Source organism: Bacillus cereus group sp. MYBK139-1 (genome assembly GCF_051916915.1).
Taxonomy (GTDB): Bacteria; Bacillota; Bacilli; order Bacillales; family Bacillaceae_G; genus Bacillus_A; species Bacillus_A pacificus.
This window is the reverse complement of sequence record NZ_JBQAHO010000004.1, coordinates 171,604-402,289: the sequence shown is the minus strand read 5'-3', so window position 1 is coordinate 402,289 and position 230,686 is coordinate 171,604. Positions and strand designations below refer to the sequence as shown.

Below are 230,686 nucleotides of genomic sequence, written 5' to 3'. Positions count from 1 at the left end.
AGGGGGAGACGGGCATGCATTTTAAACTATCAGAAGAACATGAAATGATAAGAAAAATGGTTCGGGACTTTGCTAAGAACGAAGTAGCACCGACAGCAGCTGAACGTGATGAAGAAGAGAGGTTTGATCGTGCGCTATTTGATCAAATGGCAGAGCTTGGTTTAACCGGAATTCCGTGGCCTGAAGAATACGGCGGAATTGGAAGCGATTACTTGGCGTATGTAATTGCTATTGAAGAATTATCACGCGTATGTGCTTCTACAGGTGTAACATTGTCTGCACATACTTCACTTGCTGGTTGGCCAATTTTTAAATTTGGAACAGAAGAGCAAAAGCAAACGTTTTTACGACCGATGGCTGAAGGAAAGAAAATTGGTGCATACGGCTTAACGGAGCCAGGGTCTGGATCGGATGCTGGTGGAATGAAGACAATCGCCAAAAGAGACGGAGACCATTACGTTTTAAATGGATCAAAAATATTTATCACTAATGGCGGTATTGCCGACATTTATGTTGTTTTCGCGTTAACCGATCCTGAATCGAAGCAGCGTGGTACGAGCGCGTTTATTGTGGAAAGTGATACGCCTGGCTTCTCAGTTGGGAAGAAGGAGAGTAAGTTAGGGATTCGCTCTTCACCAACAACTGAAATTATGTTCGAAGATTGCCGCATTCCTGTAGAGAATTTGCTAGGGGAAGAAGGACAAGGGTTTAAGATAGCGATGCAAACATTAGATGGTGGCCGTAACGGTATTGCAGCACAAGCGGTTGGTATTGCACAAGGGGCTTTAGATGCTTCCGTAGAATATGCAAGAGAGCGTCAGCAGTTTGGGAAGCCAATTGCGGCGCAGCAAGGGATTGGCTTTAAACTTGCAGATATGGCAACAGATGTGGAGGCGGCGCGTCTTCTAACATATCAAGCAGCTTGGCTGGAATCGGAAGGACTTCCTTATGGGAAAGAGTCGGCGATGTCAAAAGTATTTGCAGGTGATGCAGCGATGAAGGTGACGACTGAAGCGGTACAAGTCTTTGGTGGTTACGGTTATACGAAAGATTATCCGGTAGAGCGATACATGCGAGATGCAAAGATTACACAGATATATGAAGGAACACAAGAGATTCAAAGGCTCGTAATTTCTCGTATGTTAACGAAGTAGGATCAAAGGCGTAGGTATTTTCCTACGCTTTTTCCTTCCAAAAAATAATAGAGAGGTGAAGGGGATGGTTAAACATAATGTGCACGCATCAGTGAAAGATGAGAAATTAGTTGCGTTAAGGCGTGAACAAATGATTAAAGGTGCAGTGCAATTGTTTAAGCAAAAAGGATTTCCGCGTACAACAACGAGAGAGATTGCAAAGGCGGCCGGATTTAGTATCGGTACACTTTATGAATACATCCGTACAAAAGATGATGTTTTGTATTTAGTTTGTGATAGTATTTATGAACATGTAAAAGAAAGATTAGAGGAAGTAGTTTGTACAGAAAAAGGGAGTGTAGAAAGTTTAAAGATAGCAATAACGAATTACTTTAAAGTGATGGACGAATTGCAAGAAGAAGTATTAATAATGTATCAAGAGGTACGCTTTTTACCGAAAGAATCACTCCCGTATGTATTAGAAAAGGAGTTTCAAATGGTAGGAATGTTTGAGAATATTTTAGAACAGTGTACGGAAAATGGAACATTTACATTAAATAAAAAAGAAATACAGCTTCTTGCGCATAATATTTTTATACAAGGACAGATGTGGGGATTTAGACGTTGGGCGCTGCAAAAACTATATACGCTTGAAGAATATACAGAAATGCAAATTAGGTATGTATTGCAAGGGGCCCATATGCTTCCGAAATAAGGAATACATACTACCCTATAAAAGTTTCCCGTTTTTTTTGTAGCATATTTGTGCGACTTTTGTTTATAATGAATAGTATGGATTTTTTTAAGCAGGCCGTTATATATAAGGTTATATTTGATGAAAGGAAGTGCCGCATAAGTGGATTTTAAGCAATATTCACCAGAAGAGCTAAAAGAATGTTCAATGATTGAAGTTGTACATAGCGTTTTAGGGGATAAAAGACAAGCAACGACATTCAACGAGTTGGTTCAAGAAATCGCTCAAGTGCTGGGACTATCTCAAGAGCAAGTTAATGCGAAAATCGCACAATTTTATACAGACTTAAACATCGATGGACGTTTCATTAATTTAGGAGAAAATCGTTGGGGGCTACGCAGCTGGTACCCATATGAGCAAATTGATGAAGAAATCTTGCCTCAACCAAAACCGAAGAAGAAACGTAAAGTTGAAGAAGACGGTTTTGACGACTACATTGAAGAAGATGAAGATGACTTTGATGATGTAGACGGAAATGAAGACGAAGATGAAGATGTAGAAGATTTGGACAAGGTTCTTGAAGACGAAGACGGAGACGACGATGATCTTGATGATTTAGACGAAGATGAAGATGACTTCGCTGAAGAAGAACTTGAGTATGATGAAACTGAAGAAGAAGAAGAGGAAGAACTGTAGTTCTTGACTTTTCATTATCGTCCATGTAGAATCATTTTTGGGCTCTTTAAAAAAGGACGATAATACTTTTAAAGTGTAAATATAAAAGAAAATTGCTCCCTACTTATTACTTTATGTGATGAGGGGAGCAATTTTCTTTTTTGTTTTTTGTTTAGAAAATAAAAAGAGTCTAACAATAAGATGGATACAGTGTTATCTACATACGTTGCGCTTTGCAACGGTGATTATATAACAGCAAAATAGAAGGGAGCTTTTTCATGACTAAGTATATTTTTGTAACAGGCGGTGTAGTATCGTCTCTAGGAAAAGGTATTACAGCAGCATCTCTTGGAAGACTTTTAAAAAATCGTGGTTTAAACGTAACGATTCAAAAGTTTGATCCATACATTAACGTAGACCCAGGGACTATGAGCCCATATCAACACGGTGAGGTATTCGTAACAGATGATGGTGCAGAAACTGACTTAGACCTTGGTCACTATGAGCGTTTCATCGACATCAATTTAAATAAATACAGCAACGTAACAACAGGTAAAATTTACTCTTCAGTTCTTCAAAAAGAGCGTCGTGGTGAATACCTAGGAGGAACAGTTCAAGTTATTCCTCACATTACTAACGAAATTAAAGAGCGCGTATACCGTTCTGGTCGCGAAACAAACGCGGACGTTGTTATTACAGAAATCGGTGGAACTGTTGGTGACATCGAGTCTCTACCATTCTTAGAAGCAATCCGTCAAATTAAGAGCGACATCGGTCGTGACAATGTAATGTACATTCACTGTACGTTAATCCCGTACTTAAAAGCAGCGGGTGAAATGAAAACAAAACCAACGCAACATAGCGTTAAAGAGCTTCGCAGCTTAGGTATTCAACCAAATATTATCGTTGTTCGTACAGAAATGCCTGTTTCTCAAGATATGAAAGACAAGCTTGCATTATTCTGTGACATTGATACAAAAGCAGTTATTGAAGCACGCGATGCAGATACTTTATATGCGGTTCCATTATCTCTTCAAGAGCAAAATATGGACCAAATCGTTTGCGATCACTTAAAATTAGACAATCCAGCTGCAGATATGACAGAGTGGACTGCGCTAGTTGAAAAAGTGCGTAACCTTTCTAAGAAAACAAAAATCGCTCTTGTTGGTAAATACGTAGAGCTTCAAGATGCATACATTTCTGTTGTAGAAGCACTTCGTCATGCAGGTTACTCTTTCGATACAGATGTAGAAGTGAAATGGGTAAACGCTGAGCATGTAACAGCAGAGAACGTACAAGAATTAGTTGGTGATACAGACGGTATCCTTGTACCAGGTGGCTTCGGTGATCGTGGTGTAGAAGGTAAAATCGTTGCAATTCAATATGCTCGTGAAAACAAAGTACCATTCTTAGGAATTTGCTTAGGTATGCAACTTGCATCAATCGAATTTGCACGTAACGTATTAGGATTAGAAGGAGCTAACTCTTCTGAAATTAACCCTGATACACCTTATGCAATCATTGATTTATTACCAGAACAAAAAGATGTAGAAGACTTAGGTGGTACACTTCGTCTTGGTCTATACCCATGTAAGCTTTCTGAAGAAACAAATGCTTACAATGCTTACAATGAGCCGGTTGTATATGAGCGACATCGTCATCGTTATGAGTTCAACAATCAATTCCGTCCGGATATGGAAAAAGCAGGATTTGTATTCTCTGGTACAAGCCCAGACGGTCGTCTAGTTGAAATCATTGAATTAAAAGATCACCCTTGGTTCGTGGCAGCACAGTTCCACCCAGAACTAGTTTCTCGTCCAAACCGTCCACAACCATTGTTCCATGACTTCGTAAGAGCGTCTATTACGAATAAAGAGAGCAAGTAATAAAAAAAGCGCCTGAAATAGGGCGCTTTTTTTAATATTCATTTAACATTTCATCGATTGTAAATTTGATCCCGTGATATGCAAATAAAGCTATCATTAAGCTCGGGAATCCGTAGCGATTACCTTCATCGTCTGGAATAAGCCCTTTTAACAATTTCGTATCAATATGTACATCTGTATATTGTTCTAGTGATTCAGTACCTTCTTGAATAGCAGAAATGCCGACAATAGAGTGTCCATCTGCTTGAAGTTTTTTTGCTATTGCTACAACTTCTTCATCTGTTGAAAAACGGCTAATAAGAAGTACACGATCTGCAGAAGTTACTTCTACTTCTTTATTATTTTCAAATAATCGTTTTGCTTGCTTCATTGGTTCAGCACCGAATAGCGCTTCAGCAACAACGCCCTCCATTTCATTTGTACCATGTAAATAAATGAAACCTTCGCCAACTAATGCCTGAGCAAGTAGACGGGCACTATCTTCTATATTCATTTCCTCTTTTTGAGAAACTCTGGAGAAATAACCGCTTAATTGGGTTGAAAAAATTTTTAACATAATGTTACTCCCTTCCTACGTGTTTACCGGCTTTCATTATAGTTTATTTTTTTAGAAAGGTGAAATCGAAGGTGGCATAACAAAATTGGAAACGGTAAAATAAGAAAGAAATAGGAAGGAATTTGGTAAAGAATAGCGAAAATTAATCGTTAAGATATAAGAAGCTTTAAATCTTGTACTTACACAGAAAGGTTGGGAGTTATGGAAGGGAAAATTTTAATCGTTGATGATCAATATGGCATTCGTGTGTTATTACATGAAGTGTTCCAAAAAGAAGGTTATCAGACATTCCAAGCAGCGAATGGATTTCAAGCTTTAGATATCGTGAAAAAAGATAATCCAGATTTAGTTGTGTTAGATATGAAAATTCCAGGTATGGATGGTATAGAGATTTTAAAGCATGTAAAAGAAATTGATGAGAGTATTAAAGTGATTTTAATGACTGCTTATGGAGAGCTTGATATGATCCAAGAAGCAAAAGATTTAGGTGCTTTAATGCATTTTGCTAAACCATTTGATATTGATGAAATTCGTCAAGCGGTGAGAAATGAGCTCGCTGTAGAGGCTTAAAAATGAATTTTTTATAAAAAATATGGAAAAAAGCGTTTACATGGACTATTGTGCAGGTGAATACGGTTGAGTTTTTGAGTACAAGTTGTTATCCTATTGAGTGTAGAAAAAAGTCCGGTATGTAGATATACATATTTTACCTTATTCTGGTCATACTACCAGCGATAAGAACTTATCGGATACAAAAAACGTTTTTTAGGAGGATTCACCATGCCTTTAGTTTCTATGAAAGAAATGCTAAACAAAGCACTAGAAGGAAAATACGCAGTTGGTCAATTCAACATGAACAACTTAGAGTGGACTCAAGCTATCTTAGCTGCTGCGGAAGAAGAAAAATCTCCTGTAATCCTAGGTGTATCTGAGGGTGCAGCTCGTCATATGACTGGTTTCAAAACAGTTGTAGCTATGGTTAAAGCTTTAATCGAAGAAATGAACATTACTGTTCCTGTAGCGATTCACCTTGACCATGGTTCAAGCTTCGAAAAATGTAAAGAAGCAATCGATGCAGGTTTCACATCTGTAATGATCGACGCTTCTCACCACCCATTCGAAGAAAACGTAGAAACTACTAAAAAAGTAGTAGAATACGCACACGCTCGTAACGTATCTGTTGAAGCTGAGCTTGGAACAGTTGGCGGACAAGAAGACGACGTAATCGCTGAAGGCGTAATTTACGCTGACCCAGCTGAGTGTAAGCACCTTGTTGAAGCAACAGGTATCGATTGCCTAGCTCCAGCTTTAGGTTCTGTACACGGTCCTTACAAAGGTGAGCCTAACTTAGGATTCGCTGAAATGGAACAAGTTCGTGACTTCACTGGCGTACCTTTAGTATTACACGGTGGTACTGGTATCCCAACTGCTGATATCGAAAAAGCTATCTCTTTAGGTACTTCAAAAATCAACGTAAACACTGAGAACCAAATCGAGTTTACAAAAGCTGTTCGTGAAGTATTAAACAAAGACCAAGAAGTTTACGATCCTCGTAAATTTATCGGACCTGGCCGCGACGCTATCAAAGCAACTGTTATTGGTAAAATGCGCGAATTCGGTTCTAACGGTAAAGCGTAAGAATAAAATTCCGTTTTGGAAACCGTCTACTCTTTTAGACGGTTTCCTTTCGTTGTATAATGAAAGCGTGAACAAGTCTAAAGATTTTATCATTTTGTTTTTGAAATAGAAAATAATGTGCATAGTCCTATTAATAAATGTGATAACGTATCTAAATTGATAAAGTAAATTCGATAAATAGTTAATCTTTATCTTTTTGTATTACAGGAGAAATGAAGATAATGGTTTCCTATTTATTGAGTTTTGGGATGGAAAAGTAATTGAGATTCTTAAGGGGGAGCTTTCTATAAAAATATAGAAAGTAAATACATTCACAAGAAGGGAGCTCAATATGGAAAAATTGCTAATTGAAGGCGGAAGAGCTTTAAATGGAACAATTCGCGTGAGTGGTGCAAAGAACAGCGCCGTTGCACTAATTCCAGCGACAATTTTAGCAGATACTCCAGTAACTATTGGTGGTGTCCCTAATATTTCGGACGTGAAAATGTTAGGAGACTTACTAGAGGAAATTGGAGGGAGAGTGACTTATGGACAGGAGGAAGAGATGGTAGTCGATCCTTCTAACATGGTTGCAATGCCTTTACCAAATGGAAAAGTGAAAAAATTGCGTGCTTCTTATTATTTAATGGGTGCGATGCTTGGCCGTTTTAAAAAAGCTGTTATTGGGCTTCCAGGTGGATGTCACTTAGGACCGAGGCCGATTGATCAGCATATTAAAGGGTTTGAAGCGTTAGGTGCACATGTTACGAATGAGCAAGGTGCTATCTATTTAAGAGCAGATGAACTACGAGGGGCACGTATTTATTTAGATGTTGTTAGTGTAGGAGCTACGATTAATATTATGCTAGCAGCTGTACGAGCGAAAGGTAGAACTGTTATTGAAAACGCAGCGAAAGAACCAGAGATTATTGATGTAGCTACACTGTTAACTAGCATGGGAGCACGTATTAAAGGTGCTGGTACAGATGTAATCCGAATTGATGGTGTGGATTCACTGCACGGTTGTCATCATACGATCATTCCAGATCGTATTGAAGCGGGTACGTATATGATTTTAGGTGCTGCGTCAGGAGGAGAAGTAACAGTTGATAATGTTATTCCTCAGCATTTGGAGTCAGTTACCGCAAAATTAAGAGAAGCTGGTGTCCAAGTTGAAACGAATGATGACCAAATTACAGTGAACGGTGATAGAAGATTAAAAGTAGTTGATATAAAAACGCTTGTATATCCAGGTTTCCCAACAGATTTACAACAGCCGTTTACAACACTTTTAACAAAGGCGCATGGAACGGGTGTTGTAACGGATACGATTTATGGCGCACGTTTTAAACATATTGATGAATTACGTCGTATGAATGCGCAAATTAAAGTAGAAGGTCGGTCAGCTATCGTAACTGGTCCTGTTTTATTACAAGGTGCAAAAGTGAAAGCGAGTGATTTGCGAGCTGGAGCAGCCCTTGTTATTGCAGGATTGATGGCGGATGGAATTACAGAAGTAACCGGACTTGAGCATATTGATCGTGGCTATGAAAATATAGTAGACAAGCTTAAAGGGCTTGGTGCAAACATTTGGCGAGAACAAATGACAAAGCAAGAAATTGAAGAAATGAAGAACGCATAAGTGATACTTCCGCGAGGGGGAAGCGAAGCATCACTACTTGCGGAAGTACACTTTATAGAAAAACACGGTTCACAAAATACGGCAGAAATATAAAGACTTAAAGGAGAGGGATTATCGTGGAAAGAAGTTTATCTATGGAGTTAGTACGTGTAACAGAGGCTGCAGCTTTATCATCAGCGCGTTGGATGGGACGCGGGAAAAAGGATGAGGCAGACGGTGCAGCAACATCAGCTATGCGTGATGTATTTGATACAATTCCGATGAAAGGTACAGTTGTAATTGGTGAAGGTGAAATGGATGAAGCACCAATGCTATATATCGGAGAAAAATTAGGTACAGGATATGGTCCGCGTGTAGACGTTGCAGTTGATCCTTTAGAAGGGACAAACATTGTAGCAGCTGGTGGATGGAATGCTCTTGCTGTTATTGCAATTGCAGATCACGGTAATTTGTTACATGCTCCTGACATGTACATGGATAAAATTGCGGTTGGCCCAGAAGCAGTTGGGGCGGTCGATATTGATGCGCCTATTATCGATAACTTACGTGCAGTTGCGAAAGCGAAAAACAAAGATATTGAAGATGTTGTAGCGACAGTTTTAAACCGTCCACGTCATCAAGCAATTATTGAAGAAATTCGTAAAGCTGGTGCTCGCATTAAATTGATTAATGATGGAGACGTAGCTGGCGCAATCAACACCGCATTTGATCGTACAGGTGTAGATATTTTATTCGGCTCTGGTGGTGCGCCTGAGGGTGTGTTAGCAGCAGTTGCATTAAAATGTTTAGGTGGAGAAATTCACGGGAAATTATTACCACAAAACGAAGCTGAATTGGCGCGTTGCAAAAAGATGGGCATAGACGACATCAACCGCATCCTTCGCATGGAGGACTTAGTAAAAGGTGACGATGCAATCTTCGCAGCAACAGGTGTAACAGACGGAGAACTATTACGCGGCGTTCAATTTAAAGGTAGCGTAGGAACAACACAATCCCTTGTTATGCGCGCAAAATCAGGCACAGTACGCTTCGTAGACGGACGTCACAGCTTAAATAAAAAACCGAACTTGGTTATTAAGTAAAAAGCGGAGGTGGCTTGCTCAGAAGGAGAAGGCATTGGAACTCCTGACGAAGAGGCGTTTTGTGCCTCGCAGGAAGGGGTGAAATGACTGATCCTTCTAGCCACCGGAGCTGGATTAAATAAAAAGTGTAAGCGGCTCGCTAAGAATCGCAGGCTGTTTGGAGCTCTCGACCTTGAAGCGCTCTTTGCTTCGAGTGAGAGAGTGGAATGACCGGAGATTCTAGCTGATGAAACTAGATTAAATAAAAAGCGAAGACAAATTTTCTTGTCTTCGCTTCTTGTATTTGTGTTTCAACGTATTGATTAAAACTAGATAAAAGGGTTACAATAGTGAATATTACCCTACTTGAACTTATTGCCTTTCATTATTAATTATTTGCCTTCCGTATTTTTTCCCTTTACCCATGTGAAAAGAGAATAACGTTAAAGTGTGGTGTCTGAATGAATTTGTCAATTGCAGCATTAGAAAACATGAAATTAAAAGAGTTATACGAGCTTGCGAAAGAATTTAAAATTTCGTATTATAGCAAATTAACGAAAAAAGAGTTAATCTTCGCCATTTTAAAAGCTCGAGCAGAAAAAGAAGGTTTCTTCTTCATGGAAGGCGTATTAGAAATTATTCAATCAGAAGGATTTGGATTCCTACGTCCTATCAACTACTCTCCAAGCTCAGAAGATATTTATATCTCAGCTTCGCAAATTCGTCGTTTCGATTTACGTAATGGAGACAAGGTTTCTGGTAAAGTACGACCTCCGAAAGAAAATGAACGCTACTTTGGATTATTACAAGTTGAAGCTGTAAACGGAGATGATCCAGAGTCAGCAAAAGAGCGTGTGCATTTCCCTGCATTAACACCATTATACCCAGATCGCCAAATGAAATTGGAAACGGAACCGAAAAAGTTACCGACACGCATCATGGATTTAATTGCACCAGTTGGATTTGGACAACGTGGTTTAATTGTCGCGCCTCCAAAGGCTGGTAAAACTAGTCTGTTAAAAGAAATCGCACACAGTGTTACAACAAATCATCCGGAAGCTGAATTAATTGTCCTTTTAATTGATGAGCGTCCAGAGGAAGTAACAGATATTGAACGTTCTGTTAAAGGAGATGTTGTAAGCTCTACTTTTGATGAAGTACCAGAAAATCATATTAAAGTAGCGGAACTTGTGTTAGAACGTGCAATGCGTCTTGTAGAGCACAAAAAAGATGTTATCATTTTAATGGATAGTATTACCCGTTTAGCGCGAGCTTACAACCTTGTTATTCCGCCAAGTGGTAGAACATTATCGGGTGGTATCGACCCAGCTGCCTTCCATAGACCGAAGCGTTTCTTTGGAGCTGCACGTAATATTGAAGAAGGCGGTAGCTTAACAATTTTAGCAACAGCTCTTGTTGATACAGGATCTCGTATGGACGATGTAATTTACGAAGAATTTAAAGGAACTGGAAATATGGAACTTCACTTAGATCGTTCATTAGCTGAGCGTCGTATCTTCCCGGCAATTGATATTCGCCGTTCTGGTACACGTAAAGAGGATCTATTAATTCCGAAAGAACATTTAGACAAGCTATGGGGTATTCGTAAAACAATGCGTGATACACCAGACTTTGTTGAAGGTTTCTTACGTAAACTTCGTCAAACAAAGACAAATGAAGAATTTTTACAAAACATTGTTGCAGATTCGAAAAGATATGTAACAACGAAGTAAAGGGAAAAGATTGGGACTCGCTTATTTTATGGTAAGCGAGTTTTTTATGTTTTTTAGGTGATCTTAAAGAGAGATGAGTGGAAGGGCATTAGTTGGTTCTAGTTGGATGAGCGGCCTCCATTTTAAGATAATATCCAGCTCCAGTGGCTAGCTCTTCGCAGCTAAGAACCTTCCGAGCACCTTTTGTGCGAGAGAGCCTTAGCTGGTTAGAGCTGAGCGAGCCGTCTCCACTTTAAGGTGTTATCCAGCTTCAGCGGCTAGAATCTCCGGTCATTTCACTCTCTCGCTCGAAGCAAAAAGCGCTTCAAGGTCGAGAGTTCTAAATAGCCTGCGATTCTGAGCGAGCCGCTTCTGCTTTTAAAATTAAAAAGACAAAAACAGGTAGTTGCAAAATGAAGTTAGCCTTGTTATAATTTCATCATATGTGTTTCATCAATATAGTTGTGTATGCAGCTGAAGATGAAAAACTCTGTTTCGAAAATGATTCAGGGCGGAAGGAGATGAAAAGAATGAAAGCAGGAATTCACCCAGATTACAAGAAAGTTGTATTCATGGACACAAACACAGGCTTCAAATTCTTAAGCGGATCTACTAAAGGATCTAACGAAACTGTTGAGTGGGAAGATGGTAACACTTATCCATTACTAAAAGTTGAGATCAGTTCTGATTCTCACCCATTCTACACTGGACGTCAGAAGTTTGCTACTGCAGACGGACGCGTTGACCGCTTCAATAAAAAATACGGTCTTAAGTAATAAAAACATAAAACAGGCAAGTGTATCTATTCGCTTGTCTGTTTTTTTTGCGAAAATATTATACCTTTACCCTACTTTTAATTAAAAAGTAGATGAAAGGAGAGCTTCATGTACTTAATAAATCAGAACGGTTGGATTGAAGTGATTTGCGGTAGTATGTTTTCTGGTAAATCAGAAGAGCTTATCCGCCGTGTGCGTCGTACACAATTTGCGAAACAACATGCAATTGTATTTAAACCATGTATTGATAATCGCTATAGTGAAGAAGATGTTGTATCACATAACGGATTAAAGGTAAAAGCAGTTCCTGTTTCAGCTTCAAAAGATATATTTGAACATATCACTGAAGAAATGGATGTAATTGCAATCGATGAGGTGCAATTCTTTGATGGGGACATTGTGGAAGTGGTGCAAGTATTGGCAAATCGTGGCTATCGTGTCATTGTAGCTGGTTTAGACCAAGATTTCCGTGGTCTACCATTTGGACAAGTTCCTCAGCTGATGGCGATTGCTGAACATGTAACAAAATTACAAGCAGTATGTTCTGCATGTGGATCTCCGGCAAGTCGTACACAACGATTAATTGATGGAGAACCAGCGGCATTTGATGATCCAATTATTTTAGTTGGTGCTTCAGAATCGTATGAACCACGCTGTCGTCATTGTCATGCAGTTCCTACAAGCAAAGATAAGTAAAACTCGCTGCGCAAGGCGGGTTTTTTTCAGAATAGAGAGTGTGAGCCACTTGCGCTTTAAGTTGTGATATCTAGCTTCAGCGGCTAGAATCTCCAGCCATTTCACTCTCTCGCTTGAAGCAAAAAGCGCTTCAAGGTCGAGAGTTCCAATGGCCTGCAATTCTGAGCAAGCCGCTTACGCTTTTAAATATATCTAGTTCTGGTGGCTAGCTCTTCGCATCTAAGAACCTTCCGCCCGAAAGGTAAAAAGCACCTTTAGGTCGAAAGAACCTTAGCTGGTCAGAGCTGAACGAGCCACCACCACTTTTAAATATAATTTGCGTTTTTTTGAGTAAGTACCATATACTATTTGTATTAGATACTAGGATGTAGAGGTGAATGATGTGTTAGATCGTTTGCAAGCTGTAGAAAATCGTTATGAGAAGTTAAATGAATTGCTAAGCGACCCAGCAATTATTAGTGATTCAAATAAGCTTCGTGAATATTCAAAGGAACAGTCTGATATACAGGAAACGGTAGAGGTGTATCGTGAGTATAAGGATGTTCGTGAGCAATTAAAAGATGCGAAAGCAATGTTAGAAGATAAGTTAGACGCAGAAATGCGTGAAATGGTAAAAGAAGAGGTTTCTGAGTTAGAATCACAAGAAAAAACATTATCAGAGCGTCTGAAAATTTTACTTGTACCAAAAGACCCTAACGATGATAAGAACGTTATCGTTGAGGTTCGTGGAGCTGCTGGTGGCGACGAGGCCGCTTTATTTGCTGGTGACTTATACCGTATGTATAGCCGTTACGCTGAGGTGCAAGGTTGGAAAACGGAGATTATCGAGGCTAGCTATACAGAGTTAGGTGGATATAAAGAGATTATCTTTATGATTAACGGTAAAGGTGCTTTCGCGAAGCTGAAATTCGAGAATGGCGCTCACCGTGTACAACGTGTTCCTGAAACGGAATCTGGTGGACGTATCCATACATCTACAGCAACTGTAGCTGTATTACCAGAGGCAGAAGAAGTAGAAATTGATATTCATGAGAAAGATGTTCGTGTTGATACATTCGCTTCTAGTGGACCTGGTGGACAGAGTGTTAATACAACGATGTCAGCGGTACGTTTAACACATTTACCGACTGGTGTAGTTGTATCATGTCAGGATGAGAAATCACAAATTAAGAATAAAGAAAAAGCGATGAAAGTATTACGCGCACGTGTTTATGATAAGTTTAGACAAGAAGCACAAGCTGAGTATGATCAAAACCGTAAACAAGCTGTTGGTACGGGTGATCGTTCAGAGCGTATTCGTACGTATAACTTCCCGCAAAACCGTGTTACAGACCATCGAATCGGTTTAACGATTCAAAAGTTAGATCAAATCTTACAAGGTAAGTTAGATGATTTCATCAATGCCTTAGTAATGGAAGATCAGGCTCAAAGGATGGAGGCAGCTGAGTAATGCGTGTCTATGAAGCCCTGAAATGGGCTTCTTCTTTTTTACAGGAGAATGGACGAGATGAAAATGCGGGAGAAATTGTCCTTTGTCATGTATTAAAGACGAATAGAACAGGATTATTGATGAACATGCGTGAAGAAATAAATGCGGAACAAGAAAAAAGTTTTACAGAGTTTATCCACAAGCATGTAGAAGGTATTCCTATTCAATATATGATTGGTCATGAAATGTTTTATGGAAGATCGTTCTTTGTGAATGAAGAAGTATTAATACCAAGACCGGAAACAGAAGAGCTTATAGTAGGAGTGTTAGAAAGAATCGAGCGTCATTTTGGTGATGAGAAACTACATGTAGCAGATATCGGTACAGGTAGCGGAGCGATTTCGATTACCCTTGCTTTGGAAAATAAAAATCTTCATGTGTATACGGTAGATATTGCACAGGAGTCGATTGAAGTTGCAAAAGAAAATGCGAAAACTTTGGGCGCAGAAGTAACGTTCTATCATGGTGATTTATTATCACCATTTTATGAAACGGGTCAAAAGTTAGATGTTGTTGTTTCAAATCCTCCATATATACCGGAAGAAGATTGGCGTGGCCTTTCTCCTGTGGTGAAAGAGCATGAGCCAAAGAGAGCGCTTGTTGGTGGTGAAGACGGATTAGATTTCTATCGCCGCTTTATGGAAGAGTTGCCGAATGTGTTGCAGAAGAAAGCGATTGTCGCATTTGAAATTGGAGTAGGGCAAGGTGAGGACGTGAAAGGGCTGTTACAACAAGCATTTCCACATGCTCATGTTGAGGTTGTTTTTGATATTAATGGAAAAGATCGTATGGTATTTGCGGAGATGGAGTAAGGTTTACACCTTACTCTATTTTTTTGGGAAAAATTCATATAGATTTTGAATTTAATAGTTTAGAAAGATGAAAGTCTGTCCACACTGTTTGTAGAAGGGACGGTGGAGGAAATGAAAAAACAAGTTATTGCTTATCTTCTTCTATTATTAATTGGTGCACAGTTACTTGTGCAGTTTGGATATATGAAAGCTGATGCGAAAGGGCCTTCAGTTATTCCGAAAGAGGCCGTTCGATTACGGATTTTAGCAAATAGTGATTCAGATAAAGACCAGGCGTTAAAGCGCAAAGTGCGTGATGAGGTAAAAGCACAAATTGATGGATGGGTAGCTGATTTAACTTCATTTGAAGAGGCACGCAAGGTCATTCAAAGTCATATTCCAGAAATCGAAAAAACAGTAGCAAATACGTTGAAAAAAGAAGGAAGTAAAGATTCATTTCAAGTGAAATTCAGTAAAAATGTAAAGTTTCCTACAAAGGTATATGGGAATTTTATTTATCCGGCAGGGGAATATGAAGCAGTCTTAATTACAATTGGGGAAGGTGAAGGGGCAAACTGGTGGTGTGTACTATTTCCACCGATGTGTTTCTTAGATTTTTCAAGTGGTACAGCTGTAAGGAAAGAAGAACATGTTGTGAAGGCTGAATCTCCTGAAGAGGAGCAAGTGAAACAAATAGATGATGAAGAAGTAGTAAATGCAGAAGAGAAAAAAGGGGATGAGGTGAAGGAAAAGAAAGTTGTTAAGCAGGAAGTTGCAAAAAAAGTAACAGCTTCTGAAAAGAAAGTAGTAAAAAATGAAACGAAAGTAGAAGAACAACCTGTAAGTAAAGAGGAAACAAAAACTGTGGAAAAAGTGGAGAAAACTGTGGAACAAAAACAAGAAAAGCGAAATGAGTATGTAAAAGTAGAGGAGGAAGAAGAAAAGCCAGAAGTTAAGTTATTTATTGTAGAAGCTTTTACATCTTTATTCTCTAAATAGTACTATTCGTAAATCCCTTCTCATATATAAAAAAGAGGAGGGATTTATTATGAAGAAGGTATATTTTGCGACGAAGGCAGATGTGGAAAGATTGCATTCTTTTTTCGGACAAGCTAATAAAAAAGATGATAAAATAAATGAGTTGTACGCACAGTTTATGATTTTGGAAGAGGCGGAAGAAATACGGGCAGTCATTGGATATGAACAAAGTGAAGAAAACGCACTGATTCGTTCTTGTTTATTCACACCTAATGTGGATAAACAGACTTTCTTATATTTTTTTGAAATGTTTTTGCAGTATATGAAAGAAAAAAATATTCGACAATTGTACTTACTAACAAATCATCCACAATCTATAACAATCTTTCAGTTTTTTGACTTTGTTACTATAGAGAAAGAGAACGTACCAGAGGGAATTCGACAGTTAGAACATTTTTGTAAAAATATAAAAGAGCCAAATGCAATAATACTAAATTGTCAGCTATTCACAAAGTTATCCACGGATTAATTAGGTTTATCCACATTTTGTGGATAAACCTTGTTTGTCTTTTGGATAAATCTCATAGTAAACTAAAAATAGACAAGTATTTCAGGGTAGAAAAGGACGTGGGAAAAAATGCATACAAATATGTGGGTTGTGGATAATGTTGTGGAAAGAAAAAAATATTATCCACAGTTACAAGAAGCAGCAAAATTATTAAGGGAAAATGAGGCGATTGCCTTCCCTACAGAAACGGTATATGGACTAGGTGCAAACGCGATGAATGATGAAGCGATTGCGAAAATTTTTGAGGCGAAAGGAAGACCGAGTGATAATCCACTTATTGTCCACATCGGTACAAAATCGCAGTTAGATGGGATTGTGAAGGAAATTCCGCCAGTTGCAGAAAAGTTAATGGAGCATTTTTGGCCGGGCCCTTTAACAATTATTTTACCTAGAAAAGAAGGGATTTCAGAGAAGGTAACGGCAGGACTTAATACGGTTGGAGTAAGAATGCCTGATCATCCAGTAGCTCTTGCTCTTATTGAGGAGGCAAATGTACCTGTTGCAGCACCGAGTGCAAATCGTTCAGGCCGTCCAAGTCCGACGTTAGCATCTCACGTATATGAAGATTTAAATGAGAAAATCGCAGGTATTGTAGATGGTGGTGCAACAGGAGTAGGTGTTGAATCGACTGTAATTGATTGTACGAGCGCTGTTCCAACGATATTACGCCCAGGTGGGATTACGAAAGAACAATTGGAAGCGGTGATTGGCACGGTTTCTTTAGATCCGGCTCTAAAGGATGAGAAGGAAAAACCGAAATCACCTGGAATGAAATATACACATTATGCACCGAAAGCGCCACTTAGTATTGTTGAAGGTTCACGCGAGTTTATTCAGCGTATTGTGGATAAGAAAAAGGAAGAAGGATTCAAAGTCGGTGTATTAACGACAGAAGAGTATCAGCATGTATATAGAGCGGATGTTGTATTATCTTGTGGTGTTCGAAGCGATTTAGCTAGCGTTGCGACTAAATTATATGATGTACTTAGAACATTTGATGCAAGTGAAGTGGATATTATTTTTAGTGAATCATTCCCGAATGAAGGAATAGGGAATGCCATTATGAATCGCTTAACAAAAGCGGCAGGACATCAAATTATTACTGAATCATAAGGTGCGATTAGCAAACAGAATATTTCTCCTCGGATAAGCATATTTTGAAGTAGCACGTCCGAGGAGGGACATGAATGACGTTTGAACAGATAGTACCTTTAATAATTATGGCATTCGCCTTAGGGATGGATGCGTTCTCGGTGAGTCTTGGGATGGGAATGATGACCTTAAAGATCAGACAAATCCTGTATATCGGTGTGACGATAGGGATATTTCATATTATCATGCCATTTATAGGTATGGTATTAGGTCGTTTTTTATCAGAGCAGTATGGAGACATTGCACATTTTGCTGGTGCTATTTTATTAATAGGATTAGGATTTTATATTGTGTACTCCTCTATTCTAGAGAATGAAGAAACTAGAACAGCCCCTATTGGAATTAGTTTATTCGTATTTGCATTTGGTGTTAGTATAGATAGTTTTTCAGTAGGGCTTAGTCTTGGTATTTACGGGGCACAGACAATTATTACGATATTACTCTTTGGGTTTGTTAGTATGTTATTAGCGTGGATTGGTTTATTCATTGGTAGGCATGCGAAAGGTATGCTCGGTACATATGGTGAGATAGTAGGTGGTATCATTTTGGTTGGATTTGGATTATATCTCCTTTTTCCTATATAATTTTAAGGGGGAGGGCGTTATGAACACGTTATTGGAATGGTATATTCGATTTGTGACTTTTTTTCCGAGATGGTTACGACTGCTTATTATTTGGGCTGTTATTTTACAAATTTCAATTTTAGGTTGGATTAAATTAATTCGCGAATGATAAGATAGTTCCTTTCTGTGCATAGTTTTGTTTGTACTATACTGATTGCGCTAAAAAATTACAATATAGAAAGGATGAGATGGATGACGAGATTGAAGCAAGTTTTTGGTGTTATTATTAGTTTTTTTGTTTTTTGGTTTAGTATGCTCGGTGTACAAATGTTTGCTGAGTTTTTAGATATTGAGTCATTGAAGTTTGTTGCGGGGAAAACGGAGGCAGCGCGTGCTTTTTATTCTCCATACCCGTTTTTAATTGTTTTTCTTATTACATTGCTTTCCCTTTACTTCTTCGTAATTAAGCTTGGGAAACCGAAAAAAGAGAAAGTACCTACTTTAGAGGAGCAGAAAGAAGAGATATAAGGGGGATACTATGTCTAACATTTCTTTGGCAGAAGCTGTAAAATTAAAAAGTGTATTATCGAAAAGAATACATGAATTAGAAGAAGAGATGAATCAAATTGGATTTGTTGAAATTGAAAAAGGTGATACACTTCCAAAACAGACGCGTACATTGGTGCAGGTTGAACAGGAACTAGATGAAGTTCGCGCTGATTTTCGTCTTTTAGATAAATTAATGTATGAAGCAAATATCCGAAATGAAGTGAATTTCAACGGAGAGAATATAACAATTGTTGAAGCAATAGAACTTGCAACGCAGTTACGTGCAAAAGCTCGAAAGTGTAAAGAGTTTGGCGTGAGTAAGAAAGAAGAACATGTATATTCTTACGGTGAAACATCATCGCTCGTAAAAGTAGCCATGTTTGATCCTGAAGTATATCGTGTAAAAGGTTTAGAGTTAGAGAGACAAGCTAATAGGTTATCTAACTTAATTAATGCGAAAAACTACGCCATTGAACTAGACTTTGATGGTGAAAAATACTTTTAAACCTTGAAGTGGTGAGACTCCGCTTCAAGGCATAGAAGAAGACCACTTTTGTAAAAATGAGATTTGTGATGGCCAAAGGACAACCAATCATCCAATAACCGATCACACTGTTACTTTTTACCGATGACCAATAATGGTAAAAGAGGTCGATGACCAATACTGAAAAATTATTTTTCTTCTTCTATGAAAAAGGTGTACCAAATTAATTTGGTACACCTTTTTATATTATTGTTACTTCTATTCTGAGGGGACGCTTCCGCTTTTAAATGTTATCCAGCTCCAGCGGCTAGAATGGTCGGTGGTTTCGCGTCTTCCTACGAGGCAAAAAGCGCCTCTACGTCAGAAGCTCCATCCTCCTCCCATTCTGAGCGAGCCGCTTCCGCTTTTAAACTGGCCTCACTAATTCAAATTGTTCTCCTAGTTTTGCGTAGTTGTGTCCTGCTAGGCGGCTTACTGGTTTTAGTCCTTCTGCATGAATGCGTCCATTTTCGTATAGGTGGTCTGCGACGTGGAAACGAACGACGCGTCCGATTAGTAGATCGCAAGCCGGTGAGTCTTCTGTTCCGCCGAGAGGGATTGCGCGTTCTAGTACGCATTCCATTCGAATATTTGCTTCTTTTACACCTGGAACGGAGATGACATCACTTTCAATTGGTGTTAATTTTGCTAGTTCAATTTCACTTTCATTTGGAGGGAGATTAGCTGCTGTTTCGTTAATTGCCGCTACGTATGATTCATCAGAGATATGTACGACAAATTCCCCTTTTTCAATTGCGTTTCGGGAAGTGTCCTTTCTTTCTCCAGCTTTTCGTTGTACAGAAACTGAAATAAGTGGTGGATTTGCAGCAACGATGTTGAAGTAACTATATGGTGCGCCGTTTAATACGCCGTCTTTTGTTACAGAAGTAACGAATGCGACAGGGCGTGGGATGATACTTCCCGTTAATAATTTGTAATTCTCTTTTTCCGATTGTTCATTTGGATTAATGGATAACATGATTGAAATCCCCTTTCTAAATATGACGACTTATTGTTTGTTTACAAGATGTTAGTGGAAAACTCCTGCTGAAAATAATATTTTTATTACATAAAAAGAACTTACTTCAACCACAATGAAGTAAGTTCCACCTAAATAATCTCGAATTCAAGATAAAAATTATAGTAAAACGTATGCGCCAGGACCGATTAAAGCTACACCGATAGCAACAGCGATTAACATTAAGTTATATTCATATCCATTTTGAGTTACCCAGTAACCGTTTTTTCCATGAACAGTGAATATCGCCATTAACATTGTTCCAACGATAAATAATGAACCGATTGCAGTGAAAATACCTGATGCGAATAAGAAACCACCTAATAATTCAGTTGCGCCAGCCATAAATGCCATAAATACACCAGGGCGTAAACCGATTGATTCCATCCAGCCACCTGTTCCTTTTAAACCGTAACCGCCGAACCAACCAAATAATTTTTGAGCACCATGACCCATGAATGTAATACCTATAATAAGACGAATAATAAGAAGACCGAAATCCATCATTTTTGAAAACCTCCTAAAAGTTATTAACTTACCTTACGTAAGTAATAATAAAATAGTTACTTACTTTAGTCAAGTGGATTTCGAAAAAAGTTTGAAAAAAATTTTACAAATTAACAACAAAAAATAAAATGTAGTAAAGACCTCTAGACAAGTTGGGTAAAAAAAGAGAAAATATAAGTAGAAGTTAACTTCTTATTGTTATTCAGACAATCAGAATTGACTGGAATTTTGTGAGACGCTACAATAAGAGTCTAGTAGTAATGACGTAATTTATTTCGAAAGCGTTTTTACAGTATAATATTCGAAGTATGAGGTCTTACGTTTATTCTGATCTTTAATAGAGATTGCCCTATAAACTTTTAGGTAAATTATAAGGAGGACTATCCTATGTTTAAAAAATTATTCGGTCTTGGTTCAAAAACAAATGAAGAAACAATCGTAGCTCCATTAACTGGAGCAGTGAAAAATATTGAAGAAGTACCAGATCCAGTATTCGCTGGTCGTATGATGGGTGACGGTGTTGCAATCGATCCTACTGAAGGTGTAGTTGTATCTCCAGTTGATGGCGAAATCGTACAATTATTCCACACGAAACATGCAATTGGAATTAAAGCGAAAAACGGTACAGAAATTTTAATCCACGTTGGATTAGAAACTGTAAAAATGGAAGGCGAAGGTTTTGAAGCTCACGTTTCTGAAGGACAAGCTGTAAAAGCTGGAGATAAATTAATCTCATTCGACTTAGAATTAATTCGTGAAAAAGCGAAAAGCACAATTACTCCAATCGTTATTACAAACACAGATGCAGCTGAGTCTATTAAGACAACTGTAGGTGTAACTGCTACAAAAGGTTCAACAGAAGTAATGAAAGTTACAATGAAATAATTATCACATGAAAGGAATCCGTTTCGTATGAAATGGATTCCTTATTTTGTTTTGTAGTCTGTTCCTTATATATGGTAAAATACTTTGGGCACTTGGAAATAGGGTTTCACATATATGTGGATAAGGCGCATTTTTCTTAGAAAAAATATAAGAGAAATGCGCCTTTCGTATATTCACATTTCTTTTGTTCTATTGTAATGTACGCTATGATAAAAGGAAGGAAATAGAGAAAAGGGGTGGGTTTAGATGAAACGAGTATTATTTGTTTGCACTGGAAATACATGCCGTAGTCCGATGGCTGAGGCGTTACTGCGCCATTATGGAGAAGGTAAGTTTGAAGTGCAATCTGCTGGTGTTTTCGCCTATCCTGGAAGTGATGCGTCGGTACATGCAAAGGAAGCTTTAGCTGAAAAGGGAATTGCAATCGATCATGCTTCGCAGCAGGTAAACGAAGCCTTAATTGATTGGGCAGATATTGTAGTAACAATGACGGAAAACCATAAGCAAATTATCCTTGGGCATTATCCGAGTGTTGAAGGGAAAGTAGATACATTATATGGAGTAACTGAGGGGATGAGTAAGGATATTTCAGATCCATTCGGCGGCTCTCTCTCTATTTATAAAGAAACGTTAGAAGAGATGGAAAAACTTGTACAAACTTTACTGAAAAAACATTCAGAAGGTTGATGTTTCGTGTATAATACGATATTGGAGATCACTTCGTCCCATTAAAGGATCAAGTGAGAAATGAAGATAATGGATTGAAACTTTGGAGGGGTAAAAATGAAAGTAGTAGTAGCATCTGATCACGGCGGTATGAATATCCGTAAAGAACTTGTAAGTTTATTAGAAGAGTTGAATATTGAATATATTGATTTAGGTTGTGAATGTGAAGCTGGTTCTGTTGATTACCCTGATTTTGCGTTTCCAGCGGCTGAAATGGTAGCGAATGGCGAAGTAGACCGTGGTATTTTAGTTTGTGGGACAGGCATCGGTATGTCAATTGCTGCAAACAAAGTAAATGGTATTCGTTGTGCGTTAGTTCATGATACTTTCAGTGCGAGAGCAACGAGAGAGCATAACGATACAAACATGTTAGCAATGGGCGAGCGTGTAATTGGTGCTGGTCTAGCACGTGACATCGCAAAAATTTGGTTAACAACTGAATTTGAAGGCGGCCGTCACGAAAACCGCGTAGGAAAAATTAAAACATACGAAGCAAAGTAATAGATTCTAACTAGAAGCAGTAGGAAATATAATTTGGTGAACCAACCTGTGAAAGGAAGAGGCGTAATGACAGAAATCGTAAAGGTAAGAGAACAGCTACAAATTTCGCTTTCTGATTTCCAAGAACAAACTTCATTACAAAGTGGTCAAATTTTTGTAGTGGGGTGTAGTACGAGCGAAGTGCTAGGAGAAAGAATTGGGACATCAGGAACGATGGAAGTAGCAGAGGCGATTTTTTCTGAGTTAAAACAATTTCAAGAACAAACAGGTATTGAGTTGGCGTTTCAATGTTGTGAGCATTTAAACCGTGCTTTAGTAGTTGAGAAAGAGTTGGCGATGAAATATCAATTTGAAATTGTAACAGTTACGCCTGTTAGATCAGCAGGTGGTGCATTAGCAACATATGCTTATCACAATTTGAAAGATCCGGTAGTAATTGAGTTTATTAAAGCAGATGCGGGAATGGATATTGGTGATACATTTATCGGTATGCATTTAAAGCACGTAGCTGTTCCGGTTCGTACTAGTGTGAAGGAAATTGGAAGTGCACATGTAACGATGGCAACAACACGTGGAAAACTAATTGGTGGAGCACGTGCTGTTTATGCGGCGAAGGAAGAGAGTATCACTTGCCGTTAAAGTTACGAATAAGGTATGTTGTCTGACTTTATCATAGAAGAAAGAAAAGACCGATTTTCGGTCTTTTTTTTCTTTTATGATATAGAAAGTCATGTTAGAATGTAGTTGAAAACATGAAGGTTCGAAAGAATTACAACCTGAATTTTCGTTTTTTCTGAATAAATGAGAAAAAACTATTGGGAATCGATGTAATTCGTTCAGAAAAGGGGGATTTTGGTGGATCATTTAAAACGTCAAGATGAAAAGGTATTTGCTGCAATTGAGGCAGAACTAGGAAGACAGCGTTCGAAGATTGAGTTAATTGCTTCGGAAAACTTCGTAAGTGAAGCAGTAATGGAGGCGCAAGGTTCTGTTTTAACGAATAAGTATGCTGAAGGATATCCTGGGAAACGTTACTATGGTGGTTGTGAACACGTAGACGTAGTAGAAGATATCGCACGTGATCGCGTGAAAGAAATTTTCGGCGCAGAGCACGTAAATGTTCAACCGCATTCTGGTGCACAAGCGAACATGGCAGTATACTTCACGATTTTAGAGCAAGGCGATACAGTACTTGGTATGAATTTATCTCATGGTGGTCACTTAACACACGGAAGCCCTGTTAACTTCAGTGGAGTACAATATAATTTCGTAGAATATGGCGTGGATGCTGAATCTCACCGTATTAATTACGATGATGTATTAGCAAAAGCGAAAGAACATAAACCAAAATTAATCGTTGCAGGTGCAAGTGCATACCCTCGTGTTATCGATTTCAAACGATTCCGTGAGATTGCAGATGAAGTGGGCGCATACTTAATGGTTGATATGGCACATATCGCAGGTTTAGTAGCGGCTGGTTTACATCCAAATCCAGTGCCACATGCACATTTCGTTACAACAACAACACATAAAACATTACGTGGTCCACGTGGTGGTATGATTTTATGTGAAGAGCAATTTGCAAAACAAATTGATAAATCAATCTTCCCTGGTATTCAAGGTGGTCCACTTATGCACGTAATCGCTGCAAAAGCTGTTGCGTTTGGTGAGGCACTTCAAGATGATTTCAAAACATATGCACAAAATATCATTAACAATGCGAACCGCTTAGCTGAAGGTCTTCAAAAAGAAGGACTTACACTTGTTTCTGGTGGAACAGACAATCACTTAATCCTAATTGATGTTCGTAACCTAGAAATCACAGGTAAAGTAGCAGAGCACGTATTAGACGAAGTTGGTATTACAGTGAACAAAAATACAATTCCATTTGAAACAGCAAGCCCATTTGTAACAAGTGGTGTACGTATCGGTACAGCAGCTGTAACATCTCGTGGTTTCGGCTTAGAAGAAATGGATGAAATTGCGTCACTTATTGCTTACACATTAAAAAATCATGAAAATGAAGCTGCATTAGAAGAAGCACGTAAGCGTGTAGAAGCGTTAACGAGCAAATTCCCAATGTACACAGATCTATAATAGATTGAAGAAGGCTGCTGAGACGTAATTGTTTTAGCAGTCTTTTTTGTGGACATATATTGTTCTTTAAGTATGTATACAAATGATGAATAAATTTTGGCGATATAATGAAGGATACAGCTCCCATAATTGGTAAAGATACTAGATAGATTCATCGGAAATCATGACTTTTCCAAATTTGCCCTTGAATATTAGTAGCGTTTTCTTTACAATCGTAAATAGTGTAAAAAAGCGTGCAAACGCATGAATATCATCTAAAGGAGAGATTCACATGGGAAAACTGTATGTATTTGATCACCCGTTAATTCAACATAAGATTACATATATTCGCGACAAGAATACAGGTACGAAAGATTTTCGTGAATTAGTGGACGAAGTAGCAAGCTTAATGGCTTTTGAAATTACTCGCGACCTTCCACTTAAAGACATTGAAATTGAGACGCCTGTAAGCAAAGCGACAACAAAAGTGATCGCTGGTAAAAAACTTGGTTTAATTCCGATTTTACGTGCAGGTTTAGGAATGGTTGATGGAATTCTGAAATTAATTCCAGCAGCAAAAGTAGGACACGTTGGCTTATACCGCGACCCTAAAACATTGCAACCGGTAGAATACTATGTGAAACTTCCAACGGATGTAGAAGAGCGTGACTTTATCGTACTAGATCCGATGCTAGCAACAGGTGGTTCTGCAGCTGAAGCAATTAACTCTTTGAAAAAGCGCGGCGCAAAACAAATTAAATTAATGTGTATCGTTGCAGCTCCAGAAGGAGTAAAAGTAGTACAAGAAGAACATCCTGATGTTGATATTTATGTAGCAGCATTAGATGAGAAATTAAATGACCACGGATATGTAGTACCAGGTCTTGGTGATGCTGGTGACCGTTTATTCGGAACGAAGTAAGACAACTGACGAGCAGGGGGATTCCTCAGCTCGTCTTTTTTTTGATGTAAGCAAGTAGGGGAGGGGAGAGGATAAATATACATAGTATATACAACATAAGTTGCATACACATCACATATAATATAGAAGTCTTACGTCTAAAGAGCACTATATTATGGAAGGAAAGCGTTATATCGTAAAAATATAATAGTGACAAACTTGTGAACATTTCCTTCTATTATAAAGAGAAAACTGTTAGAAATTGCATATCTCTAACCAGTATTTAGAAGGGGAACGTTTTCATTTTTGGGAGGAAATGACTAATACTCAAATTTTTTGATTTTTTACGATTTCTCGTTGACACTGTTAATACCCTATTGTATGCTAACAACGGGGATAGATGGTAGGGCTTTCAGTGACAAAAATACATCTATTCCGTGACGAAAATGTAAACTTTTTATTTTGTATAGGATTTATGCAGAAAAATGAGTTATTATTAACACATCGTGAATGAGGGTTACATATTGGAGGGATGAATCCTTGCAAAAAAACGATCGCAGCCATATAAAAGCTTATGCTTTAATGTCAGGTATTCTTGCTCAGTTAGTCGGTTCTATTCTTGTTGGGATCTTTGGTGGGCAGTGGATTGATAATAAGGTTGGAACGTTTCCATTGTTTCTTATTATAGGGTTATTACTCGGATTAGGAACAGGGGTATACGCAATGATTCGACTCATTCGACATTACTATTCGGGAGAGCAATGATGATAGACGTACATGGACTTGTCCAAAGACAAAAGAAATATATGTACTACTTGCTTGCGCTTCTTGTGCTAGGATGGGGATTCACCTCTTACAAGGATGTATTTCTTGGACTGATTATCGGGACGATTTTCAGTTTTCTTAGTTTGCGCATCATTGCACGTAGAACAGACAAGCTGTTGGATCGCGTGACAAATGGAGAAAACGTGAAGTTTAAGGCGACAGCGGTAAGTACATATTCAAGATTCGCCACGATTGGGTTATTAATTTTATTTGCAGCCAAATATCAAGAGTTAATTGCGATGTGGGGCTTAGGTGTAGGATTGCTGACAGGATATCTTGTCATGATCATAGATTTTCTTTATTTAGAGTATAAGAGCAGGGAAGAGAGGTGAATTACTAGTGGAACACGGTAAATTAGTTGAATTTCTAGGTTTAACGTTCGATTTGTCATCAGTTATGATGGTTACTGTAGCAGCAGTTATTGTTTTCTTAATCGCTGTTATCGGAACTCGCAGCTTAGCCCTTCGCCCAACAGGAATGCAAAATTTCATGGAATGGGTGTTTGACTTCGTGAAAGGGATTATCAATAGTACGATGGACTGGAAAACAGGTGGACGTTTCTTAACGCTTGGCGTTACGCTTATCATGTTTATCATCGTATCGAACTTCCTTGGTTTACCATTCATGTATTCAGCAACTGAAGCTGGCGAACATATTGCATGGTGGAGATCACCAACGTCTGATCCAGCAGTTACATTAACATTAGCCGTGATGGTAGTTACCCTCACCCATTATTATGGAATTAAGATGAAGGGTACGAAAGAATACGTAAAAGGTTATTTCCAACCTATGAAATTCTTATTCCCATTAAAGGTTATTGAGGAGTTTGCTAACACATTAACGTTAGGTCTTCGTTTATTTGGTAACATTTATGCAGGTGAGATCTTATTAGGATTACTTGCTAAGCTGGGCGGAGCATCATTCCTTGGAGCATTAGGTGCACTTGTGCCGATGTTAGCATGGATGGGATTCAGTGTATTCGTTGGATCAATCCAAGCATTTATTTTCGTTATGTTAACGATGGTTTATATGGCTCATAAAGTAAGCCATGACCATTAATATAATTTAAGTAAGAAAAAATTTATTTTTTTATAATACAAAGGAGGACAAATTAAATGAGTTTAGGTGTAATCGCAGCTGCAATTGCAATTGGTTTATCAGCATTAGGTGCAGGTATTGGTAACGGTCTTATCGTATCACGTACAATCGAAGGTGTTGCTCGTCAACCAGAATTAAAAGGCGCACTTCAAACAATTATGTTCATCGGGGTTGCTTTAGTTGAGGCACTTCCAATCATCGGTGTAGTTATTGCATTCATCGTAATGAACAAATAAGGGAGACTCCCCTTACATAGATGGCGAAGAGTGTTTTTCCGAACTTTCTTCGCCATTGCTTTATGAACGAAACGTATGTCTTTTTTTTTCATATGATCAATTTAGATATTTTGAAGGGAGTGAATCCTTGTGCCAACTTTATTATTAGGGGCTGCCATTCCATTTGGAACGATTGCTTATACATTGTTCATTTTCTTACTTCTATTAGTAATGCTACGCAAATTCGCGTGGGGTCCTTTAATGGGGATTATGAAAGAACGTGAAGAGCATGTTACTAATGAAATCGACGCTGCAGAAAGAAGTAATGCTGAAGCGAAGAAGTTAGTAGAAGAACAACGTGAAATGTTAAAACAATCACGTGTTGAAGCACAAGAGTTAATCGAAAGAGCGAAAAAACAAGCTGTAGATCAAAAAGATGCTATTGTTGCTGCTGCGAAAGAAGAAGCAGAATCAATTAAAGCATCTGCTGTACAAGAAATTCAACGCGAAAAAGAGCAAGCGATTGCTGCTTTACAAGAACAAGTTGCTTCTTTATCTGTTCAAATTGCTTCTAAAGTAATTGAAAAAGAATTAAAAGAAGAAGATCAAGTGAAGTTAATTCGCGATTATATTAAAGAAGTAGGAGAAGCGCGATGAGCAATGGGATTGTAGCAAAACGTTATGCTGTCGCTCTTTTTAAAATTGCTAAAGAAAAACACGTATTAGAAATGTTTGAAGAGGAATTACGCCTTGTACAAAACGTTTATGTAAAGAACGGAGAACTACATAGCTTTTTAACGCAACCGAACATTTCAAAGGAACAAAAGAAAACGTTTCTTGCAAACGTATTCGGGTCTGTTTCTGAATCTATTTTAAATACGTTATATATTTTAATTGATAACAAGCGCATTGATATCTTACCTGAAATTGCAGATGAATATGTTGTTCTTGCTAATGAAGAACGTAACGTAGCGGACGCAACTGTATATTCTACTCGTCTTCTATCAGAAGAAGAGAAGCTTAACATTGCAGAAGCATTTGCAAAGAGAACAGGAAAAGATGCAATTCGCGTAAAAAATGTTGTAGATGAAGATTTACTAGGCGGCATTAAAGTACGTATTGGAAATCGCATTTATGACGGAAGTTTACAAGGAAAATTAGCACGTATTCAGCGTGAATTAATGAAGAATAGATAGGGGTGAAGCACATGAGCATCAGAGCTGAAGAAATTAGCGCACTGATAAAGCAACAAATCGAGAACTATCAGTCTGAAATCGAAGTTAGTGATGTTGGTACAGTTATCCAAGTTGGTGACGGTATCGCGCGTGCTCATGGTCTTGATAACGTTATGGCTGGTGAACTTGTAGAGTTCTCTAACGGCGTTATGGGACTAGCACAAAATTTAGAGGAAAACAACGTAGGTATTATCATTTTAGGACCTTACACAGAAATCCGTGAAGGTGACGAAGTTCGTCGTACTGGTCGCATCATGCAAGTACCAGTAGGAAAAGAACTAATTGGTCGTGTTGTAAACCCATTAGGTCAACCAGTTGATGGTTTAGGCCCAATCAATACAACAAACACTCGTCCAATTGAAAGTCCAGCACCAGGTGTAATGGATCGTAAATCTGTTCATGAGCCACTTCAAACAGGTATTAAAGCGATCGACGCTCTTGTACCAATTGGCCGTGGTCAACGTGAGTTAATCATCGGTGACCGTCAAACAGGTAAAACAGCAGTTGCACTAGATACAATCATTAACCAAAAAGATGAAGATATGATTTGTATTTACGTAGCTATCGGACAAAAAGAATCAACTGTACGTAACGTAGTAGAAACACTACGTAAGCATGGTGCATTAGAGTACACAATCGTTGTAACTGCATCTGCTTCTCAACCAGCTCCATTATTATACCTAGCTCCTTACGCTGGTGTAACAATGGGTGAAGAGTTCATGTACAATGGTAAACACGTATTAGTAGTATATGATGACTTATCAAAACAAGCAGCAGCTTACCGTGAGCTGTCATTACTATTACGTCGTCCTCCAGGTCGTGAAGCTTACCCAGGGGATGTATTCTACTTACATTCTCGCTTATTAGAGCGTGCAGCAAAATTAAGTGATGCAAAAGGCGGCGGTTCTTTAACTGCACTACCTTTCATCGAAACACAAGCAGGGGACGTATCAGCTTACATCCCAACAAACGTAATCTCGATTACGGATGGACAAATCTTCTTACAATCTGACCTATTCTTCTCTGGCGTACGTCCAGCGATCGATGCGGGTACTTCTGTATCTCGTGTAGGTGGATCTGCTCAGATTAAAGCAATGAGTAAAGTATCAGGTACACTTCGTCTTGACCTTGCATCTTACCGTGAGTTAGAAGCGTTCGCTCAGTTCGGTTCTGACTTAGATAAAGCAACTCAAGCGAAACTAAACCGTGGTGCTCGTACTGTTGAGGTATTAAAACAAGGATTACACAAACCGTTACGTGTAGAGAAACAAGTTATCATTCTTTACGCTTTAACACGTGGATTCCTAGATGATATCCCAGTAGTAGATATCACTCGTTTCGAAGAAGAATTCCATGCTTGGTTAGATTCTAATGCGACTGACTTATTAGAAGAGATCCGCACAACTAAGAAACTTGCGGATGACGATAAATTTGCAGCAGCAATTAATGGATTTAAAAAAGTATTCGTAGCTTCTGAATAATAAAAAGTGAAGCCGACTGTTCAGCCCCATCGGCTAAGAGGCGGAGCTAGATAATATATATAAAGGCATCTCGGGCTTTGGGATTGCCGACGGTTGTGAAAGGAAAAGAGTAGGTGCACCTATTCTTTTCCTTCAATCATGAGCAAGAATATCTTGCAACGTAGATTAGGAAGAGGATTCTTACTAATCGTGCCAACTTCCGGAAAAAAGGTGGTGAAAACCTGTGGCATCTTTACGCGATATAAAAGCGAAGATTAACTCGACAAAGAAAACGAGTCAAATTACGAAAGCGATGGAGATGGTATCTGCATCTAAGTTAAACCGTGCAGAGCAAAATGCTAAATCTTTCGTTCCGTATATGGAAAAGATTCAAGAAGTAGTAGCGAGCATTGCGCAAGGAAGTAAAGGAATTAATCATCCAATGCTAAATGCGCGTCCTGTAAAGCGTACAGGATACATCGTTATTACATCTGATCGCGGACTAGCAGGTGGTTATAACAGTAACGTATTACGTACAGTAAGTAACGTAATTCGTGAACGTCATAATATGGATTCAAACCAATATTCAATTATTGTGCTTGGACGACTAGGACGTGATTATTTAAAACGTCGCGGCTTTAACATCATTGATGAAGTAGTTGGATTATCTGATCACCCATCATTCACTGATATTAAAGACCTTGCTTCTCGAGCAATTGCGATGTTCGCAGATGGTGCTTATGATGAGCTGTATATTTACTACAACCATTACGTAAGTAAAATTTCACAAGAAGTAACGGAAAATAAAATTTTACCGCTTACTGATGTGGCGTCTGATAAACCGACGACAGCATATGAATTCGAACCTTCTGAAGAAGAAATTTTAAAAGTACTATTGCCACAATACGCAGAAAGCTTAGTGTACGGTGCATTACTAGACGGTAAAGCAAGTGAGCACGCAGCGCGTATGACAGCAATGAAGAGTGCTACAGACAACGCAATGGAAGTTATCGATTCACTTACACTTTCATTCAACCGTGCGCGTCAGGCAGCAATTACGCAAGAAATTACGGAAATCGTTGGTGGAGCAGCAGCGTTAGAGTAGTAATAAAAAGTGGAAGCGGCTCATTCAAAAGAGCCGCGTAAGCTTATAAACCAATAAAAAATTAAAAGCTAACTGCTCGTAGAAAGTTGGCTAATTAAAAGAAAGCTAGGAGGGAACCCGATGAATAAAGGGCGCGTTACGCAAATCATGGGTCCGGTTGTAGACGTTAAGTTTGATGGCGGAAAGCTACCAGAAATCTACAACGCCCTTACGGTAAAACAGAGCAACGAAAACGGAACAAGCATTAACTTAACATTTGAAGTTGCACTTCATTTAGGTGATGACACAGTTCGTACAGTTGCAATGTCTTCCACAGATGGACTTGTTCGTGGCACAGAAGTAGAAGATACTGGTAAAGCAATCTCTGTACCAGTTGGTGATGCAACACTTGGTCGTGTATTTAACGTATTAGGTGATGCAATTGACTTAGATGGTGAGGTTCCTGCGGATGTACGCCGTGATCCAATTCACCGTCAAGCACCTGCATTCGAAGAATTATCTACTAAAGTAGAAATTCTTGAAACTGGTATTAAAGTAGTAGACTTACTTGCTCCTTACATTAAGGGTGGTAAGATCGGTCTATTCGGTGGTGCCGGTGTAGGTAAAACAGTATTAATTCAGGAATTAATCAACAACATCGCACAAGAACACGGTGGTATCTCTGTATTCGCTGGTGTAGGTGAGCGTACTCGTGAGGGTAATGACTTATACCACGAAATGAGCGATTCTGGCGTAATTAAGAAAACTGCGATGGTATTCGGACAAATGAACGAGCCACCTGGAGCACGTCAACGTGTTGCGTTAACAGGTTTAACAATGGCTGAGCATTTCCGTGATGAGCAAGGACAAGACGTTCTTCTGTTCATCGATAATATCTTCCGTTTCACGCAAGCAGGTTCTGAAGTATCTGCCCTTCTTGGTCGTATGCCATCTGCGGTAGGTTACCAACCAACACTTGCAACAGAAATGGGTCAATTACAAGAGCGTATTACATCTACAAATAAAGGGTCTATCACGTCTATCCAAGCGGTATATGTACCAGCCGATGACTATACTGACCCAGCACCAGCTACAACGTTCGCTCACTTAGATGCAACAACAAACTTAGAGCGTCGTTTAACACAAATGGGTATTTACCCAGCCGTAGATCCATTAGCATCTACATCTCGTGCACTTTCTCCAGAAATCGTAGGAGAAGAGCATTATGAAGTGGCTCGTCAAGTACAGCAAACTTTACAACGTTACAAAGAGCTTCAAGATATCATCGCTATCTTAGGTATGGATGAGTTATCTGAGGAAGATAAGTTAGTTGTACATCGTGCTCGTCGTATTCAATTCTTCTTATCTCAAAACTTCCACGTAGCGGAGCAGTTTACAGGTCAAAAAGGTTCTTATGTACCTGTAAAAGACACAGTTCGTGGTTTCAAAGAAATTCTAGAAGGAAAATATGATGACCTTCCAGAAGATGCATTCCGCTTAGTTGGTGGCATTGAAGAAGTTATTGAAAACGCGAAGAAAATGATGGCGTAAGGCCTTAGGAGGGACGAAGTATGAAGACATTTCCAGTCAGTATTGTAACTCCTGATGGACCGGTTTACGAAAAAGAAGTAGAAATGGTAAGTGTAAAAGCAGAGAGTGGGGAAATGGGGATTTTACCAGGTCACATTCCAACTGTTGCACCATTAAAAATTAGTGCAGTTCGTCTGAAAAATGGTGGACACACTGATTATGTAGCAGTAAGTGGTGGCTTTATCGAAGTTCGTCCAGATAAAGTAACTGTATTATCATCATCTGCTGAAGAAGCAAACCATATCGATATCCATCGTGCAAATGAAGCGAAGCGTCGTGCGGAGCAACGTCTGCAAGATAAACAAGCACATGTTGACTTTAAACGTGCAGAAATGGCATTACAACGTGCTGTGAACCGTTTAAACGTTTCCGATATGAAATAAAAAATTCGTAAAGGCTTTGCCTTTACGAATTTTTTTATGGATTTTATGGATAATTTTACAAAAATGGTATAATTATATCAGTGCTCGTATAAGTAGAAAATGTACAACAATTTATAAAGGAGATGAATAAATGATTGGTGAAATGAAACGAGAAGCATTGCAATCTTTAAAAGGAAAATGGGGACTAGGTGTTGGATCAACGATTTTATATCATATTATAAGTTATGTCGTTTCAATGGCTGTAATGCTTATACTATTAATTCCAGTAGTTATAATAGTTCTTTTATTGTCTATTTCAACTGGTTCCATTGAAGAAGACACGATGGCAATTGGAGCTGCTATTACGTTTGGGTTTTTTTACTGCCTTATGATAATTTTAAGTTATGCGGCTTATGGCATTACCTCATACGGTTATACAAATTTGTTTCTACAAATAAGTAAACGAGAAGATGCTAGAGTTGATTATTTATTTGAAGGATTTCGTGGTTTTAAAAGAATGATGAAAACAATGTGGGCTATGCTTGCAATTTTGTTATATACAGGTACATGGGTTCCAATGCTAGGAACGATTGTATGTGGGATATTAGGATTCTTTGATGAGAGTGCAAACCCATCATTCATAATCGTTTTCTTTGTTTTATTAGCTATTTCGTTTGTTGTAATGGCTATTTTGTATTTCTCATATTCGATGACATATTATGTGATGGTTGAAAAACCAGAATATAGTGTTTCGCAGGCAATGAAAGAAAGTAAGAATCTGATGAAGGGGCACAAATTAGATCTATTTCTTTTATGGCTAAGCTTTATCGGTTGGGCAATTTTAGCGATTTTTACACTTGGAATAGGTTTTCTATGGCTTAGTCCGTATGTGAGTACAACGACAGCGCATTTTTATCGCTACATTTCAAAGGGTGAATTGCAGTAGGAATATGCTATACTAATAGAATTATTGTGTATAGGAGGCGAGGCTAAACATGATTAGTGATTTAAAAGGAGAAGCGCTGGATTCATTAGAAGGGAAATGGGGATTAGCTGTCGGGGCAACATTACTGATTTCGATTCTTATTTCAGCTTTTAGTTTTAGTATTGATTTTATTTTCTCTCAGGTTTGGGATTGGAAAGAAGTAAATAGCTCATTTTCAGTAGACGTTATTTCAATATTGATGGTAGGTCCATTGACGTTAGGTGGCTATTATTTAGCGCTGCATATCATTCGTGAGAAAGACGCACGTATTGGGCATATATTCAGATGGTTTACAGAAGGAAGTAAGTTTATAAAGTCATTTTTATTATATATAGTAGTAAATATTTATATTTTCTTATGGTTTTTACTATTTATCATTCCAGGCATTATTAAATCATTTTCTTATGCGATGACGTACTTTATAATAAATGATCACCCTGAGTATTCTATAAATCAAGCGATTACAGAAAGCCGTCGTATGATGGATGGGCATAAGATGGAGTATTTCATTTTATGTTTGAGCTTTATTGGTTGGTTTATATTAAGTTGTATTACACTAGGGATTGGATTCTTATGGCTAATTCCATATTTTTATACGACGTCAGCAGCCTTTTATGAAGAGATTGCAGAGGAATATTACGAGAAAAAAATTCCGACATTGTAAAGTGAGCGGGACACTCTGCGTCGATGAATCGTTTTACTGTCCGCAAATAGCATGATAAAAACACCCAGTATGAGCTATTGGTTCATACTGGGTGTTTTTTGTAGAAATTTTATAAATTGATGACTAGTAAGTGGTTTACTGAAATAGTAACCTTGCATATATTTACAGTTGTTCTTTTGTAGAAACTTAAGTTGTTTTTCTGTTTCAATTCCTTCAGCAACGACAGATAGGTTCAAAGTATTTGCAAGAGAAAGGATAGTGGAAACGATGGCCCTTTCTTCAGGGCGATGATCGGCGAGTTGTGTAAATTCTCTCGGTACTTTTAATGTATCAATAGGGAAAATGGATAAATAAGCAAGAGAAGAATAGCCGGTTCCGAAGTCATCAATGGACGTTTGGATACCATATTCCTTTAATTGTTTTAGCTTGGATAACGTTTCCTTTTCATCGATCATTGCAATTCGTTCTGTTAACTCAAGTGTTACATCTTTTGGATCGACTTTAACGTCTGTTATTATTTGTAAAATATTTTCGATTAAATTATTTTGCTGGAACTCTTTAGCTGATAAGTTAACACTTATTTTTAAATCTTTGTAGCCAAAAGTATGCCATATTTTTAGCTGACGACAAGATTCATTTAATACCCAATGACCAAGTGGAATGACTTGGGGAGTTTCCTCTACAATTGGAATGAACTCACATGGCGGAATATCACCTAGGAGTGGGTGTTTCCAGCGTAGCAATGCTTCGGCACCAATGATCTTTTTCTTCGTAATATCAATTTGTGGTTGATAGACGAGATAAAATTCTTCGTTTACTAAAGCGAGTGGTAAATCTTTTTCAATTCGAGCTTTTCGTTCCATTTTTTTATACAATTCTTTCGTGTACAGAGAGCTACCATTTTTCCCTTTATTTTTTGCTTCGTACATGGCCATATCAGCATGTTGTAAAATCGATAACGGATCTTCACCTGCTTCAGGATATATTGCTATCCCGATGCTCGGTGAGATTTGTAAATGTTGATTTTCAATTTCAAATGGTTCGTTCATGGCTGCTACAATTGTATCAGCTATTTTTTTTACATCTGGCCTCTTTTTATAATTTTCGATAAGGAGTGTGAACTCATCTCCAGCTAATCGGGCAAGCTTCATATTGGATGTCGCTATACTTTCGAGTCTTTTTGCTACTGCAATTAATAGAAGGTCTCCTACCCTGTGACCGAGGGTATCGTTAATAACTTTAAAGCGATCTAGGTCAAGAAACATAACAGCAAAAGGCATTTTTGATATTTTGGATCGCGCAATTGCTTGTTCTACATATTGATGAAATGCACGTCGATTTGCAAGCTCTGTTAGCGTATCATGATATGCTAGAAAATTAATTTGTTCCTGTTGTTGTTTGCTTTCCGTAATATCTTTAATCATTAAATAAACTCCAGAAATATGATCCTTTAAAAAGATAGGAACAGCTGTCACATGCAAGTAGTAAATATCTCTATTTTTATGATATGCCCGTATTTCTAAAGAAATAGATTTCCCCTTTTTTACGCGATGAAAGGCATTAATGATTTCTTCCAAATCTTCTTCATACGTAAGTGAATAGTAAGGTTGATTTAATAATTCATTCGTTTGATAACCGAGTAAAGTCGTACCAGCGTTATTCACTTTAAGAAAATTACCGTATAAATCTAATGTGAAAATGGGATCTGGATGATGCTCGTATAAAGATTTAAACATTTGTTGGTTATGATATAGTTCATTTTTTTGTTCTACTAAATCTTCTGTACGCAGTTCAATTTGTTTTTCGAGTTCTGAGTTGAATTGCATTTGGGCTAATAATAATATTTTATTTTGCTTGCGAACTAAACTATGGCGAATGAGAACGAAGGAGAAAGTTATCATAAGCCCGATTACTACAATAGGCGCAAAAACGTATTCGACTAATATGAAAACAATAAGCATTATGACAGAAATATAAGGTAACGATAATCTGATTGATTCCCCAAGTTTAGGTGTTAATAGCACTTGTTCTTGTTTTTCAGGTTCTTTTGTATGAAGAATACAGGCGATTGCTACTAGCACTAAAGTTACTTGATAGAGTGGAGTAATTGTAAACATAGAATATTCGGGCGTGAAGTATTTAATATAAGCATAAATCGCATCTGTAGTCGCATACAAAATTAAAGCACTACCAAGGAGCGCACCGACTTTTTTCGGTAATAAGGAAAGTGGTTTGAATAAAAGGTTAATTCCTATGAGAAAAAAGAGTAAATCGGTCATTGGATAGGTAAGTTGAACAAATATGTCGATATAGGATGTTGAAGAAATGTAAATGGTTCGTTCAATAAGTAAGTAGTAACTTAAAGTGAACTGTGCTGTAACAATAATACAAATATCACATATCATAAAAAGCTTTTCTAATAAATCTCGGTTATAAATGATTTCATATAGAAAGGCAAATGCAAAGCTAATTAAAAAAAGTAGATAAAAAAAATCAGACGGATCAACGAATGTATAGTAGTCCTTTAAAATTAAACGTTGATAGGCAACGATGATATCACCAATGAAATAAGAGAGGGTTCCAACACATAAAATGGTCCAAAATAAACGAGGTAACCCTTCTTTCATGTTTGAAAAATAAAGTATATAACTACAAGCGATAATATCAATGAATAATGTACTCATACCAATTAATATTTGAAAAGGAAATGAGTATTCATATAGAAAAGGCATTGTCACGTAATGAATCATTATAGACAACAATATAATGCTTATAAGAATGCTTACATGTGTTTGTTTTTTCATTTATCTCACCCACGGTATATACATATAAATTCCTCTTTTTATTTTTTATAGTTTCTATACTTATTTTGCACAGGTATAGCCAGTTATAAAAATAGATTTTAATAATTCTCGTTTCTGTCCCCAACATATCGACATAGGAATTTGAAGTTTGCTATAATGATTAAAATAGTTGCATTATTTAGAAAAATTTAAAAATAATAATTACTGCAACTAGGACATATTGTTTACTAAGTGAACTTGTTCTTAATTTAGGGGGGAGGGTTTCACAATGGCAAGTGTATATGAAAATAGTTATATGATTGTTTTGATCTTCTTGCTATTAGGCATATTGCTTCCGGTAGTGGCTCTTACATTAGGAAGGATGCTGCGCCCAAATAAACCAAGTGCAGCGAAAGCGACGACGTATGAGAGTGGGATTGAGCCTTTTCATGATGCAAATATTCGGTTTCATGCTCGTTATTATATTTTTGCTTTATTGTTTGTCATCTTTGATGTAGAAACTTTATTTTTATATCCATGGGCTGTTGCATATGACAAGCTCGGTTTATTTGCACTGATTGAAATGTTCATTTTTGTTGTAATGTTGCTAGTTGGGTTAGCGTATGCTTGGAAAAAGAAGGTGTTACAATGGTTATAAATTTTGAGGAATTACATCCAAATGAGCGAGCGGAATTAGAACGAAATATCTTTTTTTCTACATTGGAACAGTTGAAGGGATGGGCGCGAAGTAATTCTTTATGGCCAATGACATTTGGACTGGCATGTTGCGCAATTGAAATGATGGGAGTAGGTTCATCACATTATGATTTAGATCGATTTGGGTCATTTTTTCGGACTTCACCAAGGCAATCGGACGTTATGATTGTGTCGGGAACGGTAACGAAGAAGATGGCTCCTATTGTTCGGCGCTTATATGATCAAATGCCTGAACCAAAATGGGTTATTGCAATGGGATCTTGTGCGACAGCAGGTGGTCCATATGTAAATTCGTACGCTGTTGTAAAAGGTGTAGATCAAATTGTACCAGTTGACGTGTATATCCCTGGTTGCCCACCAAATCCCGCTGCTTTAATTTATGGAATTAATAAATTAAAAGAAAAAATTCGTTACGAGGCAAAGACGGGGAAGCAGGTGACGAATAAATGAGTGATCCAAACAAAGATTTAGAGGATTTGAAAAGAGAAGCGGCTAGGCGGGCGAAAGAAGAGGCGAGAAAGCGTCTCGTTGCGAAACATGATTCGGAAATAAGTAAACTTGAGGAAGAAAATCAAGAAAAAGAGAAAGCGTTACCAAAAAATGATGGTATGACTGTGGAAGAAGCGAAACGTCGTGCTGCAGCAGCCGCAAAAGCGAAAGCGGCGGCGTTAGCGAAGCAAAAAAGGGAAGAAACAGAAGAGGTAACGGAAGAAGAAAAGGCCAAAGCGAAGGCGAAGGCAGCAGTAGCCGCAAAAGCGAAAGCGGCGGCACTAGCGAAACAAAAAAGAGAAGGAATGGAAGAAGTAACAGAAGAAGAAAAGGCCAAAGCGAAGGCGAAGGCAGCAGCGGCCGCAAAAGCGAAAGCGGCGGCGCTAGCGAAACAAAAAAGAGAAGGAATGGAAGAAGTAACAGAAGAAGAAAAGGCCAAGGCGAAAGCGAAGGCAGCAGCGGCCGCAAAAGCAAAAGCGGCGGCGCTAGCAAAACAAAAAAGAGAAGGAATGGAAGAAGTAACAGAAGAAGAAAAGGCCAAGGCGAAAGCGAAGGCTGTGGCGGCCGCAAAGGCAAAAGCAGCGGCGCTAGCAAAGCAGAAAGCTTCGCAAGGTGATGGGGATTCGGGAGATGAAAAGGCGAAGGCAATTGCAGCAGCGAAGGCGAAAGCGGCAGCGGCTGCAAGGGCGAAGACGAAGGGTGCTGAAGGTAAGAAGGAAGAGGAAGCGAAGCAGGAAGAGCCATCTGTGAATCAACCGTATTTAAATCAGTATGTTGAAGTTATTAAAGGAAAAATAGGAGAGGATACATTAGTAGATTGCTACATTAATAAACTTTCCAAAGATGTGCCAACTCTTGTAGTGGAGCCCTCAAAATATTATGAAGTAATGGAGTTACTGCGATCCCATGAGGAACTTGCATTTGATTATATGTCAGAGTTACATGCGACGGATTTTGTGACACATATGGAAGTGTATGTTCATTTATTTTCATATGGAAAGAAACAGTCAGTAGCGGTGAAGGTGAAGCTGGATAGGGAAGCGCCGCAAGTAGAATCAGTGACAGCGCTTTGGAGAGGGGCGGACTGGCCAGAGCGAGAAGCGTATGATTTGCTCGGCATTGTATTTAAGGGACATCCGAATTTATCGCGTATTTTAATGCCCGATGATTGGATAGGTCATCCGCTTAGAAAAGATTATGAACCGTATGATGTGGAGGTGTAGCTAAATGATCCGTACGGAAGAAATGCTTTTGAATGTAGGTCCTCAGCATCCGAGTACACACGGTGTGTTCAGGCTTGTTATTAAAATTGACGGGGAAATTATTAAAGAAGCTACACCGGTTATTGGATATTTGCATCGCGGGACCGAAAAGATTGCAGAGAGCTTACAGTATACGCAAATTATCCCTTATACAGATCGGATGGACTATTTATCGGCTATGACGAATAATTACGTCATTTGCCACGCTGTAGAGACGATGATGGGGCTTGAAATCCCAGAGCGAGCTGAATACTTGCGAGTACTTGCAATGGAACTTGGAAGGATTGCGAGTCATCTCGTTTGGTGGGGGACAAATCTTCTCGATATAGGAGCGGTCAGCCCGTTTTTATACGCATTCCGTGAGCGGGAGATGATTATTAATTTATTAAACGAATTATGCGGTGCCCGGCTTACTTTTAACTATATGAGAGTCGGCGGTGTAAAGTGGGATGCGCCGGACGGTTGGATTGAAAAAGTGGAAGAATTTGTTCCGTATATGAGAGAGCAATTGGCGGGTTACCATGATCTCGTTAGTGGCAATGAGATTTTCTTAAATCGTGTAAAAGGCGTTGGTATATATAGCGAAGAAGATGCAATTTCATATTCTTTAAGCGGAGCAAATTTGCGGTGCACCGGAGTAAACTGGGATCTTCGCAAGGATGAACCGTACTCCATTTACGACCGTTTTGATTTCGATATTCCTGTTGGGAGCGTGGGGGATGCTTGGGATCGCTACGTTTGCCGCATGAAGGAAATTGAGGAGGCGTTAAAAATTGTCGAGCAAGCTGTCCAGCAATTCCCGAAAGAAGGAGCAGTACTTGCGAAAGTACCGAAGATTATTAAGGCTCCTAAAGGGGAAGCTTTCGTCCGTATAGAGTCGCCGCGAGGAGAAATTGGTTGCTATATTGCTAGTGACGGAAAGAAAGAGCCATACCGTTTGAAGTTTCGCAGGCCGTCTTTTTACAATTTGCAAATTTTACCGAAGTTATTGAAAGGTGAAAACATCGCCAATTTAATTACGATTTTAGGTGGAGTGGATATTGTACTTGGGGAGGTTGATGGCTAATGATTGAAACGCTCTTACAATCACCTTCTAGCTGGACGAATTTCTTCATTTTTTTCGGATTAGCGGTGCTCCTATTATTTGCAGTCCTTGGCTTCGTTACATATGGTATTTTGGCAGAACGGAAAGTGATGGGTTTTATGCAAGGGCGGATTGGACCAAATCAAGTAGGAGGCCGGTTTGGTCTGCTGCAAACGGTAGCCGATGTTTTAAAACTATTACTGAAAGAGGATAGTATTCCGAAGGCGGCAGATAAACCGTTGTTTATATTAGCACCTGTTATTGCATTCGCGCCAGCATTTATGGTTCTTGCAGTTATCCCATTTACTGATAAATTTCAGTTCGCGGATATTGGCGTAGGCTTACTGTATTACATTGCTGTTTCTGGCATTACGACGATTGGCGTCGTAACCGGAGGATGGGCATCGAATAATAAATATTCCCTTTTAGGGGGGATGCGTGCAGCGGCGCAAATGATTTCTTATGAAATTCCGCTCGTAATGAGTGTAATCGGAATCGTTTTGTTAGCTGGTAGCCTAAATTTAAATGAAATCGTAGCAGCGCAGGAGAATGTTTGGTACATTTTCGTGCAACCAATCGGTTTCGTCGTATTTTTAATCGCGGCGGTAGCAGAGTTAAATAGGACGCCGTTTGATTTACCAGAAGCTGAGTCGGAGCTTGTTTCTGGATATCATACGGAATACTCAGGGTTTCGCTGGGCGTTTTTCATGCTTTCAGAGTACGTATATTTCTTCGGGATGGCATCTTTAATTACTGTGCTCTTTTTAGGCGGATGGAATCCAGTTATGTTCCTTGGATTCATCCCAGGTGCCGTATGGTTTGCTTTAAAGTTTAGCAGTGTAGTTTTTCTATTAATTTGGTTCCGCGTTACGTTTCCGCGTATAAGAGGTGATCAGTTAATGGAGTTTGGCTGGAAAGTATTATTGCCAATTGCACTTGCAAATATTTTCTTAACGGCATTGATTAAGGAGTTATTCTTCTAATCTATGAGGGGGGTGCCAGTAAGAGATGAAAGGGCTATTTAAAGGACTAAAATATACATTAAGCAATTTGAGTAAAAAGAAGGTGACGTATGATTATCCGAATCAACCATTGCCATTGCCAGATCGTTTTCGAGGGATTCAAAAGTTTTATCCAGAAAAGTGTATTGTTTGTAACCAGTGCTCCAATATTTGTCCGACAGACTGTATTCAGTTAACGGGGAAAAAACATCCGGATCCTACGAAAAAAGGAAAAATTATCGACACGTACGATATTAATTTTGAAATTTGTATTCTTTGTGATTTATGTACAGAAGTTTGTCCGACAGAGGCGATTGTTATGACAAATAACTTTGAACTCGCGGAATATTCACGGGATGACTTATTCAAAAATTTGCAGTGGCTTGATGAAAACGACGAAAATGTCAGGAAGGAGAATAAAGCATGAATGGCGAGTTTATAGCATTCTTTATACTATCCTTGTCTGCAATTATCGGCGGCGTTCTTATGTTGAATTTAACGAAGGTCATGCATATGATGCTAGCTCTCGTTCTAACATTTCTTAGCATTGCAGGTTTGTACTTTCTTTTATCAGCTGAATTTATCGGGGTTGCACAAATTTTACTTTACTCGGGTGCGATCACAATTATTATGATTTTTGGCATTATGTTAACGAAACATAACGCAGAAAATGAATCACGTCTTACTCTTCGAAAATGGATTATCTTCTTTGCGGTTGTAGCATTTGGGGCAGTTATGTATTTCGCTGTAAACAGTATTGATTTTGCAAATGAAAGCACACAAGGAAGTTTACCTCTCCATGAAAAAAACACACTTCAAATCGGTACACTTCTCTATTCAAAATATATTATTCCATTTGAGCTAACTTCAGTTATTTTACTTGTAGCACTTGTTGGCGCAATTATTCTTGCGAAGAAGGATGAGAAAGAGGAGGATTCCAATGAGTAGCGTTCCTGCTTCTGCGTATTTAACGCTTGCGATTATTTTATTTTGCATCGGTTTATTTGGAGCTTTAACGAAGCGCAATACAGTGATTGTATTAGTTTGTATTGAATTAATGCTGAACGCAGCCAATTTAAATTTAGTAGCGTTTAGTAAATTAGGTTTGTTCCCAAATTTAACAGGGCAAATTTTCTCTCTGTTTACGATGGCCGTAGCAGCAGCGGAGGCGGCGGTAGGACTCGCCATTTTAATTGCTTTATATCGTAATCGTACGACAGTTCATGTAGATGAAATGGATACGCTTAAAGGATAACATTGTGACCGAAAAGGGGGAAGGAAACAATGATCGATTATGCATGGCTCATACCGCTTTTCCCGCTTGTTTCGTTTTTGTTATTAATTATATTCGGGAAGAAAATTAGAGAAGGAAGCAGTGTACTTAGTATTTTCTTCGTCTTTCTCTCCTTTATATTTGCGGTACTTGTATTAATAGAACGGTTTTCGACAGTACCAGTGAAGCATAAGTGGGTATGGCTTAGAGCTGGAGATATTGATATATCATTTGGCTTTGAAGTGACTGCATTAGGAGCTTTAATGCTGTTTATCGTTACGCTTGTGAGTTTACTTGTACACGTGTATTCGAAAGGTTATATGAAAGGTGAGGAAAGATTACCAACCTTTTATGCCTATTTAGGACTCTTTACATTTGCGATGCTCGGGCTTGTTATATCACCGAATTTATTACAGCTTTATATATTTTGGGAGTTAGTCGGCCTTGGTTCGTTCTTACTCATCGGTTTTTATTTCTTTAAAGAAGAAGCGAAGGCTGCCGCAAAAAAGGCTTTTATTATGACACGTATTGGCGATGTCGGTTTATTTATTGGGATGATCTTAATTTTCTGGCATGCAGGTAGTTTTGAATATGACGCAATTTTTAGAGCGATTCATACGGGTGATCTGACTCCGACAATGATTACAATAACGGCGATATTAATTTTTATCGGGGCGATGGGGAAATCAGGTCAGTTCCCGCTTCATACGTGGTTACCAGATGCAATGGAAGGGCCGACGCCTGTTTCGGCACTTATTCATGCGGCGACGATGGTCGCAGCTGGCGTATATTTAGTGGCAACGATGTTTCCGCTATTTTCAGCAAGTGCGGTGGCGATGCAGACGGTAGCAATTGTTGGAGCCTTTACTGCAATCTTTGCAGCTTCCATCGGTCTTGTACAAACGGATATAAAGAGAGTGCTTGCTTATTCTACAGTTAGCCAGCTCGGGTATATGATGCTTGCACTAGGATCTGCCGGTTATGTAGCTGGTGTGTTCCATTTAACGACACACGCTTTTTTTAAAGCATTACTATTTTTGGCAGCAGGAAGTGTCATTCATGCAGTGCATACGCAAAACATTAATAAAATGGGCGGTTTACAGAAGAAGATGAAAGTAACGGGTGCCTTATTTTTAATCGGTACTCTTGCAATTAGTGGTGTGCCACTCCTTTCCGGTTTCTTTAGTAAAGATGAAATTTTAGCGGCAGCTTGGATGAACGGCAATTACGTTTTATTCGTCTTAGCGATAATTGCAGCATTCCTAACAGCGTTCTACATGTTCCGCCTATACTTTCTTGTCTTTACGGGGGAAGCGAAGACGAAGGAAGATGTGCATGAATCGCCCCGCATCATGACGTATCCGATGATTGTCCTTGGTGTTCTTGCAGTCGTGGCAGGTTATATAAATACACCATGGTTTGGAACGTTTCTCGGAGATTGGCTTACGAAAGATGTAGCGTTTAAAGTGCGAGAGGCGCACGGACCAGTTTGGATTATGATTGTTGCGACGCTCGTTTCTTTGACTGGGATTGCTCTTGCATATGTTATATATGGCAAGAAATCTATTTCTAGAGATTGGGCTGGTGGCGAGGAATCGCCTCTTTATAAACTTTTGAAAGAAAAATATTATGTGGATGAACTATACAATATGACGGTGCTTCCTATTACGAAAGGAATCGCTCATGTGCTTCGCCTATTTGAAGTGTATGTAGTCGAAGGAATTGCCGTTTTAATAGGGAGTTTAGTAAAAGGGATAAGTACAATTGGCTCTAGACTCCAAAACGGAAATGTACAAGTGTATGGGACTGTAACAGCTGTTTCACTTGCAGTACTCTTCATTATTTTGCTCTATACGGGAGGGGATTTACGATGAATGATTTGTTATTAACGTTCTTCATTTTTTCCCCGCTTTTAGGAATTCTCTTACTTACATTAACACCGAAAAAAGAATCGCGTACAGTGCGAGCGCTCGGTTTATTTGGAACAGCGCTTCCATTCGGAATCGCTATCGTCCTCGCTTGTACATATGCTTCTGGAAAGAGTTTGTCTCTATTTGATGAAAAAGTGAAATGGATTACATTTGGGGATTTTGCAGCGGTGGATAAAAGGTGGTTTTCCATTTATTACGAGCTTGGTATTGATGGTTTATCGCTCGTTATGATGGTACTGACGGCCCTTCTAGCGATGCTCGCAGCAATTGCAGCATTTACTATTAAAAGAAACTTGAAAGCATTTTATATGCTGTTACTCATGTTAGAAATAGGGATGCTCGGTGTCTTCGCTGCTCAAAATTTAATGTTGTTCTTTATCTTCTTTGAAATTACATTGCCGCCGATGTTTTTATTAATTGGGAAGTGGGGGAAATTGTCGAGTGAAAAGGCTGCTTATAGTTATTTAATATATAACGGTATTGGCTCCGCTATTTTGCTTATCGTTTTCTCGGTTTTATTTGCGAAAACAGGTACAACCAATATTACAGAGCTTAAAGAAATATTAACGAGTGTAGGTACTGGCGGAGGAATGGCTGTCTCAAGTAGCTTACAGTTCGGCTTGTTTCTTAGCATAATGATCGCTTTTGCGATTAAACTACCCGTTTTCCCGTTACATCGCTGGATGGTCAATGTACATATTGAAGCACATCCGGCTGTAGTTATGCTTCATGCAGGTGTTTTACTGAAGATTGGAGCATACGGTATAATCCGCTTCGGACAGGGACTATTCCCGGAATACTTTCGCGAGTTTGCAACGCTCATTGCGATTTTAGGAGTCATCAATTTATTGTACGGAGCCTTCTTAGCGCTCATTCAAACGGACTTCCGGAAGGTGCTTGCTTACTCTAGTATTTCACATATGGGTATTGTATTAATGGGCCTTGGGGCGTTAAATGCACCAGGTACACAAGGCGCTCTATTCCAAGTTGTTTCGCACGGTTTAATTGCAGCCTTACTCTTTTTCTTACTTGGTGTTATAGAACAGCGTTTTGGAACGTCGGATATTACAGCACTTGGCGGACTTGCAAAAAGTGTACCGGTACTTAGCGGATTCTTCTTAGCGGGAGGAATGGCATCGCTTGGATTGCCGGGGATGTCCGGATTTGTTAGCGAATTTCTTGCCTTTCTCGGTTTATTCCAAGGAGAGCCAGTCGTTGCAGCGGCCGGAGTACTTGGCATCATTTTAACCGCTGTATACGTATTAAGAGCAACACTTCAAGTAACATTTGGTAAGAAAGAGTGGGAAGCGAAAGCTGATATACACGGTTGGGAGTATGTTCCTATATTGCTACTTATCTTCTGCATTATTGCAATTGGCGTAATGCCAGAAATACTAGGGGATCCGCTTCAAAATACGTTGAAAACATTGGGGGTGAAGTAGGATGGATATGAATACGTTACTTAGCTTATCGTGGCATCTCATGGTGCCAGAATTCATTATTCTCGGTGCTGCCATCCTTCTTTCCATATGTGATTTGTTTTTTAAGCTGAACCATAGATACGTAGCGCTTGGTGCCATCGCGGCGGTCGTATTAGCAATCGTGTCACTAATTATGCTATATAGCGAACCAGCAGGAGATATTTTAAATGGATCGTTTGTGTTAGATGGATTTTCAAAAGGATTTAAAACGTTGTTGTTAGGCGGGGCGGCCCTCATTTTATGCATCGCAATGAGTGATGATAAGAAAAATCCAATTGAAGATAAGGGAGAATATTATTACTTATTTTTAATGGCGCTTCTTGGGGCGATGTTTATGGCTTCTAGCGTTGATTTCATTACACTTTTCGTCGGTTTAGAATTGCTTTCACTTTCTTCCTACATTTTAGTAGGAATACGAAAAAAGAACCGTGCATCAAATGAGGCGGCAATGAAATATGTCATTAATGGAGGAATTGGAACGGCAATTACGCTCTTTGGAATGAGTTATTTATACGGCATTACAGGATCAACTAATATTGTGGATATGCAAAAGGTATTTGCTGGGGAACTGGCTGGTGGCATTCAGTTATTGCTAGCTCTTGCATTTCTATTATTACTCGTTGGGCTCTCATTCAAAATTGCGACAGTGCCGTTTCATATGTGGGCGCCTGATGTATATGAGGGAGCGGCTACACCTGTTACTGCTTTTCTTGGAACGATTTCTAAAATTGCGGGGTTCTTACTCATTATTCGTTTGTTCCTCATGGTTTTTGCAAGTGTATCGGTGCAAGGAGACACGCAATCTCTATACGGACGTATGAGCATATACATCGCTGTGCTAGCTAGTATTACGATGATTATTGGAAATGTAGTCGCATTAAAGCAATATAACGTAAAACGCCTATTTGCTTATTCAGGAATCGCGCATGCAGGATATTTACTCGTACCGCTTGTAGCATTATCACCATTTACGATGGATAGCATGTGGTTTTACATGCTTGCGTATATGCTTATGAATATAGGCGCATTTGCAATTATCCACGGCTTAATCTTACAAAGCGATAAAGAAAACATCACCATTTTCACCGGATTATATAAAAGGTCGCCATTTACAGCAATCGTGATGACGATTTTTATTTTATCGTTAGCGGGGATACCAGGAACAGCTGGTTTCATTGGGAAAATTAACATCTTTTTAGGGGCACTTCATGTAGAGCCAGCTCATTACGTATTAGCTTCTATTATGATGGGGACGACAGTCATTTCATTCGTATATTATTTCCGTATTTTACAGCAAATGTTTTTCCGTACGGGAGAAGTAGAAGAGAAAATTCGTTTGCCACTCAATATAAAGGTTGTGATGAGCCTTTGCGCAATTTCAATTGTAATACTAGGGATTATGCCGATGGTTGGGTACAATTTCTTTTATGAATATTTTCCATTAATGAAAGATTTCTTCTTCTTAGGGAACGTGGTACAATAGTGAAAATAAAAGGTGTGGAGTCGTTACTCTGCGCTTTTTATTTTGTGTGAACTACGATTGAAAATACATATAAGTATACGCTTTTAAAGAGAAAATTACGATGTAAAATGTAAGATGCTTATTTGTATTTGAAAAAGTGTGGCTCCTACTTATTATGGTATCGTTTTTATATGATTTCGTAAGTAGTAGCTAGGTAAAAAGGAGTCGGTTTTTTGGCACATCTTTTAGGGCAACAAGCACTGATTGCTATCGTTTCGCATTTATTGTTTATTACCATTACGTGGTGGGCCTTACAAGGTATTCACATTGAGCGTTTAATGAAGCCTGGAAAGGTGATGCAGACGAGAGTATTACTTATCTTAATTACAATTGCAATTGGGACATCTGTAAGTAACTTTTTCCTTGATTATTTAGGCTATTCAAAGAGTTTAACGTATTTAGTAAAGTAAGTGTATAGAACCTCATATCTCCGTTAACAATGGGGATAGGAGGGGATGAAATTGAAGCTTAAAGCCATTCTTGTTGTTGCATTAAGTGTTGTTTTATTTTTGGTTGGGTATAGAGAGATGAAACCAATGAGCGATGAACAGAAGATGGAGAGTATGATCGCAGCTGTAGAGAAAAATGATGCTAAAGTAGAGAAATGGTCATGGCTAGCGCGAGAAACAAAAACGATTTCTAATATACATACGTTTCAAAAGTTGTTAAACGACGTGAAGGACAAGGCAAATATTCAAAAGTGGGAATTAGAGCAATCTCCAGATGGATATAAAGCTACATCCTATAAAAAGTTTTCTTCTTATGAAGAACGAGTAGTAGTAACTTGGAGTAAGGAAAATACTAAAGAAAACACTTTCATTATTTTTGAAGTGAGCGGGGCAAAATGGGACCCGAAGTACATTCAGAAAACGAATAAAATTTTTAGTGAAAAACCTATAATTTACACTTGTGTTCAAGGTGCACTGAATGATAAGATTGAAGGTGTTTTGCAAAATAAAACCAATCAGGTTTTGAAAGATCTTTCAGCAAGAGCGATCGAACAGATAGAAGAAAGAGCATTTGTGTCAGTCTCCGCATACAATAAAAAGTGGGATGACGCTCTTTCAACAAATAGAGAGAAAATAAATGTGCAAATAGCAATACGTTCTACAGACAACAAAGATACAATTGTGGTTGGCACACCGATCATAACTTCTGAGTATTGAGTGAATAGATACTGAAAAAAGGACACGGAGGGGAATAATTTGGAAAAGATCATCGTCCGTGGCGGAAAGCGGTTAAACGGCACAGTGCGTGTTGAGGGCGCAAAAAATGCTGTATTACCTATAATCGCTGCAGCCCTATTAGCGAGTGATGGAAAGAATGTACTATCTGAAGTACCAGTTTTGTCTGATGTATACACAATTAATGAGGTATTACGTCATTTAAATGCTGAAGTCGTATTTGAAAATAACCAAGTAACAATCGATGCTTCTAAAGAGCTAAACATTGAAGCACCATTTGAATATGTACGTAAAATGCGTGCATCTGTTCAAGTAATGGGACCTTTATTAGCACGTAACGGTCGTGCTCGTATTGCACTTCCTGGTGGATGTGCAATTGGTTCACGTCCAATTGACCAACATTTAAAAGGCTTTGAAGCAATGGGAGCAAAAGTACAGGTTGGTAACGGTTTTGTTGAGGCATACGTTGAGGGAGAACTAAAAGGAGCTAAAATTTATTTAGACTTCCCAAGCGTGGGCGCGACAGAAAACATTATGTCTGCAGCTACATTAGCAAAAGGGACAACAATCCTTGAAAACGCAGCGAAAGAACCAGAAATCGTTGACTTAGCTAACTTCTTAAATGCGATGGGAGCGAAAGTACGCGGAGCTGGAACTGGAACGATTCGTATCGAAGGCGTTGATAAATTATATGGTGCAAACCACTCTATTATTCCTGACCGTATTGAAGCTGGAACATTCATGGTTGCAGCGGCAATTACTGGTGGAGACATCTTAATTGAAAATGCTGTGCCTGAACATTTACGCTCAATTACAGCGAAGATGGAAGAAATGGGTGTTAAAATTATTGAGGAAAATGAAGGTGTACGTGTTATTGGCCCAGATAAGTTAAAAGCGGTTGATATTAAAACTATGCCTCACCCAGGTTTCCCAACAGACATGCAATCACAAATGATGGCATTATTACTACAAGCTGATGGAACAAGTATGATTACAGAAACGGTATTTGAAAACCGCTTTATGCACGTTGAAGAATTCCGTCGTATGAATGCTGATATTAAAATCGAAGGTCGTTCTGTTATTATGAACGGTCCAAACAGCTTACAAGGTGCTGAAGTAGCAGCAACTGATTTACGTGCTGCAGCTGCATTAATCTTAGCTGGTTTAGTATCAGAAGGTTACACTCGTGTAACTGAGTTAAAACATCTTGACCGTGGCTATGTAAACTTCCATAAGAAATTAGCTGCATTAGGTGCAACTATTGAACGTGTAAATGAAAAAGTAGAAGAAGTGAAAGAACAAGAAGTTTCTGATCTTCACGCTTAATTGAAATAGTCTCTATGTCTTTTGACATAGGGGCTATTTTTTTGGGCTTATTACTGTTATAGTCAAGAAATTCTATACTTATGCACGTACCAGTAAAAATATTTAGAAAATTTTTGTTTTAAATTGGCCCCCTTAAGTATGTTCTAAAAGAAAGAGTTGTTCCATAAGAATGAATGGAGTAAAGCTTTTTTTATATTGGGGGAAATAAGATGAAATTTTCAAAGCCACTTTTTATTACAGTAGCGCTTCTCATAGCGCTCGTTATCATTGTACCTGCTGCTCTTGTGATTCCGTTTGCGAAAGCAAAAGTAGAGGAAAAAGCAGCTTCTAAAACTCCTCCAGCGATAGAAAGTATACCAGCTCCAGGGAAAGTGGATACAGCGGTTCAAGTTGCTGTATATCGTGAGAAACAAAAGAAGGTAGAATCATTGCCTATGGAGGAGTATGTGACCGGTGTAGTAGCTTCTGAGATGAATGCCAGTTTTGAAATAGAGGCGCTAAAGGCGCAGGCATTAGCAGCGAGAACATTTGTAGTCCAGCGTATGCTAAGCGGAGGTAAGAAAAACAATGCGGACGTGACAGATACGGTGAAAGATCAAGTGTACAAAAGCAAAGAAGAATTGAAAAAACAATGGGGCAATAACTATGAAAATAATTTGAAGAAAATCGAAGAAGCTGTTTCGAAAACCGCAGGACAAGTTTTAACGTATGACGGAAAGCCAATCTCAGCATCATTCTTCTCAACGAGTAATGGCCGGACAGAAAATGCGGCTGATTATTGGGGAAATGATTATCCGTACTTAAAGAGCGTAGATAGCCCGTGGGATCAAGCCTCTCCGAAATTTACGAGCGAGCAAACCTTTACCGTAGCTGACTTTCAAAAACGTCTCGGTGTGAAAGTGCTAGCAGACGGAAAAGTTGGAAATATTAAAGATCTTACGGAAGGAAAGCGCGTAAAGGATGTAGCATTTCAAGGAAAAACATTAACAGGAAAGGAAGTTCGTGAAAAGTTAGACTTACGTTCTTCCGACTTCACGTGGAAACAACAAGGGGATAAAATCATCGTTACGACGAAAGGCTTCGGCCACGGCGTTGGTATGAGCCAATACGGAGCGAACGGCATGGCAGCAGAAGGCAAGAAATATACAGATATCGTCGCTCATTACTATAAAGGCGTTGAAATAAAGACGATGAACGACTATGAAGGTAAGTTGATGGTGAAGAAGTAGGTGTCAGGGTCTCCTGGCACCTGTTTTTTTGTTTAAAATATCATAATTTTCCATTAATTGTTTGGTATAATAGGATAAAAAGTATTTGGGGGAGACAAAATGGCGTTACTGGAGTTGAAACAGTTAGGGAAGACGAACCAGTTACCGGCAGTTGAACTGAAGGTTGAGAAGGGGCAATGTGTTGTTTTGCAATGTAATAACCATACAGCTAAAGTATTGCACCGCATTATTATTGGTCAGGAAGAAGCTTCAACTGGCAATGTGCTATTTGAAGGTGAAGCGATTGGAAAGAGAAATTATTCTCGCATCGGCTTTTGTTTTTTGAAAGATGAAGCATATGATCGTTTGAAGGTGAAGGAATACTTTAATTTTTTAATAGGGCTGTATGAATCGAATATGAGTATAGAAGAAGTTGTACAATATGTCGGCCTCTTAGATAAATTAAACGTTAAAATAGAAAAACTATCATTTTCAGAGAAACGTCGTCTTCATATTGGGCGAGTGATGATTCATAATCCGGATTTAGTCATTTTGGAAGAGCCGGAGCAAAATGTAGATACAGAGAGTACGATTATGATTCGAAAAGCAATTATGAAAATGAAAGAGCAAGGAAAGGCGATTTTTATTACATCATCTTTCCTATCTGATGCCCTGTCGTTAACAGAAGATGTATACATATTAAACAATGATGGTGTGAAAAAAGTAGAAATCGAACAAGAGGAAGCAGAAGAGATCGATGAAGAAAAAGTCGTTCAAATGATTCCGCAAATGAAGTTAGAAAGAATACCAGCGAAAGTAAACGATAAAATCATTTTATTAGACCCAATGGAAATCCATTTCATTGAAACGCAAAACGGGTTAACACATATTCACGTTCGTGAAGGGGATTTCGTATGCGCATTAACATTAAGTGAACTAGAAGCGAGATTAACAGGTTTTGGTTTCTTTAGATGTCATCGCTCTTACCTTGTGAATTTACAAAGAGTACGAGAAGTAATTACTTGGACTCGTAACAGTTTCAGCTTAATTTTAGACGACGAAAGAAAAAGTTCAATTCCGCTTTCGAAAGGACGAATGGATGAGTTGAAAGGTGTAATTGGGCTATAAAATTCGCTCCAATAAGCTCAAAATACGATCCATTCATCGGTAAAAATACTCCTTTTACCGGTATTTTACTGCGTAAACCCTTTGATTTTCATATGATTGAGTCAAGAAAAGCGAAACAAACAAACGAAAAGCGCTAAAGCGACTTTCATCTATAAAAGAAAAAAACAAAGGGGCTGACGAGATGACATTGGCAATTGAAATGAAAGATGTAATGAAAAGTTTCAATGAAAAAACGGCACTTCGAAATGTAAATATTGAGGTGAAGCAAGGAGAAATTTTTGGATTCCTCGGACCGAGTGGATCTGGAAAAACGACAACAGTAAAAATATTAACTTCTCAATTACTTCATAGCGTTGGAACGGTAAGAGTATTAGGGAAAGATATTACAGGGCCAAGCAGCATCGATTATAAACGAATTGGTATTTTAACAGACAACAGCGGTTTATATGAGAGACTTAGCATTTATGATAACTTATTATTATTTTGTGACTTATATGATTGCAAAAAAGAACGAATCGATGAAGTGCTAGCGCAAGTGAATCTATTAGATGATAAAAAAACATTAGTAAAGAAACTATCAAAAGGAATGAAGCAGCGCGTCACACTAGCAAGAGCAATCCTTCATAAACCAGATATCCTCTTCTTAGACGAACCAACATCTGCACTCGATCCAGTTAACGTACAAAACATTCATAAAATCTTAAAAGACTTAAATAAAGAAGGAACGACAATTTTTTTAACGACGCACAATATGGAAGAAGCAGAGACGCTCTGTAATCGCATCGCCTTTCTATGCGGTGGAGAAATTGTAGCACTTGATACACCAGAAAACCTACGCTTACAATATGCAAAAGACCAAATCCAAGTCGTATTAAAAGATAAGCAAAAAGAAGTGGTGCAAAAAGATGAATTAGGTGCAAAACGCATTTCAGAATGGATGAAAAAGGGCGAATTACTATCCATTCATTCACACGAACCAACGCTAGGCGATATCTTTATTGAAGTTACTGGGAGGGGATTATAATGACATTTTCAATGAGACGATTTTCAGCTATTTTTCGAAAAGAGGTACAGGATATTAAAGCAAATGCATCTGTACTCGTAATGGCGGCACTGCCACTCGTATTTTCTTTTGTTTATCAACAGATGGATGGACCGAAAGAGCAAATCGCTAATATGGTAACTTTAATGGCTTTAACAATGGTAGGAAGCTTTGTTCAAGCAGCTTTAATTGCGGAGGAAAAAGAAAAACAAACGCTACGTGTAATGATGTTATCTCCAGCATCAACATTAGAAGTATTGCTAGGAAAAAGTGCATTAACAGCTCTTATTACATTCGTAATTTGTATTAGTAACTTTGCTATTTTAGGTGTAATAAAGGGGAATATGGTTTTAATTGCTCTATTTTTACTTGTTAGTATATTTTTCTTCCTTATGTTAGGTACGGGGATTGGATTAATAGCTAAAACAACGGCGTCAACATCAGTAGTAGGTATGCCGATTCTATTTGTTTTTCTTCTAGCTCCAATGTTAGGCGGATTTATTAAAAGTGAGTTTGTAAAAAAGGCAATCGATTTCCTTCCAACGAAGCATCTTGCGGACGCAATGCCGAAATTGCTGGCTGGAAAAGGATTTTCAACTGTTAGTGGTGATTTAATCAATATTATAATTTGGTGTGTCCTTTCCATTATTCTTTGTATGGTGGTTTACAAAAAGAAACAAATGGACTAAAAACTGAGCCAAAACGCTCAGTTTTTTCTTTTTTCAATCATTTCCTCGGAAATTTTACAATCACTATACATATTTTTACAGATTTTGTCGAAAAGTAATTAGTTATAGGTTGTATAGGATGCGTGAATATTGTTCAAAATGATTGCTGAGGTGATGATGGAATGCGAGGAAGAAATAATAAAAAGTCGCAAAAGGTAGTACATTTATTTCAAAAAAGATGGGTATTTCCGGCACTATACATTGCTTGTGCAGCGGTAATTTTAATGGTTGCGCTATGGTTCCAAGGAGCTAATACGAAGAAGACTCCGAACCAAGATCAAGCAACGCCGTATACACAAACGGAAGATCCAGCAGTACCAGTAACGAAGTCTTCAGAAGTAGTGAAAATGCCAGCTCCTGCTAATGCGGAAGTAGTGGTACAGAAGAAGTTCTATGAAGATGCAGCAACTGAGGCGGAACAAGAAAAAGCACTTGTCTTTTATAACAACACATATTCCCCAAACAAAGGAATTGACATTGCTGCGAAGAATGGAAAAGAATTCAATGTTACAGCTGCTTTAAGTGGTACAGTAACGAAAGCTGAAAAAGATTCACTTCTTGGTTATGTTGTAACAGTTGATAGCGGAAATGGTGTAGCAGCTTCTTATCAAAGCTTAGGCAGTGTAAAAGTAGAAAAAGGTGCACGAGTTGTACAAGGTGAAGTATTAGGAAAATCCGGTCTAAGTGCAATGAATAAAGAAGCAGGTTCTCACGTTCACTTTGAAGTACGTAAAGACAATGTGGCTGTGAACCCTGAGCGCTACTTAAATAAGTCAGTAGCAGAAATTAAAGCTGATGCAGGTGCTGCAAAGGCAACGAACGCTTCTGGTAAAAAAGCTGATGACAAATCTCAAAAAGAAGAAAAGTCAACGAGCACGAAACCAGAAAGTAAAACAGAAGACAAGTCTCAAAAAGAAGAGAAATCAACTAGCGGTTCAACTAGTGACAAAAAAGAAGAACCGAAGAAAGAAGAAAAATCAACAAATGGTTCTACAGAATCATCTAACGATTCTTCTTCGCAAGAATAAGAAAGTGAAAAAATCAGTTCTCACTAGGAGAGCTGATTTTTTTATTTCCATATAAAAATACTCAATTTCGAGAAAAAAGTTGCAATAACAAGGAAAAATGACGAGATTCTCGAATATATATTACAAAAGGGAGGGGATACTGTGTCATTTTTGTTTGTTCTGTCGACTGCTATTATTTTATTGTTTGTTTTATTTACTTTATATTATTACATTGCCGGTAAGAAAGAGGTTCCCCACCATCAATTGTTAGAAGAAGAGTTAGAGCGAGAAGAATGACGCCTTATATATAAGGTGTCATTTTTTTTCGCCAAAATAGTCACAGTTAACGTATTTCTCACAAAAAAACGTAATTTTTCTTAACTTAGTCCGCAAAAATAGTGAACATGTAGCATATATCAGTAGTGCGGGCAATACAATGGTATAAACCAAAGCAAAGAGAGTGTTTGAGGTGAGAAATCGTGAATCATTTCATTATAAATCCAAGAATGTTTAACGCTTACAAACAGCACTCACACTTACTTCTAAGTCGTATGCAGCGAGGCTCATTTCACCCTTCTCACATCCAATTTAGGGAGGCGAGTGGTGTGCACGATTACATCAAAGAGAGAACTATCAAGATTGGTAAGTATATCGTGGAGACAAGAAAGACAGTGCGTGTCATTGCAAAGGAATTTGGGGTATCAAAGAGTACAGTCCATAAAGATTTAACGGAACGTCTACCAGAAATTAATCCAGAGCTCGCAAATGAAGTGAAAGAAATTCTTGATTATCATAAGTCTATTCGTCATTTAAGAGGCGGAGAAGCAACAAAACAAAAGTATAGAAAAGAAGATGTAGAAAAGCCGGTACGTCAATAAATATGCGATCGCAAACATTCCGTTTCAATTCGGTAATATTTTTCAGAAGAATTCTTTTTGCGAATATTACGTTTCTGTTAAATTTATGATAAAATCAGAAATTAGGTGTAAAAGAATTCGGGTGTAACCTGATTTTGAATATCGAGGAGGAAAAAACGGGAATGTTTGCGCGAGATATCGGAATTGACCTAGGTACGGCTAACGTATTAATCCATGTTAAAGGTAAGGGTATTGTATTAAATGAGCCATCTGTTGTTGCTATTGATCGTAACACAGGTAAAGTATTAGCAGTAGGTGAAGAAGCAAGAAGTATGGTGGGACGTACGCCTGGTAATATTGTAGCCATTCGTCCACTAAAAGATGGTGTAATCGCAGATTTCGAAATTACAGAAGCAATGTTAAAGTATTTCATTAACAAATTGGACGTAAAGAGCTTCTTTTCAAAACCTCGCATTTTAATTTGCTGTCCAACAAATATCACATCAGTAGAACAAAAAGCAATTCGTGAGGCTGCTGAACGTTCAGGTGGTAAAACAGTATTTTTAGAAGAAGAACCAAAAGTAGCCGCAGTTGGTGCTGGTATGGAAATCTTCCAACCAAGCGGTAACATGGTTGTTGATATTGGTGGAGGTACAACAGATATCGCTGTACTATCTATGGGTGATATTGTTACCTCTTCCTCTATCAAAATGGCTGGCGATAAGTTTGATATGGAGATTTTAAACTACATTAAACGTAAGTATAAGCTATTAATTGGAGAACGTACTTCAGAAGATATTAAAATTAAAGTTGGTACAGTATTCCCAGGTGCACGTAGCGAAGAACTTGAAATTCGCGGACGTGACATGGTAACAGGTTTACCACGTACAATTACAGTATGCTCTGAAGAAATTACAGAAGCATTAAAAGAAAATGCGGCTGTTATTGTACAAGCTGCAAAAGGCGTACTAGAGCGCACACCACCAGAATTATCAGCGGACATCATCGACCGCGGTGTGATTCTAACAGGCGGTGGAGCTTTACTACACGGTATCGACATGCTTCTAGCAGAAGAACTAAAAGTACCAGTATTAATTGCTGAAAACCCAATGCACTGCGTTGCGGTTGGTACAGGTATTATGTTAGAGAATATCGATAGATTACCAAAGCGTGCTTTACGATAAAATGAGAGGAACTAAGGTGTAAACCTTAGTTCTTTTTTTGTATTTTTATTTTTTTATTTCGATTTTTTGAGAAAATAGAAGAAAAATAAAGAAAAACGAAGAATATAGGTAAAATATTCATATATATGGTTAAATTTAATATTTCCTTATTTGAAAACGTTTATAATATAATGAGTCGAATACGACATTAAGGCAAATCATGTTTTAATACATATTGCCTTTCCCTAATCTGGGCATACACTCTTTTCTACCTCCGTGTCAGTTGCAAGTATATGCAACTATTTTAAGGGAATAGAGTGTGTGCATTTTTTTGTATATAAAGCTGAAAAGATATTAAAGTTTCACTTTATAATGACAAACAATAAACAAAATGGGATAATAAACAATATGTCCAAGTGGTAAGACCAATATTACAAAAGGGGCGATTGTTATATGCTAAATATAGAACAAATTAAAGAAATCATTCCTCACCGCTATCCATTTTTACTTGTTGATAAAATATTAGAAGTAGATGAAGGAAAAAGAGCAGTTGGAATTAAAAATGTATCCGCAAACGAAGAATTCTTTAACGGGCACTTTCCTGACTATGCAGTTATGCCTGGTGTACTTATTGTAGAAGCATTAGCACAAGTTGGAGCAGTTGCTGTATTAAAGAAAGAAGAAAACCGCGGAAGACTTGCTTTCTTCGCAGGTATCGACAATTGTCGTTTCAAAAAACAAGTACGTCCAGGTGATCAACTTCGTCTAGAAGTAGAAATGACGCGTGTACGTGGTCCAATCGGAAAAGGAAAAGCAATCGCAACAGTAGATGGTGAAGTTGCATGTGAAGCTGAAATTACATTTGCGATTGGTGATAAAAAAGAATAGAGAGTAATAAAAAATCCTTCTGTGAAATGCAGAAGGATTTTTTTAATTCCTCTTTTTTGTTCGAAATATTAAAATGCAGATTAATCAGAATTTTTATTGTAAATGAATGGAAATTTGTATATAATGGCGCTATAAATATCTTGAAATTAAGATAAATGATAGCGCGATAAAAATAGAGATATCGTTGTCACATTATAGAAGATGTGGGATAGGACAAAGATTATTCTGATTCGTTATGATGAAGAGTAGAGGAAAGTAATGGAGAAATTTAACGGTAGAAGTAAATGGAAAATTGGCGTAGCATATCGAGCATAAAAGAGAAAAAGGGGAAAATGTCGTATTCTGAAAAAAGGAGACCATAACATGTTCGGAAGAAAGAAAAGAAAGCCATTAAGACAATTAATTACACATAAAGAGCCTAAATCACGCATTACGGAACAGTACCGTAATATCCGTACAAATATTGAATTTACATCTGTAGATAACCATATTCGTTCTATCATTGTCACTTCAGCAGATCCAGGTGATGGGAAAACAACGACCATTTCTAATCTAGCAGTTGTTTTTGGACAACAAGGTAAAAAAGTATTGTTAATTGGAGCTGACTTACGTAAGCCAACATTGCAAAATTTATTCGCTGCACACAATCCAAATGGATTAACGAATTTATTATCAGGACAAGCATCATTTGTGCAATGTATTCAAAAAACAGACATAGAGAACGTATATGTTATGTCAGCGGGTCCAATCCCACCAAACCCAGCAGAGCTACTTGGGTATCGTAAAATGGACGAATTACTTCTAGAGGCATATAACATGTTTGATATCGTTCTGATTGATACACCACCTATATTGGCCGTTACAGATGCACAAATACTCGCTAATAAATGTGATGGAGTTATATTAGTAGCACGCAGTGAAAAAACAGAAAAAGATAAACTAATAAAAGCAAAACAAATATTAGATAAAGCATCCGGAAAACTACTTGGTGTTATATTAAACGATAAAAGAGAAGAACAGGAACAATATGGATATTATTAGAAAATAATGTATGAAATAGTGTTTTTTAAAGCTAGTAATTTTTTTGCTAGCTTTTTTGAATTATTTTAAAATTAAGTATCGTATTATACAAAAAACATGATATAATGGAATTTTTGGCAAATTGATGGAATGTGTTGTCATATTTAAGATTATTTTGTAAGATTATATATGTTTTTAAATAACAATCGTACATAGATATTACTAAAATAAAAAAATGTAAGATTATATGTTATAATTTTTGTTATGTGTAAAATTTAGAAAGTTGGAGGAACTTATGGAAGAAACAATTAGTTTGAAAGAGTTATTTCATATTTTAAAAAAACGTTTAGCAATGATCCTCGTAATCGCCTTTGGTGCAGCTATTGTAAGTGCTATCATTAGCTTCTTTTTTATGACACCAATCTATCAATCTTCGACGCAAATTCTTGTTAACCAGAAGAAACAAGAGGGATCGATGTTTCAAGCTGGTGAAGTTCAAACGAATATTCAATTAACGAATACATATAAGGTTATTATTAAAAGCCCAGTAATCTTAGAACAAGTAAATGAAAAATTAAATTTAAATATGACAGCCCAAGCGTTAACGAAGAAGATTAATGTTGCGAATGAAAAAGATTCACAAGTCATTTCCGTAACAGCTGAGGATAAAGATCCAAAAGTAGCTCGTGATATAGCTAATGCAACTGCAGATGTATTTAAAGGTGAAGTTGCAAAAATTATGAACGTGGATAACGTAACAGTACTATCTAAAGCAGAAGTTGCAGAAAATCAATCTCCAATTAAACCACGTCCGATGTTAAATGTGGCAATTGCCTTCGTTGTTGGCTTAATGGCCGCAGTTGGTCTTGCATTTTTACTAGAATACTTAGATAACACAGTAAAAAAAGAAGAAGATGTAGAGAACTTACTTGGTTTACCAGTGTTAGGTATTGTAGCTCGTATGGATGAAGAAACAATGAACGTGAAATCACACGCTCCATCATCAAGAAAAGTGAGGGGACAAACAATTGGCTCTTAATTTATTTAAAAAGAAGAAGAATCATCGTCAACGTCGTCAATTAATTGCTCATCAACAACCGAAATCACCAATTTCAGAACAATATCGTAATATTCGAACGAATGTCGAATTTGCAGCTGTTGATACAAATTTACATTCATTAATGGTAACGTCTGCAAACCCAAGTGAAGGAAAAACAACAACAACAGCGAATATGGCAGTTGTGTTTGCTCAGCAAGGAAAGAAAGTATTATTAATTGATGCAGATATGCGTAAACCAGCGATGCATCAAATGTTTCAAGTAGATAATATTTTCGGATTGACGAACGTATTAACGCATAGTGAACGTTTAGAAAAATGCGTACAACCGACAGCTGTAGATAATTTACACTTTTTAGCGTGTGGGCCAATTCCACCAAATCCAGCAGAATTATTAGGCTCAAAATCGATGCAAGAACTACTTGCACAAGCATATAGCCTTTATGATTTAGTTATCTTTGACCTACCACCAATTTTAGCTGTAACTGACGCACAAATTATGGCGAATGTATGTGATGCGTCTATTCTTGTCGTTCGTAGTGAATCGACAGAAAAAGAAACAGCAGTAAAAGCAAAAGGTTTATTAGAATCAGCAAAAGGTAAATTGTTAGGCGTTGTTCTAAATGATCGTGAACGTGAACAAGGCTTATATTATTACTATGGTGCAAACTAATTTCAAAGTGAGATATGTTTTTATCATATCTCCTTTTTCCTCTTGAATATGAGATGTCTCATATTCAAGAGGAAAAAGATTACTATGAGAGAGGGAGGATGACATAAATGATTGATTTACATTGTCACATTTTACCTGGTATCGATGACGGTGCACAGACAGAAACAGATAGTTTAGCAATGGCACAACAAGCTGTGTCAGAAGGAATACATACAATTGTCGCAACACCACACCATCAAAATGGGAAATATATAAATGAACGTACCTCAATTATTCATGGAGTAAAACAACTAAATGATGAACTACAACAACATAATATTCCGCTTACCATTTTACCGGGGCAAGAAATCAGGTTATATGGTGATTTATTAGAAGACTATGAAGCTGGTAAAATCGTTACTTTAAATGAAACAAATAAATATATATTTATTGAGTTTCCATCTAATCATGTACCTCGTTATGCAGAACAACTATTTTATGAACTACGTGTAAAAGGAATGATTCCAATTATCGTTCATCCCGAACGTAATGCCGAGTTAATCGAGCGGCCAGATAAGTTATATAACCTCGTCAATAAAGGGGCATTAACGCAAGTAACGGCAGGTAGTTTATTGGGTAAATTCGGTAAAAAAATTAAAAAGTTTTCGCTTCAACTTGTAGAACATAATTTAACACATATGGTTGCATCAGATGCACATAACACAACATCAAGAGGATTCCATTTAGCAGAAAGCTATGAACTAATAGAGAAAGAATTCGGTGCAAGTGTTATGAATGATTTAAGAGAGAATCCGTACTTAATCATTAGCGGGAAAGCAATTTATAAAGAAGATCCAGAACAAATTCGTCGTAAAAAATTGTTCGGTATTTTTTAAATAAAGAACTGGTGATGTCTCCTAACCGTTATCAACGGAGGCACTCGGTCGTGCTGTGGGTAGAAATTTTTATTTCGAACCTACCTTAGACGCTTGTCGTCGGGAGTATGACGTGAGGATGGGTTGGATGCCCATAATTTATTTATGATAGAAACTCTACCTATGGAGTTGTAAAGACGACCCTATAAGTAGGGTTTTTTTCATTGTTACATATATATATAATAATATAATTTGGGGGTACTAGATTTGAAAAAAGTAAGAAAAGCAATCATTCCAGCTGCGGGACTGGGGACAAGGTTTTTACCGGTAACAAAGGCAATGCCTAAAGAAATGTTACCAATTGTTGATAAACCAACAATTCAATACATAGTAGAAGAAGCGATAGAATCAGGAATTGAAGATATTATTATTGTTACTGGAAAAGGTAAACGTGCTATTGAAGATCATTTTGATCATTCCTTTGAATTAGAGCAAAGCTTACTAGAAAAAGGGAAGCATGAGATGCTAGAAAAAGTACAAGCTTCCTCAAGAATTAATATTCATTACATAAGACAGAAAGAACCAAAAGGTCTAGGGCATGCAGTATGGTGTGCACGTAAGTTTATTGGAAATGAACCATTTGCGGTATTACTTGGTGATGATATTGTACAAGCAGCAACACCATGTTTACGTCAATTAATGAATCAATACGAAGAAACACAATCGTCAGTTATTGGTGTACAAACGGTACCTGAAAATGAAACACATCGTTACGGTATTATCGATCCAATTGAACAAAATGACCGCCGTTATCAAGTGCGCCAATTTGTTGAAAAACCAGCAGAAGGTACAGCACCATCGAATTTAGCAATTATGGGGCGCTACGTATTAACACCAGAAATCTTTATGTTTCTTGAAGACCAACAAACAGGTGCTGGTGGAGAAATTCAGTTAACAGATGCGATTCAACGATTAAATGAAATTCAACGTGTATTTGCTTATGATTTTGAAGGTATTCGTTACGATGTTGGGGAGAAGTTTGGATTTATTAAGACGACAATTGAAATGGCATTACAACATGAAGAATTAAGAGATTCATTAATAAATTATATGGATGGAATTTTGAAGAAGAGAAATAAGTATAAAGGTGAGGTGAAATAATTTTGAGTTTGGTAAAAATATCAGAGGATAAATTAACAAAGGAAGAAAATGAAGTTCTAGTTTGTGAGCAAGTACCTGTCCGTAAAGGGTATATATTGGCAAAGAGATGTTTAGACTTTGTAGGAGCTTTGTGTGGACTAATATTTTTATTTCCCGTTTTTTTTATTGTAGCAGTACTTATTAAATACGAAGATCCGAATGGTCCTATATTTTTCAAACAAATTCGTATGGGTAAAAATGGACGAGATTTTTATATGTATAAATTCCGTTCTATGGTCACGGATGCAGAAAAACGCTTAGAAGATTTATTAGATCAAAATGAAGTGTCGGGTGCAATGTTTAAAATGAAAGATGATCCTCGTGTGACAAAGATAGGGAAATTTATTCGTAGGACAAGTATTGATGAATTACCGCAGCTAATTAATGTTTTAAAGGGAGAAATGAGTTTAGTTGGCCCAAGGCCCCCGTTACCAAGAGAAGTTCAGGAGTATACTAATTATGATCGTCAAAGATTAATGGTGAAACCAGGTTGTACAGGCATTTGGCAAATTAGTGGAAGAAGCAGTCTGAGTTTTACGGAAATGGTGGAGTTAGATATTGAGTACATAATTAATAGAAGCTTGATGCTAGATCTTAAAATTATTATAAAAACTGTAAGAGTAATGTTATTTGATAAAAATGCATATTGATTTTAATGTATTTTTTATATTTTTGACTTAACAATAGGGAAGTGTAAAAATGTCTAAATTAGAGGGAATTAAACTGGTGTACAATACAGTTAAGTTTATGAGAAGAAAACAGATTAAATCTCGCATTATTTATCAATTAAGAAAAAAAACTTCAAGAACAATTCAGGTGCTGGAAGCGGATAATATAAAGAATAATTTTACATATTATGACCCAATGGTTGTCAATACTTTAAAGGGTTCGTCAGAAATAGTAGTAGATTTTCAAAAAGTAAATGATTTATACAATAAAAAATTTACTTTTCTTAATAATTTAAGCTTTGAATTTCAGGGAGAAATAGATTGGAATGCTAATCCATTTAATTATAGATTATGGAACTTTAATTTAAATTATTTTGACTTTCTGAATGATTTCTCTCACGCATATCTGATTGATAGAGATATCAAGTGGTTAGAAAAGGGGACTGAATATATATTGGACTGGTGGCATACTAATAAAAGTCACTATGATTCAAACTTATGGGATCCGTATGTGGTAGCTAAGAGGATTTTTAATATATCTTTGTTTTTCTCTGTTCTAGAAGAATCTAGTAAAGAGAAATATAAAAAAGAATACGGAAATATAATTAAAACACACGTTAATTTCTTGAAGAAAAATATAGAAGAATACTTGGGGGCAAATCATCTGGTAATGGATGGAAAGGGTCTGGTCTTTGGGGGTGTTTTTTTAAACGACGTTGCGATTATTAAAACCGGAGTTAACCTATTAAAAAGAGAATTTCAAGAACAAGTCCTTGAAAGTGGAATGCACTATGAAATGTCTTCTTCATATCATATTGAGGTTTTGATGCATTTTATGGAGGTCGGAATTGTATTAAACAGAAATGGATTCCAAGATGAGGGGAAATATTTTATAGACCATATACATAAAATGTTTGATTGTTTATATGAATTTATGATGCCTAATTCTGAAATACCGCTTATAAATGATTCCACATTAGATTATCCAATACAAGCGTCAAATATTCTTGAATGTGGGAGTTTACTGTACTCGGATTCTAAATACCTAAAATATTGCCCTGAAAAAACAAGTGTTTATACATATATGTTGTTCGGCACAGAGGGAATAAAAAGGATAGAAGAAATGCGTGGAAATCCGATGACTTATGAGGGGCTTAGTGTTCACGAACATGGTGGATATTATATTATTAAAGATTCATTAGAAGGAATAGGTGGATTGTATCTATTATTTGATTGTGGAAGTTGTGGGCCGGAGTATAACTTAGGTCATACACATGCAGATTCGTTGAATGTAATTTTGACCTTGGGTGAGAAAAAAGTTTTTGTTGACACTGGAACTTATACTTATCAAATTTCGAAAGAGCGGGATTACTTAAGATCTACTGCTGCACATAATACCTTGTGTATTGATGGTACGTCAAGCTCTCAGGTATGGAAAGCATTCAGAACTGCTAAAAGAGCATATACTCATATAACAAAATATGATCAGAGTGAAAATTATGTGCATATCAGTGCAGAGCATGATGGCTATACAAAAACTTTAAAAGATTCTAAGTTATTTCATAGACGAACAGTTATATATTTTAAAAATATAGGTATTATCTTTGTTGATAGGGTTTATGGACGTTTTGAAAAAATGCATAATTTAGAGATTAATTATTATTTAGGGCAAGAAATCGATCAAATAAATTCCAGAGGTATTAAATTTAGAAATTCGAATACGATAGTTAAAACAAATTTTGATATAAAGATAAAAGACAGTCAAGGGGCAGAGCAATTTAATATACATAAGACGCTCAAGAATATAAAATCAATCACTACTATAGGAAGTGAAGCAACTTATATTACGGTGGTAGACTTATACGGTGATAAAATAAATATCTCAGATAATGAATCGATAATAAATATTAATACTATAGATACTTCATATGAGTATGATATAAAACTGGAAAAAATTTATGAAATTAATAAGGAGAATGGATGGTAAGTATTATATGAAATTATTATATATTTCCCAATTTTATTACCCTGAGCGTGCAGCTGCAGCATTTAGGGCTTATGAGAATTCTAAATATTGGGCTGGTGAAGGACATAATGTAACTATTTTTACTGGTAATCCTAACTTTCCAACGGGAAATCTTTTTGCGGGATATGCCAATAAATTGATTGATGTTGAAACAAAAGAAGGTGTTAAAATTATTAGGAATAAAGTCTTTGCTAGGAAAAATACAAATATTTTTAACAGATTAATTTGTTATTTGAGTTTTCCTTTTTTTGGGACTTTAAATATGTTATTTAATCGTAAAAAAATTGGTCAAGATTATAATGTTATTTTAGCAACCACGGGTACAATCTTTGCCCCATTTTTAGGTATATTGTATTCGAAAATACTAAAAAAACCATTAATAGTAGAATTCAGGGATATAACATACTCGCAAATGGTGGCCAATGGAAAATCAAAATCCAGTTTGGCTTACAAAATTGTTAGGAGAATTGAATTATTGTTTTGTAAGCATGCAAAGCATATTGTAACAGTAACAAAAGGTTTTCAAAAAGAGTTAGTGCAAGAAGGGATTCCTAAAGAAAAAATCTCAGTAATATATAATGGGGTTAAAATTGAAGAGAATGACTATGAAACGGTGAAGGATCATTCTAAACAAGAAGTTACTATTGGTTATTTTGGGGCGTTGGGAAAGTCTCAAAACTTACAATTTATTATAGATGTATTTAATAAGATAAAGATTAACGGTATGCAAGTAAATATGGTGTTTATTGGCGACGGAGCAGAAAAAGAGACTCTTAATGAATATATTAAAAATAATAACATCAGTAATATTAAAATGATGGATAATATGGAAAAATCAGAATTAGATACGTATTACGAAAAGTGTGATTTCCTTATTGTTTCTTTAAAAAATAATAAGGCCTTTAAAAACACAGTACCATCAAAAATATTTCATATAATGGGTAAGGCGAAGCCAATAATTTACTTTGGGCCTATAGGCGAAGCGAGTAATATAATAGAAGAGGCAAAGAGTGGAATTATTGTCAATACAGTAAAGCTAGAGGAAGCACAAAAAATAGTCCATGATAGTTTGAAAAAAAGTGTAGACGAAATTAAGAATATGGGTAGTGCTGGATACGAGTTTGTGAAAGCTAAATTTGATAGGGAATACTTAGCTGAAAAGTATATAGAGATTATTAAAAAAGTTTCGTCTCAATAAATCTGTATAGAAGATAGGTGTAATTAGTTATATGAAAGTGCAGTTAATTCCTAAAAGTTATTTAATAGTTATAGTGACCTTTATATTTTATTATTGGAACACGTTTTTTGAAGGTGATTTTAAAAATAAATTAGCTGTATGTATATTTTTAATAGGTGTAGTTATTGGTAGGATGTATGTGAAGATTATTCCAATATATAAGTTTAATCAAAATACGTATCCTTTAAATAACAAGCTACTAATAAAACTAGGGATTTCAATGTTTATTATTGGGTTACTAAGTCATCTTATGTATTATGATATGTCAGTTTTTGGAACAACCCAATATGCTGAGGGATATTTAAATAGTAGGGGGAAGGGATACATCACGGTTTTTTTTGATTGGTTGCCGTTAGGGCTTCTTATAGCACTTCAGGGTTCCAAGGAAGAAAGGAGAAAGAGTGCCGTAATATTTTTACTTCTTCTTTTAATAACCTATTGTGGATTTTACTTCTTTATTCTTATGAAGAGAAGACAAATTCTTTTAGTAGCAATATGTTTAGCTGCACTTTTTATTCCAAATAAGATTAAGATAAGGAATGTAATTGGTGTTTATGTAATTGGATGTTTAGGATATTTAATTTTTGGTATTTTCGGCAGGGTTAGGGGGATGTATCAAAATTCAACTTTGGTTGAAACGCTGGACTTTGTTATTAAGAATTTTGATTGGGATTGGATAGCGTTGGATACCGGATTTGAAGGAAAATATATTTCTATGATATTAGCCGATACAATAAACTATGTAGAGAATATGGGGTTGGACTTAAAAGTTATACTGGGTTCTATTATTGTAATGATCCCAAGATCGTTGCTTGGGGGAGAAAAGCTTTTGGCATTTCCTGAATGGTATACATTTAATTTCCATCCTTATGAATATAGCCAAAATATTGGATATGCAGGTTCCATTGTAGCTGAAAGTTACCTATTTCTATCTTGGGCTGGTATAGTGATAGTTTCCTTTGCTATTGGATATATATCTAAGTTTATAGATAGTCTTGGTCAATCTAGCTATAAGATTGCTTATGGTATATGTATTTATACATTTTTAATAATTCCGAGACTAGATTTTGGATCTTTATTAATAATATTTATGTTCTCTGTAATACCAACTTATATGTTAATAAGGGTGACAACTAAGAAGTTTAATATAAAATAACAATAGTTCTTGAGGGTGGAGTAGCTATAAATTATGAAAAAAATTATTAAGTACGTTGGTGTAATTGCGCTAGGTAATATCCTTATTAAGATATTAGGGTTTATAAGAGAAGTAGCTATTTCATATAAATTTGGTGCTTCACCGATAACCGATGCATATTTAGTGGCATTTACTATTCCGTTAATATTATTCCAATTTTTAGGGGTAGGATATGCAACATCTATAATCAAAGTATTGAGCTCATTGGAAGGAAACGTTCAAGAAAAAAGGGCTTTTATTTCTAGAGTGTTTTCATATACATTGATAACATCAGTTTTATTACTTTTTCTAGGATTTGCTTTTAGTAGACCGATTGTTAGAATATTTTCTCCAGGATTAGAACCCCAAACTATAGAATTAGCATCAGAATTATTAAGGCTTTCTATGCCAATGGTTATTAGTAGTATGATTATTGCTATTTCGAGTGGAATACTGCAATATTCTAATAAATTTGCAATTGATGTATGGTCAAATTTGCCGAATAATTTAATAATCATAATTTCAATAGTTTGCTTTTCAGGGGTGGGCGGAATCTATGCAGTAACTTTGAGTACTGTTATCGGTTCTTTAACAATATTACTCATTCAATTACCTTTTAGTTTAAAATATGGGCTAAATCTTAGATTGGATTTTAGAGTAGACGAAAATTTAAATAAGTTTGTGAAAATTTTAATACCGGCAACACTTTTATCTATGGTACAAATGATTGGGACATTAATTAATAGATTCATAGCATCATTTATGGAAACTGGAAGTATTTCTATCTTGTATTTTGCTGATAGGTTATATAATCTACCGTATTTAGTAGTAGTAATGGCAATCACTACTGTGCTTTTTCCTAAATTAGTTAGTCTTTTTAATAGTGGTGAGCTAGATAAATTTAAGGTATATGTGGCCGGTTTATTTAAAGTAATCATAATATTAATGACTTCTATCGCAATAGTAATGTTTGTTCTAAGACAAGAATTAGTAGAAATAGTTTATCAAAGGGGGAATTTTTCTAAGGAGGCAGTTTCCTTGACAGCAACATGTTTTGGAATTTATTCTTTGGGGATAATTTTCTTGAGCCTTAGGGAGTTATTCATAAAAATATATTTTTGCTTAAATGATACAAAAATATTACTAATGAACAGTTTATACATGTTTCTACTTAATATTACTTTAGGTATAATACTCTCTTATTTTTATGGAATTTATGGCTTAGCGGCAAGTACACCGTTATCGGTATTAATTTCGAGTTTATATTTATATAAACATTTGAAGATGAGCGGTCACTTGAATATTAATAAGGCCTTTTTAATGAAATATTTTATGATTAGTTGTATTACATTTATTATAGCCAAGATATCTCTAGAATATCTTTATAACTATACTGATAACGCATTATTAATAGTTAGTATAATTTCGTTTATGGTCATCAGTATATATGGTAGTTTGGCGTGGATCTTTAGATTAATAAATACTTAAATTTAAATAAAAATATTTAGATTTAACCCAAGGAGATAGTTTTTATGAAAGAAGAAATTATTCTGGTTGGACCAGGAACAGATTCTATGGGGGGCGTCGCTACTCATATAAAGACTTTACAAACCTGTTTTGAAGAAAATGGGAAAACTATTCTGATACATGATATTAGTGGAGGAAAAGAGAAAAATTTTTTGTTAAGAAAGATTAAAGAGTTCAGTAAAATATGGGGATTGAGAAAGGTTACGAAAAATAAGAAGGACAGTGTGGTACATTTAAATCCTTCGATTTATTATGGATCTTTAATGAAATTATGGATTATATTGTCGATTATTAACCATGAAAATATTATTGTCCAATATCATGGGGGCCATTTTTCAGACTTGAGTTTATTTAAAAATAAATTTATTAGATTTCTATTTAAAAAGATTAATACTAAGCCAAAACAAATTCTTTTTTTGAGTAAGGATCAAAAAATGGAGTTTGAATATGTTTATCCAAATGTAAAAGCTAAAGTAAGTTTGGTGCCTAATTTTATTGATGTTAGAGGAATTGAGAAAAAAAATGTTTTTACTGATGGAAAAGTGAGATTTCTTTTTTTATCCAGGTTAATTCAAGAAAAAGGTGTATTCGAGGTATTGGAAGCAGCTAAATTACTTCAAGATAAAGAAGTTGAATTTACAATTATAGGTTCAGGACCTATAGAGGGACAAGTCATAGAATATATAGAGGAAAATAATCTCCATGGGATAGTTAAATTTGTAGGCGCAAAATTTGATGGAGAGAAAGAAGAATATTTGGGTTCATCTCATGTTTTTTTACTTCCAAGTAGCTGGAGAGAAGGAATACCTTATTCGGTGTTAGAGGCAATGAAATTCAGCCTAGCAATTCTTTGTACGCCGGTGGGTGGATTAAAAGAGATTATTATTGATGGGGATAATGGCCTATTTATACAAAAGGATTCAAATAATATATACCAAAAAGTGCTGTATTTGTTAGAGGATACAGATAAGATTAATCAATTAGGTGGAAATGCATTTGATTATGCGTCTAATTATTTATCTTATGAAAAAGCGTTTAATACATTTATGAATATATATAGTGAAACACAAAAGATTAGGAGGAAATAATTATGAAGAAAATATGTGTCGTGGGTTTAGGATATATAGGATTACCAACTTGTGCAATGTTTGCCAAGGCTGGATTTAAGGTAACAGGAGTAGATGTTAATCCTTTAATAATTGATACAGTAAATGAAGGGAAAATCCATATCGAAGAAGTTGGATTAGGTGAATTGGTAAAAGAGGAAGTTTCAAAAGGGAATTTGAATGCAAGTTTAAAACCAGTATTAGCCGATGTATATATTATTGCTGTTCCTACCCCTCATAATTACGATCATACTGCTGATTTAAAATATGTACAATCTGCAGTAGAATCTATTAAACCATTTTTACAAAAAGGGAATATATTAATTGTAGAATCTACTATTCCACCACGTACAATTAATGATATTGTTGCACCAGCAATAGAAGAGGCTGGTTGGAAAGTCGGAGAAGAAATTTATTTAGCGCATTGTCCAGAACGAGTATTACCTGGAAGGATTCTTATTGAATTAGTAGAAAATGCAAGAATAGTTGGGGGAATCAATGAAATCTCAGCTAATAAGGCAGCAGAGATATACAAGAGCTTCGTAAAAGGTAATGTTATTACAACAACTGCGGTAACTGCAGAAATGGCTAAATTAATGGAAAATACATTTCGAGATGTAAATATAGCATTGGCTAATGAATTAGCTAAAATCTCAGCTAATTTAGGAATTAATGCTTTAGATGTTATTAGTTTAGCTAACTTACATCCGAGAGTTAATTTACACACTCCAGGTCCAGGTGTTGGCGGTCATTGTCTAGCGGTTGATCCATACTTTATCATTGAGAAAGATCCTCAAAATGCTCAATTAATTAGTGACGCTAGAGAAATTAATAATTCTATGCCGAATTTTGTAGTTGAGAATGTGGGTAAACTAGTAGGAGAAGGACGCGGTAAAATCACTGTTATGGGTCTAACTTATAAAGGAAATATAGATGATGTACGTGAAAGTCCAGCTATGGAAGTAGTAGAATTACTACGAAAAGAAGGTTATGAAGTGGCAGTTTACGATCCGCATGTGGTACAAGAAGCAGTTCCTTATGAATTAAAAACGTTTAAAGAGGCAGTTGATAAAACACAATGTATATTAGTTTTATCAGACCATAATGAATTTAAAAATTTAGATGAGGAAGCTATAATTAAAAGAGCAGAAAGACCAATAATTTTCGATACTAGAAATTGCGTGCAGGTAAATAATAAAGCTATTTTATATTACAATTATAATAACCTACACGAAGCTATCAATAATTTAGTTTGTAAAAATATTTAGTAATGAAAGAATTGTTAGGTGGCAGATATAAATGAATGTTTATAAATGGTATAAAGTATCAAGGGTACTTTACGAATGGAAAATTCCTTTTATCCCTAGTTTTATTACTTATCTTATTCGCTTTATATTTGGTTGTTACATTCCATTTTCAGCTAGAATAGGGAAAAGGACAACATTAGGATATGGGGGACTAGGAATAGTCATTCATAGAAGGGCTATAATAGGGGATAATTGTATAATTAATGCTGGTGTCACCATAGGAGGTACATCGAAAAAAAATAATGTACCTAAATTAGGAGATAAAGTCTATGTAGGTACAGGTGCAAAAATATTAGGTCCAGTCTCAATAGGGAATAATGTGGTGATTGGGGCAAATGCAGTAGTATTAAAGGATATACCGGATAATTGCATGGTTGTGGGTATTCCTGCTAAGATAGTAAAAACTGATATTAATATTGATAATTACCTTTAAATATGGACAGCAAGTATAATTCTTGCTATGAATATTTGATAGAGGAATATTAATTCATACTTTAAGAGATACCAATGAAAAGGAGGAGAGAGCTGTGAGAAAAAAGGTTTTTCTATGGGTTTTAAGTATTCTAGGCTTGCTACTACTCATAGGAGGAATATATGTTTATCGTGTTTATTCTAATGTATCAAGTACGTTAGATTCGGTGCATCAACCATTAAAACGTGATAAGTCTGAAAAGCGTGATCAAAAAATAAACCTTACTGATCAAAAACCCATTTCAATTTTATTAATGGGAGTTGACCAAAGAGGAGAAGAGACTGGTCGATCAGATTCACTTATGCTATTTACTTTAAATCCAAAAACTAAGTCTATGAAAATTACAAGTATTCCTCGTGATTCTTATACTGAAATTATTGGGAAAGGTAAGAAAGATAAAATTAATCATGCTTATGCTTTCGGTGGTATTGACATGGCTGTGAAATCAGTGGAGAATTTTCTTGATATCCCAGTTGATCATTACATTGAAGTAAATATGGAAGGATTCAAGGATATTGTAGATGCTGTAGGTGGTGTCGAGGTCAATAATGATTTAGAATTTACATCAGTAGGTACACATTTTGAAAAAGGAAATTTACACTTAGATGGTGAAAAAGCTTTAAAATACTCTCGTATGCGTTATGAAGATCCACGCGGTGACTTCGGCCGCCAAATGCGCCAACGTCAAGTCATCCAAGCTGTAATTAAAAAGGGTGCAAGTGTATCTTCTCTAGCAAGCTACGGTGATGTACTAAAAGCAATTGAGAAAAATGTTAAAACAAGTTTAACTCAAGAGCAAATGTTTGATATTCAAAAGAACTATAAAGATTGCATGCAGAACAGTGAAGAAATTCAAATCCCAGGCGACGGACACAAAGCCGCTGATGGTATTTGGTACTATTATGTTCCAGATGCAGCAAAACAAGATTTAACGAATAAGTTAAAAGCGCATCTTGAATTGACTAAGTAATATGTAATAACCCAACTCCTTTGGTAGGAGTTGGGTTTATTTTTGCCTGAATTTATATTAGTATTATATGTTGTGAGAATAATAGATGAGGTGAATCGATGAATAAGAAAGCAGTACTTGTCCTAGTTATTTTTGTATTGTTTGTCGCTTCGGTTGTGAGTGGTAAATTATACTGGAATAAGAAAGTTGCGAATGCGACAGGACAGACGAGTGAAGTGACGAAAACGAAGTCTGAAGTGAAAGATAGCGGTGCGAAGAAATCAGAGAAAAAACAAGATGCGAAGTCATCTTTTAATGAAGCATATGCGAAGAATTTACCAGATGAAGTGAAAGAGAAGTTAAAGAAAGCTGCTGAGGATAAAAAGGCAGTAAATCTTGTTATTGTTGGTGATGAAGCTTCTTCATCTGCAAAAGATGCTTGGGCATCTAAGTTAACGGCTAACCTAGATGCTTCTTATGGTAAAGGTTTATGGAATGTGACGGTAAAGGAATATAAGGGTGAAAGCACAGACGAGTTAATTGCGAATAAACGTGATAAAGAGATTGCGAAAGAAAAGCCAGATGTGATTTTATTGGAACCACCATTTATTACTGACAATGGTAAAACTGGTAATGGAAACTCTGTAGCAAGTACGCAGAAATTTGTGCAAGCACTTTCTACTAGTGCAAAGGGTGCTACAATTATGATTCAACCATCAAACCCAGTGTATGGTGCGAAGAATTATCCGAAGGCAATTGAGGCGTTAAAGCAATTTGCGACGCAAAATGGTTATACATATGTTGATCATTGGGGTGCATGGCCTGATGCAACAACAAAGGCTATCCTACCATATTTAAAAGAAGAATTTGGTTTCCCAAGTGATAAGGGGCATGAAGTTTGGGCGCAATACGTAACTGATTATTTTGTAGCTAAGTAATGAAGGAGAGATAAAAGGTGTACGAGTTCCCGTATACCTTTTCTTTTTATAATTAAGAGATCTGAAAATAGTAGGAGGAAAACAATGAACTCAATCTTAATCTGCGGCGGAGCTGGATACATCGGTTCTCACGCTGTGAAAAAATTAATAGACGAAGGTTTATCTGTAGTAGTAGTAGATAACTTACAAACGGGTCATGAGGATGCAATTACGGAAGGTGCAAAGTTTTATAATGGCGACCTTCGTGATAAAGCATTTTTAAGAGATGTGTTTACACAAGAAAATATTGAGGCGGTTATGCATTTCGCAGCTGATTCTTTAGTTGGAGTTAGTATGGAGAAGCCTCTGCAATATTATAATAATAACGTGTATGGTGCACTTTGCTTATTAGAGGTAATGGATGAGTTTAAGGTAGATAAGTTTATTTTCTCTTCTACTGCGGCGACGTATGGTGAGGTAGATGTAGACCTTATTACTGAGGAAACGATGACAAATCCAACGAATACGTATGGAGAGACGAAGTTAGCAATCGAGAAGATGCTTCATTGGTATAGCCAAGCTTCTAATTTACGTTATAAGATTTTCAGATACTTTAATGTGGCTGGTGCAACTCCAAATGGTATTATTGGAGAAGATCACCGTCCAGAGACGCATTTAATTCCTCTTGTGCTGCAAGTGGCGTTAGGGCAACGTGAGAAGATTATGATGTTTGGTGATGACTATAATACACCAGATGGTACTTGTATCCGTGATTATATTCATGTTGAAGATTTAGTAGCGGCTCACTTCTTAGGCCTTAAAGACCTACAGAACGGCGGAGAGAGTGATTTCTATAACTTAGGAAATGGTAATGGTTTCAGTGTAAAAGAAATCGTTGATGCAGTTCGTGAAGTTACAAATCATGAAATTCCAGCTGAAGTAGCACCGCGCCGTGCGGGAGATCCAGCACGTTTAGTTGCTTCTTCTCAGAAAGCGAAAGAGAAGTTAGGTTGGGATCCTCAGTATGTAAATGTGAAGACAATCATTGAGCATGCTTGGAATTGGCATCAGAAGAAACCTAATGGGTATGATAAGTAAGACTAATAAGTGAAGGAGAGGGTATTGTCGTTCAACATATGTTCGACAATACCCTCTCTTTTTTTATAAGATTTTTGCTATACTAAACTGTACTATAATACAGGATGGAAGGAGGAGAATAATGAAAATACTTGTAGTGGATGATGAGTCGAGTATTCGTAATTTGATTCGGATGCAGCTTGAGATGGAAGGGTATGAAGTGCTTACGGCGGCTGACGGGAGAGAAGCTTTAGAGAGATGGAATGAAGGGCCGGATGTTTTGATTTTGGATGTTATGCTTCCAGATACAGATGGGTATGAGTTGCTTCGTTTGTTCCGTGAGAAGGATCGGGATATTCCGGTGCTTATGTTAACTGCGAAGAGTCAGATGAATGATAAATTGCTTGGCTTGCAGCTTGGTGCAGATGATTATGTGACGAAGCCATTTAATTATGCGGAGCTTATTCTTCGGGTCAAGAATATGACGCGGCGCGTGAAGAAGAAAGAGGTAACGGTAAGCCATGAAGTAATCGGGGCGGGAGAGATAACGATTTGTCCTAAGGAAAGAAAAGTGCATGTGAGTGGACAAGAGATTCAGTTAACGTACCGAGAGTTTAATTTATGTCAGTTGTTTGTTTCAAATCCGCAGCGTGTATTTATGAGAGATGAGCTACTAGAGAAAGTATGGGGATTTGAGTATATCGGGAATACGAGAGCGGTTGATATTATGGTGCAAAGACTACGGAAGAAGTTAGGGAATAGCGGAGAATATATTAAGACCATTTATGGCGTTGGCTATAAATTGGATTGTTAAGTGGTGATGGTATGTCTTTAAAAAGAAATATGGTGTTTGGAATCGTTGGGCTGTTAATCCCGATATTTGTTCTTTTGTACGCAGTTGTTTATATTACGTTAGAAAAGAATATGTATCATAACGCGGCAAATTCTTTAGAAAAGTTAAGTGTAGAAGCACAAATTTATACGATGAATTATTTAGAGAAGGAAGCAGAGGTAGAGACGCTCGGTCCGAATTCACTTTTAATTGCTTCGTATTTAGCGAAGCGCATGGATGTCCGTGTACAGATGATTGGGAAGAATGGGGATGTTGTGGCGGATACGCAAAAGGGAGCACTTCTTCATCGGAATATTGATATTGAGAGTTCCTTGAAGGGGAAGAAATCTTATGTGTTTGAAGAGGGAGACCTAGCTCCAATTCTTTTGTTTTCAAGCCCAGTGTATTATGGAAACGATGTCATTGGTAGTGTTCGTTTTATAAATGAGTTAACGGGTGAGAAGGAAGTTTTAACAAATGTCGGTTGGACGTTTTTAATGACGTCTCTTTGTCTCGTAGCTGCAGGTATTTTCTTTGCGATTCGTTTGGCGAAGTCTCTTCATAAGCCGATTGATCAGTTAAGGCAAATGGCGCACCGGCTTGCGAATGGTGATTATAAAAGTAAGATTGAGCTAAATGAATATGTGGAAATTGCTCAGCTTTCAGCGTCTTTTAATGCGATGGCTGATGGGATTGAACTACATATTAAGCAATTGAAGGAAGAGAAAGAGAAGCAGAAAGATTTTTTAGACCGTATTACGCATGAGCTAAAAACACCGCTAACGGCGATTATTGGCTATGTGGATTTAATTCCGAAGTTAAAGGCGAAGGAAGATGTACAGGAGAGCTTGCGCTATGTAGCTGTAGAAAGTGAGCGTTTATTATCACTTGTAGAGGAATTACTTAAGTCTTCAAAGTACGGGACGAGTACGTTTGAAATATCACCTACAGTTGTGAATATAAAGGATTTAGCCGAAGAAGCAGTTTCAATTGTGAAACCTCGCTTGCAGAAATTTGAGATTGAAGTTATTAATGAGTTAACAGATGTATATGTTGTTGCCGATTTCGATAAGACAAAACAGATTTTCTTAAACGTACTTGATAATGCGATAAAATATAGCGATGCTACGCAAATTCGTATGAATGTCATTGTAAATGAACGTGAGGCGAAGGTGTTTGTTCATGATGATGGCATTGGTATAGATGAAGGTGTGCTGGCAGAGTGGAATGAATCGCCAGAAGGGAAGGTACTTTCTTCTAGTTACGGGAATGGGTATGGTTTGTATATTTGTCAGGAGATTATGAATAAGCAGGGCGGAAGTATGCGAATTGAGAGTAGTGAAGAGGTTGGTACTACAATATTTATTACATTCTTACTTCCGAGACGGATGGAAGACATAAAAAACTTGAAAGCGGTTAAATGATACATTTATGAAACAATTATGCGGTATTTTCGAAACAACGTTTTTTTATCTTGGAGGTAGGCAGAAATGAAAAGGCTATCATTTCAAATTCTTATGTTTGTCCTTTGTATAATCGTTTCTCTTATTTTGTTTTATGTGATGGAGAAGCAAATATATAATCGGATCAAAATCGTGAATGACAAACAAGCTGTTTTACAAAGAGTGAATGAATCCCTGCCTACTGAAATGAAGGTTAGGCATGAAAAGTGGGGAGAAATTGTTATAACGGATGAAGTTCGTTTGCATACGATTGTTTCATTCTTTGACCGAATTCAAATCAATCCGAGTGAAGCTAAGAATCAAGAACAAGTATTTACTGGAGAAGTAACGTACTTGAATGGACAGAAACGTACTTTTGCAGTAGGTGACTTGTTCCAGTACGAGGCTGATATGTACGGAAAGAATGGTACGGATCCAATGATTTCAGCATTGCAAACGTATTTGTTAAGCCTGTATTACACACCAGAACGTATTCATGATTTTTTTGCGTCAGCACAAGGTGTCATAGTACGCCAAGGTGGTGTAGAACGTGCGGTGAATCTTACGCACATACTTGATTCGATTCGGTACGCAAAGCAAATTACAGATTACGGAGAAATTCAGAAGTTATTACAGTCACAGAATGAACCGATCGCTTATATTACCGCTTATAAAACTGGTAAGCGTATAAAGAATGAGCGTGAAGACATTCTTACTATTTCTGTGTATCCATCGTATTTCGTTGTGCAATATCTCGGTGATAATAATGGGAATGTCATGTATATGAGAAGCTCCCTCGCAAATGTATTTGTAAAGGAGAATGTGTCATGAGAAAGATAGCCTTTTTCTTCTTTTTGCTAGTAATTGGAGGAGCGATGTCTAGTTGCTCTCGAGATACAACCTCTATTAAATATAATAAAAGTGGTCTCCCTATTTTGAATGATCGTCATCTAGTTGCGTATGTAGCGGCTCGCGAGGAAGTTGGGGAAGCGTTGCTTTCATCATTTTGTAAACCACGCGGCTGTACGTATGAATTTATTCGTCTTTCGACAGAAGAGCTTCTTCGGAGGGTAGAAGAGGAAGCTGGAAATCCGAAAGCGGATATTATTATTGGCGGTACGGTAGACGCGCATCAAATGATGAAGCAAAAAAATCTATCTATTCCTGTTACGAGTCAGCATGCGAACCGTATTTCAAAAACTGTGAAAGATAAAGACGGTTATTGGTACGGTTATGAAGTAGAGAAGCTGGCAATTGCGATCAATAAAGAGTGGTGGAACGAAGAATTAGCACCGCTCGGACTTCCTTATCCATCAAGGTGGCAAGATTTATTAAATCCAGTATATAAGGGAAAGATTGTTATGCCAGATCCAAATGTTTCAGGAACAGCCTATACGTTTTTTCAATCACTTATTGATACTGTAGGTGAAGAGGAAGCGAAAGAATATGTTAAGAACTTTGCAGGGCAAGTTGGTGAAGTGACAGTGAATGGTTACATGCCAGTAGAGCTTGTTGCGAGTGGTGAATATATGATAGGCATCAACTTCATGGGAGATCAAAGAATGCTTCAAAAACAAGGCTTTCCAGTTGTAAGTATCGTACCTGAGCAAACAGGGCTATCTGTTAATGCGATTTCGAAACTAAAGCGTGCACCGAATGGTATTATTGCGGATTTATTTATTGATTATTGTTTATCAGAAGAAGCGGGTCACATTTTAGAAAAGGTTTCGTTTGGCGTGCCAACAATGTTTGCGAAGAACGAGAAAGAAATAGAAGGACAGCCGGTTAGAAGAACGAACCAACATATATCAAATAGCGGAATAATCGAGATATGGAATAGACAACGTCTCTCTCAGAAGTGAGAAAAGGAGACGAAAGAATATGTTTAAATGGCTCAAGCCAGCACCTGCAATTGAAAGATTGCCTGCGGATATGATCGACCGTGTATATCGATTACTACGTATTCGTGTGTTAATCGGAATTTCAGTTGGGTATGCTGCTTATTATTTAGTTCGTAGTAACTTTACGTTATCAAGCACATATTTAGTAGAAGAATTTGGATTTAGTACAGCTGAAATTGGTCTACTAGGTTCAGTAATGGCAATTGTTTATGGATTTAGTAAGTTCTTTATGGGGAATTTATCAGATAAAGCTTTCGCCCAGCGCTTTATCGCGGTCGGTTTATTTTTATCAGGGCTTGTAAATATTTGTTTCGGTTTTGCATCTTCATTTGGGATGATCGTTACATTACTTGTTGTGAATGGTATTGTACAAGGTATGGGAGCACCTCCTTGTAGTATCGTTATGACGAAATGGTTTTCGAAGAAAGAACGTGGTACGAAAACAGGTCTTTGGAATATTTCACATAACGTTGGTGGAATGCTTGTACCACCACTTGTCGGAATTGGTGTAGGTATTTTTGGTGAAAATCATTGGCAAGGCGGCGTGTTTATTTTCCCAGCGATTATCGCAATGGTAATTGCAGTTCTTGTTTGGATTAATGCGAAGGATACACCAGAATCAGAAGGTCTTCCTCCAATTGATGAGTATCGTAATGACTATGAAAATCTTGAAAAAGCAGACAATGCTAACAAGATGTCACCAAAAGAAATTTTAATGAAGTATGTAGTGAAAAATAAATTTGTATGGTTCTTATGTATTGCAAATGCATTTGTGTATTTAATTCGCTTCGGTGTTATTAACTGGGTTCCACTGTATTTAACGACAGTTAAAGGGTTCTCAAAAAATGAAGCACACGCAGCGTACACAATCTTTGAAGGTATGGCAATTCCAAGTTCATTAATCGTTGGTCTTTTAAGTGATAAATTATTTAAAGGAAAACGTATGCCATTATGTATCTTTAGTATGGTCGGAGTTGTTATTGGTACGTTTGTGTATTGGCAAGCAACTAGCATACTTGTTATAAGTATTGCAGTTTCTATTATCGGTTGTTTAATTTATGTACCACAGTTCTTAATTGGTTTAAGTGCGATGGAATTAGTACCGAAATTTGCAGTAGGTACGACAGTTGGTATGTGTGGTCTGTTCGGTTACGTAGGCGGAAGTCTTGTAGCAAACGCAGCAATCGGTGTTATTGTTGATCGTTCTGGCTGGGATGGTTGTTTCATCTTACTATTAACAGGTGCTATTTTATCAACAATCTTCTTGTTCATCGTTCAACGTGGACATGAAAGCAAAGCTCCTAAAGCAGCGTAATATTTTGTTTGAAAAGCTATCCAATTGTGATTGGATAGCTTTTATATTAGGAAAAACAAACAGTATGTAAAATTGAAGTTTAATATGTAAATGATTTTTGTTATTTAATATAATCTTTTTAGGTTCCATAAACCGAATATGTACATAGTTAGACCAAAAAATCCACCGGCACAACTCCAAAGTACAACATCAAATAAAGAAATAGAGATTTCCTCTGAACCTACATAGGGAAGGATATAATTCATAAAAACAAACATTTGAAAGCCCCAAAGCAAACCTGCTTTTAAGCCAGCTTTTCTTAATTTTTTCTTGTGTTGCACATTCAGTATCACTTAAACCTTTTTTCTTAAATTTAAAGGCTAAATAATTAGCGTAAATCATATTAGATAGAAAAACTAATATAGTTCCTATAGATATTGTATGATTCATAGTATCAACAAGTAACATAATAAGCATGACCAACATATTTAACCACCATAAACCAATTCCAGCTACAGATAATTCTTTATTGATTTCTTGTTTTTGATATTCATCTCGCTCACTCATTGTTCCAACAAAACTATTATAAACTCTTTCTTTCCATTCAATTTTCATCATTTAATCTCCCTCCCAAAATAAACTGTTTAAATCTGTTTTTAGTGCTTTTGCTAATTCGATACATAAGGCTAAAGAGGGATTATATTTATTGTTTTCAATTAAGTTTATTGTCTGTCTCGCCACTTTAACTCTTTTAGCTAATTCTAGCTGCGAGAGACCTTCAGATTTTCGATATTGTTTAACGTTATTCAAATATAAACCTCCTAGTTAATAGTTGTAGACCTTGTGCACCGGAATGTCATGTATATGTGACATTTTATAGTTGAATAAATGAAAAGTCAAATATATATGACAAAAATGATAGTGATGCAATTAGGAAAATAATTTTAATAATTTATCTTTGTGAGAAGTTTATTAATAAAGGATAGCTTTTCTTATATTACTATAATCTTTCCTTAAATCTATCTTAAAAGACATAATGTCATATTTCTAATCATTGGAATTTTTGTTACAATATAAATGGATGTGTAAAACTTTGTAAAAAGAATGTAATAATATGTAATTCATTTTCAGAAAGTTTTATACAATTTTATATTAAACTATTAAGTTATAAAAAGGAGAGAGAATATGGTACCAAATACGGTTCGTACTCCAAACAAGAAGAAGAAATGGATTATTATCGGGGTTATTGCACTAATTGTTATTGTAGCAGCAGTTAATATTTTTGTAATGCAAGGGAAGAAGAAGGGGGCATCAACATCTGCTGATGCTGTAAGTTTCGAGAAGGTAACGGAGCGTAAGCTGAATAATACGAAGTTAATTTCAGGTCAAGTGAAACCTGGGAATATTGAAAGTTTTTATGCGGATCCGACTAAAGGAAAAGTGAAAGATATTGAGGTAAAAGAAGGACAAGAGGTAGAGAAGGGTGCGAAGTTATTCTCTTATGATAATGAAGAGATTAATCTTCAAATGAAGCAAGCTGAGCTTGATCAGAAGATGGCAGATATGCGTTATGATCAAGGGAAGAAGAAAATTGATTCGCTGAAGAAAGAAATTAAGAAAGCGAAAGATAGCGGAGCTGGGAAAGAAGTAACAGATCCGATGGAAGAGCAAGTAAGTGAGTTAGAGATAGCACAAAAGACAACTGATCTTGAGAAAGAAAAAGGGAAGTTGCAGAAAGAAGAGTTAAGTAAAAAGCAGAAAGAGCTTACGATTTATAGTAATTTTGCTGGTGTTGTTCAAAAGTTAGATAAAGATGCGGCGCAAAGCTCATCTCAAGCGTTAGGTGGTCAAGGGAAAGCCTTTTTACAAGTGGCTTCTAAAGATCCATTCCAAATTCAAGGAACGTTAACTGAGCTTCAAAAGTCACAAATTCAAAAGGATCAAACATTTACTGTTACTGCGAAAGCAAATAATAAGAAGAAGTGGACAGGTAAGATTACAGAAGTAAGTGAATTCCCAACGAGTGCAGAGATGGCGCAAGCTGGCGGTATGGGTGAAGCGACTCAAAATATGTCTCAATATACATATAAAGCAAGTCTTGATAGTCAAGATGGTTTATCTCCAGGTTATCACGTTTCATTGCAAGTAAATTTAGAGAATAAGAAGATGGTTGCTGTTCCGACTAAGAGCATTGTAGAAAAAGACGGTGATGCATTTGTTTATGTTGAGGATAAAGGAAAGCTTCGCAAACAAAATGTGAAAAAAGGTTCTACTGATGGAGACTGGACAGAGGTTACTGAAGGCGTAACAGTGGGGCAAAAGGTGGTTAAAAATCCTTCCGACGATGTGTATGACGGAATGGAAGTGAAAGAGAAATGATTACGTTAAATAATATTGCTAAAACGTATTATCAAGGAAAATTGGCAGTGCCGATTTTGCATGGTATTAGTTTAACAATTCAAGGCGGGGAGTTCGTTTCGATTATGGGACCGTCTGGTTCTGGTAAGTCAACGCTGATGAATATTATCGGCTGTTTAGATCGTCCAACAGAAGGCGAATATATGTTGAATGATGTGAATATCTTAACAGCAGACGAGTCAAAGCTTGCTTTAATTCGTAATGAATATATCGGTTTTGTGTTTCAGCACTTTAATCTGCTTCCGCGTCTTTCAGCAGTCGAAAATGTTGAGCTTCCGCTCGTATATGGTGGCATAAAGAAAGCAGAACGTCGGAAGCGTGCTTTAGAGGCGCTTGGTAAAGTCGGATTAGCAGACCGCGTGCATCATTTACCGAACGAATTGTCAGGTGGACAGAAGCAGCGTGTCGCAATTGCAAGAGCGATCGCGAATAATCCAACGTTCATTATGGCCGATGAGCCGACTGGTGCGCTTGATACGAAGTCTGGTGAGCAAGTTATGGATATTTTCACAAAGCTTAATGCAGAAGGTACGACAATTGTTATGGTTACGCATGAAGAGGAAGTAGCAGCGTATTCTTCCCGCCGCATTGTACTGCGAGACGGGAAAATTACAGAAGATAGAAGGTGTGCGGTATGAGTTTACTAGATAGTATAAAAATTGCCCTCTCTTCTATTTTAGCTCATAAACTGCGTTCAGCTCTTACGATGCTAGGTATTATTATCGGCGTTGGTTCGATTATTACTGTCGTTGCAATTGGGCAAGGCGGAGAAGCGATGCTGAAGTCGAAATTCGCAGGTTCTGGCGGTAATAATCTTATGCCAATTCAATTTAAAGCAGATATTAATGATGAATTTAATATGGGCGGGCATGAAATACCGAAGTTAACGGAAGAAGATATTATGGAAGTAAAACAAGTGAAGGATGTATCCCACGTTATTACAACAAATCAGGGAATGGAGATACTTGATGTAAATGATAAAAAGGCAAATCTGAATGTTATTGGTCTGGATAATGAATATTTTGCCGTTAATAAAGTAAAGGTCGTAAAGGGACGTACTTTAAGTGAATCAGATATTACTCATGCAAATAACGTTATGATGATTAGTACAAAAACAGAAGAAACGTTATTTAAGGACGTAAACCCAGTAGGGCAAATTATTGAGATGAAAGGACAACCGATGCAAATTGTCGGTGTGTATACATCTGATAATGAGTTTATGGGATTTGAAATGGAAGAAGCGTTAATCCCTCTTACATTATGGCCTGTTTTATTCGGAACAGATGATATTCAAAATATCGCAATTCAAGCTAAAAATGTAGACGATTTAGAAGCAGCTGGAAAACAAGCTGTGGATGTATTAAATAGTCGTAAGCCAAGTGAAATTCCAGGTAAATATGAACTGGTGAATTTAAAAGAATTCCAAGAAAATGTTTCTAAAGTAACTGGTATTATGACGATGATCATCGGCGGTATTGCAGGTATTTCATTAGTCGTTGGCGGTATCGGTGTTATGAACATTATGCTAGTATCTGTAACGGAGCGTACGCGCGAAATTGGAATACGTAAAGCACTTGGGGCAACGCGTAGTAAAATTTTATTACAGTTTTTAATTGAAGCAGTTATGTTAACACTTCTAGGCGGCTTAATCGGAATTGGTCTTGGATATGGCGGAGCATATATCGTTTCCACATTCGCAAAATGGCCACCTCTTGTTTCATGGGAAGTTGTCGTTGGCGGCGTATTATTCTCGATGACACTCGGCATTATTTTCGGATTAATTCCAGCGAATAAAGCTGCGAAATTAGATCCAATTGAAGCACTTCGTTATGAGTAATTACTAGTGTAGTAGAACTACACATTACCGTTCTAGTGGGCGGTTCGTAGCCTCTATGTGAGGAAGTGAACCGCCCGTTAGAACGGGTTATATAAATAGAAGGAGGCGTTATAATGGAAGCTAATGTGAATACGCAAAAAGCTGGCGGCGAGAAGCCATCATTGTTCGGAATGATTACTTCTCCTGGTTTACAGTTTGAGAGAATGAAGACGACTGAGAAAGTTTGGGGTATGTTCTTCATAGTGGCGCTATTACAAGGACTTGTGGGTGGTTTAAATTCGTATATTACGTATACATCACCTGAGATGATTGAAATGCAAAAGAAATTGGGAGGCGAATTTGCAAAGCAGGGTTCGCTTGCATCAGATTTAATTTCTAGTACGATATGGGGAATAGTAGGTGTTATGATTGCAACATTAGTTGTTGCAGCTATTTATAAGGTGTTTATGATGTTCTATGGGAATGATACTTCTTATAAAAAAATAGTAATGATTATTGTATATGCGGATATTGTTGTTGTTATTGGTGGACTTATTAATGGTATTATAGCTTTAATTTTAGGTGCTGGACCAACTGCGTATACAAGTTTAGGACCACTATTCGATCAAGGTTCACTTGCATATGGAATTGGTAATACAATTGAATTGTTCTATTTATGGAATTTAGTTTTAATTTGGTTAGGATTACAAGTTACAGCAGGATTAAGTAAAGTGAAAGCAGCTATTCCAATTATTGTTTTATTCATTATTAAAGCGGGATTCCTAGCTGCGATTGTTGTATTGATTGCAAAGTTCTTACCTGGTTTACCTGTATAATAATATGATTGAATTAAAGGGTGACTCTTTAAGGGGGTCACCTTTTTTATTTTTACCCTTATTTCAAATAAGACCAGCAAAATTTCAAATTCTACCCATTGTAATTTCAAATTTCGGCGGTTGTATTTAAAATTACTCACAGTGAATTCCCCTCTTTATTTTTATATTGTGGAGGTACCGGCGGAATAACAAAGAGGTATACCTTTTAGAAGTGGGTACTGTGTGAAGCCAGCGACTTTTAAAGAGGCAGTTTTGTTGTATGAAGGATTGATTGTAAATCAAATAAAGAAGTTAGGGATCTATCAAGATTATGAAGAGTATTATCAATGTGGGTTAATTGGTCTTTGGCATGCGTATGAAAAGTTTGATCCGGAGAAAGGAAGTTTCCCAGCATATGCAGTTGTAACGGTACGTGGTTATATATTAGAAAGATTGAAGAAAGAGTTTGCAGTGCAAGAAAAGTGTGTATGTGTAGGAGAGTATGAGGATATCTTTCATTTTGAAGATATTGAAATGAGAGCGAAGGATTTTATGAGTGTATTAGATGAGGAGGAGAAGTATATTATTTTTGAACGTTTTTTTGTAGGAAAGACGATGGGGGAAATCGCTTTAGAGACAGAGATGACCTATTATCAAGTAAGGTGGGTGTACCGGCGAGCACTTGAGAAAATGCGAAATAGCTTAAGAGGATAAACATTATCATAAGAATGGAAGGCAAGTGATATTGCTTTCCATTCTACTTATTCTGTTAAGGTAGTAAATGTAGTAAGAGGCTTTTAAATTGTAGTGAATCTTGCATGTTCATACGTGATAATACATATCCGGCTTTTAATAATTGTTGTTTTAACTTATGGGGACTGATATGTATCGTTGTAGTTGTACCATTTGAAAAATGAATGGTAGCTTTTTTACTTTTTTTGAAAAACTCTATGTCATCTATATGGTTATAAAATAGCCATATACAGTTTGGAGAAGAAGGAGACTCTGTTGGGAAAGCACAAATATATTCTCGATGATTAATTGGAATCGGGACATTTTGTTTGAAATGAAAGTTTGTTTGAACTGCTTTCCGTCTACCTTGATAAGTAGAGTGAACATTGGTTAGACAAGATTGCTTGATGAGTTGGAGAGCAGTTTGACAGGAGTAAAGATGGTTCCCGCTACTTTCGATAATCTTTGTCTGATAGTAAGGGTGCTTGTATGGTTCTAACATCATTGTAGAATTAGAAATAATAATATCATTTTCGTCATTCATAAATTTAATTCCCCCTTTATAAATGATAATAATTCTCAATATAATTATATACGAATTAAGTAAATTAATTGTTAATCTTTTATTTCATATTGTAAATTTTAGCTATTCGTTTACAATCAATAGATGATAGTCTTTCTAATTTGCATCGCTTGTACATATATATGAAAATAGAAAAGAGTAGGCGGTGAGATAGTATGAAGAAAAGGTATATTATTATGGCTCTAGTTGTTGTTCTTCTAGTATATTTAGCAAATAGTAATCCGAGTAAAGGTGAATATACGGATTGGGCAGCGAAGCAGTTTATGAAACGTAATGATGTAAGTAAGAAGCTAGACGAAGTTCAAAAGGAAAATGAAGAGGGGCTCCTTGGTGATTTAGCATCTGCTGGTAAGAAGTTGGCGAAAAAATATGTTGAGCCGCAAGTTGGATTGTTAATCGATCATTATACGAAGCGAGATGATTATATATTCCTCTCAACATATAAGACGGAATTTGATATCGGCGGAGAACACTATAAATATGTATGCGTCGGTTTTTCAAAAATCTTTATTCCAATTGAAATGCCGAAGAAAAAAGACGAATCTGCAAAATGATGCAGATTCGTCTTTTTGTCTATAAGGTAATGGGAACTTCAGATACAGTCCTTTCTACGAGACGAGCTCCTTTTTTTCGGGTATTTTCATTAATTGATGAAAATACAGATGAGGAAAGGATTGTATCCATTACTTGATTTACGACTTGTGCATCAATAGGTGTGATCGGCTTCTCAATAGAAAAGACAACTGTTTTTCCATCTTCTTTCGCGAAAATTAATTCTAGTACTTGCATACGTTGTTTCCTCCTTTTTATTTATCTTGTAATCAGTAGGGGCATCCCCACTGATTACATTTCCACCTTAAAGGTTAGAAAGATCTGATGTGCTAACAAGTTGTACAGCGTGAAGTGGTGATGCTTGTAAAGAAGCAAGAGCGCGTGCTACGTTTTGTACTTGCTCTAAGTTTGCGTTTGTTTTTACGCGCTTAAATTGTTTGTTCTTAAAAACTGTTTTTCCATTCTTATCTAATCCATTGTTTAAGACGAGACGTAAAGTTAAATCCATTACGATTGTTTCGACTGCCATGTTTATCACCCCCTTTCACTATATAAATAGGATGCAAATGTCATGTTTTGGCGTGAAATTTATTCTTTTTTTTGGTACGCTTAAAAGAATAAGAGAGGGGTTTCGGAAGAATGAATCGTAAATGGTTATTTTGGATTCCTGTTTTACTATGGATGGGGCTGATTTTCTATTCCTCGGCACAACCATATAAAAAGCAGGATATGCGTTCGGATATTGAACAATATGTAAATGTGGAGTTTGTGAAAGAGCATTTTTCATGGGTATCTATCGATTACGGCGGTGGTACACCTGTTAGTATTGCAAATAAAGGTGTAGGCGGATTTATTGAGTTTTTCCTTCGTAAAGGTGCTCATTTTATGGTGTTCTTTATGCTCGGTTCATTGACGTATTACGCTTTTCATCGATCAGGTTATTCGAGAAAAAGGTGTTTTATATACGCTCTCCTTTTCGTTGCGGGATATGCAACATTTGATGAAATTCATCAATGGTTTACGGGCGATCGTACACCGATGTGGCAAGATTCATTACTGGATACGTGCGGCGGATTAACAGGTATTATAATAAGTAATTGGTTTTGGAATAGAAAAAGGAGCTAATCTCGAAAAGATTAGCTCCTTTTGTTTATCCCGCTTTAATGGGCAGTAAGACCCCCACCTCAAAATTCAGCGAGAGCAAAGAAGTCAGGTGGGGGATGAAGAAAACCCCCACTGATTAAAGTTTCACTTTATACACCAAGTAATTCTTTTAGTTCATCTGTAGATAGTTCTGTCATCCAACTATCGCTTGTAATGACGGCGTTGTTTAATGATTGTTTTCTTTCTAACATTTCATCGATTTTCTCTTCAAGTGTCCCCGTTGTAATCAGTTTATGAACGTGAACGAAACGCTTTTGACCAATGCGATATGCACGGTCTGTTGCTTGGTTTTCTACCGCTGGATTCCACCAGCGATCGTAGTGAATGACATGGTTGGCAGCTGTTAAGTTTAACCCTGTACCACCTGCTTTTAACGATAAGATGAAGATGTCATACGTTCCGTTTTGGAACTGTTCGATCATTTTGTCACGTTCTTTCTTTGGTACACTACCGTTTAAGAAGAGGACACGCTGACCGAAGTGTTCTTCTAACACATCTTTTAGCATGTTCCCCATACCGATGTATTGCGTGAAGATTAAACAACTTTCATTTTGATCTTTTATATTTTCAATGAGTTCCATGAGCGTGCTCGTTTTCATGGAACGCTCGATGATGTCTTTCGGTTCCGTTTCTTTTAAATAAAGAGCGGGATGATTACAAATTTGTTTAAGTTTGTTCAGCATGAGTAATATAAATCCGCGTCGTTCAATTCCGCTTAATCCTTCTACATTTTGCAATGTATCTTGAACAAGTTGTTCATATAAGGAAGCTTGTTCAACAGTTAGTGGACAGTAAGCTTTCTGTTCTTGTTTATCTGGTAAGTTTAATGCGACTGTTTGATCTTTCTTCGTACGACGCAGTAAAAACGGCGAGATAAATCGTTGAACTTGTTGGATTTTTCCTTCGTCACGGTCCTTTTCAATTGGTGAGACGAAGCGGCGCTGGAATTGTCCTAAGCTGCCAAGATATCCATGATTAATGAAGTCGAAAATAGACCAAAGCTCGGCAAGGCGGTTTTCCATCGGTGTCCCAGTTAATGCGATTTTGTGATTTGCTTGTAAGTTTCGCACTGCTTTAGACTGTTTCGTATGTGGGTTTTTAATATTTTGTGCTTCATCCAAAATAACAGCATCCCAGCATAACGTACTAAGTTCTTCCTCATCAAGCTGAGCTAATGCATAAGATGTTAATACAACATCTGCTGATTGAAGAAAATCTTTAAAGGATTCCCCTTTAGCTCGGTTACTTCCATAATGTAACTGAACACGTAAATCCGGTGCGAAACGCTCAAATTCTTTTTGCCAATTTCCAAGAACAGATGTCGGAGCCACGATTAAAGCAGGACCTGTTTGGAGATTGTTTTCTTTTATATATAGTAAGTAAGTGATCGTTTGAATACTCTTTCCAAGTCCCATGTCGTCAGCTAACAATGCGCCGAATCCAAGTTTTCTTAAATATAATAACCACTCAATGCCATGTTGTTGATACGGACGGAGTGTGGCGTTTAGTGATGAAGGGACATCTACTTTTGGAATATCTCCAATGTGCAATAGTTTTTGGAATAAGTCTTCATAATATCCATCTAGTTCAATTTCAATATCGGTAAACGGACTATCTTCTTCTACAATTTCTGTTTCAGCAGTGTTTGATAAATGTTGCTGAAGGACATCTTTCATTTCAAGTCCATACTTATCAGCACGATTCATAAGCTTTCGTACTTCTTCAATAAAGGCTGGATCTAGTCGCATCCATTGACCATTTATATTGAATAACCGCTTGTTTTGTTCAACGAGTTCAAAAAATTCGCTTTCTGATAAATCAATGCCGTTCGTTGAAATGCGCCAGTCAAAATTAACGAGTGTATTCATGCCGAAGAAAGATTGCGTTTGCGTAGCATTTTGCTTCAGCTGCACACGTAATTTTGGTTTTGTCGCTTTTAAATTTTGCCACCACGATGGTAATAAGATTGTAATACCTGCGGCGAGTAATTCGTTACTTGCTTCTGTTAAGAAGTTCCACGCTTCTGTTTCAAAGAGTTCACTTCGGAATGTATCACCATCTTTTAGCCATGGTACGAGCTTACTGAAGCTTTCTTGTGTTTCCAGAATACGTTCTTCATAATCGTGCCATCGTTTTGGTAAAGAATCGATACTCTCATATACATATATGCGATGTGCCCCGCGCTTTGGTGTAACAATTGTTTCAAGCTTCCACATTTCAAATTCTTCTTGCGGCTCTTGTAGTCGTAGTCCGATTGTAAAGGGAAGGTCATCTTCAATGTAACCAATTTTTCGAAGCCAATCTTCTTCATGTAGTGCTGCGTCTAATTGTCTTTTCGTAAAGTCGTAATGTTCATAAAGTCTTTTTGCATCTTCCCATCCGTCATTTGAACGGTTATCTTGTAATATGCTTTCATTTACTGCAGCCGAGAAAAGAGATGCCAATGTTTCATCTTCGATTGGAGTATTTTGAACTTTCCAAGATGGTTGTTTGGGCCAACGCTCCATATCAGGTACGAAGCTACCGCTTGTGAAGGCATCCCACAATTCGTTCGCATCTTCCGTAAGTGCTGTAATAGGGCCGTTCATTTGAATACGAGCAAAGGAGTTCATCGGTTTATTCGCGATGTATTCAAATGCTTGTGCGTTTGTTAGCATCACACCTTGTCTTCCTTCAAAGGTTGCTTCTTTTAGAAACGTGCCGTAGAAGGAAGTGGAGTGCCATGTAAATGCATTTCGTTTCCAACTTGTTACGGATAATGGAGTACCGCTATCATCTTCTCCCCAAAGGAACCAACCGTGACTAACGTGCTGGAGCCTAATTGTTACTTCAGTTTGATTGATCATCGATTAATTTTCCTTTCCGTAATTCCTCTTGTAGTGCACGCAGACGTGAATGTAAGTTTGCGGTGTGAATAATGAAAGCATCCCATTCATCGGTACGCTTTAATCGTTTATATAATGTACGTAATTTCTTTAAGTAACGAACTGCGCGTCTATATGATTTGCGATTTCGCTCTTCAATAGCTTCGGTAGCAGCAAGGTGATAAAGAGGAAGTGCTGCTTCTGGTGCTTCCTTTTCAATATCTTTCAGCGGCTCTTTCAAAATTTCAATCGCTTCAAATCCATGTAAGAGCTGAAGTTCTGCCCATGTTCGATACTGTTTTTTCGCCAGTACGTATTGCTCATAGTTTGCGAAACTATATGGTAATAGCTCTTGCAAAATCATTTCGAATCCAGCTTGTTCATTTGTATGGGTTGCATACGTTTCATACATGATGACGAATAAGCGAACGATATCTTTTATGAAAATTGTATTTTCGTGCTCATGTATCGTTTTCTTCACTTGTTTATACGTAAAGGAAAGCCAGTTTTTCGCACGATCCCATTTCATTGCATTTAATAACTCTTCTAACCAATAGAAGTAGAGACTTACAACAGAAGCAGGCTGTTTTTTTAGTAAGTCCATCGCTAATCGATCTTCGTCATTTAAAAAGAGTAGATGAGAAGATGCTAATGCTTTAGAAAGTGGATTCATTTTCGTACCAATTCGTTTTTCTTCTTCTTGTAGTTGCTCGTTATTGTGTAACAGTTCACTCCATATGTGACGATAAATAAAGAACCTCTCTTGCGTATAGGCATCGGTGGAGAAGAATACTTCGTGAACGAGACGAGCTGTTTCTTGCAGAATTGATTTAGACTCTGAAGGAATCGATTCTGATTGTAAGTCCCGAACGATAGATTCCACTTTATCTACAAATAGGCGAACGACATTAACAGGCTGGTGATAAGAATACGTTTTATTTGCTTCAAAGTCCTGAATTTCTTCTAATAATTTTTGAAAGCAATAAAGCGCTGCATGTAACCTGAACAATTCATGTATCACAACGATACGCGGAGCCTTCCGCTCAAGTTTCGTATAGAAGTCCGTAAAAATACTCATAAGAAAATACATTTGTTTATAAGTAAGCCGAGCTTGTTCTTTTTTAAATGATTCATATTCGTTATCAAAATATGATTGCCAACTTTTATAATCCGTGTCTTCAAAAGCTGATGATTGCAATACTTGTCTTGCAGTTCGAATAGGAGGAAGAGAAGGTTTCGTATTATTTTTAAATAAATTTAATACATCTCCTACTTGCCCGAAACTAGACGCTGCAGATAGTAACACAGCGAGCATATGCTCACATTGCGTTGGTGCGAAGCAATCGCAATAGCTTTCAGCTACGTTACGAATCGGGATATGGACGCTATATACGCTGCCTTCAGCATCTACAGTTCCTGATAGCGTATAGCCATCAAAGTCAACGTTGTAGACAACACCACTACGATATAGGTGCCGAGCTGTAGCGACATGTTCCTGATCAGCTGTTTGCTGTGGATCTAGTCCTTGAACGAACTCATTCGCAATCATCATAATTTCATCTTTCGTAATTGAGTGTTGCAGCATAATATTCCTCCGTACACATATTTCTTTCCTTTACCATTATAAACAAAAAATGCTCAAAACAGAAAAAATGAAATTTAGATTACATTACTTGAAAATCATGGTAATATATAAAATGTTAATTTCGTATATTACTATATATTTATGGAGGGATTAGGTTTTGTCAGATTTACAATCGAAGTTTGGTAGCGGTATGAACAAATTGCAAGAGGGAATCGAGCAAGGGAAGATGAAATTACAAGTAGCTCAAGAGGTTGCGCAATTAAAGAAAATTACGCAAGAGAAACTACAGGCGAAAACGGAAATTTTGCTGGAACTTGGTCAAATGGCCTATATGCAACTCCGCAATGATGAAGTTCGAGTAGATGTGTTAAAAAATATTATAGAACCAGTACAAGAGCTGGATATAGCTATTTATAACACGCGTAAGCAAATAGCTAATTTACAGAATCAAGGACAGAAAGGGCAGTGTAGCTGTGGCGGTCCCTTATCAGTAAATGATAAGTTTTGTGGACAGTGTGGGAAAGAGAATGAGTTACTCCTTCAATCAAAAAATGATGAAAGTGAATCATGTACTTCATGTGGTGAACAAATTGCAACAGAAGCTACATTCTGTCCAGTTTGTGGTATGAAGCAAAGTAAGGAGTGAGGAACATGTATTGTAAAACTTGTGGTTTAGAACAATCGGATGTAGCGAATTATTGTACACATGATGGATCAAGTACAGGCAGTGTAGAAAGTGAAGTTACGTTAGCACCGAAAGACTCAAAGTATTGCCGAACTTGTGGAGTGGAAAGTAAAGGGACTGCCACATATTGTGAGAAATGCGGGGATTCCTTATTAGGTATTATAAAAAAAGAAATGAAAACAAGATTACCAGACGAAGGTTTACAATTGCATGTAAGTCCATCTGGAAGCACTTTGAAAAAAGGTTTACTTGGTGGTGGGCTTGCAATTGCATGTATGTTTGTAGCCGGTTGGATTGGTAGCCTAATTGTCGATGCGGCGATTAATGACCTAGTGAGAACGATGCTTACAAAGATGAACGGTATGCTGAATATGGATACTGTTAATCAATCTTTCGTTGGCATAGCACCATTAATTTTAATGTATCATTTAATAGGCCTTGAAGTTAGTGGGAGCGGGGAATATGCGATTTCATTTATCCTTCATTTCCCATTGTTCATCTTGTTAGCAATTCCGGCACTTATATTAGGTGGAATTGGATTCTTTGTAGAGAAAAGCAACCCTTCTGCTATTTGGCGTGAGAAGTTACTAACATCGAGTGTTATCGGTATCGTATATGGAATTTTCTTGTGTATTGTCAGCTTTATCGCAAGTTCTTCTACGACAATTTCTCAATTCTATAAAACGATGACAATCAGTATTGGTTATTCACATGTTAGTAGTTTATTGTATGGCATTATATTTGGTTTATTATTTACCTTTATTGGTATGTGTATTCAAGCCGGGCCACACCGTCTATTATCTTCTATAAGTCGAAGTATTCCATATGCAACATCTATTTATTATAGTGTGGTAACTGTATTAAAAGGATTGCTTATTACATTTGGTATTATACTTATTACAATTTTATTTAGCAGTTCAAAGTCAGTGGGACCAATTGATTTTCCAGAGAAAACATATAAAACATTCATTTCATTAGAAGCAACACCATACATGTGGAATATGGCTCACTTTGCTCCAACAGCAATTGAGTGGGGAGATATGGATAGAGAAATGAGAAGATACGCAATGGAAAAAGGGCCATTGCATTTATCTTATACATCAGGAATATCAATAAATGGTACGTCATTAAAAGATCTGGAAGTAGCTAATGGGGCTAATTTTAAACGAGTAAAAGAAATTGAGGATTTCAATTCCTATATGCATTGGTGGGGATTATTAATTGTATTACCATGCATTTTACTATTTAGAGCTGGGATGAAATTGGCTCAATATCCGATGAAAAATATGTACGTAACTATCGCTGTGTTTAGTGTGGTGTATACTGTGATGATGCTTTGTGTAAATGGATTGGCCAAAATTCATGTTGAGGCCTCAGGGAGTAAAGAAGTGATGAAAGAATTTGCTGGGATTTCCGGTCCGTTGTTTTCTATTCAAAGTAGCACGCTGTATTTAATAGTAGGTAGTTTTCTTCTTTCTTACGCATTAGCATTCGCCGGTATGAAGTTAGGGAAAAAATAAGGGGGAGAGCCATTTGAAGTTTTGTGGGAAATGTAATAAACAAGTTGCAGATCATTTGAACTTTTGTTCCGAGTGTGGAAGTAAGGTAGATGTAATTGCTGATCAGGCAGCTTCTTCTCGTTCAGAAGTACAACGAGAAATAAAGCCAGTGAAAAGTAAGAAAAATATAATGTTACTTATAGGCTTTGTTGTTATCTTTGCTATATTGTTTGGTGCGTATAAATTTGGAGCAAGCAAGTTTTCAAAAGAAAAGCAGGTCAATGCTATGATTGAAGCATTCCAAAAGAAAGATGCGAATGCAATTGATGAGTTTGTAAAAGTAGATGATCCGAGTTTGAAAGTGAAAGTTGACGATATTAAAGGATATATCCGTTATTTAAAAGAAAATCCTTCTTATAATAAAGAACTGCTATCTTATTTACAAAGAGAGACAGTGGATCAAGAACTAGCAAGCGATAAAGCATCATTTAAAGATGGTCAAATTATAGAAGACGGGAAAGAATGGTTCTTATATCCAAAATATAAATTTAACATGAAATCTTATTACATGAATGTAAGCACAACTGCGAAAAGTGCTGAAATATATGTGAATGATAAGAAAGAGATAGACCTATCAAGTGATAAAGCTTCAAAAGAAGTTGGTCCATATTTCCCTGGGTCTTACGTTGTAAAGGCAAAAGCGAAGACGGAACTAACTGAGTTAGAAACAGAAAAAGAAGTGGACTTGGCAGATGAAAAAGAGGCGAAAGTGGATGTTACATTATCATTAGAAGGAAATTATGTAACCATTTCTTCTGATGAAAATGATGCAACTGTATTTGTGAATGGAAAAAAACGTGGAAAATTAAGCTATGGAAGTTATAAGCTTGGTCCTGTATCCACAGATGAAACAGTAGAAGTACATTTAGAGAAAACTACTGATTTTGGTGTGATGAAATCTGAAAGTGTTAAAATTGGAGACCAAAGCACGTATTACTTAAAATTCCCGAAAGAAACATCAAGTTCGGCTGTTGGTGACTTTGTACGAAATCATATTTATGATAATGTGCGTGCGATTTCATTAAATGATTTTAGCTTAATTGAAAATAATTATGATAAGAGCGGGAAATCGTATAAGGAAGACCGTGATTATATACAGTATTTACACAAAAAAGGAATTACAGAAGATTTATTAACAATGGAAATTCGTAATGTAGAGCGTCAAAGTGCTACGAAATATAAAGTAACGACATATGAAGAGTATCATATTCTTTACGGTGATGGCTCTGTGAAGTTCAAAAGCTTTAATAATGATCATATCGTTACTGTGAATGGAAATGGAAAGATATTGTACCATTCTCTTGGAGCGAATAATACGTTGAAATCAGAGGAAGTATCTGGTCCAACTCATTAATGCAAAAGACTATCTCATGATTGAGATAGTCTTTTTTCGATTAGAAGCGCGTTTCCTTTAATATCGCTTGTACATATGGATCATGTAATATTTGCTCTATAATTGGTAACATGTTTTGTTCGAATGGAATATCGATAGGGAATGGCTTTTGTGAGCCAGGTTTGATTCCATATTGGACAAATTTGTAATGTGTATTATCTTCAGACTTGAGCACAATTAATTTATATCGATTGTCGTCGTCAGCGAGTGAGAAATCAATGGAAGTAGCGTCGTATGTTACTTCATCCTTATATATATATGGTTTTGGTGTACCGATCCAGTCTACTTTTGCTTGTACATTCATGGACATAACCTCCTTATGGCTATTATAAAGTGAAACTTTAATCAGTGGGGGTTTTCTTTATCCCACACTGATTATCAGCCCTCACCAATCGGACTTTTATGGGCAGTTGATCTCCACCTAACTTCTTTGCTTTCGCTGAATTTTGAGGTGGGGTCTTACTGCCCATTAAAGTGGGATAAAAAAATAAAAGCCAGCTCTCAACAAAGAGAACTGGCTTCAGCAGTCATTGGTTATTTTAAAATTTTCACTTTAACAGTTTTGCGTCCCCATTTTTGAGCAGCGCTATCTGATCCAAGTAGGATGTCGATACGGTTACCTTTAATTGCACCGCCAGTATCTCCAGCGATAGCTTCTCCGTAACCTTCTACCCATACTTTAGATCCTAATGGGATTACTTTCGGGTCAACAGCGATCATTTTCATGTTTGGGTTCGCTGTTAAGTCATGACCCATTGCAGTTAATACACGGCCGCCATATGTGCCACCGTTTTCGCTCGGATGAGCTGTATATGCTGTAGCTACAACTGTTAACTCACGACCACCAGAAGGTGTGTTAGTTTCAGCAGCCTTTACAGCAGGCTTAGCAGCTGTTTTTGCTTGTGCTGCAGGTGCTTGAGCTGGTGCTTGCGCTTTAGCAGGAGCAGGTTGTTCTTGTTTCTCAATAACAGGTGCTGTACCTGTTAAGAAAGGAACGTGAACATAAGCTGTTTTTCCGTTATATTCGAATTGTAACCACTCATTTTGTACTTGGTTCGTTGTTTCGATCATATCATCTTTCTTAAGCGTCCCAAGAATTTCTGAGTTTGTGTTCGCTTCAGCACGTACGTTTAATACGTTAGCTGTTACGTAGTAGATGCTTTTAGTGAACTCTGCACTTACGAATGCGTCTTTACCATCTAAAGTGATTTTTGACCATCCGTTCTCTGTATTTTGAACATCTATTTTATTACCGTTTAGTAATTTACCGACAACTTTTGATTCCGTAGTAGGGTTTTCGCGTACATTTAGTACGTCTGTTGTTACAACAGTTTCTGCATTAGCAGATGATGTGAAAATCCCAAGACCAAAAACTGCTGCTGTTGCTATACCAATTAATTTTTTCATGATAGCCTCCATTGCGTTTGTTTTCGTGTCCTCATTATAGCAACAGATTTTTTCGGATTTGGGGAAAACACACAATTACAAACCATTCGTAATAAGTCGTTAACATCCTGTAATATAACAAAAAATATAGGAAAGCGTTTTTCATTCTATATGTTTATTAGGTTTCTACTTATATTCAAAATATTTAATACAACATATTGTTTTCGGCGTAAATAAAAATATTACAGTAGTGTTACATGATGTTTACTAAACGATTACATTCCTTGAGTATTTTACCGTTTTATGGGTAATATAGTTATATAAACATAAACATTTCGTTTGTGAAACTATAAACACGTGCTATATACTAGCAAAAAAACCGCATAATTGTTACAAAAAGAAAGGGTTGCAAGGAAGGAAAATGCCCTTTTTTACATCTGTAACACATCCTTTTTTGGGAAAATACATTCCCATCCGCATTTTTCTCGCACAATTTGACAGCAGTATTTCGATCTTATAGCTCTTGCAGAGTGAAAAGGTTATACGGAAGGTAAGGCTGTCCATAAGAATTCTAGTTGGTGAAGGTGAAAGTAAGAAAATCACCGCAAAATTATAGTTTTCTATCCGATTTTACATATCGGAATTAATGTTATTTATAAAAGTAAAACCTACGAAGGGGGATTTGATGAGGAAACTGACAAAAACATTCATTGTTTCATTAACATTATGTATTGCATTTACAATTTGGGGGATTATTCCCGAATCTATTATTGGAAAAGGTAGCTTAGGAAATGTAACAACCGCAATTCAAACTGCATTAGTTAGTAAGTTTGGATGGTTTTATATTATTTCTGTTTCTATTATTTTAGGTGTGTCTATCTTTTTAATTGTTTCAAAATACGGTTCTATTCGTTTAGGGAAAGATGATGACGAACCTGATTATAGTTATATGACATGGTTTGCCATGTTATTTAGTGCGGGTATGGGTATCGGCTTAGTGTTCTGGGGCGTTGCCGAACCATTAAACCATTTATACGCGCCTCCGTTTGGAGAAGGTGCAACTGAGGAAAGTGCGCGTCTTGCACTGCGTTTTTCATTTTTCCATTGGGGATTACATCCGTGGGGACTATATGCATTTGTAGCGCTTTGTATTGCTTACTTTACTTTTAGAAAAGGAAAAGCAAGTACAATTAGTGCGACAGTAGGACCGTTATTTAAGGGCGGTGACCATGGGCGCATTGCTCATTTATTTGATGTGTTAGCTGTTTTCGCCACTGTGTTTGGCGTGGCAACATCATTAGGTCTTGGCGCAAAACAAATTGCCGGTGGTGTTAGTTATTTAACTTCTATCCCGAACTCATTAACGACTCAGTTAGTTATTATTGCAATCGTAACAGTATTATTTATGTTATCTGCGCAAACAGGTCTTGATAAAGGAATTAAATATTTAAGTAATACAAACATTATTTTTGCGTTTGCACTTATGATTATTGTATTGTTTGCAGGTCCAACAAACTTTATTATGAATTACTTCACTTCGACAATCGGTTCTTATATTCAGGAATTGCCAAGTATGAGTTTCCGATTAAGTCCATTAGATGAAGGCGGAAATCAATGGATTCAATCATGGACAATTTTCTATTGGGCATGGTGGATTGCATGGTCACCATTCGTAGGTACATTTATTGCTCGTGTTTCACGAGGGCGTACCATTCGTGAATTTGTTATCGGTGTGTTACTCGTACCGACAATAATTGGTGCTCTTTGGTTCTCAGTTTTCGGCGGGACTGGTATTCATATGGAACTGTTTGGTGATGCACATATCTTTGAAAAAATTAAAGAGATGGGAACAGAAGTAGGATTATTCGCTATGTTTGATCAGATGGGAAGCTTTGGATCAGCGTTATCTGTTCTAGCTATTCTTCTTATTTCTACATTCTTTATTACATCTGCAGATTCAGCGACATTCGTTTTAGGGATGTTAACGACACATGGTAGTTTAAATCCACCAAATCGTATTAAAATGATCTGGGGTATCGTTTTAGCTGCTCTAGCTTCTATCTTATTATATGTAGGTGGATTAGAAGCCTTACAAACGGCAGCTATCATTGCAGCATTCCCATTCGTCTTCGTTATTTTCTTTATGATGGCAGCATTATTTAAAGAGTTACAAAAAGAAGGTCGTATGAAGCGTCATAAATAATAGAAGGAAAAAGAGTTGATTATGTATCAGCTCTTTTTTTTATCCCGCTTTAATGGGCAGTAAGACCTCACCTCAAAATTCAGTGAAAGCAAAGAAGTTAGGTGGGGGATGAAGAAACCCCTACTGATTAAAGTTTCACTTTATATAGAAGGAACTTTAACTGCAAGTAAGGGAAATAAAATACTTTACTATATTAGTAGTATGCCTTTTATACCGATAAAAATCGATACATTTCGACAATGTTCGATATCTTGCGGATTCTATTCATATTTTTGACAAAAAATTGTCGGAAATGTGTTGTCACGTTTATATATATGTGCTATATTATTTCCTGTAAGCGATTTCAAATAGTTTTAAAGCGCATTCAAGGGGGACATCTAGAATAATGAAACGTTACGAAAGAAAGTGGAAGCATATTTGTTTGAAACGTGTGGCACATCGTAGTGTCCAAGAAAGCACGGAACCTAAGACTGAAACGCGCAAAGAGCAGCAAGAGAAGCAATTGGTTCTACAAAAATAGCAATCACTTTTTCGTATATAAATGAAGGTCGATCGTTCGTTGGGGGATGGACGTGAAATTACTTTCAGCTAAGGGGTATTGTCTGATATATAATTTATACGGCAATAAATAAGCACAGAGCATACGGCGCTCTGTGCTTATTTTTATTTGTCTTTTTTGAATCGAACAGTTTTATCCCAGCCAATGACTTGTTTCTTGCTCTTTGCACGTAAGTATAAAATTAAGCTACGAATGAATAAGTACGTAAAGAGCTGTGCGTACGTAAAGTACATGATAACACTAATAAAAATATTAGTTGGTGTAAAGGTTCGTTCCACACTCTGGGCACTAAATAATTGAGAAACATATGTAACATATGCGACATACCACATAAATAGTAGTGGAATGCTATATTGAATTTGGAATATCCCGAGTAACCCAATTACAAACCAAACGTTCGAAATGATTAAGAATAACCAAAATACAACATACACTAAAACTTGTTGTAAAGAATGGACGAGCAGTTTTCCTTTAAAGAAACTTAATGAAGAAAACATTTTTTCTAAAATGTACAAGTTCCCTTGAAGCCAACGTGTACGCTGCTTAATAAGGATTTTTAAATGCTCAGGTTCTTGTTCCCATGTAATTGACTCTGGAACGATTGGCAGGAGATAGCCTTTTTGTGTAATTCGTAATGTTAATTCAGCGTCTTCAGCAATTGCATAAGGGTCATAGCCGCCAAGCTCTTCTAATGCAGCGCGACGAAGAAGCATGTTTGTTCCTGTTAGTGAACCTGTTTGGAATAGTAACCAGCGTCCGGATTGCATAAGGAGCTGGAAGATTTGAAATTCTAACGAAATCATTCGTGTTAGCCAGTTTCTTTTTTCATTTACAGTACGAACATGCCCAACAGCTCCAACAGCATCCTCGGTTGTTTCAGCGTGTTCTACAAGCATTCGCAGTGCATGTGGTTCAGGCTGGTTATCTGCATCATAAACACAGAAGTATTCACCATCTGAAATACTAAGGCCATAGTTTAATACACGTGATTTTCCTTTTGGTTCACCAGGTGGAACGCGAATGTGACGAATATGAGCATAAGCTTTGTCAAAATCGTCACCAATTTCAGGTGTCTCATCTTGCGAGTTATCGTTTAATAAATAAACAGTTAGTTTGCCTGGATATTCAATCTTAGCCATCGCCTCTAAAGTATCCTTAATCACGACGCCTTCATTGTGAGCTGGTATTAAAATATCGACGCTTGGGTAATGTTCTAGCGTACGATCTTTTTGTTTCCTACTTCGGTGAACTAAACCTGCGAGTGTTAAGAAAGAATAGTAAACGAGTAAGCCAGAGAATAGAAAGGCTGTAAAAATAAGTACATACTTAATTGAAAATGTGATGCTGATCCAAAAAACGAGTACGCAAAATAGAAGGAATAAAAGAAGTATAACGAGTGTCATCATAATAAATTCTGTCCTTTTGTAGCGATTTGTTCTCGTTTAATCTTAATATCTTGAATGGCCTCATCTGCAAGCCATTTTTCCATTTTAGGCTGTAGACGGTTCATTACAATATCGGCACCAGCTTCATTTGTATTTTGTAATAAAGTGACTAATGTGCTGTTATCATACTCAGCAACAAGGTCAAAGTCAGCTCTTACCGTTTCAACTAATAAGGAAGCTACACGGTCCATAACACTTTCCTTTGTATATTTACTAAAGGAAGTGAAGTCAAAATAAATCATAACGCCTGTTTCATTACGACGATTCATTGCATTGATTAATAATGCTTGGCGTCTCTCGAATTCTTGTCTTGTTAATAATTTCGATTCTCCAATGTATTGTTCTAATGTTCTCACACGTTCGGTTAATTCTTTATTTTCATGAATAACCTTCTTTAATAGATGAGTGGAGATATATACAATGAAGAAATTTGCTGCCATTAGGAAGTGAGTAATAATGTATTCCCATTGTTCTGATGTACTCCATAAGTAAAGCCATGCTTGGTAGAATAGGTAGAATACCGAAATAATGGTTCCTAATATGAAGAAAACAAATGCAGTTTTATCAGGCAAAAATAGAAATAGTACATTAACAATTACATATATAATTGTAAAAATGAGAGCATGCTCATATTGCGTTACATGTACAGTTGTAAAATAAAATAAAATTTGTAAAATCCACATAGAGAGGACTTTATAGAAGTTATCTTTCACAAAACTTTCCTCCTTAAAGATAATTCATACAAGGATACTTGTAGTATGCGCAATTATTAAGAAATAGACCGGATGACTACATTCTTTTTGAGAGAGCAACAATAAGTAGTATCCCTCTTTTATAAGAAAAAATAAACAGACGTACTAATTATTGTATCATAATGTTTTTATATTTCGGCATAAAGTATTTAATATATACTGAGAAAATAAAAAGTCCCCTCTTTAGAAAGAGGGGACTTGCTTTATTTTATAGGAACATCATACCTGCAACTGCTGCGTTTAAGAAGTTAGCTAATGTACCAGCGATAACTGCTTTAATCCCTAATTGTGCAATTTGTTTACGGCGAGTAGGAGCTAATGTTCCTGTTACACCTAATTGAATTGCGATAGAAGAGAAGTTTGCGAATCCACAGATTGCGAATGTTAAAATTAGATTTGTTTTTGCAGAGAACTCTGCCATATGTGGTCCTAAGTTTGCGTATGCAACGAATTCGTTGATTGCAAGTTTTTGACCGATAAAGCTTGCTGCTTGTACAGCTTCACCAGGAGAAACCCCGATTAAGATTGCAAATGGTGATAGTAAGTAACCGAAGATTAAATCAAGGCTAAGTTTAATATGGAACAGAGAGCCAATTAATCCTAATAAACCGTTTAATAAAGCAATTAATGCGATGAAAGCCATTAACATTGCTGCTACGTTAATAACAAGTTGCATACCTTCTGATGCACCACGTGCTGCTGCGTCAATAACGTTTGCATCTTCACGCTCTGTAGAAAGTTCAACGTTATTATCTACTTGTTCTGTTTCTGGCATAATTAGTTTCGCAATTAATAGACTCGATGGAGCTGCCATAATTGCTGCTGCTAATAAGTGTTCTAACGGAATACCCATTGCTGCATAGCCAACAAGAACTGATCCAGCAACAGCTGTCATACCGCTTACCATAATAGCGAAGAATTCACTATTTGTTAAACGTGCTAAGTAAGGTTTGATTAAGATTGGAGCTTCAGTTTGTCCTAAAAATACAGTTGTTACTGAGTTTAAACTTTCTGCTTTAGAAGTTCCAAGAAGTTTACTTAATGCGCCACCAACGACACTGACAAATTTCTGCATAATACCGAAATGATATAAGATTGCAACTAATGAACTAATAAATACGATTGGAAGTAGTGCTTGAATGAAGAAAACAAATCCCCAAGGGCCTTTTGCGTCGACTAAATCCCCAGCAACGAACTTAATTCCCTCGTAAGAAAAATTAATTAATCCTTGAACGCCATCTGCAGCGTGTTTTAAACCTGCTTTTCCGGCATCCCATCGTAATACGATAAATGAAAATGACATTTGTAATGCTAGCGCGATTAAAATCGTGCGCCAATTAATAGCTTTGCGGTTGGAAGATAGTAAGAAAGCGATTGCTAATACTCCAATCACGCCGCCAATTCCCCATAAAAGATTCATGCAGTGTATGCTCCTTCCTCATAGTAAAAAAATGTATAAAACAGTTGTCTATACTTCTGCAAATATAACATCTTAAGTAACTTATCATAATGGACATCAGAGGTCAAACGTCTAACGAAAAGTTTAAATAAAAAGAAAATTCTTCAAAAAAACACATATGAAATGATTAGACATGAAATAGGTTATGTTTTTTATGTAAAAATATACATTATGATAACGTTATGGATCATTATTGTAGAATATAGTGTATGAAATAGGAAAATAGATACATTATTTTTTTTAGGAAATAGGTTATACACATTAAAAAGAGCCTTCTAGTAATCTAGAAGGCTTTAAAACTATTAATTAAGGTGCTTTCGTGTATCCTAAGAAATGGCTCTTCCAATAAGAGTTACTTAACGAAGCGATTGCTACACCTTTATCTCCAGCTTGGATAAATGATCCGCCCCCAAGGTAAATACCCATATGAGAAGGACCTGATTTATAAGTGTTTTGGAAATAAATTAAGTCACCTGGTTGTGGATTTGAAGTTTGTGGTAGGCTACCCCAATATCCTGCAACACTTTGACGGCTAATGTTATGACCAAATTTCTTAAATACGTGGTAGATGTAACCACTGCAGTCAACACCAGTAGCAGAAGTTCCGCCCCAAACGTAAGGTACACCTTGCATTGATTTTGCATATGCAAGTACGGAAGAACTGTCACCGCTATTATTGCTTGTATTGTTATTATTATTGTTGTTGTTTTGATTGTTATTTTGGTTGTTGTTAGGCTTATTATCTACTGCGCCACCAACTGGTGTTTTAGAAAGGTAACGTGTGCCGATATAACCAGTTTGGCCGTTGTAGTTAATTTTGCTCCATCCAGAGTTTTCAGAGATTACTTGAACCTTCTGTCCTTGTGGAAGTGCGCCTATGATTCTATAATTTGTACCTTCACCACTACGTACATTTAAGGCAGAAGCATTAATGTAGTAGTCACCAATTGCACCTTGATTAGGTTGTTCAGGTTGTTTTGGTTGCTCAGGAGTAGTAGTGCCACCTTTAACGAATTTCATGAATTCGCTACTAACGTAGCCTGTTTTTCCTTGATAGTTAACTTTAAACCAGCTACCTTCAGAGCCAATTACGTTTAATGTCGTACCATTTAATACGCCACCAATTACGCTATGGTAAGTAGCAGGGCCTGTACGTACGCGTAGAGATGTTGCGTTAACAACGTAAGTACCGCCAGTTTGAACAGTTACATTATTATTTTGTTCTTGTTTGTTATCTTGGTTGTTTCCTTGTGTAACGTTATCACTAGAACCGCCTTTTGTTACGTAGTCTTTACTTACGTAAGCTGTTTGGCCTGCATAATTGATTTTGAACCAATCTTGAACTTCGCCAACAACTTGTACGACTTGTCCTTTTGTAACAGAACCTACAGTTGTGTGAGAAGTGCTAGGACCTGTACGAACACGAAGGGAAGATACATTTACTGTATAGTTTCCACTTGTTGGTTTTACAGATTCTTGGTTGTTATTATTCGTATTGTTGTTTGAAGAACCTGCATTAGCAGAAACACCAGATACGAATTCGCCACTTACATAGCCAACTTGTCCATTATGGTTGATTTTCACCCAACCATTTTCTTGGCCAATTACGTTTAATGTTTGTCCTGCATATACACGTCCTGAAACAGAACTAGAAGTGTTAGGAGCAGTACGTACACGTAATACATCAGCAGTAACTTTATTGTTTCCGCCTGTTGTACTTACATTGGAATTGCTTGCACCATTTTTTGATACAAATTCGCCACTAACAAAGCCTGTTTGGCCATTCATGTTAATTTTGTACCAACCATTTTCTTCGCCAATCACGTTTAGTGATTGACCGTTATAAACGCGCGAGATGATGTCGTGAGAAGTACTTGATCCTGCACGAACATGTAATACGCTAGCGTTTACCTTATAAGATGAGCTGTTTGATGCAGAAGCTTGGACAGTTGTAGCAGCTTTTTGTGTATTTTGTTCAGGGGCAGCTTGAACACTATCAAGTGTAGGTGCTGCTCCTCCTGCTACAGACACTGCCGCAAGACCGGCAAGGTATTTTTTCATAATTTGTCGATTCCTTTCTGTCTGTAATGTAGTGAAGAAATATTTACCAACTGTTAAAAATTCTAAAGAGCATGTCGATTACTGTCAAGACTTATGCGGGAATCTGAATATGACAAAAAGATTACAAGAAAAAATCAAGGCATAAATCTATACCTTGATTTCCATTTAAATACATATATTGAATGTAGAAAGGATAGAAATTATTCGTGTTTAAGAAGATGACATATTGGATTGTAACAAACTCTGAGAAAATGATCGTTGTAGCATTTTAGTGATAGGGCCAACTTGACCATCTTGGATTGCGGTTCCATCAAGATGAGTCATCGGCAAAATTTCAATTGTCGTTCCTGTAAAAAAGCATTCATCCGCTTGATAAACATCACGAACGCTGAAAAGCTCTTCTTGTACTGGAATACGAAGGGTTTTCGCTAAAGAAAGGACATATTGACGAATAATGCCATTTAAAATAAGGTGATTAGCTGGATGTGTGTAAAGAGTTCCGTTTTTAATTAGAAAGAAGTTAGAGTGGCTTCCCTCAGTTACAGTACCATTTCGTACGAAAAGGGCCTCTTTACAACCTTTTCGTTCCGCTTTCGTAGTAGCTAATATATTCGGTAATAAATTTAATGATTTAATATCACAGCGTAGCCAGCGCGTATCCGGTTCTGATATGGCACGTACACCATATTCAATCCATAACGCTGGTCTTTCTTTCTTTGTAATATAGGCATAGATTGTTGGAGGGACGTCATATGAGAACGTATGGGTACGAGCTTGTACACCACGAGATACTTGCAAATAAATCGTTCCATCTTCGTGGAAATTATTATTTTCGATTAGTTTATAAAGTAGGGTAATCAGTTCCGCTTTTGAGAAAGGGAGTGTTAATTCTATTTCTTCCATGGAGCGATATAATCTTGTAATATGCGGATCTAATAAGTGAAAGTTCCCTTTATATAGACGAATAACCTCGTAGACACCATCCCCAAATTGCAAGCCTCTTTCCTCAAGGTCTATGTACGTTTTTTGTTTCGTTGTATCAATAACTGCATCATTCCAAAGTACAAATCTTTCATATGCCAATTTTCGTCCCATCCTTTCGTAAGTGCATAAGTAAAGTGAAGCTTTCATTCATTTGGAATAAAAATCACTACAGTAATTTTTATGTGAGTAATTCTTTACATATGACGTATATGTATTTGTAAATGGTAGAGAAGTGGTAGTGATTTACAGCATTTCGTATATACAAATTCGAAAATAAGAAATAAGAATCCTGCTTTTAAATAAAAAAAAGCAACATTCTTATGGAATGCTGCACAAGGAGGGTAGCTATCTTTCATAGGGACATCGTCTTATTGAATGTTTTGTGTATGGAAACAAAACATATTGAAAGACAATTATAAGAAAGTAGAAATAAACGATTCACATATTTCTTTAAGGGATCTTATTACAGATGAGAGATAAGAAATATATAGAACCTCGTTTACATATTTTATTATAGGGATACTTCATTAATTATATGTGAATATTTGGTAAAGTTTATGTAATGTTAAAGTTAATGAATATAAGTAATTGTATGGAGGAATATAAAAAAAGAGGCTGAGATTACTCAGCGCTCTTCTTTTCTTCTTTAATAGCTGTCTTTACTTCACCAGTTTTGATCTTGTTGCTTTCAGAGAAGCGAAGTAAGTCACCCTCAATGATTTTGTCAGACATGTTCAATTCATTTTGGGCACGATCAATAAGTGGTTGAGATTCTTCTTTTGGCAGTTGTACAACTTCGCCAGTAGCACGGTCGTAGAATGTACTGTTCGTGTACATGTACTTATCTGTAACGAAGCTACCATCACGAAGAACAACGAATCCTTTATTATCAGGTGAGAATACATCATGACCGAATCGAACGTCATTCGTAGAGTCTACACCAAGTAAGTTTAGAATAGTTGGTTTAATGTCAATTTCACCAGTTGGTTTTGAAATTGTTTTACCTTCTTTTTGACCTGGAACGTGAATAAACATCGGTGTTTTTTGTAAGTTCATATGGTCAAATGCAGTAATTTCTTCTTTTCCTAAGAACTGTGCCATTGCACGGTTATGGTTTTCAGAAATACCGTAGTGGTCACCGTAGAATACGATAACTGAGTTGTCGTAAATACCTTCTGCTTTTAGACGCTCAATAAAGTGTTTCATTGCTTCGTCTAAGTAGCGAGCTGTTACCATGTAACGGTCAAATACGCCATCACCAGAATTGTATTCGTCAATTAATTTTGTATTGTCATCATAAGTGAATGGGTAATGGTTTGTTAAAGTAAGGAAGCGAGTATAGAACGGTTGCTTCACTTGTTTTAACATATCGATAGATTGATCAAAGTACTCGATATCTTTTAATCCCCAGTTTAATTTCGTTTCTGGCGTAATCTTATAGTCAAGCTCGTTGTAGTAACGATCATAACCAAGTGCCGGATACATAATGTTACGGTTCCAGAATGTTGCGTTGTTTGCGTGGAATACTGCAGTGTAGTATCCTTGCTGACGTAAAATTTCTGGAGTTGCTGTATATTCGTTGTTACCGTGTGTGAAGAATACAGCACCACGGTCTAGTGGATACATTGAAGTATCTACTAAGAATTCAGCATCAGATGTTTTTCCTTGCCCAGTTTGATGGAAGAAGTTATCAAAGTAATAACTTTCTTTCGTAAATTGGTTTAAGAATGGTGTAACTTCTTGTCCGTTAACTGTTGCACCAATTAAGAATGTTTGTAATGACTCAAGAGAGACAACAATTACGTTCTTCCCTTTTGCAGTACCAAACATATTTGGATCTGGTTTGCTTTGCGTTGTTTTTACGTAGTTCTCTGTTTCCTGTAACTTACTGCCGTCAGCAAATGCTTTTTGTGAACTTGATTTTGCTTGTAAGCCAAGATCATACACTTGGTGTACATATAAACCTAAGTTTTTAACAAGCATAACGCGGTCGAATGAACGTGTTAATAGTTCTGGACGCTCAGCTTCTGCCAATCCTAAGTTTGCGAAGAAAATAGCAATTGTTGACACGAAGTATAGGGAACGCATTGGGCGTGCTACACGTTCTGTCGGTGCAAAATTCTTCATCTTCTTCAATAAAATGAAGAATACGATAATATCAGCAAATGCAAGGATAATTTTGTAGTTAAACAATTCTTTTACACTAGAACCTAAACTTCCGAAGTTAGATGTTTGTCCTAGTACTGGTAAAGTAACGAAGTCATTGTAGAATCCGTAGAACATTACGTTACCAACAAGAACGATTGTTAAGACAAAATTAATTCCAAGTGCTATATAATTACGTTTTTTCCCTTTTGCAAATAATGCAAGACCAACAAGCAGTAATGATGCTGCTAATGGGCTCAGGAATAAAATGAATTCTTGCATGAAAGATTCAAGTTTTAAATCAAAGCTTGTGCGTGTAATAAGATATGTCTTCAACCATAAGGCTAAAGCTACGAATGCAGTGAAACGCACATTTTGAAATTGTGATTTCAAGGTTTCTTTCATTCATTTCCACCCTTTCTCTATCAGGCTTGGTCGATTTTGGAGCGAAAAATGCTAAAATAAAAAATACATAGTTTTCTTGGCCATAATTAGAGGTTCTATATTCACCCATATACGACTATAACTATGCATACCCTTTTAGTTTCTTGTGTTACTCATAAGCATAACGTCATTTCTGTATTATACAACAAAATTCATTTCTGAGAAACACTATAACATTTTACATTTTTTGTATGAGATTTGTCACTACCAGAGAAAACTTTAACATTCGTTTATATGTCCGTCAACTAGAAAATATAACAAAGGTAGAGCAGAATGTTAAGTGAAAGTGAAAAATTTCTTGTTGAGAAATAAGAAATGACAATGGGTAAGTGGTTATCTAGAAACCTATTATATGAAGGGAAGTATGTAAAAATTAACGAACACTTGTTCTTTTTGAGTTTGTTTGTTACAATGAAAGTTCATTGATAGATTATGTGTAATTTTGATGAACTTTTACTGAAAACATATTGTAGCTTATTTCTTTTAAAAAAATAGGGAGGCTTTTACATGGAGCAAAAATTTTCAGTTGAAGCATTTTGGAAGAAAGTAAAACATGTCGCAAAGCAGGCAGGGCAGTCGGTCATTTATGCAAGTTTATTGTTGTTTTACGTTTTGCAGAAACCAGATGTTCCAAAACGAGTGAAAATTATTGTAATTGGAGCACTTGCTTATTTTATTGCACCGATTGATGCAATTCCAGATTTCGTTGCTGGAATTGGTTATACGGATGATTTAGGGGCGTTAATGGCTGCGCTATTACAAGCGTCGCTATACGTCGATGATGATGTAAAAGATAAGGCACGAGTGAAGTTGGCAGAATGGTTTGGTTCGGATATAGACACATCCTTTATCGATCAGAAATTAGATCAATAGGTGAGAACTGTCACATGGTGACAGGGCGAACGTAAGCGAGGAAGTGCATTATGCCATCAGGAAGAACGCATACGAAAATAAACTTAATATCCCTTCCGGTTGTTTTGTTTATGCTCTTTTCGTATGGACTAACAAATTTTGATTTTTTATTAACTTTTGCAATTGGCTTTTTAGTAGGTACTACATTTTTAACACCGGATTTAGATACGTATAGTAATGCGTATAATAAATGGGGATTCCTGCGTATATTTTGGTATCCGTATAAGAAGGTGATGCCGCATCGTTCCTTTTTTACACACACAATTATACTTGGTGATGTGATTCGTATTGCATACATGTTAATTGTGTTTTCTCCGTTTTTATTCCTATTAAATGTAATCGCGCTTGACGGGAATTTAATAGAAATGGCGAAGGAACATGAGGTTGAAATTGTAACGTTCGTAATGGGAATTGTTGTGGCAAGCACGCTGCACATTATAGCGGATAAAGTGAATACGCGCCGTAAGAAAATGATGAGAAAAAAGAAGAAACGCAGAAGATAAAAAACCGTCCCAAAAAGTATTTTGGGACGGTTTTTTCTTATTAATCAAACGTTTGTTTAAAATTAAGCTTTCAGTACTTTAATACCTTTCACGATGTTCCAAATGAAGTAGTATAAGCTAATGATTCCGCAAATACATAAGACAATCATTGTACCGATGCCCAGTGTTACATCCGGTTGATCAGATCCAAGACCCATAACTCCTAAAATAATCATGCCAATGAATGTAGCGATACTTGGGATAATGTGTGTCCATAGAGCACGTTTTGCATGTGGTTTCGTTTCCGCATCTCCCACAATCCACACAATAATCGGGAATAAGATAGGGGCAAATAATACACTAAAGTATGATAAAGCTGCTAATATTTTGTTTCCGTTCATATATATCACCTCATAAATAATATCCGTTGTTATACCTTTATTATGCAGGAAATGTGGCGAGCTTCCTATCGATGAACATTACAAGAACGTGACGATTTTGTAAGATTTTTTCGTTAAATAATAAAATTTTCAAAAAAATCTTTTTAAAAGGAAATTGTTATGGTACAGTATAAAAGAAAGTTATTGAAAACGTTTTCTTAAACGTTTTTTTATTTTTAGGCTGAAAGGTATGATGACCTGATAGTCTATTGATGAGGTTATTCTATTTAAAAGGGGATTCTTTAGGGGGAGAGAACAATGAACACATGGACACAAGTTTATGATCCGTTCGGAAACATTTGGATTTCGGCAGCGGTAGCACTTATTCCGATTATCTTTTTTTTCTTAGCTTTAGCAGTTTTCCGCATGAAGGGGTATGTGGCAGGATTTATTACAGTTGTACTTACAATTTTAGTGGCATTATTCGCTTATAAGATGCCGTTCACGATGGCAATGGCAGCGACTGGATATGGTTTTTTATACGGACTATGGCCAATTGCTTGGATTATCATTATGTCGGTATTTTTATATAAAATATCTGTGAAAACAGGTCAATTCGATGTGATTCGTGCATCTGTATTATCCATTACGAATGACCACCGTTTACTCGTTATTTTAATCGGTTTTTCATTCGGAGCATTTTTAGAAGGGGCAGCGGGATTCGGTGCACCAGTAGCGATTACAGCAGCGCTTCTTGCAGGCCTTGGGCTAAATCCTTTATATGCAGCAGGTCTTTGTTTAATTGCAAATACAGCACCAGTAGCGTTCGGAGCGATGGGAATTCCGATTACAGTTGCTGGACAAGTAACAGGTATTGATCCACATAAAATTGGACAAATGGCTGGACATCAATTACCGTTCTTATCATTATTTGTTCCATTCTTTATCGTATTTTTAATGGACGGGGTGAAAGGGGTAAGACAAACGTGGCCTGCTTTACTTGTAGCAGGTAGCTCATTTGCAATTACGCAGTTCATAACAGCGACATTCTTAGGACCAGAACTTCCGGATATTACGTCGGCACTTGTAAGTTTAGTTAGTTTAGCGCTGTTCTTAAAAGTATGGCAACCGAAAGAAATTTATCAATCTGGGCAAGCAAATAGAGAAGCAGCTGCAACAACAGCGGCATCGATGCCGAAATTAACGTTGGGAAAAGTAGTAAAGGCATGGTCTCCATTTATCGTATTAACGGTTATGGTAGTCATTTGGAGTCAAAGTTTCTTTAAAGCATTATTTGCTCCAGGAGGCGCGTTAGAAAGTCTTGTATTTAAGTTTGAAATTCCAGGCTTGCACAATTTAGTAATGAAAGCAGAGCCTATTGTAAATAAAGCGACGCCTTACGAGGCAATTTTGAAGTTTGATGTATTATCAGCAACGGGAACAGCAATTTTAATTGCTTGTATCATTTCCATGTTTATTTTGAAAATGAGTGTAAAAGATGCAGTAGTAACATTTAAAGAAACTTTAAGTGAATTAAAAATGCCAATTCTATCTATTGGATTCGTATTAGGATTTGCATTTATCGCAAACTATTCTGGGCTATCTTCTACACTAGCGTTAGCACTAGCAGGAACTGGCGGACTATTCCCGTTCTTCTCACCATTCTTAGGATGGATTGGCGTATTCTTAACAGGGTCTGATACGTCAGCGAATGCATTATTCTCAAATTTACAAGCAATTACAGCGCAGCAAGTCGGTGTATCTGAAGTACTTCTCGTTGCAGCAAATACAACGGGCGGTGTAACAGGTAAAATGATTTCTCCGCAATCAATTGCCATTGCTTGTGCAGCAGTTGGACTTGCTGGAAAAGAATCAGATTTATTCCGCTTTACAGTGAAGCATAGTTTATTCTTCGTAGTTATTGTTGGTATTATGACGTATGTACAGGCATATTATTTAACGTGGATGATTCCATAAGCGACAAAAGAAATAAACTTTGCATTTTTCAGATTATCGTGTATGATGAGAAAGTATTGAAAATTAAATCAGTGATAAACTAGGGGTGCCTAACGTATGCGTAGGCTGAGAGAGAAGCGCGTGAACTTCTTAACCCTTTGGACCTGATCTGGCTCGTACCAGCGTAGGGAAGTTAACGGCTTTACATAATGATGTCTTTTATGAGCCAGGTCCTTATTTTTTTATGGACCTGGCTCTTTTTATTTTGGCATACGCTGGCCATATCTCGTCCTTGTCACGTACAGGGGGGCAACAAAGGTTATGAAACAGTCTGTTTCAGCTGAGCAAATTGAATTGAAATCGAGTTTACCAGGAAGTAAGAAAGTGTATGTGGATGGACCACGAGAAGGTATGAAAGTACCGATGCGTGAGATTGAACAAAGCGATACAAATGGCGTCCCGAATCCGCCAATTCGTGTGTATGATACAAGCGGTCCTTACACAGATCCTGCGTATAAAGTCGAGTTAGAGAAGGGGATTCCAACGCCGCGCCACTCTTGGATCCTAGAGCGCGGAGATGTAGAGGCATACGAAGGGCGCGAAGTAAAACCAGAGGATGACGGTGTGAAGGTGGCTTCGAAACATACACCTGTTTTCCCGCAGATGGATCGCAAACCGCTTAGAGCGAAGCAAGGTGCAAATGTTACGCAAATGCATTATGCACGTAATGGCATCATTACGTCTGAGATGGAATATGTTGCGATTCGTGAAGGAGTAGAGCCGGAGTTTGTTCGTAAGGAAATTGCGGAAGGTCGCGCTATTTTACCAGCAAATATTAACCATCCGGAAGCAGAGCCGATGATTATCGGACGTAATTTCCACGTGAAGGTGAATGCAAATATCGGAAACTCTGCTGTATCTTCTTCTATCGCGGAAGAAGTAGAGAAGATGACATGGGCTACTCGCTGGGGTGCAGATACGATTATGGATTTATCTACAGGTAAAAACATTCATACGACGCGTGAGTGGATTATTCGTAACGCGCCTGTACCAGTTGGAACTGTACCGATCTATCAAGCGCTTGAAAAAGTAAACGGAATTGCAGAAGATTTAACGTGGGAAGTGTATCGTGATACGTTAATTGAGCAAGCGGAGCAAGGCGTAGATTACTTTACGATTCACGCTGGTGTATTACTTCGTTACATTCCCATTACTGCAAAGCGTACGACAGGTATCGTTTCGCGTGGTGGTTCAATTATGGCGCAGTGGTGTTTATTCCATCATAAAGAAAACTTCCTATACACTCATTTTGAAGAGATTTGTGAAATTATGAAGCAGTATGATGTTTCGTTCTCTCTTGGAGATGGATTACGTCCAGGTTCGATTGCAGATGCAAATGACGAAGCGCAGTTCTCTGAGCTTGAAACACTTGGTGAATTAACGAAGATTGCTTGGAAACATGATGTGCAAGTTATGATTGAAGGGCCTGGGCATGTACCGATGCATTTAATTAAAGAAAATATGGAGAAAGAGCTCGATATTTGTCAGGGGGCGCCATTCTATACACTTGGGCCGTTAACGACAGATATTGCACCAGGTTATGACCATATTACATCCGCAATTGGAGCTGCGATGATTGGCTGGTTTGGAACAGCGATGCTTTGTTATGTAACGCCGAAAGAACATTTAGGTTTACCGAATAAAGATGATGTACGCGAAGGTGTTATTACGTACAAAATCGCTGCGCATGCAGCTGATCTGGCGAAAGGGCACAAAACGGCTCATCAGCGTGATGATGCACTTTCAAAAGCTCGTTTTGAATTCCGTTGGCGCGATCAATTTAATTTATCTTTAGATCCTGAACGTGCAATGGAGTATCACGATGAAACATTGCCAGCAGAAGGTGCGAAAACGGCTCATTTCTGTTCCATGTGTGGACCGAAGTTTTGTAGTATGAGAATTTCACATGATATTCGTGAATATGCAAAAGAAAATGATTTAGAAACGACAGAAGCAATTGAAAAAGGAATGAAAGAGAAAGCGAAAGAATTTAAAGAAACGGGTAGTCACTTATACCAATAACACGTTACACTTCTTTACTTGATTGATCACACTGTAGTACCTAACTTAATATAGAAGAAGCCCGATTTGCTAAGACGGTAGCAAATCGGGCTTCTGTTGTTTATACCGCTATTTGCGGGCAGTGAGATTCCACTGATTAAAGTTTCACTTTATAAGGCGAAGAAGAGATGTACCCAATAGAATAAGAGAAATAATGTGACAACTGTTGTGAGCGGGATAACAATAAGGGATACACTTAAATAGTCTTTCCATTTTACTTTAATTTTGTTTTGTTTCAGGATATACATCCAAATGAGAGAAGCTAGTGTACCGATTGGTAATAATAGTGAACCGATGTCACTACCAATAATGTTTGCGAGGTAGATAGTTTTTAATGTGACTGGGTCTAGTCCCATTTCTGTTAACGTAATGGTACCAATCATAAGTGCAGGGTGATTATTGAAGACGTTGGAGAGGAGGGAAACGAGTCCGCCCATTGTAAAGCTAGCATACAGTAGATGCTGATTTACAACTGGTTCAAGCCATTGGACAAGTGCTGCTGTTAATCCTGCGTTGTGAAGTCCGTAAATAATGACATACATAGAGAAAGCAAAAATTAAAATGTGCCAAGGTGTCTTTTTCAAAATGTCGACAGGGTTCGTTCGTAAGTAGTACCATCTCCAGATGAGAAGAACGAGTGAACCGAGTACGGCAACAATCTCGATTGGGATGGATAAGAAGGATGCAACGAATAGAAGACAGCGCATAAGGAAGACGAAGCCTAATACTTTTAGCATAAACCTTGTCCGTTTTTGTTTCGTATCAACTGAATTTTTTCCTTTTAACGGATGAAAGTTTTTCGTGAAGAATATTTCTTCAATATCATATGAAGAAACAGGTAATTTTTTCGGAAGTTTTTTCTTCAAAACCGTATACATAAGCCATGACATAAACAATAGTCCTAATGTTGCAGGTACAAACATCATAGCAGTATGCATATAAAGAGTCATATTCACGATATTTAATGCGATTAAGTTTACGATATTACTTACACCAATTGGTGCACTAGATGCAGTAGCGATTAAAGCACCGCTTAATAAATAAGGGATTTGTTGATGCGGTTTTAATTGAAGATTTTTTAGGAGAAGAATTAAAATTGGCGTTGTAATTAAAATACTACCATCGTTATTAAATAAAAGAGTCATAAGAAAACATAATAATTGAATATACCAGTATAAGCGGCGCCCGGAGCCTTTTGCTAAGTTTGCAAGTTTCGCTGCGGACCAGTGGAAGAAGCCGAAGCTTTCTAATATTACCGCCATAACGATGGTCGCTAATATTGTTATGGAGGCACCGCCAATTTTACTAATAATGTCCATGACGTCTGGTTTTGATACAAGTCCAGTAATCAGGATAATGCCAGCGCCAATTGCTGCCGGCCACGCCTCATTTAAACCACGAGGTCGCCAAAAGATAACAATCATTGTTAAGAAGAATACAATAATAGTAATCCATATTTCAATGCTCATATTTTACCTACCTTTCTACTTTTCCTCAAAGCAATGTAGCTTGTCTTAAGGTTTGTATTGGTAGTATATTCAGCAAAAAATAAGAAGAACTAGACGTATAACGGAGTACAATGAATATGTGTTTTTCAAGTTATGGGACAAGTATCTCTCTTAGTGAAATAACTATTGTGAGAGGAGTCTAGAAATTAATGGGGCAGTAAGATAGTAAATGAAATTTATATAGGTGATTATGGAGATATATCAGCGCAACTCAAAATATATCGGCGATTTTTAAATTATATCGACTTATCGATAAAGCATGACAAAAGGAGCCCATCCCAAAATACCTTTTGGAACAGGCCCTACAATATTATTTTTCCTTCAAAAAAGTTCGATCCTTCAAGAATAAATTCCAGAAGAAAATAAATCCTGGTAATAAAATTGCAATCCCAATTGCATATAGAATAAGCAATGCATAGAATGTTTCGACCGTTGTAAAGCTTGTAAATACAGTTACATCAGGATAAATAATATACGGTAAATGTGCAACGCCGTAAGCATAACTTGCAAATGCATATTGAGCGACGACTGCTAAAACGGCAATGCGAGGGTATCCTAGTGTGCCATACTTCTTGTTTGTCCACCAAAGAGAAGAGTACCCGATAACGAATAAAACGATAGAAACTGTAAACCACGGGAATTGCTTTATGAGCCCTTGCATAAGCCAGTGTGTTTCCGGATCCATTACAACGAGGGCGATAATCGCCGTAACGAGTGTTGCAGGACCAAGGATGATGGCGTTTCTTCTATAAATTCTATACGAATCTTCTGAACCTTGCTCTCTCGCAAAATCAGCAAGAAAGAGGGAGGAAAGAAATAATTCCGAAGTTAGCCCAAAGAGCATATAACAGTAGATCACCGGGCTAGAAAGAAGTTTTCCATACAGGAGTACTTCTTTTCCCTCAGACATTGTAATATAGGCCCCTTCTGTAACAGGTAAAACGGTAATTAATAAGGCTGGAATTAAGAGCCCAGTAATACCTGAAATAACCCGAAGGAGGTACTGATATTTTGGCACAGAGTAAGCAAATACCATGAATGTACTGCGAATTGCAATGAGTATTAAAATTAACATAACTGGTACGAACATGACTGTCGCAAGGGTGAAAGCGGCTTTCGGAAAGAAACCGAGAAAAGCGACAACGACAAAGACGAGAAATGTATTTGTTACTTCCCAAGTCGGTGATAAGTATCGGTTGGCAAGCTTGGCAGCGAGCGTTGGATGTTTTGCGTATACCATGCCCCAAAAACCTGCTCCAAAATCGATGGACCCTAATATACTGTATACGAAAATAAGAGCCCATAAGATGATGATTGCAATACTTTCCTCATGCACGAGAATCGCCTCCTTCGTGATGTAAATCATTTGTAAGCGGATGTTTCTTAAAGAATGTTCGTAGTACAAAAACTGTTAAAATACCGAGTCCAATATATAAAATGATGAATAGAATAAATAAAGGACCGACAAAATCAGCGCGTGTAGAAGCGTCGACTGTACGTTGCATACCGTAAATGGTCCATGGCTGACGACCGCTACAGCTGAAAATCCACCCAAATTCAATGCCGAGCATCATAACTGGTCCACATGCGGCAGCTCCCCAAAGAAGCCACTTCGGTAGCTCTGTTCCTTTTTTTCGGTAAACAAAGTACCAATATAAGAGGGCAATTGCTGCAACTGCAAAGGTAAAGGCAGCAGTGCCAACCATTAAATTGAACAGTGTATGCGTGTAAAATGGTGGCCATGTTTCTTGTGGAAATTCCTTTAGTCCTTTTACGACAGTGCTAGGGTCTAGTCCTACTAGTAGGCTAAGCATGTTCGGAATTTCTAGTGCGTAGTTTAGTTCAAGTGTGTTAGGATCTACAACGCCGCCAATTGATAACGGTGCATGTGATGTCGTTTCAAATAAAGCTTCAGCAGATGCCAGTTTTTCAGGGGAATGCTTATGTAAAGCAATTGCCGATTCGTGCCCCGAAAGCCACATCGTAGCGCCTGTAATAAATGTCACGACGAGTCCTAACAGTAGTCCTTTTTTATGATATGCTACTTCACGTTCACTTACATTCTTCTTTAATAATTTAAATCCGGCGATAGAGGCAATGACGGCAGCTCCAGTTGCGTAGGCTGTAATCACAACATGGAATGCGCTCGTGCCAAAACTCGGATTAAAGAAAGCTTTCCACGGATCAACGTTAAAAACTGATCCATCTGGCCCCATTGAAAAGCCCGCGGGTGTATTCATCCATGTATTTGCCGATGTAATAAGCACGGCGGATGCCGTGGCACCAATCATGACGAAGAATAGCGAGATTAATCTCATGAATGGAGGTAGTTTGTCAGCTGCATATACATAAATGGACATGAACAAAGCCTCTAAAAAGAAGGCGAAAATCTCAATTTGAAAGGGCACAGAAATAACCTGCCCAACAATTTTAGCAAAACCAGGCCAAAGCAGTGAGATTTGCACACCAACGATTGTTCCAGTTGGAATTGCTACACCAAGAAGGATGGCAAAGGCCTTTGTCCATCTTTTCGCCATAATGGCGTAGTCGGAATCTTTCTTCCAGTGATAGAGTATTTCACTTATAAAAATCATTAATGAAAGTCCGACACCAAGTGTTGCGAAGATAATGTGGAATGCTAGTGAAGAACCGAAAAATGCTCTTGCTAATGTTACCGTATCCATATGTAAACTCCTCTTCTTTTTTGCCATTATTTTCTGATTGAATTGGAAGATTTATTCAAAAAAACTTCCAAAAATATATATGTATTTAAAAAGTGGATATGATAATATTATGTTTGAATATTCTAAATAGAAAGAAGTTAATGTTTAATAATATTTTATTTGTTTTTTAGTAAGGAATATTTTATAATCTTTTATGCGAACATAAGTTCTGATTTTGAAGTGAAGAAGTTTATGTGAAATGGAGAGGATGTTTTATGTATCCTGAAGTCATTAAAAAGATGGCATTTTCAAAAGAGCATAGAGATTTATTATTGAAGCTGTATAATAAAGAGATTACGCGTAGTGAGTATGATCGACTCGTGGAATCGCTATATAGACCTTCTAAAGAGGCTTGTGAGAGATAGAGGAACGGGAGACAATCTAATAGATTGTCTTTTTTACATTTACGTATGTTCTGGTAAAATTAAGGATAGCCTTACTAGGGAGGTGAAAAGTTTGCGGAAACGTATATATATAGTGATTGGAGTTATTCTTTTAATCGCTTTAGGTGGAATTGTATTTTGGTCAGCTTTGCAAGGAAACCGTACGGAACATTTTATTTTAAGACATATGGTGAATGAAAATGGGACGCTTGCTACATATCGTTTAGAAGATACAAAAGCAGGTACCGGTGAAGCGAAAGGCCGAGAAGCTTTATCGGAATCAGCAGGACTATGGCTGCAATATACACTCGATAAAGACGATCAAGCGTTATTCGATGAACAAGTTAAGGTTATTCAAAATAACTTTGTACATAAGAACCAAATTGTTTTATGGAAAATCTCTGAAAAGGGAGAAATGCAGTCAGCTACAAATGCACTTATTGATGATCTCCGTATTATAGAACAGTTATATCGCGCTTATGAAATGTACAAGGAAGAGCGCTATAAAAACTTGGCAGATCAATTGAGTGATGCTGTAATTCGTTATAATAAGAAAGGTAATTATTATGTTGATTATTATGATGCAGATGCAAGGAAACAAAATGATTTTGCAACAACGTCATATATAAATCCGCGCGCATTCTCCTATATGAAAAAGTATGGAAAAGTTTCTGCTCAGCAATATGAGGAAGTCGTTCAATTTTTAGCAGATTATCCAAGGCATGGATGGGCATTCCCGAAAGAGTATAAAGCGGATGGTACATTTACGTACGACAAAGAAGTGAATCTTATTGACCAATCATACGTTGCATATCATCGTAGTTTAGGTGGCCTTTCATCAGATGCTTATTTGGAGTTTATAAAGAAGAAATTCCAGGAGGATGGAAAGTTATACGGCCGTTACAATTTAGAAACGGGAAAACAAACTGTGAATTATGAATCGCCAGCCGCTTACGGATTAACGATTTTGTACGTACTACAAACAGGTGATACAAAGTTTGCAAAGGAATTATATGATCATATGGCCACATTCCGAAATGACAACGTATTTAGTAGATATTACGGTGGATATGTAACAGGCGAAAATAACAATACGCATATTTTTGATAATGTTTTGCCGCTTTTAGCTGAAATAGAATTAGAGAAGAGTGAAAAATAAAAGGTGCCACCCTATGGGGATGGCACCTTTTATTTTTTGATATCATTTTAAGTCCTAATATTGGAGAAGTACTCAATCACGAATTCACGGAATTTCTGAGCAGTTTTCGATAAGTAACGTTTTTTTGACCAGCTTAAGCCAATCGTTCTCTCACAATTTGGTTCAATAATACGTAACTTATTTAATGCTAAAGTAGAGTTTTTTAATAAAGTTAAACTTGGGACAAAGGCGATGCCGAGGCCTTGCTTAATCAGGTCGCTAATCACGGTTGGTTCGTCTACTTCAAAAGCAATATGTGGAGTGAAGCCAGCTTCTTTACAAAATTCATCTGTTAAGTGCCGAAATCCATAACCAGTGTTCATACTAATAAACGGTTCGTCCTTTACTTCATGCAGATATACACTTTTACGTTCTGATAAACGGTGCCCTGAAGGGACGACTAAGAAAATTTCTTCTGTAATAAGTGGTTCCCAAATAATCTCCTCGCCTTCAATTGGCACAGAAGAAATGCAAAAGTCAATTTCTATATTATCTAGTTGTCGTTTCATAGAAGGAGTAGATGCGAGAAACTGTTGGAATCGAATGTTAGGATGTTCTAGTAAAAAAGAACCAATTAGTTCGGGTAATATTCTTGGAATAGAAACAGCCAGCGTAATAGAGCTTTGTTGTAAGTTAGCTAAATCTTTAATTTCTCGTTCGCCTTCACTTAATTCATGAAAAATGCGCTCTACTCGTTTTAAAAATACTTTCCCGAAAGAGTTTAATGTAATTTGTCGCCCTTGGCGGTCAAATAACGGAACGCCTAAGTCCTTTTCTAATCTAGCAATTGTTTTGCTGAGCGAAGGCTGCGCGATATGCAATTCTTCAGCGGCTTTTGTCATATGCTCTAATCGTGCAACTGTTTGAAAGTATTTTAGTTGAAGAAGTTCCATTTTGACTCTCCTTTCTATAGACCAAAAGGAATGGATTGATAATTAAAGATGTATTATACAGTATGGAAATGGACGTGTATAGTAAATCTGTTAAACCATTCTAATGGTGTGAAATTCGGAGAAGGAGTATGTTTCATGAAAGGAATTCAACTTGTATTTAAAGATTGGAAAGCGATGTGGTACCATAAACATGGGCGTATCGCTTTAATTTTTTTGTTAATCGTTCCTTTAATTTATTCAGGGTTCTTTTTAGCTGGATATTGGGATCCATACGGAAAATTAGATAAATTACCTGTTGCAATTGTAAATTTAGATAAGGGTGCTGCAATGGATGAGAAAATAATTCGTGCAGGAGATGATTTTGTAAAAAATTTAAAAGAGAATAAGGAACTGGCTTTTCATTTCGTATCAGAAAAAAATGCTGAGGAAGGGCTAAAAGAAGATAAGTACTATATGGTTGTTACGATTCCAGAGGATTTCTCTAAAAAGGTAAGTACACTTATGGATGAGAAACCAGAACCAGCACAATTGCAGTACAAAGTAAATCCGGGTAAAAACTTTGTAGCAGCGCAAATTGGAACGACAGCTGTTGAAAATATGAAAACAAAAATTTCAAATAGTATTACGAAATCTTATACAGAAGGTGTCTTTTCAAAGTTTCAAGACTTAGCACAAGGGTTGAGTGATGCAAGTAATGGTGCTGGGAAGTTACATGAAGGAACGACAGATGCAAGAAATGGGGCAAATCAGCTTGCAGATGGTATTCATCGTTTAAGTGACGGGACATCAAAAGTGAAAGAGGGAAGTGAAAAACTTGCTTCTAGCAAATCAGCCTTAACTGATGGAGCGAATGAGCTAAGTCAAGGAGCAACCTCACTTCATAGCGGTATGGAGTTATTGACGCAAGGTGAAAAAAACTTACAATCAGGGGTTAGTGAATTAAATGCTGGTACAAATGAATGGGTGAACGGAAGTGAGAAACTGGCTGAAGGGCAAGCGAAAGCGGACAATGCAGCAAATAGTGTAAAACAACAATTAGAAGAGTACGTGAAAAGTCATCCAGAGGTGCAGCAAGATCCTGCTTTTCAAAAGATTATCGCTACTTCTAATGGATTAGCTCAAGCAACAAACACTTTAAATAATAGTCAGAAACAATTGACACAAGGTGCACAGAAGCTTGCAGATGGTCAGCATAAGGTTGAAGAAGGTATGAATACATTCGGAGTTAAGTTAAATGAAGCTACTGCTGGAACGAAAAAGATAGCAGAGGGTGCTACAAATTTAGCTAGTGGATTTACAAAATGGGGAGCTGGATTTACATCATTACAAGAAGGTGTAAATCAACTTGCGAGCGGGGGAACAGAGCTGAATCATGGTGCTGATCAGTTAACGAACGGACTTGTTAAACTTGACGATGGTGCGAAAGAACTTTCTACGAAATTAGGAGAGGGCGCAGAGAAGATAGCGGATGTTCGCAATGATGATGCACGCAATACGATGTTCTCAGAGCCGGTTCAATTAGTGAAGTCAACAGTTTCTGACGTGCCTAATTACGGTTCAGGTATTGCACCATATTTCTTATCGCTTGCATTTTATGTTGGCGGAATTATGGCATCGAATATTTTACCGCTTGGCCGTAGACAAAATATGAAAGTAAGCGGAACGGTACATTTTATTAATAAATTAGGGTTAGTATATGTAATTGGACTTATTCAAGCATTACTTGTGGATGTGGTTGTGCTAGGAGTTATGAAATTAGAAGTTGCAAGTGTGCCACTCTTTGTTTTATCAAGTATCGTTATTTCCTTTACGTTCATGACGTTTATTCTTATGTTAGTAACGGTGTTTGGTCTTGTTGGAAAGTTCTTAGCGGTAACGCTTCTCGTCTTGCAATTAGCGACGAGCGGTGGGACTTTCCCAGGAGAATTAAATATAGCTGTTCTTAGCAAGATTGGACAATTTCTCCCAATGTCCCATTCTCTTAGAGGATTGCAAGATGTGATTTCTTTAGGAGATTGGTCGCAATTACAAATGCAAATTTTAATATTGTTATGCTATCTCGTTATTGCTGGTGGAATTGCTTGGATCACGAGCCATATACAACATAGAGAAACGAATGCAGAACAAGTTTCTTAAAATGAAAGAAGCTATCCGGTTTTTTCGGATAGCTTCTTTTTTATTTGCGTTCCATTACCGCAAAGTAATTGTTTTCGTTATCAGCGAAGTTAAAAGCTCTGCCAGTAGGTAAATCTACAACTTGTCCAACAGTAACGTTTTTCTCAGAAAGATCTTTATACAGTTGATCTAAGTTGTTAGAGAAGAACATAAGTGAAGGTGTATGTAAGTTTAATTCAGGTTGCATTTTTGCAATTAACTCTTTATCGTGAAGGACGATGCTTGTGCCTGCTTCTTTTGACGGCGCAATTTCAATCCAGCGAAAACCTTGTCCGTTATTTTCTTCCGCAATAATTTGGAATCCTACTGTTTCAGTCCAAAATTGTACTGCTTCATCTTGATTATTTACATATAGCATAATTTGTCCAATTTGATTAATCATAGGTGTGTCCTACTTTCTTTTCTTTTATGGAATTCTATTATATCAAAGATATGGTTTGAATACCTTTTCGTGACTTTTCCGAAATACAATCTTCGCCCATTTCATATTTGTCGTAGGAGAAGGTCCTGTAATCCATGTATGAAATGGTAGTGTACTGCATATGACCATTGTTGAAATCGAGATTGTGGCTGTTATTGTAAATAATAATAAGCTATACAATATTGTGTTTTCTTGCAGCGTGAATAAAGAAAGAAACTTTGTACATAGTTGCAAGAAAAAAAAGTGAGCTAAATAAGCACCGTACGTGTAATTCCCGATAAATCGTAAAGCTTTATATAAGAAACCGCGTCGCTGTACGATTGTAATAGATAGCACGTAAAGTATGATAATTTCGCATACGATATATAAAAACATAGACGGTTTTAAATAAGTCGAAACGGTTAAATGAATAGAGTTTGCTCCGTAAAAACTAAATAACTCATAATTAATGAATAAAAATAAGACGAAAAATAATATTGTGATAAGCGGGATATGTTTTATGACAAATGTACGCCACGCTTTTAGTGCGACAGCAGCGATTCCTCCCATGACGAAATAGAACGAATAGAAGAAGAAGGAACGATCTGTATAATGTAAAATTGTTGAGCTAGTCAATTTCTCTCCATTAAAAATGTAGTGCGAAGAATACCACATTAAGAGGAAATATAGAGAAGCAAAGACGGTCATATATTTATATATGTCTTTTTTATTTTCTGTTCGTTTTTGAAACCAATAAAATAGTGTGCACAGTAAAGGGAACAGTAGGTGAATTTGAAACATCATAATCACATACCAAAGATGGGGTGCGGCTGTTCCGAGTAATAAACTTTTTATTCCACCTTGTAATGTGATCATATCGTTTGTTGTTAATAAGTAAAGAACAGACCAGAAGAAATAAGGAATGAGTAAATGTGCGGCTTTTTCATAAATATATTCTGTGTAGGCTAGTTGCTTCGTATATTGACGAATTAAGTGGAAACCGACGATAAATATGAATGCAGGTGCTGAAAATTTTGCAAGGTTAAATAGCATACCCATAATGAGGGATTGCTCAAGTAAGACATTTCCTTGATTCATTGTATATAATAAGGAACTTTGCAAAACGACAGCAAGGAATGCAATGCTTTGCAAAACTTTAAATTCTGGTGCGCTTTGTGTCATTATGTCCACATCTCCTTTTCCATACATGATTATAGTACGGAGAATGGATGATGGGTGTGGAATGTTTGTGAAAATTTTAACAAATTTGTGGCGGAATAGATTATATCGACGATTTTTCGGATATATCGTTCATAACTTCAAATATATCAACGATTTTTTCAATATATCGACGTTTCGACAAGGGATATCGACTTATCAACAAATAACGACAAAAAGAGGATGCTCAAAACGAGCATCCTCTTTTTATCTATTAAGCAAATTTGTTTTTGATCCAGTTCTTACCTTCTACAAGGCGAGCTGTCATTACGGCACAAGCGTTATCTGCTGTTACGTTTAACATCGTTGCAGGAGGATCAATGATTGTACTAATCGCTGCAATAATTGGTAATGCTTCTGGCGGGAAGCCGTATAGGGAAACGATTAACATTTCACCAATCATACCGCCGCCTGGAATAGCGCCCATTACTGTTCCTACTAATAAAGAAACAACAAGTGCGATTGCTAATGTTTTTGGTCCTTCGAATTCCATGTTGAAAATACCGAATAAGAAAGCAATTTTTAATACGCCGCCTAAAACAGAGCCGTCTTTATGAAGTGTAGATCCAAGAAGGACAACTGTTTCACGAACGTCAGAAGAGATACCCATTTTCTTCGTTGCTTCTAAGTTTGCTGGAATACTTGCGGCACTACTACAAGTTGCAAGAGATGTAACTGTAGGAGAGACCATGTTCTTCCAAAATACTTGTACACCTTGCTTGCGACCTGCAAGGTATGCATAGAACGTAAAGAATACAAAGAAGTAAATAAGAGACGCTGGATAGTATACCATTGCTGCTCGGAAGTAAGTTCCAAGAAGCTGTGGTCCGAATTCACCAACTAATGCTGCGAAGTAAGCAGCAAGTCCGATTGGAGCGTAGTACATAATGAAAGATACGACTTTCATTGAAATTTCTGCACCAGCTTGTAAGAATGTAGCGAATGGTTTTCCTTTTTCACCAACTGCTGAAGTTGCAACCCCCATTAAGATAGAGAAGAAAATAAGAGCTAACATATTTTCACGAGATAGTAACTTCGAGAAGTCAGATACTGTTAGAATACCGACGATTTGATCTGCAACACTAACTGCTTTTTCAGCTTTGTCAGGTTGGGTTAGTTCTAATACAACACCTTGTGCTGGCGGGAATACTTTCACGACAATAATCATAAAAATAGCAGCTAAAATACTTGTAAATAAGAAAGTCCCAGCCATACTAGACATAATTTTACCGAAACGTTTTAATCCATCCATATTAGCAATAGATGACGCGATGCTAAAGAACACTAGAGGTACAACAATCGTAAACATTAAGTTTAAGAAAATGTCACCAAGCGGCTTTAAAGCAACTGCATCGGCACCCATGAAATAACCAATGAAACCACCAATTAGGATAGAAGATAATAAAATAAGTGGAAAGCGATATGCCTTCATAAATATATCCTCCTATCAATTATAAAAAATCATACTGAATTATTATAGCGAGTTAGAGCCCTCTTTACTAGGAGAATACGGATAGATGGAATAGCGTGAAAACCGAGAAATTTTTGTTTTTAAGCTCGGCATACAGCAGGAAATCTAGACATATATATTTGTAACCTAGTTGTGGTAAGGGATGCGCCGTAACCTAGGCTTGGAAAAAGGGGGAGGGGAAAAGGGATGAATATTTTACTTTGCTGTGCAGCGGGAATGTCTTCCAGTTTGATTGTTACAAAAATGGAGAAAGCAGCAGAGGCAAAAGGGATAGAGGTAAAGATTTGGGCTGTATCAGGTTCTGAAGTAAATAGCCATATTGATAAAGCAGATGTACTTTTACTTGGACCGCAAGTACGTTATTTATTACCGAAAATGAAAGAATTATGTAAGGAGAAAGGAGTACCTGTTGATGTCATTCAATCCGTCCATTACGGACTTTGTAATGGAGAAGCTATCTTGCAAGCAGCTTTGTCAATGAAACCATGAGGAGAGTGGGATAGATGATACGGTTTTTAGAGAAATATGTAATGCCGGTAGCAGGAAAGGTTGCAGAGCAGAGGCATTTGCTAGCAATTCGTGATGGACTTGTATTGACGATGCCGTTCTTAATTATAGGATCAATTTTTCTTATTATTAGTACATTACCAATCCCTGGGTATAGTGAATTCATGGCGAGTTTGTTCGGGAAAAACTGGAACGTAGCATTAGGGTATCCAGTTAGTGCAACTTTTAATATAATGGCTTTAATAGCTGTTTTTGGAATCGCTTACAGGCTTGGAGAATATTATAAAGTGGACGCTTTAGCATCCGGGGCATTGTCGCTTGTGACATTTTTACTTGCAACTCCATTTCAAGTTGCATATATCATGCCGGGTACGAAAGAAAGTATACTGGTAGATGGAGTAATTCCAGCGGCATTAATGGGAAGCCAAGGTTTATTTGTAGCGATGATTATTGCAATTATATCTACTGAAATATACCGATTTCTTGTACAAAAAAAGATGATTATAAAAATGCCTGAGACAGTTCCACCGGCAGTAACGCGTTCATTTGCAGCGCTTATTCCTGGGTTTATTGTTGTGACAGTTGTTTGGATCATTAGATTGATTTTTGAACACACAACTTTCGGAAGCATTCATAATGTTGTAGGGAAGCTACTGCAAGAACCGCTGAGTATACTTGGTGCTAGTCTTTGGGGAGCAGTTATAGCGGTTATTCTCGTTCATGTCCTTTGGGCGTGTGGAATTCATGGAGCTACAATTGTGGGCGGTGTAATGAGCCCGATTTGGTTATCGTTAATGGATCAGAACCGGATTGCTTTTCAAGCGGGCCAAGATGTACCGAACACGATTACTGCACAGTTTTTTGATTTATGGATTTATATGGGCGGTTCTGGTGCAACATTAGCCTTAGTTGTCGGAATGTTATTGTTTGCACGAAGTCAGCAATTAAAAAGTTTAGGACGATTGTCAATTGCACCTGGTATCTTTAATATTAATGAAATGGTAACTTTCGGTATGCCAATTGTCATGAATCCACTTTTACTTATTCCATTTATAGTAGTTCCTGTTGTATTAACGATTGTTTCTTATTTCGCAATGGAATGGGGATTGGTAGCTCGCCCAAGTGGTGCTGCTGTAACATGGACGACACCAATTCTATTTAGTGGATATTTAGGATCGGGTGGCAAAATTTCAGGTGTGATTTTGCAACTCGTTAACTTTGCACTAGCGTTCGTCATATATTTACCGTTCTTAAAAATATGGGATAAACAAAAAATAGCGGAAGAAAAGGGGGAGTAGAGAACTAAAATGGATACGATAGAAACGAAGGCTTTTCATTTAATTTTGCATGGGGGAAATGCGAGAAGTTGCTCAATGGAAGCAATTGATTGTGCAAAGCGTGGAGAATTTACAGAAGCAGAAGCGAAATTACAAGAAGCGTTAGAAGAATTAAAAGAGGCGCACCGTGTACAAACGGATCTCATACAGAAAGAAGCTGGTGGTGAAAAGACCGAAGTCACCCTTCTGATGGTGCACGCGCAAGATCATTTAATGAATGCAATTACGGTGAAGGAATTAGCGAGTGAATTTGTAGAATTATATAGGAAGATGTCAATATCTGAATGAACCTTGCGTATGCAAGGTTTTTTATTTCATTAAATAGAGGGTAAAAACACTAAAAATTTTTTTTAGTGTTTTTTTGTTTTAAATACAACTAGACAACTAAACACTAATCTATTTTCATACAGTTATGTGTTAAAAGCGTGTTGTTTTATAACACACTGTGTGTTTTTTGGTCGACACACTAATTGAAAGCGTTAACACACAAAGGGAATGGTCGAAAAAGTGCTGATTTTAGTGGTTTTAAAAAGTTGGCACGCTAATTGCATTAATAAATAGCGTAAAGAAAAATAAATAAAACATAAAATTTTTATACTACACAAGGGGGATTTTCAAATGAATATTTTATTATGTTGCTCAGCAGGGATGTCTACAAGTTTACTAGTTACAAAAATGGAAGCGGCTGCAAAAGCTCGCGGTCTAGAAGGAAAGATTTGGGCTGTATCTGGGGATGCAGTAAAAACAAATATCGATCAAGCAGACGTATTATTATTAGGACCACAAGTTCGTTACATGCTTTCTTCAATGAAAACGCTTGCTGATGAGAAAAACGTTGGAATCGACGTTATCAATCCAATGCACTACGGCATGATGAATGGAGAGGCAGTTTTAGATCACGCATTAACACTTAAAAAATAATTAGGGGGGAAGTAAAATGCAAAAGTTTATTGCATTTATGGAGAAGTACATGGTTCCGATTGCTGGTAAAATCGGATCGCAACGTCACTTAGCTGCGATTCGAGATGGATTTATTGCAGTTATGCCACTTATTTTAGTTGGTTCGATGGCAGTACTAGTTAATGGTTTACCAATTCCAGCATTCCAAAATTTTATGAAAGATTTATTCGGTGAAACTTGGACACAAATTGGTGCTGGTATGTGGACAGGGTCCTTCGGGGTATTAGCTCTGATGGTGGCGGTTACCATAAGTTATAACTTAGCAAAATCTTACGGTGTTGATGGATTGTCAGCAGGTATTATTTCGTTTGGTGCATTAATTATTCTTACACCAACAACACCAAAAGAAGCTGGAATAAATATGCTTTGGACAGGCGCACAGGGTTTGTTCGTTTCACTTATTGTCTCCATACTCGTAACGGAGGTATTCCGCTTCTTTGTTCAAAGAAACATTACAATTAAAATGCCTGACGGTGTACCACCAGCAGTAATGAAATCTTTCGCTGCTTTAGTTCCAGCATTTGTGATTTTAACAGGTATTGCAAGTATTCAATTAGCAGTAAAACTAGCAGGTACAAGTGTTCATGAGTATATCTTTAATACATTACAAGTTCCATTACAAGGTTTAGCGGGTACGTTACCAAGTGCAATCTTTATTGCGTTATTAGTACATGTACTTTGGTTCTTCGGTTTACATGGTCCAAATATTGTTGGTGGTATTATTGAGCCACTTTATTTACCAGCATTAGAGAAAAATATTAAGTTATTCCAAGATGGTACATCTGCATTTGATGTTCCAAACATTATTACAAAACCATTCTTTGATACTTTCGTATATCTTGGTGGTTCTGGTGCAACATTAGCGTTTTTAGTCGTTGTATTAATTGTAGCGAAAAGTGCACAATTACGCGGTGTATCTCGTCTATCAATTGGACCTGGTGCATTTAACATTAACGAACCAGTAATCTTTGGTACACCAATCGTATTAAATCCAATTTTATTCATCCCGTTCGTATTAACACCTGTTGTGTTAGTTATTACATCTTATACAGCAATTTACTTAGGATGGGTACCAAAAACAGTAGCGATGGTTCCATGGAACGTTCCACCAATTATTAGTGGGTATCTTGTAACAGGTTTACATCCTTCTGGTGCGATTTTACAATTATTCAACTTTGTTGTTGCAATGGCGATTTACTTCCCATTCGTTGTCGCATGCGATCGTTCAGTTATCCGTACTGAGAAAGCAGCACAAGGAAATAACAACTCTGTACCTATGTAACACAGTAATTGTTCTCACAGATAACACTATCTGTGAGGACAATCACCTTTATATCATGTTCAAAAAGATGAGAACCATCTACAAGAACACCAAACTATCATTCATAAATTAATACTTTAATAGACATGTTCAAACTGAAGGGGTATTTCAATCGGTTGAACCATAATAGAGAGGGCGGTAATTATGATGACTACAGCAGAACAAATTCCATTCCAATTAATTTTAAATAGTGGTAATGCACGAAGCTTTGCGATGGAGGCACTTCAATTTGCCAAACAGGGGAAAATGGCAGAAGCTGATGAAGCGATGGCAAAGGCGAAAGAAGCGATTAATGAAGCGCATCATTTTCAAACGGAGCTCATACAATCAGAAGCAAGAGGAGAAAAAACAGAGATTAGTGTTCTTTTAATTCACGCACAAGATCATTTAATGAATGCGATTACAGTAAAAGAATTAGCAGCAGAGTTTATCGATCTTTATAAAAAGCTTGAAGCGAAAGGGGAATAAAGCATGACTGGAATTAAAATTGCTACAATCGGCGGTGGATCTAGTTATACACCAGAGTTAATTGAAGGATTTATTAAGCGTTATGATGAGCTTCCTGTTCGTGAAATTTGGTTAGTAGATATTGAGGCAGGAAAAGAAAAGTTAGAAATCGTTGGTAACTTAGCGAAACGTATGGTGAAAAAATCTGGTTTACCAATTGAGGTACATTTAACGCTTGATCGTCGCGAAGCATTAAAAGATGCTGACTTCGTAACGACGCAGCTTCGCGTAGGTTTATTAGAAGCTCGCGCAAAAGATGAAGCAATCCCGTTAAAATATGATGTAATTGGTCAGGAAACGAATGGTCCTGGTGGTTTATTCAAAGCATTGAGAACGATTCCTGTTATTTTAGAAATTTGTAAGGACATGGAGGAGCTTTGTCCGAATGCATGGTTAATTAACTTTGCAAACCCAGCTGGTATGGTAACAGAAGCTGTTCTTCGTTATACAAATATTCAAAGAGTAGTTGGTCTATGTAACGTTCCAATCGGAATCCGTATGGGTCTTGCAAAATTACTTGAAGTAGATGCAAGTCGTGTACATGTGGACTTCGCAGGTTTAAACCATATGGTATACGGACTAGACGTATATTTAGATGGCGTAAGTGTAATGGATCGTGTGTTAGAACTTGTAACAGATCCAGAAAAGCAAATTACGATGGAAAATATTGCTGCGCTTAACTGGGAACCTGACTTTATTCGTGGCCTTCGTGCAATTCCATGTCCATACCATCGTTACTACTACAAAACACGTGAAATGCTAGAAGAAGAGAAAGAAGCTTCGGTTGAAAAAGGTACACGTGCAGAAGTAGTAAAACAATTAGAAGATGATTTATTCGAGTTATATAAAGACCCGAATTTAGATATTAAACCACCACAATTAGAAAAACGTGGAGGCGCTTATTATAGTGACGCAGCATGTAGCTTAATTACGTCTATTTATAATAATAAAGGTGATATCCAGCCTGTTAATACACGAAACAACGGAACAATTGCAAGCTTGCCACATGATTCGGCTGTTGAAGTGAACTGTATTATTACGAAAGAAGGTCCAAAACCAATTGCAGTTGGAGATCTTCCAGTACCAGTTCGCGGTTTAGTACAACAAATTAAATCATTCGAGCGCACAACAATTGAAGCTGCTGTTACAGGGGATTATCATAAAGCGCTGCTTGCTATGACAATTAATCCACTTGTACCATCAGATAAAGTGGCAAAACAAATTTTAGATGAAATGTTGGAAGCACATAAAGAACATCTTCCGCAGTTCTTCAAAAAGGTAGAGAAATAAAGCGGCGCTATTTAGCCCGCTTTTTTACTCTATTAGGAGGTATTACGATGATTAAGTTAATTGTAAACGCAGATGATTTCGGTCTTACAGAAGGTACAAATTACGGTATTATTGATGGGCATATAAATGGACTTGTAAATTCAACGACGATGATGATGAATATGCCAGGAACAGAGCATGCGGTACGTTTAGCGAAAGAACATAACACATTAGGAGTAGGCGTACATCTCGTATTAACAGCAGGGAAACCGCTTCTTGGAGATGTACCATCACTTGTAAGTAGCGATGGATTGTTTCATAAACAAAGCATCGTATGGGAAGGGAAGATAAATCCGGAAGAAGTCGAGAGAGAATGGACTGCTCAAATTGAGAAATTCTTATCTTACGGATTAACGCCCACTCATTTAGATAGTCATCACCATGTGCACGGATTACCGATTTTGCACGATGTTCTTGAGAGATTAGCGGCTACATATAATGTTCCGATCCGTCGTTGTGAGGAAGAGCGAGCAGTACGCCCGTTTTCTGACGTATTTTACAGTGACTTTTACGCGGATGGTGTGACGGAAGATTACTTTGTGAAGTTAAAAGAAAGAGTACAAGGTGAACAAACGGTAGAAATTATGGTTCATCCAGCTTATATTGATCCAGAGCTTGTGAAACGTTCTTCTTACGTAATGGATCGCGTGAAAGAATTGCGTATTTTAACAGAGAGCGAGTTGCCTGAAGGAATAGAGCTTGTGAAGTTTTAATAGAAAAACGACGGCTATATCATGCCGTCGTTTTTTCTATTTATAAAATGGATAGAACATATCCGCCAAAGGCTCCGAGTATAACGATAACCCAAGGTGGTGTTTTCCAAAAAGCGAGCAAGCAAAAGAGAAGAGACGCAAAAACAAAATCTACAGCGTTCATAACTGTGCTTGTCCAAATCGGATCATAAAAAGCAGCAATTAAAATACCAACAACAGCGGCATTGACTCCAAGTAGTGCGCCTTGTATGAAAGATATTTTTCTCAAACTATTCCAAAATGGTAAAACACCAATAACGAGTAAGAAAGCAGGAAGAAAAATCGCAATTGTTGCAAGTATGGCCCCAAGCGTTCCGTTTAACACTGCTCCTATATAAGAGGCGAATGTAAATAGTGGTCCTGGCATTGCTTGTGTTAATCCGTATCCAGCCAGGAACTGTTCTTTCGTCAGCATTCCGTTTTGTACGAACTCACCTTCAAGAAGAGGTAGCACGACGTGTCCGCCTCCAAATACAAGTGCACCAGAGCGATAAAAACTATCAAATAAAGCGATGTAATAAGAGAACGGTCTTAATATTGGTAGCAGTAGTAATAGTCCAAAGAATAAGACGAGACAAGAAACTGCTATCTTTTTTGAAATAGGTACTTTTATATGTTGAGATTGGCTAATTGGTTGGTTGCGATATAAAAGCCAGCCGATACAGCCAGATATGATAATGAGAGTGACTTGTGTCCAGCTACTTGGCCATAATAGGGCGATTGAGGCAGTTGCAATTGCAATCGTCGCACGATTTCGGTCTGGCGTTAATTTTTGCGCCATTCCCCATATGGCATGAGCGACAATAGCGACTGCTACAACTTTTAGTCCATGAATCCAGCCAGTACTTCCAAGATCGAACTGATTAAGGAATGAGGCGAAGAAAACTAAAACAAGCACAGACGGTAAAGTGAATCCAATCCATGAAATAATAGCTCCGAATACCCCGCCTCTTAATAATCCAACGCCCATACCGACTTGGCTGCTAGCAGGACCAGGGAGGAATTGGCATAGTGCTACTAAATCTCCATAGCTTCGTTCATCCATCCATTTTCTTTTTTGTACATATTCGTGGTGGAAATAGCCGAGATGGGCGACAGGTCCACCAAACGAAGTAAGTCCTAATTTAAATGAGACGAGAAAAATCTCTAATAATGTGTGAAAAGTGTATTTGTTTTTTTTCAAAACGACCTCCGAGAATGTGTTTTCTAAATGCATTATACAGGAGGTAGTAAAGCAAAAGAAACGATTCTAATGTAAAGATTGTGTGAATCTTTTCTTCGTAATTAACACTTGAAAAAGTCATAAATGATTATGTATAAACCATAAAGTAGTAGAAGTAGTGCTGGGAAATTTATATGAGGAGAATGCCCGTATGACAACACATTTCTTTGCGAGGTTAACAGGAAAAAGGGAAATACCTCCTGTAAATACAGAAGCTTTTGGCGTAGCAGAGTTTATATTTAGTGAGGATTTAAAGAAGTTGCAATATCGGGTCATATTGAAAAACATCGAAAAAGTTACATCATGCCAAATTCATTTAGGGAAAACAGATCAAATTGGTCCAATTGTTTTAAGTTTATTTGGTCCATTAAAGCAAGGTATTAGTGTTAATGAAGGAGTCGTCACTGGTGTAGTTAATGTGGGAGATTTTGAAGGGCCTTTACAGGGGCGAGCGTTTGATAGCTTACTGCAAGAGATCATTCAGGCGAATGTATATGTAAATGTTTATACGAAGTCTAATAAAAAAGGCGAAATCAGGGGGAGAATTAGGAAAGTAAAGAAGTAGAAAAAAGGCTGTTCATCTGGAACAGCCTTTTTTCTATAAGGTACAAATTTTAGTGAATATAGCCGGTAAATCGATATATCTTGAAAATCGCCGATAAAATCCGAGTTATGGTCGATATACTACAAAACTGCCTCAATTAATTTTTTACAGGCTGATTTTTAATGAAGAAGTCCATAACATAAAACACTTCGTCATCAGGTATTTGTATTTCAAATGTATTTTCAATTGGCTGCAATGCTTTTTTTACTTTCATATACATCCAGTATTCATCTTGTCTTCGTTTCTCTTTATCCGGATGAGGGAGGAGGCTTTCTCCTTTTTGAAGACGGTCAACCATACAGCTCATATGCAGAATAACACCCATTAAACTATCAGGAGTTAGCTGTAAGGAAATTAATTCTTGAATTGTATTTAATGCGTATCGAATTGTTTTAATAAGTAGTGCTCCGTCGTTACGCTGCATTTGTTGTTCAAGAATATCAGCCATTTTTGCATATGTTTCTTCATACGTAATTAATTCTTGAATTGGCTGAATCGCTGTGTAGTTTACAATGTCTTGGAAATGATAAGTTAAGCATGGCACCTGCACATCGAAATTCGTGACGATACAAATGATATTCCGCTCTTTTTTTATGTTCTCAATCATTTTCGTTAAATCTTTTTCATGGACGATACTAATTGGAATGATTTCAATTAAGTCTTTGTCAAATCGCAAATAGTTCTCCAACATTTTCTGAATAGCTAAAGCACTGCCTTCCCCAGTTAAACAAGCTGTTAAAATAACAGATTTCATTGGTGATAATGGCTTTTTCTTTTCTTCTTGTACGTTTAAGTAAAACGGTGTTAAGTTCTTTACTGTTTCATATAATGCATCTAACGAGTAGCCAAGCTGAGCTTTTCGAGCAGCTTCTAGTGCATGTGGAGTGCTCGTCATGGAAAGAACACGTACCGGAATTTTGAACTCAGTTTCTAATATATCACCAATATAAGCGAGAGATCCCATATCAACGAGTAAGAGAAGCCCGTTTACATTTTGGAGTGTTTTCATATACACTTTCACACGCTCTAAGAAATCTTTCGGCGATTCATGTAACGGCATATCGATACCGGTTACTTCCTCAATGCCGAGCAGTTCGTTTGCGACGTTTGCCATTTCTGTTGCTATGCCGTTGCCGTGCGCTAATATTAATACTTTTACTTCTGTTTGTGAGGCAGGAATTGGATCAACAACGAAGAACATTGTTAAAAAGCCTGCTTCATCGATAGGCATTGTTATTTGTAATTCGTCTTCCAGTAGTTGAATGCATTGCATAGCTACGGAAAAAGCTTCTTTATATTTCGTACGAATTTGATTTAATTGTGGGTGATGAATTTGTTTTCCAGCTTGTAAACGTTGTAGAGTTGTCTGTACATGTAAACTTAAAGCGAGAAATACTTTTTCATCGAATGTCTTGGATAAATGTTTTTCAGCAAGTTCAGCAATTTTTTCACAAACGGAAACGATATTACGATCTACAATTTTAAAAACATTTTCATGACTTGTTTTTTTTGACATTTGGTTAAAATATTGTACGAAAAAGCTTTGAATATCATTTTCTATTAGTAATTCTAATTCTTCCTCTTCAATACCACGAGCTTGAAGCTCTTCATATTTATAGTCAATATAATCGTAAATAGAAGACTGTTTTTCGTTTTCTGCTTTATGATTACTCCAACCTTCATCACCTGTAAATATAAATGTTTCATTCGGTATTTGGTATAGGTGACGGCTTTTTCTTTCAATGAAGAGCCCTTCCTTCATATACCAAGGTAAGTCTGTACTTGAAACATAGACGGAATCACGTTTCTTTGTCACGAAGTCAGAATAGGCTTTCGCACAGGCAATTTGTACATCCGTTTTTAATTGGCCGATGTTATTGGGACAATTGTAAAAGACGAAAGCACGCATTGCATTCGGACTAACGTGAATTTCTTTTCGCAAGCGAATTGCTTCATTTGTGAAAAATAGTTGCAGTAAAGCAAAACGTTCTTTATGTGTACGCTCACGAAGTGGTGGCAGCGTGACAGTCATTGGTATACGTCTTGTAAATGTTTTTAATAAAAATGAATTTGGTTCTTCTGTTGTAGCAGTAATGATCAATACTTGTGCTTTACGTTCGTTTTCTGTTTCTCCAAGGCGGCGATATACTCCGCGGTCAATAAAGGTGAAAAGCATTTCTTGTCCCTCTGGAGGAAGGCGATGTACTTCATCTAAGAAAAGGATCCCTTCATGTGCTTTTTCAATTAACCCTTTTTGATCACTTGCCCCTGTATACGCTCCTTTTTTAATCCCAAATAATTGCCCGAGTAGTAGCTGTGGGTTATTCGCATAATCAGCACAGTTAAAGACGATAAATGGTGCATTTTTAGGAAGCTGTTCAACTTCAATTGCATATTCGTGCATTAAAGAAGCAAACATGGATTTTCCGACGCCTGTTTCTCCGAGCAGTAAAGTATGCATACCGTTTGGAGGATAGAGAATAGAAGCTTTCGCTTTTTCGATTGCGATTTTAAGGCTCGTATTTTCAACTGCAAATGTATCTAATGAAGTTACTTCTTTTGAATGCGTTTCCAACGAAGTGTTCGTTTCTATATAAAAACGAACAGGACGCGTATTTGTTTTTAATAAACGTTTATCTTTTACGAGTTTGTTTAAGTCGCTACTTACATTGGCTCGATCTAGCTGCAACAGGGTAGCGAGTTCTGATGCAGTTACACCTTCTGTATAATTGCCTTTTTGTATTGCGTTAAAAATGAGATCTATTCGTTTCATTTCTATTCACCTCGAAACTTCATCACTATTTAAAATTTTACACAAAAATGGGAAGGGTGGGAAGAGAAAAATAAAACAGCTTTAGCACATAGGCACTAAAGCTGTTACAATCTTGTGTCTTTCCAAAAGTTTACTTCGAGATGAGAAGATGGATTATAGGGAAGAAGCTTGTATCCTTGTGACTGTAAGTAATCAATTACTTGTGGCAGTATTTGTACGGTTACACTCGAATCATGCATTAAAATTACTTCGACTTGTTCATCGCTCTGATTACGTACCCTTTCTAGTATGGCAGAAGGATTGTCGTAGCTTTTCCAGTCGTATGTATCGATTGTCCAATCCCACATTTTATACTGGGCTGATACAAGTGCATCACGGTAATTCTTTTTTAAGTAAGGCATGCTACCATATGGGACACGAACGAGATGTGTATTTAATTTTGTAACTTGTTGGACAATGTTTTGAGTTTGTTCCATTTCTGTAATTAAAGCGGATGGATCACCAGTGTAAAGGCGTTTTACATCATGGGACATACTGTGAAGTCCGATATAATGTCCATCTTTAATTAATCGTTGCATTGTCTTTTTATAATGTGGTACTTTTCCACCAATAACAAAGAAAGTTGCTTTTCCGTTCTTTTCTTTTAAGATGTTTAAAATTTGCGTAGTATATTTGTTTGGTCCGTCATCAAATGTTAAGTACGCGATTTTTTTTGTAGAAGAGGAAGTTTCGGTATTTGGATGATGTTCAGCAGGGGGAATTGTAGTTGCTCCTGCATGAGATGACGCGTACATAGTAATCGTTAAAAATAAAATAATGTATTGAAATACTCGCTTGATCATAACATTCACCCTCAGTTTGACAATCAAGATGTAAAAAAGAAAATATAATCCTTTTCTTATTATGTATATCTTTCTCCAATAGTGGAACTCTCAAACAAGCTATATTTTGGAAATATAAAATAACGAATAAAAAATAGCATCCTCTTATAAGAAAGAGGATGCTATTTGAATATTTCATAATAGTAAAGGCTATACTACAATTAGTCTTCGCGTTTTTTCACTTTTTTATAAAAGGAAATAAGTGGTTTGTAACGTTCATGTACAAGTCCAATTACTTCAGCAATAATCTCTGTAAAGAAGATTAAAACGAAAAGAAGAATAATGGATAACCATAATGTCGCACTAGAGAAAATGATTGCATTTACACTAAAGAAAATACCGAATGCGTATATAATTAGTACCGTTTTACGATGAGAGAAGCCCATTGCAAGTAAACGGTGATGTAAATGCGACTTATCTGGTGCTGAAATAGGTTTTTTATTTACGATACGACGGATAATTGCAAATGTCGTATCAAATACAGGCACGCCTAAAATGATAACTGGAACGATAAAGCTGAATAGCGTTACACTTTTGTATAATCCAAGTAACGATATAACAGAAATACAGTATCCTAAAAATAGTGCTCCTGTATCTCCCATGAAAATTTTTGCTGGATGGAAGTTGTAGAATAAAAATCCAATTGTACTTGCTAATGTAATTAATGCTAGTGGTAAGATAATAGCAGCTCCAGTACCCCATGGGCTAGTGAAGGCCATATATGCTAGCGTTGCCAGTACGATAGATGAAATACCAGCGGATAATCCATCTAAGCCGTCAATTAAGTTGATGGCATTTGTAATACCTACAATCCAAAATACTGTAATTGGGTAAGCAAGCCATCCAAGTTCAGTATCCCCGAGGATTGGAATATATAATACTTGCACTAATAATCCACTTTTTACAATCATAATGGCAACTAATAGTTGTCCACCGAATTTTACCTTCGCAGATAACTCGTACATATCATCTAAAATACCGATGATTACAATGATAATCGCACCTAGCGTTATCGATAACATTCTTTGTTCGTATAAGCCACCGACAACAAATCCAACAGCCACACCAATAAATATTGCTAACCCGCCAAGACGAGGCATAATCTTTTGGTGCACTTTACGCGCGTTTGGCTTATCTGTTGCTCCTATTTTAAAAGCTAACTTAATAACTAAAGGAGTAACGACGAGTACAGTGATGAAAGATGCCAAAATGGCATAAATCACTTGTGAGTCCATTAATACCCCACCCTTTTATAGTCTAACGTAATTTTTTTTAATATATTTATCTGAAAATTATGATGTTTATTTACAGGCTCATAACATATGGTATCACAAAAAGATTAGAATTCAATCTTTTTTTCGTTTTATGGTAAATGGAAGCAGATAGAATATATGACAATGGTATACAGAATGTTGAATCATTTGAGAAGGTTAATCGTATTGGGCTTTGGAATATGACATTTTTTCTTTCTCTTTAATAGCGAATAATTTTATTTCAATATTATAAGTGTTACACGTAGAAATGAGTAAGTTCCGTGTTAAAATGTGGGAATTTTTCAAGCCTGAACGTACAGCTTTAATCTCGGTAAAATTTCTATTGGTTTTATGGACAATATTTAATTTTACAAAAACTTAAAAAAGAATGAAGAAAGCAATTCATATAATAAAGAAGTAAAAGAGTTTTCTCATTTTTAATGTGAGAGGGGGAAGCACAGGGGAAATTCTATGTATTCGTATATTTTCTATTGTATATTCCTGTGCGAAAAGGAAATGAAAATTACGATAATAGGTACCGGATACGTTGGATTGATTACAGGAGTAGGATTGGCAGTATTGGGACATTCGGTTACATGTTTTGATATAGATGATGAGAAAATTGAACGGATAAAACAAGGGGATCTGCCTATTTATGAAGCTGGCTTATATGAATTAATACATGATGCGTGTGAGAATAATCGTTTAACTTTTACAACAAGTAAAGAAGAAGCATTTCATGATGCAGAATTTATATTTATTGCAGTTGGAACGCCATCGTTATTAGATGGGACAGCAGATTTAACATATATTCAAAATGCATGTTTTGATATTGGAGCATATGCGACTAAAGACATTATTGTTGTTACAAAAAGTACTGTTCCTGTAGGGACGAATGGTGCTATGAGGGGATGGATTGAGGAGACATTACAAAATAGGCATGAATTACATATTGTATCGAATCCCGAATTTTTACGGGAGGGTTCAGGGATTTACGATTTTTTTCAGGGAGATCGTATTGTAATTGGAGCTGATGATGAGGAAGCGGCGCGAAAAGTTGAGAATTTATATAGTAAATTACATTTGCAAACGTATGTTACAGATATAAAAAGTGCAGAGATGATTAAATACGCATCGAATGCCTTTTTAGCGACAAAAATTAGTTTTATCAATGAAATTTCAAATATATGTGAGAAGGTAGGAGCTAATGTATTAGATGTTGCAAAAGGAATGGGAATGGATAAGAGAATTGGGTCGTCTTTTTTAAATGCGGGCATTGGTTACGGGGGATCGTGTTTTCCGAAAGATACGAAAGCGCTTGTGCAAATTGCAGGGAATGTGGCGCATGATTTTCGTTTGTTAAAAGCCGTCATTGAAGTAAATAATAAACAACAGCTATTATTGATTGAGAAAGCGAAGAAAGTAATAAATATGAACAAGAAGCGGATTGCAGTGCTGGGAGCAGCATTTAAACCGAATACAGATGATATAAGAGACGCACCGTCCCTTATTATGATACAAGAATTAATGAATATAGGTGCAGACATAGTACTATATGACCCGAAGGCGATTCAAAATATGAAAAATATCTTTGGGGAGACTATACAATATAGCGAATGTATAGATGAATCGATTAGAGGAGCGAGTGCGGCTTTTATCGTGACAGAATGGGAGGCTATCCGAACGTATCCGTTAGGAAAGTACGTACAACTTATGAGAGAACCTATTTTATTTGATGGAAGAAATTGTTATACTAATGAGGATGTCAAGAAACAAGGAATAGATTATTATTCTGTTGGAAGAGAAAGTATTCATAAGAGGGATTTTTCCGTTATTCGTTAAAAAGGTATGTATTCATGTATATTCTTATATGTCATAATAGGATTTGTAACTAGTGAAAGAAAAGAGGCAATGAAATGACTGAACGTTTAAAAGTAATGACAATTTTCGGGACACGTCCAGAAGCAATTAAAATGGCACCTCTTGTATTAGAGTTGCAAAAGCATCCAGAGAAAATTGAATCAATTGTGACTGTAACAGCACAACATCGTCAAATGTTAGACCAAGTATTAAGTATCTTTGGAATTACACCAGATTTCGATTTGAATATTATGAAGGATCGCCAAACTTTAATCGATATTACAACGCGTGGTTTAGAAGGTTTGGATAAAGTAATGAAAGAAGCAAAGCCGGATATCGTACTTGTACATGGTGATACGACGACAACGTTTATTGCAAGCTTAGCTGCTTTCTATAATCAAATTCCAGTAGGTCATGTCGAGGCAGGACTTCGTACATGGGATAAATATTCTCCATACCCAGAAGAGATGAATCGTCAATTAACAGGCGTAATGGCAGATCTTCATTTCTCACCTACAGCAAAATCAGCAACGAACTTACAGAAAGAAAATAAAGATGAATCACGCATTTTCATAACAGGAAATACAGCGATTGACGCACTAAAAACGACTGTAAAAGAAACATATAGTCATCCTGTACTAGAGAAACTTGGAAGTGATCGTCTTGTACTTATGACAGCTCACCGTCGTGAAAACCTAGGAGAGCCAATGCGTAATATGTTCCGTGCAATTAAGCGTCTTGTTGATAAGCATGAAGACGTACAAGTTGTGTATCCTGTTCATATGAACCCTGTTGTTCGTGAAACTGCAAATGATATTTTAGGCGATCATGGCCGCATTCATTTAATTGAGCCGCTAGATGTAATTGATTTCCACAATGTTGCAGCTCGTTCATACTTAATGTTAACTGACTCTGGCGGGGTACAAGAGGAAGCACCATCACTCGGTGTGCCAGTTCTTGTTCTTCGTGATACAACAGAGCGTCCAGAAGGTATTGAAGCAGGTACGTTGAAATTAGCGGGAACAGACGAAGAGACAATCTTTAGCCTTGCTGATGAGTTGTTATCAGACAAAGAAGCTCATGATAAGATGTCAAAAGCGTCTAATCCGTACGGTGATGGCCGTGCATCAGAGCGTATTGTAGAAGCAATTTTAAAACACTTTAATAAATAAAAAAAAGCCAAATCGCATGCGATTTGGCTTTTTTATTGCTGATTTCTCATAATCCACTCTGCATGAGCATTCGTAGAAGGAGGGGGATCAGTTGGTGTTTTGTTCTGATTCTGATTCTGATTCGTTTCTTTCTTCGCTTTCTCGTTAGAGTTAGAATTTGAAGAAGGAGTGGATTCCGTTTTTGTTGTTGAATTTTCTTGCGTGGTTACCTTTTCTCCTAGTTCTTTTTTAATTTCGTTACGTACTGCCTCAACACCGTTTGGATCTGGAAGGAAGTAATAAATACCACCTATTTTTTTGTCTTCTCCTTCAAGTTTGAGTGTTTGTATTGTAGAAGGATCAAACCCAGAAAGTTTCTTGTAAAGAGCAAGGCCATCAGAAATAGGAATGTCAGTTTTTATATATTTTCCAACGACCGCTGTTAAATCTTTAATTTTAAATACGGTAGAGGTGGAATTTAGTTTTTGAGCAACAGCAGCTAGTAATTGTCTTTGTCTAGCGGCCCGACCATAGTCACCATTTGGATCTTGCTTTCGCATACGAACGTAAGCGAGTGCTTCTTCACCATTTAATTCTTGCTGTCCTTGCTTAAATTGGATTTTTTTGTAGTAATCTACGTCTGAACGCTCCCAAAAATCGAAGGGAACATCAACAGTAACACCGCCAACAGCATCAACAATACCTTTAAATCCTTGGAAATCAATTTTAACATAATGGTCTACAGGTACTTTTAGGAAACCCTCGACAGTTTTGATTGCCATTTCTTCTCCGCCGTAAGCATGCGCAGCGTTAATTTTGTCCTCTTTATTCTTTCCGACAATTGGAACGCGACTATCACGAGGAATACTCATAAGCGAAATCTTTTGCGTTTTCGGATTAACTGTCGCAAACATTAATGAATCTGTACGACCGTTTTGACCGTCTGTTGCATAATCTTCTATACCCATAATAAGGAGTGTAAAAGGCTCCTTTGTAATTTCTACATCTTCGGTTCTCAAATCCGATTTTTCACGAGTAAAACCACTATACATCCCCATGAGAGAAGAGTAGGAATTTAATATATAAAGTCCTACACTACCAAATAAAAATAAGAAAATAAGGAAGTAGAAAAACTTTCTTCTTCGTTTCTTTTTTATTCTGCTATTTTGGAGATGATAATAACGTTCTTCCATATATAATCTCCTTAGTTCATTTGTAGGAAAGTAATTCACTACATTAATCTTTAAAGGCGATACAGTAGTTATTCTTAGATAATATCTTGTTCTAAGTACAACATATCTCCTTCTGTAATTGTACATTTCCCATTTGTTAATTCAATCATCCAATCCGTGAATGCTTGTTTTCCATCTTCTTCTACATACGTATCAAATGTGACATTTTCGAGGTAATGTATATCTTTAATGGCATATTTTGAATTACGTAATTCATTTTCAATTTTGCCAAGTAATGTGTAATCAATTTCGGTCTGCATAATACGCATTAGCTTTCGCTCGACAATACCGACATGATTAATGCCTTCGCTTGTACATTTTCCATATGCGCGAATTAATCCACCAGCGCCCAGTTTGATGCCACCAAAATAGCGGGTAACGACAACGACGGTATCTTTTAAACCGCGTTTTTTTAGTACCTCTAACATAGGTACGCCAGCTGTACCACTAGGTTCACCATCATCATTTGCTTTTTGGATTTGATCTTGTTCGCCAATTAAATACGCAGAACAATTATGTGTTGCATTCCAGTTTTGTTTTTTGATTTTTTGTATGAATTCTTGAGCTTCTTCTTCGGTTGTAGCACGACTAACATAGCAGATGAATCTTGATTTTTGAATAACAATTTCGTGTTCACCGTAGTCTTTTATTGTTAAATATTGTAATAACACTTGTATACGCCCCTATCCATCAAAATGACTAGTACTTTACATTTTAAAAGCGGGCGTTTTTATATTCAAACATTTTTTATAAATAAGCTGAAATTTTTGATGAGTATTTTACCTTTTTGTTGTAATTTGTCGAGATGATAAGTATAATTTCAAACCCGCATTTTCATGTATGGATGCACCATTTTTAGTTTTCGTGTAAAATTAGGAAATAAAAACTTTTTTATAAGGCAGGTACGAAAATGAAAACAGCTATTGTTACTGATAGTACAGCATATATACCGAAGCATATTCGTGATGAACTCAATATATATATGATTCCATTAAACGTTGTGTTTGGAACGGAATCTTATCAAGAAGAAGCTGAAATTTCAGCAGATGATTTTTATGTAAAAGTACGTGAGCAAGAAGAGCTTCCGAAAACTTCTCAACCAGCAATCGGAAAGTTTGTTGAGCTATATGAAGAATTATCTAAGGATTATGATGCAGTTATTAGCATTCATCTTTCAAGTGGGATTAGTGGTACATATCAAACGTCAACGACAGCTGGTCAAATGGTAGAGGGTATTGATGTATATACGTACGACTCTGAAATTAGTTGTGAAGTACAAGGATTCTACGTGCGTGAAGGTGCAAAGCTAGCAAGCGAAGGGAAGGATCCAAAAGAGATTATCGCCCGTTTTGATGAAATGAAGAAAACGATGGACGCTTATTTTGTAGTAGATGATTTACACCATTTACAACGTGGAGGACGATTAAATAGTGCGCAAGCTTTCATCGGTAGTCTGTTACAAGTAAAGCCGGTTTTATATTTTAGAGACAAAATCATTATCCCGTTTGAAAAGATTCGTACGCGTAAAAAAGCGTTAAAACGTATCATTGAAATTTTTGATGAGCAAGCAAGTAAAGGTGTACCTATGGAAGCAGTTATCATTCATGCACAACGTGAAGAGGAAGCGAATGAATGGAAGGCAGAATTAGAAGCAAAATATCCTCATGTTACAATCCGCACAGGTTATTTCGGTGCTGTAATTGGAACGCATTTAGGTGAAGGTGCACTAGGTCTTGGATGGTATACGAAGTAATAAAGATATAAAAAGCTCTCTTTCGGAAGAGGGTTTTTTTACGGATATTTTACGTGAAGTTGACAAGTTAATATTTGGAAATGGTAAAATGTACGTAAAATAAAATAATGAGGAAAGTTTTATAACTTACTTTTTACAAGAAACTATATTATAATAGAAGAGAGGTGAAACATATGGAGCATAATTCTTGTTTATGTCCAAAGTTTGAGTCAGCTTTTACTTTGCTTAGTAAGAAATGGACTGGCTTAATTATTAAATCTTTGCTGGAAGAGTCAAAACGTTTTAGAGAAATCGCAGATATTATACCGAATATGAGCGATCGTATGTTATCAGAGCGTTTAAAGGAATTGGAAAGCGAAGGCATTGTAGTTCGTAATGTTTATCCAGAAGTACCAGTTCGAATCGAGTACGGCTTAACGGACAAGGGAAAAGCGTTAGAAAGTGTTATGGATGAAGTCCAAAATTGGGCTGAGAAATGGATGAAATAACGTTTTGATTTCATCCGTATTAGTATATTTAATAAAACGTAAGGGGAACCTTGCGTTTTTTTCTTTGCTTAAAAAAACTTTTAAAACTCTACACATATATACAAAAATATGCATATTTTGCGATAGAGTTACATATAATATTACATTTGTTTTACAAAAGCGTAACATTAGCAAAAAAAATCCCGAATTATGGTATAAATTTTATAGGTTATATACGGAAAAAGAAAAAAGAAAGCGGTGTAAAAAATAAAATGAAAAAGCTAAAAATGGCATCTTGCGCATTAGTTGCAGGGTTAATGTTTTCAGGACTAACACCAAATGTATTTGCGGAAGATAAAATTTCTGACGTGAAATCACAAATTAATACACAAAATGACACTTTACATAAACAACAACAAGAACGTGATGAATTACAAAAACAAATGAATGACTTAAACAAAACAATTCAAGGTTTAGATAAGTCTGTTCAAGAGAATGCTGCAAAGCTTGATGAAACAACGAAAAAAGTTGCGGACACTGAGCAATTAATCGAAAAGAAAAATAAAGATATTGCAGAATTACAAACGAAAATTGCAAAACGTGAAGAGTTATTAAGAAAACGTTTAGTTGCACTTCAAGAGCAACCAAACACGAACGTTGTAACAGAAGTTCTTGTAAACTCTAAAAACGTTGCAGATTTAGTTGATCGTTTAACTTCTGTTTCTAAAATTCTTGAGTCTGACGAAGATATCATGAAAACACAACAAGAAGATCAAGCGAACGTGAAAAAAGATGTTGAAACGGTAAAAACAAAGCAAAAAGAATTAAAAGAAGCACAAGCTCAAATTGAAACTGCTAAGAAAGAACTTGACGCTGAAAAAGAGAAAAAAGCAGCGGCAGTAAACGATTTAAGCGGTAAAATGGATACAGTTGTAACTTCAATGACAAGTACGGAAAGTCAATTGAAAGATCTTGAAAAACAAGCATTACAATTACAACGTATTGCTGAACAAGAAGCGCAAGAAAAAGCTGCACAAGAAGCTGCTGCTCAAAAACAAGCAGAGCAAGCTGCTAAAGATGCGCAAGCTCAACCAGCACAAGCGGCACCTGCTCAGCCAGCGGCACCAGCAAACAACGGTGGACAAGCTCAAAAAGAAGAACCTAAAAAGGAAGAGCCTAAAAAAGAAGCACCTAAAAAAGAAGATAAAAAACCAGAACCGACACCAGGCCCAGCTCCAGCTCCTGGCGTAATTGGTAAAGCGCAACAATACTTAGGTTTACCATATGTTTGGGGAAGTGCATCTCCATCAAACGGTGGTTTTGACTGTAGTGGATTCATTTCTTACGTATTCGGTGTAGGTCGTCAAGACGTTGCAGGTTACTGGAATTCAGTTTCTAAAGTAAGTAGCCCACAACCTGGAGATTTAGTATTCTTCCAAGGTACTTATAAACCAGGTCCATCTCACATTGGTATTTACGTTGGCAATGGCCAAATGATTCATGCTGGTGACAAAGGGATTGCTTACTCTAGCTTAAGCAGTAGCTACAACCAAAAACATTTCTTAGGATACGGTAGATTCTAGGATTTATAATCGAATAAAACATGTGTATAAAGTCGATAGCTTACTATTTTATAGGTAGGTTATCGGCTTTTTTGCGTTTTTACGAGATTATAAGAAAGGTTTATAGTAATGCTGGAGGTGACGTTAATGCTTGCTGGAAAACAGTTGCTATTAGAAGAACTCTCTTCAGATTTACAGAGAGAAATAAGTAATTTAAAAGAGAAGGGAGAGATCGTATGTGTACAAGGTGTAATAAAGAAGGCTTCTAAATATATATGTCAGCGCTGCGGAAATATAAAGCAGCGGCTATTTGCATCATTTTTATGTAAAAGGTGCGGTAAAGCATGCGCGTATTGCCGGAAGTGTATCACGATGGGGAGAGTTAGCGAATGTACTGTACTTGTTCGCGGGATTCATGAAAGAAACGGAGACAGGGAGCTAAATCCATTACAGTGGAATGGGGCTTTATCGATTGGTCAGGAGTTGGCGGCGCAAGGAGTTATAGAAGCGATTAAGCAGAAAGAATCTTTTTTTATTTGGGCTGTGTGCGGGGCTGGAAAAACAGAAATGTTATTTTACGGTATAGAAGAGGCGCTCCAAAAAGGAGAAAGAGTTTGTATCGCAACGCCAAGGACGGACGTTGTACTGGAATTAGCGCCGAGATTACAAGAAGTGTTTCCAAGTATAACTGTAGCTGCTTTATACGGAGGGAGTGTAGATCATAAAAAAGATGCAGCGTTAGTCGTTGCAACGACTCACCAACTGTTACGTTACTATAGAGCGTTTCATGTCATGATTGTAGATGAGATTGATGCCTTCCCATATCATGCGGATCAAATGTTACAGTATGCAGTGCAACAAGCGATGAAAGAGAAAGCAGCGCGTATTTATTTAACTGCAACCCCTGATGAAAAGTGGAAGCACAATTTCATCAGGGGGAAACAAAAAGGTATCATTGTCTCAGGGCGATACCATCGTCATCCGTTACCAGTTCCTCTATTTAGTTGGTGCGGAAATTGGAAGAAAAGCCTCCAGCATAAAAAAATTCCTCGCGTGTTACTACAATGGTTAAAAATGAACTTAAACAAAAAGTATCCTATTTTTTTATTTGTTCCTCATGTGCGATATATAGAAGAAATAAGTCAGTTGTTGAAAGGGTTGGATAATAGAATCGATGGCGTACATGCAGAAGACTCGATGAGAAAAGAAAAAGTAGCATCTTTCAGAAAGGGAGACATTCCGTTATTAGTTACAACGACAATTTTAGAAAGAGGAGTAACTGTGAAGAACTTACAAGTGGCTGTGTTAGGAGCCGAAGAAGAAATTTTTTCAGAGAGTGCGCTCGTACAAATTGCAGGGCGAGCGGGGCGTAGTTTTGAAGAGCCGTATGGTGAGGTTATGTATTTTCATTACGGTAAGACAGAGGCAATGGTACGTGCGAAAAAACATATTCAAAGTATGAACAAAAATGCGAAAGAACAAGGATTGATCGATTAATGCATTGTTTACTTTGTGATGAGTATATGGTGGAAACAGTTAGTTGGTACACCTTCTTTGTAAAGTCCCTAAAAAAATATGTATGTGATAGATGTGAGCAAAAACTTTCCTATATTATAGGAGGAATTTGCATGGATTGTGGTCGTCCTTTAGATGACTTACCTACTCGATATAAAGAAAATGACATTTGCATGGACTGTATAAGATGGAGGAATGAGGAAGGATATCGTCCTTTTAAAAATCGTTCGTTGTACGTGTACAATGATGACATGAAAGGTATACTAGCGCAGTTTAAGTTTCGAGGTGATGCGGAGTTAGTTCGTATTTTTTATCAATCTTTTCGGGAGCTATTTCAAAAGCATTTTACGGACGTTTCAACTGTTATTGCTGTTCCGCTTAGTAGGGAACGGGAATATGAACGAGGTTTTAATCAAGCAGAGTTATTAGCAGCTTGTTTGCCTGTCAAAAATTTTTATTCATCATTAAGAAGGAAGGAAACAGAAAAGCAAAGTAAGAAGTCGCGTAAAGAAAGGCTTTCGGGAAGTAATCCTTTTTATTTTCAGAGAGAAGAGATGTTTCATGGTCAACATATTTTACTTGTTGATGATGTATATACGACAGGAATTACAGTGAGACAAATTGGAAGTCTTTTCTATGATAAAGGAGCAAGCGAAGTTTCTAGTTTGACGCTTTGTAGAAGTTGATCTGTAACTGTCGAAAGGGAGAATAAAAAGACGATAAGTCTTCTTTGACTTCGTAAGTTGTCATTCGTTATAGTGAAATTATGGGGCAAATGCCCTGATTTTTAGAGTGAAGGGAATGGAATGAACATGCAAGGAAGAGTAAAATGGTTCAATGCAGAAAAGGGATTTGGGTTTATTGAGCGTGAAGATGGTGATGATGTGTTTGTTCATTTTTCTGCTATTCAACAAGATGGATATAAGTCATTAGAAGAAGGGCAACAAGTTGAGTTTGATATTGTAGAGGGAGCACGTGGACCGCAAGCAGCTAATGTTGTAAAACTGTAGGTATATTGTTTTTGGGAAGAGAAAGCTGCGTTTGTGGCAACGTTATATATATATGGTAGAACCTCTTGTTTTTTTGCAAGGGGTTTTTGTTATGAATGGAGTTGTCAAAAAGTTGTTTCTTTTCTGTAACGAATTGTCCACAGTTATATTCGTTATTCACGATGTTAATAGGATAAAATAAAGATAGAAACGATGCATCTTTTCATTTCAACAAAAAACGATAAAAAAATCGCAATTCCACTAATTTTTTTAAAAAAGTTAGAAGGAGTTTTTAAGCCGGTGTCGAAATTATAGTACATAGGCTTGAAAGGAGGAATTCATCTATGAAATTCAACATTCGTGGTGAAAATATTGAAGTAACTCCAGCATTAAAGGAATATGTAGAGAAAAAACTAAGTAAGTTAGAGCGTTATTTTGATACATTCCCAGAGATTAAAGTTAATTTAAAAGTATACTCTGACAAGCAACGTGTCGAGGTAACAATTCCATTTACTGATTTATTACTTCGTGCAGAAGAAACTAATAGCGATATGTACGCTGCTATCGATTTAGTAGTTGATAAACTTGAGCGACAAATTCGTAAACATAAAACAAAAGTAAATCGTAAGTTACGTGAGAAAGGTTCTATGAAAACGAACTTTATCCTTCCACAAGCAGTAGCTGTCCTGGATGAGGTAGAAGAGGATGAACTAGAGCTTGTACGTACAAAACGATTCGATTTAAAACCGATGGACGTTGAAGAAGCGATCCTACAAATGGATATGCTAGGACATAATTTCTTCGTCTTCACAAATGCTGATACAAATGAAACTAATGTTGTATATGGCCGTAAAGATGGGAAATATGGTTTAATCGAAACTAAATAATAATTCAAAAGCGCAGCCGAAATGGCTGCGCTTTTTTTGCTGAAAATAGATTCCTGAAAAAAAGTTTTCTTAATTTAGAACGAGACATTCGGCCGATTGTTGTCATAGTTATAAGACAAGTGTTACAATTATCATTAGGTATATACATTTTAGTTTTTTTAATTAGGAGAAAAATTGGCATAACATACATTTGATTTTTATAACGACTGATTGTAATAGAGAAAAAGAAAAAACAATCGGAAGTTTTATTTTAATAAAAAGAGGAGCGTATTTCCTATGATCGGTATTTTAAAAAAGGTGTTTGATGTAAATCAACGCCAAATTAAACGTATGCAGAAGACAGTTGAGCAAATTGATGCACTAGAGCCATCTATTAAGCCATTAACTGATGAACAATTAAAAGGGAAGACGCTTGAATTTAAAGAACGTCTAACAAAAGGTGAAACAGTAGATGATCTACTACCTGAAGCTTTTGCGGTTGTTCGTGAAGCTGCGACTCGTGTTCTTGGAATGCGTCCGTATGGTGTACAGTTAATGGGTGGTATTGCCTTACATGAAGGGAATATCTCTGAGATGAAAACGGGTGAAGGTAAAACGTTAACATCTACATTACCTGTATATTTAAATGCTTTAACAGGAAAAGGTGTTCACGTTGTTACAGTCAATGAATACTTAGCACAACGTGATGCGAGCGAAATGGGACAACTTCATGAGTTCCTAGGATTAACAGTAGGAATTAATTTAAACAGTATGTCACGCGAAGAGAAACAAGAGGCTTATGCTGCTGATATTACGTATAGCACAAATAATGAACTTGGATTCGATTACTTACGTGACAACATGGTTTTATATAAAGAGCAGTGCGTTCAACGCCCACTTCACTTTGCTATTATCGATGAAGTCGATTCTATTTTAGTCGATGAAGCGCGTACGCCACTTATTATTTCTGGACAAGCTCAAAAATCAACAGAGCTGTACATGTTTGCAAATGCATTCGTTCGTACGTTAGAAAATGAAAAAGATTATTCATTTGATGTGAAGACGAAAAATGTAATGTTAACAGAAGATGGTATTACGAAAGCGGAGAAAGCTTTCCATATTGAAAACTTATTTGATTTAAAACATGTAGCGCTTCTTCACCATATTAATCAGGCACTTCGTGCGCACGTTGTTATGCATCGTGATACAGATTATGTTGTACAAGAAGGCGAAATCGTAATTGTAGACCAATTTACTGGTCGTCTTATGAAAGGTCGTCGTTATAGCGAAGGCTTACACCAAGCTATCGAGGCAAAAGAAGGCGTAGAAATTCAAAATGAAAGTATGACGCTTGCGACAATTACATTCCAGAACTACTTCCGTATGTACGAAAAGTTATCTGGTATGACTGGTACAGCGAAAACAGAGGAAGAGGAATTCCGTAACATTTACAATATGAACGTTATCGTAATTCCAACAAACAAACCGATTATTCGTGATGACCGTGCAGATTTAATCTTCAAATCAATGGAAGGTAAATTTAATGCTGTTGTTGAGGATATTGTAAATCGTCATAAACAAGGGCAACCTGTTCTTGTCGGTACAGTTGCGATTGAAACGTCAGAGCTTATTTCAAAAATGTTAACGCGTAAAGGTGTACGTCATAACATCTTAAATGCGAAAAACCATGCGCGTGAAGCGGATATCATTGCAGAAGCTGGTATGAAAGGTGCTGTAACAATTGCGACGAACATGGCGGGTCGTGGTACGGATATTAAGCTTGGAGACGATATTAAAAACATTGGTTTAGCAGTTATCGGTACAGAGCGTCACGAAAGTCGTCGTATTGATAATCAGTTACGTGGTCGTGCTGGTCGTCAAGGGGACCCAGGTGTTACGCAGTTCTACTTATCAATGGAAGATGAACTAATGCGCCGCTTCGGTTCTGATAATATGAAAGCGATGATGGATCGCCTTGGTATGGATGATTCTCAGCCAATCGAAAGCAAAATGGTTTCTCGTGCAGTAGAATCTGCGCAAAAACGAGTAGAAGGAAATAACTATGATGCACGTAAGCAGTTACTACAATACGATGATGTGCTTCGTCAGCAACGTGAAGTTATTTACAAACAGCGTCAAGAGGTAATGGAGTCTGAGAACTTACGAGGTATTATTGAAGGTATGATGAAATCTACAGTAGAGCGTGCGGTTGCACTTCATACACAAGAGGAAATTGAAGAAGATTGGAACATTAAAGGTCTTGTTGACTACTTAAATACAAACCTTCTGCAAGAAGGAGATGTGAAAGAAGAAGAATTACGTCGCCTTGCTCCAGAGGAAATGAGCGAGCCAATTATCGCGAAATTAATAGAGCGTTACAATGACAAAGAAAAGCTTATGCCAGAAGAGCAAATGCGTGAGTTCGAAAAAGTTGTTGTATTCCGTGTTGTAGATACGAAATGGACAGAGCATATCGATGCGATGGATCACCTTCGTGAAGGTATTCATTTACGTGCTTACGGTCAAATTGATCCACTTCGTGAGTATCAAATGGAAGGATTCGCAATGTTCGAATCAATGATTGCTTCTATTGAAGAGGAAATTTCTCGTTACATTATGAAAGCTGAGATTGAACAAAACTTAGAGCGTCAAGAAGTTGTTCAAGGTGAAGCTGTTCACCCATCTAGCGATGGCGAAGAGGCGAAGAAAAAACCAGTTGTAAAAGGTGACCAAGTGGGCCGCAACGATTTATGTAAATGTGGTAGCGGTAAAAAATATAAAAACTGCTGTGGCATTGGGAAGTAATATAGGGCGGTAGCCCAGGCTGCTTTGCAAACTTTTACATCAAAAATGTATAATTAAGAAGGATTAAACTCTCTCCGTCATAAGTGGAGAGAGTTTCCCTTGTTTTCATACGAAAGTAACAGCAATTACATAGAGGTGAAGGAAATGGAATTAGTAGAAATTAGACAGGAATTAGAGAAAATGGCTAAGAGATTAGCGGCTTTTAGGGGGTCTCTTTGACCTCCCTACTAAGGAGAAACAAATTGCAGAATTAGAAGAGAAAATGATGGGCGCAGGATTTTGGGATGACCAACAAGGCGCACAAGCTGTAATTAACGAAGCAAATGCACTGAAAGATATGGTTGGAAAGTTCCGTCAGCTAGATGAGACATTCGAAAATCTAGAAATTACACATGAGCTTTTAAAAGAAGAGTATGATGAAGATTTACATGAGGAGCTTGAATCAGAAGTAAAAGGCTTAATTCAAGAAATGAATGAGTATGAGCTGCAGTTACTACTTAGCGATCCTTATGATAAAAATAACGCCATTTTAGAATTACACCCAGGTGCTGGTGGAACAGAGTCACAAGACTGGGGCTCTATGTTACTACGTATGTACACACGTTGGGCTGAAAAACGTGGATTTAAAGTAGAAACGGTTGACTACTTACCAGGTGATGAAGCTGGTATTAAGAGTGTTACTTTATTAATTAAAGGTCATAACGCTTACGGTTACTTAAAGGCAGAGAAAGGTGTACATCGTCTTGTACGTATTTCTCCATTCGATTCTTCAGGCCGTCGTCATACATCGTTCGTATCTTGTGAAGTTGTACCTGAGTTCAATGATGAAGTTGAAATTGAAGTGCGTACAGAAGACTTGAAAATTGATACGTATCGTGCAAGTGGAGCGGGTGGACAGCACGTTAATACGACAGATTCAGCAGTTCGTATTACGCATACACCGACAAATACGGTTGTAACGTGTCAGTCAGAGCGTTCTCAAATTAAAAACCGTGAGCATGCGATGAAGATGTTAAAAGCGAAATTATATCAAAAGAAATTAGAAGAACAACAAGCGGAGTTAGATGAAATTCGCGGAGAGCAAAAAGAAATCGGATGGGGTAGCCAAATCCGTTCTTACGTATTCCACCCATATTCTCTTGTGAAAGACCACCGTACAAATACAGAGGTCGGTAATGTGCAAGCAGTTATGGATGGAGAAATTGATCCGTTTATTGATGCTTACTTACGTTCTCGCATCTAATAAGCTAAGTGAAAAAAAGCCAACAAAATTGTTGGCGCATGCTGAGGATATAGAGGACATAAAGAGTACTATTTTATTTATATGGATGAAGTACAGAGGAAGAGAAGTTGGAAACGACAACTTCTCTTTTTGATGGGATTATATGTAGCATACAATGTTGTATATTGTTTTGTAAAAAGTAGAAAATAGTAAAACAGATTGGCAATAGAGTAAGGCTTTCTGCAGAATTTTTCTAAATTCCTGTTCAAAAAGGATCCTTTATAGAAGTTTTTACGTTGTTCACAGAATTGAAACAACTTATAAAAGCTTTATATCATTGGGGTTCCCACTGTATTTTTGAAGAATATGAAATATACCTTAGTTTTTCTATATAAAGATAATGCTTATAATGAAAATGAGTGTGTTAGGAATGAAAAGAATATCAACAATGGGGAGCGATAGAAGTGAAAAAGAAATTGTTGGCTATTGCGCTAGGAACATCAGTCGTTTTTGCTTTAGGAGCGTGTGGAAATAAAGAAGAGAGTAAGTCTTCGAACCAGTCTGCAAGTACAGACAGTGCAGAACAAATTTTCCAAAGAAGTTGTGCTGGGTGTCATGCAACAGATTTATCAGGAGCAACTGGACCTGATTTAAGAAAAGTAGGCGGGAAGTACGACGCTGCAGATATTGAAGAAATTATTAAAAAAGGTCGCGGTTCAATGTCACCAGGACTTATTCAAGGTGAAGATGCGAAAAAAGTAGCTGAATGGTTAGCTGAACATAAATAAAAAGGGGTAAAATGGACGAGTTGATTCATATAATCAACTCGTTTCCCTTTTTTTGGAATGTAACATAACTGTAACAAAAATGTATCCAAACTGGAAACCGTTTGATGTTACAATGAGGTTTGTAGAATTTTGCTGAAATATATTACATAGAGTAGTATTGCTTAGAAAAAGAGTATAAGTAGACTACCTTCAACAAGAGTGGTTTAAAAGAGAATAAAGGTTTAGCTTTTATTTTCAAATGTACAGAAAAGTATTTCGAAAAAAATCATTAAGTATTGGGTGATAAATAATGATAAAAATGACGAATGTTTATAAGGAGTACCCGAATGGTATGAAAGCCATTGCTGGTCTCACAGTTAACATTAAACAAGGCGAGTTTGTATACGTAGTTGGACCGAGTGGAGCCGGGAAATCTACATTTATTAAAATGATGTATCGTGAAGAGAAACCATCTACAGGATCTATTAATGTAAATGGACTTACTATCGAGTCATTAGCAGAAAGAGACGTTCCATATTTCCGTCGTCAATTAGGCGTGATTTTCCAAGACTTTAAATTACTACCTAAATTAACGGTATATGAGAATGTTGCGTTTGCCTTAGAAGTAATTGAGGAAGAGCCAGATGCAATTCGTGAGCGTGTAACAGAAGTGTTAGGTCTTGTAGGTCTTGAAGATCGTGCAGACGCACTTCCAGGCGAACTTTCAGGCGGAGAGCAGCAACGTGTTGCGATTGCGAGAGCAATTGTTAATAGACCAAAGGTTGTAATTGCCGATGAGCCAACAGGTAACTTAGATATTGAAACAGCTCTTGATATTATGAAGATTTTCACGCGTATTAATGAGCGTGGTACAACGATTGTTATGGCGACACATAACGCAGATATCGTAAATACAATCCGTCATCGTGTAATCGCGATTGAAGGCGGAAAAATTGTTCGAGATGAGATTGAGGGAGGATACGGATATGAAGGCTAAGACCCTTAGTCGACATTTGCGAGAAGGTGTAAAGAATCTATCACGTAACGGATGGATGACGTTTGCTTCTGTTAGTGCAGTAACAGTTACATTATTACTTGTAGGTGTCTTTTTAACAGCGATTATGAATATGAACCATTTTGCGACGAAAGTAGAGCAAGATGTAGAGATTCGTGTACACATTGATCCAGCAGCAAAAGAAGCTGATCAAAAGAAATTAGAAGATGATATGAGTAAGATTGCAAAAGTAGAATCTATTAAATATTCTTCTAAAGAAGAAGAGTTAAAACGTTTAATTAAAAGCTTAGGCGATAGCGGAAAGACATTTGAGTTATTTGAACAAGATAACCCACTGAAAAACGTATTCGTCGTAAAAGCGAAAGAACCAACAGATACAGCGACAATTGCGAAAAAGATTGAAAAAATGCAGTTTGTAAGTAATGTTCAGTACGGAAAAGGACAAGTTGAACGATTATTTGATACTGTAAAAACTGGTCGTAACATCGGGATTGTGTTAATTGCTGGTCTTTTATTCACAGCGATGTTCTTAATCTCTAATACAATTAAAATTACAATTTATGCTCGTAGTACAGAAATCGAAATTATGAAACTTGTAGGTGCAACAAACTGGTTTATTCGTTGGCCGTTCTTATTAGAGGGATTATTCCTAGGAGTATTAGGATCAATTATTCCAATTGGCTTAATTCTAGTTACGTATAATTCGTTGCAAGGTGTGTTTAACGAAAAACTTGGCGGAACAATTTTCGAACTTCTACCATACAGCCCATTCGTATTCCAATTAGCTGGTTTACTAGTGTTAATCGGGGCTTTAATCGGTATGTGGGGAAGTGTAATGTCAATTCGTCGCTTCTTAAAAGTATAAAAAGTTGCAAACATAATTCGTACAAGCTTATCATATAGTAGAAATAGGTAAAGGCATCACACACTGTGTGATGCCTTTTGCTACACCACCTGTGTGTTTTGGAAAGGGGAATTCCGCATTGAAACGTAGAGTTGCAATTATTGGAATGGTTGTTGCATTTTTAATTGGTGCTGGCGGAATGTTTGCAGGTATGTCTTTATTTGGGGTTAACCCAGCAGAAGTAACGCAAACAATTTCGAGTGGAAACGCTAGCACTGCGCAAGGGAATTTGGCAAAAATTAATGAGGCGTATGCACTAATTGATTCACGTTATGTGGAAGACGTGAAAGATGAAAAATTAGTCGAAGGTGCAATACAAGGCATGTTGTCTACGCTGAAGGACCCTTATTCCACGTATATGGATAAAGAAACGGCTAAACAGTTTAGTGAATCGCTTGATCCTGAGCTAGAGGGGATTGGGGCTGAGGTGAACAAGACGGATGGTAAGCTTATTATCGTATCTCCAATTAAAGGCTCACCGGCAGAAAAGATTGGAATTAAACCGAATGACCAAATTTTATCTGTAGATGGAAATAGTGTGAAAGATTTATCACGTGAAGAAGCGGTATTAAAGATTCGTGGTAAAAAAGGAACGACTGTTGCGATTGAAATTAAGCGTGCAGGAGTGACTGATCCGATTGTATTTAAAATTAAGCGTGAAAAAATTCCAATCTTCACAGTGTTTAGCTCTGTGAAACAAGAGAGCGGAAAAGATATCGGTTATATGCAAATCACTTCTTTTGCTGAAAATACAGCGAAAGAATTTAAGGATCAGTTAAAAGAGTTAGAGAAGAAAAACATAAAAGGCTTAGTTATTGACGTACGTGGTAATCCTGGTGGCTACTTAAATAGTGTAGAAGAGATACTAGGAGAAATTATGACGGATAAAAAGCCGATGCTACAAGTAGAAGAGCGAAATGGTGAGAAGAAGAAATTCTCTACGGAACTGAAAGAGAGAAAGCCATATCCAATTTCAGTATTAATTGATAACGGAAGTGCTTCTGCTTCAGAGATTTTAGCGGGTGCGCTAAAAGAGGGAGAAGGATACGATTTAATTGGTGAAAAAACGTTTGGTAAAGGGACTGTTCAGCAAGCTGTTCCATTTAAAGATGGCAGTAACATCAAATTAACGATGTTTAAATGGCTGACACCGGATGGAAACTGGATTCATAAAAAAGGAATCAAGCCAACTGTAGAAGTGAAACAACCAGATTATTATCATGCTACACCAATTCAAATTGAAAAGACACTTTCATACAATGCAAATGATGTACAAGTAAAACACGCCCAAGAAATGCTTAAGAGTTTAGGATATGTACCAGGACGTGAAGATGGATACTTTAGTAAAGAGACAGAATCAGCACTGAAAGCATTCCAAAATGCGAATAAGATGGAAGCGACAGGACAGCTCGATAAAAAGACAGCTGAGGCGATTCAAACGAAAATTATTGAAAAAATCCGTTCTGGAGAAAATGATCTACAATTACAGTCAGCATTAAAATTAATGGCGAAATAAAGTGAAACTTTAATCAGTGGGGAGGGCTTCATTCCCCACTGATTATCAGCCCTCACCAATCGGACTTTAATGGGCAGCCCGCCCCCCACCTAAATTCTTTGTTTTCGCTGAATTTTGAGGTGGGGGTCTTACTGCCCATTAAAGTGGGATAAAAAGAAATACAGGCGGTTTGCTGCCTGTATTTTTTTGTGTTAAACAAACGTTTGTCCAGTTATGATAATATAAAAAGAAAGAATGATATAAATGGTGGTGAATGGGTTCGTGGAGGCATGGATTTTTGAAATAATGCGGGCAGTTGGACGTTTTTTCTTACACCCTGCTGTCTATGTATTTTTAATAAGTAGTATCTTCGTTGGATACTTACGTATGTTACGAGAACGAAAAGATTTTTCTTTTAAAGTTTATGATATTTGGTTTGAACTGCGAACGTCCTTATTTGCGGGAGTTAAATACGGATTAATCGTATCTATCATCACAATTGGGCTTGGACTTGTTGTTTCTAAAGCAAGCTTATGGGCCATTTTACTTTGGACGTTACTATTTGGATTAACTGCTATGTATCGATATTTATCAGCGGCTTATACGTTTAGTATCGCGATTGTATGTGTTCTATTATCTTCTAAGCTACCAGTTTCTTTCTTACAGCTTGGAGAAGGTGAAGAGAATACAATCGTATCCCTTGCTATTTTGCTAGGCATCATGCTCGTTGTAGAGGGCTTGCTGATTTCTAAAAATGCAGTAGGATATTCGACGCCGAAGATTAGGAAGGGGAAGCGTGGACTAAAGATTGGTTTACACGAATCAAAGCGTTTATGGATCGTTCCTATTTTTATTCTTGTACCAGGTGAAGCAGTAACGCAGTTTATTTCATGGTGGCCTGTCGTTTCAATCGGTTCACATACATATTCTCTATTCCTCGTTCCATTTTTAATTGGATTTATGAGAAGGATTAGAAGTTATGAGCCGACGGAAGCTTTATTATTTACAGGAAGACGTGTGTACGGATTAGCAGGACTTGTGCTTGTTTTAGGAATCGCAAGTTATTGGTGGAACGTACTTGCCATTATTGCAATGGGCGTTGCAATGCTTGGACGTTTTACAATTTCCATGCAAGAGAAAATTGCGGATGAAACAAGACCAGCGTACTTCGCTGCACGTAATGATGGACTCGTTGTACTAGATACAATTCCAAATACAATTGGAGCAGAGCTGAATTTGCTACCTGGAGAAATGATTACGAAAGTAAATGGAGTCATTCCAAGAAACGCTGAGGAATTTTATGATGCGCTTCAAACGAAGACGACAGGAGCATTTTGTAAGTTAGAAGTATTAGATACAAATGGAGAGTTACGTCTTGCTCAAACGGCATTATACGCTGGTGGACATCACGAATTGGGTATTGTGTTTGTTCAGCAGGAGCATGAATGGGATTCGGAAGCGATGTAATAGAAGAAAAGGTATCACCTTGTGGTGATGCCTTTTTTGTGTAAGATGGGCGGTAGTTATAGTACATGAAATTTATATCGGCGATTATCGGAATATATCAGCGCAACTTGAGATATATCGGCGATTATTGAAATATATCAGCGATTATTCAAATATATCGACTTCCCGGCAAAAAACGACAACTATCGCAAACCTCATTTTAGTTTCATAGTCGAATCACTTGAATAATTATTTGATAATGGTTATCATTTAGAGAGTCTTTTTAATTTTAGAAAATGGAGGGAAGATATGCTACGTAAATTTTTTTCTTACTATAAACCGTATAAAGGTTTATTTATACTCGACTTTTCTTGTGCAGTCGTCGCAGGATTACTAGAACTTGGCTTCCCGCTTATCGTAAATCAATTTATTGATAAGTTATTGCCAGGGCAAAACTGGACGCTTATTTTATGGGCTTGTTTCGGTTTACTTGCAGTGTATATGTTGAATGCAGGCTTACAATATGTCGTTACATATTGGGGACATATGCTTGGTGTTAACATTGAAACAGATATGAGGCAGAAATTATTTGATCATATTCAAAAGCTATCATTCAGATTTTTTGACAATAATAAAACAGGTCATTTAATTTCACGTCTTACGAACGATTTAATGGAAATTGGGGAAATTGCTCACCATGGGCCAGAAGATTTATTTATCGCTGTAATGACTTTAGTTGGGGCATTCTCATTTATGATGATGATCAACTGGAAGTTAGCGCTATTAACATTCTTCGTTATTCCATTCTTATTATGGTTAGCGCTGTACTTCAATAAAAAAATGACAGGTACATTTAGACGTTTATTCTCAGACGTTGCTGATTTCAATGCATGTATTGAGAATAACGTTGGTGGTATTCGCGTTGTACAAGCATTCGGGAATGAAAAGTTTGAGAAAGAGCAATTTGCTGTGAACAACGCTCGTTTCCGTACAACGAAATTAATGGCGTATAAAATTATGGCGCTAAATTCGTCAATTAGTTATATGCTTATGCGTCTCGTAACGCTCTTCGTCTTAATATGCGGTACATGGTTTGTTCTGCAAGGAGAATTAACGTACGGTGGATTTATCGGATTCGTTCTATTAACGAATATTTTCTTCCGTCCAATTGAAAAAATTAATGCGGTAATCGAAAGCTATCCGAAAGGGATTGCCGGTTTTAAAAGGTATGTAGAGCTTCTTGAAACAGAGCCTGATATTGTAGACTCTAAAGATGCAATGGAAGTGAAACATGTACATGGCGATATTCAATATAACAACATTACGTTCGGATATGAAAATAAAGAACCGATTTTAAATGATATTAGTTTGAAAATACATGCAGGTGAAACAGTTGCTTTTGTTGGACCATCTGGAGCTGGAAAAACGACGTTATGTAGCTTATTACCACGTTTTTATGAGCAATCATCTGGATCCATTCAAATTGATGGTATTGATACGAAAGACATGACGTTATCTTCACTTCGTAAGCAAATTGGAATTGTGCAGCAAGACGTGTTCTTATTCTCTGGAACGATTCGTGAAAATATTGCTTACGGAAATTTAAAGGCGTCAGAGGCTGAAATTTGGCAGGCGGTAAAACGTGCGCAGTTAGAAGACTTAATTTACTCACAACCAGAAGGTTTAGATACTGTTATTGGTGAGCGCGGTGTGAAACTTTCAGGTGGACAGAAGCAGCGTCTAGCAATTGCTCGTATGTTCTTGAAAAACCCGCCAATTTTAATATTAGATGAAGCGACTTCCGCATTAGATACAGAGACGGAACTTGCGATTCAAAAATCACTTGCTGAACTATCTGTTGGCCGTACAACGTTAGTTATCGCTCACAGACTTGCAACGATTAAAAATGCAGATCGCATCGTCGTTGTAAATAAAGATGGGATTGCAGAACAAGGTTCACATGATGAATTAATTGAACAAGGCGGGGGATACAGTAGGTTATACGAAGCTCAGTTTAGTTCGTAAATATAATTTGTACTGAATTAGTGCACCATAAGTAAGTGAAAATCTTATATGGGAGGCTATGAAGCATGATTGTAACAACAACGTCTACAATTCAAGGAAAAGAAATTATTGAGTATATCGATATCGTCAATGGAGAAGCGATTATGGGCGCGAATATCGTTCGTGACCTTTTCGCCTCTGTCCGTGACGTTGTCGGCGGTCGTGCAGGTGCTTATGAAAGTAAATTAAAAGAAGCGCGCGACATTGCAATGGAAGAGATGAAAACTTTCGCAAGACAAAAAAATGCGAATGCAATTGTTGGTATCGACGTGGATTACGAAGTAGTTCGCGAAGGGATGCTAATGGTTGCGGTGAGCGGGACTGCTGTCCGTATTTAAAGTAAAAAGCCGTGCTGATGCACGGCTTTTTACTGTTATTGATGCTATTCTATGTCGAAGTTTCAATATTTCTTGGGAAATGCGGAAGGTCTCGTCGATATATAGGGAAGACATTAGAGTGCTTCTTGGCATTCCCGGATTTGAACTAATAATGTTTCATATTCTTGTTCGAGAGATTTGATGTCATCGTGATGATTTGGTATGGAAATTCGGCCAATGATTTCTGTTAATTTTGTTTGTAATCGTAACAATTCTTGTTCAGTAACGTTTACAGAATCCTCGGTTGTTCTTTTTGTGTATTGCTCGTAATTACCGTGGAAGATTCTTGGTTCACTCTCATCTACTTGTATAATATGGTCTGCAACAGAGCGAATAAAGGCGCGGTCATGGCTAATAAAAAGTATAGTGCCAGGATATTCTTGTAACATGCTTTCTAATTCTTCTTGCGTCGCTAAGTCTAAATAGTTTGTCAAACTTATTTCAGCTTGTGATTTTTGAATTCGTTATTATAAATTTGTGCCTTCGCTAGCGCCTCAGCATCATTTTGGATTTCATCTAATCCATTCGCATCTCCAATAATATAACCTTCAAATGATGAACCAACAAAATCAAAGATGTATTGGAACTGGGAGATAAGCGGTAATGCTTTTAGTTTCGGATTATCGCCGCCAACGATAACAACGTACATTTTTTTGCCTTTCATTTTTTCTTTGAAATGAAGGGATGTATCACGCAAGCTTTGTGACCAGCGATCGATGAAGTTTTTCATATGACCACTCATCCCGTACCAATATAATGGGGTAGCAAAGATAATTGTGTTGTGCTCTAACATGCGCTTGGTTAACTGCTCGTAGTCATCATCTACAGGTTGGAATCCTCCTGCATCATGACGCTGATCTGTAATAGGATAGACTGTGTGATCACGTAAATAAATTTGTTCTGTTTCAATTCCATCAATCATCATATGTGTTAAAGCTTCCGTATTTCCATTTTGTCTTGAACTGCCGTGTATAACAAACATGTAATCATTCCTTTTCTTTTGCTTTTTTTAGGAGTGAAACGTGTTTTTGCAAATTCGTTTGAATATTGGAAAGCAATGAGATTTGCTTTGTTACTTCATTAAGTTTATCTTCATAAAGCGTAAGGATGCTGCTGCACGGATTGTCGTATAAGTGCGGTTCAATTTCAAGGCAGCGCAGCATCCTTGCCGTCTCTTCTAAATTTAAGCCAATTTGTAAGTACATTTGAATAAGCTCCACTTTTTCGATGGCACTTTCGTCAAAATCACGATAGCCATTTGCGAGGCGCTTCGAAGGGAGTAATCCCTTTTCTTCGTAATGTCTTAGTGATCTTTCGCTAACGCCAGTTTCTTTTGATAACTCCCCGATTCGCAATACGTTTCACTCCTTCTACATGTATTGTAAACCTTCACACTAATGTGAGGGTCAACTCTGTTTTTTCGCAAAAGAATCTACATGATTTAAAAACACTTGAATAGCTTTAGATGGAATGAAATATTTGCCACGCACGATGGAGAATGGACGGATAAGTTGTTCATTTGGAACTTCGACGTGGAATAGTTCTTTTGCCAGTAGCTCTTTCCGTACAGTCCAATCAGAAAGTATAGCAATGCCAAGCCCGGCACTAACTGCTTCCTTTACACTTTGGATACTACTAAATGTAAAGAATCGTTTCATTTTTAAATGGTGTTGATGAATAAAGCGATCGCTATAAGCACGTGTTCCAGAACCACTTTCTCTTAATACCCATACTTGGTCTTGGAGTGTCCTTTCATTTATTTCATTTGTGCGGAGCAGTGGATGATTTGGCGGAACGACGAGCTTCATTTCATCTTGCATAAATGTTTCAACGTCAACGTCGGCGTATACGACTTGTCCTTCCACTAAGCCGATATCAATTTGATTAGATCGAAGACTTTGCAAGACGTCTTCTGTATTGGAGATAAAAGTATGGACTTCGACATGCGGATTTTCATTCGCATAGTTAGCTAGTATTTTTGGAAGTAAGTATTCGCCGATTGTAAAACTAGCACCAATGCGAAGCGTTCCTGTTACAACGTTATGTAGCTCGTTAATTTCTTGTTTGGCATCTTCGTAAAGAGAGAGCATTTGCTTTGCGTGTATATATAAGATATTTCCGGCCTCGGTCACTTGAACGTGCTTCGGGGATCGCTGAATGAGTGTAGTTCCAAATTCGTTTTCTAAGTTGCGAATGTGCATACTTACGCCAGGCTGTGAAAGGTTTAATAATTCCGCTGCACGAGAGAAGTGTTTCTGTTCAACAACCGTAACAAAAATTTTTAAAATGTCTACGTTCATATCATCTGCTCCTTTCTTTTTCTATCATTTTATCATAAGTATTTCTGATGATAGAGATTTGGTATTGGTATTAAACTTATTATAGAAACTCTCTTATAATGTAAGTAGAAAGAACATGCATGTTCCAATACGATTATTGGAGTGGTTCAAAGTGGAACAAACACTTGTTATACAAAAGAAGAAGCGTTTTGGATTTTCGCAAGGGATTGGGATTACATTATTAATCGCAATTGTGGCGAAATATTTAGCGGAGCTTCCATTTTTAAATATTATGGGACAATTAGTAATTGCTATTCTAATTGGGATGGTTTGGCGTGCGGCAATTGGAGTTCCTCATGATGCGATTGCAGGAACGAATTTCGCGAGTAAGAAATTACTTCGCTTCGGGATCATCTTACTTGGAATGCGATTAAATCTTGTTGATATTGCGAAGGCGGGACCGAAAGTATTGGTTATCGCTGCGGTTGTTATTACATTTACGATTTTCGTTGTATATGGACTAACGAAAGTATTTAAAGTAGAAAAGAAACTTGGGATTTTAACAGCATGCGGGACAGCAATTTGCGGCGCGGCAGCGGTCGTGGCAATTGCGCCGCAAGTGAAAGCAAAAGATGATGAAACGGCAGTTGGGGCTGCAATCATTGCAATTTTAGGTACGATATTTACGCTTATTTATACGTTATTATATCCAGTACTTGGCCTATCTCCATACGGTTACGGTGTATTCTCAGGGGCCACGCTGCATGAAATCGCTCATGTCATCGCAGCTGCGGCGCCAGGAGGAAGCACGGCTGTAGACATCGCAGTTATCGTGAAGTTAACACGCGTTGCAATGCTTGTACCAGTAGCGATTTTAATTGGGTTATGGTTTGGTAAGAGTGAAGGTAGCAAAGAAAAGAAATCGTGGCGAGACCTTCCAATTCCGTGGTTCATTTTCGGATTTTTAGCGATGAGTGCGGTGCATTCGCTGGGCGTGATTCCAGAAGTTGTTGCGGGATATATTGTAGTCATCGCTTATATGCTTATCGCAATGGCGATGGCCGGGCTTGGTTTAAATGTAGAGTTTAAAACGTTCCGGAAGTTAGGAAGCAAAGCATTCGTCGCAGGGCTGATCGGCTCGGTTTGCTTATCGGTTCTTGGATACGTTCTTGTATATGCGTTAGGGTTTATGTAGTAGAGGAGAAAGCTGTTCCCAAGGTATTTGGGACAGCTTTTTCTTATGCTTATCTTGCTACGAATGTCGGTATTTGTCGGTAAGTCGATATATTTGGAAAATCGCTGATATAAATTTAATTCCCCCTGTACTTTGTTAGAAAAGATGTTCAGTGAAATGTTTTTCTAAAATTTGTAAAGATATCTTTACTTGTATCTGGAAAATATTTATAATTAAAGTAAAGATATCTTTACTTTTGAAGGTGGAGCCTATGGGTGTGAAAAATAAAATTAAAGAATTAAGAAAGCAACATCATATAACACAAGTTGAAATGGCAAAGGCGATGCAAGTGACACGGCAGACAATCGTGGCGATTGAAAACCATCATTACAATCCGAGTCTAGAGTTATCCTTAAAAATCGCCAAATATTTTGGAGTGAAGGTGGAAGAAATATTTACGCTAGAGTAAGGGGAGAGAAAAATGCAGGATGAGTTTGAGAGATTTCAGTCAGATAAAGCGTTTAAATATTTAGGGTTGTTTTTAGCGATTAGTTTAGCCATATGGAGTTTGTACAATTTAATTGTTTACGGAAGTGCTGGTATGCCGTTTGTGTTATTTGTACTAGGGCAGTTTGTTTATTTCTTTGTGAACTATTGGCCGAAATGGAGATATAGAAATAGTAAAGAGGCTGATCGTGTATAAGTATGGCATCGATGAGTATTTTCGCAACAAGGAATAGATAGAAAAAGGGGAACTGGGATGGGATTACCGGTATTATGTGTCGCTACAGTTATATTTGCGCTTCTTTGGGGAATGCAAAATTTTTCTCGTAATCCAGTGCCAAGCATTTGTATTATGATTGGTACTGTAGGTTTATCGTATTATTTATTACTATTAGCTCATTATCATAAAACCGCAACGAGCGTTGTTGTTGGCGCGCTTATTTTATGTTGTGGTCGTGCTGTACACAAGGGGTTATTTCCGTAAAAGCTGTTTATACAAAGAGTATAAACAGCTTTTTGTATTTTTTTTACAAAAGGCTTGAAAGTGACGTAACGTCATCTTTTATAATGAAGGGGAAGAGGTGATGGTAGTGATTTCAATACAACAATTGACGAAAGAAACAGGGGTAACAGTACGTACATTACGTTATTATGATCAAATAGATTTATTAAAGCCGAGCGGGAAAACAGAAGGGGGCCATCGTTTATATAGTGAAGCTGACGTAATACGTCTCCAACAAATTTTATTTTTAAAGGAAATGGGATTTTCACTAAAAGAGTCTGCGAATATGTTAGTAAAAGGTGAGCTTAACTTAAAGGATTCGCTTGAAAAACAACTTCGATTTGTACAGGAAGAACAAAAGAAATTTAATCGAATGGAGCGTGTTCTACAAGCGGTTGTTTATTCAGTAGATGTAGAGGGAGAGCTCGATTGGAAAGTTATGTTTGAATTAATTCAGCTTTCGAAACAGTCTCCTCGTATACGTGAAATATTCCAAAATGAAGTGTTTTCAAAGGAAGAACAAAAATTGCTTCAGAATTTGCCAAATATGAGTGAAGAAGATCCGAATGTTTTAGAATGGGTAGATTTATTAAAGCAATTACGTACTTTTATGAAAGAAGGTAAAGAAGCCGCTAGTGATGAGGTACAAGAAGCAACGAAGAAATTAATGCAGAAGTGTTTAGAGATGGCTAATGGTGACGAAGCGTTTTTAGATAAGTTATGGGAAGTTAGAAAATCGAAAGAAGCTTCACAGAAAATGAGCATGTATCCAATCGAAGAAGAACTTTTACTATATATGGATGAAGCTTGTCGTATTTATGATGAAAAGGAGAAGGATAAATGAGTATGCTCGCAGAATATCGTTGGTATTTTTTAATTGGGGCAGAGATTGTATTTTGGTTATCGGCTATCGGTTTCTTTTTACTCCGTTACGGATTTCGTTTGAAAAAGGCGAGTTTTATTATGGGGATTGTACTACTCATAAATGAAGTGTTTATTTTAACTTTAGGAGTAGTGGATTACTATCAAACAGGAAAGTTCTCTAACTTTCAAATCATTACTGTAATCATTTTATTGTATGCAGTCTTTTACGGGAAAAAGGATTTGAAGAAGCTTGATATATTTGCGCAAAAGCTAGTTGCGAAATGGCGGAATGAGCCGGCGCCTATTATAGAAGGACAGGTAGAATTAACAGGTATGGCTTATGCGAAGCAGGAAATAAAAAATTGGGTATTGCACCTTAGTTTGTTTGTTGTTGTGCATATTTTCTTTTTCTTTCTGTACGGTCTTGCCCCGGTTGAACAATGGCGTAATTGGTTAGAAACGGGAATTGTTTTAAATAAAGCAGCGAGTCGGGTTAGCCAAGTTTGGGCGATTATACTTTTAGTGGATGCAGCTATTTCATTTTCATATGTTCTTTTTCCGAAGAAGGAGAAAGGGAACAAGAAGCTAATTTCGTAGGGGAAATTAGCTTTTTTAGTATACCAACAGTTTGTGTAGGAGAGGCTGACAGTAGGAAAAAGAGTTGATTTTAAATGAAGTGGAATCTTAATCGGTGTGGTGCTTACTGTTTGTTCATGCGTAAGAAGATTTGATAAGGAAGGAGGTGCACTCTCCTTCCTTTTTCTATATATATTGTCGAAAACTTTACCGAATATCTGTTCGTTTTTTTAGGTTTTTTATGAGCATTCGTGGTAAAATAATAATACAGATTTTTATGAGGAGGTCGGATTTTACTTGGAACATCAATTTGAAATTATCTCAGCGTATTCCCCGCAAGGTGATCAGCCGGTAGCTATAGAGAAGCTTGTAAAGGGAATTAATAGTGGAAAGAAAAAGCAAGTGTTGCTTGGGGCGACAGGAACGGGTAAGACATTTACGATTTCAAATGTCATTAAAGAAGTGCAAAAGCCAACACTTGTTATGGCTCACAATAAAACGTTAGCAGGACAGTTATATAGTGAGTTGAAAGACTTTTTCCCGAATAATGCAGTTGAATATTTTGTTAGTTATTATGATTATTATCAACCAGAAGCGTATGTGCCGCAAACAGATACGTTTATTGAAAAAGACGCACAGATTAATGATGAAATTGATAAATTGCGTCACTCGGCAACGTCTGCATTATTTGAACGGGATGATGTAATTATTGTTGCGAGTGTTTCGTGTATATATGGTTTAGGTTCTCCAGAAGAATACCGCGAGTTAGTTGTTTCACTTCGAGTTGGTATGGAAAAGGATCGCAATCAATTGCTTCGTGAACTTGTTGATGTGCAGTATGGACGTAATGATATTGATTTCAAGCGTGGTACATTCCGCGTGCGCGGAGATGTAGTTGAAATCTTCCCGGCATCACTTGACGAGCATTGTATTCGAATTGAGTTTTTTGGTGATGAAATTGACCGTATTCGCGAAGTGAATGCGTTAACAGGGGAAGTATTAGCAGAGCGTGATCATGTAGCAATCTTCCCAGCATCTCACTTCGTTACACGTGAAGAAAAAATGAAGGTCGCTATTGAAAATATCGAAAAAGAATTAGAAGAGCGTTTAAAGGAATTAAATGATAACGGCAAGTTGTTAGAAGCGCAGCGTATAGAGCAGCGTACACGTTATGATTTAGAAATGATGCGCGAGATGGGCTTTTGTTCAGGTATTGAAAACTATTCCCGTCATTTAACACTCCGTCCAGCGGGGGCAACGCCGTATACGTTATTAGACTATTTCCCGAAAGATTTCTTAATCGTTATGGATGAGTCGCACGTATCAGTGCCGCAAGTAAGAGCGATGTATAACGGGGACCAAGCGCGTAAGCAAGTGCTTGTGGATCATGGATTCCGTCTGCCATCAGCTTTAGATAATAGACCGCTCACATTTGATGAGTTTGAAGAGAAAACGAATCAAGTTATTTACGTTTCGGCAACACCAGGACCGTACGAATTAGAGCAGTCGCCAGAAGTAATAGAACAAATTATTCGTCCAACAGGGCTTTTAGATCCGCCAATTGATATACGACCAATTGAAGGGCAGATTGACGATTTATTAGGAGAGATTCAAGATCGCATTGCAAAAAATGAACGTGTATTAATTACAACTTTAACGAAGAAGATGTCAGAGGATTTAACAGACTACTTAAAAGATGTAGGGATTAAGGTGAATTACCTGCATTCTGAGGTGAAAACATTAGAACGTATTGAAATTATTCGGGATCTTCGTCTTGGTAAGTTTGATGTTCTTGTTGGTATTAACTTATTGCGAGAAGGGTTAGATATTCCAGAAGTATCGCTTGTAGCGATATTAGATGCGGATAAGGAAGGGTTCTTACGTTCAGAACGTTCATTAATTCAAACAATTGGCCGTGCAGCACGTAATGAAAACGGCCGCGTTATTATGTACGCAGATCGTATAACGAGATCGATGGGAATTGCGATTGAAGAAACACAGCGTCGTCGTAGTATACAAGAGGCTTACAATAAAGAGCATGGTATTACGCCGAAAACGATTCAAAAAGGTGTGCGTGATGTAATTCGTGCAACGACAGCTGCTGAAGAAACAGAAACGTATGAAGCAACGCCAGCTAAGAAGATGACGAAAAAAGAGCGTGAAAAGACAATTGCGAAGATGGAAGCAGAAATGAAAGAAGCAGCAAAAGCGTTAGATTTCGAGCGTGCAGCTGAATTAAGAGATTTACTATTAGAATTAAAAGCGGAAGGGTGAAAAGAGTGAGTAAGAGCAAGGATTTTATTGTTGTAAAAGGTGCTAGAGCACATAACTTAAAAAATATTGATGTAACCATTCCGAGAAATCAGCTTGTCGTTGTAACAGGATTGTCTGGTTCGGGGAAATCATCATTAGCATTTGATACAATTTATGCAGAAGGGCAGCGCAGATACGTAGAATCGTTATCTGCGTATGCACGCCAGTTTTTAGGACAAATGGATAAACCGGATGTAGATACGATTGAAGGATTGTCACCAGCAATTTCAATCGATCAAAAAACGACGAGTCGTAATCCGCGTTCAACTGTTGGAACGGTAACGGAGATCTATGATTATTTACGTTTATTATTTGCGCGAATTGGTACGCCAATTTGTCCAAATCATGGCATTGAAATTACATCACAAACAGTAGAGCAGATGGTAGACCGCGTCCTTGAATATCCTGAACGTACGAAATTACAAGTGTTAGCTCCTATCGTTTCTGGCCGTAAAGGTGCACATGTGAAAGTGCTTGAAGATATTAAGAAGCAAGGATATGTTCGTGTACGTGTTGATGGTGAAATGCTTGATGTGTCTGAAGATATTGCGTTAGATAAAAATAAGAAGCATTCCATTGAAGTTGTAATAGACCGTATTGTTGTAAAAGAAGGAATCGCAAGCCGTCTTGCGGATTCACTTGAAAGTGCATTAAAGCTTGGCGGGGGACGAGTGTTAATCGATGTTATGGGAGAAGAGGAACTTCTATTTAGTGAGCATCATGCTTGTCCGCATTGTGGTTTTTCAATCGGAGAATTAGAGCCGCGTATGTTCTCATTCAATAGTCCGTTCGGTGCATGTCCTTCTTGTGATGGACTTGGCTCAAAGCTAGAGGTAGATTTAGAACTTGTTATTCCGAACTGGGATTTATCATTAAATGAACATGCGATTGCGCCTTGGGAACCGACAAGTTCACAATATTACCCACAGCTTTTACAATCTGTATGTAATCACTACGGCATTGATATGGATGTGCCTGTGAAAGATATACCGAAAGATTTATTTGATAAAGTGTTGTACGGAAGCGGTGAAGAGAAAGTTTATTTCCGCTATGTAAATGAATTTGGTCAAGTAAAGGAAAATGAGATTTTATTTGAAGGTGTTATTCCAAATATTGAACGTCGTTATCGCGAAACGAGTTCTGATTACATTCGTGAGCAAATGGAAAAGTATATGGCAGAACAAGCTTGTCCGAAGTGTAAAGGTGGACGTTTAAAACCTGAGAGTTTAGCTGTTTTCGTTGGTGGAAAAACGATTGCTGATGTAACGAAATATTCTGTTCAAGAAGTACAGGAATTCTTCTCAAGTGTGGAGCTAACAGAGAAACAACAAAAAATTGCTCATTTAATTTTAAGAGAAATTCAGGAGCGCGTTGGGTTCTTAGTGAACGTTGGTTTAGATTATTTAACGTTAAGTCGTGCCGCAGGAACTTTATCAGGTGGTGAGGCGCAACGTATTCGTTTAGCAACGCAAATTGGTTCTCGTCTTACTGGCGTACTTTACATTCTTGATGAGCCTTCTATCGGTTTGCATCAGCGCGATAACGATCGTCTGATTCGTACATTGCAAGAAATGCGTGATTTAGGTAATACGTTAATTGTTGTTGAGCATGATGAAGATACGATGATGGCAGCTGATTATTTACTTGATATCGGGCCTGGCGCAGGTATTCACGGTGGACAAGTCGTATCAGCAGGTACACCAGCTGAAGTGATGCAAGATGAGAATTCGCTAACAGGGAAGTATTTAAGCGGTAAAGAGTTTATTCCAGTTCCACTTGAAAGACGTAAAGGTGACGGACGAAAAGTGGAAATTGTCGGTGCAAAGGAGAATAACTTAAAGAACGCGAAAATGTCATTCCCGCTTGGTACGTTTGTAGCGGTAACGGGTGTATCTGGTTCTGGTAAAAGTACGATGATTAATGAAGTACTATATAAATCGTTAGCGCAAAAGTTATATAAAGCGAAAGCGAAGCCAGGTACGCATAAAGAGATTAAAGGTCTTGAGCATTTAGATAAAGTAATCGATATAGATCAATCGCCAATCGGTCGTACACCACGTTCTAACCCTGCGACTTATACAGGTGTGTTCGATGATATTCGTGATGTGTTTGCTCAAACGAATGAAGCGAAAGTGCGCGGATATCAAAAAGGACGTTTCAGCTTTAACGTAAAAGGTGGACGTTGTGAAGCGTGCCGTGGTGATGGAATTATTAAAATCGAAATGCACTTCTTACCAGACGTATACGTTCCGTGTGAAGTTTGTCACGGTAAACGTTACAACCGTGAAACGTTAGAAGTGAAATATAAAGATAAAAACATTTCTGAAGTGTTAGGGATGACGATTGAAGACGGGGTAGAGTTCTTCGCTAATATCCCAAAAATTAAGCGTAAACTTCAAACGCTTGTAGATGTAGGGCTTGGTTATATGAAATTAGGACAACCAGCTACGACGTTATCTGGTGGTGAAGCACAGCGTGTGAAATTAGCTTCTGAATTACACCGTCGTTCTACAGGTCGTACATTATACATTTTAGATGAGCCAACGACTGGTTTACATGCGCATGATATCGCACGTCTGCTAGAAGTGTTGCAACGTCTTGTTGAGAGCGGTGAGACGGTACTTGTAATTGAACATAATTTAGATGTAATTAAAACAGCGGATTATATCGTTGACCTTGGACCAGAGGGCGGAGACAAAGGTGGACAAATCGTTGCTTCCGGAACGCCAGAGCAAGTAGTGAAAGAAGAGCGCTCGTATACAGGTAAGTATTTAAAAGAGATTTTAAATCGTGATAAAGCAAGAATGAAAGAGAGAATAAAAGAAGTAGAGCTATCTCAATAAGGGTATTACGAAAAACCGAGTGGGAATGACACTCGGTTTTTCGTTCATAGGGGGAGAAGATGGGGTTTTTAGATGTGTTGCGAAAGAGAAATATGAAGGTAAGAGAGTTTCAAAAGTGGGGTGTATATTTTCGAAAACGCTGGGAGGATCATTTTGCAAACCATTTAAGTGATGAAGAAAAAGAGGGCATTTTCCTTTATGGAGATAAGTATGCATGTGGATATCTTTGGCACATATTTAGTTATGAGAAAAAGAAGTGTTTAGAGGGGAAAGAAGCGGAAAACGCGTTTCATAATGAAGTGAAAAAGGAGTGCTACATCTTCTATCAACACTGTGATGATGTACTACTAATAAAAGATGCAAGTTTATTAATTATGGATGATATATTACGTGAAACAGATGATATGTATAAAGGCGATATTTACATTGTAGATAAAGATTTCACTTGGACTTTTGTGAAAACGCATGAGCATAGATGGTGTGGGCCTTATTTCGCAAAGAAGTGTTAGTAGGTATACAAGCATGAAGAGTAGAATAAGTTGATATAAGTGTTTGCTGATACTTGCGTTTATTATCTATTAGCGTATGATGAAAGATATATGTTTAAAAGGATGTGTAAGAAAATGAGATGGATTGTATCACTTCTTGTAAATAGTGTTGTGTTAATCGCTGTATCGGGACTTTTAAAAGGGATTGCACCAGACGCGTTTTACGTAGCAAATATACAAACTGCAATTATTGCGAGTATTATTTTGGCTGTTTTAAATGTGTTTGTAAAACCGTTTTTAATTTTAATTACGCTACCAATTACTGTTGTAACTTTCGGGTTCTTCTTAATTGTTATTAATGCAATTACGTTAAAGATAGCAGATTCATTATTAGGGGATGCATTTAATATATCAGGTTTCGGTGTAGCGATTGTTGCGGCAATTTGTATATCAATTTTTAATATGATTATTGAAAAGGCAATTGTGGAGCCTTTATATGAAAAAAAGAGAAAATGACAAAAAGAAAAACATTTCATGATATGTATGAAATGTTTTTTTCTATTTATTAGAAACCGTATTTCTTGTTTCCAGAAAAAAATGGTACAATATCCGGTAGAATGGAATTTTACATCAAATGAGACTGAACCCGCAGCGGAGTGGAGGTTTATACATATGCCGAAAGTAAGGACAAAAGATTTAATTGAACAATTTCAATTGGAGTTAATAAGTGGTGAAGAAGGAATTCATCGTCCGATTGATACAAGTGATTTATCACGACCTGGTATTGAAATGGCAGGATTTTTTACATATTATCCAGCTGATCGCGTGCAGCTTCTTGGAAAGACGGAGCTTACGTTCTTTGACACGTTAACGTCAGAGCAAAAACAAGAGAGAATGAAAGCGCTTTGTACTGAGGAGACGCCATGTATTATTGTAACTCGTAATCAAGATGTACCAGATGAGTTGCTGCAAGCATCGCGTGAATCAGGCATGCCTTTATTACGCTCTTCTCAAACGACAACGAGATTATCAAGTCGTTTAACAAATTATTTAGAAGGTAAGTTAGCACCAACAACAGCTGTACACGGTGTGTTAGTTGATATTTACGGCGTTGGTGTTTTAATTACAGGACAAAGTGGTGTCGGTAAAAGTGAGACAGCTCTTGAGCTTGTAAAACGTGGTCATCGCCTTGTTGCGGATGATAGTGTAGAAATTCGCCAAGAAGATGAAGACATGTTAGTTGGAAGCTCGCCAGATTTAATTGAGCATTTATTAGAAATTCGTGGTCTAGGCATTATTAACGTTATGACGTTATTCGGTGCAGGGGCAGTGCGAAATTATAAGCGTATTACACTTGTTATTAATCTTGAAATTTGGGATCAAAAGAAAAATTATGATCGCTTAGGTCTTGATGAAGAGAAGATGAAGATTATTGATACAGAACTTACGAAGATTACACTTCCAGTTCGTCCTGGTCGAAACTTAGCTGTTATTATTGAAGTGGCAGCGATGAACTTCCGTTTAAAACGTATGGGAGTCAATGCAGCACAGCAGTTCTCAGAACGATTAATGAGTGCGATTGAGTTAGGAAATCAGGAGTAAACATTGGAGAGGGAGGTCATACATATGCTGTTAGGTTCTGTACCACAGCTTGACCGCGTAGCTATCCAACTTGGACCGTTTCCTGTTTATTGGTACGGGATTATTATCGGTACAGGTGTGCTATTAGGTCTTTGGCTAGCAACTCGCGAAGGAGAAAGGCTAGGTATTCCAAAAGATACATTTGTTGACCTTGTATTAATTGCAGTACCGATCGCTATTCTATTTGCGAGAATGTACTATGTTATTTTTGAATGGGAATATTACGCGCAAAACCCGAGTCAAATTATTAATATTCGTCAAGGTGGTTTGGCGATTCATGGTGGCTTAATCGGGGCTGTTATTACAGGGATTCTTTTTGCGAAACGCCGCGGGGTTTCATTCTGGAAGTTGGCTGATATTGCTGCACCAAGTATTTTACTAGGACAAGCAATTGGCCGATGGGGAAACTTTATGAACCAAGAGGCACATGGTGATGAAGTAACGAGGCAGTTTTTAGAAGGCCTTCATTTACCGGATTTCATTATTAATCAAATGTATATTGATGGTGTTTACTACCACCCAACGTTTTTATACGAATCATTATGGAATTTTGCGGGGGTAATTCTATTACTTGCATTACGAAAAGTGAATTTACGCCGCGGAGAATTATTCTTCACATATTTAATTTGGTATTCAGTAGGGCGCTTCTTCGTAGAAGGGTTACGTACAGATAGTTTAATGCTAGGACCACTTCGTATTGCACAAGTAATGTCAATTGGACTTGTTGTTATTTCTATTATTTTCATTATTGTGAGACGAAAAATGGGGCAAGCTGATAAAAGATATTTAGAAAATTAGAGAAAAGTAGCATCTTATTATAAGATGCTGCTTCTTTCATATTCAGGAAAGAGAAAGGAATAAGGCAATGAGAATAAATACAGTGTTATTTGATTTAGATGGAACGTTAATTAATACAAACGAACTTATTATTTCTTCTTTTTTACATACTTTACATACATATTATCCAAATCAATATAAGCGTGAAGATGTATTGCCATTTATCGGTCCATCTTTACATGATACTTTCAGCAAGATTGATGAAAGTAAGGTTGAAGAGTTAATTACGAGTTATCGTCAATTTAACCATGATCATCATGATGAATTAGTAGAAGAATATGAAACTGTATATGAAACAGTTCAAGAGTTAAAGAAACAAGGCTATAAGGTTGGTATTGTTACAACGAAAGCGAGACAAACCGTTGAAATGGGATTAAAGTTCTCAAAGCTTGATGAGTTCTTTGATGTTGTTGTGACGATTGATGATGTCGAGCATGTGAAACCACATCCAGAGCCACTTCAAAAAGCGCTTCAGTTATTAGATGCGAAACCGGAAGAAGCATTGATGGTTGGGGATAACCATCATGATATTGTTGGCGGACAAAATGCCGGTACGAAAACAGCTGCAGTTTCATGGACATTGAAAGGTAGAGCGTATTTAGAGGCTTATAAGCCAGACTTTATGCTAGATAAAATGAGTGATTTATTGCCGATTTTGTCCGACATGAATCGTTCGTAAAGATAAGTAGAGGAGCGAGTGAAGTGCGACGGACAACGCGCTATCCTGTTTCAGGAGAGAATTCATTATGGAATGTGTATAAAACAGTGTCTTTTTGGAAGGTAATGAAAAACTTTATGGTTATCCAAATTGCACGTTATACACCTTTTTTATCGGTCAAGAATTGGTTGTACCGCACATTTTTGCGGATGAAAGTAGGAAAGAAAACATCGTTTGCGCTTATGGTAATGCCGGACATTATGTTCCCGGAAAAGATAACTGTGGGAGAAAATTCGATTATAGGCTATAATACAACGCTTTTAGCACATGAATATTTAATTCGTGAATATCGACTTGGAGAGATCATTATAGGAAATGAAGTGATGATTGGAGCGAATACAACGATATTACCAGGTGTGAAAATTGGAGATGGCGCGATTGTTTCAGCTGGCACACTTGTTCATAGGGATGTTCCAAGTGGTGCTTTCGTAGGTGGAAATCCAATGCGTGTTATTTATACGAAAGAAGAAATGGATGCTAGAGAAGGTTGATACTAAAAATGTAACATTTCTCTTCTTTTTTAATGAATAAAAAGGAAATAATTGAGTATAATATACTGTTTTGTTTTTTACGGAATCGTTTATACTTATAGATAGAAGAATGTGTGAACGAAGAAAACAAAAAACTGGAGGATATATGGGGAAAAATCAAAGAATATATAAGGAGAACGGACAAGTTATCTCTTTTAATCAATTAGCGGACTTCTTTTATAAAAAAGGGATGAGGGCTTACAAAGGACAAAAATTGCAAGATGCAATTAAATATTTTCGAAGAGCGGCACAAAGTGAGAAGGAGCCGTTTATTTTATGTCAATTAGCAACAGTATTATCTGAGGCTGGTGAATATCAAGAGTCGAATCAAACCTTCTTTAAGCTTGTTAGGTCTAATCCAGAACTTGAACAGTGTTATTATTTTATTGCAAATAATTATGCATATATGGGGCTATTTCAGCAGGCGAAGAAGTATGCGGATCGCTATTTAGAAGTTGCAGAAGAGAAGGAATTTGTTGAAGATACATTAGAATTACTTGAAATTATGGAAGAAGAAGCGATGGGTGCGGAAGAGATTGAGGATGAAGATGATTTAATTGTTATGCAGGAAGAAGCCAATCGTTATATTCGTAACGGACAATTGGAAGAAGCAATTGCTACATTAGAAATTGTTACGAAAGATTATCCGGAATTTTGGTCGGGGCATAATAATTTAGCCATTGCGCATTTTCAATCTGGTAATGTAGATAAGGCACTGAAGTTAACGGAAATGATTTTAGAGAAAAATCCAGGTAATATACATGCGCTTTGTAATACGCTTATTTTTCTATATTCAATTGGAGAGCATAAACAAGTAGAGGCGTTAGCTGCTCAGTTAGTTTCGGTATATCCGATTTCGTTTGAACATCGTTTGAAACTTGGGACGACACTTGCAACAATTGGTCATTTCGAGCCTGCATATAAATGGTTCAAATTATTAAAGCGTCAAGGATACGAGGGAGACGTTAGTTTTTATTATTGGTTTGCATATTCTGCGTATATGGTAAAAGATCAGCAAGTAGCTGAAAAAATGTGGCAACATGTTGTAGAATTGCACCCTGATAAAAAGGGAAAAGAACCGTGGAATGCATTGAATTTAGCGGATGAAGGACAAAACGTGTTATTTGAAGAATTACGAAAATCATTTCAGCAAAGTGCGACGCTAGAGGAACAAATGCTAGCTTTATACTTAATGAATGAATTATCAACGCCAGAGAAGGTTGGATTCTTCTTTGATGTAACGCAGGCGAAGAATGGTGTTCCGATCGTATCGCAACTTGCAAAGTATTTCTTTTTACTGAATAGCCATAAGAGTATTCCAGCTGATTTACAGCAATTTGAACAGTGCGCGCGAATCGCGGATGCTTTATACAATTATACGAAAAAAGATGATGAATTAATCGAAGAGTGTTTACAATTTTGGTTTTGTACGTTCATACGTTTATATACATCTGGGGCAGTTTTTACAAATGTATACGGCTGGTCAGCTGCGGTTGAATATATCGTACGCAGTGAACAAGGAAATAAGATGACACAGTCGGAGCTCGGAGATGTGTATAATGTATCTGTAGCGACTGTTCGAAAGTATGTGCAAGCTGTTAAGCGTACGCACACATAGATAAGCAAATCATTGGGAAAAAAATGATGCGAACAGTATAATGAGGGTAACTTAATTGTGTAGGAATGGATAGGAGTGAATAGTGTGTCGGAAGAAAAAATTTATGATGTCATTATTATTGGTGCAGGACCAGCTGGTATGACAGCTGCAGTATATACATCTCGTGCGAATTTAAGCACATTAATGCTTGAGCGTGGTATTCCAGGCGGGCAAATGGCAAATACAGAAGATGTAGAAAACTACCCGGGTTATGAGTCTATTTTAGGACCAGACTTATCAAATAAAATGTTCGAGCATGCGAAGAAATTTGGTGCTGAATATGCATACGGTGATGTGAAAGAAGTCATCGATGGTAAAGAATACAAAACAATTGTTGCTGGTAAAAAAGAATATAAAGCACGTGCAATTATCGTTGCAAGTGGTGCAGAGTATAAAAAAATTGGTGTACCAGGTGAAACAGAACTTGGCGGCCGCGGTGTATCATATTGTGCGGTATGTGATGGCGCATTCTTTAAAGGTAAAGAACTTGTAGTTATTGGCGGCGGAGATTCTGCTGTTGAAGAGGGTGTGTTCTTAACACGCTTCGCATCAAAAGTAACGATCGTTCACCGTCGTGACACGCTTCGTGCACAGAAAATTTTACAAGATCGTGCTTTCCAAAACGAAAAAGTAGACTTCATTTGGAACCACACGATAAAAGAAATTAACGAAGCAAATGGTAAAGTAGGAAGTGTAACACTTGTAGATGTAAACAGTGGAGAAGAGAAAGAAGTCAAAACTGACGGCGTATTCGTATACATCGGTATGTTACCACTATCAAAACCATTTGTTGAACTAGGTATTACAAATGAAAATGGTTACCTTGAAACAAACGAGCGTATGGAAACGAAAGTTCCTGGTATTTTCGCAGCAGGTGATGTTCGTGAAAAAATGCTACGTCAAATTGTAACTGCAACAGGTGATGGTAGTATTGCAGCACAAAGTGCACAACATTACGTAGAAGAATTATTAGAAGAACTAAAAACTGTATCAGAAAAATAAGGGATAATATACCTTTTGAGAAGAAAGCTACCGATAGGAGCTTTCTTCTTTTTTTGTGTGAAAATGTCAAAGTTTTGTCAAAAAATATTGGGATTATAAGCTTTCTTATTGATATACTGGACTTTACGGAAAAAATCACTATAAGAAATGAGGAATTTATTCAGTATGGAATGGCGTAATATATATCGTGGATTTTGTATGGGCGTTAGTGATTTAATTCCTGGTGTGAGCGGCGGTACAATCGCTGTTGTGTTAGGGATTTATGAACAATTGCTTGCGGCAATTAGCGGATTCTTTAGTCGTGAATGGAAAAAACATTTAGGATTTTTAATTCCACTTGCAGCTGGTGTGGCAGCAGCGTTTTTAACGTTAAGTCATGTTATTAAATATTTACTTGCAAATCATTATGAACCGACTCAATTTTTCTTCCTCGGTTTAATTATTAGTATATTACCGATGTTAATGAGAGAAGCTGATGCAAAGTCATCGTTTAAAGGTAAGCACATTGTTTTATTAATAGTTGCAGCAATTCTTGTTGCGATTACAGCTTTCTTTAAACCAGATAAGACAGCAGACCCAATTACGACGTTAACAATTTTAAATGCAATTGGTTTATTTTTCGCAGGATGGATGGCTAGTATGGCTATGTTGCTTCCTGGAATTAGCGGATCATTTATTTTGTTAATTATTGGTGTGTATCCGACAGCAATTAATGCTTTAACTACACTCAACGTACCTTTAATCGCAGTTATTGGTGCTGGTGTTATGGTAGGGTTCGTTGTAAGTAGTAAAGGAATTAGTTTCTTATTAGATCGATATAAAAGTATGACATTTGCGGCAATCATTGGACTAGTTATCGGTTCAATTGTAATTGTGTTCCCTGGTATTCCAACTGGAGGATTTTCAATTATAAGTTCAATTATTACCTTTATTTTAGGATTTGCGATTGTTACTTATTTCGGTAAGAAATAAAGGTTTTAATCCCCTTGGCGATAAAAATCGTTAAGGGGATTTTTCATGCTATTCATGGAGAGTCCAGGCATTTACATTGCTTGTTATAGAAAGCTTTCTTAAAATTGTTGAGTAGCGTATGCTTAGCGAAAGGAGACTGGCTCCTTCGTTGTAGCAAACTGTTTTTGATAGTATAATGAAATGAGTATGCAGTGAGGAATTTGCTGCAAGTAGCTGAGGTGAAGAAACATGCAAAGAGTGACAAACTGTGTGTTAATTAGAGATAATGAAGTACTCTTACTCCAAAAACCTCGCCGGAATTGGTGGGTTGCACCAGGCGGGAAAATGGAGCGTGGTGAGACCGTAAGAGATTCCGTTGTTCGCGAGTATCGTGAAGAAACAGGTATTTATTTAAAGAACCCAGCGTTAAAGGGGGTCTTCACCTTTGTCATCCAAGAAGGTGATAAAGTTGTTTCTGAATGGATGATGTTCTCCTTTTTAGCGACAGATTTTGCAGGAGAAAACAAACTAGAGAGCGAAGAAGGCATCATTGGTTGGCATACATTTGATAAAATTGATGATTTAGCAATGGCACCAGGAGATTATCACATTATTGATTATTTAATTAAAGGAAATGGCATAATCTACGGTACATTTGTATATACCCCAGATTTTGAGTTGCTTTCATATCGATTAGATCCGAGTTAAACCGTCAAGGAGAGGATACGATGACAGAGAATAATGATATAAAAATGGTAATTATTACAGGAATGTCTGGAGCTGGAAAGACAGTAGCTTTACAAAGTTTTGAAGATTTAGGATATTTCTGTGTGGATAATTTACCACCGATGTTATTGCCGAAGTTTATTGAGCTTATGGCGGATTCAAAAGGAAAAATGAATAAAGTAGCACTTGGTATTGATTTACGTGGCCGAGAGTTTTTCGAACATTTATGGGAAGCGCTTGATGATTTATCAGAACGTACATGGATTATTCCTCATATTTTATTCTTAGATGCGAAAGATAGCACGCTTGTAACTCGTTATAAAGAAACGAGACGCTCGCATCCACTTGCACCAACTGGTCTGCCGTTAAAGGGAATCGAAGCAGAGCGTAATTTATTAACAGATATGAAGGCACGCGCTAATATTGTGCTTGATACATCTGATTTAAAACCGAAAGAATTACGTGAAAAAATTGTTCACCTATTTTCAACTGAAACTGAGCAAGCATTTCGTGTAAATGTTATGTCATTTGGATTTAAGTACGGTATTCCAATTGATGCAGATTTAGTATTTGATGTTCGTTTTTTACCAAATCCATATTACATTCCACATATGAAGCCATTAACAGGACTAGATGAAGAAGTTTCATCGTATGTGCTGAAATTTAATGAGACGCATAAGTTTTTAGAGAAATTGACTGATCTTATCACTTTCATGTTGCCTCATTATAAAAGAGAAGGCAAGAGTCAACTTGTAATTGCAATTGGATGTACAGGTGGACAGCATCGTTCTGTTACGCTTACAGAATACCTTGGGAAACATTTGAAACCAGAGTATAGCGTTCATGTATCTCATCGTGATGTGGAGAAGAGAAAGGGTCATTAAGGGATGAAAAAAGAGAGAAAACCTAAAATTGTTATCATGGGAGGCGGAACGGGACTTTCTGTTTTATTACGAGGATTAAAACAATATCCGGTTGATATTACAGCAGTTGTTACAATCGCTGATGATGGTGGCAGTTCAGGTAGATTACGTGATGAGCTAGAAATTCCACCCCCAGGTGACATTCGTAACGTACTTGTTGCGTTATCAGATGTAGAGCCACTGGTGGAAGCTTTATTTCAGCATCGTTTCACAACGGGAGATGGGCTGAAAGGTCATGCGTTAGGAAATTTATTATTGGCAGGTATGACCTCGATTACAGGAGACTTCTTCCATGCTATTACAGAAACGAGTAAAGTTTTAAATGTTAGAGGACGTGTATTACCAGCAGCGAATCAAAGTGCAGTACTACATGCGGAACTAGAAGATGGAGAAATTGTAACAGGTGAATCAAAGATTCCTTATTTCGGAAAGAAAATTAACCGTGTCTTTTTAACTCCAGAAGATGTAGAGCCGTTACATGAAACGTTGACTGAAATTAAACGAGCTGATTTACTTGTTTTCGGTCCAGGAAGTTTGTATACGAGTATATTACCGAATTTAGTTGTTAACAAAATTGGGGACGCTGTTCTTGCTGCAAAAGCGAAGAAGGTATATGTGTGTAATGTTATGACGCAAGCTGGTGAAACGATGGGATATACTGCGTTTGACCATGTGCAGGCGTTACATGATCATTTAGGTGAACCATTTATCGATACTGCAATTGTAAATAACCGTGATATTCCTTGTGAATTACGTCAGTTATATGAGGAAGAAATGTCGGCGCCAGTTGTAGTAGATGAAGAGCGTTTTACTGAAAATAATATTAATGTGATTCAAGATCAATTAGCGAAGTATGATGACCGTGTTGTAAGACACGATACATTAAAACTAGCTTCTATTTTATATTCACTGTTGTAGATGTGCGTTGCCTCGTTTGAGGTAACGCTCCTCATTTCATATAGGACAAGATTTTTGTTCCACAATAATCGTATAAGGAGGTGTTGGCTGTGTCATTTGCATCAGAAACAAAGAAAGAGTTGACGAATCTGGAGATGAAGGAATGCTGTGAGAAAGCAGAATTATCAGCTTTACTTCGAATGAACGGATCGCTTTCTTTTTCAAATCGTCGTCTATCAATCGATATTCAAACGGAAAATGCGGCAATTGCAAGAAGGATTTATACGCTTTTGAAAAAAGGATATGACGTGACGGTAGAATTACTTGTTCGTAAAAAAATGCGATTGAAGAAAAACAATGTATATATCGTAAGGCTTGTTGAGAAGTCGCGCGAAATATTAGCTGATCTTCATATCGTTCGAGATGACTTTTCATTTATTCGAAATATATCACAAGAATTAATTGAGAAGAAATGTTGTAAACGATCGTATTTACGCGGTGCATTTTTAGCAGGTGGTTCAGTAAATAACCCAGAAACATCATCTTATCATTTAGAGATCTTTTCGTTATATAAGGAACATAATGATGCTATATGTGAACTGATGAACGGATTTGATTTAAATAGTAAGACGTTGGAAAGAAGAAAAGGGTACATTACGTATTTGAAAGAAGCAGAAAAGATTACAGAGTTTTTAAATATTATAGGTGCTCATAATGCACTTTTAAGATTTGAAGATATTCGAATCGTACGTGATATGCGTAATTCTGTAAATCGTTTAGTGAACTGCGAAACAGCTAATTTAAATAAAACAATTGGTGCAGCGCTAAGGCAGATTGAAAATATCCGCTATATTGATGAGACGGTTGGTCTTGATATATTGCCGGATAAACTACGAGAAATTGCACAATTAAGAAGAGATTATCAAGATGTAACATTGAAAGAGTTAGGTGAGATGGTATCCGGGGGGAAAATTAGTAAATCGGGTATTAATCATCGTTTGCGTAAAATCGATGATATTGCAGAGAAATTACGCGCGGGGGAAACGGTAGCAAAAAAATAAGAGGTTAAAGGGGAAATGGAGCTGTGGTTCAAAAAAGAGTTCAGGTTTCATTAAAAAACGGTTTACAAGCACGTCCGGCTGCGTTGTTTGTACAAGAGGCCAATCGCTTTCATGCAGATATCTTCATCGAGAAAGATGGGAAGACAGTAAATGCAAAGAGCATAATGGGGATTATGAGCTTAGCAATTGGAACTGGTAGCATGATAACAATTACAACAGAAGGTTCAGATGCAGAAGAGGCTTTAGAGGCGTTAGCTGCATATGTACAATAAGAAGCTATCGCGCATGTGCGATAGCTTTTTTGTTGTTTGGGGCTTGTTGGTGGGGGTATGTGGGGTGTGCGTACTTGTCGAGAATTGTCGTTAAGTCGATAAGTTGTGTCGAAACGTCGATATATTAAAATAATCGCCGATATAATTGGAGTTACGGTCGATATATTTGAAAAATCGCCGATATATTTCGGCTGATACTAGGTGGGGTATACGGGCGAAGAACAGCATATAAAAAAAGCGCCCTGTTATAGGGCGCTTCCGCTTTAAATTTATCCAGCTCCAGCGGCTAGAATCTCCGGTTGTTTCGCTTTTACATTCGAGGCAAAAAGCGCCTCGGATGTAAAAGCTCCAACACCCTGCGATTCTGAACGAGCCGCTTCCGCTTTTAGTTATTAACGATTTGTAAAGATCTTATCGATTAAACCGTATTCTAAAGCTTTTTCTGCTGTCATGAAGTTGTCGCGGTCTGTGTCGCGTTGTAGTACTTCAAGTGGTTGACCTGTGCGGTCAGCAAGAATTTGGTTTAGTTTTTCACGTAAGAATAGGATACGTTTAGCAGCGATTTCGATTTCAGTCGCTTGACCTTGTGCTCCACCAAGTGGTTGGTGAATCATTACTTCACTGTTTGGAAGTGCATAACGTTTTCCTTTTTCACCTGCTGCAAGTAAGAATGCACCCATAGATGCAGCCATACCGATACAGATTGTTGATACTTGCGGTTTAATAAACTGCATTGTATCGTAAATTGCCATACCTGCTGTGATAGAACCACCAGGGCTGTTGATGTAGATGTGAATATCTTTTTCTGGATCTTGAGATTCCAAGAATAAAAGCTGGGAAACGATTGAGTTAGCTACGTTGTCATCAATTGCGCTACCAAGCATAATGATGCGGTCTTTTAATAGTCGAGAGTAAATATCGTAAGCGCGTTCTCCACGATTTGTTTGTTCAATTACTGTAGGAATTAAATTCATCTGTTATTTCCTCCTTATAAAGCTTTCTTAGTCTTATAATACAATTATGGTCAATAAAGGTCAAACGAAACCACTTTAAATCAAAAAAATATGTAGTTGTACCATGAAATATTCGCTATGTTTTTGAAATTCCCTGCTTATGTATCTTCAACATCATAACCGAATTACATAAATTTAAACGTTATAAAAACTGTAGAAAAAAAGAAAAGAACGCCTTTTGACTGAAGCGTTCTTTCGATATTTATTCTTTTAAAAGATAGGTTACTTTATTTAAAATCTTTTCGATTTGTTTCGCGTTTTTACTATACATTTCGCTTGCTGATTTCGACTTTGTTTCTAGGGAAAATAGTTCGAGATCGGCATGACATTTTTTTAATGATGCTAATAATAAAGGTTTGTTTTGAGGAGAAGGCATTTGTAGTTTGTCATTATAAATGTCGATAGTCAGTTGTCCGTATGAATCAACTTGACCGAGAAAGACATTTTCGATAACAACACCGAGCTTTTCTAGTTCAGCATGTAGCCAAGCGCGGTTATGTCCACTTGCGGATAGCGGTTCATCTAAGACATTGCCATCCATAATAACAGTTTGTGGTTCTTTTTCGTTCGGCACTTTTAAACCGATGTCTTTTGCTGTGAGTGGTTGGCGATCTTTCTTTAATAATACATTTAATTCTCCGCTCGGTTCTAATACAGCAAATTCAACATCAGCTACGCTGAAAGCATCTTTTCCACGGAGAAGTTCCAGTAATTCGTCACTTGTATATTTTTCTTTCTTTAAGTTATCTTCGAGTATCTTTCCATCTTTTATTAATACGGTAGATTTCCCTTCAAAGAAGTCCCGAGCTGTTTTGTTCTTTAAAGAAAGGATTCCTGTTAAAAAAGGTACCACAGCGAAAATGAGTATCGCAAAGACGCCGTGAAAAAATTTTGAATCGAGCCCTGTAGATACTTGGGCAGCGATGTCACCGATTGTCATTCCGGCAATGTATTCAAAAAAGGAGAGCTGAGAGATTTGTCTTTTCCCTAACCATTTCGTAATAGCGAATAAAATAATTAATATGAATACAGAGCGAAGAATGACAAGTGTCCATTCCGGCAGGTGAGACATAGTCATTTCCTCCAGTCTACTTAAAACCCTTTATATTGAGGTTCTTCACGTTCTAATACTGAAACTCTATTTTGTAAATCAGCGATGATGCTGTCCATTTCTAACATACATTCATGAAATACACGTTTTGATTCTGCGTCCTGTGAATGTAGTGAAAGGGAGCTTAAACTTGCTTGAGCGCCCCTTACACTAGCAAGGCAGGTTTTGACGCTAGCGATAACTGTCATACGAACACCTTATCCTTTCGGTTTGAATAGCAATGCTCCGATGAAGCCGAAAATAATAGCTGCGGATACACCGGCGCTTGTTACTTTAAACATGCCGGTAATAACGCCAACGATGCCATGTTTTGCAGCTTCTTCCATTGCGCCGTGAACGAGGGCATTACCAAAGCTTGTAATAGGTACGGTTGCCCCAGCTCCAGCGAAGTCAATTAATGGTTCATACAAATTGAATCCATCTAATATAGCTCCAGCAACAACGAGTGTTGCCATTGTATGAGCGGGTGTTAGCTTGCCGACATCAAACATAAGTTGGCCGATTACACATATGAGTCCGCCAATGACGAAAGCCCAGAAAAAAATCATTGCGTTGCACCTCCGAATTCAATTGAAACGGCGTGAGCGATGCACGGAATCGTTTCTTCTTGTTGGAATGTAAGTGGAGATAGTAAAGCGCCTGTCGCAACGACAAGTATTTTTTTGAACTCTCCTCTTTTCATTCGGTTTAATAAATGACCGTACACGACTGTTGCGGAACATCCTGGTCCACTAGCACCAGCTATGACAGGTTGCCCTTCTCTATAAATGAGTAGCCCGCAATCTTGAAACTGTTCGCTCGTTACTTTCGTTCCGTGTTTATGTAGTAAGTCATAAGCAATTTCACGTCCTACATGCCCGAGGTCACCGGTTACGATTAAATCGTAGTAAGAGGCATCAATTTGGCGTTCGCGTAAGTGGGCCTCAATTGTATCGACGGCGGCTGGAGCCATTGCGCCTCCCATATTAAACGGATCTGTTAATCCCATATCAACCACTTTTCCGATTGTTGCGGATGTTACCCTAGGGCCGTGTCCAGTATCACTTAAAATAGCGGCCCCTGCTCCAGTTACTGTCCACTGCGCGGTAGGTGGCTTTTGTCCACCATATTCGGTAGGGTAGCGGAACTGTTTTTCTACAGCAGTGTTATGACTTGATGCCCCGGTTAATAAATATTTTGCGCCTTTTGCATTTACGATACTCGCTCCAAGTGCTAAACCTTCCATAGAAGTAGAACAAGCACCGAATAGTCCGAGATAAGGAGTGCCCAGTGTACGGCAAGCAAAGCTTGTAGGGGTAATTTGATTAATTAAATCTCCTGCGAGTACAAATTGAATATCATCTTTACGAAGTTCTGCTTTTTCAGTGGCGCGGCTACAAGCTTCTTCGAACAAAATTTTATGTGCTTTTTCATAGGAATCTTGTCCGAGCCATAAATCTTCATGAAGGATATCGAAGTCTTCTGGGATTTTCCCTTTTGCTTCAAACGGTCCGCCAACGACTCCAGTTGAAATGATAACTGGTTTGTTTTCAAATACCCACGTTCGGTGTCCTTGTAACATTTATAGCCCTCCCCATTGAACGAGAATCGTTTTAATAAGTGCGATGACGAAAGCTGAAAATACACCAAATAAAATAACGGATCCGGCTAATTTGAACATGTTACCGCCAACGCCAAGGACAAACCCTTCCGTCCGGTGTTCGATACATGCGGCGACAACAGAGTTACCAAATCCAGTGACAGGTACAGCTGTCCCAGCACCTGCAAATTGACCGAGACGATCATATACGCCGAACCCAGTTAGTAACATCGAGATGAAAATAAGAGTTGCTACTGTTGGATTCCCTGCTGATCGTTCAGTGAAATCGAAATACGTAATATAAAAAGTAGAAATGAGTTGCCCAATTAGGCAAATGAAACCACCAACGAAAAAGGCTTTTATACAGTTTTTTAAGACAGGACGCTTCGGTTCGCGTTCTTGCTCGAATTTTTTATATTCCTGTTGCACAGGGGTTAAGTTTTTATCTTTACTAGACATTGCAAACCTTCCTTTTCTTTTAAAAAGCGTTAAGTGTTAGACTCCATTTTTTTACCAATGAATTTTAATTGTTTATTAATTTCATCTTTAGATACTTTCTTTTCCTTAATTTTTCTTTCAAGCTTTTCAAGTAACATAAAGATTTTTTTATCTGTACTTACACGAACATCGAAAGTGGGGTGCTCATCACTTAGCTGCTTTTGAAGCTTCTTACGGAGAGGTTTTAATCCAAATCTTTCGTGATGCTCAGGTGTAACTGCTATGTAGAGATCTAAATTTGAATTTACTGCTGTACTTTTTATAATTTCATCCATAGCGAGAGCTCTTTTCTTGGCTCCTTGTGATATAGATTGATTAAAGGATTCCATACTCGTTTTTGTTAACTTTGGACCTTTCTCTTTCTCCGTTCGTTTTGCTTCTTCTTTCACTTTTTTATCTAAAGGACTATTATCACATCCGGTAAAAGAGCTAAATAGAAGGGCAAATAATACGGTTATGAGTCCGAGTTTTTGCATACTTATCATTCCATTTCTATTGCAATATGTAATGTGATAGAAAAAGGATGACTGCATATCATCCTTTTTCTATTTCACAGCAAGACTGATTCGTTATTGCTGTGAGTATTGTGGTTCTTCTTGTTGGACTTCTTCAACACGTGGGTTTAAAGAATCGATAATTGTTTGTGTTTGCTGCGCAGCTGTTTGGAAAAGTTGCTTAGCTTGTTGGTTATCCGTATCAAGAGCGAATCCCTCTAAGCTAGCTTGTGCACTTTTTAATCCAGAAACAGTTTGCTTTAATTTCGTAATTACAGTCATTGAATGAAGCCCCCTTTGGAATATCAATTCAAAGGTTATAATTTGTGAGTTAGGGTGAATTTATGATTGGGAATTTTAGGGATGAAGCATCTGAGCATTACAATTTTGTAATGAACATGTAAGGAAAAGCGATAGTGACAAAAACTTTTTTCTCCTAGAATAAAGAAGGTAAAACAAGTTAAAAGCATATTGTAAGGAGAGAAAAATGAAGAAATTATTATTAGGTTTAATTGGAATTTTTATATTAGTTATTGGTGTGGCAAGTGTTTCTTATAATGAGATAACAGATAGATACAATCCGCTTGTGAAAGAGGACTTTGTATATGTAAAAGCGAAAGAATCTGGCCGACTATCTAAAATTGGAGAGGTAGCTGGGGATTATAAACTAATGGGTTATTATGCTTCAGGTGAAGAGAGAGATGTTAAGTTTTATGCACCTCGTGGACTTAGAGAGGGAGCGTATGTAAAGGTTAAAACAAAAGGTGAATATATTGAAACATATCAAGAAGTACAGCCGAATGAAATTCCAAAAGAGATTAAAGAGAAACTAGATAAATAAGACCGTTAAGAATTGCCTCCTAAATATAGAAATTAGGGGGCTTTTTTATGCAAAAAATAGCGTATATATAACGTGCAATCAAAGAGTTTTTATTGATTTAAATGGTTTTTATTGCTATTATTATGAAGAGAAAATGAAGTGTTTTCTATAATCATGCGCCCATAGCTCAGTCGGATAGAGCGGTGGTTTCCGGTACCACGTCTGCCGGGGGTTCGAATCCCTCTGGGCGCGTCAAAAAGTCCTAACTTACGTTTTGTAGGTTAGGGCTTTTTTTATTACCCTCTTGTTATATCTAGTTATAAGATTTACTATTAGTATGTGGTAATAATTTGTTGTGCTATTATTTTCTTTCAATATTATTCAAATTTCGGTTTTAAGTTGTAAATCTCATTAATACATATAAATTAATAATATTTTGGAATGGGTGTCTGTGATAGCATTCTCCTTTTACCAAACTTATTGTACAATAGAAACAAGGGGGAGATTAGTTTGAAGGCAAGTCTTTTACAAGAACAAAGCTTACGTTTGGCAATGACACAAGAGTTAAGGCAAGCGATTACAATGCTCCAGTATAATGTACAAGAATTATCGGAGTTTTTGTATGAGCAATCGTTAGAGAATCCCCTTATTGAGTTAGGTGGTTTTGAGAGGGAGAAGAAAAAGAGCTCTAACAACAGTAAAAGTACCAGCAAACAAGTCGAGAATCAGATGGAAATCTACAGTGTGGATTCTACAACGATTCAGCAACATTTATTAAATCAAATACAGTATTATAAAATAGAGGAAGAAGAGCGAAAAGTAGCTTCTTTCATTATTATGAACATGGATGGAAATGGGTATTTACAAGAAACGAACGAGGAGTTAGCAAATCTTCTTTCCGCACCGCTTCATGTAGTCGACCGCTCTGTAGAGCTTGTCCAATCACTCGAGCCAGCAGGGGTAGGGGCGCGTAATATTCAGGAATGTCTAACTTTGCAATTGAAGCGCTTACAAAGGCGGAATGGATTAGCAGAAGAGGTTGTGGAAGATCACTTCGCTTATTTCGTAAAGAAAGATTGGCGAAAGCTCGTTCAAGTGTTGAAGTGTAGTAATGAGGAATTACAGAGTGCTGTAAATTGTATAACGTCATTACAACCAAAACCAGGTCTTGCGTTTTCTTCTGATAAACCACTTTATATTGTGCCTGATATGGCGGTGAAAAAAGACGGTGATCGTCTCGTTTTACAAATGAATGAGAGAAATATGCCGAGAATTGAAATTCATTCTGAATATAGTGCGCTTCTTAATAATAGTGAAAGTGAAGTAGCATCTTACGTTTCAGAAAAGTATCAGCATGTACAGTGGATTATGCGTAGTTTGAAACAAAGAAAACAAACGCTTTTGCAAGTGATGACCATTATTATGGAAAAACAACGTGATTTCTTCTGGAAAGGTCCGGAGTATTTAAAGCCACTTGCTTTAAAAGAAGTAGCAGAAGAGCTAAGCGTCCATGAATCGACAATTAGTCGTGCAACGCGAAATAAATATGTGCAAACACCACACGGTTTATTTGAGATGAAATCGTTCTTTAGTAATGCCGTTTCGACTACTGAAGATGAAGCAGTTTCTACAAAGCGTGTAAAACAATTTATTCAAACGCTTGTTGAGGCGGAGAATAAGAAAAAGCCACTTTCAGACCAAAAGATTTCAAAATTGTTAGAAGAAGAGCATGAAATCGTTATTTCTCGAAGAACAGTGGCGAAGTATAGGGAGCAAATGCACATCCCAGCGTCGTCATTACGAAAAACGATCGGATAGGTGAAGAAGATGAAAGTTGTACTGTATACAAAAAATGATTGTGGCCTTTGCGTGAAGGCGAAGCAAGTTTTACAGGAAGTACAATGTGAATATTCTTTTCAAATTGAGGAAATAGATATATATGAAGATAATGACCTTTTAGAAAAATATCACCTAATGATTCCGGTTGTAGAAATAGACGGAAAACAAGTAGAATATGGTAACATTCACAAAGGTGTCATAATAAACTATATAAAGAATGCAGTTAAGAGTTGAATAAGTTTCTATCTCCTGTTACAATAATACACGTAGCAGGGATTATTTTTTTAACCTATGTGGGACACAAAATGTCACTACGGGACGTAAAGTGACCACGAGGGAAAATGAACCGATGTAGTGAGGAGAAAAGATATGCGCTCATGGATTCAGAACACAAAAAAATTATTACCTGATCTGCTACCTGTTATGCAAACGAGAATGCAAATTCTTCAATACATTAGGCTTATGCAGCCGATTGGAAGAAGAAATTTATCAGCAAGTCTCGGTATGACAGAACGAGTATTGCGAAGTGAAGTTCAAGTTTTGAAAGAACAAAACTTAGTTCACGTCGCTTCTTCTGGAATGACTTTGACAGAAGAAGGAACAGCTTTAGTTCTTGCTTTGGAAGACTTTATGAAAGAAATTTCCGGGTTAAAGGTTTTAGAAAAGCAACTTAAGGAAACATTAGACTTGGATGAAGTTTTCGTTGTCCCTGGTGATAGTGATGAATCGCCTTGGGTCAAACTGGAGATGGGCCGTGCTTGTGTGACTTGTATAAAAGACCGTCTGACAGCGAATAATATCGTTGCTGTGGCTGGAGGAACTACGCTAGCTGCTGTTGCGGACATGATGCAGCTTGATTGCAAAGATTTACATATGCTATTTGTCCCAGCACGTGGTGGAATTGGAGAAGGCGTCGAGTTAGAAGCCAATACTATTTGTGCCAAGATGGCGCAAAATACGATGAGTAATTATCGCTTATTGTATGTTCCAGACCATGTTAGCAGCGAAGCATATGCGTCTATTGTGACAGAGCCTTCCGTGAAAGAAGTTCTTGAGTTGATTCGATCTTCCAATATCGTCATTCATGGAATAGGTGATGCGTTAACAATGGCACGTCGCAGAAATACTTCGGAAGCAGATTGGTTAAAGATTCAAGCAAGTGAAGCAGTTGGCGAAGCTTTCGGTTACTACTTTAATGAACAAGGAAATGTTGTTCATAAAGTAAGAACAGTTGGTATGCAACTTGAGGATTTACAAAGTGTATCTCACGTTGTTGCAGTCGCTGGAGGTTCTTCAAAGGCAAAGGCAATACAGGCTGTAATTAAACAAGGGCACACTTCAATTCTAATTACAGATGAAGGTGCAGCAAAACAGTTAACAAAGGGTATTACCCTTTAATATAATCCCCCAAGGAGGAAATTCAAATGACTAAAATTGGTATTAATGGATTTGGACGTATCGGACGTAACGTATTCCGCGCAGCTCTTAACAACTCTGAGGTAGAAGTAGTAGCAATCAACGACTTAACAGATGCTAAAACATTAGCTCACCTTTTAAAATATGACACAGTTCACGGAACTTTAAATGCAGAAGTATCTGCTAACGAAAACAGCATCGTTGTTAACGGTAAAGAAATTAAAGTTATCGCTGAGCGTGACCCAGCTCAATTACCATGGAGCGACTACGGAGTAGAAGTAGTAGTAGAATCTACTGGCCGTTTCACTAAAAAATCAGACGCTGAAAAACACTTAGGTGGATCAGTTAAGAAAGTTATCATCTCAGCTCCAGCTTCTGACGAAGATATCACTGTAGTTATGGGTGTTAACCACGAACAATACGATGCAGCTAACCACAATGTAGTATCTAACGCTTCTTGTACTACAAACTGTCTAGCTCCATTCGCTAAAGTATTAAACGAAAAATTCGGCGTAAAACGCGGAATGATGACAACAATTCACTCTTACACTAACGACCAACAAATCTTAGACTTACCACACAAAGATTTACGTCGTGCTCGTGCAGCAGCTGAAAACATGATCCCAACATCTACTGGTGCAGCTAAAGCAGTAGCATTAGTATTACCAGAACTTAAAGGTAAATTAAACGGTGGCGCTGTACGTGTTCCAACTGCTAACGTTTCTCTAGTTGACCTAGTTGTTGAACTTGACAAAGAAGTAACAGTTGAAGAAGTAAATGCAGCATTCAAAGCAGCAGCTGAAGGCGAATTAAAAGGTATCCTTGGATACAGCGAAGAGCCATTAGTATCTATCGACTATAACGGATGTACAGCTTCTTCTACAATCGATGCATTATCTACAATGGTAATGGAAGGTAACATGGTTAAAGTACTTTCTTGGTACGATAACGAAACTGGTTACTCTAACCGCGTAGTAGACTTAGCAGCTTACATGACTTCAAAAGGTCTTTAATTCTTAATTATATAAGTTATCAATGACAAAACGAGGGAGAGGGTTTGTTCCCTCTCTCTCTTCTTTCGTTTTAAAAGCAAATGTGTTAAGCTTTTGAGTGGGTTTTGTCAATCCTAACTAGTAGTCGGAGGGAAATCCAATGAACAAAAAATCAATTCGTGACGTAGATTTAAAAGGTAAGCGTGTATTTTGCCGCGTTGACTTCAACGTACCTATGAAAGAAGGCAAAATTACAGATGAAACTCGTATCCGTGCAGCTCTTCCTACAATTCAATATTTAGTAGAGCAAGGTGCGAAGGTTATTTTAGCAAGCCACTTAGGCCGTCCAAAAGGTCAAGCAGTAGAAGAATTACGTCTTACTCCAGTAGCAGCACGTTTAGGCGAGCTTCTTGGTAAAGATGTTAAAAAAGCAGACGAAGCATTCGGACCAGTTGCACAAGAAATGGTTGCAGCGATGAACGAAGGCGACGTATTAGTTCTTGAAAACGTACGTTTCTATGCGGGCGAAGAAAAGAACGATGCAGAACTTGCGAAAGAATTTGCAGCTCTTGCTGATATCTTCGTAAACGATGCATTCGGTGCAGCTCACCGTGCTCATGCTTCTACAGCAGGAATCGCAGACTACCTACCAGCAGTATCTGGTCTATTAATGGAAAAAGAGTTAGAAGTATTAGGTAAAGCACTTTCTAACCCAGAACGTCCATTCACAGCTATCATCGGTGGTGCGAAAGTAAAAGATAAAATCGGTGTAATTCGTCATCTATTAGACAAAGTAGATAACTTAATCATCGGTGGCGGACTTGCTTACACATTCGTTAAAGCTTTAGGTCATGAAATTGGTCTATCTCTATGTGAAGACGACAAGATTGAACTAGCTAAAGAATTTATGCAACTTGCAAAAGAAAAAGGCGTAAACTTCTACATGCCAGTTGATGTTGTAATCACTGAGGAATTCTCTGAAACTGCAACAACTAAAATCGTTAATATCGATTCTATCCCTTCTAACTGGGAAGGCGTGGACATCGGTCCTAAAACACGTGAAATTTATGCAGATGTAATTAAAAATTCTAAGCTTGTTGTATGGAATGGACCAATGGGTGTATTCGAAATGACTCCATTCGCAGAAGGTACAAAAGCAGTAGGACAAGCATTAGCAGATGCAGAAGGTACATACTCTGTTATCGGCGGTGGTGACTCTGCAGCAGCTGTTGAAAAATTCGGTATGGCTGATAAAATGAGCCACATTTCTACTGGCGGCGGTGCGTCATTAGAATTCATGGAAGGTAAAGAGCTTCCAGGTGTAGTTTGTCTTAACGACAAATAAGTAGCAGCCAAAGAAAAAGGACGGTGCAAAGCATGCGTAAACCAATTATCGCAGGTAACTGGAAAATGAATAAAACTCTATCTGAAGCAGTTAGCTTCGTAGAGGAAGTTAAAGGTCAAATCCCAGCAGCTTCAGCTGTTGATGCAGTAGTTTGCTCTCCAGCTCTATTCTTAGAGCGCCTTGTAGCAGCGACTGAAGGAACTGATTTACAAGTAGGTGCACAAAACATGCACTTCGAAAAAAATGGTGCATTCACTGGCGAAATTAGCCCAGTAGCACTTAGCGACTTAAAAGTAGGCTACGTAGTACTTGGCCACTCTGAGCGTCGTGAAATGTTTGCTGAAACAGATGAGTCAGTAAACAAAAAGACTATCGCAGCATTTGAACATGGTTTAACACCAATCGTATGTTGTGGTGAGACTTTAGAAGAGCGCGAAAGCGGAAAAACATTTGATCTAGTAGCAGGTCAAGTAACAAAAGCACTTGCAGGTTTAACAGAAGAGCAAGTTAAAGCAACTGTTATCGCTTATGAGCCAATCTGGGCTATCGGTACAGGTAAATCTTCTTCTTCTGCAGATGCAAACGAAGTATGTGCGCATATCCGTAAAGTTGTTGCAGAAGCTGTTTCTCCAGAAGCTGCAGAAGCTGTTCGTATCCAATACGGCGGTAGCGTAAAACCAGAAAACATTAAAGAGTACATGGCACAATCTGACATCGACGGCGCTTTAGTTGGCGGTGCTAGCTTAGAGCCTGCTTCGTTCTTAGGTCTTCTGGGGGCGGTAAAATGAGAAAGCCAACAGCTTTAATCATTCTTGACGGTTTCGGACTTCGTGAAGAAACTTACGGGAATGCTGTAGCACAAGCTAAGAAACCTAATTTTGATGGTTACTGGAACAAATTCCCTCACACAACGCTTACAGCTTGTGGTGAGGCAGTAGGTCTTCCAGAGGGTCAAATGGGTAACTCTGAGGTTGGTCACTTAAATATCGGTGCTGGCCGCATTGTATATCAAAGCTTAACACGCGTAAACGTTGCAATTCGTGAAGGTGAGTTCGATAAGAACGAAACGTTCCAAAGTGCAATTAAAAGCGTAAAAGAAAAAGGTACTGCACTTCATTTATTCGGTTTACTTTCTGACGGTGGTGTGCACAGTCACATGAACCACATGTTTGCTCTTCTTCGCTTAGCAGCTAAAGAAGGCGTTGAGAAAGTATACATTCATGCATTCTTAGATGGCCGCGATGTTGGACCAAAAACAGCACAAAGCTATATCGATGCAACAAATGAAGTAATTAAAGAAACAGGAGTAGGACAATTCGCGACTATCTCTGGTCGTTATTACTCCATGGACCGTGACAAGCGTTGGGATCGCGTAGAAAAATGTTACCGTGCTATGGTGAATGGTGAAGGCCCTACTTATAAATCAGCAGAAGAGTGTGTAGAAGACTCTTATGCAAATGGTATCTACGATGAATTCGTATTGCCGTCTGTAATTGTTAACGAAGATAACACGCCAGTTGCAACAATCAATGATGATGATGCAGTTATCTTCTATAACTTCCGTCCAGACCGTGCAATTCAAATTGCTCGTGTATTTACAAACGAAGACTTCCGTGAGTTCGATCGTGGTGAAAAAGTACCTCACATTCCAGAATTCGTATGTATGACACACTTTAGTGAAACAGTAGATGGTTACGTGGCATTCAAGCCAATGAACCTTGATAACACTTTAGGTGAAGTTGTTGCGCAAGCGGGATTAAAGCAACTTCGCATCGCGGAAACTGAAAAGTATCCGCACGTTACATTCTTCTTTAGCGGTGGTCGTGAGGCTGAATTCCCAGGAGAAGAGCGTATCTTAATTAACTCACCGAAGGTTGCAACGTATGACTTGAAACCTGAAATGAGCATTTACGAAGTAACGGACGCTTTAGTAAATGAAATCGAAAATGATAAACACGATGTTATCATTCTTAACTTTGCGAACTGTGATATGGTTGGCCATTCTGGGATGATGGAACCAACAATTAAAGCAGTAGAAGCAACTGACGAATGTTTAGGAAAAGTTGTAGAAGCGATTCTTGCAAAAGATGGTGTAGCACTTATTACTGCTGACCATGGTAATGCGGATGAAGAATTAACTTCTGAAGGAGAGCCAATGACAGCTCATACAACTAACCCGGTTCCTTTCATTGTTACTAAGAACGACGTAGAATTACGTGAAGATGGTATCTTAGGTGATATCGCTCCAACTATGCTTACACTTCTTGGTGTTGAGCAACCGAAAGAAATGACAGGTAAAACAATTATTAAATAATTTGCTTATATAAAAAGGAGAGAATTTATTATGTCAACAATTATTGATGTTTATGCTCGTGAAGTCCTTGACTCTCGTGGTAACCCAACTGTAGAAGTAGAAGTTTACACAGAAAGCGGCGCTTTCGGACGCGCTATCGTACCAAGTGGTGCATCTACTGGTGAGCACGAAGCAGTAGAATTACGTGACGGTGACAAATCTCGTTACCTAGGTAAAGGTGTTATGAACGCAGTAAACAACGTTAACGAAGCAATCGCTCCAGAAATCGTTGGTTTCGACGTAACTGACCAAGCTGGTATCGACCGTGCTATGATCGAATTAGATGGCACTCCAAACAAAGGTAAACTAGGCGCTAACGCTATTCTTGGTGTATCTATGGCAGTAGCTCACGCAGCAGCTGACTTCGTAGGTCTTCCATTATACCGTTACCTTGGTGGATTCAATGCAAAACAATTACCAACTCCAATGATGAACATCATCAACGGTGGTTCTCACGCTGATAACAACGTAGACTTCCAAGAGTTCATGATCTTACCAGTTGGTGCTCCAACATTCAAAGAATCAATCCGTATGGGTGCTGAAGTATTCCATGCACTTAAAGCTGTATTACATGACAAAGGTCTTAACACTGCAGTAGGTGACGAAGGTGGATTCGCTCCAAACCTTGGTTCTAACCGTGAAGCACTAGAAGTAATCATCGAAGCTATCGAAAAAGCTGGTTACAAAGCTGGCGAGAACGTATTCTTAGGAATGGACGTTGCTTCTTCTGAGTTCTACAACAAAGAAACTGGTAAATATGACCTTGCAGGCGAAGGCCGTACTGGCTTAACTTCTGCAGAAATGGTTGATTTCTACGAAGAGCTTTGCAAAGACTTCCCAATCATCTCTATCGAAGATGGTTTAGACGAAAACGACTGGGATGGTCACAAATTATTAACTGAGCGTATCGGTGATAAAGTACAATTAGTTGGTGACGACTTATTCGTAACTAACACTCAAAAACTTGCTGAAGGTATCGAAAAAGGTATCTCTAACTCAATCTTAATTAAAGTTAACCAAATCGGTACTTTAACTGAGACTTTCGAAGCTATCGAAATGGCTAAACGTGCTGGTTACACAGCAGTTGTATCTCACCGTTCTGGTGAAACTGAAGATGCTACAATCGCTGACATCGCAGTTGCAACTAACGCTGGCCAAATCAAAACTGGTTCTATGAGCCGTACTGACCGTATTGCTAAGTACAACCAATTATTACGCATCGAAGACGAACTAGGCGAAATCGCTGTTTACGATGGTATCAAATCTTTCTACAATATCAAACGATAATTGTAGAAAATAACGACAGACCGTGAGAAATCACGGTCTGTTTTTTTTTATGTTAAAATTGTTCCCCCGTCATAAGTGACATGAAATGTTTAAAGAAACGGTTATAATCAAAATCAATTGCAATTTGATGACCCGGCCAATCAATAAATGGCTTTTGGTTCACTAAAGAACGAAATTCCCCTATGCTTGCTCCTTGTGCAGAGGATTCTGTCATAACAACGATAGGGGATTTGTGATACGTAAACATAGAGTTATCAAGTAAAGCGAGTATTGGCATTGTGTCATGGAAGGGGCTACCCTTTAAATGTGGTAGAGCATTTTTATAATAGCCGTAGTAATAATGATCGAATAACGGTTTGACGAGTGGGGCTTTTCCTTTTGCTTCAATATATTCAGCCATTTCTGGTGTAATGATGGAATATTGGGTGACGTTTAATGGATAGATGTACATGTTAGGTGAGGATTGAAGGACTATATTAGCGGCAGTAGGATCGCCATAAAAGTTTGCTTCAGAAATAGGGGTGACATTACCAGGATGTAAAAAGGCACCGCCCATTACGTAGTAAGATTTAATTTGTTTCATTAACTGTTTGCACATGATAAATAAAATTGCTAGAGATGTAAGTCTTCCTAAACTTACAATGATTAATTCATCTTTATACTGTTCAATAAGAGGAATCACTTCAAAGAAATTCTCCATTTCTCCATTAGTCACATTCCCCTTTGGAATAATTGGCCCAAGCCCTTGTTTCCCGTGTACATCTGTAAAAAAAGCAGGCGGGGCACCAGTAAGAGGGCGTTCTGAACCACCGAATATCTTAATATTTCTATTCCTTGTTTCATTCTTAAGAAAATGAGCATTTTGTACGGCCATCTCTTTTGGAACATTGCCGTAATCAGCAACAATACCGATGATTTCTATTTCATCGATAAAGAATGCTAAGAGGAGAGCCATCGTATCATCAATCCCAGGATCACAAAAAATGAGAACCTTTTTGGGCATATGTTCACCACCTATCTTGTTCATCCCACTTTAATGGGCAGTAAGACCCCAACCTCAAAATTCAGCGAATTGGTTCAACTAATAATCAGTGGGGGATAAAGAATCACCCACTGATTAAAGTTTCACTTTATATATATGTAAGCTTAAGGATAAAAAGATTATTTTATTGAAATAATAACCTTTAAAATTCAGAAAATAAAAACTTCTTATATTAGGTCAAGGTTTTTGACTTAATTTTCTTTTGAAAATGTAGTCATATCAAGGTTGTAAGCGTATAACATAGGCGTTTTTTGCTGTCAAGTTGATAAATTGCAGCTTTTTACAATTTATACTATGATAAAGATATTAACAGAAGATCGTATAAACAAGAGGGATGATGAACATGAAATTTACAAAGATTCTTGTCCAAATTGCTGCTCTTTACGTTTTTTATATGGTTGGAACTTGGGTACAAGAAATGTTAAATATTCCGATCCCAGGAAGTTTGATTGGAATGTTCCTCTTACTTGTTTTACTTAGCCTAAAAGTTCTTCCAGTGAAATGGTTCGATTTAGGAGCAGAAACACTCGTTGCTATTATGCCGTTTTTATTAATTCCGCCAACACTTGGCCTAATGAATTACGGTGCTTTTTTTATGAGTAAAGGAATTTCTCTTTTCATTACAATTGTAGCGAGTACATTTTTAATTATTATTGTTGCAGGACATACAGGACAATATCTTGCAAATAGAAAGGAAAGAGAATCGAGATGAGCCAAATATTAATCGGAATCGGTTGGGTTCTTTTTACGGTGCTATTATACCAATTATCTAAAAAAATCTATAAATTATTTCCAACACCATTCACCATTCCAATGCTTGTAGCAACAGGATTAATGGCTTTCTTATTTATTATGCTTGATATACCCTATCAACATTATATGGAAAGTGGTGGCGGCTGGATTGCAAAACTGCTCGGACCCGGTGTTGTAGCATTTGCAATTCCTCTTTATAAACAACGCCACGTTCTTCAAAAGTATGTTGTACCGATTGCTGGTGGCGTATTAGTAGGTACAACAGTTGCCATTGCAAGTGACTTTGCTATTGCGTCACTTATGGGAACAGATAAAAGCTTAATTTTATCTTCTTTACCAAAATCAGTGACAATGCCAGTTGCGATGAGTGTTTCAGAGCAAGTTGGTGGTGTACCGTCATTAACAGCAGCCTTCGTTGTTATTGCAGGTATTACCGGAACGATTACTGGCCCGCTTTTATTAAAATGGAGCCGCGTTACAAACTCAGTTGGTAAAGGTATCGGATTTGGATGTGCTTCTCATATTATGGGTGTGATGAGAGCGATGAAAAATAATGAACATGAAGGTGTTATTGGATCGGTAACAATGACATTAACAGCGATTTTGACATGTTTGCTCGGGCCGCTATTTGCAATGATGTTCATGTAATGGAAGAAAAGCGAGAGCAACCTTATAGCTCTCGCTTTTCTATAGAATTTATGCTACAGTTACAATAACTGAATCTTTGTAGGAGGTACGCCAAGTGCATACGTTATTATCCGTTTTACTTATTATTGTATCGATTTTAATGATTGTTATGGTACTTATGCAGTCTAGTAATAGCTCAGGCCTTTCAGGTGCAATTTCAGGCGGTGCAGAGCAATTATTTGGTAAGCAAAAAGCACGTGGAATTGAAGCGGTATTAAACCGTATTACAATTGTTTTAGCTGTATTGTTCTTCGCATTAACAATTGGTGTTACGTACTTAAACTTATAGAATTGAAAGAAGAAGCGTTAGTAAGATGTACTAATGGTTCTTCTTTTTTTGTTTTGCCATTTGAAAGATGTTTCTAATTAGATTATAGAAATATAAATATGGTACACTAGATATAGAAAGAATACGACTAGATTACAGAAGAGAAAGAGGAGAAGTACATGATGAAATTAGCATCTCCGAAACCATTTACATTTGAGGGTGGAGACCGCGCTGTTTTATTACTACATGGATTCACAGGAAACTCAGCTGATGTACGTATGTTAGGGCGTTTCTTAGAAAAGAAAGGCTACACTTGTCATGCCCCAATTTATAAAGGGCACGGTGTACCACCAGAAGAGCTTGTTCATACAGGTCCTGAAGATTGGTGGCAAGACGTAACGGAGGCATATCAGCTTTTAAAAGATAAAGGGTTTGAGAAAATTGCTGTCGTTGGATTGTCACTTGGCGGCGTATTTTCACTAAAATTAGGTTATACAGTACCGGTTTTAGGTGTAGTACCAATGTGTGCACCAATGTATATTAAGAGTGAAGAAACGATGTACCAAGGTATATTGGCATATGCCCGCGAATATAAAAAGCGTGAGCAAAAATCACCAGAGCAAATCGAACAAGAAATGTTGGAATTCCAAAAGACACCGATGAATACATTAAAAGCATTACAACAATTAATTGCTGAAGTACGTAACAATGTGGACATGATTTATGCCCCAACATTTGTTGTACAAGCGCGTCATGATGAAATGATTAATACAGATAGTGCGAACATTATTTATAACGGTGTAGAATCAACGTTAAAAGACATTAAATGGTATGAAGACTCTACGCATGTCATTACACTTGATAAACAGCGTGACGAGCTACATGAGGATGTATATAACTTCTTGGAGCAACTAGATTGGTAAGATCTAGTTGCCTCTTTTTTTCATAAGGGATTTTTTGTGAAAACTGTAAAAATCATAAGGGGAGTATTGAAGTTTCGCTTTATACATCCCCTATCTTTCGGATACACTAAATAATATAAGGTTTTAAAGGAGGTATTTTTGCTTGGAAGAAATCATACAAGAACATATTGATAAGTTGTTATTATTTATGAGAGAAGAAGCGTATAAACCGCTAACGATACAAGAGTTAGAAGAGGCATTTGGGATTGAAGGTTCTGAGGGCTTTAAAGATTTCGTAAAAGCACTTGTAACGATGGAAGAAAAGGGACTTGTTATTCGTACTCGTAGCAATCGTTACGGTCTTCCTGAAAAGATGAATTTAATACGTGGTAAGTTAATTGGACATGCGCGTGGCTTTGCATTCGTTGTACCAGACGAAAAGAAAACAGGAGATGATGATCTTTTCATCCCGCCTACAGAATTAAACGGTGCACTTCATGGCGATACAGTATTAGCACGCCTTAGTTCCCAATCGAGCGGTTCGCGTCAAGAAGGTTCAATTGTACGCATTTTAGAACGCGGAACGAAAGAATTAGTTGGTACATATACAGAATCGAAAAACTTTGGGTTTGTTATACCTGACAATAAGCGCTGGACAAGTGATATTTTCGTATTGAAAAGCGCATCAATGGGTGCTGTAGAAGGTCATAAAGTAGTTGTAAAAATTACGAGCTACCCAGAGAATCGTTTAAGTGCGGAAGGTGAAGTTATTCAAATTCTAGGTCATAAAAATGATCCAGGAGTAGATATTTTATCTGTCATTCATAAACATCACTTGCCTTTAGCGTTCCCTGAAGAAGTGATGGAACATGCAAACAGTGTACCAGAAACGATTTCAGAAGAAGATTTAAAAGATCGCCGTGACCTACGTGATCAAATGATCGTAACGATTGACGGTGCAGACGCGAAAGATTTAGATGACGCTGTTACAGTAACGAAGCTCGAGAATGGTAACTATAAACTTGGCGTTCATATTGCGGATGTAAGTCATTACGTCCAAGAAGGTTCTCCAATTGATGTAGAAGCAGCGGAGAGAGCGACGAGTATATATCTTGTTGACCGTGTAATTCCGATGATTCCGCACCGTCTATCTAACGGTATTTGTTCATTAAATCCGAAAGTAGATCGTCTGACATTATCTTGTGAAATGGAAATCAACAACTTAGGTGACGTTGTAAAACACGAGATTTTCCAAAGTGTAATTAAAACGACAGAGCGTATGACGTATGCTGACGTAAGAAGCATTTTAGAAGATGAGGACGAAGAATTAATTAAGCGCTATGAGCCGCTCGTACCGATGTTTAAAGAGATGGGGCAATTAGCACAAATTTTACGTGAAAAACGTATGCGTCGCGGTGCAATCGACTTTGACTTTAAAGAAGCAAAAGTATTAGTAGATGAAGAAGGAAAACCGACAGACGTTGTTATGCGTGATCGTTCAGTATCAGAGAAGTTAATTGAAGAATTTATGCTTGTTGCGAACGAAACAGTAGCAGAGCATTTCCACTGGATGAACGTACCATTTATGTATCGTGTCCATGAAGATCCGAAAGAAGATAAGCTAGAGCGTTTCTTCGAGTTTGTAACGAACTTCGGATATGCGGTAAAAGGACGTGCAAATGAAGTACACCCTCGTGCGCTACAACAAATTCTTGAAATGGTTCAAGGGCAACCAGAAGAAGTAGTTATTTCGACAGTAATGCTTCGTTCTATGAAGCAAGCACGTTACGATGCAGAAAGCTTAGGACATTTTGGTCTATCAACTGAGTTCTATACACATTTCACATCACCAATTCGTCGTTACCCAGATACGATTGTTCACAGATTGATTCGTGAATATATCATTAATGGTAAAGTCGATAATGAAACGCAAGCAAAATGGCGTGAAAAATTACCTGAGATTGCAGATCATTCTTCTAATATGGAACGCCGTGCTGTTGAAGCAGAACGTGAAACAGACGAAATGAAAAAAGCAGAGTATATGGTTGATAAGATCGGCGAAGAGTATGACGGTATGATTAGCTCTGTAACAAACTTCGGTTTATTCGTAGAGCTTCCAAATACAATTGAAGGTCTTGTACACGTTAGCTACTTAACGGATGATTACTACCGTTATGATGAGCAGCATTTCGCAATGATTGGAGAACGTACAGGTAACGTATTCCGCATCGGTGACGAAATTACCATTCGCGTTATTAATGTAAATAAAGACGAGCGTGCAATCGACTTTGAAATCGTTGGCATGAAAGGTACGCCTCGTCGTAAGTTCAAAGATCGTCCAGTCGTGATCGAACAGCCAAGAACAGGCAGAAAGAAACGCGGCGGACGTAGCGAACGCAGTAATGAGCGCGGCGGAGAACGTGGCACAGGTAGAAAATTTGACCGTGGTGGCAAAGGTAAAGGAAGAGGATCTGCATCCGCGTCCGCTAGCCAACCAGGGAAAAAAGATGGTAACGGCAAGAAGAAAAAAGCATTCTTCGAAAACGTACCAGGATTCAAGAAGAAAAAGAAAAAGCGTAAGTAAGAAAAGGATGGCTTCGCTTTGATGAAAAGCGAGGCTTTTTCTTTTTTCTTGGTGGCTTGAGAGCGAGCCACTTTCGCTTTTTATGGGAATCCAGCTACAGTGGCTAGAATGTTCGGCGGCTTCGCTTTTTGTTGGAATCCAGCTACAGAGTGGCTAGAATCTGTTGGCCATTTCACTCCCTCGGACGAAGCAAAAAGCGCTTCTCTGTCGGGAGTTCCAATGTCCAAAGATTCTAAGCGAGCCACTTTCGCTTTTTAGTAACATTTGTTACAATAGTAAAAATAGAGGAGGGACGTTATATGCCAAAAGGTTCAGGTAAGGTTATTGCACAAAATAAAAAAGCATTTCATGATTATTTCATCGAAGAAACATACGAAGCAGGGCTTGTCCTTCAAGGAACGGAAATTAAGTCGATTCGCGCTGGACGCGTGAACTTGAAAGATGCGTTTGCACGTGTACATAATGGTGAAGTATGGGTTCATAATATGCATATTAGTACGTACGAGCAAGGAAATCGTTTCAACCATGATCCGCTTCGTACGAGAAAGTTACTTCTGCATAAAAAAGAAATTGATAAATTAGCAGGAGCTGCAAAAGAAACAGGATATGCATTAGTTCCACTTAAAATCTATTTGAAAAATGGATTTGCGAAAATGGCACTTGGTTTAGCAAAAGGTAAGAAACAATATGATAAGCGTCACGATTTAAAAGAGAAAGAAGCAAAACGTGAAATTGCACGCGCGTTCCGTGATCGTCAAAAGATGTAATACAGATATTTACATTTGTAAAACGGCGCGCGTATGTTATAATAACTTATGTAAGATTGTTGCACATTGAAAAACAGCTCTTAGTAGCTATCACGAAATTTTCTTCGTATGCTCCATTTTTATCATGGGGACGTTACGGATTCGACAGGGATAGTTCGAGCTTAGGTTGCGAGTCGAGGGGATCGGCCTCGTTAAAACGTCAAAGCCTATAATTGGCAAACAAAACAATCTTTCTTTAGCTGCTTAATTGCACTAAAGGTTCCTCCCTCCATCGTCCATGTGGTAGGGTAAGGGACTCAAACTAAGTGGACTACGCCGGAGTTCGCCGTCTGAGGACAAAGGAAGAGAACAACCAGACTAGCAACTTGGAAGCCTGTCGATAGGCTGAAGAGTTTGCGAAATGCTAATATATCGACTACACTCGTAGAAGCTTAAGTGCCGATATTTTTGGACGTGGGTTCGACTCCCACCGTCTCCACCAATACATATTTGGTGGTTTTTTTATTTTGTGTGATATGAACCATAACTTTGCCAGGTTGGTGAGGGGATGGTTCTTTTTGTTTTGTGCTTTTATAAAATACTTAAGTTGATAGGGATGAGGCAGTACCCCTGAAACAGAAAATAAAGAAATGGTTATGGATGATAAGCAGGTAGATACTATAGCTGCTCGTAAACGCCTGATTGGTGAGTTTCTATTAATAAAATCATTTTATTCAAATCTTAATATGTTTTGTGTTTCTATCTATACCTATTGTAAGATTATATAGAGTTCTCCTAATAAGCTGTTATAATGAATTTTTTTAGGAGTTTAATACTTATAAATCTTAAATTATTTTTGGAGATAATTTTTTATCTAACCAAGTTATATTGAAGTAGAGGTGAACCATCGGTGAGGCAGGTGTTAGTAATTAAAAATGAAAGGTCTTTATCAAAGAAAATCGTAAGCGGTTTAACGGAAGAAGGCCATTTCATTTTAAAACTTCACAATGAAAACGAAGGTTTAAATATAGTATATGAACAAGATTGGGATATTATCATATTAGATTGGGATTCATTAAGCATATCTGGACCAGAAATTTGCAGGCAAATACGACTTGTTAAAATGACACCGATCATTATTGTGACCAACAATATTTCTAGCAAGGATTGCGTAGCAGGGTTACAAGCAGGAGCTGATGATTATATACGAAAACCATTTGCGAAAGAAGAATTAGTAGCAAGGGTTCAAGCTATTTTAAGGAGAAGCGACTGTAACCAGCAAAATGAGACAACCTTTTATCAGTTTAAAGATCTCTTTGTTGATGCATCTAGCAATATTGTGAAAAAAGGTGGTAAAAATCTCTCGCTTACTAAGCGTGAGTACGATTTACTTGTATTTTTAATCAAGAATAAAAATACAATATTGAGCCGTGAAATGCTTTTGAACCAAGTTTGGGGACATAACGTAGTCGTAAATCCAAATGTAGTAGACTTATATATTGGGTATGTAAGAAAAAAATTAAAATGTGAGAAGAAAAATAGATATATTCAAACGATACATGGCAGAGGCTATTCAATGGTTGAATGATAAAATAGTTTATGTGAAATATGAAAAATTAGCTATTAATGGTCATTTTTTTTATAGTAGAAATCACAGTTTATAAAGTGCTAATCTACTGGTTAGTACGTGTGGGGGATGAATTTGTTGCGCATTAGTTGAGATTATATCTAAGTTATGTTTAATTTTATTAACTCACACCATTCACAAGATTTTCACATAATTAATGACTATACTTATTTACAGGATATTCAAATGAAAATGATTATCAATATTGATTTAGGTGAATAGCAGTTACTATCTAATTCAATCTTTGGAAGTCATCATTTTCGAAATAAATTACATTATAAGGAGTATACGTATGAAAAAAACTATGCTTTTAAAATTAGTAAGTATTCTAGCAATTTTTACTTTAATGTTAGTAGCTTGCTCAGATTCAGGTAAAGAAACTTCGAAGGCTACTAAAGATAATAGTAGTGATAAGCCAAAAACGGTTGAAATCACTGATGCGCATGGAAAAGTTACAGTTCCTGTAAATCCAAAGAATGTAGTTGCTTTAGATAATAGAACGTTTGAAACTTTAGCTGATTGGGGAATTAAATTAGCGGCTGCTCCAAAGGATGTCATGCCTGCTGATTCAGCATATAAAAAGGATGAAAAAGTTCAAAATATTGGGAATCACCGCGAACCAAATCTTGAAATTATCGCAGCTGCAAACCCTGACCTTGTAATTGTTGGTCAAAGATTTGCTAGCCATTACGAAGAAATCAAAAAATTAGTACCAAATGCAGCTGTTATTGATCTTAATTTTGATGTTTCTGAGAAGGCTACTAAGCCTGGAGAAAACTTAGTAAAAGGACTTAAAGATTCTACAGTTACTTTAGGAAAAATCTTTGATAAAGATAAAGAAGCTAAAAAATTAGTAGCTGATTTTGATAAATCTATTGAAAATGCAAAATCTGCTTATAACGGAAAAGATAAAGTTATGAGTGTTATCGTTACTGGTGGTAATATTGGTTTTGCTGCTCCACATTCTGGTCGTGTTTGGGGACCAATGTATGAAATTTTCGGTTGGACTCCAGCATTAGAAGTTTCTAATTCTACTGCAGGTCATAAAGGTGACGACGTTTCTGTTGAAGCTATTGCACAAACAAATCCTGATTGGCTGTTCGTATTAGATCGTGATGCTGCAACATCTGATGCAGCTAAGTCAGCTCCTGCTCAGGATGTTATTTCTAAATCACCAGCTCTTCAAAACACAACTGCTGTTTCTAAAAAACAAGTTGTTTATGCACCAGCAGATACTTACACAAATGAATCAATTCAGACTTACATAGAGTTATTTGGAAATATCGCAAAAACTTTAGCTAAGTAGTGTAAAGGAGTACGAAGCAGTGTCAAAAAATATAATTTCTAGGGTTGAGAATATTTCTCAACCCCAGTTTTATAATCACAATAAATTATGGACAAAATCTTTTATAATAGCGATTATAGTTGTTCTAATTTTAGGGATTATATCACTGTTTACTGGCGTTTATGATATACGTGGACAAGAGGACGGAATGGAGATGTTTTTCATCACTCGTGTTCCGAGAACAGTTGCATTAATGCTTACTGGAGCTGCAATGGCGATGGCTGGGCTCGTTATGCAACTCATTACACAAAATCGTTTTGTTGAACCTACTACAACGGGAACTATTGAGTGGTCAGGCTTAGGCCTGCTTTTTGTGTATTTACTATTCCCTGCCCCGACGTTAGTTCAAAGAATGACTGGTGCAATCATTTTTTCTTTTATAGGAACTATGATTTTCTTTCTATTTTTAAGAAGAGTTAAGCTTCGTTCGTCTTTAATTGTCCCGATTATAGGATTGATGCTTGGAGCTGTTATCTCTGCAGTGTCTACTTTTTTGGGACTCCTTTTTCAAATGACGCAAAGTATTGAAACTTGGTTTGTAGGTTCATTTGCTAACATTCAGGTCGGAAGATACGAATATTTATGGCTGATTGTTATCGTTACTTTGCTTATTTTTATGTATGCGAATAGATTGACTTTAGCTGGACTAGGAGAAGATGTCGCAACAAGCCTTGGAGTTAATTACAACCGAATTGTTCTTTTTGGAACGGCCCTTATTTCTTTTGCCGTTGGAATTGTTGCAGCTGTTATTGGAAACTTACCTTTCTTAGGGTTAATTGTACCAAATATTGTTTCCATGTTTAGAGGTGATGATCTTAGAAGTAATTTACCTTGGGTGTGTCTGATCGGAATGGGGACAATAACTGCCTGTGATATCATTTCTCGAACAATTATAAAGCCTTTTGAATTACCTGTTTCTTTAATACTTGCATCAGTGGGAGCAGTCGTGTTTATTACTATTTTATTGAGAAAAAGAAAACCAAGGAGGCCACGATGATCACATTAGATTATAGAAATAAAGAAAATGTCGAAGTCGATTCTAGCCTTCATAATGAAAGTAGATCAGCTAGCGCTTTTCGTTCTAAGAAGGAAGCAAGACGTTATTGGATTGTACTGATAACATTGATTGCTTTAGGCCTCCTTTCTTCATATGGACTGTTAGTGTATAACAATCCGGTTCCGATAGATTCACCTTCTTTTATCCCAGTTGTTAAGAGAAGGATTGTAGCTATTGTTGCAATGATTATTGCAGCTGTTTGCCATAGCTTGTCGACAGTTGCTTTCCAATCCATTACGAATAATAAGATTATTACTCCTTCGCTTTTAGGTTTCGAATCACTTTATTCAGCAATTCACACGAGTACAATATTTTTCTTTGGTGCTAGTGCATTGATCAATTTTACTGGGATTGGTCCATTTTTATTTCAAATTGTTGTTATGGTCCTCATGAGTTTGATACTTTATGGATGGCTACTTTCCGGTAAATACGGAAATTTACAACTTATGCTTTTAGTCGGGATTATTATTGGTGCTGGACTAAATTCTATGTCAACTTTCATGAGAAAGTTACTTGCGCCTTCAGAGTTTGATCTTTTACAAGCAAAATTATTTGGCTCTGTTAATCATGCAGATCCTGCATATTTTCCTATTGTCATTCCGATGATCATAATTGTAGCAGTATTAATTTTTGCTCATTCTAAGAATTTGAATGTTTTGTCGCTAGGAAAGGATGTTGCTACTTCCTTTGGAGTTAAATATCAACCTAGTGTAATTTATACGCTTGTATTAGTAGCTATTTTAATGTCTATTTCAACAGCTCTAATTGGGCCACTTACTTTCTATGGGTTTTTAGTAGCAACTTTGAGTTATCAGGCGGCGGCAACTTATGATCATAGATATATTTTCCCAATGGCTTTTGCAATAGGATTTTTAATAATGACGAGTGCATACTTTTTAATGTATCATGTATTCCATGCTCAAGGTGTAGTTTCAGTTATTATTGAATTATTTGGTGGAATTATATTCTTAACTATTGTTTTAAGGAAGAGGGCTTTATGATAAAAATTGATAATGTTAAAAAGTTCTATACGGATAAGGTAAAAATAGGACCTTTGGATATTGAAATACCAAAAGCGGGCTTTACTTCTTTAATTGGACCAAATGGTGCTGGAAAGTCTACGACACTTTTGATGATTGGCAGACTTTTAGATATGGATGAAGGTCAAATCCAAGTAGCAAATATGGATGTTTCTGAATCCAAATCAAAAGACTTAGCAAAAGTTTTGACTATATTGCGACAAGAAAATCATTTTGTAACGAGGCTTACTGTTAGACAATTAGTTGGATTTGGACGCTTTCCTTATTCAAAGGGAAGATTAACGAAAGAGGATGAAGTTATTATTTCTAAATATATCGACTTTCTAGATTTAACGAATTTAGAGAATAGATATTTAGATGAGCTTTCTGGTGGTCAAAGACAAAGGGCATATGTAGCGATGGTATTGTGCCAAGAGACTGAATATGTACTTTTGGACGAGCCGCTAAATAACCTTGATGTTGCTCGTTCTGTTCAAATGATGGAGCATTTGAGACGTGCGGCTAATGAATTCGGAAGAACAATTTTGACTGTTATGCATGACATAAATTTTGCAGCCAAATACTCTGACAAAATTTGTGCGATGAAAGATGGAAAAATTGCTGCTTTTGGAACAGTAGAAGAAGTTATGGACCCAACACTTTTGACAGATATTTTTGAAACAAAAATAGAGATTATTGATGGTCCTTATGGGCCGATCGCCGTTTATTAGTTATAAAATGTAAAAAATACTGTAGCTTGCGTATATAATGCAAGCTACTCGAGTTGAAGTTGCTGTCTGTATTTTATAGGCAGCAGCTTTTTTGTGATTACATTTATAAAAAAGTTATTTTACATAAGGTGAATGTGATTCTCTTGTTTTTAAAATGTCGTAATCAAAAGGGAGGAGTAACATTATGCTTACAGTGCGATTTTAGATGTGGTGATATACTGTTTATGAGTGTTTGTTGTGTCGTTTTTTGTCGGTAAGTCGATATTCTATGTCGAATCGTCGATATAATGAAAAAATCGCTGATATAAGTGGAGTTATCGTCGATATATTTGAAAAATCGTCGATATATTTGGGGGAGGGCTAAAGATGATTGTGAAAGAACGGCAAATGCCGATTTATTTACGGCAATTAGAAGCGTTATTTAGGCGATTACCAGCTCATCATCCGAAATGAGATATGATTGTAGAAAGTTTAGCGAAGCATAAGGCTGGTTATAAAGGTGAACAAGCTATTAATTATCCGCTAAGTTTTCTCTCGGAGGAAAAATATCGTATTTTGCACGATATAAGGTTGTTTGATCAAAATTACCATTTTCAAATTGATACGATTATCATTTCAGCATATTTTCTTCTTTTCCTCGAAATAAAAAATATAGCAGGTACGTTACTATTTGATTCAAAGTTTAATCAACTTATTAGAATATCAGAGGGGAATTCAGAAGGCTTTCCAGATCCAATTCTACAAGTGAAAAGACAAGAGGAACAGCTTAGGAAATGGTTAAGTCTAAATGGATTTTCTCGTTTTCCAATTGAATCACTTGTTGTGATTAGTAACCCCCGAACTATTATTAAAGCTTCAGATGATAATCTCCTTAATACAATTATCCACAGTGCAAATTTACCTAATAAAATAAAAAGGTTTGAAAGTGCATATAAGAAAAAAGCTATAAAAAATGTAGATATTCTTATTCGTCAAATAGTAGCCAACCATGCTCCATTACGGCAAAATATTCTTGAACAATTTAAAATTAAAAAAGAAGAGTTGTTACACGGTGTACAATGTGAGGTATGTTCTGTACTACCAATGTTTAAATTGAAAAAAGGCTGGTATTGTTCGAACTGTAAAGCTATCTCTAAAGTGGCGCATGAATTTGCTTTAAAAGATTACGTACTTCTTATTGGTGACACTTGTACAAATATGCAGTTGAAGAAATTTCTTAACGTTCAATCGAGTGCGACTGTCAAAAGACTCCTCAAAACAATGAACATCCCACACACCGGCAACAACAAAGGACGAACCTATGATTTAACCCACCTCCAATTATAATTTTGCTATAATAAATATGTACTTATACGAAGGGGAGTTTAATGAGAAAATGAAATCATTTAATATTGATCATTTTATCGCGAGTGTTTTACAGTGGATATTAAATATAGCGCTAATTATATTATCCATTGTCTTATCTATTTTTTTGATTAACGAGACGATTACTTTTATTCAATACATATTTTCAGCGAAGAAGTATACGTCATATAAATTAGTTGAAAGTATTATCGTTTATTTCTTATACTTCGAGTTCATTGCATTAATTATTAAGTATTTTAAGTCGAACTACCATTTTCCGTTACGTTATTTTATTTATATTGGAATCACGGCGTTAATTCGATTAATTATTGTGTCTCATGAGGAACCGATGGAGACGTTATTATATGCAGGAGCAATTCTTATTTTAGTTATTGCTTTATACATATCAAATATGAGAGATTTGAGAAAAGAGTAGTAGTGCAGACATAAGTTTGCACTACTTTTTTATATCTTGACCTTCAAGTTACTTGAAAGTTTACAATGTAAATAGGGCGTTTGAAATTGAAAAAAATTGAGAAATTAAGTGAAGAGGTTTCTTTTATTTGGAGGTTATAGAAATGAGTCAGGAATTGAAATTGCGTCCACTAGAGCGAGAAGATTTAAAGTTTGTACACGAACTGAATAATAATGCACATATTATGTCGTATTGGTTTGAAGAGCCGTATGAGGCATTTGTAGAGCTGCAAGACTTATACGATAAACATATACATGATCAAAGCGAACGCCGATTTATCGTTGAAAAGGACAATGAAATGGTTGGATTAGTTGAGTTAGTGGAAATCGATTATATTCACCGTAGAACGGAATTCCAAATTATTATTGATCCGAACTATCAAGGATATGGTTATGCAGCGGAAGCGACGCGTTTAGCGATGGATTACGCTTTTTCTGTATTAAATATGCATAAACTCTATTTAGTTGTTGATAAAGAGAATGAAAAAGCTGTACATGTTTATAAAAAGGTTGGATTTATGGTGGAAGGTGAACTGTTAGATGAGTTTTTCGTGGATGGTAACTATCATAATGCAATAAGGATGTGTATGTTCCAAAAGGCATACTTTGGAACGAAATAACCGATTGAAAAAGCTATAGATAATATTGTGTCTATAGCTTTTTTGTAATGTAAACAGAATGTATTTATCGATAAACAATAAATAATTATTGACTTGTGATACTGTCGGGCTTATTATGATGGTAATAAGATCAATGAAAATTAAAGGAGAGTACAGGATGAAAAACAAATACGCGGTAGCTATTTCTTTCATGATTTTAGCGATTATTACTTTAGCTATACATGCTTCAAACAGTAAAGTAGGAGCGAATGGATTCCTTGAAGAACCTTTCTTTTTCTTAGTACCGATAAGTTATATATTGTTCCTTAGTGGTATTGGTGTATTACTATTTGGACTTATTACTTCAAAGCTGAACAAGAGCAATAGATAGGGCTGTTAATCGGGATAAAACACTCACTATGAAATAGAAACATACCATATGGAAGAAAAATAATAAGTGAGTTGAATCATGATGGACCATTATATTTATAGAGGTAGACAAGTGGGAGCAGCTATTACACTTGCTGGGGCACAGGGGACCATTCATGCTGTGAATCAAGTGATTCAAATGCAGCAACAAGCATATTTTGCACAAATGATGCAAGGACAGTATATGCCATACTCACAACTTCCAATGCAAAGTATACATTATGATGTGTATCCAGCGAGTTTAATTTCCATTCCATATGGCGGGACTTACTTCTTATAAAAAAAGCGACTGATAAGAGTCGCTTTTTTTATATTCCGCCTAGATGCATTCCAAGGAATGCGAAGAGGATACCAATGATATAAGTAGCACTTAAATATAGAAATAGTATGCTAAGGTTTTTACGATTGAAGAGCTGAATGGACTCAAGCTTAAACGTTGAAAACGTCGTGAAGGCACCCATAAATCCAGTACCTAATAATAATTGCCAACCTGTAGTGACTCCGTTGCCAATTATATATCCGAGTAAAAACGCTCCTGTTATATTAATGAGAAATGTAGCGATTGGAAAGGAAGTTTTATTTCTTTTTTTAAACCAATTGCTGATTGCAAATCGTGTAATAGCACCGAAAAATCCTCCTGTTGCTACTAATAAAGCTTCTATCATAAGTGATCACCTTCCGTAAGATGTTTCTTAATTAAGAAATCACCTAATGTATAGCCAAGTCCAGACATAATGAGGCCACCAAGTATGCTGCATGATACATATAAGAAGGCTATGCTCCACTCAGAATGATTAATCAATTGAATAGTTTCTACACTAAATGTTGAAAACGTCGTAAAGGAACCGATGAATCCAGTCCCGATGCCTGTGATAATTTCTGAGGGCAAGATGTTTCGCTGGGCGATATACGTAGTCAGCCATGCTAATAAGAAGCAGCCGACTAAGTTAATGAGTAATGTAGCTAGTGGAAATGTATGATGCCAAAATTCATGAATCGTAAGACCTAAATAATAACGAGAAAGCGCCCCTAATATACCGGCAATGCCAACGATAATATAAATCAATTTTCTCACCTCTTTAAATAGCTTGCTCAAAAAAATAGACTCCTACCAGTAGTGATACTGGTAGGAGTCATTAGCTAAGCAGCGTTTATGGCGAACTCCATCGCCTATAATTATTACATATAGTGTACTAAACATTGCGCTTGATTTCCAGTGAAGGAGTTAGGGGATTTTGTATTTTTGATAATGTAAGAGCAAGAGTTATTGTTTATAAACTAAATATAGTGATATAAGGTTTTTGATATGATAAAATATTTGTTATGTCTGTCATTCAGTTTTATTTAACTGAAAATAAAGATAATTAAGTTATGTGTTTTAGAAAAGGGGCGTTTATTTGAAGAAGTTATTAAAAATAGTACTTATATGTATTTTAGTAGGGGTAGGAGTTGTAGGTGGTTTTTTAGGGTATATGACACTTACTAAAGAACAGCCTGCTGATGTTGTAAGTTTGAAGGTGGAAAATAATAAAGAGCGCGTATTAGCGACAGGAAATGAATTTAAAGTTACAACATTTAATATTGGATATGCCGGATTAGATAAGGACCAAGACTTCTTTATGGATGGAGGAAAGGGGTCTGGTTCAAGTAGTAAAGAGCAAACGGAAGTTAACCTAAAGAATATGCTTTCGTTTTTACAAAATGAGAATAGTGATTTTGCGTTATTACAAGAAGTCGATATAAAATCAATGCGATCTTTTGATGTAAATGGGCATGAATTTTTGAAAAATGGATTACCTGATTATGCTTCATCGTTCGGAAAGAACTATGATACAAAATGGGTCCCTGTCCCAATTACAAGTCCAATGGGATATGCGGAGGCTGGATTAAGTACATTTTCTAAATATAAAGTTCAAACAGCGGAGAGGTTCCAACTTCCTGGAATGGAGCCTTGGCCGAAGCGTTTGTTTGATTTAGATCGAGCGATTGTTGAGCATAAAATTCCTGTTAGTAATGGGAAGTTTGTTAGACTCGTAAATTTACATTTGTCTGCGTATGATGAAGGCGGGAAAATTAGAAAACAGCAAGTAGAGTTTTTAAAAGAATATATGAACAAGCATTATAAAAATGGTGATTACGTAATAATGGGCGGAGATTGGAATCAATTACTTTCTAACGTTCAATTAAGTGATCCGAAGTTTGTGAAAGAGCGTCCTGAATGGTTGGTAGAGTTACCGAAGGACTTTACTGATGGTGGCTTTAAGTGGGCTGTAGACTCATCTGTTATGACGGTGAGAGACGATGTGAAGAAGTATGTAGAAGGTGAAAACTTCGTCACGATTATTGATGGCTTTATCGTTTCACCGAATGTTGAGATTGTAAATGTGCAAGGAAAAGATTTAAAGTTTGAAAATAGTGATCATAACCCAGTGAGTGCGGTATTTAAGCTGAAGTAATTAAGTGCAGAAGGTGGGACTATATATGGAATGGTTAAAGAAAACTTGTTTTTCTAACCTTGAGAAAGAATCACAGAAAAATCATTTATTGCTGTTTATTACAATTTGTAGTTTCTTCCTTGGAATCATCGCGATTGGGTATTACGGATATATTTTTACAGAGAGAGCAATCGCGTTTTGGGTTTGTGGTATTTCTGTCGTTGTATTTGGAACGCTTCTTACTTTTATAGAAAGCATGGAAGCGATGTATAAATATATCATGACGTTTATGTTACTTACGATGTCTTTCATTATGGTACAAGCTTTTAATGAAAGCCCAGCTGTATTTCAAATGGTCTATTTTACACTAGCCGTTTCACTTATTTATTTAAGTGAACGTCTCGTTGTAATTCTCGGCGGAGTGGCAGTTGTAATCACATTTATTCTTTGTAGTTATTGGCCCGAGCAATTTTTTGCTTATACAGCAGCATCTGAAGCTGCAAACTTCGCAAGCTTGTTAGCGATCGTTACAATCGCTATGTGGGGCGTCACGAAAATTGGTTCTAACTTACTGGCTCGTTTAAGTGATGAGAAGCAAGAAGTAATGAGAAAAGCTCAGGAGTTAGAAGAAACGCAAAGGCTTATTGAGGAAACGGTTGTGAAACTAGATCGTAATTTCAATTATTTAAGACAAAATATGAATACATCGATGGAGTCAATGAGTGAAATCAATTTTGCTTTTGAAGAGGTAGCAGTTGGCACGCAATCCCAATCAGAGATGATGCATCGTTCGGTAGAAGTATTGAACGATATGGAGGGAAATATTGAACAAATCATTTCTCAAGTAAGAAATGCATCGATTCGTGTTGATGAAAGCTTAGAAATTTCAAAAGGTAGTGTACATACTCTACGAAGTTTTGAAGCGAATATGAGAAGTTTAAATGATGTTGTTTCACAATCAGGAATTATATTTAGAGATTTAATGATGCAATCGAAACAAATTAATGAAATTGTAGATGTAATAACGAATATTTCAAGTCAGACGAGTTTGCTAGCTTTAAATGCAAATATTGAAGCTGCAAGAGCAGGTGAGCATGGAAAAGGATTTGCTATTGTAGCGAATGAAGTATTAAAGCTTGCTGAGGAATCGAATCGTTCTGCGGGAAGAATTCAAGGGATTTTGAAGGATTTTAGTAATCAAGCAAGTAAGGTAGAAGTGCAAGTAGAGAAATCAGAAAGAGTACAAGAAGAATGTAATGAAATGCTAGTAAGTGTTTTAACAAATGTAACGGATTTAGGGAAGTTTATTGACGAAATTAATGATGTAATGAGAGAAATCGTTGGTCATCAAGAAAGTTTCCAAGTTAAAACGACGAATATCGTAAAGGATGTTACACATGCTTCCAATGTAATCCAGCAAACTTCTGCGGCTACAGAAGAAGTGCTAGCAAGTGTGGAAGAAGAAAAACATCGAAATGATACATCTGTGAAGACATTACATACTGTTAGCGAACAAGTGAAATTGTTAGAAGATATTTTAGAAAAGTAATATCACTTAAAAAGGGCGCAACGTTTGTGCCCTTTTTTCATTTAAACGAAGACTTGCTCGGATTTTAATTGCTTTTCTGCTCGTTTTCTGCCAAGCTTAAGAAGATAAAATTCAGCTAATAGCGGAATTAAAATACTTCAAAGAAAGAATTAAATAGGTGACGCATATGATCGAAGTTAAGACTTCTGAACTTAGTGATGGAGAATTTAATAGAGGTGTATTTGCAACTCGTGATATTAAAAAAGGTGAGTTGATACACGCAGCGCCAGTTATCTCTTATCCGAATGAACAGCATGAACACATTGAGAAAACATTACTTGCTGACTACGCATTTGAGTATGGGATTAATCATACGGCAATCCTTTTAGGATACGGTATGTTATTCAATCATTCATATACACCGAATGCAACGTATGATATTGTCTTTGAGAACCATACGTTTAACTTCTATGCTTATAAAGATATAAAAGCGGGAGAAGAAATCTTAATCAATTATAATGGTGAAGTGGATAACGATGAGCTGTTATGGTTTGATAAGGAAAAAGAAGAGAACGAAAAGTAATATAAAGAGTTTGGAAAGAGCACATTCTGTGGGATGTGCTCTTTTTTATGGCGTGTCCAGTCAGCTGGTGGAGAAATCCTACGATTGAGCCCTGTGATAAAGTAATTTTTCTGTTTATAGAAATGGGAGAGTATTTAGGAGTATACAGAGCCAAGAAATACACTATATTTACAACTAAATGATATGGTGAAAGGCTTAAATCTAACCTTACAACGATTTAAAAATTACTATATCCCATCTCCAATGGGGTAAAGGTGGATTGGTAAAATTGATTGGTATGTCTTAGAATGGTTTGCACTAACATCTCCCTAAAGATACAGCATTGTATCTTTAGGGAGATGCTTTATTAGCTTTATAGTATAGAGGAAGAGATTTTTAGTTAATTTATTTTTAATCTTATTAAGTTATTATTTTATACAAATTAACAATAACAAATTCGGACTTTTATTTTCAGTCTTGTTAGAAAATTCTGTTTATTTTATTCTTTAATAGTGAGAAATAATAGGAAATGTAAATTTTAGCTATTTCTCATTATTATAAGATTTGAGAGGAGAACGGTAGATGAGAATTATAGCTGGGATACTTTCTTTCGTGTTAATGTTTAGTTTTGCATTGCCATCATTTGTTGATGCAACTGTTGAATTAAATGATGATACGATTGTCGAAGAATATGTTCCTGAAGAAGATGGTGGCATTGATTTATCTAATGTCGATGTTTCTAACTTCGATTTTGAAAAATTTGAGAATGAATATGATTTTTTAGTAACTGATCCTGTATTTTTACAATTAGAAGGAGAACTAAGTAAACCAAGAGTTGAATATGTTATTGAAAAAAATCCTCTTACAGGTGAATTAATAGTTAAACAAGAAATATTACCAGCTCTTGTTATCGGAGCATTAAGGGTTTTAACTTCAAAAGTAGGCAGAACAGCTGCCGATAAAGGTTGGAAGATAGCAAGACCATATGTACAAAAAGCATTAAACGCACCAAGTAAATATATCCTTGAAGGACCATCTGGAACAAAAATTATTCAAGTAAGATCTAAAGCTACGAAACAAGTTATATTTAGGTTAGATTATGGCCCGGTATATCATAAAGGACCATATTTACATTATCATGTTCCACCAAATTTAAATGATCATCATATTATTTGGTAAAGAGGAGGTTATTTCACATTATGTGTAACTATGAAACACACCAGCATATGCATATAGGCTATTATGAAGATGGTTATGATTTAGAAGTCACTGCATATAAAAAAATAAACAAACCTATTTGGGATGTATTTATTGAAGAGTATGAAGCGGGTTTTTTATATGAATTTGCTAGCAAACATAAATTAGGTGAATATTTTACTGGATGCGGTTTAAAAATATTTACAATAGATGACAAAGATGCTACTGAAGAACAATCTAGATTAATTTTTGAAAAGTGGTTAAAAACTAATAACATTGTTTAAAAATTGGTTTATCTTTATTCCACTAATCAAAAAGGTAGAAAAGTATACTTTTCTACCTTTTTGTAGTTTATATACAAACCTTACCAAAACTTCTAACACGGCTTTTTCTTCTCTTTCGCAACTGCCACTTCATCTTAAAATTCCTTCGTTAAATCCTTTGATTCCTGTATCTCACTTAGTATCTTCATGAGAGTCTTATCTCCCGCTTTCAATCGATTTTCTTATATGTCATAAACAAAGTAAAAATTACAAAAAAATACCACTTTATTTTCGTATGGTATAGTAAGATACTGAAGGGTAGTGTTTTGAAAAAGTAATATATTTTACAAATTGTTGTCTTTCTGATGACATGTCAAGTTTAGTAGCCCATTTGGGTTGCTTTATTATGCAATATATATTTTAATATGAGTGGCACCTCTTATAAATTAAGAGGTTAATAGGTGTCTCGAATTGATTTTGGGTACACTGTATCCACCACTTTAGGTTCATTTCATGTATGTGGGGATATTATGGGCCCGTATAACGGGATAAAAAGATTATAGAAATAGAGGAATCGTAAAATGAATATGCAAGAGGTTTATGAATATTTAAGTACGGTATTGCCTGAAGGTCATGTGAAACAAGATGAAATGTTAAAGAATCATACGCATATTAAAGTTGGCGGAAAAGCAGATGTTTTTGTTGCGCCGACAAATTATGACGAAATTCAAGAAGTTATTAAATATGCGAACAAATATAATATTCCAGTTACGTTTTTAGGAAATGGATCGAATGTTATTATTAAAGATGGTGGAATTCGCGGGATTACAGTAAGTTTAATTCATATTACAGGTGTTACTGTAACAGGAACGACGATTGTAGCACAGTGCGGTGCAGCAATTATTGACGTATCACGTATTGCACTAGAACATAACTTAACGGGTCTTGAGTTTGCTTGTGGTATTCCAGGTTCAGTTGGTGGAGCATTATATATGAATGCAGGTGCATACGGCGGTGAAATTTCGTATGTATTAACAGAAGCTGTCGTAATGACAGGTGATGGAGAGCTACGTACTTTGACGAAAGAAGCATTTGAATTTGGATATCGTAAGAGTGTATTTGCGAACAACCATTACATTATTCTTGAAGCGAGATTTGAACTTGAAGAAGGTGTATATGAAGAAATTAAAGCGAAAATGGATGATTTAACGTTTAAACGTGAGTCAAAACAGCCTCTAGAATATCCTTCATGCGGTAGCGTATTTAAACGCCCACCAAATAACTTTGCTGGTAAATTGATTCAAGAATCAGGACTACAAGGTAAGCGAATTGGTGGAGTAGAAGTTTCTCTAAAACACGCTGGGTTTATGGTGAATGTTGATAACGGAACAGCACAAGATTATATCGATTTAATTCACTTCGTACAAAAAACAGTTGAAGAGAAATTTGGCGTGAAGTTAGAGCGTGAAGTAAGGATTATTGGAGAAGATAAAGAATAACATATACGTATGAAACTGCGAATTATTTTAAAATAATATTTGGGTATTGTTGACAATTTGTTTGCAATTCAATATAATGGCTAATAATTTAACAAATAACATACGTTGAAAGAGCCCAGTAGCAGTTTGTCACTGTTAACGAGAGAGCTAGGGGATGCTGGAACCTAGCACAAACAAACTTGTGAATTACACTCTGGAGTATCTTAGGTAATGCTAAGCGGATTGGCAATCGATACTATTGCTGAGAGTGGTATGAGTAGCTATGCTATTTATACAAACTGGGTGGTAACACGGTGAATAATCGTCCCTATGTCATAGACATAGGGATTTTTTGTTTTTAAAAAATAAAGGGGATGACAAAAGATGAACATTATTGATGAATTAGAATGGCGCGGCGCCATTAATCAACAGACTGATGAAGAAGGTTTACGTAAGCTAGTAGAAGAGAAAAAGATTTCGCTATACTGCGGAGTTGATCCGACTGGTGATAGTATGCATATCGGACATTTGATTCCGTTTATGATGATGAAAAGATTTCAATTAGCTGGTCATCATCCAGTTATTTTAATTGGCGGGGCAACAGGAACAATTGGTGATCCGAGTGGACGTCAATCAGAACGCCAACTTCAAACGTTAGAAGTAGTTCAACATAATGTGGATGCGTTAACAGCGCAAATGAAAAAGCTGTTTGATTTTGGTGGAAATAGCGAAGTAAAGATGGTAAATAACTACGACTGGACACATGAAATAAATATTATTGAGTTTTTACGTGATTACGGGAAAAACTTTAGCATTAATAGTATGTTAGCAAAGGACATCGTAGCAAGTCGTTTAGATACAGGAATTTCTTTCACAGAATTTACGTACCAAATCTTACAAGCGATGGACTTCCATCATTTATACACGAAAGAAGATGTTCAACTACAAATTGGCGGTAGTGACCAATGGGGAAATATTACGAGTGGTTTAGATTTAATTCGTAAGTTAGAAGGGCACGAAGCGAAGGTATTCGGATTGACGATTCCACTATTATTGAAATCAGATGGTACGAAGTTTGGTAAATCAGCAGGTGGTGCAGTTTGGCTTGATCCTGAAAAAACAACACCGTTTGAATTTTACCAGTTCTGGGTGAATACAGATGACCGTGATGTCGTTAAATACTTGAAATACTTTACGTTCTTAACGAAAGAGCGCATCGATGAGTTGGCAGTGAAGGTAGAAACAGAGCCTCATAAACGTGAAGCGCAAAAAGTATTAGCGGAAGAAATGACGAAATTTGTTCATGGAGAAGAAGCATTGCTGCAAGCTGCGAAAATTACAGCAGCGTTATTTAGCGGAGATATTAAATCGTTAACAGCCGATGAAATTGAACAAGGCTTTAAAGAAATGCCAACATTCCAGTCTTCAAAAGAGACGAAAAATATCGTAGAATGGCTCGTTGACTTAGGAATTGAACCATCTAGACGACAAGCACGCGAAGATATTAATAATGGAGCGATTTCCATGAATGGCGAAAAAGTAACGGATGTAGGTACAGATGTTACGGTAGAAAATTCATTTGATGGACGATTTATTATTATTCGTAAAGGGAAGAAGAACTACAGCCTTGTAAAGTTAGGATAGTGAACAAGGTGGGAAAATTATATCGGCGATTTTTCGAATATATCGACCGTAACTCGAATTATATCGGCGATTTTTAAAATATATCGACCGTAACTCGAATTATATCAGCGATTTTCTCGATATATCGATTTACCGACAAAAGGTGACAATAAAAGCTGTTCCAAAACGGGACAGCTTTTATTATAAAAGTCAGTATATTTAGATAAATTTAAAGGGTATATCATTTTTTTGACGAATAAATAAGTTAGAGAAAATTACGGATAAAAATAGCCCGAACCATGCAGGGCATGATTCGGGCTTATATTCAGATTAGTAAGCTAAGCTGAATAGACCTTTAATGTGTGATAAGTAACGAACGTTACTTGCTTCTTTCATTAATGATGCTGGTAAGCCTTTAAGTGGAGTATTGCTTGCTCCGATTGTAGCAACAGCATCTTTACGTCCTAGACTAGCAAGTGTTCCAGAGTTTACAGGTGCGAACTCTTCGAATGCTTTGCCTTCTAGTGCTGCGTATAAGTTGTATCCAATTAACTCACCCATTTGCCAAGCGATTTGTGCAGTTGGTGGGTATGGACGTCCGTCTGGAGCGAAGACAACAGCGCTGTCTCCAGCAACGAATACGTCTTTGTGAGAAGTAGATTGTAGGTATGCATCAACTGTTGCACGACCACGGTTTACTTCAAGACCTGATTCACCGATTAGTGGGTTACCTTGAACGCCACCTGTCCAAACGAATGTGTTAGCAACAAGTTTTTGACCGTCTTTTAAGTCGATTTCATTGCCAGCAACGTTTGTTACAGGAAGACCAGTTAAGAATGTAACGCCGCGTGCTTCTAGGCTAGTAGTTGCACGTTCGATTAAGTGGTCTGGTAATACTGGAAGGATTTTTGGACCTGCTTCAACAAGAAGAAGTTTAACTTCTTTTGGATTTACGCCGTGGCTTTTTGCAAGTTTAGGCATAATGTCAGCAAGCTCACCAACTAGCTCAACGCCAGTTAATCCGCCACCACCGATTACGATTGTAGCATCAGCTTCGTTTTTCGTTTTCGCGTATTCACGAATACGGTCTTCAACGTGTTTGTAGATTTTGTTTGCATCAGCAGCAGATTTTAATACCATGCTGTTTTCTTCTAGTCCTGGAATACCGAAGTAAGCAGTTTTACTTCCTAAAGCAACTACAAGTGCATCGTAAGATAAAGTAGTGCCGCCAGCTAATTTGATTTCTTTGCTATCAACTGAGAATGACTCAACTGTTGCGATTTTAAGATCGATATCTTTACCTTTGAAAAGCTTTGTAAGTGGCATTGCAACTGCTTGCTCAGACACGTTACCAGCTGCAAGGCGGTGTAGTTCAGTGATAATTTGGTGTGTTGGGTATTGGTTAATCACTGTAACTTGTGCTTCTGATTTGCTGTAATATTTACGTACGTTTAAAGCGGCAAGAAGACCGCCATAACCAGCGCCTAAGATGACAATTTGTTTTGACATAGTATGATATCCCCCGTCTTTACTAATTGTTGTTATAAGTTAACTTATTTATTGTTACGTTCTGCACTAATTTGAAGATATGCGTTCACAAATCGGAACATTTTTTGTGCTTGTGGGTCTTTTAATAATTTCAATAGACCGAACAGGCCGATAACTTCGTTGCTTTCGTCAGCACGATCTTTCGCTTCGATTGCAGTAGCAGCCATGCTTTTCACTGTATCTTTTACAGGTTCTACAAGCTCTGTGATTGCACCAACAGTGTCGCTTTTTAATACTTCATCAGTAGCAACAGTTTGAGCGAAGTCATAAGACTTAGTTAAAATGTTAACAAGCTCAGTTAATTTTGGAAGCTGTTCTACTAGTGTTGTTAATGATTCTTGTACCTCAGGTTTTAACAACTGATCAAGTACATCAAGTTGTCCTTGGCTAGCAGAAATTTGTACAGTTTCTTGTTCTGGCTTTGTTTGAGTCATAGTTTCTGGCATCTCCAATTCTCCTTTACGATAGCAATACTCTTATTTTTGATAAGTAAGATAGTAAACGGTTACGAAACTTTATACAAAGTTTCACAAAACACAATAAAATGCCTTTAAATTTATGACAGCAAGTAAGCTGCAAA

At 37.2% G+C, this 230,686-nt stretch carries 232 protein-coding genes, 1 tRNA gene, 1 other RNA gene, 2 pseudogenes, 2 riboswitches and 1 other annotated feature; of the genes and pseudogenes, 184 read left to right on the top strand and 52 right to left on the bottom strand.

Features of this window, described 5'->3' with window-relative positions:
• Positions 1–14 precede the first annotated feature (14 nt).
• From acdA to pyrG, 4 genes are all read left to right on the top strand, one after another.
• On the top strand, positions 15–1,154 hold the full coding sequence (gene acdA / locus ACTFRS_RS22620; RefSeq protein WP_440024967.1) for an acyl-CoA dehydrogenase AcdA: 1,140 nt from the start codon (positions 15–17) through the stop codon (positions 1,152–1,154).
• Between the two features lie 64 nt (positions 1,155–1,218).
• Positions 1,219–1,848, top strand: coding sequence for a TetR/AcrR family transcriptional regulator (locus ACTFRS_RS22615; protein ID WP_000238605.1), 630 nt, complete (start codon positions 1,219–1,221; stop codon positions 1,846–1,848).
• A gap of 141 nt (positions 1,849–1,989) precedes the next feature.
• Complete coding sequence (gene rpoE / locus ACTFRS_RS22610; protein WP_139868507.1) at positions 1,990–2,523, top strand: DNA-directed RNA polymerase subunit delta; 534 nt, start codon at positions 1,990–1,992, stop codon at positions 2,521–2,523.
• Positions 2,524–2,780: 257 nt separating this feature from the next.
• The gene (gene pyrG, locus ACTFRS_RS22605) at positions 2,781–4,388 is read left to right on the top strand and encodes a CTP synthase (protein WP_000170457.1); all 1,608 of its coding nucleotides are present in this window, start codon (positions 2,781–2,783) and stop codon (positions 4,386–4,388) included.
• A 31-nt stretch (positions 4,389–4,419) separates the two neighbouring features.
• Here pyrG and ACTFRS_RS22600 read toward each other — a convergent pair whose 3' ends face one another.
• Complete coding sequence (locus ACTFRS_RS22600; RefSeq protein ID WP_087995309.1) at positions 4,420–4,944, bottom strand: DUF2529 domain-containing protein; 525 nt, start codon at positions 4,942–4,944, stop codon at positions 4,420–4,422.
• Between the two features lie 201 nt (positions 4,945–5,145).
• Between ACTFRS_RS22600 and spo0F the strand changes: the two genes are divergently transcribed.
• From spo0F to ACTFRS_RS22520, 16 genes are all read left to right on the top strand, one after another.
• Positions 5,146–5,514: a sporulation initiation phosphotransferase Spo0F gene (gene spo0F / locus ACTFRS_RS22595; protein ID WP_000398594.1), complete on the top strand. Its 369-nt coding sequence runs from the start codon at positions 5,146–5,148 to the stop codon at positions 5,512–5,514.
• 210 nt (positions 5,515–5,724) lie between these two features.
• Positions 5,725–6,582, top strand: coding sequence for a class II fructose-bisphosphate aldolase (locus ACTFRS_RS22590; protein WP_048528036.1), 858 nt, complete (start codon positions 5,725–5,727; stop codon positions 6,580–6,582).
• Positions 6,583–6,913: 331 nt separating this feature from the next.
• Positions 6,914–8,203: a UDP-N-acetylglucosamine 1-carboxyvinyltransferase gene (murA, locus tag ACTFRS_RS22585; protein ID WP_000413260.1), complete on the top strand. Its 1,290-nt coding sequence runs from the start codon at positions 6,914–6,916 to the stop codon at positions 8,201–8,203.
• A gap of 116 nt (positions 8,204–8,319) precedes the next feature.
• The gene (gene glpX / locus ACTFRS_RS22580; protein ID WP_000442334.1) at positions 8,320–9,285 is read left to right on the top strand and encodes a class II fructose-bisphosphatase; all 966 of its coding nucleotides are present in this window, start codon (positions 8,320–8,322) and stop codon (positions 9,283–9,285) included.
• A gap of 440 nt (positions 9,286–9,725) precedes the next feature.
• Entirely contained in the window at positions 9,726–10,997 is a 1,272-nt protein-coding gene (gene rho / locus ACTFRS_RS22575) for a transcription termination factor Rho (RefSeq protein WP_001053898.1), read from the top strand.
• 509 nt (positions 10,998–11,506) lie between these two features.
• Positions 11,507–11,752 (top strand): type B 50S ribosomal protein L31, encoded by a 246-nt coding sequence (locus ACTFRS_RS22570; protein ID WP_000643433.1) that lies wholly within the window; start codon positions 11,507–11,509, stop codon positions 11,750–11,752.
• 108 nt (positions 11,753–11,860) lie between these two features.
• Positions 11,861–12,448 (top strand): thymidine kinase, encoded by a 588-nt coding sequence (locus ACTFRS_RS22565; protein WP_139868505.1) that lies wholly within the window; start codon positions 11,861–11,863, stop codon positions 12,446–12,448.
• Between the two features lie 382 nt (positions 12,449–12,830).
• Positions 12,831–13,898, top strand: coding sequence for a peptide chain release factor 1 (prfA, locus tag ACTFRS_RS22560; RefSeq protein ID WP_000887065.1), 1,068 nt, complete (start codon positions 12,831–12,833; stop codon positions 13,896–13,898).
• A complete protein-coding gene (gene prmC / locus ACTFRS_RS22555) occupies positions 13,898–14,749 on the top strand; it encodes a peptide chain release factor N(5)-glutamine methyltransferase (RefSeq protein ID WP_242294748.1) in 852 nt (283 codons plus the stop codon). Before prfA ends, prmC begins: the two co-directional genes overlap by 1 nt.
• A 111-nt stretch (positions 14,750–14,860) precedes the next feature.
• The gene (spoIIR, locus tag ACTFRS_RS22550) at positions 14,861–15,727 is read left to right on the top strand and encodes a stage II sporulation protein R (RefSeq protein ID WP_242294749.1); all 867 of its coding nucleotides are present in this window, start codon (positions 14,861–14,863) and stop codon (positions 15,725–15,727) included.
• A 49-nt stretch (positions 15,728–15,776) separates the two neighbouring features.
• On the top strand, positions 15,777–16,235 hold the full coding sequence (locus tag ACTFRS_RS22545; protein WP_000758435.1) for a mechanosensitive ion channel protein: 459 nt from the start codon (positions 15,777–15,779) through the stop codon (positions 16,233–16,235).
• A 108-nt stretch (positions 16,236–16,343) separates the two neighbouring features.
• Positions 16,344–17,387, top strand: coding sequence for an L-threonylcarbamoyladenylate synthase (locus ACTFRS_RS22540; RefSeq protein WP_139868497.1), 1,044 nt, complete (start codon positions 16,344–16,346; stop codon positions 17,385–17,387).
• Positions 17,388–17,461: 74 nt separating this feature from the next.
• The gene (locus ACTFRS_RS22535; protein WP_139868495.1) at positions 17,462–18,010 is read left to right on the top strand and encodes a manganese efflux pump MntP; all 549 of its coding nucleotides are present in this window, start codon (positions 17,462–17,464) and stop codon (positions 18,008–18,010) included.
• A 19-nt stretch (positions 18,011–18,029) separates the two neighbouring features.
• Positions 18,030–18,158, top strand: a complete 129-nt coding sequence (locus ACTFRS_RS22530) for a hypothetical protein (RefSeq protein WP_276608976.1) — start codon at positions 18,030–18,032, stop codon at positions 18,156–18,158.
• Positions 18,159–18,241: 83 nt separating this feature from the next.
• The gene (locus ACTFRS_RS22525) at positions 18,242–18,517 is read left to right on the top strand and encodes a DUF3935 domain-containing protein (RefSeq protein ID WP_000197488.1); all 276 of its coding nucleotides are present in this window, start codon (positions 18,242–18,244) and stop codon (positions 18,515–18,517) included.
• Between the two features lie 10 nt (positions 18,518–18,527).
• Entirely contained in the window at positions 18,528–19,043 is a 516-nt protein-coding gene (locus tag ACTFRS_RS22520) for a hypothetical protein (RefSeq protein WP_000065590.1), read from the top strand.
• Positions 19,044–19,428: 385 nt separating this feature from the next.
• On the opposite strand, the gene ACTFRS_RS22515 is transcribed toward ACTFRS_RS22520, so the two are convergent.
• Complete coding sequence (locus ACTFRS_RS22515; RefSeq protein ID WP_014893403.1) at positions 19,429–20,040, bottom strand: flavin reductase family protein; 612 nt, start codon at positions 20,038–20,040, stop codon at positions 19,429–19,431.
• Positions 20,041–20,199: 159 nt separating this feature from the next.
• Positions 20,200–20,586, bottom strand: coding sequence for a DoxX family protein (locus ACTFRS_RS22510; protein WP_000968618.1), 387 nt, complete (start codon positions 20,584–20,586; stop codon positions 20,200–20,202).
• A 387-nt stretch (positions 20,587–20,973) separates the two neighbouring features.
• On the opposite strand from ACTFRS_RS22510, the gene ACTFRS_RS22505 reads away from it, so the two are divergent.
• From ACTFRS_RS22505 to ACTFRS_RS22415, 19 genes are all read left to right on the top strand, one after another.
• The gene (locus ACTFRS_RS22505; protein ID WP_000473666.1) at positions 20,974–21,471 is read left to right on the top strand and encodes a PTS sugar transporter subunit IIA; all 498 of its coding nucleotides are present in this window, start codon (positions 20,974–20,976) and stop codon (positions 21,469–21,471) included.
• A gap of 246 nt (positions 21,472–21,717) precedes the next feature.
• The gene (locus ACTFRS_RS22500) at positions 21,718–22,158 is read left to right on the top strand and encodes a low molecular weight protein arginine phosphatase (RefSeq protein ID WP_048552899.1); all 441 of its coding nucleotides are present in this window, start codon (positions 21,718–21,720) and stop codon (positions 22,156–22,158) included.
• 96 nt (positions 22,159–22,254) lie between these two features.
• Positions 22,255–22,698, top strand: coding sequence for a ribose 5-phosphate isomerase B (rpiB, locus tag ACTFRS_RS22495; protein ID WP_000869919.1), 444 nt, complete (start codon positions 22,255–22,257; stop codon positions 22,696–22,698).
• A 66-nt stretch (positions 22,699–22,764) separates the two neighbouring features.
• A complete protein-coding gene (locus tag ACTFRS_RS22490; RefSeq protein ID WP_073530503.1) occupies positions 22,765–23,337 on the top strand; it encodes a TIGR01440 family protein in 573 nt (190 codons plus the stop codon).
• A 216-nt stretch (positions 23,338–23,553) separates the two neighbouring features.
• On the top strand, positions 23,554–24,795 hold the full coding sequence (glyA, locus tag ACTFRS_RS22485) for a serine hydroxymethyltransferase (RefSeq protein WP_000349818.1): 1,242 nt from the start codon (positions 23,554–23,556) through the stop codon (positions 24,793–24,795).
• A 271-nt stretch (positions 24,796–25,066) separates the two neighbouring features.
• On the top strand, positions 25,067–25,696 hold the full coding sequence (upp, locus tag ACTFRS_RS22480) for a uracil phosphoribosyltransferase (protein WP_000517539.1): 630 nt from the start codon (positions 25,067–25,069) through the stop codon (positions 25,694–25,696).
• 379 nt (positions 25,697–26,075) lie between these two features.
• Positions 26,076–26,189: a DUF4024 domain-containing protein gene (locus ACTFRS_RS22475; RefSeq protein ID WP_000232961.1), complete on the top strand. Its 114-nt coding sequence runs from the start codon at positions 26,076–26,078 to the stop codon at positions 26,187–26,189.
• 26 nt (positions 26,190–26,215) lie between these two features.
• A complete protein-coding gene (locus ACTFRS_RS22470; RefSeq protein ID WP_001171223.1) occupies positions 26,216–26,440 on the top strand; it encodes an AtpZ/AtpI family protein in 225 nt (74 codons plus the stop codon).
• Complete coding sequence (locus ACTFRS_RS22465; RefSeq protein ID WP_000567600.1) at positions 26,440–26,832, top strand: ATP synthase subunit I; 393 nt, start codon at positions 26,440–26,442, stop codon at positions 26,830–26,832. Before ACTFRS_RS22470 ends, ACTFRS_RS22465 begins: the two co-directional genes overlap by 1 nt.
• A 7-nt stretch (positions 26,833–26,839) precedes the next feature.
• On the top strand, positions 26,840–27,559 hold the full coding sequence (atpB, locus tag ACTFRS_RS22460; protein ID WP_000399870.1) for a F0F1 ATP synthase subunit A: 720 nt from the start codon (positions 26,840–26,842) through the stop codon (positions 27,557–27,559).
• Positions 27,560–27,615: 56 nt separating this feature from the next.
• Positions 27,616–27,834, top strand: a complete 219-nt coding sequence (atpE, locus tag ACTFRS_RS22455) for a F0F1 ATP synthase subunit C (protein WP_000052064.1) — start codon at positions 27,616–27,618, stop codon at positions 27,832–27,834.
• Positions 27,835–27,963: 129 nt separating this feature from the next.
• Entirely contained in the window at positions 27,964–28,470 is a 507-nt protein-coding gene (gene atpF / locus ACTFRS_RS22450) for a F0F1 ATP synthase subunit B (protein ID WP_001142617.1), read from the top strand.
• A complete protein-coding gene (atpH, locus tag ACTFRS_RS22445; protein WP_000064683.1) occupies positions 28,467–29,009 on the top strand; it encodes a F0F1 ATP synthase subunit delta in 543 nt (180 codons plus the stop codon). Before atpF ends, atpH begins: the two co-directional genes overlap by 4 nt.
• Positions 29,010–29,020: 11 nt before the next feature.
• Positions 29,021–30,529 (top strand): F0F1 ATP synthase subunit alpha, encoded by a 1,509-nt coding sequence (atpA, locus tag ACTFRS_RS22440; RefSeq protein WP_000027518.1) that lies wholly within the window; start codon positions 29,021–29,023, stop codon positions 30,527–30,529.
• Between the two features lie 223 nt (positions 30,530–30,752).
• The gene (gene atpG, locus ACTFRS_RS22435; RefSeq protein WP_000157696.1) at positions 30,753–31,613 is read left to right on the top strand and encodes a F0F1 ATP synthase subunit gamma; all 861 of its coding nucleotides are present in this window, start codon (positions 30,753–30,755) and stop codon (positions 31,611–31,613) included.
• Between the two features lie 120 nt (positions 31,614–31,733).
• Positions 31,734–33,143, top strand: coding sequence for a F0F1 ATP synthase subunit beta (gene atpD / locus ACTFRS_RS22430; RefSeq protein ID WP_001032599.1), 1,410 nt, complete (start codon positions 31,734–31,736; stop codon positions 33,141–33,143).
• A 20-nt stretch (positions 33,144–33,163) separates the two neighbouring features.
• Entirely contained in the window at positions 33,164–33,565 is a 402-nt protein-coding gene (atpC, locus tag ACTFRS_RS22425) for a F0F1 ATP synthase subunit epsilon (protein ID WP_000847211.1), read from the top strand.
• A gap of 130 nt (positions 33,566–33,695) precedes the next feature.
• A complete protein-coding gene (locus ACTFRS_RS22420; protein WP_139868486.1) occupies positions 33,696–34,490 on the top strand; it encodes a DUF975 family protein in 795 nt (264 codons plus the stop codon).
• 49 nt (positions 34,491–34,539) lie between these two features.
• The gene (locus tag ACTFRS_RS22415; RefSeq protein ID WP_100633525.1) at positions 34,540–35,193 is read left to right on the top strand and encodes a DUF975 family protein; all 654 of its coding nucleotides are present in this window, start codon (positions 34,540–34,542) and stop codon (positions 35,191–35,193) included.
• Positions 35,194–35,267: 74 nt separating this feature from the next.
• On the opposite strand, the gene ACTFRS_RS22410 is transcribed toward ACTFRS_RS22415, so the two are convergent.
• Positions 35,268–37,997, bottom strand: coding sequence for a putative bifunctional diguanylate cyclase/phosphodiesterase (locus tag ACTFRS_RS22410; protein ID WP_242294809.1), 2,730 nt, complete (start codon positions 37,995–37,997; stop codon positions 35,268–35,270).
• A gap of 268 nt (positions 37,998–38,265) precedes the next feature.
• On the opposite strand from ACTFRS_RS22410, the gene nuoA reads away from it, so the two are divergent.
• The 44 genes from nuoA to ACTFRS_RS22190 all read left to right on the top strand — a co-directional run bounded on the left by nuoA (position 38,266) and on the right by ACTFRS_RS22190 (position 82,021).
• Positions 38,266–38,634: an NADH-quinone oxidoreductase subunit NuoA gene (gene nuoA / locus ACTFRS_RS22405; protein WP_016718997.1), complete on the top strand. Its 369-nt coding sequence runs from the start codon at positions 38,266–38,268 to the stop codon at positions 38,632–38,634.
• Positions 38,625–39,143 (top strand): NADH-quinone oxidoreductase subunit NuoB, encoded by a 519-nt coding sequence (nuoB, locus tag ACTFRS_RS22400; protein ID WP_000236331.1) that lies wholly within the window; start codon positions 38,625–38,627, stop codon positions 39,141–39,143. Before nuoA ends, nuoB begins: the two co-directional genes overlap by 10 nt.
• A complete protein-coding gene (locus ACTFRS_RS22395; RefSeq protein WP_440024974.1) occupies positions 39,140–40,405 on the top strand; it encodes an NADH-quinone oxidoreductase subunit C in 1,266 nt (421 codons plus the stop codon). Before nuoB ends, ACTFRS_RS22395 begins: the two co-directional genes overlap by 4 nt.
• Before the next feature lie 4 nt (positions 40,406–40,409).
• The gene (gene nuoD, locus ACTFRS_RS22390; RefSeq protein WP_242294757.1) at positions 40,410–41,510 is read left to right on the top strand and encodes an NADH-quinone oxidoreductase subunit NuoD; all 1,101 of its coding nucleotides are present in this window, start codon (positions 40,410–40,412) and stop codon (positions 41,508–41,510) included.
• The gene (gene nuoH, locus ACTFRS_RS22385) at positions 41,510–42,511 is read left to right on the top strand and encodes an NADH-quinone oxidoreductase subunit NuoH (protein ID WP_000573430.1); all 1,002 of its coding nucleotides are present in this window, start codon (positions 41,510–41,512) and stop codon (positions 42,509–42,511) included. Before nuoD ends, nuoH begins: the two co-directional genes overlap by 1 nt.
• Positions 42,512–42,536: 25 nt before the next feature.
• A complete protein-coding gene (gene nuoI / locus ACTFRS_RS22380; RefSeq protein WP_000677191.1) occupies positions 42,537–42,956 on the top strand; it encodes an NADH-quinone oxidoreductase subunit NuoI in 420 nt (139 codons plus the stop codon).
• Complete coding sequence (locus ACTFRS_RS22375) at positions 42,953–43,477, top strand: NADH-quinone oxidoreductase subunit J (RefSeq protein WP_139868480.1); 525 nt, start codon at positions 42,953–42,955, stop codon at positions 43,475–43,477. Before nuoI ends, ACTFRS_RS22375 begins: the two co-directional genes overlap by 4 nt.
• Entirely contained in the window at positions 43,470–43,784 is a 315-nt protein-coding gene (gene nuoK / locus ACTFRS_RS22370) for an NADH-quinone oxidoreductase subunit NuoK (protein WP_000100078.1), read from the top strand. The genes ACTFRS_RS22375 and nuoK overlap by 8 nt, the downstream gene beginning before the upstream one ends.
• A gap of 29 nt (positions 43,785–43,813) precedes the next feature.
• Positions 43,814–45,676: an NADH-quinone oxidoreductase subunit L gene (gene nuoL, locus ACTFRS_RS22365; RefSeq protein WP_139868478.1), complete on the top strand. Its 1,863-nt coding sequence runs from the start codon at positions 43,814–43,816 to the stop codon at positions 45,674–45,676.
• Entirely contained in the window at positions 45,673–47,175 is a 1,503-nt protein-coding gene (locus ACTFRS_RS22360) for an NADH-quinone oxidoreductase subunit M (protein WP_440024976.1), read from the top strand. Before nuoL ends, ACTFRS_RS22360 begins: the two co-directional genes overlap by 4 nt.
• A gap of 7 nt (positions 47,176–47,182) precedes the next feature.
• Positions 47,183–48,697, top strand: a complete 1,515-nt coding sequence (nuoN, locus tag ACTFRS_RS22355) for an NADH-quinone oxidoreductase subunit NuoN (RefSeq protein ID WP_440025123.1) — start codon at positions 47,183–47,185, stop codon at positions 48,695–48,697.
• 212 nt (positions 48,698–48,909) lie between these two features.
• Positions 48,910–49,146, top strand: a complete 237-nt coding sequence (locus tag ACTFRS_RS22350) for a DUF1146 family protein (RefSeq protein ID WP_000940742.1) — start codon at positions 48,910–48,912, stop codon at positions 49,144–49,146.
• 51 nt (positions 49,147–49,197) lie between these two features.
• Positions 49,198–49,902, top strand: a complete 705-nt coding sequence (locus tag ACTFRS_RS22345; protein WP_420913343.1) for a YwmB family TATA-box binding protein — start codon at positions 49,198–49,200, stop codon at positions 49,900–49,902.
• Positions 49,903–49,941: 39 nt separating this feature from the next.
• Positions 49,942–51,246, top strand: coding sequence for a UDP-N-acetylglucosamine 1-carboxyvinyltransferase (gene murA, locus ACTFRS_RS22340; protein WP_000411263.1), 1,305 nt, complete (start codon positions 49,942–49,944; stop codon positions 51,244–51,246).
• Between the two features lie 209 nt (positions 51,247–51,455).
• The gene (gene spoIID / locus ACTFRS_RS22335) at positions 51,456–52,475 is read left to right on the top strand and encodes a stage II sporulation protein D (protein ID WP_000672636.1); all 1,020 of its coding nucleotides are present in this window, start codon (positions 51,456–51,458) and stop codon (positions 52,473–52,475) included.
• Between the two features lie 99 nt (positions 52,476–52,574).
• Positions 52,575–53,582: a LytTR family transcriptional regulator DNA-binding domain-containing protein gene (locus ACTFRS_RS22330; RefSeq protein ID WP_139868468.1), complete on the top strand. Its 1,008-nt coding sequence runs from the start codon at positions 52,575–52,577 to the stop codon at positions 53,580–53,582.
• Positions 53,583–53,763: 181 nt separating this feature from the next.
• Positions 53,764–54,606, top strand: a complete 843-nt coding sequence (locus ACTFRS_RS22325) for an ABC transporter ATP-binding protein (RefSeq protein ID WP_000170852.1) — start codon at positions 53,764–53,766, stop codon at positions 54,604–54,606.
• The gene (locus tag ACTFRS_RS22320) at positions 54,606–55,313 is read left to right on the top strand and encodes an ABC transporter permease (protein ID WP_440024977.1); all 708 of its coding nucleotides are present in this window, start codon (positions 54,606–54,608) and stop codon (positions 55,311–55,313) included. The genes ACTFRS_RS22325 and ACTFRS_RS22320 overlap by 1 nt, the downstream gene beginning before the upstream one ends.
• Before the next feature lie 161 nt (positions 55,314–55,474).
• Positions 55,475–56,380: a M23 family metallopeptidase gene (locus ACTFRS_RS22315; RefSeq protein ID WP_098214902.1), complete on the top strand. Its 906-nt coding sequence runs from the start codon at positions 55,475–55,477 to the stop codon at positions 56,378–56,380.
• 141 nt (positions 56,381–56,521) lie between these two features.
• Entirely contained in the window at positions 56,522–56,656 is a 135-nt protein-coding gene (locus tag ACTFRS_RS22310; protein ID WP_000008903.1) for a hypothetical protein, read from the top strand.
• Between the two features lie 308 nt (positions 56,657–56,964).
• Positions 56,965–57,237, top strand: coding sequence for a sporulation transcriptional regulator SpoIIID (gene spoIIID / locus ACTFRS_RS22305; RefSeq protein ID WP_000544012.1), 273 nt, complete (start codon positions 56,965–56,967; stop codon positions 57,235–57,237).
• A 161-nt stretch (positions 57,238–57,398) separates the two neighbouring features.
• Positions 57,399–58,400, top strand: coding sequence for a rod shape-determining protein (locus tag ACTFRS_RS22300; RefSeq protein ID WP_000457987.1), 1,002 nt, complete (start codon positions 57,399–57,401; stop codon positions 58,398–58,400).
• A 432-nt stretch (positions 58,401–58,832) separates the two neighbouring features.
• A complete protein-coding gene (gene fabZ, locus ACTFRS_RS22295; protein ID WP_000931959.1) occupies positions 58,833–59,267 on the top strand; it encodes a 3-hydroxyacyl-ACP dehydratase FabZ in 435 nt (144 codons plus the stop codon).
• Between the two features lie 363 nt (positions 59,268–59,630).
• Positions 59,631–60,308, top strand: coding sequence for a CpsD/CapB family tyrosine-protein kinase (locus ACTFRS_RS22290; RefSeq protein ID WP_440024979.1), 678 nt, complete (start codon positions 59,631–59,633; stop codon positions 60,306–60,308).
• A gap of 274 nt (positions 60,309–60,582) precedes the next feature.
• Positions 60,583–61,326: a YveK family protein gene (locus tag ACTFRS_RS22285; RefSeq protein WP_440024981.1), complete on the top strand. Its 744-nt coding sequence runs from the start codon at positions 60,583–60,585 to the stop codon at positions 61,324–61,326.
• A complete protein-coding gene (locus ACTFRS_RS22280; protein WP_087932590.1) occupies positions 61,316–62,017 on the top strand; it encodes a CpsD/CapB family tyrosine-protein kinase in 702 nt (233 codons plus the stop codon). Before ACTFRS_RS22285 ends, ACTFRS_RS22280 begins: the two co-directional genes overlap by 11 nt.
• A gap of 107 nt (positions 62,018–62,124) precedes the next feature.
• Complete coding sequence (locus tag ACTFRS_RS22275; protein WP_440024983.1) at positions 62,125–62,892, top strand: tyrosine-protein phosphatase; 768 nt, start codon at positions 62,125–62,127, stop codon at positions 62,890–62,892.
• Between the two features lie 246 nt (positions 62,893–63,138).
• The gene (gene galU, locus ACTFRS_RS22270; RefSeq protein ID WP_440024985.1) at positions 63,139–64,032 is read left to right on the top strand and encodes a UTP--glucose-1-phosphate uridylyltransferase GalU; all 894 of its coding nucleotides are present in this window, start codon (positions 63,139–63,141) and stop codon (positions 64,030–64,032) included.
• 2 nt (positions 64,033–64,034) lie between these two features.
• A complete protein-coding gene (locus ACTFRS_RS22265) occupies positions 64,035–64,721 on the top strand; it encodes a sugar transferase (RefSeq protein WP_440024987.1) in 687 nt (228 codons plus the stop codon).
• A 49-nt stretch (positions 64,722–64,770) separates the two neighbouring features.
• Complete coding sequence (locus tag ACTFRS_RS22260; RefSeq protein ID WP_440024988.1) at positions 64,771–66,726, top strand: heparinase II/III domain-containing protein; 1,956 nt, start codon at positions 64,771–64,773, stop codon at positions 66,724–66,726.
• Positions 66,716–67,963, top strand: a complete 1,248-nt coding sequence (locus ACTFRS_RS22255; protein WP_440024990.1) for a glycosyltransferase family 4 protein — start codon at positions 66,716–66,718, stop codon at positions 67,961–67,963. The genes ACTFRS_RS22260 and ACTFRS_RS22255 overlap by 11 nt, the downstream gene beginning before the upstream one ends.
• A 31-nt stretch (positions 67,964–67,994) precedes the next feature.
• Positions 67,995–69,158: an O-antigen polysaccharide polymerase Wzy gene (locus tag ACTFRS_RS22250; protein ID WP_440024992.1), complete on the top strand. Its 1,164-nt coding sequence runs from the start codon at positions 67,995–67,997 to the stop codon at positions 69,156–69,158.
• Between the two features lie 33 nt (positions 69,159–69,191).
• Complete coding sequence (murJ, locus tag ACTFRS_RS22245; protein ID WP_440024994.1) at positions 69,192–70,664, top strand: murein biosynthesis integral membrane protein MurJ; 1,473 nt, start codon at positions 69,192–69,194, stop codon at positions 70,662–70,664.
• A gap of 44 nt (positions 70,665–70,708) precedes the next feature.
• A complete protein-coding gene (locus ACTFRS_RS22240) occupies positions 70,709–71,791 on the top strand; it encodes a glycosyltransferase family 4 protein (protein ID WP_440024995.1) in 1,083 nt (360 codons plus the stop codon).
• Positions 71,791–73,077 carry a nucleotide sugar dehydrogenase gene (locus ACTFRS_RS22235; protein ID WP_440025125.1) on the top strand — a complete coding sequence of 429 codons (1,287 nt, stop codon included), beginning with the start codon at positions 71,791–71,793 and terminating at the stop codon, positions 73,075–73,077. Before ACTFRS_RS22240 ends, ACTFRS_RS22235 begins: the two co-directional genes overlap by 1 nt.
• 31 nt (positions 73,078–73,108) lie before the next feature.
• Positions 73,109–73,549 carry a serine O-acetyltransferase gene (locus ACTFRS_RS22230; protein ID WP_440024997.1) on the top strand — a complete coding sequence of 147 codons (441 nt, stop codon included), beginning with the start codon at positions 73,109–73,111 and terminating at the stop codon, positions 73,547–73,549.
• 94 nt (positions 73,550–73,643) lie between these two features.
• Positions 73,644–74,558, top strand: coding sequence for a polyisoprenyl-teichoic acid--peptidoglycan teichoic acid transferase TagU (gene tagU, locus ACTFRS_RS22225; RefSeq protein WP_440024999.1), 915 nt, complete (start codon positions 73,644–73,646; stop codon positions 74,556–74,558).
• A gap of 98 nt (positions 74,559–74,656) precedes the next feature.
• Entirely contained in the window at positions 74,657–75,475 is an 819-nt protein-coding gene (locus ACTFRS_RS22220; RefSeq protein ID WP_440025001.1) for an SGNH/GDSL hydrolase family protein, read from the top strand.
• Between the two features lie 84 nt (positions 75,476–75,559).
• Positions 75,560–76,552 (top strand): UDP-glucose 4-epimerase GalE, encoded by a 993-nt coding sequence (galE, locus tag ACTFRS_RS22215; protein ID WP_440025002.1) that lies wholly within the window; start codon positions 75,560–75,562, stop codon positions 76,550–76,552.
• Positions 76,553–76,673: 121 nt separating this feature from the next.
• Complete coding sequence (locus ACTFRS_RS22210) at positions 76,674–77,345, top strand: response regulator transcription factor (protein ID WP_000699577.1); 672 nt, start codon at positions 76,674–76,676, stop codon at positions 77,343–77,345.
• Between the two features lie 11 nt (positions 77,346–77,356).
• Positions 77,357–78,787, top strand: a complete 1,431-nt coding sequence (locus tag ACTFRS_RS22205) for a HAMP domain-containing sensor histidine kinase (protein ID WP_440025004.1) — start codon at positions 77,357–77,359, stop codon at positions 78,785–78,787.
• Between the two features lie 66 nt (positions 78,788–78,853).
• Complete coding sequence (locus ACTFRS_RS22200) at positions 78,854–79,636, top strand: DUF3919 family protein (RefSeq protein ID WP_440025006.1); 783 nt, start codon at positions 78,854–78,856, stop codon at positions 79,634–79,636.
• A complete protein-coding gene (locus ACTFRS_RS22195) occupies positions 79,633–80,667 on the top strand; it encodes an ABC transporter substrate-binding protein (protein WP_440025008.1) in 1,035 nt (344 codons plus the stop codon). The genes ACTFRS_RS22200 and ACTFRS_RS22195 overlap by 4 nt, the downstream gene beginning before the upstream one ends.
• Positions 80,668–80,686: 19 nt before the next feature.
• Positions 80,687–82,021 (top strand): MFS transporter, encoded by a 1,335-nt coding sequence (locus ACTFRS_RS22190; RefSeq protein ID WP_044791980.1) that lies wholly within the window; start codon positions 80,687–80,689, stop codon positions 82,019–82,021.
• Between the two features lie 104 nt (positions 82,022–82,125).
• On the opposite strand, the pseudogene ACTFRS_RS22185 reads toward ACTFRS_RS22190, so the two are convergent.
• Together ACTFRS_RS22185 and ACTFRS_RS22180 are read right to left on the bottom strand one after the other, a co-directional pair.
• Positions 82,126–82,618 (bottom strand): annotated as a pseudogene (locus tag ACTFRS_RS22185) (DUF3278 domain-containing protein).
• On the bottom strand, positions 82,619–82,810 hold the full coding sequence (locus ACTFRS_RS22180) for a helix-turn-helix transcriptional regulator (protein ID WP_001067018.1): 192 nt from the start codon (positions 82,808–82,810) through the stop codon (positions 82,619–82,621). It lies immediately after the preceding pseudogene.
• Between the two features lie 375 nt (positions 82,811–83,185).
• On the opposite strand from ACTFRS_RS22180, the gene ACTFRS_RS22175 reads away from it, so the two are divergent.
• From ACTFRS_RS22175 to ACTFRS_RS22155, 5 genes are all read left to right on the top strand, one after another.
• Complete coding sequence (locus ACTFRS_RS22175) at positions 83,186–84,379, top strand: efflux RND transporter periplasmic adaptor subunit (RefSeq protein WP_431085073.1); 1,194 nt, start codon at positions 83,186–83,188, stop codon at positions 84,377–84,379.
• Positions 84,376–85,056, top strand: coding sequence for an ABC transporter ATP-binding protein (locus ACTFRS_RS22170; protein ID WP_000631615.1), 681 nt, complete (start codon positions 84,376–84,378; stop codon positions 85,054–85,056). Before ACTFRS_RS22175 ends, ACTFRS_RS22170 begins: the two co-directional genes overlap by 4 nt.
• Positions 85,053–86,255 (top strand): ABC transporter permease, encoded by a 1,203-nt coding sequence (locus ACTFRS_RS22165; RefSeq protein ID WP_073540468.1) that lies wholly within the window; start codon positions 85,053–85,055, stop codon positions 86,253–86,255. Before ACTFRS_RS22170 ends, ACTFRS_RS22165 begins: the two co-directional genes overlap by 4 nt.
• 113 nt (positions 86,256–86,368) lie before the next feature.
• On the top strand, positions 86,369–87,070 hold the full coding sequence (locus tag ACTFRS_RS22160; protein ID WP_139868426.1) for a Yip1 family protein: 702 nt from the start codon (positions 86,369–86,371) through the stop codon (positions 87,068–87,070).
• 222 nt (positions 87,071–87,292) lie between these two features.
• Positions 87,293–87,763 carry a sigma-70 family RNA polymerase sigma factor gene (locus ACTFRS_RS22155; RefSeq protein WP_431085075.1) on the top strand — a complete coding sequence of 157 codons (471 nt, stop codon included), beginning with the start codon at positions 87,293–87,295 and terminating at the stop codon, positions 87,761–87,763.
• A 55-nt stretch (positions 87,764–87,818) separates the two neighbouring features.
• On the opposite strand, the gene ACTFRS_RS22150 is transcribed toward ACTFRS_RS22155, so the two are convergent.
• Positions 87,819–88,325, bottom strand: a complete 507-nt coding sequence (locus tag ACTFRS_RS22150) for a competence protein ComK (RefSeq protein WP_074567492.1) — start codon at positions 88,323–88,325, stop codon at positions 87,819–87,821.
• A gap of 194 nt (positions 88,326–88,519) precedes the next feature.
• Between ACTFRS_RS22150 and ACTFRS_RS22145 the strand changes: the two genes are divergently transcribed.
• Positions 88,520–88,918 (top strand): DUF4359 domain-containing protein, encoded by a 399-nt coding sequence (locus ACTFRS_RS22145; protein WP_440025012.1) that lies wholly within the window; start codon positions 88,520–88,522, stop codon positions 88,916–88,918.
• Between the two features lie 19 nt (positions 88,919–88,937).
• Here ACTFRS_RS22145 and ACTFRS_RS22140 read toward each other — a convergent pair whose 3' ends face one another.
• A complete protein-coding gene (locus ACTFRS_RS22140; RefSeq protein ID WP_431085076.1) occupies positions 88,938–89,153 on the bottom strand; it encodes a DUF2922 domain-containing protein in 216 nt (71 codons plus the stop codon).
• A 67-nt stretch (positions 89,154–89,220) separates the two neighbouring features.
• Positions 89,221–89,445 (bottom strand): DUF1659 domain-containing protein, encoded by a 225-nt coding sequence (locus ACTFRS_RS22135; RefSeq protein WP_014893407.1) that lies wholly within the window; start codon positions 89,443–89,445, stop codon positions 89,221–89,223.
• Between the two features lie 110 nt (positions 89,446–89,555).
• Between ACTFRS_RS22135 and ACTFRS_RS22130 the strand changes: the two genes are divergently transcribed.
• Complete coding sequence (locus tag ACTFRS_RS22130; RefSeq protein ID WP_001080717.1) at positions 89,556–90,041, top strand: VanZ family protein; 486 nt, start codon at positions 89,556–89,558, stop codon at positions 90,039–90,041.
• Between the two features lie 128 nt (positions 90,042–90,169).
• Here the strand turns inward: ACTFRS_RS22130 and ACTFRS_RS22125 are convergent, their stop codons facing one another.
• Both ACTFRS_RS22125 and ACTFRS_RS22120 read right to left on the bottom strand, forming a co-directional pair.
• A complete protein-coding gene (locus ACTFRS_RS22125; protein ID WP_440025015.1) occupies positions 90,170–92,926 on the bottom strand; it encodes a DEAD/DEAH box helicase in 2,757 nt (918 codons plus the stop codon).
• Positions 92,910–94,529 (bottom strand): SWIM zinc finger family protein, encoded by a 1,620-nt coding sequence (locus ACTFRS_RS22120; RefSeq protein WP_139868418.1) that lies wholly within the window; start codon positions 94,527–94,529, stop codon positions 92,910–92,912. Before ACTFRS_RS22120 ends, ACTFRS_RS22125 begins: the two co-directional genes overlap by 17 nt.
• A gap of 157 nt (positions 94,530–94,686) precedes the next feature.
• Here ACTFRS_RS22120 and ACTFRS_RS22115 point away from each other — a divergent pair, with 157 nt between their 5' ends.
• From ACTFRS_RS22115 to ACTFRS_RS22105, 3 genes are read left to right on the top strand one after another with little or no spacing between them, the layout of a single operon-like run.
• Positions 94,687–95,175, top strand: a complete 489-nt coding sequence (locus ACTFRS_RS22115) for a zinc ribbon domain-containing protein (RefSeq protein WP_139868416.1) — start codon at positions 94,687–94,689, stop codon at positions 95,173–95,175.
• Positions 95,176–95,180: 5 nt separating this feature from the next.
• Complete coding sequence (locus ACTFRS_RS22110; protein ID WP_139868414.1) at positions 95,181–96,734, top strand: hypothetical protein; 1,554 nt, start codon at positions 95,181–95,183, stop codon at positions 96,732–96,734.
• Between the two features lie 13 nt (positions 96,735–96,747).
• A complete protein-coding gene (locus ACTFRS_RS22105; protein ID WP_440025016.1) occupies positions 96,748–98,127 on the top strand; it encodes a zinc ribbon domain-containing protein in 1,380 nt (459 codons plus the stop codon).
• A gap of 40 nt (positions 98,128–98,167) precedes the next feature.
• Here ACTFRS_RS22105 and ACTFRS_RS22100 read toward each other — a convergent pair whose 3' ends face one another.
• Together ACTFRS_RS22100 and ACTFRS_RS22095 are read right to left on the bottom strand one after the other, a co-directional pair.
• On the bottom strand, positions 98,168–98,470 hold the full coding sequence (locus ACTFRS_RS22100; protein WP_016718955.1) for a DUF3910 family protein: 303 nt from the start codon (positions 98,468–98,470) through the stop codon (positions 98,168–98,170).
• A 230-nt stretch (positions 98,471–98,700) separates the two neighbouring features.
• Positions 98,701–99,573, bottom strand: coding sequence for a cell wall-binding protein EntA (locus ACTFRS_RS22095; RefSeq protein ID WP_242293937.1), 873 nt, complete (start codon positions 99,571–99,573; stop codon positions 98,701–98,703).
• A 664-nt stretch (positions 99,574–100,237) separates the two neighbouring features.
• Between ACTFRS_RS22095 and opuD the strand changes: the two genes are divergently transcribed.
• Positions 100,238–101,755: a glycine betaine transporter OpuD gene (gene opuD, locus ACTFRS_RS22090; RefSeq protein ID WP_001229108.1), complete on the top strand. Its 1,518-nt coding sequence runs from the start codon at positions 100,238–100,240 to the stop codon at positions 101,753–101,755.
• A 663-nt stretch (positions 101,756–102,418) separates the two neighbouring features.
• On the opposite strand, the gene ACTFRS_RS22085 is transcribed toward opuD, so the two are convergent.
• The 6 genes from ACTFRS_RS22085 to ACTFRS_RS22060 all read right to left on the bottom strand — a co-directional run bounded on the left by ACTFRS_RS22085 (position 102,419) and on the right by ACTFRS_RS22060 (position 111,565).
• Positions 102,419–103,720 carry a glycosyltransferase family 2 protein gene (locus ACTFRS_RS22085; RefSeq protein ID WP_000988770.1) on the bottom strand — a complete coding sequence of 434 codons (1,302 nt, stop codon included), beginning with the start codon at positions 103,718–103,720 and terminating at the stop codon, positions 102,419–102,421.
• Positions 103,717–104,472 (bottom strand): dGTP triphosphohydrolase, encoded by a 756-nt coding sequence (locus ACTFRS_RS22080; protein ID WP_431085078.1) that lies wholly within the window; start codon positions 104,470–104,472, stop codon positions 103,717–103,719. The genes ACTFRS_RS22085 and ACTFRS_RS22080 overlap by 4 nt, the downstream gene beginning before the upstream one ends.
• 247 nt (positions 104,473–104,719) lie before the next feature.
• The gene (locus ACTFRS_RS22075) at positions 104,720–105,931 is read right to left on the bottom strand and encodes a NupC/NupG family nucleoside CNT transporter (RefSeq protein ID WP_440025018.1); all 1,212 of its coding nucleotides are present in this window, start codon (positions 105,929–105,931) and stop codon (positions 104,720–104,722) included.
• Positions 105,932–106,276: 345 nt separating this feature from the next.
• Positions 106,277–108,031 (bottom strand): C40 family peptidase, encoded by a 1,755-nt coding sequence (locus ACTFRS_RS22070; RefSeq protein WP_139868405.1) that lies wholly within the window; start codon positions 108,029–108,031, stop codon positions 106,277–106,279.
• A gap of 210 nt (positions 108,032–108,241) precedes the next feature.
• Entirely contained in the window at positions 108,242–109,126 is an 885-nt protein-coding gene (locus tag ACTFRS_RS22065; RefSeq protein WP_049112924.1) for a D-amino-acid transaminase, read from the bottom strand.
• Between the two features lie 510 nt (positions 109,127–109,636).
• The gene (locus tag ACTFRS_RS22060; protein WP_016718951.1) at positions 109,637–111,565 is read right to left on the bottom strand and encodes an LTA synthase family protein; all 1,929 of its coding nucleotides are present in this window, start codon (positions 111,563–111,565) and stop codon (positions 109,637–109,639) included.
• Between the two features lie 546 nt (positions 111,566–112,111).
• On the opposite strand from ACTFRS_RS22060, the gene ACTFRS_RS22055 reads away from it, so the two are divergent.
• Together ACTFRS_RS22055 and ACTFRS_RS22050 are read left to right on the top strand one after the other, a co-directional pair.
• Positions 112,112–112,477, top strand: a complete 366-nt coding sequence (locus ACTFRS_RS22055; protein ID WP_000435502.1) for a YkvA family protein — start codon at positions 112,112–112,114, stop codon at positions 112,475–112,477.
• A 50-nt stretch (positions 112,478–112,527) separates the two neighbouring features.
• A complete protein-coding gene (locus tag ACTFRS_RS22050; protein ID WP_001139083.1) occupies positions 112,528–113,019 on the top strand; it encodes a metal-binding protein in 492 nt (163 codons plus the stop codon).
• Between the two features lie 62 nt (positions 113,020–113,081).
• On the opposite strand, the gene ACTFRS_RS22045 is transcribed toward ACTFRS_RS22050, so the two are convergent.
• The gene (locus ACTFRS_RS22045) at positions 113,082–113,399 is read right to left on the bottom strand and encodes a DUF4870 domain-containing protein (RefSeq protein WP_061529301.1); all 318 of its coding nucleotides are present in this window, start codon (positions 113,397–113,399) and stop codon (positions 113,082–113,084) included.
• A 297-nt stretch (positions 113,400–113,696) separates the two neighbouring features.
• On the opposite strand from ACTFRS_RS22045, the gene lldP reads away from it, so the two are divergent.
• Both lldP and thiC read left to right on the top strand, forming a co-directional pair.
• Positions 113,697–115,355, top strand: a complete 1,659-nt coding sequence (gene lldP / locus ACTFRS_RS22040) for an L-lactate permease (protein ID WP_242293934.1) — start codon at positions 113,697–113,699, stop codon at positions 115,353–115,355.
• A gap of 71 nt (positions 115,356–115,426) precedes the next feature.
• Positions 115,427–115,542, top strand: a riboswitch (TPP riboswitch).
• Between the two features lie 113 nt (positions 115,543–115,655).
• Complete coding sequence (thiC, locus tag ACTFRS_RS22035; protein ID WP_242293933.1) at positions 115,656–117,416, top strand: phosphomethylpyrimidine synthase ThiC; 1,761 nt, start codon at positions 115,656–115,658, stop codon at positions 117,414–117,416.
• A 149-nt stretch (positions 117,417–117,565) separates the two neighbouring features.
• Here the strand turns inward: thiC and ACTFRS_RS22030 are convergent, their stop codons facing one another.
• The 3 genes from ACTFRS_RS22030 to cydA form a co-directional block, all read right to left on the bottom strand.
• The gene (locus ACTFRS_RS22030) at positions 117,566–118,924 is read right to left on the bottom strand and encodes an arsenic transporter (RefSeq protein ID WP_139868399.1); all 1,359 of its coding nucleotides are present in this window, start codon (positions 118,922–118,924) and stop codon (positions 117,566–117,568) included.
• Positions 118,925–119,273: 349 nt separating this feature from the next.
• Positions 119,274–120,299, bottom strand: coding sequence for a cytochrome d ubiquinol oxidase subunit II (locus ACTFRS_RS22025; RefSeq protein WP_000544167.1), 1,026 nt, complete (start codon positions 120,297–120,299; stop codon positions 119,274–119,276).
• Entirely contained in the window at positions 120,292–121,647 is a 1,356-nt protein-coding gene (gene cydA / locus ACTFRS_RS22020) for a cytochrome ubiquinol oxidase subunit I (RefSeq protein ID WP_000381964.1), read from the bottom strand. Before cydA ends, ACTFRS_RS22025 begins: the two co-directional genes overlap by 8 nt.
• A 254-nt stretch (positions 121,648–121,901) precedes the next feature.
• On the opposite strand from cydA, the gene ACTFRS_RS22015 reads away from it, so the two are divergent.
• Together ACTFRS_RS22015 and ACTFRS_RS22010 are read left to right on the top strand one after the other, a co-directional pair.
• On the top strand, positions 121,902–122,051 hold the full coding sequence (locus tag ACTFRS_RS22015; RefSeq protein ID WP_000283185.1) for a hypothetical protein: 150 nt from the start codon (positions 121,902–121,904) through the stop codon (positions 122,049–122,051).
• A gap of 91 nt (positions 122,052–122,142) precedes the next feature.
• Positions 122,143–123,228 (top strand): transcriptional regulator, encoded by a 1,086-nt coding sequence (locus ACTFRS_RS22010; RefSeq protein WP_113759610.1) that lies wholly within the window; start codon positions 122,143–122,145, stop codon positions 123,226–123,228.
• 47 nt (positions 123,229–123,275) lie between these two features.
• On the opposite strand, the gene ACTFRS_RS22005 is transcribed toward ACTFRS_RS22010, so the two are convergent.
• Positions 123,276–124,160, bottom strand: coding sequence for a LysR family transcriptional regulator (locus tag ACTFRS_RS22005; protein WP_242293931.1), 885 nt, complete (start codon positions 124,158–124,160; stop codon positions 123,276–123,278).
• Positions 124,161–124,295: 135 nt separating this feature from the next.
• On the opposite strand from ACTFRS_RS22005, the gene ACTFRS_RS22000 reads away from it, so the two are divergent.
• A complete protein-coding gene (locus ACTFRS_RS22000) occupies positions 124,296–126,296 on the top strand; it encodes a YhgE/Pip family protein (protein WP_431085081.1) in 2,001 nt (666 codons plus the stop codon).
• Between the two features lie 40 nt (positions 126,297–126,336).
• Here ACTFRS_RS22000 and ACTFRS_RS21995 read toward each other — a convergent pair whose 3' ends face one another.
• The 3 genes from ACTFRS_RS21995 to ACTFRS_RS21985 form a co-directional block, all read right to left on the bottom strand.
• Complete coding sequence (locus ACTFRS_RS21995) at positions 126,337–126,717, bottom strand: VOC family protein (protein ID WP_000609844.1); 381 nt, start codon at positions 126,715–126,717, stop codon at positions 126,337–126,339.
• Between the two features lie 42 nt (positions 126,718–126,759).
• Positions 126,760–127,917, bottom strand: coding sequence for an acyltransferase (locus tag ACTFRS_RS21990; RefSeq protein WP_431085082.1), 1,158 nt, complete (start codon positions 127,915–127,917; stop codon positions 126,760–126,762).
• A gap of 250 nt (positions 127,918–128,167) precedes the next feature.
• A complete protein-coding gene (locus tag ACTFRS_RS21985) occupies positions 128,168–129,385 on the bottom strand; it encodes a dicarboxylate/amino acid:cation symporter (RefSeq protein WP_000649373.1) in 1,218 nt (405 codons plus the stop codon).
• Between the two features lie 225 nt (positions 129,386–129,610).
• Between ACTFRS_RS21985 and ACTFRS_RS21980 the strand changes: the two genes are divergently transcribed.
• The 8 genes from ACTFRS_RS21980 (at position 129,611) to chbG (ending at position 136,098) form a co-directional block, all read left to right on the top strand.
• Complete coding sequence (locus ACTFRS_RS21980; RefSeq protein ID WP_001023538.1) at positions 129,611–129,913, top strand: PTS sugar transporter subunit IIB; 303 nt, start codon at positions 129,611–129,613, stop codon at positions 129,911–129,913.
• A 14-nt stretch (positions 129,914–129,927) separates the two neighbouring features.
• Positions 129,928–131,229: a PTS cellobiose transporter subunit IIC gene (gene celB, locus ACTFRS_RS21975; RefSeq protein WP_000617776.1), complete on the top strand. Its 1,302-nt coding sequence runs from the start codon at positions 129,928–129,930 to the stop codon at positions 131,227–131,229.
• Positions 131,230–131,238: 9 nt separating this feature from the next.
• Complete coding sequence (locus tag ACTFRS_RS21970; protein ID WP_001977014.1) at positions 131,239–131,556, top strand: PTS lactose/cellobiose transporter subunit IIA; 318 nt, start codon at positions 131,239–131,241, stop codon at positions 131,554–131,556.
• Positions 131,557–131,886: 330 nt separating this feature from the next.
• On the top strand, positions 131,887–132,189 hold the full coding sequence (locus tag ACTFRS_RS21965) for a PTS sugar transporter subunit IIB (protein ID WP_001023567.1): 303 nt from the start codon (positions 131,887–131,889) through the stop codon (positions 132,187–132,189).
• Positions 132,190–132,205: 16 nt separating this feature from the next.
• The gene (celB, locus tag ACTFRS_RS21960) at positions 132,206–133,510 is read left to right on the top strand and encodes a PTS cellobiose transporter subunit IIC (RefSeq protein ID WP_139868391.1); all 1,305 of its coding nucleotides are present in this window, start codon (positions 132,206–132,208) and stop codon (positions 133,508–133,510) included.
• A gap of 183 nt (positions 133,511–133,693) precedes the next feature.
• On the top strand, positions 133,694–134,017 hold the full coding sequence (locus ACTFRS_RS21955; RefSeq protein ID WP_000989047.1) for a PTS lactose/cellobiose transporter subunit IIA: 324 nt from the start codon (positions 133,694–133,696) through the stop codon (positions 134,015–134,017).
• Positions 134,018–134,020: 3 nt separating this feature from the next.
• Positions 134,021–135,346, top strand: a complete 1,326-nt coding sequence (gene celF / locus ACTFRS_RS21950; protein ID WP_431085083.1) for a 6-phospho-beta-glucosidase — start codon at positions 134,021–134,023, stop codon at positions 135,344–135,346.
• A gap of 47 nt (positions 135,347–135,393) precedes the next feature.
• Positions 135,394–136,098, top strand: coding sequence for a chitin disaccharide deacetylase (gene chbG / locus ACTFRS_RS21945; protein ID WP_431085084.1), 705 nt, complete (start codon positions 135,394–135,396; stop codon positions 136,096–136,098).
• A 40-nt stretch (positions 136,099–136,138) separates the two neighbouring features.
• Here the strand turns inward: chbG and ACTFRS_RS21940 are convergent, their stop codons facing one another.
• Positions 136,139–137,320 carry a chromate transporter gene (locus ACTFRS_RS21940; RefSeq protein WP_440025026.1) on the bottom strand — a complete coding sequence of 394 codons (1,182 nt, stop codon included), beginning with the start codon at positions 137,318–137,320 and terminating at the stop codon, positions 136,139–136,141.
• A gap of 190 nt (positions 137,321–137,510) precedes the next feature.
• Here ACTFRS_RS21940 and exsM point away from each other — a divergent pair, with 190 nt between their 5' ends.
• Positions 137,511–137,924 (top strand): exosporium regulatory protein ExsM, encoded by a 414-nt coding sequence (gene exsM, locus ACTFRS_RS21935; RefSeq protein WP_139868383.1) that lies wholly within the window; start codon positions 137,511–137,513, stop codon positions 137,922–137,924.
• Positions 137,925–138,060: 136 nt separating this feature from the next.
• Here exsM and ACTFRS_RS21930 read toward each other — a convergent pair whose 3' ends face one another.
• From ACTFRS_RS21930 to ACTFRS_RS21920, 3 genes are all read right to left on the bottom strand, one after another.
• Entirely contained in the window at positions 138,061–140,736 is a 2,676-nt protein-coding gene (locus ACTFRS_RS21930; protein ID WP_061184236.1) for a PRD domain-containing protein, read from the bottom strand.
• 104 nt (positions 140,737–140,840) lie between these two features.
• Positions 140,841–141,578 carry a polysaccharide deacetylase family protein gene (locus tag ACTFRS_RS21925; protein ID WP_242293925.1) on the bottom strand — a complete coding sequence of 246 codons (738 nt, stop codon included), beginning with the start codon at positions 141,576–141,578 and terminating at the stop codon, positions 140,841–140,843.
• Between the two features lie 200 nt (positions 141,579–141,778).
• On the bottom strand, positions 141,779–142,852 hold the full coding sequence (locus ACTFRS_RS21920) for a glycosyltransferase family 4 protein (RefSeq protein ID WP_016718934.1): 1,074 nt from the start codon (positions 142,850–142,852) through the stop codon (positions 141,779–141,781).
• A gap of 489 nt (positions 142,853–143,341) precedes the next feature.
• Between ACTFRS_RS21920 and ACTFRS_RS21915 the strand changes: the two genes are divergently transcribed.
• Both ACTFRS_RS21915 and wecB read left to right on the top strand, forming a co-directional pair.
• Positions 143,342–144,712, top strand: coding sequence for a UDP-glucose dehydrogenase family protein (locus ACTFRS_RS21915; RefSeq protein WP_431077730.1), 1,371 nt, complete (start codon positions 143,342–143,344; stop codon positions 144,710–144,712).
• A 74-nt stretch (positions 144,713–144,786) separates the two neighbouring features.
• A complete protein-coding gene (gene wecB, locus ACTFRS_RS21910) occupies positions 144,787–145,902 on the top strand; it encodes a non-hydrolyzing UDP-N-acetylglucosamine 2-epimerase (RefSeq protein ID WP_000140134.1) in 1,116 nt (371 codons plus the stop codon).
• Positions 145,903–145,934: 32 nt separating this feature from the next.
• Here wecB and ACTFRS_RS21905 read toward each other — a convergent pair whose 3' ends face one another.
• Together ACTFRS_RS21905 and ACTFRS_RS21900 are read right to left on the bottom strand one after the other, a co-directional pair.
• The gene (locus ACTFRS_RS21905) at positions 145,935–147,074 is read right to left on the bottom strand and encodes an LCP family protein (protein WP_439195194.1); all 1,140 of its coding nucleotides are present in this window, start codon (positions 147,072–147,074) and stop codon (positions 145,935–145,937) included.
• Positions 147,075–147,148: 74 nt separating this feature from the next.
• Entirely contained in the window at positions 147,149–147,784 is a 636-nt protein-coding gene (locus tag ACTFRS_RS21900; RefSeq protein WP_139868377.1) for a YigZ family protein, read from the bottom strand.
• Positions 147,785–148,023: 239 nt separating this feature from the next.
• Here ACTFRS_RS21900 and ACTFRS_RS21895 point away from each other — a divergent pair, with 239 nt between their 5' ends.
• The 16 genes from ACTFRS_RS21895 to ACTFRS_RS21820 all read left to right on the top strand — a co-directional run bounded on the left by ACTFRS_RS21895 (position 148,024) and on the right by ACTFRS_RS21820 (position 166,321).
• Positions 148,024–148,866 (top strand): DegV family protein, encoded by an 843-nt coding sequence (locus ACTFRS_RS21895; protein ID WP_000844764.1) that lies wholly within the window; start codon positions 148,024–148,026, stop codon positions 148,864–148,866.
• A 173-nt stretch (positions 148,867–149,039) separates the two neighbouring features.
• On the top strand, positions 149,040–149,354 hold the full coding sequence (locus ACTFRS_RS21890) for a winged helix-turn-helix transcriptional regulator (RefSeq protein WP_000400857.1): 315 nt from the start codon (positions 149,040–149,042) through the stop codon (positions 149,352–149,354).
• Between the two features lie 146 nt (positions 149,355–149,500).
• Positions 149,501–150,916, top strand: coding sequence for a C40 family peptidase (locus tag ACTFRS_RS21885; protein ID WP_113712272.1), 1,416 nt, complete (start codon positions 149,501–149,503; stop codon positions 150,914–150,916).
• A gap of 126 nt (positions 150,917–151,042) precedes the next feature.
• On the top strand, positions 151,043–152,392 hold the full coding sequence (gene comFA, locus ACTFRS_RS21880) for an ATP-dependent helicase ComFA (RefSeq protein WP_242294454.1): 1,350 nt from the start codon (positions 151,043–151,045) through the stop codon (positions 152,390–152,392).
• Positions 152,392–153,096, top strand: a complete 705-nt coding sequence (locus ACTFRS_RS21875) for a ComF family protein (RefSeq protein WP_242294455.1) — start codon at positions 152,392–152,394, stop codon at positions 153,094–153,096. The genes comFA and ACTFRS_RS21875 overlap by 1 nt, the downstream gene beginning before the upstream one ends.
• A gap of 126 nt (positions 153,097–153,222) precedes the next feature.
• Complete coding sequence (gene cspC / locus ACTFRS_RS21870) at positions 153,223–153,420, top strand: cold shock protein CspC (RefSeq protein ID WP_001162041.1); 198 nt, start codon at positions 153,223–153,225, stop codon at positions 153,418–153,420.
• 323 nt (positions 153,421–153,743) lie between these two features.
• Positions 153,744–154,286 carry a ribosome hibernation-promoting factor, HPF/YfiA family gene (gene hpf, locus ACTFRS_RS21865; protein ID WP_087955105.1) on the top strand — a complete coding sequence of 181 codons (543 nt, stop codon included), beginning with the start codon at positions 153,744–153,746 and terminating at the stop codon, positions 154,284–154,286.
• A gap of 276 nt (positions 154,287–154,562) precedes the next feature.
• Entirely contained in the window at positions 154,563–157,070 is a 2,508-nt protein-coding gene (gene secA, locus ACTFRS_RS21860; protein ID WP_087955104.1) for a preprotein translocase subunit SecA, read from the top strand.
• Positions 157,071–157,214: 144 nt separating this feature from the next.
• A protein-coding gene (gene prfB / locus ACTFRS_RS21855; protein WP_096001716.1) for a peptide chain release factor 2 occupies positions 157,215–158,313 on the top strand; the annotation gives its coding sequence in 2 pieces (ribosomal slippage) (positions 157,215–157,286 and positions 157,288–158,313; 1,098 coding nt in all).
• A gap of 443 nt (positions 158,314–158,756) precedes the next feature.
• Positions 158,757–159,080 carry a cytochrome c551 gene (gene cccB / locus ACTFRS_RS21850; RefSeq protein ID WP_000727972.1) on the top strand — a complete coding sequence of 108 codons (324 nt, stop codon included), beginning with the start codon at positions 158,757–158,759 and terminating at the stop codon, positions 159,078–159,080.
• A gap of 289 nt (positions 159,081–159,369) precedes the next feature.
• Positions 159,370–160,056 (top strand): cell division ATP-binding protein FtsE, encoded by a 687-nt coding sequence (gene ftsE / locus ACTFRS_RS21845; protein ID WP_000594316.1) that lies wholly within the window; start codon positions 159,370–159,372, stop codon positions 160,054–160,056.
• Positions 160,046–160,939 carry a permease-like cell division protein FtsX gene (gene ftsX / locus ACTFRS_RS21840; RefSeq protein ID WP_000645022.1) on the top strand — a complete coding sequence of 298 codons (894 nt, stop codon included), beginning with the start codon at positions 160,046–160,048 and terminating at the stop codon, positions 160,937–160,939. Before ftsE ends, ftsX begins: the two co-directional genes overlap by 11 nt.
• 118 nt (positions 160,940–161,057) lie before the next feature.
• Positions 161,058–162,494, top strand: a complete 1,437-nt coding sequence (locus ACTFRS_RS21835) for a S41 family peptidase (protein WP_440025032.1) — start codon at positions 161,058–161,060, stop codon at positions 162,492–162,494.
• Positions 162,495–162,737: 243 nt separating this feature from the next.
• Positions 162,738–163,940 carry a PDZ domain-containing protein gene (locus ACTFRS_RS21830; RefSeq protein ID WP_439195197.1) on the top strand — a complete coding sequence of 401 codons (1,203 nt, stop codon included), beginning with the start codon at positions 162,738–162,740 and terminating at the stop codon, positions 163,938–163,940.
• 288 nt (positions 163,941–164,228) lie between these two features.
• Positions 164,229–165,944 (top strand): ABC transporter ATP-binding protein, encoded by a 1,716-nt coding sequence (locus ACTFRS_RS21825; protein WP_139868363.1) that lies wholly within the window; start codon positions 164,229–164,231, stop codon positions 165,942–165,944.
• Positions 165,945–166,009: 65 nt separating this feature from the next.
• Positions 166,010–166,321 (top strand): heavy metal-binding domain-containing protein, encoded by a 312-nt coding sequence (locus ACTFRS_RS21820; RefSeq protein WP_000637523.1) that lies wholly within the window; start codon positions 166,010–166,012, stop codon positions 166,319–166,321.
• Between the two features lie 113 nt (positions 166,322–166,434).
• On the opposite strand, the gene ACTFRS_RS21815 is transcribed toward ACTFRS_RS21820, so the two are convergent.
• From ACTFRS_RS21815 to ACTFRS_RS21800, 4 genes are read right to left on the bottom strand one after another with little or no spacing between them, the layout of a single operon-like run.
• A complete protein-coding gene (locus ACTFRS_RS21815) occupies positions 166,435–166,794 on the bottom strand; it encodes a macrolide transporter (RefSeq protein WP_431085087.1) in 360 nt (119 codons plus the stop codon).
• Between the two features lie 2 nt (positions 166,795–166,796).
• Positions 166,797–167,342, bottom strand: a complete 546-nt coding sequence (locus ACTFRS_RS21810) for a flavodoxin family protein (RefSeq protein WP_139868361.1) — start codon at positions 167,340–167,342, stop codon at positions 166,797–166,799.
• Between the two features lie 4 nt (positions 167,343–167,346).
• Positions 167,347–167,715: a MerR family transcriptional regulator gene (locus ACTFRS_RS21805; RefSeq protein WP_001219200.1), complete on the bottom strand. Its 369-nt coding sequence runs from the start codon at positions 167,713–167,715 to the stop codon at positions 167,347–167,349.
• Positions 167,716–167,766: 51 nt separating this feature from the next.
• On the bottom strand, positions 167,767–168,660 hold the full coding sequence (locus ACTFRS_RS21800) for a LysR family transcriptional regulator (RefSeq protein WP_061139630.1): 894 nt from the start codon (positions 168,658–168,660) through the stop codon (positions 167,767–167,769).
• A 151-nt stretch (positions 168,661–168,811) separates the two neighbouring features.
• Here ACTFRS_RS21800 and ACTFRS_RS21795 point away from each other — a divergent pair, with 151 nt between their 5' ends.
• From ACTFRS_RS21795 to ACTFRS_RS21690, 22 genes are all read left to right on the top strand, one after another.
• The gene (locus ACTFRS_RS21795; protein ID WP_440025035.1) at positions 168,812–169,834 is read left to right on the top strand and encodes a YeiH family protein; all 1,023 of its coding nucleotides are present in this window, start codon (positions 168,812–168,814) and stop codon (positions 169,832–169,834) included.
• 250 nt (positions 169,835–170,084) lie between these two features.
• A complete protein-coding gene (locus ACTFRS_RS21790) occupies positions 170,085–170,282 on the top strand; it encodes a helix-turn-helix transcriptional regulator (RefSeq protein WP_000538359.1) in 198 nt (65 codons plus the stop codon).
• A 12-nt stretch (positions 170,283–170,294) separates the two neighbouring features.
• Positions 170,295–170,516, top strand: coding sequence for a hypothetical protein (locus ACTFRS_RS21785; RefSeq protein WP_001150192.1), 222 nt, complete (start codon positions 170,295–170,297; stop codon positions 170,514–170,516).
• A gap of 57 nt (positions 170,517–170,573) precedes the next feature.
• On the top strand, positions 170,574–170,801 hold the full coding sequence (locus tag ACTFRS_RS21780) for a hypothetical protein (RefSeq protein ID WP_048553074.1): 228 nt from the start codon (positions 170,574–170,576) through the stop codon (positions 170,799–170,801).
• Between the two features lie 100 nt (positions 170,802–170,901).
• Positions 170,902–171,663, top strand: coding sequence for a MerR family transcriptional regulator (locus tag ACTFRS_RS21775; RefSeq protein ID WP_139868353.1), 762 nt, complete (start codon positions 170,902–170,904; stop codon positions 171,661–171,663).
• Positions 171,660–172,280 (top strand): hypothetical protein, encoded by a 621-nt coding sequence (locus ACTFRS_RS21770; protein WP_440025038.1) that lies wholly within the window; start codon positions 171,660–171,662, stop codon positions 172,278–172,280. Before ACTFRS_RS21775 ends, ACTFRS_RS21770 begins: the two co-directional genes overlap by 4 nt.
• Positions 172,281–172,556: 276 nt before the next feature.
• Positions 172,557–174,533 (top strand): excinuclease ABC subunit B, encoded by a 1,977-nt coding sequence (gene uvrB, locus ACTFRS_RS21765; protein WP_431085091.1) that lies wholly within the window; start codon positions 172,557–172,559, stop codon positions 174,531–174,533.
• Positions 174,534–174,538: 5 nt separating this feature from the next.
• Positions 174,539–177,415, top strand: coding sequence for an excinuclease ABC subunit UvrA (uvrA, locus tag ACTFRS_RS21760; RefSeq protein ID WP_139868349.1), 2,877 nt, complete (start codon positions 174,539–174,541; stop codon positions 177,413–177,415).
• A 59-nt stretch (positions 177,416–177,474) separates the two neighbouring features.
• Positions 177,475–177,924 (top strand): DUF4275 family protein, encoded by a 450-nt coding sequence (locus ACTFRS_RS21755; RefSeq protein ID WP_431085092.1) that lies wholly within the window; start codon positions 177,475–177,477, stop codon positions 177,922–177,924.
• A 114-nt stretch (positions 177,925–178,038) separates the two neighbouring features.
• Positions 178,039–178,419 carry a phage holin family protein gene (locus tag ACTFRS_RS21750; RefSeq protein ID WP_001267308.1) on the top strand — a complete coding sequence of 127 codons (381 nt, stop codon included), beginning with the start codon at positions 178,039–178,041 and terminating at the stop codon, positions 178,417–178,419.
• 156 nt (positions 178,420–178,575) lie between these two features.
• Positions 178,576–179,505 (top strand): HPr(Ser) kinase/phosphatase, encoded by a 930-nt coding sequence (gene hprK, locus ACTFRS_RS21745; protein ID WP_001127250.1) that lies wholly within the window; start codon positions 178,576–178,578, stop codon positions 179,503–179,505.
• A gap of 24 nt (positions 179,506–179,529) precedes the next feature.
• Positions 179,530–180,342, top strand: a complete 813-nt coding sequence (gene lgt / locus ACTFRS_RS21740; protein ID WP_000924232.1) for a prolipoprotein diacylglyceryl transferase — start codon at positions 179,530–179,532, stop codon at positions 180,340–180,342.
• Between the two features lie 67 nt (positions 180,343–180,409).
• Positions 180,410–181,060: a pyrophosphatase PpaX gene (ppaX, locus tag ACTFRS_RS21735; protein ID WP_016718904.1), complete on the top strand. Its 651-nt coding sequence runs from the start codon at positions 180,410–180,412 to the stop codon at positions 181,058–181,060.
• Between the two features lie 23 nt (positions 181,061–181,083).
• Positions 181,084–181,590, top strand: a complete 507-nt coding sequence (locus tag ACTFRS_RS21730; protein WP_016718903.1) for an acyltransferase — start codon at positions 181,084–181,086, stop codon at positions 181,588–181,590.
• A 145-nt stretch (positions 181,591–181,735) separates the two neighbouring features.
• On the top strand, positions 181,736–183,247 hold the full coding sequence (locus tag ACTFRS_RS21725; RefSeq protein ID WP_016718902.1) for a tetratricopeptide repeat protein: 1,512 nt from the start codon (positions 181,736–181,738) through the stop codon (positions 183,245–183,247).
• A gap of 84 nt (positions 183,248–183,331) precedes the next feature.
• Entirely contained in the window at positions 183,332–184,288 is a 957-nt protein-coding gene (trxB, locus tag ACTFRS_RS21720; protein WP_139868343.1) for a thioredoxin-disulfide reductase, read from the top strand.
• 165 nt (positions 184,289–184,453) lie between these two features.
• Complete coding sequence (locus ACTFRS_RS21715) at positions 184,454–185,260, top strand: DUF368 domain-containing protein (RefSeq protein ID WP_139868341.1); 807 nt, start codon at positions 184,454–184,456, stop codon at positions 185,258–185,260.
• A 228-nt stretch (positions 185,261–185,488) separates the two neighbouring features.
• Positions 185,489–185,947 (top strand): NUDIX hydrolase, encoded by a 459-nt coding sequence (locus ACTFRS_RS21710; protein WP_001190080.1) that lies wholly within the window; start codon positions 185,489–185,491, stop codon positions 185,945–185,947.
• 20 nt (positions 185,948–185,967) lie between these two features.
• The gene (rapZ, locus tag ACTFRS_RS21705; protein WP_000138457.1) at positions 185,968–186,849 is read left to right on the top strand and encodes an RNase adapter RapZ; all 882 of its coding nucleotides are present in this window, start codon (positions 185,968–185,970) and stop codon (positions 186,847–186,849) included.
• A 3-nt stretch (positions 186,850–186,852) separates the two neighbouring features.
• On the top strand, positions 186,853–187,806 hold the full coding sequence (locus tag ACTFRS_RS21700; protein WP_000712175.1) for a gluconeogenesis factor YvcK family protein: 954 nt from the start codon (positions 186,853–186,855) through the stop codon (positions 187,804–187,806).
• Positions 187,807–187,895: 89 nt separating this feature from the next.
• A complete protein-coding gene (whiA, locus tag ACTFRS_RS21695; RefSeq protein WP_000006561.1) occupies positions 187,896–188,846 on the top strand; it encodes a DNA-binding protein WhiA in 951 nt (316 codons plus the stop codon).
• 23 nt (positions 188,847–188,869) lie between these two features.
• A complete protein-coding gene (locus ACTFRS_RS21690) occupies positions 188,870–189,118 on the top strand; it encodes an HPr family phosphocarrier protein (RefSeq protein ID WP_000250307.1) in 249 nt (82 codons plus the stop codon).
• A gap of 392 nt (positions 189,119–189,510) precedes the next feature.
• Here the strand turns inward: ACTFRS_RS21690 and clpP are convergent, their stop codons facing one another.
• The 8 genes from clpP to ACTFRS_RS21650 form a co-directional block, all read right to left on the bottom strand.
• Positions 189,511–190,092, bottom strand: a complete 582-nt coding sequence (gene clpP, locus ACTFRS_RS21685; protein WP_001049162.1) for an ATP-dependent Clp endopeptidase proteolytic subunit ClpP — start codon at positions 190,090–190,092, stop codon at positions 189,511–189,513.
• Between the two features lie 241 nt (positions 190,093–190,333).
• Positions 190,334–191,203 (bottom strand): DUF421 domain-containing protein, encoded by an 870-nt coding sequence (locus ACTFRS_RS21680; RefSeq protein WP_000018910.1) that lies wholly within the window; start codon positions 191,201–191,203, stop codon positions 190,334–190,336.
• A gap of 20 nt (positions 191,204–191,223) precedes the next feature.
• A complete protein-coding gene (locus ACTFRS_RS21675; protein WP_000215900.1) occupies positions 191,224–191,430 on the bottom strand; it encodes a DUF1657 domain-containing protein in 207 nt (68 codons plus the stop codon).
• 9 nt (positions 191,431–191,439) lie between these two features.
• Entirely contained in the window at positions 191,440–191,790 is a 351-nt protein-coding gene (gene spoVAE, locus ACTFRS_RS21670) for a stage V sporulation protein AE (RefSeq protein ID WP_000575919.1), read from the bottom strand.
• Positions 191,787–192,803: a stage V sporulation protein AD gene (spoVAD, locus tag ACTFRS_RS21665; RefSeq protein ID WP_000938952.1), complete on the bottom strand. Its 1,017-nt coding sequence runs from the start codon at positions 192,801–192,803 to the stop codon at positions 191,787–191,789. The genes spoVAE and spoVAD overlap by 4 nt, the downstream gene beginning before the upstream one ends.
• Positions 192,804–193,280, bottom strand: a complete 477-nt coding sequence (spoVAC, locus tag ACTFRS_RS21660) for a stage V sporulation protein AC (protein ID WP_000095407.1) — start codon at positions 193,278–193,280, stop codon at positions 192,804–192,806.
• 29 nt (positions 193,281–193,309) lie between these two features.
• Positions 193,310–193,795 (bottom strand): YhcN/YlaJ family sporulation lipoprotein, encoded by a 486-nt coding sequence (locus tag ACTFRS_RS21655; RefSeq protein WP_139868339.1) that lies wholly within the window; start codon positions 193,793–193,795, stop codon positions 193,310–193,312.
• Positions 193,796–193,888: 93 nt separating this feature from the next.
• Entirely contained in the window at positions 193,889–194,095 is a 207-nt protein-coding gene (locus tag ACTFRS_RS21650; RefSeq protein ID WP_000216166.1) for a DUF1657 domain-containing protein, read from the bottom strand.
• Between the two features lie 205 nt (positions 194,096–194,300).
• Between ACTFRS_RS21650 and ACTFRS_RS21645 the strand changes: the two genes are divergently transcribed.
• From ACTFRS_RS21645 to eno, 10 genes are all read left to right on the top strand, one after another.
• Positions 194,301–194,654, top strand: coding sequence for a YxeA family protein (locus ACTFRS_RS21645; protein WP_440025043.1), 354 nt, complete (start codon positions 194,301–194,303; stop codon positions 194,652–194,654).
• Between the two features lie 155 nt (positions 194,655–194,809).
• Positions 194,810–194,885, top strand: a tRNA-Arg gene (locus ACTFRS_RS21640).
• A gap of 258 nt (positions 194,886–195,143) precedes the next feature.
• Positions 195,144–196,451: an RNA polymerase factor sigma-54 gene (rpoN, locus tag ACTFRS_RS21635; RefSeq protein ID WP_000647971.1), complete on the top strand. Its 1,308-nt coding sequence runs from the start codon at positions 195,144–195,146 to the stop codon at positions 196,449–196,451.
• 9 nt (positions 196,452–196,460) lie between these two features.
• The gene (locus ACTFRS_RS21630; RefSeq protein ID WP_000869738.1) at positions 196,461–196,706 is read left to right on the top strand and encodes a glutaredoxin family protein; all 246 of its coding nucleotides are present in this window, start codon (positions 196,461–196,463) and stop codon (positions 196,704–196,706) included.
• Between the two features lie 135 nt (positions 196,707–196,841).
• Positions 196,842–197,870: a gapA transcriptional regulator CggR gene (gene cggR / locus ACTFRS_RS21625; protein ID WP_139868333.1), complete on the top strand. Its 1,029-nt coding sequence runs from the start codon at positions 196,842–196,844 to the stop codon at positions 197,868–197,870.
• Between the two features lie 26 nt (positions 197,871–197,896).
• Positions 197,897–198,901 carry a type I glyceraldehyde-3-phosphate dehydrogenase gene (gene gap / locus ACTFRS_RS21620; protein ID WP_000161236.1) on the top strand — a complete coding sequence of 335 codons (1,005 nt, stop codon included), beginning with the start codon at positions 197,897–197,899 and terminating at the stop codon, positions 198,899–198,901.
• 139 nt (positions 198,902–199,040) lie between these two features.
• Positions 199,041–200,225, top strand: coding sequence for a phosphoglycerate kinase (locus ACTFRS_RS21615; protein WP_088327961.1), 1,185 nt, complete (start codon positions 199,041–199,043; stop codon positions 200,223–200,225).
• A gap of 32 nt (positions 200,226–200,257) precedes the next feature.
• Entirely contained in the window at positions 200,258–201,013 is a 756-nt protein-coding gene (tpiA, locus tag ACTFRS_RS21610) for a triose-phosphate isomerase (protein WP_001231038.1), read from the top strand.
• Positions 201,010–202,539, top strand: coding sequence for a 2,3-bisphosphoglycerate-independent phosphoglycerate mutase (gpmI, locus tag ACTFRS_RS21605; protein ID WP_001231152.1), 1,530 nt, complete (start codon positions 201,010–201,012; stop codon positions 202,537–202,539). The genes tpiA and gpmI overlap by 4 nt, the downstream gene beginning before the upstream one ends.
• A gap of 30 nt (positions 202,540–202,569) precedes the next feature.
• Positions 202,570–203,865: a phosphopyruvate hydratase gene (gene eno / locus ACTFRS_RS21600; protein ID WP_000103949.1), complete on the top strand. Its 1,296-nt coding sequence runs from the start codon at positions 202,570–202,572 to the stop codon at positions 203,863–203,865.
• Positions 203,866–203,917: 52 nt separating this feature from the next.
• Here the strand turns inward: eno and ACTFRS_RS21595 are convergent, their stop codons facing one another.
• Positions 203,918–204,868, bottom strand: a complete 951-nt coding sequence (locus ACTFRS_RS21595; protein ID WP_061657637.1) for a nucleoside hydrolase — start codon at positions 204,866–204,868, stop codon at positions 203,918–203,920.
• Positions 204,869–205,250: 382 nt separating this feature from the next.
• Here ACTFRS_RS21595 and ACTFRS_RS21590 point away from each other — a divergent pair, with 382 nt between their 5' ends.
• The 5 genes from ACTFRS_RS21590 (at position 205,251) to rnr (ending at position 210,101) form a co-directional block, all read left to right on the top strand.
• Positions 205,251–205,619: a CidA/LrgA family holin-like protein gene (locus ACTFRS_RS21590; RefSeq protein ID WP_000673220.1), complete on the top strand. Its 369-nt coding sequence runs from the start codon at positions 205,251–205,253 to the stop codon at positions 205,617–205,619.
• Positions 205,616–206,308: an LrgB family protein gene (locus tag ACTFRS_RS21585; RefSeq protein ID WP_000078299.1), complete on the top strand. Its 693-nt coding sequence runs from the start codon at positions 205,616–205,618 to the stop codon at positions 206,306–206,308. The genes ACTFRS_RS21590 and ACTFRS_RS21585 overlap by 4 nt, the downstream gene beginning before the upstream one ends.
• 94 nt (positions 206,309–206,402) lie before the next feature.
• Entirely contained in the window at positions 206,403–206,636 is a 234-nt protein-coding gene (gene secG, locus ACTFRS_RS21580; protein WP_000557262.1) for a preprotein translocase subunit SecG, read from the top strand.
• Between the two features lie 161 nt (positions 206,637–206,797).
• Positions 206,798–207,538 (top strand): carboxylesterase, encoded by a 741-nt coding sequence (gene estA / locus ACTFRS_RS21575; protein WP_440025127.1) that lies wholly within the window; start codon positions 206,798–206,800, stop codon positions 207,536–207,538.
• Positions 207,539–207,680: 142 nt separating this feature from the next.
• Complete coding sequence (gene rnr / locus ACTFRS_RS21570; RefSeq protein WP_139868327.1) at positions 207,681–210,101, top strand: ribonuclease R; 2,421 nt, start codon at positions 207,681–207,683, stop codon at positions 210,099–210,101.
• A gap of 80 nt (positions 210,102–210,181) precedes the next feature.
• Here rnr and ACTFRS_RS21565 read toward each other — a convergent pair whose 3' ends face one another.
• A complete protein-coding gene (locus ACTFRS_RS21565; protein WP_440025047.1) occupies positions 210,182–210,328 on the bottom strand; it encodes a hypothetical protein in 147 nt (48 codons plus the stop codon).
• Between the two features lie 72 nt (positions 210,329–210,400).
• Between ACTFRS_RS21565 and smpB the strand changes: the two genes are divergently transcribed.
• The 12 genes and pseudogenes from smpB (at position 210,401) to ACTFRS_RS21505 (ending at position 219,752) form a co-directional block, all read left to right on the top strand.
• On the top strand, positions 210,401–210,868 hold the full coding sequence (smpB, locus tag ACTFRS_RS21560) for an SsrA-binding protein (protein ID WP_001123901.1): 468 nt from the start codon (positions 210,401–210,403) through the stop codon (positions 210,866–210,868).
• Between the two features lie 126 nt (positions 210,869–210,994).
• Positions 210,995–211,349: a transfer-messenger RNA gene (ssrA, locus tag ACTFRS_RS21555) on the top strand.
• 408 nt (positions 211,350–211,757) lie between these two features.
• Positions 211,758–212,435, top strand: a complete 678-nt coding sequence (locus tag ACTFRS_RS21550; RefSeq protein WP_139868325.1) for a response regulator transcription factor — start codon at positions 211,758–211,760, stop codon at positions 212,433–212,435.
• Between the two features lie 331 nt (positions 212,436–212,766).
• A complete protein-coding gene (locus ACTFRS_RS21545) occupies positions 212,767–213,780 on the top strand; it encodes a siderophore ABC transporter substrate-binding protein (protein ID WP_439195203.1) in 1,014 nt (337 codons plus the stop codon).
• Positions 213,781–213,799: 19 nt separating this feature from the next.
• Positions 213,800–214,816 (top strand): ABC transporter permease, encoded by a 1,017-nt coding sequence (locus ACTFRS_RS21540; RefSeq protein ID WP_000041834.1) that lies wholly within the window; start codon positions 213,800–213,802, stop codon positions 214,814–214,816.
• The gene (locus tag ACTFRS_RS21535; RefSeq protein ID WP_139868321.1) at positions 214,813–215,877 is read left to right on the top strand and encodes an iron chelate uptake ABC transporter family permease subunit; all 1,065 of its coding nucleotides are present in this window, start codon (positions 214,813–214,815) and stop codon (positions 215,875–215,877) included. The genes ACTFRS_RS21540 and ACTFRS_RS21535 overlap by 4 nt, the downstream gene beginning before the upstream one ends.
• Entirely contained in the window at positions 215,874–216,626 is a 753-nt protein-coding gene (locus ACTFRS_RS21530; RefSeq protein WP_439195204.1) for an iron ABC transporter ATP-binding protein, read from the top strand. Before ACTFRS_RS21535 ends, ACTFRS_RS21530 begins: the two co-directional genes overlap by 4 nt.
• Positions 216,627–216,992: 366 nt before the next feature.
• Positions 216,993–217,952, top strand: a pseudogene (locus ACTFRS_RS21525) (nuclease-related domain-containing protein).
• A 49-nt stretch (positions 217,953–218,001) separates the two neighbouring features.
• Positions 218,002–218,406, top strand: a complete 405-nt coding sequence (psiE, locus tag ACTFRS_RS21520) for a phosphate-starvation-inducible protein PsiE (RefSeq protein WP_000834703.1) — start codon at positions 218,002–218,004, stop codon at positions 218,404–218,406.
• 142 nt (positions 218,407–218,548) lie between these two features.
• Positions 218,549–219,064, top strand: coding sequence for a spermidine N1-acetyltransferase (speG, locus tag ACTFRS_RS21515; protein ID WP_000076827.1), 516 nt, complete (start codon positions 218,549–218,551; stop codon positions 219,062–219,064).
• Positions 219,065–219,197: 133 nt separating this feature from the next.
• Positions 219,198–219,434 (top strand): DUF3955 domain-containing protein, encoded by a 237-nt coding sequence (locus tag ACTFRS_RS21510; RefSeq protein ID WP_440025049.1) that lies wholly within the window; start codon positions 219,198–219,200, stop codon positions 219,432–219,434.
• 78 nt (positions 219,435–219,512) lie between these two features.
• Positions 219,513–219,752, top strand: a complete 240-nt coding sequence (locus tag ACTFRS_RS21505) for a DUF3947 family protein (protein ID WP_440025051.1) — start codon at positions 219,513–219,515, stop codon at positions 219,750–219,752.
• A 28-nt stretch (positions 219,753–219,780) separates the two neighbouring features.
• On the opposite strand, the gene crcB (ACTFRS_RS21500) is transcribed toward ACTFRS_RS21505, so the two are convergent.
• Positions 219,781–220,137 carry a fluoride efflux transporter CrcB gene (gene crcB, locus ACTFRS_RS21500; RefSeq protein WP_087955060.1) on the bottom strand — a complete coding sequence of 119 codons (357 nt, stop codon included), beginning with the start codon at positions 220,135–220,137 and terminating at the stop codon, positions 219,781–219,783.
• Entirely contained in the window at positions 220,134–220,538 is a 405-nt protein-coding gene (gene crcB / locus ACTFRS_RS21495; RefSeq protein ID WP_000639329.1) for a fluoride efflux transporter CrcB, read from the bottom strand. Before crcB (ACTFRS_RS21495) ends, crcB (ACTFRS_RS21500) begins: the two co-directional genes overlap by 4 nt.
• A 54-nt stretch (positions 220,539–220,592) precedes the next feature.
• A riboswitch (Fluoride riboswitch) is annotated at positions 220,593–220,652 on the bottom strand.
• A 217-nt stretch (positions 220,653–220,869) separates the two neighbouring features.
• Here crcB (ACTFRS_RS21495) and ACTFRS_RS21490 point away from each other — a divergent pair.
• From ACTFRS_RS21490 to ACTFRS_RS21470, 5 genes are all read left to right on the top strand, one after another.
• Positions 220,870–221,928: an endonuclease/exonuclease/phosphatase family protein gene (locus ACTFRS_RS21490; protein WP_000734866.1), complete on the top strand. Its 1,059-nt coding sequence runs from the start codon at positions 220,870–220,872 to the stop codon at positions 221,926–221,928.
• 25 nt (positions 221,929–221,953) lie between these two features.
• Positions 221,954–223,456: a DUF4077 domain-containing protein gene (locus ACTFRS_RS21485; protein WP_000455050.1), complete on the top strand. Its 1,503-nt coding sequence runs from the start codon at positions 221,954–221,956 to the stop codon at positions 223,454–223,456.
• A gap of 166 nt (positions 223,457–223,622) precedes the next feature.
• Positions 223,623–224,018: an SET domain-containing protein gene (locus ACTFRS_RS21480; protein WP_000573649.1), complete on the top strand. Its 396-nt coding sequence runs from the start codon at positions 223,623–223,625 to the stop codon at positions 224,016–224,018.
• A gap of 561 nt (positions 224,019–224,579) precedes the next feature.
• Positions 224,580–225,176: a hypothetical protein gene (locus ACTFRS_RS21475; protein ID WP_001219915.1), complete on the top strand. Its 597-nt coding sequence runs from the start codon at positions 224,580–224,582 to the stop codon at positions 225,174–225,176.
• 20 nt (positions 225,177–225,196) lie between these two features.
• Positions 225,197–225,478, top strand: a complete 282-nt coding sequence (locus ACTFRS_RS21470) for a DUF3986 family protein (protein WP_000336245.1) — start codon at positions 225,197–225,199, stop codon at positions 225,476–225,478.
• 134 nt (positions 225,479–225,612) lie between these two features.
• Here the strand turns inward: ACTFRS_RS21470 and ACTFRS_RS21465 are convergent, their stop codons facing one another.
• Complete coding sequence (locus ACTFRS_RS21465; protein WP_113712207.1) at positions 225,613–225,690, bottom strand: DUF3967 domain-containing protein; 78 nt, start codon at positions 225,688–225,690, stop codon at positions 225,613–225,615.
• A 348-nt stretch (positions 225,691–226,038) separates the two neighbouring features.
• Here ACTFRS_RS21465 and murB point away from each other — a divergent pair, with 348 nt between their 5' ends.
• Together murB and tyrS are read left to right on the top strand one after the other, a co-directional pair.
• A complete protein-coding gene (gene murB, locus ACTFRS_RS21460; protein ID WP_001057092.1) occupies positions 226,039–226,956 on the top strand; it encodes a UDP-N-acetylmuramate dehydrogenase in 918 nt (305 codons plus the stop codon).
• Positions 226,957–227,052: 96 nt separating this feature from the next.
• Positions 227,053–227,268 (top strand) — a binding site (T-box leader).
• Between the two features lie 51 nt (positions 227,269–227,319).
• Positions 227,320–228,579, top strand: coding sequence for a tyrosine--tRNA ligase (gene tyrS / locus ACTFRS_RS21455; RefSeq protein WP_139868305.1), 1,260 nt, complete (start codon positions 227,320–227,322; stop codon positions 228,577–228,579).
• A 309-nt stretch (positions 228,580–228,888) separates the two neighbouring features.
• Here tyrS and ACTFRS_RS21450 read toward each other — a convergent pair whose 3' ends face one another.
• Together ACTFRS_RS21450 and ACTFRS_RS21445 are read right to left on the bottom strand one after the other, a co-directional pair.
• A complete protein-coding gene (locus ACTFRS_RS21450; protein ID WP_000043202.1) occupies positions 228,889–230,067 on the bottom strand; it encodes an NAD(P)/FAD-dependent oxidoreductase in 1,179 nt (392 codons plus the stop codon).
• Positions 230,068–230,111: 44 nt separating this feature from the next.
• Positions 230,112–230,552, bottom strand: coding sequence for a DUF1641 domain-containing protein (locus tag ACTFRS_RS21445; RefSeq protein WP_001115309.1), 441 nt, complete (start codon positions 230,550–230,552; stop codon positions 230,112–230,114).
• Between the last annotated feature and the right edge of the window lie 134 nt (positions 230,553–230,686).

Coding starts and splice junctions, on each gene's coding strand:
- acdA (WP_440024967.1), top strand. CDS start 15: ATGCATTTTAAACTATCAGAAGAACATGAAATGATAAGAAAAATGGTT.
- ACTFRS_RS22615 (WP_000238605.1), top strand. CDS start 1,219: ATGGTTAAACATAATGTGCACGCATCAGTGAAAGATGAGAAATTAGTT.
- pyrG (WP_000170457.1), top strand. CDS start 2,781: ATGACTAAGTATATTTTTGTAACAGGCGGTGTAGTATCGTCTCTAGGA.
- ACTFRS_RS22600 (WP_087995309.1), bottom strand. CDS start 4,944: ATGTTAAAAATTTTTTCAACCCAATTAAGCGGTTATTTCTCCAGAGTT.
- spo0F (WP_000398594.1), top strand. CDS start 5,146: ATGGAAGGGAAAATTTTAATCGTTGATGATCAATATGGCATTCGTGTG.
- ACTFRS_RS22590 (WP_048528036.1), top strand. CDS start 5,725: ATGCCTTTAGTTTCTATGAAAGAAATGCTAAACAAAGCACTAGAAGGA.
- murA (WP_000413260.1), top strand. CDS start 6,914: ATGGAAAAATTGCTAATTGAAGGCGGAAGAGCTTTAAATGGAACAATT.
- rho (WP_001053898.1), top strand. CDS start 9,726: ATGAATTTGTCAATTGCAGCATTAGAAAACATGAAATTAAAAGAGTTA.
- ACTFRS_RS22570 (WP_000643433.1), top strand. CDS start 11,507: ATGAAAGCAGGAATTCACCCAGATTACAAGAAAGTTGTATTCATGGAC.
- ACTFRS_RS22565 (WP_139868505.1), top strand. CDS start 11,861: ATGTACTTAATAAATCAGAACGGTTGGATTGAAGTGATTTGCGGTAGT.
- prmC (WP_242294748.1), top strand. CDS start 13,898: ATGCGTGTCTATGAAGCCCTGAAATGGGCTTCTTCTTTTTTACAGGAG.
- spoIIR (WP_242294749.1), top strand. CDS start 14,861: ATGAAAAAACAAGTTATTGCTTATCTTCTTCTATTATTAATTGGTGCA.
- ACTFRS_RS22545 (WP_000758435.1), top strand. CDS start 15,777: ATGAAGAAGGTATATTTTGCGACGAAGGCAGATGTGGAAAGATTGCAT.
- ACTFRS_RS22540 (WP_139868497.1), top strand. CDS start 16,344: ATGCATACAAATATGTGGGTTGTGGATAATGTTGTGGAAAGAAAAAAA.
- ACTFRS_RS22535 (WP_139868495.1), top strand. CDS start 17,462: ATGACGTTTGAACAGATAGTACCTTTAATAATTATGGCATTCGCCTTA.
- ACTFRS_RS22530 (WP_276608976.1), top strand. CDS start 18,030: ATGAACACGTTATTGGAATGGTATATTCGATTTGTGACTTTTTTTCCG.
- ACTFRS_RS22525 (WP_000197488.1), top strand. CDS start 18,242: ATGACGAGATTGAAGCAAGTTTTTGGTGTTATTATTAGTTTTTTTGTT.
- ACTFRS_RS22520 (WP_000065590.1), top strand. CDS start 18,528: ATGTCTAACATTTCTTTGGCAGAAGCTGTAAAATTAAAAAGTGTATTA.
- ACTFRS_RS22515 (WP_014893403.1), bottom strand. CDS start 20,040: ATGTTATCCATTAATCCAAATGAACAATCGGAAAAAGAGAATTACAAA.
- ACTFRS_RS22510 (WP_000968618.1), bottom strand. CDS start 20,586: ATGATGGATTTCGGTCTTCTTATTATTCGTCTTATTATAGGTATTACA.
- ACTFRS_RS22505 (WP_000473666.1), top strand. CDS start 20,974: ATGTTTAAAAAATTATTCGGTCTTGGTTCAAAAACAAATGAAGAAACA.
- ACTFRS_RS22500 (WP_048552899.1), top strand. CDS start 21,718: ATGAAACGAGTATTATTTGTTTGCACTGGAAATACATGCCGTAGTCCG.
- rpiB (WP_000869919.1), top strand. CDS start 22,255: ATGAAAGTAGTAGTAGCATCTGATCACGGCGGTATGAATATCCGTAAA.
- ACTFRS_RS22490 (WP_073530503.1), top strand. CDS start 22,765: ATGACAGAAATCGTAAAGGTAAGAGAACAGCTACAAATTTCGCTTTCT.
- upp (WP_000517539.1), top strand. CDS start 25,067: ATGGGAAAACTGTATGTATTTGATCACCCGTTAATTCAACATAAGATT.
- ACTFRS_RS22475 (WP_000232961.1), top strand. CDS start 26,076: ATGGTAGGGCTTTCAGTGACAAAAATACATCTATTCCGTGACGAAAAT.
- ACTFRS_RS22465 (WP_000567600.1), top strand. CDS start 26,440: ATGATAGACGTACATGGACTTGTCCAAAGACAAAAGAAATATATGTAC.
- atpE (WP_000052064.1), top strand. CDS start 27,616: ATGAGTTTAGGTGTAATCGCAGCTGCAATTGCAATTGGTTTATCAGCA.
- atpH (WP_000064683.1), top strand. CDS start 28,467: ATGAGCAATGGGATTGTAGCAAAACGTTATGCTGTCGCTCTTTTTAAA.
- atpA (WP_000027518.1), top strand. CDS start 29,021: ATGAGCATCAGAGCTGAAGAAATTAGCGCACTGATAAAGCAACAAATC.
- atpD (WP_001032599.1), top strand. CDS start 31,734: ATGAATAAAGGGCGCGTTACGCAAATCATGGGTCCGGTTGTAGACGTT.
- atpC (WP_000847211.1), top strand. CDS start 33,164: ATGAAGACATTTCCAGTCAGTATTGTAACTCCTGATGGACCGGTTTAC.
- ACTFRS_RS22420 (WP_139868486.1), top strand. CDS start 33,696: ATGATTGGTGAAATGAAACGAGAAGCATTGCAATCTTTAAAAGGAAAA.
- ACTFRS_RS22415 (WP_100633525.1), top strand. CDS start 34,540: ATGATTAGTGATTTAAAAGGAGAAGCGCTGGATTCATTAGAAGGGAAA.
- ACTFRS_RS22410 (WP_242294809.1), bottom strand. CDS start 37,997: ATGAAAAAACAAACACATGTAAGCATTCTTATAAGCATTATATTGTTG.
- nuoA (WP_016718997.1), top strand. CDS start 38,266: ATGGCAAGTGTATATGAAAATAGTTATATGATTGTTTTGATCTTCTTG.
- nuoB (WP_000236331.1), top strand. CDS start 38,625: ATGGTTATAAATTTTGAGGAATTACATCCAAATGAGCGAGCGGAATTA.
- ACTFRS_RS22395 (WP_440024974.1), top strand. CDS start 39,140: ATGAGTGATCCAAACAAAGATTTAGAGGATTTGAAAAGAGAAGCGGCT.
- nuoD (WP_242294757.1), top strand. CDS start 40,410: ATGATCCGTACGGAAGAAATGCTTTTGAATGTAGGTCCTCAGCATCCG.
- nuoH (WP_000573430.1), top strand. CDS start 41,510: ATGATTGAAACGCTCTTACAATCACCTTCTAGCTGGACGAATTTCTTC.
- nuoI (WP_000677191.1), top strand. CDS start 42,537: ATGAAAGGGCTATTTAAAGGACTAAAATATACATTAAGCAATTTGAGT.
- ACTFRS_RS22375 (WP_139868480.1), top strand. CDS start 42,953: ATGAATGGCGAGTTTATAGCATTCTTTATACTATCCTTGTCTGCAATT.
- nuoK (WP_000100078.1), top strand. CDS start 43,470: ATGAGTAGCGTTCCTGCTTCTGCGTATTTAACGCTTGCGATTATTTTA.
- nuoL (WP_139868478.1), top strand. CDS start 43,814: ATGATCGATTATGCATGGCTCATACCGCTTTTCCCGCTTGTTTCGTTT.
- ACTFRS_RS22360 (WP_440024976.1), top strand. CDS start 45,673: ATGAATGATTTGTTATTAACGTTCTTCATTTTTTCCCCGCTTTTAGGA.
- nuoN (WP_440025123.1), top strand. CDS start 47,183: ATGAATACGTTACTTAGCTTATCGTGGCATCTCATGGTGCCAGAATTC.
- spoIID (WP_000672636.1), top strand. CDS start 51,456: ATGAAATTTTCAAAGCCACTTTTTATTACAGTAGCGCTTCTCATAGCG.
- ACTFRS_RS22330 (WP_139868468.1), top strand. CDS start 52,575: ATGGCGTTACTGGAGTTGAAACAGTTAGGGAAGACGAACCAGTTACCG.
- ACTFRS_RS22325 (WP_000170852.1), top strand. CDS start 53,764: ATGACATTGGCAATTGAAATGAAAGATGTAATGAAAAGTTTCAATGAA.
- ACTFRS_RS22320 (WP_440024977.1), top strand. CDS start 54,606: ATGACATTTTCAATGAGACGATTTTCAGCTATTTTTCGAAAAGAGGTA.
- ACTFRS_RS22315 (WP_098214902.1), top strand. CDS start 55,475: ATGCGAGGAAGAAATAATAAAAAGTCGCAAAAGGTAGTACATTTATTT.
- ACTFRS_RS22300 (WP_000457987.1), top strand. CDS start 57,399: ATGTTTGCGCGAGATATCGGAATTGACCTAGGTACGGCTAACGTATTA.
- fabZ (WP_000931959.1), top strand. CDS start 58,833: ATGCTAAATATAGAACAAATTAAAGAAATCATTCCTCACCGCTATCCA.
- ACTFRS_RS22290 (WP_440024979.1), top strand. CDS start 59,631: ATGTTCGGAAGAAAGAAAAGAAAGCCATTAAGACAATTAATTACACAT.
- ACTFRS_RS22285 (WP_440024981.1), top strand. CDS start 60,583: ATGGAAGAAACAATTAGTTTGAAAGAGTTATTTCATATTTTAAAAAAA.
- ACTFRS_RS22275 (WP_440024983.1), top strand. CDS start 62,125: ATGATTGATTTACATTGTCACATTTTACCTGGTATCGATGACGGTGCA.
- ACTFRS_RS22260 (WP_440024988.1), top strand. CDS start 64,771: ATGTCTAAATTAGAGGGAATTAAACTGGTGTACAATACAGTTAAGTTT.
- ACTFRS_RS22255 (WP_440024990.1), top strand. CDS start 66,716: ATGGATGGTAAGTATTATATGAAATTATTATATATTTCCCAATTTTAT.
- ACTFRS_RS22250 (WP_440024992.1), top strand. CDS start 67,995: ATGAAAGTGCAGTTAATTCCTAAAAGTTATTTAATAGTTATAGTGACC.
- murJ (WP_440024994.1), top strand. CDS start 69,192: ATGAAAAAAATTATTAAGTACGTTGGTGTAATTGCGCTAGGTAATATC.
- ACTFRS_RS22240 (WP_440024995.1), top strand. CDS start 70,709: ATGAAAGAAGAAATTATTCTGGTTGGACCAGGAACAGATTCTATGGGG.
- ACTFRS_RS22230 (WP_440024997.1), top strand. CDS start 73,109: ATGAATGTTTATAAATGGTATAAAGTATCAAGGGTACTTTACGAATGG.
- ACTFRS_RS22220 (WP_440025001.1), top strand. CDS start 74,657: ATGAATAAGAAAGCAGTACTTGTCCTAGTTATTTTTGTATTGTTTGTC.
- galE (WP_440025002.1), top strand. CDS start 75,560: ATGAACTCAATCTTAATCTGCGGCGGAGCTGGATACATCGGTTCTCAC.
- ACTFRS_RS22210 (WP_000699577.1), top strand. CDS start 76,674: ATGAAAATACTTGTAGTGGATGATGAGTCGAGTATTCGTAATTTGATT.
- ACTFRS_RS22205 (WP_440025004.1), top strand. CDS start 77,357: ATGTCTTTAAAAAGAAATATGGTGTTTGGAATCGTTGGGCTGTTAATC.
- ACTFRS_RS22200 (WP_440025006.1), top strand. CDS start 78,854: ATGAAAAGGCTATCATTTCAAATTCTTATGTTTGTCCTTTGTATAATC.
- ACTFRS_RS22195 (WP_440025008.1), top strand. CDS start 79,633: ATGAGAAAGATAGCCTTTTTCTTCTTTTTGCTAGTAATTGGAGGAGCG.
- ACTFRS_RS22190 (WP_044791980.1), top strand. CDS start 80,687: ATGTTTAAATGGCTCAAGCCAGCACCTGCAATTGAAAGATTGCCTGCG.
- ACTFRS_RS22175 (WP_431085073.1), top strand. CDS start 83,186: ATGGTACCAAATACGGTTCGTACTCCAAACAAGAAGAAGAAATGGATT.
- ACTFRS_RS22170 (WP_000631615.1), top strand. CDS start 84,376: ATGATTACGTTAAATAATATTGCTAAAACGTATTATCAAGGAAAATTG.
- ACTFRS_RS22165 (WP_073540468.1), top strand. CDS start 85,053: ATGAGTTTACTAGATAGTATAAAAATTGCCCTCTCTTCTATTTTAGCT.
- ACTFRS_RS22160 (WP_139868426.1), top strand. CDS start 86,369: ATGGAAGCTAATGTGAATACGCAAAAAGCTGGCGGCGAGAAGCCATCA.
- ACTFRS_RS22150 (WP_074567492.1), bottom strand. CDS start 88,325: ATGAATGACGAAAATGATATTATTATTTCTAATTCTACAATGATGTTA.
- ACTFRS_RS22145 (WP_440025012.1), top strand. CDS start 88,520: ATGAAGAAAAGGTATATTATTATGGCTCTAGTTGTTGTTCTTCTAGTA.
- ACTFRS_RS22140 (WP_431085076.1), bottom strand. CDS start 89,153: ATGCAAGTACTAGAATTAATTTTCGCGAAAGAAGATGGAAAAACAGTT.
- ACTFRS_RS22135 (WP_014893407.1), bottom strand. CDS start 89,445: ATGGCAGTCGAAACAATCGTAATGGATTTAACTTTACGTCTCGTCTTA.
- ACTFRS_RS22130 (WP_001080717.1), top strand. CDS start 89,556: ATGAATCGTAAATGGTTATTTTGGATTCCTGTTTTACTATGGATGGGG.
- ACTFRS_RS22125 (WP_440025015.1), bottom strand. CDS start 92,926: ATGATCAATCAAACTGAAGTAACAATTAGGCTCCAGCACGTTAGTCAC.
- ACTFRS_RS22120 (WP_139868418.1), bottom strand. CDS start 94,529: ATGCTGCAACACTCAATTACGAAAGATGAAATTATGATGATTGCGAAT.
- ACTFRS_RS22110 (WP_139868414.1), top strand. CDS start 95,181: ATGTATTGTAAAACTTGTGGTTTAGAACAATCGGATGTAGCGAATTAT.
- ACTFRS_RS22100 (WP_016718955.1), bottom strand. CDS start 98,470: ATGAATGTACAAGCAAAAGTAGACTGGATCGGTACACCAAAACCATAT.
- ACTFRS_RS22095 (WP_242293937.1), bottom strand. CDS start 99,573: ATGAAAAAATTAATTGGTATAGCAACAGCAGCAGTTTTTGGTCTTGGG.
- opuD (WP_001229108.1), top strand. CDS start 100,238: ATGAGGAAACTGACAAAAACATTCATTGTTTCATTAACATTATGTATT.
- ACTFRS_RS22085 (WP_000988770.1), bottom strand. CDS start 103,720: ATGATGACACTCGTTATACTTCTTTTATTCCTTCTATTTTGCGTACTC.
- ACTFRS_RS22075 (WP_440025018.1), bottom strand. CDS start 105,931: ATGAATCTTTTATGGGGAATTGGCGGCGTGATTGGAGTATTAGCAATC.
- ACTFRS_RS22070 (WP_139868405.1), bottom strand. CDS start 108,031: ATGAAAAAATACCTTGCCGGTCTTGCGGCAGTGTCTGTAGCAGGAGGA.
- ACTFRS_RS22065 (WP_049112924.1), bottom strand. CDS start 109,126: ATGGGACGAAAATTGGCATATGAAAGATTTGTACTTTGGAATGATGCA.
- ACTFRS_RS22060 (WP_016718951.1), bottom strand. CDS start 111,565: ATGAAAGAAACCTTGAAATCACAATTTCAAAATGTGCGTTTCACTGCA.
- ACTFRS_RS22055 (WP_000435502.1), top strand. CDS start 112,112: ATGGAGCAAAAATTTTCAGTTGAAGCATTTTGGAAGAAAGTAAAACAT.
- ACTFRS_RS22050 (WP_001139083.1), top strand. CDS start 112,528: ATGCCATCAGGAAGAACGCATACGAAAATAAACTTAATATCCCTTCCG.
- ACTFRS_RS22045 (WP_061529301.1), bottom strand. CDS start 113,399: ATGAACGGAAACAAAATATTAGCAGCTTTATCATACTTTAGTGTATTA.
- lldP (WP_242293934.1), top strand. CDS start 113,697: ATGAACACATGGACACAAGTTTATGATCCGTTCGGAAACATTTGGATT.
- thiC (WP_242293933.1), top strand. CDS start 115,656: ATGAAACAGTCTGTTTCAGCTGAGCAAATTGAATTGAAATCGAGTTTA.
- ACTFRS_RS22030 (WP_139868399.1), bottom strand. CDS start 118,924: ATGAGCATTGAAATATGGATTACTATTATTGTATTCTTCTTAACAATG.
- cydA (WP_000381964.1), bottom strand. CDS start 121,647: ATGGATACGGTAACATTAGCAAGAGCATTTTTCGGTTCTTCACTAGCA.
- ACTFRS_RS22015 (WP_000283185.1), top strand. CDS start 121,902: ATGTATCCTGAAGTCATTAAAAAGATGGCATTTTCAAAAGAGCATAGA.
- ACTFRS_RS22005 (WP_242293931.1), bottom strand. CDS start 124,160: ATGGAACTTCTTCAACTAAAATACTTTCAAACAGTTGCACGATTAGAG.
- ACTFRS_RS22000 (WP_431085081.1), top strand. CDS start 124,296: ATGAAAGGAATTCAACTTGTATTTAAAGATTGGAAAGCGATGTGGTAC.
- ACTFRS_RS21995 (WP_000609844.1), bottom strand. CDS start 126,717: ATGATTAATCAAATTGGACAAATTATGCTATATGTAAATAATCAAGAT.
- ACTFRS_RS21990 (WP_431085082.1), bottom strand. CDS start 127,917: ATGACACAAAGCGCACCAGAATTTAAAGTTTTGCAAAGCATTGCATTC.
- ACTFRS_RS21985 (WP_000649373.1), bottom strand. CDS start 129,385: ATGAAGGCATATCGCTTTCCACTTATTTTATTATCTTCTATCCTAATT.
- ACTFRS_RS21980 (WP_001023538.1), top strand. CDS start 129,611: ATGAATATTTTACTTTGCTGTGCAGCGGGAATGTCTTCCAGTTTGATT.
- celB (WP_000617776.1), top strand. CDS start 129,928: ATGATACGGTTTTTAGAGAAATATGTAATGCCGGTAGCAGGAAAGGTT.
- ACTFRS_RS21970 (WP_001977014.1), top strand. CDS start 131,239: ATGGATACGATAGAAACGAAGGCTTTTCATTTAATTTTGCATGGGGGA.
- ACTFRS_RS21965 (WP_001023567.1), top strand. CDS start 131,887: ATGAATATTTTATTATGTTGCTCAGCAGGGATGTCTACAAGTTTACTA.
- celB (WP_139868391.1), top strand. CDS start 132,206: ATGCAAAAGTTTATTGCATTTATGGAGAAGTACATGGTTCCGATTGCT.
- ACTFRS_RS21955 (WP_000989047.1), top strand. CDS start 133,694: ATGATGACTACAGCAGAACAAATTCCATTCCAATTAATTTTAAATAGT.
- celF (WP_431085083.1), top strand. CDS start 134,021: ATGACTGGAATTAAAATTGCTACAATCGGCGGTGGATCTAGTTATACA.
- chbG (WP_431085084.1), top strand. CDS start 135,394: ATGATTAAGTTAATTGTAAACGCAGATGATTTCGGTCTTACAGAAGGT.
- exsM (WP_139868383.1), top strand. CDS start 137,511: ATGACAACACATTTCTTTGCGAGGTTAACAGGAAAAAGGGAAATACCT.
- ACTFRS_RS21930 (WP_061184236.1), bottom strand. CDS start 140,736: ATGAAACGAATAGATCTCATTTTTAACGCAATACAAAAAGGCAATTAT.
- ACTFRS_RS21925 (WP_242293925.1), bottom strand. CDS start 141,578: ATGATCAAGCGAGTATTTCAATACATTATTTTATTTTTAACGATTACT.
- ACTFRS_RS21920 (WP_016718934.1), bottom strand. CDS start 142,852: ATGGACTCACAAGTGATTTATGCCATTTTGGCATCTTTCATCACTGTA.
- ACTFRS_RS21915 (WP_431077730.1), top strand. CDS start 143,342: ATGTATTCGTATATTTTCTATTGTATATTCCTGTGCGAAAAGGAAATG.
- wecB (WP_000140134.1), top strand. CDS start 144,787: ATGACTGAACGTTTAAAAGTAATGACAATTTTCGGGACACGTCCAGAA.
- ACTFRS_RS21905 (WP_439195194.1), bottom strand. CDS start 147,074: ATGGAAGAACGTTATTATCATCTCCAAAATAGCAGAATAAAAAAGAAA.
- ACTFRS_RS21895 (WP_000844764.1), top strand. CDS start 148,024: ATGAAAACAGCTATTGTTACTGATAGTACAGCATATATACCGAAGCAT.
- ACTFRS_RS21890 (WP_000400857.1), top strand. CDS start 149,040: ATGGAGCATAATTCTTGTTTATGTCCAAAGTTTGAGTCAGCTTTTACT.
- comFA (WP_242294454.1), top strand. CDS start 151,043: ATGCTTGCTGGAAAACAGTTGCTATTAGAAGAACTCTCTTCAGATTTA.
- ACTFRS_RS21875 (WP_242294455.1), top strand. CDS start 152,392: ATGCATTGTTTACTTTGTGATGAGTATATGGTGGAAACAGTTAGTTGG.
- cspC (WP_001162041.1), top strand. CDS start 153,223: ATGCAAGGAAGAGTAAAATGGTTCAATGCAGAAAAGGGATTTGGGTTT.
- hpf (WP_087955105.1), top strand. CDS start 153,744: ATGAAATTCAACATTCGTGGTGAAAATATTGAAGTAACTCCAGCATTA.
- secA (WP_087955104.1), top strand. CDS start 154,563: ATGATCGGTATTTTAAAAAAGGTGTTTGATGTAAATCAACGCCAAATT.
- ftsE (WP_000594316.1), top strand. CDS start 159,370: ATGATAAAAATGACGAATGTTTATAAGGAGTACCCGAATGGTATGAAA.
- ftsX (WP_000645022.1), top strand. CDS start 160,046: ATGAAGGCTAAGACCCTTAGTCGACATTTGCGAGAAGGTGTAAAGAAT.
- ACTFRS_RS21830 (WP_439195197.1), top strand. CDS start 162,738: ATGGTGGTGAATGGGTTCGTGGAGGCATGGATTTTTGAAATAATGCGG.
- ACTFRS_RS21825 (WP_139868363.1), top strand. CDS start 164,229: ATGCTACGTAAATTTTTTTCTTACTATAAACCGTATAAAGGTTTATTT.
- ACTFRS_RS21820 (WP_000637523.1), top strand. CDS start 166,010: ATGATTGTAACAACAACGTCTACAATTCAAGGAAAAGAAATTATTGAG.
- ACTFRS_RS21810 (WP_139868361.1), bottom strand. CDS start 167,342: ATGTTTGTTATACACGGCAGTTCAAGACAAAATGGAAATACGGAAGCT.
- ACTFRS_RS21800 (WP_061139630.1), bottom strand. CDS start 168,660: ATGAACGTAGACATTTTAAAAATTTTTGTTACGGTTGTTGAACAGAAA.
- ACTFRS_RS21790 (WP_000538359.1), top strand. CDS start 170,085: ATGGGTGTGAAAAATAAAATTAAAGAATTAAGAAAGCAACATCATATA.
- ACTFRS_RS21785 (WP_001150192.1), top strand. CDS start 170,295: ATGCAGGATGAGTTTGAGAGATTTCAGTCAGATAAAGCGTTTAAATAT.
- ACTFRS_RS21780 (WP_048553074.1), top strand. CDS start 170,574: ATGGGATTACCGGTATTATGTGTCGCTACAGTTATATTTGCGCTTCTT.
- ACTFRS_RS21775 (WP_139868353.1), top strand. CDS start 170,902: ATGGTAGTGATTTCAATACAACAATTGACGAAAGAAACAGGGGTAACA.
- ACTFRS_RS21770 (WP_440025038.1), top strand. CDS start 171,660: ATGAGTATGCTCGCAGAATATCGTTGGTATTTTTTAATTGGGGCAGAG.
- ACTFRS_RS21755 (WP_431085092.1), top strand. CDS start 177,475: ATGGGGTTTTTAGATGTGTTGCGAAAGAGAAATATGAAGGTAAGAGAG.
- ACTFRS_RS21750 (WP_001267308.1), top strand. CDS start 178,039: ATGAGATGGATTGTATCACTTCTTGTAAATAGTGTTGTGTTAATCGCT.
- hprK (WP_001127250.1), top strand. CDS start 178,576: ATGCCGAAAGTAAGGACAAAAGATTTAATTGAACAATTTCAATTGGAG.
- lgt (WP_000924232.1), top strand. CDS start 179,530: ATGCTGTTAGGTTCTGTACCACAGCTTGACCGCGTAGCTATCCAACTT.
- ppaX (WP_016718904.1), top strand. CDS start 180,410: ATGAGAATAAATACAGTGTTATTTGATTTAGATGGAACGTTAATTAAT.
- ACTFRS_RS21725 (WP_016718902.1), top strand. CDS start 181,736: ATGGGGAAAAATCAAAGAATATATAAGGAGAACGGACAAGTTATCTCT.
- ACTFRS_RS21715 (WP_139868341.1), top strand. CDS start 184,454: ATGGAATGGCGTAATATATATCGTGGATTTTGTATGGGCGTTAGTGAT.
- ACTFRS_RS21710 (WP_001190080.1), top strand. CDS start 185,489: ATGCAAAGAGTGACAAACTGTGTGTTAATTAGAGATAATGAAGTACTC.
- rapZ (WP_000138457.1), top strand. CDS start 185,968: ATGACAGAGAATAATGATATAAAAATGGTAATTATTACAGGAATGTCT.
- ACTFRS_RS21700 (WP_000712175.1), top strand. CDS start 186,853: ATGAAAAAAGAGAGAAAACCTAAAATTGTTATCATGGGAGGCGGAACG.
- clpP (WP_001049162.1), bottom strand. CDS start 190,092: ATGAATTTAATTCCTACAGTAATTGAACAAACAAATCGTGGAGAACGC.
- ACTFRS_RS21680 (WP_000018910.1), bottom strand. CDS start 191,203: ATGTCTCACCTGCCGGAATGGACACTTGTCATTCTTCGCTCTGTATTC.
- ACTFRS_RS21675 (WP_000215900.1), bottom strand. CDS start 191,430: ATGACAGTTATCGCTAGCGTCAAAACCTGCCTTGCTAGTGTAAGGGGC.
- spoVAE (WP_000575919.1), bottom strand. CDS start 191,790: ATGATTTTTTTCTGGGCTTTCGTCATTGGCGGACTCATATGTGTAATC.
- spoVAD (WP_000938952.1), bottom strand. CDS start 192,803: ATGTTACAAGGACACCGAACGTGGGTATTTGAAAACAAACCAGTTATC.
- spoVAC (WP_000095407.1), bottom strand. CDS start 193,280: ATGTCTAGTAAAGATAAAAACTTAACCCCTGTGCAACAGGAATATAAA.
- ACTFRS_RS21655 (WP_139868339.1), bottom strand. CDS start 193,795: ATGCAAAAACTCGGACTCATAACCGTATTATTTGCCCTTCTATTTAGC.
- ACTFRS_RS21650 (WP_000216166.1), bottom strand. CDS start 194,095: ATGACTGTAATTACGAAATTAAAGCAAACTGTTTCTGGATTAAAAAGT.
- ACTFRS_RS21645 (WP_440025043.1), top strand. CDS start 194,301: ATGAAGAAATTATTATTAGGTTTAATTGGAATTTTTATATTAGTTATT.
- ACTFRS_RS21630 (WP_000869738.1), top strand. CDS start 196,461: ATGAAAGTTGTACTGTATACAAAAAATGATTGTGGCCTTTGCGTGAAG.
- cggR (WP_139868333.1), top strand. CDS start 196,842: ATGCGCTCATGGATTCAGAACACAAAAAAATTATTACCTGATCTGCTA.
- gap (WP_000161236.1), top strand. CDS start 197,897: ATGACTAAAATTGGTATTAATGGATTTGGACGTATCGGACGTAACGTA.
- ACTFRS_RS21615 (WP_088327961.1), top strand. CDS start 199,041: ATGAACAAAAAATCAATTCGTGACGTAGATTTAAAAGGTAAGCGTGTA.
- tpiA (WP_001231038.1), top strand. CDS start 200,258: ATGCGTAAACCAATTATCGCAGGTAACTGGAAAATGAATAAAACTCTA.
- gpmI (WP_001231152.1), top strand. CDS start 201,010: ATGAGAAAGCCAACAGCTTTAATCATTCTTGACGGTTTCGGACTTCGT.
- eno (WP_000103949.1), top strand. CDS start 202,570: ATGTCAACAATTATTGATGTTTATGCTCGTGAAGTCCTTGACTCTCGT.
- ACTFRS_RS21595 (WP_061657637.1), bottom strand. CDS start 204,868: ATGCCCAAAAAGGTTCTCATTTTTTGTGATCCTGGGATTGATGATACG.
- ACTFRS_RS21590 (WP_000673220.1), top strand. CDS start 205,251: ATGAAATTTACAAAGATTCTTGTCCAAATTGCTGCTCTTTACGTTTTT.
- ACTFRS_RS21585 (WP_000078299.1), top strand. CDS start 205,616: ATGAGCCAAATATTAATCGGAATCGGTTGGGTTCTTTTTACGGTGCTA.
- estA (WP_440025127.1), top strand. CDS start 206,798: ATGAAATTAGCATCTCCGAAACCATTTACATTTGAGGGTGGAGACCGC.
- smpB (WP_001123901.1), top strand. CDS start 210,401: ATGCCAAAAGGTTCAGGTAAGGTTATTGCACAAAATAAAAAAGCATTT.
- ACTFRS_RS21545 (WP_439195203.1), top strand. CDS start 212,767: ATGAAAAAAACTATGCTTTTAAAATTAGTAAGTATTCTAGCAATTTTT.
- ACTFRS_RS21535 (WP_139868321.1), top strand. CDS start 214,813: ATGATCACATTAGATTATAGAAATAAAGAAAATGTCGAAGTCGATTCT.
- ACTFRS_RS21530 (WP_439195204.1), top strand. CDS start 215,874: ATGATAAAAATTGATAATGTTAAAAAGTTCTATACGGATAAGGTAAAA.
- psiE (WP_000834703.1), top strand. CDS start 218,002: ATGAAATCATTTAATATTGATCATTTTATCGCGAGTGTTTTACAGTGG.
- speG (WP_000076827.1), top strand. CDS start 218,549: ATGAGTCAGGAATTGAAATTGCGTCCACTAGAGCGAGAAGATTTAAAG.
- ACTFRS_RS21510 (WP_440025049.1), top strand. CDS start 219,198: ATGAAAATTAAAGGAGAGTACAGGATGAAAAACAAATACGCGGTAGCT.
- ACTFRS_RS21505 (WP_440025051.1), top strand. CDS start 219,513: ATGATGGACCATTATATTTATAGAGGTAGACAAGTGGGAGCAGCTATT.
- crcB (WP_087955060.1), bottom strand. CDS start 220,137: ATGATAGAAGCTTTATTAGTAGCAACAGGAGGATTTTTCGGTGCTATT.
- ACTFRS_RS21485 (WP_000455050.1), top strand. CDS start 221,954: ATGGAATGGTTAAAGAAAACTTGTTTTTCTAACCTTGAGAAAGAATCA.
- ACTFRS_RS21480 (WP_000573649.1), top strand. CDS start 223,623: ATGATCGAAGTTAAGACTTCTGAACTTAGTGATGGAGAATTTAATAGA.
- ACTFRS_RS21475 (WP_001219915.1), top strand. CDS start 224,580: ATGAGAATTATAGCTGGGATACTTTCTTTCGTGTTAATGTTTAGTTTT.
- ACTFRS_RS21470 (WP_000336245.1), top strand. CDS start 225,197: ATGTGTAACTATGAAACACACCAGCATATGCATATAGGCTATTATGAA.
- murB (WP_001057092.1), top strand. CDS start 226,039: ATGAATATGCAAGAGGTTTATGAATATTTAAGTACGGTATTGCCTGAA.
- tyrS (WP_139868305.1), top strand. CDS start 227,320: ATGAACATTATTGATGAATTAGAATGGCGCGGCGCCATTAATCAACAG.
- ACTFRS_RS21450 (WP_000043202.1), bottom strand. CDS start 230,067: ATGTCAAAACAAATTGTCATCTTAGGCGCTGGTTATGGCGGTCTTCTT.
- ACTFRS_RS21445 (WP_001115309.1), bottom strand. CDS start 230,552: ATGCCAGAAACTATGACTCAAACAAAGCCAGAACAAGAAACTGTACAA.